Source organism: Burkholderia sp. BCC1985 (assembly GCF_905339915.1).
Taxonomy (GTDB): domain Bacteria; phylum Pseudomonadota; class Gammaproteobacteria; order Burkholderiales; family Burkholderiaceae; genus Burkholderia.
Genome location: NZ_CAJPGY010000011.1, coordinates 1 through 205,886, shown reverse-complemented (window position 1 = coordinate 205,886; position 205,886 = coordinate 1). Strand labels below are relative to the sequence as shown.

At 67.2% G+C, this 205,886-nt stretch carries 200 protein-coding genes, 3 pseudogenes and 1 riboswitch; of the genes and pseudogenes, 87 read left to right on the top strand and 116 right to left on the bottom strand.

The window, feature by feature from the left end:
- The 3 genes from U4Z31_RS14230 to U4Z31_RS14220 all read right to left on the bottom strand — a co-directional run.
- The coding region (locus tag U4Z31_RS14230) for a TolC family protein (protein ID WP_321810662.1) at positions 1 to 1,457 on the bottom strand (1,457 nt) is incomplete at its 3' end.
- Positions 1,454 to 1,759, bottom strand: coding sequence for a hypothetical protein (locus U4Z31_RS14225; protein WP_321810661.1), 306 nt, complete (start codon positions 1,757 to 1,759; stop codon positions 1,454 to 1,456). The genes U4Z31_RS14230 and U4Z31_RS14225, both read right to left, overlap by 4 nt.
- Positions 1,760 to 1,874: 115 nt before the next feature.
- Entirely contained in the window at positions 1,875 to 2,261 is a 387-nt protein-coding gene (locus U4Z31_RS14220) for a hypothetical protein (protein WP_321810660.1), read from the bottom strand.
- Positions 2,262 to 2,527: 266 nt separating this feature from the next.
- Between U4Z31_RS14220 and U4Z31_RS14215 the strand changes: the two genes are divergently transcribed.
- The 4 genes from U4Z31_RS14215 to U4Z31_RS14200 all read left to right on the top strand — a co-directional run bounded on the left by U4Z31_RS14215 (position 2,528) and on the right by U4Z31_RS14200 (position 6,294).
- Positions 2,528 to 3,199, top strand: coding sequence for a heavy metal response regulator transcription factor (locus tag U4Z31_RS14215; RefSeq protein WP_044848315.1), 672 nt, complete (start codon positions 2,528 to 2,530; stop codon positions 3,197 to 3,199).
- On the top strand, positions 3,196 to 4,611 hold the full coding sequence (locus U4Z31_RS14210) for a heavy metal sensor histidine kinase (RefSeq protein ID WP_321810659.1): 1,416 nt from the start codon (positions 3,196 to 3,198) through the stop codon (positions 4,609 to 4,611). Before U4Z31_RS14215 ends, U4Z31_RS14210 begins: the two co-directional genes overlap by 4 nt.
- A 139-nt stretch (positions 4,612 to 4,750) precedes the next feature.
- A riboswitch (yybP-ykoY riboswitch) is annotated at positions 4,751 to 4,926 on the top strand.
- A gap of 73 nt (positions 4,927 to 4,999) precedes the next feature.
- A complete protein-coding gene (locus tag U4Z31_RS14205) occupies positions 5,000 to 6,010 on the top strand; it encodes a sodium:calcium antiporter (RefSeq protein ID WP_044848313.1) in 1,011 nt (336 codons plus the stop codon).
- 2 nt (positions 6,011 to 6,012) lie between these two features.
- A complete protein-coding gene (locus U4Z31_RS14200; RefSeq protein WP_321810658.1) occupies positions 6,013 to 6,294 on the top strand; it encodes a hypothetical protein in 282 nt (93 codons plus the stop codon).
- Here U4Z31_RS14200 and U4Z31_RS14195 read toward each other — a convergent pair.
- From U4Z31_RS14195 to gstA, 6 genes are all read right to left on the bottom strand, one after another.
- A complete protein-coding gene (locus U4Z31_RS14195) occupies positions 6,272 to 6,640 on the bottom strand; it encodes a copper-binding protein (protein WP_124487019.1) in 369 nt (122 codons plus the stop codon). The two genes, U4Z31_RS14200 and U4Z31_RS14195, sit on opposite strands and share 23 nt — an antisense overlap.
- Entirely contained in the window at positions 6,637 to 9,843 is a 3,207-nt protein-coding gene (locus U4Z31_RS14190) for an efflux RND transporter permease subunit (protein WP_321810657.1), read from the bottom strand. The genes U4Z31_RS14195 and U4Z31_RS14190 overlap by 4 nt, the downstream gene beginning before the upstream one ends.
- Positions 9,840 to 11,354, bottom strand: coding sequence for an efflux RND transporter periplasmic adaptor subunit (locus tag U4Z31_RS14185; RefSeq protein ID WP_321810656.1), 1,515 nt, complete (start codon positions 11,352 to 11,354; stop codon positions 9,840 to 9,842). Before U4Z31_RS14185 ends, U4Z31_RS14190 begins: the two co-directional genes overlap by 4 nt.
- Positions 11,355 to 11,365: 11 nt before the next feature.
- Entirely contained in the window at positions 11,366 to 12,655 is a 1,290-nt protein-coding gene (locus tag U4Z31_RS14180) for a TolC family protein (protein ID WP_321810655.1), read from the bottom strand.
- Positions 12,656 to 12,746: 91 nt separating this feature from the next.
- Entirely contained in the window at positions 12,747 to 13,127 is a 381-nt protein-coding gene (locus U4Z31_RS14175; protein WP_321810654.1) for a hypothetical protein, read from the bottom strand.
- Between the two features lie 86 nt (positions 13,128 to 13,213).
- Positions 13,214 to 13,846, bottom strand: a complete 633-nt coding sequence (gene gstA, locus U4Z31_RS14170) for a glutathione transferase GstA (protein WP_321810653.1) — start codon at positions 13,844 to 13,846, stop codon at positions 13,214 to 13,216.
- A 135-nt stretch (positions 13,847 to 13,981) separates the two neighbouring features.
- Between gstA and U4Z31_RS14165 the strand changes: the two genes are divergently transcribed.
- Entirely contained in the window at positions 13,982 to 14,338 is a 357-nt protein-coding gene (locus U4Z31_RS14165) for a winged helix-turn-helix transcriptional regulator (RefSeq protein WP_124523417.1), read from the top strand.
- 21 nt (positions 14,339 to 14,359) lie between these two features.
- Entirely contained in the window at positions 14,360 to 14,728 is a 369-nt protein-coding gene (locus U4Z31_RS14160; RefSeq protein WP_044848306.1) for a hypothetical protein, read from the top strand.
- Between the two features lie 126 nt (positions 14,729 to 14,854).
- Here the strand turns inward: U4Z31_RS14160 and U4Z31_RS14155 are convergent, their stop codons facing one another.
- From U4Z31_RS14155 to U4Z31_RS14145, 3 genes are all read right to left on the bottom strand, one after another.
- Positions 14,855 to 15,775, bottom strand: a complete 921-nt coding sequence (locus U4Z31_RS14155) for a LysR family transcriptional regulator (RefSeq protein ID WP_321810652.1) — start codon at positions 15,773 to 15,775, stop codon at positions 14,855 to 14,857.
- A gap of 135 nt (positions 15,776 to 15,910) precedes the next feature.
- A complete protein-coding gene (locus U4Z31_RS14150; RefSeq protein ID WP_321810651.1) occupies positions 15,911 to 17,371 on the bottom strand; it encodes an FAD-dependent oxidoreductase in 1,461 nt (486 codons plus the stop codon).
- Positions 17,372 to 17,634: 263 nt separating this feature from the next.
- A complete protein-coding gene (locus tag U4Z31_RS14145) occupies positions 17,635 to 17,979 on the bottom strand; it encodes a cupin domain-containing protein (RefSeq protein ID WP_321810650.1) in 345 nt (114 codons plus the stop codon).
- A gap of 198 nt (positions 17,980 to 18,177) precedes the next feature.
- On the opposite strand from U4Z31_RS14145, the gene U4Z31_RS14140 reads away from it, so the two are divergent.
- From U4Z31_RS14140 to U4Z31_RS14130, 3 genes are all read left to right on the top strand, one after another.
- Positions 18,178 to 19,095 carry a helix-turn-helix transcriptional regulator gene (locus tag U4Z31_RS14140; RefSeq protein ID WP_321810649.1) on the top strand — a complete coding sequence of 306 codons (918 nt, stop codon included), beginning with the start codon at positions 18,178 to 18,180 and terminating at the stop codon, positions 19,093 to 19,095.
- A 168-nt stretch (positions 19,096 to 19,263) separates the two neighbouring features.
- The gene (speB, locus tag U4Z31_RS14135; RefSeq protein WP_321810648.1) at positions 19,264 to 20,214 is read left to right on the top strand and encodes an agmatinase; all 951 of its coding nucleotides are present in this window, start codon (positions 19,264 to 19,266) and stop codon (positions 20,212 to 20,214) included.
- A 22-nt stretch (positions 20,215 to 20,236) separates the two neighbouring features.
- Positions 20,237 to 21,718 carry an aldehyde dehydrogenase family protein gene (locus U4Z31_RS14130; protein ID WP_321810647.1) on the top strand — a complete coding sequence of 494 codons (1,482 nt, stop codon included), beginning with the start codon at positions 20,237 to 20,239 and terminating at the stop codon, positions 21,716 to 21,718.
- A 126-nt stretch (positions 21,719 to 21,844) separates the two neighbouring features.
- Here the strand turns inward: U4Z31_RS14130 and U4Z31_RS14125 are convergent, their stop codons facing one another.
- Complete coding sequence (locus U4Z31_RS14125; RefSeq protein WP_321810646.1) at positions 21,845 to 22,249, bottom strand: nuclear transport factor 2 family protein; 405 nt, start codon at positions 22,247 to 22,249, stop codon at positions 21,845 to 21,847.
- A 385-nt stretch (positions 22,250 to 22,634) separates the two neighbouring features.
- Here U4Z31_RS14125 and U4Z31_RS14120 point away from each other — a divergent pair, with 385 nt between their 5' ends.
- The gene (locus tag U4Z31_RS14120; protein WP_044848062.1) at positions 22,635 to 23,225 is read left to right on the top strand and encodes a GNAT family N-acetyltransferase; all 591 of its coding nucleotides are present in this window, start codon (positions 22,635 to 22,637) and stop codon (positions 23,223 to 23,225) included.
- Between the two features lie 52 nt (positions 23,226 to 23,277).
- Here the strand turns inward: U4Z31_RS14120 and tam are convergent, their stop codons facing one another.
- The 4 genes from tam to U4Z31_RS14100 all read right to left on the bottom strand — a co-directional run bounded on the left by tam (position 23,278) and on the right by U4Z31_RS14100 (position 26,255).
- The gene (gene tam / locus U4Z31_RS14115; RefSeq protein ID WP_321810645.1) at positions 23,278 to 24,063 is read right to left on the bottom strand and encodes a trans-aconitate 2-methyltransferase; all 786 of its coding nucleotides are present in this window, start codon (positions 24,061 to 24,063) and stop codon (positions 23,278 to 23,280) included.
- A gap of 120 nt (positions 24,064 to 24,183) precedes the next feature.
- Positions 24,184 to 24,618, bottom strand: a complete 435-nt coding sequence (locus tag U4Z31_RS14110; protein WP_321810644.1) for a GNAT family N-acetyltransferase — start codon at positions 24,616 to 24,618, stop codon at positions 24,184 to 24,186.
- Positions 24,619 to 24,699: 81 nt separating this feature from the next.
- Positions 24,700 to 24,900 carry a hypothetical protein gene (locus tag U4Z31_RS14105; RefSeq protein WP_044848059.1) on the bottom strand — a complete coding sequence of 67 codons (201 nt, stop codon included), beginning with the start codon at positions 24,898 to 24,900 and terminating at the stop codon, positions 24,700 to 24,702.
- A 35-nt stretch (positions 24,901 to 24,935) separates the two neighbouring features.
- Complete coding sequence (locus U4Z31_RS14100) at positions 24,936 to 26,255, bottom strand: DUF3422 domain-containing protein (protein WP_321810643.1); 1,320 nt, start codon at positions 26,253 to 26,255, stop codon at positions 24,936 to 24,938.
- 161 nt (positions 26,256 to 26,416) lie between these two features.
- Between U4Z31_RS14100 and U4Z31_RS14095 the strand changes: the two genes are divergently transcribed.
- Entirely contained in the window at positions 26,417 to 27,292 is an 876-nt protein-coding gene (locus U4Z31_RS14095; RefSeq protein WP_044848057.1) for a LysR family transcriptional regulator, read from the top strand.
- On the opposite strand, the gene U4Z31_RS14090 is transcribed toward U4Z31_RS14095, so the two are convergent.
- The 3 genes from U4Z31_RS14090 to U4Z31_RS14080 all read right to left on the bottom strand — a co-directional run bounded on the left by U4Z31_RS14090 (position 27,293) and on the right by U4Z31_RS14080 (position 29,493).
- Complete coding sequence (locus tag U4Z31_RS14090) at positions 27,293 to 27,853, bottom strand: hypothetical protein (RefSeq protein ID WP_321810642.1); 561 nt, start codon at positions 27,851 to 27,853, stop codon at positions 27,293 to 27,295. It abuts the gene before it with no gap.
- 155 nt (positions 27,854 to 28,008) lie between these two features.
- Complete coding sequence (locus U4Z31_RS14085; RefSeq protein ID WP_321810666.1) at positions 28,009 to 28,359, bottom strand: hypothetical protein; 351 nt, start codon at positions 28,357 to 28,359, stop codon at positions 28,009 to 28,011.
- A gap of 216 nt (positions 28,360 to 28,575) precedes the next feature.
- Positions 28,576 to 29,493 (bottom strand): LysR family transcriptional regulator, encoded by a 918-nt coding sequence (locus tag U4Z31_RS14080; protein WP_044848054.1) that lies wholly within the window; start codon positions 29,491 to 29,493, stop codon positions 28,576 to 28,578.
- A gap of 326 nt (positions 29,494 to 29,819) precedes the next feature.
- Here U4Z31_RS14080 and fae point away from each other — a divergent pair, with 326 nt between their 5' ends.
- From fae to U4Z31_RS14050, 6 genes are all read left to right on the top strand, one after another.
- Positions 29,820 to 30,344: a formaldehyde-activating enzyme gene (fae, locus tag U4Z31_RS14075; protein ID WP_011356415.1), complete on the top strand. Its 525-nt coding sequence runs from the start codon at positions 29,820 to 29,822 to the stop codon at positions 30,342 to 30,344.
- Positions 30,345 to 30,385: 41 nt separating this feature from the next.
- The gene (locus U4Z31_RS14070; RefSeq protein WP_321810641.1) at positions 30,386 to 31,408 is read left to right on the top strand and encodes an aldo/keto reductase; all 1,023 of its coding nucleotides are present in this window, start codon (positions 30,386 to 30,388) and stop codon (positions 31,406 to 31,408) included.
- Positions 31,409 to 31,446: 38 nt separating this feature from the next.
- Positions 31,447 to 32,898: an NAD-dependent succinate-semialdehyde dehydrogenase gene (locus U4Z31_RS14065; protein ID WP_321810640.1), complete on the top strand. Its 1,452-nt coding sequence runs from the start codon at positions 31,447 to 31,449 to the stop codon at positions 32,896 to 32,898.
- A 159-nt stretch (positions 32,899 to 33,057) separates the two neighbouring features.
- A complete protein-coding gene (locus U4Z31_RS14060) occupies positions 33,058 to 34,392 on the top strand; it encodes an MFS transporter (RefSeq protein WP_321810665.1) in 1,335 nt (444 codons plus the stop codon).
- A gap of 317 nt (positions 34,393 to 34,709) precedes the next feature.
- Positions 34,710 to 35,435 carry a hypothetical protein gene (locus U4Z31_RS14055; protein ID WP_321810639.1) on the top strand — a complete coding sequence of 242 codons (726 nt, stop codon included), beginning with the start codon at positions 34,710 to 34,712 and terminating at the stop codon, positions 35,433 to 35,435.
- Positions 35,432 to 35,785 (top strand): hypothetical protein, encoded by a 354-nt coding sequence (locus U4Z31_RS14050; protein ID WP_321810638.1) that lies wholly within the window; start codon positions 35,432 to 35,434, stop codon positions 35,783 to 35,785. The genes U4Z31_RS14055 and U4Z31_RS14050 overlap by 4 nt, the downstream gene beginning before the upstream one ends.
- A gap of 165 nt (positions 35,786 to 35,950) precedes the next feature.
- Here U4Z31_RS14050 and U4Z31_RS14045 read toward each other — a convergent pair whose 3' ends face one another.
- The gene (locus U4Z31_RS14045) at positions 35,951 to 36,826 is read right to left on the bottom strand and encodes a LysR family transcriptional regulator (protein ID WP_321810637.1); all 876 of its coding nucleotides are present in this window, start codon (positions 36,824 to 36,826) and stop codon (positions 35,951 to 35,953) included.
- Positions 36,827 to 37,058: 232 nt separating this feature from the next.
- Here U4Z31_RS14045 and U4Z31_RS14040 point away from each other — a divergent pair, with 232 nt between their 5' ends.
- The 6 genes from U4Z31_RS14040 (at position 37,059) to U4Z31_RS14015 (ending at position 44,741) form a co-directional block, all read left to right on the top strand.
- Positions 37,059 to 37,997 carry a LysR substrate-binding domain-containing protein gene (locus U4Z31_RS14040; protein WP_011356424.1) on the top strand — a complete coding sequence of 313 codons (939 nt, stop codon included), beginning with the start codon at positions 37,059 to 37,061 and terminating at the stop codon, positions 37,995 to 37,997.
- A gap of 336 nt (positions 37,998 to 38,333) precedes the next feature.
- Positions 38,334 to 39,758 (top strand): aldehyde dehydrogenase, encoded by a 1,425-nt coding sequence (gene aldA / locus U4Z31_RS14035; RefSeq protein ID WP_044848047.1) that lies wholly within the window; start codon positions 38,334 to 38,336, stop codon positions 39,756 to 39,758.
- A 129-nt stretch (positions 39,759 to 39,887) separates the two neighbouring features.
- Positions 39,888 to 41,219: an MFS transporter gene (locus U4Z31_RS14030; RefSeq protein WP_321810636.1), complete on the top strand. Its 1,332-nt coding sequence runs from the start codon at positions 39,888 to 39,890 to the stop codon at positions 41,217 to 41,219.
- Complete coding sequence (locus U4Z31_RS14025) at positions 41,216 to 42,433, top strand: mandelate racemase/muconate lactonizing enzyme family protein (RefSeq protein WP_321810635.1); 1,218 nt, start codon at positions 41,216 to 41,218, stop codon at positions 42,431 to 42,433. The genes U4Z31_RS14030 and U4Z31_RS14025 overlap by 4 nt, the downstream gene beginning before the upstream one ends.
- A gap of 15 nt (positions 42,434 to 42,448) precedes the next feature.
- Complete coding sequence (locus U4Z31_RS14020) at positions 42,449 to 44,116, top strand: GMC family oxidoreductase (RefSeq protein ID WP_321810634.1); 1,668 nt, start codon at positions 42,449 to 42,451, stop codon at positions 44,114 to 44,116.
- A gap of 76 nt (positions 44,117 to 44,192) precedes the next feature.
- Positions 44,193 to 44,741: a hypothetical protein gene (locus tag U4Z31_RS14015; protein ID WP_321810633.1), complete on the top strand. Its 549-nt coding sequence runs from the start codon at positions 44,193 to 44,195 to the stop codon at positions 44,739 to 44,741.
- A 39-nt stretch (positions 44,742 to 44,780) separates the two neighbouring features.
- Here the strand turns inward: U4Z31_RS14015 and U4Z31_RS14010 are convergent, their stop codons facing one another.
- The gene (locus U4Z31_RS14010) at positions 44,781 to 45,674 is read right to left on the bottom strand and encodes a LysR family transcriptional regulator (protein WP_321810632.1); all 894 of its coding nucleotides are present in this window, start codon (positions 45,672 to 45,674) and stop codon (positions 44,781 to 44,783) included.
- 121 nt (positions 45,675 to 45,795) lie between these two features.
- On the opposite strand from U4Z31_RS14010, the gene U4Z31_RS14005 reads away from it, so the two are divergent.
- Positions 45,796 to 46,827: an NAD(P)H-quinone oxidoreductase gene (locus U4Z31_RS14005; RefSeq protein ID WP_321810631.1), complete on the top strand. Its 1,032-nt coding sequence runs from the start codon at positions 45,796 to 45,798 to the stop codon at positions 46,825 to 46,827.
- A 33-nt stretch (positions 46,828 to 46,860) separates the two neighbouring features.
- Here U4Z31_RS14005 and U4Z31_RS14000 read toward each other — a convergent pair whose 3' ends face one another.
- From U4Z31_RS14000 to U4Z31_RS13990, 3 genes are all read right to left on the bottom strand, one after another.
- Positions 46,861 to 47,682, bottom strand: coding sequence for a betaine/proline/choline family ABC transporter ATP-binding protein (locus U4Z31_RS14000; RefSeq protein WP_321810630.1), 822 nt, complete (start codon positions 47,680 to 47,682; stop codon positions 46,861 to 46,863).
- Between the two features lie 14 nt (positions 47,683 to 47,696).
- Positions 47,697 to 48,662, bottom strand: a complete 966-nt coding sequence (locus U4Z31_RS13995) for a proline/glycine betaine ABC transporter permease (RefSeq protein WP_321810629.1) — start codon at positions 48,660 to 48,662, stop codon at positions 47,697 to 47,699.
- A 70-nt stretch (positions 48,663 to 48,732) separates the two neighbouring features.
- Complete coding sequence (locus U4Z31_RS13990; RefSeq protein WP_124487046.1) at positions 48,733 to 49,770, bottom strand: ABC transporter substrate-binding protein; 1,038 nt, start codon at positions 49,768 to 49,770, stop codon at positions 48,733 to 48,735.
- 572 nt (positions 49,771 to 50,342) lie between these two features.
- On the opposite strand from U4Z31_RS13990, the gene U4Z31_RS13985 reads away from it, so the two are divergent.
- Complete coding sequence (locus tag U4Z31_RS13985; RefSeq protein ID WP_124487047.1) at positions 50,343 to 51,494, top strand: porin; 1,152 nt, start codon at positions 50,343 to 50,345, stop codon at positions 51,492 to 51,494.
- A gap of 884 nt (positions 51,495 to 52,378) precedes the next feature.
- On the top strand, positions 52,379 to 53,755 hold the full coding sequence (locus U4Z31_RS13980) for an acetate kinase (protein ID WP_415750283.1): 1,377 nt from the start codon (positions 52,379 to 52,381) through the stop codon (positions 53,753 to 53,755).
- 96 nt (positions 53,756 to 53,851) lie between these two features.
- Here the strand turns inward: U4Z31_RS13980 and U4Z31_RS13975 are convergent, their stop codons facing one another.
- The 8 genes and pseudogenes from U4Z31_RS13975 to U4Z31_RS13940 all read right to left on the bottom strand — a co-directional run bounded on the left by U4Z31_RS13975 (position 53,852) and on the right by U4Z31_RS13940 (position 61,644).
- On the bottom strand, positions 53,852 to 54,562 hold the full coding sequence (locus U4Z31_RS13975) for a hypothetical protein (protein ID WP_321810628.1): 711 nt from the start codon (positions 54,560 to 54,562) through the stop codon (positions 53,852 to 53,854).
- A gap of 8 nt (positions 54,563 to 54,570) precedes the next feature.
- Positions 54,571 to 55,263 (bottom strand): C39 family peptidase, encoded by a 693-nt coding sequence (locus tag U4Z31_RS13970; protein WP_321796221.1) that lies wholly within the window; start codon positions 55,261 to 55,263, stop codon positions 54,571 to 54,573.
- Between the two features lie 3 nt (positions 55,264 to 55,266).
- A complete protein-coding gene (locus U4Z31_RS13965) occupies positions 55,267 to 55,926 on the bottom strand; it encodes a hypothetical protein (protein WP_321810627.1) in 660 nt (219 codons plus the stop codon).
- Positions 55,927 to 55,985: 59 nt separating this feature from the next.
- Positions 55,986 to 57,230: a hypothetical protein gene (locus U4Z31_RS13960; RefSeq protein WP_321810626.1), complete on the bottom strand. Its 1,245-nt coding sequence runs from the start codon at positions 57,228 to 57,230 to the stop codon at positions 55,986 to 55,988.
- A 712-nt stretch (positions 57,231 to 57,942) separates the two neighbouring features.
- Positions 57,943 to 58,062: pseudogene (locus U4Z31_RS13955) on the bottom strand (glycine betaine/L-proline ABC transporter ATP-binding protein); the annotation flags it as partial.
- Positions 58,063 to 58,202: 140 nt separating this feature from the next.
- On the bottom strand, positions 58,203 to 58,793 hold the full coding sequence (locus U4Z31_RS13950; RefSeq protein ID WP_044845405.1) for a class I SAM-dependent methyltransferase: 591 nt from the start codon (positions 58,791 to 58,793) through the stop codon (positions 58,203 to 58,205).
- Positions 58,794 to 59,137: 344 nt separating this feature from the next.
- Positions 59,138 to 60,859: a ubiquinone-dependent pyruvate dehydrogenase gene (gene poxB / locus U4Z31_RS13945; protein ID WP_044845406.1), complete on the bottom strand. Its 1,722-nt coding sequence runs from the start codon at positions 60,857 to 60,859 to the stop codon at positions 59,138 to 59,140.
- A gap of 257 nt (positions 60,860 to 61,116) precedes the next feature.
- Positions 61,117 to 61,644: an Lrp/AsnC family transcriptional regulator gene (locus tag U4Z31_RS13940; RefSeq protein ID WP_124487053.1), complete on the bottom strand. Its 528-nt coding sequence runs from the start codon at positions 61,642 to 61,644 to the stop codon at positions 61,117 to 61,119.
- Between the two features lie 165 nt (positions 61,645 to 61,809).
- On the opposite strand from U4Z31_RS13940, the gene mdeB reads away from it, so the two are divergent.
- A complete protein-coding gene (mdeB, locus tag U4Z31_RS13935) occupies positions 61,810 to 64,536 on the top strand; it encodes an alpha-ketoglutarate dehydrogenase (protein WP_321810625.1) in 2,727 nt (908 codons plus the stop codon).
- 60 nt (positions 64,537 to 64,596) lie between these two features.
- On the opposite strand, the gene U4Z31_RS13930 is transcribed toward mdeB, so the two are convergent.
- The 3 genes from U4Z31_RS13930 to U4Z31_RS13920 all read right to left on the bottom strand — a co-directional run bounded on the left by U4Z31_RS13930 (position 64,597) and on the right by U4Z31_RS13920 (position 66,168).
- Positions 64,597 to 65,070, bottom strand: coding sequence for an RES family NAD+ phosphorylase (locus tag U4Z31_RS13930; RefSeq protein ID WP_044845408.1), 474 nt, complete (start codon positions 65,068 to 65,070; stop codon positions 64,597 to 64,599).
- Positions 65,067 to 65,558: an antitoxin Xre/MbcA/ParS toxin-binding domain-containing protein gene (locus U4Z31_RS13925; protein WP_321810624.1), complete on the bottom strand. Its 492-nt coding sequence runs from the start codon at positions 65,556 to 65,558 to the stop codon at positions 65,067 to 65,069. Before U4Z31_RS13925 ends, U4Z31_RS13930 begins: the two co-directional genes overlap by 4 nt.
- 109 nt (positions 65,559 to 65,667) lie before the next feature.
- A complete protein-coding gene (locus U4Z31_RS13920) occupies positions 65,668 to 66,168 on the bottom strand; it encodes an Lrp/AsnC family transcriptional regulator (protein WP_321810623.1) in 501 nt (166 codons plus the stop codon).
- Positions 66,169 to 66,359: 191 nt separating this feature from the next.
- On the opposite strand from U4Z31_RS13920, the gene U4Z31_RS13915 reads away from it, so the two are divergent.
- The gene (locus U4Z31_RS13915; protein ID WP_321810622.1) at positions 66,360 to 67,376 is read left to right on the top strand and encodes a 1-aminocyclopropane-1-carboxylate deaminase; all 1,017 of its coding nucleotides are present in this window, start codon (positions 66,360 to 66,362) and stop codon (positions 67,374 to 67,376) included.
- Positions 67,377 to 67,424: 48 nt separating this feature from the next.
- Here U4Z31_RS13915 and U4Z31_RS13910 read toward each other — a convergent pair whose 3' ends face one another.
- The 4 genes from U4Z31_RS13910 to U4Z31_RS13895 all read right to left on the bottom strand — a co-directional run bounded on the left by U4Z31_RS13910 (position 67,425) and on the right by U4Z31_RS13895 (position 74,919).
- Entirely contained in the window at positions 67,425 to 70,478 is a 3,054-nt protein-coding gene (locus tag U4Z31_RS13910; protein WP_321810621.1) for an ATP-binding protein, read from the bottom strand.
- Between the two features lie 61 nt (positions 70,479 to 70,539).
- Positions 70,540 to 71,223 (bottom strand): response regulator, encoded by a 684-nt coding sequence (locus tag U4Z31_RS13905; protein ID WP_044845413.1) that lies wholly within the window; start codon positions 71,221 to 71,223, stop codon positions 70,540 to 70,542.
- Between the two features lie 224 nt (positions 71,224 to 71,447).
- Positions 71,448 to 71,645, bottom strand: coding sequence for a hypothetical protein (locus U4Z31_RS13900; RefSeq protein WP_044845414.1), 198 nt, complete (start codon positions 71,643 to 71,645; stop codon positions 71,448 to 71,450).
- 250 nt (positions 71,646 to 71,895) lie between these two features.
- Positions 71,896 to 74,919, bottom strand: coding sequence for an ATP-binding protein (locus U4Z31_RS13895; protein WP_321810620.1), 3,024 nt, complete (start codon positions 74,917 to 74,919; stop codon positions 71,896 to 71,898).
- 879 nt (positions 74,920 to 75,798) lie between these two features.
- Between U4Z31_RS13895 and U4Z31_RS13885 the strand changes: the two genes are divergently transcribed.
- From U4Z31_RS13885 to atsR, 3 genes are read left to right on the top strand one after another with little or no spacing between them, the layout of a single operon-like run.
- Positions 75,799 to 76,677, top strand: coding sequence for a response regulator (locus tag U4Z31_RS13885; protein WP_044845415.1), 879 nt, complete (start codon positions 75,799 to 75,801; stop codon positions 76,675 to 76,677).
- 48 nt (positions 76,678 to 76,725) lie between these two features.
- Positions 76,726 to 77,226, top strand: a complete 501-nt coding sequence (locus tag U4Z31_RS13880) for a molybdopterin-dependent oxidoreductase (protein WP_321810619.1) — start codon at positions 76,726 to 76,728, stop codon at positions 77,224 to 77,226.
- Between the two features lie 9 nt (positions 77,227 to 77,235).
- Positions 77,236 to 79,056, top strand: coding sequence for a hybrid sensor histidine kinase/response regulator AtsR (atsR, locus tag U4Z31_RS13875; RefSeq protein WP_321810618.1), 1,821 nt, complete (start codon positions 77,236 to 77,238; stop codon positions 79,054 to 79,056).
- 68 nt (positions 79,057 to 79,124) lie between these two features.
- Here the strand turns inward: atsR and U4Z31_RS13870 are convergent, their stop codons facing one another.
- A complete protein-coding gene (locus tag U4Z31_RS13870) occupies positions 79,125 to 79,544 on the bottom strand; it encodes a secondary thiamine-phosphate synthase enzyme YjbQ (RefSeq protein ID WP_059605044.1) in 420 nt (139 codons plus the stop codon).
- Positions 79,545 to 79,554: 10 nt separating this feature from the next.
- Complete coding sequence (locus U4Z31_RS13865) at positions 79,555 to 79,881, bottom strand: thioredoxin family protein (RefSeq protein ID WP_044845419.1); 327 nt, start codon at positions 79,879 to 79,881, stop codon at positions 79,555 to 79,557.
- 229 nt (positions 79,882 to 80,110) lie between these two features.
- Here U4Z31_RS13865 and U4Z31_RS13860 point away from each other — a divergent pair, with 229 nt between their 5' ends.
- From U4Z31_RS13860 to U4Z31_RS13835, 6 genes are all read left to right on the top strand, one after another.
- Positions 80,111 to 80,815, top strand: coding sequence for a flavin reductase family protein (locus tag U4Z31_RS13860; protein ID WP_321810617.1), 705 nt, complete (start codon positions 80,111 to 80,113; stop codon positions 80,813 to 80,815).
- Positions 80,816 to 81,088: 273 nt separating this feature from the next.
- Positions 81,089 to 81,421 (top strand): DUF2322 family protein, encoded by a 333-nt coding sequence (locus tag U4Z31_RS13855; RefSeq protein WP_044845421.1) that lies wholly within the window; start codon positions 81,089 to 81,091, stop codon positions 81,419 to 81,421.
- Positions 81,422 to 81,537: 116 nt separating this feature from the next.
- Positions 81,538 to 81,678 (top strand): hypothetical protein, encoded by a 141-nt coding sequence (locus U4Z31_RS13850; protein WP_321810616.1) that lies wholly within the window; start codon positions 81,538 to 81,540, stop codon positions 81,676 to 81,678.
- Positions 81,679 to 81,780: 102 nt separating this feature from the next.
- On the top strand, positions 81,781 to 82,632 hold the full coding sequence (locus U4Z31_RS13845; RefSeq protein WP_321810615.1) for a hypothetical protein: 852 nt from the start codon (positions 81,781 to 81,783) through the stop codon (positions 82,630 to 82,632).
- A 426-nt stretch (positions 82,633 to 83,058) separates the two neighbouring features.
- Positions 83,059 to 83,400: a type II toxin-antitoxin system RelE/ParE family toxin gene (locus tag U4Z31_RS13840; RefSeq protein WP_321810614.1), complete on the top strand. Its 342-nt coding sequence runs from the start codon at positions 83,059 to 83,061 to the stop codon at positions 83,398 to 83,400.
- Positions 83,387 to 83,674: a helix-turn-helix domain-containing protein gene (locus U4Z31_RS13835; RefSeq protein WP_044845424.1), complete on the top strand. Its 288-nt coding sequence runs from the start codon at positions 83,387 to 83,389 to the stop codon at positions 83,672 to 83,674. The genes U4Z31_RS13840 and U4Z31_RS13835 overlap by 14 nt, the downstream gene beginning before the upstream one ends.
- Positions 83,675 to 83,749: 75 nt before the next feature.
- On the opposite strand, the gene U4Z31_RS13830 is transcribed toward U4Z31_RS13835, so the two are convergent.
- The 3 genes from U4Z31_RS13830 to U4Z31_RS13820 form a co-directional block, all read right to left on the bottom strand.
- Positions 83,750 to 83,995 (bottom strand): hypothetical protein, encoded by a 246-nt coding sequence (locus U4Z31_RS13830; RefSeq protein WP_415750282.1) that lies wholly within the window; start codon positions 83,993 to 83,995, stop codon positions 83,750 to 83,752.
- 184 nt (positions 83,996 to 84,179) lie between these two features.
- Positions 84,180 to 84,749, bottom strand: a complete 570-nt coding sequence (locus tag U4Z31_RS13825) for a hypothetical protein (protein ID WP_321796185.1) — start codon at positions 84,747 to 84,749, stop codon at positions 84,180 to 84,182.
- A 219-nt stretch (positions 84,750 to 84,968) separates the two neighbouring features.
- A complete protein-coding gene (locus tag U4Z31_RS13820) occupies positions 84,969 to 85,427 on the bottom strand; it encodes an Lrp/AsnC family transcriptional regulator (RefSeq protein WP_006486309.1) in 459 nt (152 codons plus the stop codon).
- A 126-nt stretch (positions 85,428 to 85,553) separates the two neighbouring features.
- Between U4Z31_RS13820 and U4Z31_RS13815 the strand changes: the two genes are divergently transcribed.
- From U4Z31_RS13815 to surE, 3 genes are all read left to right on the top strand, one after another.
- The gene (locus U4Z31_RS13815) at positions 85,554 to 86,291 is read left to right on the top strand and encodes an AzlC family ABC transporter permease (protein ID WP_321810613.1); all 738 of its coding nucleotides are present in this window, start codon (positions 85,554 to 85,556) and stop codon (positions 86,289 to 86,291) included.
- On the top strand, positions 86,281 to 86,583 hold the full coding sequence (locus tag U4Z31_RS13810; RefSeq protein ID WP_014900507.1) for an AzlD family protein: 303 nt from the start codon (positions 86,281 to 86,283) through the stop codon (positions 86,581 to 86,583). The genes U4Z31_RS13815 and U4Z31_RS13810 overlap by 11 nt, the downstream gene beginning before the upstream one ends.
- A 415-nt stretch (positions 86,584 to 86,998) precedes the next feature.
- A complete protein-coding gene (gene surE, locus U4Z31_RS13805; protein WP_321810612.1) occupies positions 86,999 to 87,778 on the top strand; it encodes a 5'/3'-nucleotidase SurE in 780 nt (259 codons plus the stop codon).
- Between the two features lie 19 nt (positions 87,779 to 87,797).
- On the opposite strand, the gene U4Z31_RS13800 is transcribed toward surE, so the two are convergent.
- The 5 genes from U4Z31_RS13800 to U4Z31_RS13780 form a co-directional block, all read right to left on the bottom strand.
- On the bottom strand, positions 87,798 to 88,619 hold the full coding sequence (locus tag U4Z31_RS13800) for an SDR family oxidoreductase (RefSeq protein WP_321796179.1): 822 nt from the start codon (positions 88,617 to 88,619) through the stop codon (positions 87,798 to 87,800).
- A gap of 69 nt (positions 88,620 to 88,688) precedes the next feature.
- Positions 88,689 to 89,156: a cupin domain-containing protein gene (locus tag U4Z31_RS13795; RefSeq protein ID WP_044845430.1), complete on the bottom strand. Its 468-nt coding sequence runs from the start codon at positions 89,154 to 89,156 to the stop codon at positions 88,689 to 88,691.
- 163 nt (positions 89,157 to 89,319) lie between these two features.
- The gene (locus U4Z31_RS13790; protein WP_124529302.1) at positions 89,320 to 90,672 is read right to left on the bottom strand and encodes a pyridoxal phosphate-dependent decarboxylase family protein; all 1,353 of its coding nucleotides are present in this window, start codon (positions 90,670 to 90,672) and stop codon (positions 89,320 to 89,322) included.
- Between the two features lie 20 nt (positions 90,673 to 90,692).
- Entirely contained in the window at positions 90,693 to 90,992 is a 300-nt protein-coding gene (locus U4Z31_RS13785; RefSeq protein WP_040139054.1) for an ArsR/SmtB family transcription factor, read from the bottom strand.
- A gap of 187 nt (positions 90,993 to 91,179) precedes the next feature.
- Entirely contained in the window at positions 91,180 to 92,067 is an 888-nt protein-coding gene (locus U4Z31_RS13780) for a LysR family transcriptional regulator (protein WP_124487070.1), read from the bottom strand.
- Between the two features lie 128 nt (positions 92,068 to 92,195).
- Between U4Z31_RS13780 and U4Z31_RS13775 the strand changes: the two genes are divergently transcribed.
- Complete coding sequence (locus U4Z31_RS13775) at positions 92,196 to 93,233, top strand: aldo/keto reductase (protein ID WP_321810611.1); 1,038 nt, start codon at positions 92,196 to 92,198, stop codon at positions 93,231 to 93,233.
- Positions 93,234 to 93,439: 206 nt separating this feature from the next.
- Here the strand turns inward: U4Z31_RS13775 and U4Z31_RS13770 are convergent, their stop codons facing one another.
- Positions 93,440 to 94,918 carry a PLP-dependent aminotransferase family protein gene (locus U4Z31_RS13770; protein ID WP_321810610.1) on the bottom strand — a complete coding sequence of 493 codons (1,479 nt, stop codon included), beginning with the start codon at positions 94,916 to 94,918 and terminating at the stop codon, positions 93,440 to 93,442.
- Between the two features lie 131 nt (positions 94,919 to 95,049).
- Here U4Z31_RS13770 and U4Z31_RS13765 point away from each other — a divergent pair, with 131 nt between their 5' ends.
- On the top strand, positions 95,050 to 95,526 hold the full coding sequence (locus U4Z31_RS13765) for a GNAT family N-acetyltransferase (protein ID WP_321810609.1): 477 nt from the start codon (positions 95,050 to 95,052) through the stop codon (positions 95,524 to 95,526).
- A 45-nt stretch (positions 95,527 to 95,571) separates the two neighbouring features.
- Here the strand turns inward: U4Z31_RS13765 and U4Z31_RS13760 are convergent, their stop codons facing one another.
- Positions 95,572 to 96,297: a class I SAM-dependent methyltransferase gene (locus U4Z31_RS13760; RefSeq protein WP_321810608.1), complete on the bottom strand. Its 726-nt coding sequence runs from the start codon at positions 96,295 to 96,297 to the stop codon at positions 95,572 to 95,574.
- A gap of 219 nt (positions 96,298 to 96,516) precedes the next feature.
- Here U4Z31_RS13760 and U4Z31_RS13755 point away from each other — a divergent pair, with 219 nt between their 5' ends.
- Both U4Z31_RS13755 and U4Z31_RS13750 read left to right on the top strand, forming a co-directional pair.
- Positions 96,517 to 97,527, top strand: a complete 1,011-nt coding sequence (locus U4Z31_RS13755; protein WP_321810607.1) for a hypothetical protein — start codon at positions 96,517 to 96,519, stop codon at positions 97,525 to 97,527.
- A gap of 229 nt (positions 97,528 to 97,756) precedes the next feature.
- On the top strand, positions 97,757 to 98,566 hold the full coding sequence (locus U4Z31_RS13750) for a TlpA disulfide reductase family protein (RefSeq protein WP_321796162.1): 810 nt from the start codon (positions 97,757 to 97,759) through the stop codon (positions 98,564 to 98,566).
- Positions 98,567 to 98,681: 115 nt separating this feature from the next.
- On the opposite strand, the gene U4Z31_RS13745 is transcribed toward U4Z31_RS13750, so the two are convergent.
- Together U4Z31_RS13745 and U4Z31_RS13740 are read right to left on the bottom strand one after the other, a co-directional pair.
- On the bottom strand, positions 98,682 to 99,086 hold the full coding sequence (locus U4Z31_RS13745; protein ID WP_044845438.1) for a hypothetical protein: 405 nt from the start codon (positions 99,084 to 99,086) through the stop codon (positions 98,682 to 98,684).
- Between the two features lie 413 nt (positions 99,087 to 99,499).
- The gene (locus U4Z31_RS13740) at positions 99,500 to 99,763 is read right to left on the bottom strand and encodes a hypothetical protein (RefSeq protein ID WP_321810606.1); all 264 of its coding nucleotides are present in this window, start codon (positions 99,761 to 99,763) and stop codon (positions 99,500 to 99,502) included.
- Between U4Z31_RS13740 and U4Z31_RS13735 the strand changes: the two genes are divergently transcribed.
- From U4Z31_RS13735 to U4Z31_RS13725, 3 genes are all read left to right on the top strand, one after another.
- Positions 99,762 to 100,151 carry a fucose-binding lectin II gene (locus tag U4Z31_RS13735; protein WP_044845439.1) on the top strand — a complete coding sequence of 130 codons (390 nt, stop codon included), beginning with the start codon at positions 99,762 to 99,764 and terminating at the stop codon, positions 100,149 to 100,151. The genes U4Z31_RS13740 and U4Z31_RS13735 overlap by 2 nt on opposite strands.
- A gap of 126 nt (positions 100,152 to 100,277) precedes the next feature.
- A complete protein-coding gene (locus U4Z31_RS13730) occupies positions 100,278 to 101,096 on the top strand; it encodes a fucose-binding lectin II (protein ID WP_044845440.1) in 819 nt (272 codons plus the stop codon).
- Positions 101,097 to 101,298: 202 nt separating this feature from the next.
- A complete protein-coding gene (locus tag U4Z31_RS13725) occupies positions 101,299 to 102,039 on the top strand; it encodes a fucose-binding lectin II (protein ID WP_321796155.1) in 741 nt (246 codons plus the stop codon).
- A 185-nt stretch (positions 102,040 to 102,224) separates the two neighbouring features.
- Here the strand turns inward: U4Z31_RS13725 and U4Z31_RS13720 are convergent, their stop codons facing one another.
- Positions 102,225 to 103,595 carry a M23 family metallopeptidase gene (locus U4Z31_RS13720; protein WP_321810605.1) on the bottom strand — a complete coding sequence of 457 codons (1,371 nt, stop codon included), beginning with the start codon at positions 103,593 to 103,595 and terminating at the stop codon, positions 102,225 to 102,227.
- 324 nt (positions 103,596 to 103,919) lie between these two features.
- On the opposite strand from U4Z31_RS13720, the gene U4Z31_RS13715 reads away from it, so the two are divergent.
- Complete coding sequence (locus tag U4Z31_RS13715) at positions 103,920 to 104,795, top strand: mechanosensitive ion channel family protein (RefSeq protein ID WP_321810604.1); 876 nt, start codon at positions 103,920 to 103,922, stop codon at positions 104,793 to 104,795.
- 54 nt (positions 104,796 to 104,849) lie between these two features.
- Here the strand turns inward: U4Z31_RS13715 and U4Z31_RS13710 are convergent, their stop codons facing one another.
- Complete coding sequence (locus U4Z31_RS13710) at positions 104,850 to 105,995, bottom strand: branched-chain amino acid ABC transporter substrate-binding protein (protein WP_321810603.1); 1,146 nt, start codon at positions 105,993 to 105,995, stop codon at positions 104,850 to 104,852.
- A 70-nt stretch (positions 105,996 to 106,065) separates the two neighbouring features.
- On the bottom strand, positions 106,066 to 107,103 hold the full coding sequence (locus tag U4Z31_RS13705) for a histone deacetylase family protein (RefSeq protein ID WP_321810602.1): 1,038 nt from the start codon (positions 107,101 to 107,103) through the stop codon (positions 106,066 to 106,068).
- A gap of 125 nt (positions 107,104 to 107,228) precedes the next feature.
- Here U4Z31_RS13705 and U4Z31_RS13700 point away from each other — a divergent pair, with 125 nt between their 5' ends.
- The 5 genes from U4Z31_RS13700 (at position 107,229) to dbpA (ending at position 112,409) form a co-directional block, all read left to right on the top strand.
- The gene (locus U4Z31_RS13700; RefSeq protein ID WP_044845446.1) at positions 107,229 to 107,717 is read left to right on the top strand and encodes an Lrp/AsnC family transcriptional regulator; all 489 of its coding nucleotides are present in this window, start codon (positions 107,229 to 107,231) and stop codon (positions 107,715 to 107,717) included.
- 61 nt (positions 107,718 to 107,778) lie between these two features.
- Complete coding sequence (locus U4Z31_RS13695; RefSeq protein ID WP_321810601.1) at positions 107,779 to 108,108, top strand: hypothetical protein; 330 nt, start codon at positions 107,779 to 107,781, stop codon at positions 108,106 to 108,108.
- A gap of 538 nt (positions 108,109 to 108,646) precedes the next feature.
- A complete protein-coding gene (mqo, locus tag U4Z31_RS13690) occupies positions 108,647 to 110,290 on the top strand; it encodes a malate dehydrogenase (quinone) (RefSeq protein WP_321810600.1) in 1,644 nt (547 codons plus the stop codon).
- A 527-nt stretch (positions 110,291 to 110,817) separates the two neighbouring features.
- A complete protein-coding gene (locus U4Z31_RS13685) occupies positions 110,818 to 111,015 on the top strand; it encodes a hypothetical protein (protein ID WP_044845448.1) in 198 nt (65 codons plus the stop codon).
- Positions 111,012 to 112,409 (top strand): ATP-dependent RNA helicase DbpA, encoded by a 1,398-nt coding sequence (dbpA, locus tag U4Z31_RS13680; RefSeq protein WP_044845449.1) that lies wholly within the window; start codon positions 111,012 to 111,014, stop codon positions 112,407 to 112,409. Before U4Z31_RS13685 ends, dbpA begins: the two co-directional genes overlap by 4 nt.
- Positions 112,410 to 112,438: 29 nt before the next feature.
- On the opposite strand, the gene U4Z31_RS13675 is transcribed toward dbpA, so the two are convergent.
- A complete protein-coding gene (locus U4Z31_RS13675) occupies positions 112,439 to 113,323 on the bottom strand; it encodes a LysR substrate-binding domain-containing protein (protein ID WP_321810599.1) in 885 nt (294 codons plus the stop codon).
- 121 nt (positions 113,324 to 113,444) lie between these two features.
- Between U4Z31_RS13675 and hndA the strand changes: the two genes are divergently transcribed.
- Positions 113,445 to 114,395 carry a 2-hydroxy-1-naphthoic acid nonoxidative decarboxylase gene (gene hndA, locus U4Z31_RS13670; RefSeq protein ID WP_321810598.1) on the top strand — a complete coding sequence of 317 codons (951 nt, stop codon included), beginning with the start codon at positions 113,445 to 113,447 and terminating at the stop codon, positions 114,393 to 114,395.
- An 84-nt stretch (positions 114,396 to 114,479) separates the two neighbouring features.
- Here hndA and U4Z31_RS13665 read toward each other — a convergent pair whose 3' ends face one another.
- The 17 genes from U4Z31_RS13665 to U4Z31_RS13585 form a co-directional block, all read right to left on the bottom strand.
- Positions 114,480 to 115,382 carry a transporter gene (locus tag U4Z31_RS13665; RefSeq protein WP_321810597.1) on the bottom strand — a complete coding sequence of 301 codons (903 nt, stop codon included), beginning with the start codon at positions 115,380 to 115,382 and terminating at the stop codon, positions 114,480 to 114,482.
- Between the two features lie 67 nt (positions 115,383 to 115,449).
- Positions 115,450 to 116,271, bottom strand: a complete 822-nt coding sequence (locus U4Z31_RS13660; RefSeq protein ID WP_321810596.1) for an alpha/beta fold hydrolase — start codon at positions 116,269 to 116,271, stop codon at positions 115,450 to 115,452.
- A 37-nt stretch (positions 116,272 to 116,308) separates the two neighbouring features.
- On the bottom strand, positions 116,309 to 116,518 hold the full coding sequence (locus U4Z31_RS13655; protein ID WP_124529330.1) for a 4-oxalocrotonate tautomerase family protein: 210 nt from the start codon (positions 116,516 to 116,518) through the stop codon (positions 116,309 to 116,311).
- 9 nt (positions 116,519 to 116,527) lie between these two features.
- Positions 116,528 to 117,316, bottom strand: a complete 789-nt coding sequence (dmpH, locus tag U4Z31_RS13650) for a 2-oxo-3-hexenedioate decarboxylase (RefSeq protein WP_044845454.1) — start codon at positions 117,314 to 117,316, stop codon at positions 116,528 to 116,530.
- The gene (gene dmpG, locus U4Z31_RS13645; RefSeq protein ID WP_321810595.1) at positions 117,313 to 118,359 is read right to left on the bottom strand and encodes a 4-hydroxy-2-oxovalerate aldolase; all 1,047 of its coding nucleotides are present in this window, start codon (positions 118,357 to 118,359) and stop codon (positions 117,313 to 117,315) included. Before dmpG ends, dmpH begins: the two co-directional genes overlap by 4 nt.
- 44 nt (positions 118,360 to 118,403) lie before the next feature.
- Positions 118,404 to 119,324 (bottom strand): acetaldehyde dehydrogenase (acetylating), encoded by a 921-nt coding sequence (locus tag U4Z31_RS13640; RefSeq protein WP_044845456.1) that lies wholly within the window; start codon positions 119,322 to 119,324, stop codon positions 118,404 to 118,406.
- 41 nt (positions 119,325 to 119,365) lie between these two features.
- On the bottom strand, positions 119,366 to 120,148 hold the full coding sequence (gene dmpE, locus U4Z31_RS13635) for a 2-oxopent-4-enoate hydratase (RefSeq protein WP_044845457.1): 783 nt from the start codon (positions 120,146 to 120,148) through the stop codon (positions 119,366 to 119,368).
- A 28-nt stretch (positions 120,149 to 120,176) separates the two neighbouring features.
- The gene (locus U4Z31_RS13630) at positions 120,177 to 121,688 is read right to left on the bottom strand and encodes a 2-hydroxymuconic semialdehyde dehydrogenase (protein WP_321810594.1); all 1,512 of its coding nucleotides are present in this window, start codon (positions 121,686 to 121,688) and stop codon (positions 120,177 to 120,179) included.
- 99 nt (positions 121,689 to 121,787) lie between these two features.
- Positions 121,788 to 122,237: a GlcG/HbpS family heme-binding protein gene (locus tag U4Z31_RS13625; protein ID WP_124487095.1), complete on the bottom strand. Its 450-nt coding sequence runs from the start codon at positions 122,235 to 122,237 to the stop codon at positions 121,788 to 121,790.
- 21 nt (positions 122,238 to 122,258) lie between these two features.
- Complete coding sequence (locus U4Z31_RS13620) at positions 122,259 to 123,203, bottom strand: catechol 2,3-dioxygenase (RefSeq protein WP_124520933.1); 945 nt, start codon at positions 123,201 to 123,203, stop codon at positions 122,259 to 122,261.
- Positions 123,204 to 123,228: 25 nt separating this feature from the next.
- Positions 123,229 to 123,585, bottom strand: coding sequence for a 2Fe-2S iron-sulfur cluster-binding protein (locus tag U4Z31_RS13615; RefSeq protein ID WP_044845461.1), 357 nt, complete (start codon positions 123,583 to 123,585; stop codon positions 123,229 to 123,231).
- Between the two features lies 1 nt (position 123,586).
- Positions 123,587 to 124,651: a phenol 2-monooxygenase domain-containing protein gene (locus tag U4Z31_RS13610; protein WP_321810593.1), complete on the bottom strand. Its 1,065-nt coding sequence runs from the start codon at positions 124,649 to 124,651 to the stop codon at positions 123,587 to 123,589.
- 25 nt (positions 124,652 to 124,676) lie between these two features.
- Positions 124,677 to 125,033, bottom strand: coding sequence for a phenol hydroxylase subunit P4 (locus U4Z31_RS13605; protein ID WP_321810592.1), 357 nt, complete (start codon positions 125,031 to 125,033; stop codon positions 124,677 to 124,679).
- A 74-nt stretch (positions 125,034 to 125,107) separates the two neighbouring features.
- On the bottom strand, positions 125,108 to 126,658 hold the full coding sequence (locus U4Z31_RS13600) for an aromatic/alkene/methane monooxygenase hydroxylase/oxygenase subunit alpha (RefSeq protein ID WP_044845464.1): 1,551 nt from the start codon (positions 126,656 to 126,658) through the stop codon (positions 125,108 to 125,110).
- A 37-nt stretch (positions 126,659 to 126,695) separates the two neighbouring features.
- Complete coding sequence (locus tag U4Z31_RS13595) at positions 126,696 to 126,965, bottom strand: MmoB/DmpM family protein (protein ID WP_044845465.1); 270 nt, start codon at positions 126,963 to 126,965, stop codon at positions 126,696 to 126,698.
- Between the two features lie 37 nt (positions 126,966 to 127,002).
- Positions 127,003 to 127,998: a phenol hydroxylase gene (locus tag U4Z31_RS13590; RefSeq protein WP_321810591.1), complete on the bottom strand. Its 996-nt coding sequence runs from the start codon at positions 127,996 to 127,998 to the stop codon at positions 127,003 to 127,005.
- Between the two features lie 16 nt (positions 127,999 to 128,014).
- The gene (locus U4Z31_RS13585; protein WP_311766337.1) at positions 128,015 to 128,227 is read right to left on the bottom strand and encodes a phenol hydroxylase subunit; all 213 of its coding nucleotides are present in this window, start codon (positions 128,225 to 128,227) and stop codon (positions 128,015 to 128,017) included.
- Here U4Z31_RS13585 and U4Z31_RS13580 point away from each other — a divergent pair.
- The 3 genes from U4Z31_RS13580 to U4Z31_RS13570 all read left to right on the top strand — a co-directional run bounded on the left by U4Z31_RS13580 (position 128,226) and on the right by U4Z31_RS13570 (position 130,962).
- The gene (locus U4Z31_RS13580; RefSeq protein WP_321810590.1) at positions 128,226 to 128,450 is read left to right on the top strand and encodes a hypothetical protein; all 225 of its coding nucleotides are present in this window, start codon (positions 128,226 to 128,228) and stop codon (positions 128,448 to 128,450) included. The genes U4Z31_RS13585 and U4Z31_RS13580 overlap by 2 nt on opposite strands.
- A gap of 81 nt (positions 128,451 to 128,531) precedes the next feature.
- The gene (locus tag U4Z31_RS13575; protein ID WP_321810589.1) at positions 128,532 to 130,220 is read left to right on the top strand and encodes a sigma 54-interacting transcriptional regulator; all 1,689 of its coding nucleotides are present in this window, start codon (positions 128,532 to 128,534) and stop codon (positions 130,218 to 130,220) included.
- A gap of 1 nt (position 130,221) precedes the next feature.
- Positions 130,222 to 130,962, top strand: coding sequence for a GntR family transcriptional regulator (locus tag U4Z31_RS13570; protein WP_044845469.1), 741 nt, complete (start codon positions 130,222 to 130,224; stop codon positions 130,960 to 130,962).
- A gap of 24 nt (positions 130,963 to 130,986) precedes the next feature.
- On the opposite strand, the gene U4Z31_RS13565 is transcribed toward U4Z31_RS13570, so the two are convergent.
- The gene (locus U4Z31_RS13565; protein ID WP_044845470.1) at positions 130,987 to 131,811 is read right to left on the bottom strand and encodes a phosphate/phosphite/phosphonate ABC transporter substrate-binding protein; all 825 of its coding nucleotides are present in this window, start codon (positions 131,809 to 131,811) and stop codon (positions 130,987 to 130,989) included.
- A 334-nt stretch (positions 131,812 to 132,145) separates the two neighbouring features.
- Between U4Z31_RS13565 and U4Z31_RS13560 the strand changes: the two genes are divergently transcribed.
- Positions 132,146 to 133,171: a fatty acid desaturase gene (locus U4Z31_RS13560; RefSeq protein ID WP_321810588.1), complete on the top strand. Its 1,026-nt coding sequence runs from the start codon at positions 132,146 to 132,148 to the stop codon at positions 133,169 to 133,171.
- 243 nt (positions 133,172 to 133,414) lie between these two features.
- A complete protein-coding gene (locus U4Z31_RS13555) occupies positions 133,415 to 134,617 on the top strand; it encodes a benzoate/H(+) symporter BenE family transporter (protein WP_321810587.1) in 1,203 nt (400 codons plus the stop codon).
- 27 nt (positions 134,618 to 134,644) lie between these two features.
- Here U4Z31_RS13555 and U4Z31_RS13550 read toward each other — a convergent pair whose 3' ends face one another.
- A complete protein-coding gene (locus U4Z31_RS13550; protein WP_321810663.1) occupies positions 134,645 to 135,532 on the bottom strand; it encodes an NAD(P)H-binding protein in 888 nt (295 codons plus the stop codon).
- Positions 135,533 to 135,827: 295 nt separating this feature from the next.
- Complete coding sequence (locus tag U4Z31_RS13545) at positions 135,828 to 136,733, bottom strand: AraC family transcriptional regulator (protein ID WP_321810586.1); 906 nt, start codon at positions 136,731 to 136,733, stop codon at positions 135,828 to 135,830.
- A 192-nt stretch (positions 136,734 to 136,925) separates the two neighbouring features.
- Between U4Z31_RS13545 and U4Z31_RS13540 the strand changes: the two genes are divergently transcribed.
- Positions 136,926 to 137,159, top strand: coding sequence for a hypothetical protein (locus tag U4Z31_RS13540; protein ID WP_321810585.1), 234 nt, complete (start codon positions 136,926 to 136,928; stop codon positions 137,157 to 137,159).
- 38 nt (positions 137,160 to 137,197) lie between these two features.
- On the opposite strand, the gene U4Z31_RS13535 is transcribed toward U4Z31_RS13540, so the two are convergent.
- Entirely contained in the window at positions 137,198 to 138,151 is a 954-nt protein-coding gene (locus tag U4Z31_RS13535; RefSeq protein WP_124487108.1) for a LysR family transcriptional regulator, read from the bottom strand.
- A 100-nt stretch (positions 138,152 to 138,251) separates the two neighbouring features.
- Here U4Z31_RS13535 and U4Z31_RS13530 point away from each other — a divergent pair, with 100 nt between their 5' ends.
- The 3 genes and pseudogenes from U4Z31_RS13530 to U4Z31_RS13520 all read left to right on the top strand — a co-directional run.
- Complete coding sequence (locus U4Z31_RS13530) at positions 138,252 to 139,610, top strand: NAD(P)/FAD-dependent oxidoreductase (protein WP_124487109.1); 1,359 nt, start codon at positions 138,252 to 138,254, stop codon at positions 139,608 to 139,610.
- Positions 139,611 to 139,933: 323 nt separating this feature from the next.
- Positions 139,934 to 140,368, top strand: a complete 435-nt coding sequence (locus tag U4Z31_RS13525) for a hypothetical protein (protein WP_044845476.1) — start codon at positions 139,934 to 139,936, stop codon at positions 140,366 to 140,368.
- A gap of 149 nt (positions 140,369 to 140,517) precedes the next feature.
- Positions 140,518 to 140,705, top strand: a pseudogene (locus U4Z31_RS13520) (histidine-type phosphatase); the annotation flags it as partial.
- 7 nt (positions 140,706 to 140,712) lie between these two features.
- On the opposite strand, the gene U4Z31_RS13515 reads toward U4Z31_RS13520, so the two are convergent.
- The gene (locus U4Z31_RS13515) at positions 140,713 to 140,964 is read right to left on the bottom strand and encodes an energy transducer TonB (RefSeq protein WP_124487111.1); all 252 of its coding nucleotides are present in this window, start codon (positions 140,962 to 140,964) and stop codon (positions 140,713 to 140,715) included.
- 79 nt (positions 140,965 to 141,043) lie between these two features.
- Positions 141,044 to 141,334, bottom strand: a complete 291-nt coding sequence (locus U4Z31_RS13510; protein ID WP_321810584.1) for a transcriptional regulator — start codon at positions 141,332 to 141,334, stop codon at positions 141,044 to 141,046.
- 30 nt (positions 141,335 to 141,364) lie between these two features.
- Between U4Z31_RS13510 and U4Z31_RS13505 the strand changes: the two genes are divergently transcribed.
- The 5 genes from U4Z31_RS13505 to U4Z31_RS13485 all read left to right on the top strand — a co-directional run bounded on the left by U4Z31_RS13505 (position 141,365) and on the right by U4Z31_RS13485 (position 147,972).
- Complete coding sequence (locus U4Z31_RS13505) at positions 141,365 to 141,562, top strand: hypothetical protein (RefSeq protein ID WP_124667408.1); 198 nt, start codon at positions 141,365 to 141,367, stop codon at positions 141,560 to 141,562.
- A gap of 167 nt (positions 141,563 to 141,729) precedes the next feature.
- A complete protein-coding gene (locus U4Z31_RS13500) occupies positions 141,730 to 142,029 on the top strand; it encodes a hypothetical protein (protein WP_321796093.1) in 300 nt (99 codons plus the stop codon).
- A gap of 468 nt (positions 142,030 to 142,497) precedes the next feature.
- On the top strand, positions 142,498 to 144,102 hold the full coding sequence (locus U4Z31_RS13495) for an EAL domain-containing protein (RefSeq protein ID WP_321810583.1): 1,605 nt from the start codon (positions 142,498 to 142,500) through the stop codon (positions 144,100 to 144,102).
- Positions 144,103 to 144,353: 251 nt separating this feature from the next.
- Positions 144,354 to 146,720 (top strand): DNA polymerase II, encoded by a 2,367-nt coding sequence (locus U4Z31_RS13490; protein WP_321810582.1) that lies wholly within the window; start codon positions 144,354 to 144,356, stop codon positions 146,718 to 146,720.
- Positions 146,721 to 146,844: 124 nt separating this feature from the next.
- On the top strand, positions 146,845 to 147,972 hold the full coding sequence (locus tag U4Z31_RS13485) for a molecular chaperone DnaJ (protein WP_321810581.1): 1,128 nt from the start codon (positions 146,845 to 146,847) through the stop codon (positions 147,970 to 147,972).
- Between the two features lie 45 nt (positions 147,973 to 148,017).
- Here the strand turns inward: U4Z31_RS13485 and U4Z31_RS13480 are convergent, their stop codons facing one another.
- The 6 genes from U4Z31_RS13480 to U4Z31_RS13455 all read right to left on the bottom strand — a co-directional run bounded on the left by U4Z31_RS13480 (position 148,018) and on the right by U4Z31_RS13455 (position 153,601).
- The gene (locus U4Z31_RS13480) at positions 148,018 to 148,923 is read right to left on the bottom strand and encodes a LysR family transcriptional regulator (protein WP_321810580.1); all 906 of its coding nucleotides are present in this window, start codon (positions 148,921 to 148,923) and stop codon (positions 148,018 to 148,020) included.
- 79 nt (positions 148,924 to 149,002) lie between these two features.
- Positions 149,003 to 150,247, bottom strand: a complete 1,245-nt coding sequence (locus U4Z31_RS13475; protein ID WP_321810579.1) for an acyl-CoA dehydrogenase family protein — start codon at positions 150,245 to 150,247, stop codon at positions 149,003 to 149,005.
- A 38-nt stretch (positions 150,248 to 150,285) separates the two neighbouring features.
- Positions 150,286 to 151,044: a glucose 1-dehydrogenase gene (locus tag U4Z31_RS13470; protein ID WP_321810578.1), complete on the bottom strand. Its 759-nt coding sequence runs from the start codon at positions 151,042 to 151,044 to the stop codon at positions 150,286 to 150,288.
- Positions 151,045 to 151,051: 7 nt separating this feature from the next.
- Positions 151,052 to 151,816 (bottom strand): SDR family oxidoreductase, encoded by a 765-nt coding sequence (locus U4Z31_RS13465; protein WP_044848813.1) that lies wholly within the window; start codon positions 151,814 to 151,816, stop codon positions 151,052 to 151,054.
- Positions 151,817 to 151,874: 58 nt separating this feature from the next.
- Positions 151,875 to 152,906 carry a phosphotransferase gene (locus U4Z31_RS13460; RefSeq protein WP_321810577.1) on the bottom strand — a complete coding sequence of 344 codons (1,032 nt, stop codon included), beginning with the start codon at positions 152,904 to 152,906 and terminating at the stop codon, positions 151,875 to 151,877.
- A gap of 20 nt (positions 152,907 to 152,926) precedes the next feature.
- On the bottom strand, positions 152,927 to 153,601 hold the full coding sequence (locus U4Z31_RS13455) for a histidine phosphatase family protein (protein ID WP_124667412.1): 675 nt from the start codon (positions 153,599 to 153,601) through the stop codon (positions 152,927 to 152,929).
- 211 nt (positions 153,602 to 153,812) lie between these two features.
- Between U4Z31_RS13455 and U4Z31_RS13450 the strand changes: the two genes are divergently transcribed.
- Positions 153,813 to 153,968 carry a DUF3309 family protein gene (locus U4Z31_RS13450; protein WP_124520972.1) on the top strand — a complete coding sequence of 52 codons (156 nt, stop codon included), beginning with the start codon at positions 153,813 to 153,815 and terminating at the stop codon, positions 153,966 to 153,968.
- 139 nt (positions 153,969 to 154,107) lie between these two features.
- Here U4Z31_RS13450 and U4Z31_RS13445 read toward each other — a convergent pair whose 3' ends face one another.
- Entirely contained in the window at positions 154,108 to 154,386 is a 279-nt protein-coding gene (locus U4Z31_RS13445; RefSeq protein WP_321810576.1) for a hypothetical protein, read from the bottom strand.
- Between U4Z31_RS13445 and U4Z31_RS13440 the strand changes: the two genes are divergently transcribed.
- Positions 154,385 to 154,606: a hypothetical protein gene (locus tag U4Z31_RS13440; RefSeq protein WP_321810575.1), complete on the top strand. Its 222-nt coding sequence runs from the start codon at positions 154,385 to 154,387 to the stop codon at positions 154,604 to 154,606. The genes U4Z31_RS13445 and U4Z31_RS13440 overlap by 2 nt on opposite strands.
- An 86-nt stretch (positions 154,607 to 154,692) precedes the next feature.
- Complete coding sequence (locus tag U4Z31_RS13435) at positions 154,693 to 155,976, top strand: MFS transporter (protein ID WP_321810574.1); 1,284 nt, start codon at positions 154,693 to 154,695, stop codon at positions 155,974 to 155,976.
- 146 nt (positions 155,977 to 156,122) lie between these two features.
- Here U4Z31_RS13435 and U4Z31_RS13430 read toward each other — a convergent pair whose 3' ends face one another.
- On the bottom strand, positions 156,123 to 157,067 hold the full coding sequence (locus U4Z31_RS13430; protein WP_321796073.1) for a LysR family transcriptional regulator: 945 nt from the start codon (positions 157,065 to 157,067) through the stop codon (positions 156,123 to 156,125).
- Between the two features lie 155 nt (positions 157,068 to 157,222).
- On the opposite strand from U4Z31_RS13430, the gene U4Z31_RS13425 reads away from it, so the two are divergent.
- The 8 genes from U4Z31_RS13425 (at position 157,223) to U4Z31_RS13390 (ending at position 165,392) form a co-directional block, all read left to right on the top strand.
- On the top strand, positions 157,223 to 158,299 hold the full coding sequence (locus tag U4Z31_RS13425) for a 4-hydroxythreonine-4-phosphate dehydrogenase PdxA (RefSeq protein ID WP_321810573.1): 1,077 nt from the start codon (positions 157,223 to 157,225) through the stop codon (positions 158,297 to 158,299).
- Positions 158,300 to 158,360: 61 nt separating this feature from the next.
- Positions 158,361 to 159,533 (top strand): L-rhamnonate dehydratase, encoded by a 1,173-nt coding sequence (locus U4Z31_RS13420; RefSeq protein ID WP_321810572.1) that lies wholly within the window; start codon positions 158,361 to 158,363, stop codon positions 159,531 to 159,533.
- Between the two features lie 8 nt (positions 159,534 to 159,541).
- The gene (locus U4Z31_RS13415) at positions 159,542 to 160,459 is read left to right on the top strand and encodes a dihydrodipicolinate synthase family protein (protein ID WP_321810571.1); all 918 of its coding nucleotides are present in this window, start codon (positions 159,542 to 159,544) and stop codon (positions 160,457 to 160,459) included.
- A gap of 101 nt (positions 160,460 to 160,560) precedes the next feature.
- Positions 160,561 to 161,853, top strand: a complete 1,293-nt coding sequence (locus U4Z31_RS13410) for an MFS transporter (RefSeq protein WP_321810570.1) — start codon at positions 160,561 to 160,563, stop codon at positions 161,851 to 161,853.
- Between the two features lie 57 nt (positions 161,854 to 161,910).
- Positions 161,911 to 162,858: a YncE family protein gene (locus tag U4Z31_RS13405; protein ID WP_044847506.1), complete on the top strand. Its 948-nt coding sequence runs from the start codon at positions 161,911 to 161,913 to the stop codon at positions 162,856 to 162,858.
- Entirely contained in the window at positions 162,836 to 163,792 is a 957-nt protein-coding gene (locus U4Z31_RS13400; RefSeq protein WP_321810569.1) for an amidohydrolase family protein, read from the top strand. The genes U4Z31_RS13405 and U4Z31_RS13400 overlap by 23 nt, the downstream gene beginning before the upstream one ends.
- Before the next feature lie 126 nt (positions 163,793 to 163,918).
- Complete coding sequence (locus U4Z31_RS13395) at positions 163,919 to 164,875, top strand: hypothetical protein (RefSeq protein WP_321810568.1); 957 nt, start codon at positions 163,919 to 163,921, stop codon at positions 164,873 to 164,875.
- Between the two features lie 67 nt (positions 164,876 to 164,942).
- Entirely contained in the window at positions 164,943 to 165,392 is a 450-nt protein-coding gene (locus U4Z31_RS13390; protein ID WP_321810567.1) for a GNAT family N-acetyltransferase, read from the top strand.
- A 131-nt stretch (positions 165,393 to 165,523) separates the two neighbouring features.
- Here U4Z31_RS13390 and U4Z31_RS13385 read toward each other — a convergent pair whose 3' ends face one another.
- From U4Z31_RS13385 to U4Z31_RS13370, 4 genes are all read right to left on the bottom strand, one after another.
- Positions 165,524 to 168,409 (bottom strand): bifunctional YncE family protein/alkaline phosphatase family protein, encoded by a 2,886-nt coding sequence (locus U4Z31_RS13385; protein ID WP_321810566.1) that lies wholly within the window; start codon positions 168,407 to 168,409, stop codon positions 165,524 to 165,526.
- Between the two features lie 267 nt (positions 168,410 to 168,676).
- On the bottom strand, positions 168,677 to 170,611 hold the full coding sequence (locus U4Z31_RS13380) for an SMP-30/gluconolactonase/LRE family protein (protein WP_321810565.1): 1,935 nt from the start codon (positions 170,609 to 170,611) through the stop codon (positions 168,677 to 168,679).
- A gap of 468 nt (positions 170,612 to 171,079) precedes the next feature.
- Positions 171,080 to 172,387, bottom strand: a complete 1,308-nt coding sequence (locus U4Z31_RS13375) for a dicarboxylate/amino acid:cation symporter (protein WP_124487130.1) — start codon at positions 172,385 to 172,387, stop codon at positions 171,080 to 171,082.
- 406 nt (positions 172,388 to 172,793) lie between these two features.
- Positions 172,794 to 173,999 carry an MFS transporter gene (locus U4Z31_RS13370; protein WP_321810564.1) on the bottom strand — a complete coding sequence of 402 codons (1,206 nt, stop codon included), beginning with the start codon at positions 173,997 to 173,999 and terminating at the stop codon, positions 172,794 to 172,796.
- A 617-nt stretch (positions 174,000 to 174,616) separates the two neighbouring features.
- Between U4Z31_RS13370 and U4Z31_RS13365 the strand changes: the two genes are divergently transcribed.
- Positions 174,617 to 176,764: a TonB-dependent siderophore receptor gene (locus tag U4Z31_RS13365; protein WP_321796051.1), complete on the top strand. Its 2,148-nt coding sequence runs from the start codon at positions 174,617 to 174,619 to the stop codon at positions 176,762 to 176,764.
- Between the two features lie 276 nt (positions 176,765 to 177,040).
- On the opposite strand, the gene U4Z31_RS13360 is transcribed toward U4Z31_RS13365, so the two are convergent.
- The 3 genes from U4Z31_RS13360 to U4Z31_RS13350 are packed head-to-tail and all read right to left on the bottom strand — an operon-like array spanning position 177,041 to position 178,799.
- Positions 177,041 to 177,217, bottom strand: a complete 177-nt coding sequence (locus U4Z31_RS13360; RefSeq protein ID WP_185500436.1) for a DUF1289 domain-containing protein — start codon at positions 177,215 to 177,217, stop codon at positions 177,041 to 177,043.
- A 2-nt stretch (positions 177,218 to 177,219) separates the two neighbouring features.
- The gene (gene dmeF / locus U4Z31_RS13355; protein WP_321810563.1) at positions 177,220 to 178,515 is read right to left on the bottom strand and encodes a CDF family Co(II)/Ni(II) efflux transporter DmeF; all 1,296 of its coding nucleotides are present in this window, start codon (positions 178,513 to 178,515) and stop codon (positions 177,220 to 177,222) included.
- A gap of 11 nt (positions 178,516 to 178,526) precedes the next feature.
- Positions 178,527 to 178,799 carry a metal/formaldehyde-sensitive transcriptional repressor gene (locus tag U4Z31_RS13350; protein ID WP_044847515.1) on the bottom strand — a complete coding sequence of 91 codons (273 nt, stop codon included), beginning with the start codon at positions 178,797 to 178,799 and terminating at the stop codon, positions 178,527 to 178,529.
- A 185-nt stretch (positions 178,800 to 178,984) separates the two neighbouring features.
- Between U4Z31_RS13350 and U4Z31_RS13345 the strand changes: the two genes are divergently transcribed.
- From U4Z31_RS13345 to U4Z31_RS13325, 5 genes are all read left to right on the top strand, one after another.
- Positions 178,985 to 179,962 (top strand): chromate resistance protein ChrB domain-containing protein, encoded by a 978-nt coding sequence (locus U4Z31_RS13345; RefSeq protein ID WP_321810562.1) that lies wholly within the window; start codon positions 178,985 to 178,987, stop codon positions 179,960 to 179,962.
- A complete protein-coding gene (locus U4Z31_RS13340) occupies positions 179,959 to 181,137 on the top strand; it encodes a chromate transporter (RefSeq protein WP_321810561.1) in 1,179 nt (392 codons plus the stop codon). Before U4Z31_RS13345 ends, U4Z31_RS13340 begins: the two co-directional genes overlap by 4 nt.
- A gap of 66 nt (positions 181,138 to 181,203) precedes the next feature.
- Complete coding sequence (locus tag U4Z31_RS13335) at positions 181,204 to 181,632, top strand: chromate resistance protein ChrB domain-containing protein (RefSeq protein ID WP_044847518.1); 429 nt, start codon at positions 181,204 to 181,206, stop codon at positions 181,630 to 181,632.
- On the top strand, positions 181,619 to 182,875 hold the full coding sequence (locus tag U4Z31_RS13330; protein WP_321810560.1) for an MFS transporter: 1,257 nt from the start codon (positions 181,619 to 181,621) through the stop codon (positions 182,873 to 182,875). The genes U4Z31_RS13335 and U4Z31_RS13330 overlap by 14 nt, the downstream gene beginning before the upstream one ends.
- 91 nt (positions 182,876 to 182,966) lie before the next feature.
- Positions 182,967 to 184,052 carry a YncE family protein gene (locus U4Z31_RS13325; RefSeq protein ID WP_321810559.1) on the top strand — a complete coding sequence of 362 codons (1,086 nt, stop codon included), beginning with the start codon at positions 182,967 to 182,969 and terminating at the stop codon, positions 184,050 to 184,052.
- 263 nt (positions 184,053 to 184,315) lie between these two features.
- On the opposite strand, the gene U4Z31_RS13320 is transcribed toward U4Z31_RS13325, so the two are convergent.
- Positions 184,316 to 186,397, bottom strand: a complete 2,082-nt coding sequence (locus U4Z31_RS13320; protein ID WP_321810558.1) for a hypothetical protein — start codon at positions 186,395 to 186,397, stop codon at positions 184,316 to 184,318.
- 239 nt (positions 186,398 to 186,636) lie between these two features.
- On the opposite strand from U4Z31_RS13320, the gene U4Z31_RS13315 reads away from it, so the two are divergent.
- Positions 186,637 to 187,755, top strand: coding sequence for a helix-turn-helix transcriptional regulator (locus U4Z31_RS13315; RefSeq protein WP_044847520.1), 1,119 nt, complete (start codon positions 186,637 to 186,639; stop codon positions 187,753 to 187,755).
- A 570-nt stretch (positions 187,756 to 188,325) separates the two neighbouring features.
- On the opposite strand, the gene U4Z31_RS13310 is transcribed toward U4Z31_RS13315, so the two are convergent.
- From U4Z31_RS13310 to U4Z31_RS13235, 16 genes are all read right to left on the bottom strand, one after another.
- Positions 188,326 to 188,514, bottom strand: a complete 189-nt coding sequence (locus U4Z31_RS13310; protein WP_321810557.1) for a hypothetical protein — start codon at positions 188,512 to 188,514, stop codon at positions 188,326 to 188,328.
- A gap of 61 nt (positions 188,515 to 188,575) precedes the next feature.
- Positions 188,576 to 189,760 carry an acetyl-CoA C-acyltransferase gene (locus tag U4Z31_RS13305; RefSeq protein WP_321810556.1) on the bottom strand — a complete coding sequence of 395 codons (1,185 nt, stop codon included), beginning with the start codon at positions 189,758 to 189,760 and terminating at the stop codon, positions 188,576 to 188,578.
- 157 nt (positions 189,761 to 189,917) lie between these two features.
- Positions 189,918 to 190,103 carry a rubredoxin gene (locus tag U4Z31_RS13300; protein ID WP_124668497.1) on the bottom strand — a complete coding sequence of 62 codons (186 nt, stop codon included), beginning with the start codon at positions 190,101 to 190,103 and terminating at the stop codon, positions 189,918 to 189,920.
- On the bottom strand, positions 190,100 to 191,023 hold the full coding sequence (locus tag U4Z31_RS13295; RefSeq protein ID WP_321810555.1) for an alpha/beta fold hydrolase: 924 nt from the start codon (positions 191,021 to 191,023) through the stop codon (positions 190,100 to 190,102). Before U4Z31_RS13295 ends, U4Z31_RS13300 begins: the two co-directional genes overlap by 4 nt.
- A complete protein-coding gene (locus U4Z31_RS13290) occupies positions 191,023 to 192,120 on the bottom strand; it encodes a fatty acid desaturase (RefSeq protein WP_124668495.1) in 1,098 nt (365 codons plus the stop codon). Before U4Z31_RS13290 ends, U4Z31_RS13295 begins: the two co-directional genes overlap by 1 nt.
- Before the next feature lie 13 nt (positions 192,121 to 192,133).
- The gene (locus tag U4Z31_RS13285) at positions 192,134 to 192,454 is read right to left on the bottom strand and encodes an acyl carrier protein (RefSeq protein WP_124668494.1); all 321 of its coding nucleotides are present in this window, start codon (positions 192,452 to 192,454) and stop codon (positions 192,134 to 192,136) included.
- Between the two features lie 52 nt (positions 192,455 to 192,506).
- Positions 192,507 to 193,490, bottom strand: a complete 984-nt coding sequence (locus U4Z31_RS13280; protein WP_321810554.1) for an acyl-CoA desaturase — start codon at positions 193,488 to 193,490, stop codon at positions 192,507 to 192,509.
- Between the two features lie 25 nt (positions 193,491 to 193,515).
- Entirely contained in the window at positions 193,516 to 194,457 is a 942-nt protein-coding gene (locus U4Z31_RS13275) for an acyl-CoA desaturase (protein WP_321810553.1), read from the bottom strand.
- 78 nt (positions 194,458 to 194,535) lie between these two features.
- Positions 194,536 to 196,284, bottom strand: a complete 1,749-nt coding sequence (locus U4Z31_RS13270; RefSeq protein WP_321810552.1) for a fatty acyl-AMP ligase — start codon at positions 196,282 to 196,284, stop codon at positions 194,536 to 194,538.
- A gap of 66 nt (positions 196,285 to 196,350) precedes the next feature.
- Complete coding sequence (locus U4Z31_RS13265; RefSeq protein ID WP_321810551.1) at positions 196,351 to 196,677, bottom strand: hypothetical protein; 327 nt, start codon at positions 196,675 to 196,677, stop codon at positions 196,351 to 196,353.
- A 216-nt stretch (positions 196,678 to 196,893) separates the two neighbouring features.
- A complete protein-coding gene (locus U4Z31_RS13260) occupies positions 196,894 to 197,724 on the bottom strand; it encodes a hypothetical protein (protein ID WP_321810550.1) in 831 nt (276 codons plus the stop codon).
- Between the two features lie 68 nt (positions 197,725 to 197,792).
- On the bottom strand, positions 197,793 to 198,797 hold the full coding sequence (locus U4Z31_RS13255; RefSeq protein ID WP_321810549.1) for an aromatic ring-hydroxylating dioxygenase subunit alpha: 1,005 nt from the start codon (positions 198,795 to 198,797) through the stop codon (positions 197,793 to 197,795).
- Positions 198,798 to 198,877: 80 nt separating this feature from the next.
- On the bottom strand, positions 198,878 to 199,960 hold the full coding sequence (locus U4Z31_RS13250) for a fatty acid desaturase (RefSeq protein WP_321810548.1): 1,083 nt from the start codon (positions 199,958 to 199,960) through the stop codon (positions 198,878 to 198,880).
- A 313-nt stretch (positions 199,961 to 200,273) separates the two neighbouring features.
- Positions 200,274 to 201,566 (bottom strand): beta-ketoacyl-ACP synthase II, encoded by a 1,293-nt coding sequence (gene fabF / locus U4Z31_RS13245; protein ID WP_124668488.1) that lies wholly within the window; start codon positions 201,564 to 201,566, stop codon positions 200,274 to 200,276.
- 177 nt (positions 201,567 to 201,743) lie between these two features.
- Complete coding sequence (locus U4Z31_RS13240) at positions 201,744 to 202,385, bottom strand: acyl-homoserine-lactone synthase (RefSeq protein WP_321810547.1); 642 nt, start codon at positions 202,383 to 202,385, stop codon at positions 201,744 to 201,746.
- 401 nt (positions 202,386 to 202,786) lie between these two features.
- A complete protein-coding gene (locus U4Z31_RS13235; protein ID WP_321810546.1) occupies positions 202,787 to 203,170 on the bottom strand; it encodes a DUF4902 domain-containing protein in 384 nt (127 codons plus the stop codon).
- A 529-nt stretch (positions 203,171 to 203,699) separates the two neighbouring features.
- Here U4Z31_RS13235 and U4Z31_RS13230 point away from each other — a divergent pair.
- The gene (locus U4Z31_RS13230; protein WP_321810545.1) at positions 203,700 to 204,413 is read left to right on the top strand and encodes a LuxR family transcriptional regulator; all 714 of its coding nucleotides are present in this window, start codon (positions 203,700 to 203,702) and stop codon (positions 204,411 to 204,413) included.
- Between the two features lie 92 nt (positions 204,414 to 204,505).
- Here U4Z31_RS13230 and U4Z31_RS13225 read toward each other — a convergent pair.
- From U4Z31_RS13225 to U4Z31_RS13215, 3 genes and pseudogenes are all read right to left on the bottom strand, one after another.
- Positions 204,506 to 204,625 (bottom strand): annotated as a pseudogene (locus U4Z31_RS13225) (IclR family transcriptional regulator); the annotation flags it as partial.
- Positions 204,626 to 204,657: 32 nt separating this feature from the next.
- Positions 204,658 to 205,464 (bottom strand): transglutaminase family protein, encoded by an 807-nt coding sequence (locus tag U4Z31_RS13220; RefSeq protein ID WP_321810544.1) that lies wholly within the window; start codon positions 205,462 to 205,464, stop codon positions 204,658 to 204,660.
- Between the two features lie 8 nt (positions 205,465 to 205,472).
- A partial coding sequence (locus U4Z31_RS13215) for an alpha-E domain-containing protein (RefSeq protein ID WP_257774313.1) occupies positions 205,473 to 205,886 on the bottom strand: 414 nt, incomplete at its 5' end.

Genomic DNA, 205,886 nt, shown 5'->3' with positions numbered 1-205,886 from the left:
GGTTGTGCTGGCTGTGCTGGCTGTGCTGGCTGTGCTGCCTGCGTCGCCTGCGTCGCCTGCGTTGCCTCCGTCGGCTGCGCCTGCGTTGTCTGCCGAGTCGGCAGGCGGCCGCCGACGGCCGCCTGCAGATCGGTTTCAGCGAGCCAGTAGTCCTTCAGTGCATCGATGTAGCCATTCACCGCGCCGACCTGCTCGCGCGCATCGGCCAGCAGCTCGAACACGCTCGCGAGCATCCCGTTGTAGCGCAGCAGCAACTCGTCCGAGATCGTTCTACGCAGCGGCACGACTTCGTCGCGATAGTGCTTCGCGACGTCGTAGCGCGTCGTGTATGCCGCATACGATTCGCGCACTTCCGAGCGCGCGTCGATGGCCGTCTGCGCGAGCCGGTTCGCCGACTGCATGTAGACGGCCTCGGCCCGCGCGACCTTCGCGCCGCCCCAGTCGAACAGCGGAATCTCCACGCTGATCTCGTAGCCGTGCTCGTGCCCCTTGTCGGTCTCGTAGTTGTTCACGTAGCCGAGATCGACCGCGTTGACGAAGCGTGTCGCCTTGCTGAGCCCGAGCGACGACGCGACGCCCTGCGTCCGCAGCTTCGCGGCCTGGATGTCGAGGCGGTTGTGCATCGCGTAGCGTTCGAGATCGGGCAGATCGGGGCGTGCCTTCGGCAGGTCGGGCAAGCGCTCGGGCAGCGTGTACCGCGTGCGCTCGCCCCACAGCCCCATCGCGCGCGTGAGCTTCTCGCGCGCGGCCACCGCCTGCTGCTGCGCCTTCGCCTGCTGCGCGACCGCGTCCGCATGGAACGCCTGTTCGCGTGCGTAGTCGAGCCGGCTGGAATTGCCGGCCTGCCGCATGCGCAGCGCGAGTTCGGCGGCCGCGCTCGCGGCGTCGCGCACCTGTTGCGCATAGTTCGCGGCCTGTTCGGCGGCGACGGCTTCGACATACGCACGGCGCGCGTCGGCCGCGACCTTCAGCATCGCGTCGGCGGTTTCGAGCTTGGTCTGCTCGAAGCGGCGGCGTTCGATGTTCGTCGCGAGCGGCAGCGTCAGCAGCGCGAACACATTGGCCGAGAACGTGCGGCCGAGACTCAGTTCGCCGTCGCCGGCCCGCGTGCGGCTGAACGAGAAGCGCGGATTCGGCAACCGGCCGGCCTGCACGAGATCGGCCTCCGACAGCCCGAGTTCCGCATACGACGCCTGCAAGCCGCGATTGTTCAGCAGCGCAAGCTGCACCGCGTCGTCCATCGACAGCGGTTTCGCGAGCAATTCCTTCGTCCGCTTGTCGACGGCTTCGCGGTCGGCATCGGTCCTGACGATGACGGCGTCCTTCCCGATGCGCTCGGATGCGGCGGACGACACGGCGTCGAAGCCGCCGTCCTTCGAAAACGTCGTGCAGCCGGCGAGAAATGCCAGCGCGAGCATGGTCGCGCCGAATCGCGGTGAAATCGCAAATCGCATCATTGCCCGGCCTCTCCGTGCATCGAATGGGCTGCGCCGCCCGCCGGGTTTCCGGGCTTCGCGTGTCCGGTCGCGGGTCCCTTCGTGGCCCCCTTCGCGGGCCGCTCCATCACGTCCCGGTTCAGTTGCTTCCAGCCCGGGCCGGCGTCGTCGCGATACGGCACGTAGCCGTCGAACGCGGACGTCGTCGTGACGTCCGGCACCGACGCGGCCGCATCGGCCGGATCGGGAAAGGCGGTTTGCGCGGGCGCGAGCGACGGCACGAGGCTCGCCGCGCCAAGCAGCGCCGCAATGATCAATCGCATGGATGTTTCTCGTCGTGAGTCGTGAGTCGTGAGTCGTGAGTCGTGAGTCGTGCGGCGGACGTCGTGCGTTCGCCGGCACCGTTTGTGGATCGCGGCCGGTGGCCGCGGGCAGGGACTAGACGGAAATCCGGCGCGGCGGCCTGTCGATGCCGCCGGTCAGGAACGACACGACGACGGTCGAAGGCGCGAAAGAGACGATCGCGGTACCGATGTCCGACGTAACGGGCACCGCAGGCACCGCCGCCATGCCCGTGCCGAAACAGCAGGATCCGCAGGCGGAACAAGGCGTCGCATGCCGTGCGCGACCCTCGTGCTCATGCGGTTCGCCGTGCATGCGCTGCATCGCATGCGACGCAGCGGGCGCAGCGGCGCTCGCCCCATGCTCCGCATGCGGCACCGCAGCGACCGTGCCCGCGCACTGCATCGACCCGGTCGCGAACGACTGGATCGGCACGCACAGCGCCAGCAGCACGACGAGGATGAATTTGCGCCAGTACGACATGGATGCGGAATCAGGCAGACAATGACCGGATGAACGGGAGCGGCGCCGCGACGGCGCGCTCCGGACACAAGACGGCCGCAGCTTATCGCCGCCGGCGTGACGACGACATGGCCGAAACATGACCGGATTTTCATGAAGGGCGGCACGGCATCGCACGCGCGCCGGATGACAATTCCGTCATCCGCCGGTCATCTTTCGCGCACGCGCGGCGCCGTAAGCTCACGCGTTACACTGACCGGCCGGAATCACCCACGGCCTGCACCACCATGCGGATACTGATAGTCGAAGACGAACCCAAGATGGCGTCGTACCTCCGCAAGGGGCTGACGGAGGCGAGCTACACGGTCGACGTGGCCGAGAACGGCCAGGACGGGCTGTTCCTCGCGCTGCACGAGGATTTCGATCTCGTCGTGCTCGACGTGATGCTGCCGGAACTGGACGGCTTCGAGGTGCTCCGGCGCCTGCGCGCGCAGAAGCAGACGCCGGTGCTGCTGCTGACGGCCCGGGAGGCGATCGAGGACAAGGTCACGGGGCTCGAACTGGGCGCCGACGATTACCTGCTCAAGCCATTCGCGTATGCGGAGTTCCTCGCCCGCATCCGCTCGCTGCTGCGGCGCGCGCCGCGCAATGCGCGCGAGATCCTGCAGGTCGCCGATCTGGAAGTCGACCTGATCAAGCGCCGCGTGCGGCGCGCCGACACCCGTATCGACCTGACCGCGCAGGAATTCGCGCTGCTGCAGCTGCTCGCGGAACGCGAGGGCGAGGTGCTGACGCGCACCTTCATCACGTCGCAGATCTGGGACATGAATTTCGACAGCGACACGAACGTCGTCGATGCGGCGATCAAGCGCCTGCGCGCAAAAATCGACAACGCGTACGAGAAGAAGCTGATCCACACGATCCGCGGCATGGGCTACGTGCTCGAGGATCGCGCGTGACCGGCGGCCCCGCCCCCTATTCGCTGCTCCGGCGCCTGACGCTCGCGTTCGCGGCCGTGGCCGCGCTCGTGTTCGCGCTGACCGGCGCGTACCTGTATCGCTCGCTGTCCGCCGAATTGACCCGGCGCGACGACATCGAGATCGCCGGCAAGCTCGACCAGTTCCTGCAGCTCGCGCACGCGAGCGGCTCGACCGCCGCCCTGCGCGCCGACCCGGCCGTCTTCCATGAAGTGCTGCTGTCGCATCCGGGCGTCTATCTCGGCATCTACGACGGCGCGAACCGCCCGCTCGTCGAACACAGCGACGCAGCCGGCCACACGCTCGCATCGGTGATCGCGCGGCCGCAGCCCGCCGGTGCCCCGGGCGCGGCCGCCAGCCCGTTCAGCTGCACGCCGCCCGGCATCGGCCCGTCGCGCTGCGTGCGTGCACGCGCCACGTTGCCGTCGGGCGAAACCGTCCAGGTCGCGGTGGCGCGCACGGCGGCCGATCGCCAGTCGCTGCTCGAAAGCTATCGCGTCGACATCTGGCTCGCGGCCGCGCTCGGCGCGCTGCTGGTCGGCGCGCTCGGTTACGCGGTCGCGTCCCGCGGCCTGCGTCCGGTCGAGAGCCTCGGCCGGCAGACGTCGCGCATCGAGGCGCACAACCTCAACGCGCGTCTCGACGCGCGCGGCGGCCCGGTCGAGTTGCGCGAGCTCGCCACCTCGGTCAACCGGATGCTTGACCGGCTCGAGCGCGCGTTCGTGCGGCTGTCGCAGTTCTCGTCCGACCTCGCGCACGACATGCGCACGCCGCTCGCGAACGTGATCAGCGCGTCGCAGGTCACGCTGTCGCGCGCCCGCACCACCGAGGAATACGAAGCGCTGATCGATTCGAACATCGAGGAATGCGAACGGTTGCAGCGGATGATCGAGAACATGCTGTTTCTCGCGCGCACGGACAATGCGCGGCAGCACCTGAAGACCGCCGAACTCGACGCCGGCAACGAACTGCGCCGGCTCGCGTCGTATTTCCAGGCGCTGGCCGACGAGGCCGGCGTGCGGCTCGACGTGCGCGGCGAAGCGCCGGTCGTCGCGGACGCGACGCTGTTCCGCCGCGCCGTCAGCAACCTCGCGTCGAACGCGCTCGAACACGCGGAAGCCGGGTCGACGATCGAGCTGGCCGTCTCGACCCGGCCCGGCTTCGCGGTCGTCGAAGTCACGAACCGCGGCGTGGCGATTCCGCCCGAACAGATCGAGCGGATCTTCGAGCGCTTCTACCGGATCGATTCGTCGCGGCACGGCGCGGCGCGCAACGCGGGGCTCGGGCTCGCGATCGTCAAGTCGATCGTCGAACTGCACCGCGGCAAGGTCGAGGTCGTGAGCCAGGGCGGACGCACGACGTTCGCGCTGTATTTCCCGGCCGGCGCTGCGTGACACGCGCGTGACGCCGCCGCGCGCGCACACCGATTGCTTCCTGGAATGGCATGTGCGTCCGGCAGAAGGCGGCTTACCATCCCGAATGAAGCGGCATGACCGCACACGCTTGCCGAAAGCGGCCGGCTCGGCTAGACTGCCCTTCGTCTTTGGGGAGTAGCCTGCTTTCCATCCCCGGAAAGCGAATGCGTCAACACACTCGGCCTGCGGCCGTGGCGTATTCGGCCGTATCGGTCTGGCGAGACCATCGACGCATCGCGTCGTTCCTGGTCGGACGTCGGCAGATGCGTCATGGTTCGTCCACGTCCGACCACGGAGTCCCCATGTTCCTCCTGACTTCCCTCTCGCATTTCGCCACTGCCCGCCTGCCTGCCTGCGGAGGTGCCGCATGACCTTGATGCTCGTCGAACTGGCGTTCATGCTGATCGTCATCTTGGTCGCGGCCGAACTCTTCACGAATGCGCTCGAACATCTCGGCGAACGGCTGAAGATTTCCGAAGGCGTGACCGGTTCGCTGTTCGCCGCCGTCGGCACCGCGCTGCCCGAAACGATGGTGCCGCTGCTCGCGCTCGCGGGCGGCACGTCGAACGCGGCGGTCAACGAGGAGATCGGCGTCGGCGCGATTCTGGGCGCGCCGCTGATGCTCGCGACGCTGACGACCTTCCTGATGACGCTCGCCGTGATCCGCTCGCGCGGACTGACCGGCACGATCGCGCCCGAGCGGACCGGCTTCGTGCGCGACCTGAACTACTTCATCGCCGCATTCGCGCTCGCCACCGTCGCGATGTTCGTCCCGCATCACGTGTGGGCGGTCCGCGCGCTGCTCGCCGCGATGCTGGTCGGCGTCTACGTGATGTACGTCGTGATGACGTTCCGCGCGTCGACCCGGCTCGTCGATGCCGGGCACGGCACCGAGGCGCCGCACGCGATGTTCCTGTCGCGCGTCGGGCTGCCGACCAACCTCGCGACCATCGCGCTGCAGCTCGCGCTCGGCGTCGCGCTGCTCGTCGGCGGGGCGAAGGGCTTCATCCACGGCGTCGAAGGCGTGTCGCACCTGCTCGGTATTTCCGCGCTGCTGCTGTCGCTGATCATCGTGCCGATCGCGACCGAGTTGCCGGAAAAGGTCAACAGCGTGCTGTGGATCCGCCGCAAGAAGGACACGCTCGCGTTCGGCAACATCACCGGCGCGATGGTGTTCCAGGGCACGCTGCTGCCGGCGATCGGCATCATGCTGACGCCGTGGGAGCCGCGCCCCGAGGTGCTGACCGGCGTGGTCATCACGCTCGCGGCGGCGGTCTGGCTGCGTGTCAATGCGCGTGCGCGCGGGCTCGCGATCTGGGCGCTGCTGGCGAACGGGGCCGGGTATGTCGGCTATCTGTTCGTGACGTTGACGCGCTGAAGGTGCTGAAGGTGCTGAAGGTGCTGAAGGTGCTGAAGGTGCTGAAGGTGCTGAAGGTGCTGAAGGTGCTGAAGGTGCTGAAGGCGCTGAAGGCGCTGAAGGCGCTGAAGGCGCTGAAGGCGCTGAAGGAACTGAATGCGCTGAAGACGCGGATCGGGCGCGCCGCCCGACAGGCGTACGCCCCCCCGAACGCGAGCGTCGTCACCGCACCGCGCTTGACGACGCTCGCGGCGGGCGGCCATCCCGCCCGCTTCCCCGCGCTTACGACGCCTTCACGAGCCTGACGATCGTCAGCGTGCCGTTGACGTTCTCGACGCGGACCTTCACCTTGTCACCCGCATGGACCTCGGCGAGCATGGCCGCGTCCTTCGCCTTGAACGCCATCGTCATCGGCGGCATCCCGACGTTCTCCAGCGCGCCATGCTTCAGCGTGATCTTGCCGCTCGCGGCATCGACCTTCTTCACTTCGGCATCGGTCAGCGCGGCATGCGACTCGGCCGCGCCGCCCGACGACATCTTCATGCCGGACATGTCCATGCCCGGCATGTCGCCCGCGGCGAGCGCGGGAACGGCGAACACGCCGGTCGCGAAAACGGCAGTGGCGGTGGCGATCAGTTGATTCATCTTCATCGGGATTCTCCAGTTGAGGTGGACGGCACGTTCATGCCGTGAGGAACTGCATCGGATTGCCGCTGACGGCTCGCGCCTCGCGCACGACGGCGCTGCAGCAGAAGCCACGCGGCGGGAATGACGAACATCGACAGCAGCGGCGCGGTGATCATGCCGCCGACCATCGGCGCGGCGATGCGCTGCATCACTTCGGAGCCGGCGCCGTGTCCGACCATGATCGGCACGAGGCCGGCCAGCACGACGGCGACCGTCATCGCTTTCGGCCGCACGCGCAGCACCGCGCCTTCGCGAATCGCGTCGAGCAGCACGGCATCGGTCAGCGGCGTGCCGGCGTCGAGGCGGCGCTGCAGCGCGCCCTTCAGGTACAGCAGCATCACGACGCCGAACTCGGCGGCCACGCCCGCCAGCGCGATGAAGCCCACCGACGTCGCGACCGACACCGCGTGGCCCAACGCCCAGACGAGCCAGAAGCCGCCGATCAGCGCGAACGGCACCGTGGACATCAGCAGCAGCGCATCGGCCGCGGAGCCGAACGTGACGAACAGCAGCACGAAGATCACGACGAGCGTCACCGGCACCACGGTGCGCAGCGTCGCCGCCGCGCGTTCGAGATACTCGAACTGTCCCGACCACGCGATCGAATAGCCGGGCGGCAATGCGACCTGTTGCGCAACGACCTGCCGCATCGCACGGACTGCCGTACCCAGATCGGTGCCGCGGATATCGACGTACACATAGCCGGACAGCCGCGCGTTCTCGCTGCGGATCATCGGCGGCCCGTCGGCGATCGCGATGCGCGCGACGTCGCCGAGGCGAATCTGCGCGCCGCGCGCGGTGACGACCGGCAGTTGCCGCAGGTTCTCGAGCGAATCGCGGAGCTCGCGCGGATAGCGCAGGTTGATCGGGAACCGCTCGCGCCCCGCGATCACTTCGCCGACATCCTCGCCGCCGATCGCCGACGACACCACCGACTGGATGTCGGCCACCGACAGCCCGTAGCGCGCGGCCGCGAGCCGGTCGACGTCGACGTCGAGGTAGCGGCCGCCGTTCAGCCGTTCCGCGAGCGCCGACGTGACGCCCGGTACACGTTTAACCGCCGCCTCGACCTGCGTCGCGATCGCGTCGATCCCCGCCAGGTCCGGCCCGGAAATCTTCACGCCGACCGGCGTCTTGATGCCGGTGGACAGCATGTCGAGCCGGTTGCGGATCGGCGGCACCCACACGTTCGACAGGCCCGGCACCTTCACCGTGCGATCGAGTTCGTCGACGAGCTTCTCCGGCGTCATCCCCGGCCGCCATGCGCTGCGCGGCTTGAAGCGGATCGTCGTTTCGAACATCTCGAGCGGCGCGGGATCGGTCGCCGTATCCGCGCGCCCCGACTTGCCGAACACCGTGTCGACCTCGGGCACGGTCTTGATCAGCCGGTCGGTCTGCTGCAGCAGTTCGCTCGCCTTGTCGGCCGAGATGCCCGGCAGCGCGGTCGGCATGTACAGCAGATCGCCTTCGTCGAGCGGCGGCATGAACTCGCCGCCGAGACGCGACAACGGCACGGCCGTCAGCAACAGCGCGGCGATCGCGACGCCGATCGCGCGCCACGGGCGCCGCAGCGTCGCTTCGAGCAGCGGCCGGTACACGCGGGTCAGCACTCGGTTGATCGGGTTCGCGTGCTCGGGCGGAATGCGGCCGCGCACGAGATACCCCATCAGCACCGGCACCAGCGTCACCGACAGCGCGGCCGCGGCGGCGATCGTGTAGGTCTTCGTGAACGCGAGCGGCGCGAACAGCTTGCCCTCCTGACCTTCGAGCGAAAACACCGGCACGAACGACAGCGTGATGATCAGCAGCGAGAAAAACAGCGCCGGCCCGACCTCCGCGGCCGACCTCGCGACCAGCTCCCAGCGCCGCGCCGTCGTGATCGGCTCGCCGGGATGCGCGTGGCTGTATGCCTCCAGATGCTTGTGCGCGTTCTCGATCATCACGATCGCCGCATCGATCATCGCGCCGATCGCGATCGCGATGCCGCCCAGCGACATCAGGTTCGCGTTCACGCCCTGGTAGCGCATCACGATGAACGCGGCCAGCACGCCGAGCGGCAGCGACAGGATCGCGACGAACGCGCTGCGCAGGTGGAACAGGAACACCGCGCAGACGATCCCGACGATCACGAACTCCTCGATCAGCTTGTCGCGGAGGTTGTCCACCGCGCGCTCGATCAATTGCGAGCGGTCGTAGGTCGTGACGATGTCGACGCCGGGCGGCAGCGATCGCTTCAGGTCGGCGAGCTTCGCCTTCACCGCGTCGATCGTCGTCAGCGCGTTCTTGCCCGAGCGCATCACGACGACGCCGCCCGCCACCTCGCCCTGCCCGTCCAGCTCCGCGATCCCGCGCCGCATCGCCGGGCCGACCTGGATGCGCGCGACGTCGCCGAGCAGCACCGGCGTACCCGCGTCGTCGGTGCGCAGCACCACGTGCCGGAAGTCGTCGAGCGTGCGCAGGTAGCCGGACGAACGCACCATGTACTCCGACTCGGCCAGCTCGACGACCGCGCCGCCCGATGCCTGGTTGGCCTTGCCGAGCGCGTCCGCGACCGCCGCCTGCGTGATGCCGTACGCGCGCAGCTTGTCCGGATCGAGCACGACCTGGTACTGGCGCACCATCCCGCCGACGCTCGCCACTTCCGACACGTCCGGCACGGCCTTCAGCTCGAACTTCAGGAACCAGTCGTTGAGCGCACGCAGTTGCCCGAGGTCGTGACGGCCGGTGCGATCGACGAGTGCGTACTCGTACACCCAGCCGACCCCGGTCGCATCCGGCCCGAGCGACACGGTCGCGCCCGCGGGCAGGCGGCTCTGCACCTGGCTCAGGTATTCGAGCACGCGCGAACGCGCCCAGTACGGGTCGGTGTGGTCGTCGAACAGAACATAGACGAACGCGTCGCCGAACGACGAGTACGCGCGCACGGTCTTCGCGCCCGGCACGCCGAGCAGCGTCGTCGTCAGCGGATAGGTGACCTGGTCCTCGACGACCTGCGGCGCCTTGCCCGGATACGACGCCTTGACGATCACCTGCGTGTCCGACAGGTCGGGCAGCGCATCGAGCGGCGTCTGCCGCAGCGCATGCACGCCCCACGCCGCGATCAGCACGGTGGCGAGCAGCACCAGGAAGCGGTTGCGGACGGACCAGCGAATCACGTGCGCGATCATCGCGTGCCTCCCTGCGGCTCGACCTTCGTCAGCCGGTAGCCGTCGTCGCGCTGCACGAACGCGAAACGCACCGTCTGGCCAGCCTTCACGTCCGGGAACGCGTGTGCCGACGGCTTGCCGAACGCCATCGTCATCGCGCCCCAGCCGAGTGCCGGCACCGGCTGATGCGAGAACGTGATGTCGTCGTCGGTGACTTGCTCGACCTTGCCGGTGGTTTCGTACACCGGCGCGGCCGCGGCGGCCGGCGCTTGCGCCGCGCTCGCGCCCGCCGCGCCTTCCAGCCGCGGCAGCACGCTTTTCAGGCTCGCTTCCGAATCGATCAGGAACTGCCCCGATGCGACGACCGTATCGCCTTCGTTCAACCCGTCGAGCACTTCCGTGTCGCCGCCGACGTCGTTGCCCACCTTCACAGATACCGGCCGGAGCCGGCCGTCGCCCGTCTTCACGATGACGATCGTGCGCTTGCCGGTCGCGATCACCGCTTCGGACGGCACCAGCAGGCGCGACACCGCCTTCCGCGCCGCGACATGCACGCGCATCAGCATGCCGGGCGTGAGCCCGAGCGCCGCATTGTCGATCTCCACGCGCGCCTGCAGCGTGCGGCTGCCCGAGCTGATGCCGGGCAGCACTTCGCGGATGCGGCCGGTGAAGTGCCGCGCCGGATCGCCCGCGAACGTCGCGTCGACCGCCATCCCCGGCTGCACGTTCAGCGCGAGCGCTTCCGGCACCTCGACGATGAGCCAGAGCGTCGACAGCCCGGCGATCTTCGCGAGCGTCTGTCCCGGCGCGACCATCGCGCCGTCCCGCACGTTCAGTTCGCTGACGACGCCGGTTTCCGGCGCGCTCAGCACGACGTGCGTCTGCGCGCGGCCGGCGCGATCGAGCGCGGCGATCATCGCGTCGGGCATCGACAGCGCACGCATCCGCGCGCGCGACGCATCGAGCAGGCTGCCGTCCATCCCGCCCCGCTTGAGCGCGAGATATTCCTCCTGCGGCGCAAGCCATTCCGGCACGAACAGCGACGCGATCGGCGCGCCCTTTTCGATGCGCTGCATCGGCGCCCGTGCGTAAAGCCGGTCGATGTAGCCGGTGACGCGCGACTGCACGACGTCCGCGCGCGATTCGTCGAATTGCGTGGTGCCCACCGCATCGAAACCGTCCGCTGTCTGCTGCCGGCGCACGGTCGCATAGCGGATGCCGAGGTTCTGCTGCAGGCCCGGATCGATCCGGACGCCCCGTGCATCGCCGCCCTCGTCCGCATAGACGGGCTGCAGTTGCATGTCCATGAACGGCGATTTCCCCGGTTTGTCGAAGTGCTGGTTCGGCACCATCGGGTCGTGCCAGTAAAGCACCTTGCGTGCTGCCTGCAAATCGGGCGTGCCTGACGCCGCGACGGCAGCCGTTGCCGCGCCGCCCGATGCATGGCGCATGCCCGCGACATAACCGGCGCCGAGCAGCGCCGCGCCCGCGCATGCCAGCAGCACCGCACGCGCCAGTGATTGCTTCGTCATGAGGTTCTCCTTCACTGCGCGGCGGCCATCGTCGACGGCACGACCTGATATTCGAGCTGCGCCCAGGTCCGCGACACGTCGCGTCCGAGCTCGAGCACCTGCAACTGCGCGTCCAGTTGCGCGCGCCGGGCGGCGAACGTGTCGGCGAGCGAACCGGTGCCGGCCCGGTAGGCGGCCGTGGCGAGCTGCACGCGCTGCCCGGCGGCGGGCAACAGCGATTCGCGCAGGGTCGCGAGGCGTTCGCGGCCGCTTGCCAGCGTTTCGGACTGCGTACGGATATCGGCTTGCACCTGACGCAGCGTGTCCTCGTACATCAGGCGCGCCTTCGTCGCGAGCGCGGCCTTTTCGGCGACGTCGCGGTTCTGCCGGTTCTTGCGATCGAGCGGCAACGGGATCGTGACACCGACGGACACCATGTTCGAATACGCGCCGCCGCGCTGCTGGTACGCGATCTCCCACGTCCAGTTCGGGCTGCGCTCGCTGTCGGCCACCGCGGCGTCGGCCTCGGCGACCGCGATGTCGTCCGCGGCGGCGACGAGCGCCGGTTGCGACACGCGCAGTTCGTCCGGCGGCAACGACGCCACGAAGGATTCGGGCGCGGGCGGCGTACCCGTCACGTCCGTGACGGGCGCAGCCGTCCAGCGGCCGAGCACGATGAGTGCGGTGCGATAGGCCTGCCGCGCGTCGAGCACCTGATCCTGCGTTTGCGCCAGCATCGCGCGAGCCTGGACGACCTCGCCCGCGCTCGCCTTCGCGCCGCGATACGACGCCTGCGTCGCGTCGAGCTCATGCCGCATGTGATCGAGCAGCGCCTGGCGAAGCGCGAGCGCCTGCTTCGCGTAGAGGGCGTCGAGCCAGGCCGCCGCGGTCCGCTGGCGCACCGTGGCCAGTTGCACGAGATAGTCCGCGCGTTCGCGGCCGACTCGCTCGTCGGCCAGCGCCGCGCGCAGCCGCCGCTTGTCGCCGGACACCCATTCCTGCTCGATGCCGATGCGGCGCATCGTCATGAAGTCCTGGCCGACGGTGAAGCGCTGCCCGCCGTTGACCGGCAGGTTGTCGATGCCGGCCTTGAGCATCGGGTCCGGCAGCTGGCCGGCCCTGACTGCCGCTTCCGAACTCGCGCGCACCGAAGCCTGCGCGGCCTGCATCGACGCGGAACGTTCGATGGCGGCCTGCAGCGCGGCGTCCAGCGTGACGGGCGACTGCTGCGCATGGGCGCCCGCCGCCAGCAGCGCCGCCCAAAGCACGGGCGCGCGCCGGCACGCACGCCGCATGCGCGGCGTGCAGAAATCGAATGACATGGTGTAACCCCAAGTCGGAACCCGAATGGATTCCACGTCCCGAACACGGGACGAACCTCACCGCCTCGGCGGTGAACCGGTCAAATCGGGATCAGCTGATGCGGGGCGGGCGCCACAACCCGTTCGGGTCGCGGATCGGGACGGACTGCGCGTAGTGGAAGACGATCGTGCTGGCGAATGCAGCGGGACGGCTCACGTCGGCGCGGGCGGCCGGGTGATAGAGACTGCCGAACTGGCATTGGGCCGTCACCTTGCAGGCCATGCCCTTCGCTTTGGCCTTCGTGGTGTCGGTGGGCGACGCTTTCATCGAATCGCAGCCGCTCATGTCGGCGGACATGCTCATGCCCGCGTTCGCGTCCATCGACATCGTGTGCTGCATCGGACATTCACCGGTCAAGCCGCTGGCTGCCAGCCCGCTGATGGGCAGCACCGCGCAAAGCAGCAGCAGGATGAAGGTCCGAAGCAGTTTCATGGCGGCGATTATAGCGCGGCGGTTTGCGGTATGGCGCGGCGACGTGAGCGGCTTCTTACGGTGTCCGGCGCCGCCCCCAAAACGCGCTAGCGTGCCAGCCCGTCCGCGGCGAGCACCTGCTGTACGGCCGGCCGCGCCCGCACCCGCTCGTACCACGCGCGCAGGTTCGCATGGCGGCTCAGGTCGATGTCCGCGTTGTACACCGAGCGCATCCAGTCGGCCTTGCCCCAGCCCGTCAGCGCGAACAGGTACGCATCGGCGACGGTGAACGTGTCGCCCGTCACATACGGGTTGCCGTCGAGCTGCCGGTCGATCCACGCAAAGCGGCTGTCGAGCTTCTGCCGCACCGGGTCGACGTATTGCCCCGCCTGCACCGCGTAAAGCAGCGGGATGAAGCTCTTGTGGATCTCGGTGCCGAGGAAGTTCAGCCATTCCATCAGCCGGTAGCGGGCGAGCGTGCCGTACGCGGGCGCGAGCCGCGCTTCGGGGCGCCGGTCCGCGAGATACTGCGCGATCACCGGCCCTTCGCGCAGCATCGTGCCGTCGTCGAGTTCGAGCAGCGGCACGTAGCCGAGTTCGCTCACATCGTAGTAATTGCGTCCGTCTTCAATGACGTGTTTGCGCGCGTCGACCTTGATGACCTGCGCGTCGATGCCGCTTTCGCGCAGCACGATGCAGATGGCCTGCGAACAGCTGCCGGGAGCGTGATAAAGCTTCATGCGTTTCCTTGATTGGGTGGTTCGACTATCGATTCGCCGCGACGCGGGCGCTAATATCTCGCATCGGCGCAGCACTGAGAAGAAGGCAGTCGTTTGTGCCGTAGTCACAAAAAAGTTACCGACAGGGTCAGCGGCATGAAGACGAGTGCGACAGGATGTTCCGTGGAAGAAGCGATGCGCATGCTCGGCGGCCGCTGGCGGCTGCTGCTCGTGTCGTATCTGCTCGACGGGCCGAAGCGCTTCAGCGACCTGCGCCGCGACATGCCGGGCATCTCGCAGCGGATGCTGACGCTCGATCTGCGCGCGCTCGAGGACGCCGGCTTCGTGCGGCGCACCGTGTATCCGGAAGTGCCGGTGCGCGTCGAGTACGATCTGACCGCGGACGGCGACCGGCTGCGGCCCGTTGTCGAGGTCATGCGCGCATTCGGGCTGTGGCTGAAGGCGCGCGATGCGCATGGCGAGGTCGACGCGCAAGCCGCGCTGCCCCGATAACCCCTTACCGAGAGACACATCATGGAACTACACGCTACCGTCGGCGCGGCCACGTCCGATGTCGACGACGACGAAAGCTTCGCGAACATCTATTGCCACGACGCGGCGCAGAACTATTGCTTCTCGCTGCTGCGCTTTCCGGAGGAAACGTCGATCGAGGTGATGGTGCTCGACCAGCTCACCGCGCACGTGAACGATCTGTCGGTGCGGCTCACGGGCGACACGCTCGACGTCGAACTCGACGAGCGCACCGCCGCGAGGCTCGACGGCAACACGCATTACGTGATTCATCTTGCGCCCGGCGAACACGATCCCGTCGCGCTGCGCGCCGCGCTGAAGGAAATCTTCGACGGCAAGAGCGGATATCGCGACGACAGCGCAAGCGCGTAACGCGACCCGCCCGATACTCGTTCACATCCCGCGCGTTCGCCGTCCGCCCGCGACACGCGTTTCGCGATTCCTGCCGCTGTTCCTCGCGCCCGCGGGGCGGCGGCGCGGCCGCACGAGCGGCACGCGCTATGCCGCCAGCGCGGCCGCCTTGATGTTGAACGCGCGCAGCAAGTCCTCGCGGAACGCATCGACGATCGGCTTGCCGCTCGCGTTGCGCTTCATCGCGAGATGCAGCGGCACATCGAAGCCGAACGTCGCACGGCCGACGGCCTTCACGAGCCCGCGCTGCTCGAACGGCTCCGCGTAATGCGCGGGCAGGTAGCCGAGATGGCCGCCCGACAGGATCAGGATCGTCGCGGCCTCGATGCTGTCCGCGCTCGCGGTCACGCGCCGCTCCGGCAGCGGACACTGTTCCTCCGGCACCGGATACGTACGCCACACCCAGTCGTGCGCCTGCAGGTCGTCCATCGACACCGGCCGCGACACATGGAACAGCGGATGGCCGCGACCGCAGTAGACCACCTGTTCCTCGGTAAACAACGGCGTGTAGTCGAGCCCCGGCACGCGATGCCAGAAATACCCGATCGCGAAATCGAGCTGGTTGTTGACGAGGCCTTCCTCGAGTTCCTGCGGCGATGCGACCTTCATCGAGAACGTGACGGCCTGGTCGCGCTTGCGGAACGTGCCGATCGCGTCGGCGACGCGCGCGTTCTCGACGAGCGGGGCCTGCCCGATCAGCCCGATCGACAACGTGCCGACCAGCTTGCGGTCGATGTCGCGCACGCGCGCGACGAACTCCGATGTCGCCGCGACCAGCGTGCGCGCGGTGGCCGCGAAGCGTTCGCCCTTCGATGTCAGCCGAAAGCCGCCGCGACCGCGGTCGCACAGCTTGAAGCCGACACGCGCTTCCAGCGCGGAGAGCTGCGTGCTGATGGTCGACTGCCGCACGCCGAGCGATGCCTCGGCGGCCGTGATGCCGCGTGCGTCGACGACGGCCAGGAAGACCCGGATGAGCCGGAGATCGAGATCGGTGGTATTCGAAAACATGCTTCAAGCCGCTGCGCTTCTCGCGCGTTGCCGGGCCGACACGACACCGGCCGCCCGCGCCGATGAACCTGACCGGACGCGCGCCGTCATCGGCAACGGCACGCGCCATACCCGTCGTTCGTGAACGACCGGCGCTTACATCGGGAAGCCCATCGCCTTGAGCCCGTTGATCCACGCGCGCTTCCAGCCGCCTTCGGCATCCGCGCCGTCGAACGCGTGGAACGTGATCTTCGCGGCGACCCAGCGCATCGGCTCGGGCGGGATGTAGCTCGGGCTCTGGTTCGCGATGTCGAGCTTGCGCTCCGGGCTGTCGCGGTCGAACAGGATGTTCAGCCCCATGAACGCGCCGAACCGGCTCGCCGCGACGCCGAAGCCCGTGTAGCCGGCGACGAACACGGCCTTGCCGCCGAGATAGCGCTTCGCGAACACCGAGCCGCGCGAGCAGTAGTCGATCGGGCCGCCCCACGCGTGCGAGAAGCGCACGTCGGCGAGTTGTGGGAACGTCCGGTAGAACGCCTCCGCGAGCCGGTAGTAGGTTTCGCGCCGGCCGTCCTGGTGCGGTTCCGGGTCGCCGTCGAAGTGATAGCTGACCAGCCCGCCGAAGATGATGCTGTTGTTCTTCGTCAACCGGAAATAGTTGAGCTGCGTGCGCGTGTCGTACACGCCCTGGCGATTCTTCCAGCCGATCCGCGCGAGCTGTTCGTCGGTGAGCGGCTCGGTCGCGAGCACGTGATCGCGCACCTGCATCACGCGGCGATTGATATCAGGAATGCCAACCTTTGCGGTGCCGCTGCCGAACACGACACGCGGCGCGCGCACGCTGCCCTTCGGCGTCGTCACGTACACGGTGCTGCCTTCGTCGGTCACCGTCGTGAGCGGCGTGTGCTCGTACAGCTTCACGCCGAGCGACAGCGCCGCGCGCCTGAGCCCCCACGCGAGCTTCGCCGGATGCACGATGCCGCTGCGGTTGCGCGACCACAGCGCGCCCGCGAACAGCGGCGAGTTCAGTTGCTCGAGCGTTTCCTCGCGGTTCAGCAGCACGACGTCGTGCCCGTATTCGCGATGCAGGTCGTAGTCGCCCTTCAGGTGCGCGAGGTGCCCGGGGTCCACCGCGACCGTCATCTCGCCGTTCCACTCGATGTCGGCGTCGATGGCGTAGCGCTTCAGCGTGTCCTCGAAGCCGTCGAGGTTGTGGTGGCCGAATGCCTCGAGCTGCGCGATGTCGTTCGGGAACACGCGCACCGCGTTCGGCAGCCCGTGCATCACCGACGTCGAGATGATCCCGCCCGCGCGGCCCGACGCACCGTGCGCGACCTTGCCGGCCTCGATCAGCACCACCTTCAGGTGCGGCATCTGTTCCTTCGCCTGCACGGCCGTCCACAGCCCGGTGAAGCCGCCGCCGACGACCAGCAGGTCGGCCGTCACGTCGCCGACGAGTTCCGGCTCGGCGGCCGGCGCGGCCGGGTTGTCGAGCCAGTACGGGAACAGTTTCGTATGCGCGAGCGCCTCGGCGGCGCCCAGTGCGACCGGCGCGTGACGCGCGGCGTGCGCGTGAGCCGGTGCGGCTTGTGTTGCTTCGTTGACTTCCATTTCCATGATCCCAGCCATTCCACCTGATCGCGGCCCGCGCATGCGATGCGTGCACGGCGTGCCGAATTCGCCGAATTCAGCGATTGCGCCGCTTACTTCTATCGCCGCGGTTGCCTCGGTTGCGCCGACGGCGACGATCGGCGCGATGCACCGCAAGCCGCGACGCGTGCCTTCGACACCCGCGCGACGGACGTCGCCTGCGGTCGATCGAAAACGCCGCCGCCGGGCCTCGCGTCAACCTGACGACGACGCCACGGCGGCCGCTCGCATCACGACTTCTCGAGCAGCACGTAGAACTTCTTCGCGTCCTCGATCGTTTCCCAGCGGCCCGCGAAACCGGCCGGCAGCAGGTAGCCCTGGCCCGGCGTGAATTCCTTGCGGTTACCTTCGACATCGGTCAGCGCGATCCGGCCCTCGACGAGCCACACCACTTCGTCCGCCGCGGTTTCCGGGAACTCCACGGAGCCGACCTTGCCTTCCCACCAGCCGATGAGGTAGCTGCCGCTCTTGCCTTCGGCCGCGCGCCAGTCGCTTTCGTCCATCCCGAAGTCGAGCTTCGTGAATTCGCCCACGCCTGCGCCCAGCGGCAGGATGTCCTTGATCAGTTTGGTCATTTGAATCTTTCGTCTCTCGATTGAAAAAAGCAGAGACAAAGTTACTCATTTACACTGCCCCGGTATGCCCCCCTGCGGGGGGGACAAACCGCGTTTTCCGCGGCGCGCAGGGTCGCAGGACTCCGTACCGTATTTCCCCCTAATGACGTTTTTGACTTCGGACGCTAGAATCGCCGCCGCTTTTCACCGGGGAACCGCATGCTGCTCAACGTGAACCCCTTCCACCGCGACACCGACCGATACAACGTGTCGTTCAAGGCGCTGGGCGAGCTGATCGAGACGGTCGGCACGCCGCACTTCGTGCCGCGTCTCACGCGACTGCTGAACGACGTCGTGCCGCTCGACGTCGCGCACGTCGAGCGCTCGCGCGTCGACGGCACGATGCCCACCGGCTACCGCTGCGAATGGATCGGCAGCAGCGGCATCGGCACCGCGACCGCCGACATCTCCGACGTGATGACGCTCTACTACGAGCGCTTTCTCGACAGCGACCCGCTGTTCGCGGGGCTGCGCGGCAAGACGGGCACGATGCTGGTCGTGCGCGACATCGCGGCGATCCCGCCCGGCGAATTCCGCCAGCGACTGTTCGACGACGTGCATATCGGCCATGAATGCGTGCTCGCGCGCGGCACCCGCTATGCGCAGCATTCGATCGCGCTGGAACGCGGCCGCGACCGCCCGCCGTTCACGCTCGCCGAAATGAACCGCTTTCGCAGCATCAGCGACGTGCTGTTCCCGCTGCTCGAGCTGCACGCATCGACCACCGCCGCGCGGCGCATCGCGCACCCGACGCCCGACGTGCATCCGCTCGCGCAGTTCGACGCGCGGATCGCGGCCGACGGCGTGAAGCTGTCGAAGCGCGAATACGAAACCTGCAAGCACCTGATCTCCGGCAAGACCGTGCCGGAAACCGCCGACATCCTCGGCGTGCGCGTCGCGTCGGCCGAGTCGTACGTGAAGCGTGCGTTCGCGAAGCTCGGGGTGCGCACGAAGCGCGAGCTGGCTGCGTGGGGCGCGGCCGTGCCGGTGTTTCCTACCGCGGCAATGCGTGACCACGTAGGCGACGAAGGCAACGACGGCGACGACGCCGGCACGCCGCCCGCGATCGCCGGCTGATCCGGTCGCGCGCCGCCGATCGCCCGCCACCGGTCGCGCCGCGTCGATGCGGCGGCGCCGTTCGCATCGAGACCCGTCGATGTAAACGTTGCGACTTCAAGATCTTCGCGCCCGCGTTCTCCTCTACCATCGGCCGATCGCTTTTCACCATAAAGAGGAGACGGCCCCATGCACCGCGAACTGAACCAGCCGATGGGCGGCAACGAGATGCCGCGCTTTGGCGGCATCGCCACGATGATGCGCCTGCCGCAGGCCGACACGACCGACGGCCTCGACGTGTGCTTCGTCGGCGTGCCGCTCGACCTCGGCACGTCGAACCGCTCGGGTTCGCGCTTCGGCCCGCGCCAGATCCGCACCGAATCCGTGCTGCTGCGCCCGTACAACATGGCCACGCGCGCGGCGCCGTTCGATTCGCTGCAGGTCGCCGACATCGGCGACGTCGCGACCAACCCGTATGACCTGAAGGATTCGGTGCGCCGCATCGAGCACGCGTATGACGAGATCGTCGCGAACGGCTGCCGGCCGATCACGCTCGGCGGCGACCACACGATCGCGTGGCCGATCCTGCGCGCGCTGCACAGGAAATACGGCAAGGTCGCCGTGGTGCACGTCGACGCGCACGCGGACGTGAACGACACGATGTTCGGCGAGAAGATCGCGCACGGCACGCCGTTCCGCCGCGCGGTGGAAGACGGCCTGCTCCAATGCGACAAGGTCACGCAGATCGGCCTGCGCGGCACCGGCTATCACGCGGACGATTTCGACTGGTGCCGCCAGCAGGGCTTCACCGTCGTGCAGGCGGAGGAATGCTGGAACCGGTCGCTCGCGCCGCTGATGGCGCAGGTGCGCGAACGCGTCGGCGACACGCCGGTGTATCTCAGCTTCGACATCGACGGTCTCGATCCGTCGTTCGCGCCCGGCACCGGCACGCCGGAAATCGGCGGCCTGTCGGTGCAGCAGGGTCTCGAGATCATTCGCGGGATGAAGGGGTTGAACATCGTCGGCGCGGATCTCGTCGAAGTGTCGCCGCCGTACGATCCGACCGGCACCACCGCGCTCGTCGGCGCGAACCTCGCATTCGAGATGCTCTGCGTGATGCCGGGCGTCGCCTACCGCTAATCCGATCGACAGGAACACGCTCATGTCCACCGCCGAGCTTTCCCCTTCCGCCGCGGCCATCGTGCTGCCCGCCGCGCGCATCGCCGGCCAGCCCGTGCGCACGCATTCCGATGAAGCCGGTGCGCCGATCTTCGATGCGTCGACCGGCACGACGATCGGCTGGCAGGAATTCGCGACGGCCGCGCACGTCGACGCCGCGGTCCGCGCCGCGCGCGACGCGTTCGCCGGCTGGCGCGACACGCCGCCCGCCGAGCGCGGCCGCCTGCTCGCGACGATCGCCGAGCGCGTCGAAGCCGACCGCGAGCGGCTCGCGGCGCTGCAGATGCAGGTGAGCGGCAAGCCGCCGTTCGAGGCCGACGCCGACGTCGGCGACGTCGCCGCGACGTTCGCGTATTACGCGACGCTGTGCGGAAACCCGGCGCTGTTCGAGGCCGAGCCCGTCGCGTTGCCGAGCGACACCGTCGCGGCCGAGCGCTTCCACGACGCGGTCGGCGTCGCCGCGCTGATCGTGCCGTGGAACTTCCCGATGGTCACGACCGCATGGAAGCTCGCGCCCGCGCTCGCGGCCGGCTGCACGGTCGTGCTGAAGCCGTCCGAACTGACGTCGCCGGCCGAGCACGCGCTGCTCGACCTGATCGCCGAAGCCGGCGTGCCGGACGGCGTCGTCAACGTCGTGAACGGCGGCGCCGAGGTCGGCGCGGCGCTGACCGCGCATCCGCTGATCGACAAGATCTCGTTTACCGGCAGCACGGCCGCCGGCCGCAAGGTCATGCAGGCCGCGGCCGAGGACATGAAGCGCGTGACGCTCGAACTCGGCGGCAAGTCGTCGCTGATCGTGCGCGACGACGCCGATCTCGACGTCGCAGTGTCGCTCGCGGTCGCCGGCGCCTTCACGAACGCGGGCCAGATGTGCTCGGCCACCGCGCGCATCCTCGTGCACGACAGCCTCTATCGCAGCTTCATGGCCGCGTTCGAGACGGCCGTGCGCGCGCTCGTCGTCGCGCCGCCTGCCACCGCGGGGGTCGCGATGGGGCCGATGATCTCGGCCGCGCAGCGCACGCGCGTCGAGGCGATGCTCGCGCAAGGCATCGCGGCGGGCGCGCGCGTCGCGTTCAGCGGGCGCGTCGCCGAGGCCGGCGGCAATGGCTTCTTCATGGCGCCCGTCGTGGTCGCGGAGCCGGCCGCCGACAACCTGCTGTGGACCGACGAGGTGTTCGGCCCGGTCGCGTGCGTGAAGTCGTTCCGCACCGACGACGAGGCGATCGCGCTCGCGAACGACACGCGCTACGGGCTCGTCGCGACCGTCGTGACGCGCGACGCGGAAGTCGCGAAGCAGTTCCAGGCACGCGTGCGCGCCGGGCTCGTGTGGATCAACGCGCCGCAACTCATCTACCCGCATGTGTGCTGGGGCGGCTTCGGGCTCAGCGGGATCGGCCGCGAACTCGGCGTGACGGGCCTGCGCAGCTACCAGGAACTGCGCCACGTGATGCGCGCGATCGATTGATCTGGGCGGCCGTTCAGGCCACCGGCGGCACCATCCCCGGCGGGCCGGCGCGGCACCGCGGGCCATGCCGGCCGCGCCGGATGCCGAAGCCGCCGGGCACAGCGGCCCGACGCATCTTCGGTACCGTCACCGTCGATGCGCGGCCGCTTCGGCCTCCGTATCGTGATACTCGACGAACGCCGCGATCTTCCCGTTTTCGATCGTGAGCAGGTGCACCCAGTCGTCCTCGTAAGTGCGCCCGGTCGAATGGACACGCCAGCGTTGCGTGCCGAGCACGACGACCCGGTTGCCGCTCGCGATGAACTCGAGCGGCTCGAAGCGTTCCGCGGTCTGCGCCGACGCAAGCGCCGCGAAGAACGCCGCGACCGCCTGCGGCCCATGTCGTCTGCCGACGAACGGAACGACGTCGGCCGGCCCCGGGATGAACCAGTCGACGCTGTCGGAAAGCGTCTGCAGAATGCCCTCGATATCCGCGCGGCCGAACGCCGCGTATGCCTGCTGCACGAGTTGCACGTTGTCTTGCTCGCTCATCGCCCCCTCCCGTCATCGCAGGTTCGCCGCGGACAATTCAGCATAGTCGAACCGCGAAGCGGCCCCCATGAGGGTCTCCGGCAATCGGGCCGTGTGGATTCCGTATGAGCAATCCGTTGCGTGATCGCATCGCCCTGCCAAATGAAGCAATGCGCCGACGAATACGCGGCATGGCCGGGATCGGCGCTCCGCCACGAGACGAGATGCGGATGAGTCCGCGCCGATATCCCGCATAATCGGGCGTTGAGCGCCGCCGCGGGAAGAGACATCGTGCGAGCGCATCAATTCAAAACAGGAACGGGTGCGATCCGGCTCTCGCTGCAAGGCGCCGCCGCCCGCCCCGGGGGAAGACCAGGCAATCCCGCTGAAGACAGGACACCGACACATGGACCGAGCCGAGCACATCAGCATCGAACAGGCGGTCGATCTGCCCGCCGACGAACTGAACGGATGCGACTTTTCGTTCGAGATCGCGTGGGAGCTGAATGCGCCGTACCAGGATCTGCTCGATTTGCGCGCGCTGCCCGTGCAGCGCAAGGACTACGGCTTCGATCCGGCCGGCTGGGCGCGCGAGGCGTCCGGCGGCACCGCGCTGTTCCGCGCGAGCGCGGGCGGGCGCCTCGCGGGATTCGTCGCGATCACCGAAAGCTGGAACGGGATGGCCGAGATCGCGGAACTCGCGGTCGACCGCAGCTGCCGGCGGCAGGGGATCGGCCAGTTCCTGCTCGCGGCCGCGGAAGCGTGGGCGCGCAGCCGCGGATTCGGCTTCATGCGGCTCGAAACGCAGGCGAACAACGTCGCGGCCTGCTGCACGTACGCGCGGGCGGGCTTCGTCGTGGGCGGCCACGACCGCTTCCTGTACGCCGACGGCGCGAACGACGGGGAAGTCGCCCTCTTCTGGTACAAGGATCTGCGCGACGGGCAAAGCGCGAAGAGCCGGACGGTCGATCCGGAATCGATGCGGCCGCTGTCCTGACCGACGACCCGCCGCCGCCCGCTCCGGTCCTGCTTGCGCCTTTGCTTGCGCCTTACTTCCGCGTCGCGACGATGAACAGACGCGGGAACGGCAGCAGCACGGTGCCGTCGTCGAGCGACGGGTAGCCATCCGGACCGGCGAGCGCATCGCGATAGCGCGCGACGAACGCGTCGCGTTCGCCTTCATCGAGTGCCGCGAGGAACGGCCGCAGCGCGCTGCCCTTGAACCATTCGACGACCGCGTCGGCGCCGCCGCGCAGCGGATGGTAGTAAGTCGTGCGCCAGACATCCACCCGCGAACACGACGGCGACAGCAGCGCGTAGTAATACCGCGCGTCGAACCGCTCGGTGCGCGCCGCGCCTTTGAGCTTGTCCGCCCAGGGCCCGCCCGCGGCGACCGCGCGCATCAGCCGGTGCGCGGGTTCGTCGAGGTTGTCGGGCATCTGCACCGCGAGATGGCCGCCCGGCGCGAGCCGGCCGACGAGCGACGGAAACAGCGTGTCGTGCGCCGGCACCCATTGCAGCACCGCGTTCGACAGGATCAGGTCGTAGCCGCCCGGATCGTCCCACGTGGAGACATCCGCGAGATCGAAACGCAGCGCGGGCAGGCGCTTGCGCGCGGCCGCGATCATGTCCGGCGACGCGTCGATCCCGCGCACCGTCGCGTCGGGTGCGCGTGCGATCAGCGCTTCGGTCGAATTGCCCGGCCCGCAGCCGATGTCGAGCGCGGCATGGATCGGCGTGTCCGGCACGGCGGCCAGCAGGTCGCGGACAGGCCGCGTGCGTTCGTCTTCGAATCGCACGTACTGTCTGGCGTATTGATCGGATGGCGTTGCCACGATATGCCTCCGGGTCGGCGTGGACGGCGTCGCGCTACCCGTCGCCGTCGATGCAGCGCATGCTGCGATCCCGCCGGTCTTCGGTAGCGACGCCGGCGCGGTGACGTCAGGCTACCTCGCTCAAAGCGTCTTGACCATGAACACGCGCGCCGTCCCTTCCGGCTCGCACGGCACCTCGCCGAACGCCTCGTAACCGTGCTTCCGGTAGAAGTCCGGCGCCTGGAACGTAATCGTGTACAGCACGGCGCGCGCACACCCGCGCCGCTTCGCCTCCGCTTCGGCCTCGCGCAGCAGCCGGCTGCCGAAACCGCCGCCACGCAGCGATTCCGGCAGGTAAAAGAGGTCGATGAAGAAGAGGCCCAGCGACGTCCGGCCGGTGAGGCCGCCCACGACCTCGCCGGTCGCGGGATCGGTCACGTAGACGTCGAGCGCCGCCGTGTCGGATCGGCCCGTCATCGCGTGGTTGAACTCGCCGAGCTTGCGGCTGATGAGGTCGCGTGCGGCCGGCTGCGCGATGTCGGTCAGTTGAAGCGAAACGGCGGGATGCGCGTTCATGGCGTGAAGGTGTACGTGAAGGGCCGCCGGGCCTGCAGCGTCCACGGCGGACGTCGTGAATCGACGCGAAACGACCAGGCGTCAGTTGTACCCGAGAATCGCCACCGCCGCGACATCCGGCCGATCGATCGTGCTGCCGACGAGCGACGTCATCGGCTCCTGCAGCACGGCCTGATACGACGTCACGCGCACCTCTTCCGGCGCGCCGGCGTCATCCCGACCGGGTTCGTCGAATGCGTCGTAGCCAGTGAAAAAACCCGCTTGCGATTGCGTAAAAGTCATCTCCACTCCTTTCGATATGTCGTCGATGTTCTGATTCAATTTGCCTGTTGCAACGTCGCCGCTTGCACGGCTGCGCCGCCATGCGCGGCCTCCGACCGCGCGAGCTGCGCGCGCGTGCGCCGCGTGATGTGAATCACCGCGAACACGACCGGTGCGATCAGCAGGCCTTCCGCGAGTTCGGGATCGACCGGCAGGTTCATCACGTGCAGCGCCTTGAACGCCGCGGTCGCGAGCGACAGCACGTAGTACGAAATGGCCGCCACCGACAGCCCTTCGACCGCGTGCTGCAGATGCAGCTGGTTGCGCGCGGTGCGCTCCATGCCCGCCAGCAGGCGCGTGACGTCCTTTTCCTGCGCGAGATTCACTCGCGTGCGCAGCAGGTCGACCGCGCGCGCGATCCGCGCGGCGATCTGCTCGTGACGCGCCCACACGCTGCGGCAGGTTTCCATCGCCGGTGCGAAGCGCCGCTCCATGAACTCCGCGATCGTCGGCATCCCTTCGATGCGCTCCTCGCGCAACTCGTGGATGCGAGCCAGCACGAGCTTTTCGTAAGCACGCGACGCGCTGAAGCGGCCGCCGGACCCCGACAGCGCTTCGACCCGCACCGCGAGATGCGTGAGCTTCACGAGCAAGGCCGCGTCGTCGCCGTCGGCGCCGCCCGCGTCCATCCGCTGCATCAGCGCATGCAGCGCCGCGTGGATCTCGTCGAGCTCGCGGCTCATCCGCCGTGCGACCGGCAACGCGAGCAGCGCCATCATCCGGTACGTCTCGATTTCATGGAGGCGTTGCAGCAGGCGGCCGCCCTGCTCCTCGCGGAAATCCTCGTCGACGACGAGAAAGCGCATGAAGCCGTCGTCGCGCACGTGCCAGTCGCAGTACACCTTGCCGCCGCCGAGCACGTTGCTGCCGACGAGCGCGGGCCCGTCGATCCAGCGGCGCAGGTCGGCGCACACGAGCCGCGCGGCATCGCCCGACAGCAACTCCATGCGCACCGCGACGAAGCGGATGCCCGCGAGCCGTGCGAACCAGGCGGCCGGAATCCCTTCGATCGCGAGATCGTCGAAATAGCCGGTGTCGCGGCGCGGCGCGACGAACGTGAAGGTCGAGAATTCGGTGTGGCGCTCCCACTTCAGGTACCAGCCGCCCGGCGATTGCACCGCGTAGTGGGTCGCGCCGTCCTGCGGCGCGGCAATGCCGGTGTCGCGACACAGCGCGTGCAGCAGCGTTTCGTGGATGTCGGGCTGGCCGTCCGCGTAGATCGCGTAGTGCGTGAGCGACACGGCTTCGGCGAGCCGCAGGAACGGCCGGGCATGCAATTCCGCGGCCAGTGCGGCACGCAATGGATGATCCATCATCGGTACACCACTCTTCCCTGTTCGGCTCTGCGTGCCGGGCACGCCGGCGTGATCGCCGCACCGCATCGAACGATGCGGCCGGCTCGATGCCACTATGGCAGACACACAGCGACAATAAAAACGCATAATGCTGATCGTTACGTTCAGTTTTCCTGATACCGATGAAGATGCTCGATCACGACGTGCTGGCCACCGTCGTCGCCGTCGCGGAAACCGGCAACATGACCCGTGCCGCCGAAGCGGTGAACCGCTCGCAATCGGCCGTGAGCATGCAGATCAAGAGCCTGGAAGACGCGATCGGGCGGCCGCTGTTCGTGCGCAAGCCGCGCAGCATCGTGCTGACGCGCGAAGGCGAGGTGCTGCTCGGATTCGCCAGACGAATGCTGGCGCTGCGCGACGAGGCGTGGGCGGCCGTGGTGCGGCCGGAAGTGACGGGTAAGGTGGTCATCGGCGTGCCGGACGACTATGCGTCGTCGCTGCTGCCGTCGGTGCTGAAGAAATTTTCGGCGACCTATCCGAAGGTCGAGATCCAGGTGATCGGGCTGCCGAGCAGCGCGCTCGCGCCGCTCCTGAAGGACGGCACGGTCGATCTCGTGTGCGGCACGCGCATCAAGGGGCTGTCCGGCGACTTCATCCGCCACGAGCCGATGGCATGGGCCGCGATGACGAACGGGCCGCGCGTATGGGAAGAACGGCCGCTGCCGATCGCGGTGTTCATGCCGGGCAGCGTCGCGCGCGAGAACGCGATCCGCAGCCTCGAACGCGCGAAGCTGCCGTTCCGCACTTCGTATGAAAGCCCGAGCCTGCTCGGTCTGCTCAGCATGGTCGAGGCCGGCCTCGCGGTCGCGCCGCTCGCGCGCTGCGCGATACCCGCGCAACTGTCGATGCTCGGCCGCTCGCACGGGCTGCCCGATTTGCCGCCGCTCGAACTGATCCTCGCGCGCAGCACGAAATCGAAGCGCCCGCCGTGCGACTTTCTCGCGGAACAGCTGATGGAAGACCTGCAGCGGCAAACCGGGCAGACCGGCGACGCGTGATCAGCGCGTCGCGCCGAACCCGGCCGCGCCCAGCGCCGCATTGACGTTCGCGGCCACCCGATCGACGAGCGCTTCCAGCGTATCACCGCATACCTGCGCGTGTTCCGGCGCGACGTGCTCCGCGCGTTGCCAGCCCCACTGCGCGCCCGACACGACCGACAGCGTCGCGCCGAAGCGGTTGCCGTGGCGGCGGCCGAAGGTGCTCACGCGCCGCCCGGCCACGTAGTCCTGCTCGGGCAGACAAAGCCGGATCTCGACCGCGACCTGGTCGCGATCGTTGACGCGCGCGGCGGGGCTCACCGACGCTGCGAACACCTTGCCGATCCGCCAGGTCACGAAGCTCTCCCAGGCCTCGAGCGGCCCGCCGGCCGCGTCGACCCGCTCGGTGTCCACCGACCACTGGTGCCGGTCGGGCACGACGATCGCCTGATGCAGCAGCATTTCGGCCACGCGCACCGTCGTCACGAGCTGACGCGCGAGTTGCTGGCCGGACGGCAGCGACGCCGTCCGTAACCGGCCGCTCGCCGGCCGCGCGACAGGTACGACTTCCAATAGATCCATGACTCCTCCGTATTCGTGATCGGCGCCGCGCACGCAGCATCGCGCGCCGGTTCGCCGCCTGCGGGCGGACGACACGGCGACCGGCGATCGGGCGGCGGATCGGACAAGCCATCAAGGAACGAACGACAACCCACGAGCAACAACCGTTCCCAGCTTCACCGCGCGTTCGGCCCGACATGCAATCGGCGCGCGACCGGCCCGATCACAGCATCGGCCTGCTGCGCGATCAGCATGTGCAGCGTGAAATCCAGGTCTTCCGGCGCGATGTCGAAGTGCACGTGGACCACGTCGCGCACGGCACGCGCGCTGACGACATACACGCCGAGCGGGGAATGCAGCAGCGCCGCGAGCCGGGCGTGCGCGCGTTCGCCGGAATCGGCCGTCATGGTGACGGGCAACTGCAGGCGCGGGCGCGGCGGCGGGAACGGAATGACATTGCTGGGTGCGCCGGCGCGCAGCTGGCGGCCGGCGACATCGCAGGCGGGAACGGGATGAATGAAGGTCATGGAGCGGACGGAGGCCGTCCCGGCTGTTCGACACGTCCCCAGCTTAGAAGAGACCGGATAAACGTCGTGCAAAAAAACGGGCCGCCCGTGCAAAAAACGGCACGGGGGACATAACACGACACCGAGCTGCGGCTGGCCGCCGGTCGTCATGCGCGCGTTGCGGCCGCGCGCCGCGGTTCGCCTCAATCTCACCCGCGTTTGCGCCGCCCCACCCCGCTAGGCGAACGCTTCGAGCGACGCGCGCCGCCGCTCGTCGACCATCGATTCGATCAGCGACACCAGATCGTCGGTCAGCGGATCGCAGATGCCCGGCGAGCGATGCAGTTCGAGATCGGCCGCAGGCAGCGGCGGCAGCCCGTCCGTCTCGTCGAGCACGCGCCAGTTCTCGGGCAGCGTGCAGCGGTCGATCATCGTCACGGCCGCGCCGTGGTTCACCGCGATCTTGATGCCGGTCGGGCTCTGGCTCGTATAGACGACGTGATACGGCCGCTCGGCCGTCGCGAGCGCCTGCAGCCCGCGCTGCCGGTAGCAGCACGTCTCCGGAAACAGCGCGAGCGGCACCGACGCCTGCGGGCCGAGCGCGAAATCGCGGTGCGCGGCCCACACGACCTCGTGCCGGCCGAGCAGCCGCCCGCCCGCGTTCGGCCCGTGCCGCACGACGAGCGCGACGTCGAGCTCGCCGGCCTGCAGCCGTTCGAGCAGTTCGAGCGACGTGCGGCAATGCACGTGGAAGCGCGCGCCCGGCCGCATCGCATAGAACGACTTCAGCAGGTCGGGCAGCCACAGCTCCGCATAGTCTTCGGGCAGCCCGAAGCGCACGACGCCGCGGTCGCTGCTCGCCTGCTTCAGCGCGAGGATCGCGTCGTTCTGCACCTGGATGATGCGGCGCGCATGGATCAGGAAGTTCTCGCCGTCGCGCGACAGTTCGAGCCGCCGGCTGTTGCGCATGAACAGGTGCGTGTCGAGCCGCTCCTCGAGCGTGCGGATGCGCAGGCTGATCGTCGATTGCGTGCGATGCAGTTGCCGGGCCGCCGCGGTGAAGCCGCCGCTCTCGACGACGGCGACGAATGCGCGGATCAGCTCGGGATCGAGCGAACTGAGCTTCGACCAATCGGGCCTTTGAATGGCAGCCATCGGAATTACTCGCTTTCGAAAAAAGAAGGGAAGACGAAAGATAGGGCTCGGAGCACGCCGATTGTTGTCCGGAAGCGCCCGGCCCTCCAACCCCTGCCCGGGTATGACAAACCCGGAGCCGGTTCGCGAATGCCCACCCGCCGATCCCGCCCCGCCCGCCGTCACGACGCCGGCCGCGGCCCGCCCGGCGGGCGTCCGCGCGCCGGGCTCAGGGCATTCCCGGAGACGACGAAAACTCATAGCCCGATCAGAAAACATCGATTCACCGGCCGCGCCGCGGCCCACCACAATCGCCTCACTCCCAACCTCATCGACGAGACACCGCAATGACCGCATCTCAACCCAGGCAGCTTTACATCGGCGAAGGCTTCGAAGGCCCCGGCGTCAACCTCGCGCACATCAACGTGCTGGTCGGCCCGCGCAACGGCCCGGCGGGCCAGGCGTTCGCCACCGCCCTCGCGACGCCGTCGGCCGGCCATGCGCCGTTCGTCGTGATCGCGCAGCCGGGCGTGCCGACCAAGCCGCTCACGCTGTACGTCAACAAGGCGCAGATCGCCAGCGATTTCCACGGCAACGCCACGTGGGGCGCGTCGCAGGCCGGCATCGCGAAGGCCGTGGCCGAAGCGCTCGAGAACGGCACGCTGCCGCCCGAGGCGGAAAACGACTGGGTCGTCGTGTCGGCGAACTGGGTGAACCCGCAGACCGACGATCTCGATGCCGTGTTCGAGAACAACTATCGCGCGTGCCGCAACGCGATCGTCGCCGCGATGGAAGGGCTGCCGCATCGCGACGCGGTATTCGCCGCCGCGCGCGACGTGTCGAACCCGTTCTACACCCCGAAGAAAAACTGACGACGACGAGCGGCCGACACAAGGCCGCACCTGGAGGAAACATGGAATACGTCCGCCTCGGCCAGTCCGGCCTGAAGGTGTCCCGCCTGTGTCTCGGCACGATGAACATGGGCACCCCCGAATGGAAGCCCTGGATCTTCGACGAAGCGCAGAGCGAGCCGATCGTGCGCCGCGCGCTCGACGCCGGCGTCAACTTCATCGATCTCGCGGACTTCTATTCGACGGGCGTCGGCGAGGAAGTGGTCGGCCGCATCCTGAAGCGCAACGCGCGCCGCGAGGAGCTCGTCGTGACGACCAAGGTCGGCTACGACATGGGCAGTTATCCGAACGCGGGCGGCCATTCGCGCAAGCACGTGCTCGACGGCATCGACGGGTCGCTGAAGCGGCTCGGGATGGATTACGTCGACATCTTCATGCTGCACTTCTTCGACGTGAACACGCCCGTCGAGGAAACCATGAGCGCGCTGCACGACATCGTGCGCGCGGGCAAGGCGCGCTATATCGGCGTATCGACGATGTACACGTGGCAGTTCGCGAAGATCATGCAGGCCTGCGAACGAAACGGCTGGGACAAGCCGATCAACATGCAGCTGCAGCTGAACCTCGCGTATCGCGAGGAAGAGCGCGAGATGGTGCCGTACTGCATCGAACAGGGTGTCGGCGTGTCGGTGTTCAGCCCGCTCGCGCGCGGCCTGCTGACCTGCGAGCCGCAATCGACGCGCAACCAGACCGACTTCTTCACCGCGCAGATGTACGGCGACGCTGCGTCGCTCGCGATCGCGGAATCGGTCGCGAAGGTCGCGAAGCGCCGCGGCGTGCCGCCCGCGCAGATCGCGCAGGCGTGGGTGCTGAGCCGCCCCGGCGTCGCGAGCATGCTGGTCGGCGCGGATTCCGTCGCGCAGTTCGACAGCGCGCTCGGCGCGCTCGAAACGCAGCTCACCGAGGAAGAACTGCACGAACTGGAACGCAACTACACGCCGTGCGACCTGATCAACGACTACACGGCCGGCAAGCGCATCGCGCGCGCGTCGCGTCCGGCGCAGGGCAGCTTCGCAACGGACTGAAGGGCTGCGGCTCCGATGCACTGAAGGAACGACACACAATGAACGAATTTCTGAGGACCGGCCATTACATCGGCGGCGAATGGCACGAATCGCATGGCGCGAGCGATGCGACCTATCCGGTGCTGAACCCCGCGACCGGCGAGACGATCGCGAAAGTCGCGAAAGGCGGCGCCGACGACACGCAGCGCGCGATCGACGCGGCCGCGCACGCGTTTCCCGCGTGGCGCGCGCTGACCGCGAAGGAGCGCGGCGCACGCGTGAAGCGCTGGGGCGAGCTGATGCTCGAGCATCGCGATGCGCTCGCCGAGCTGCTGACGCGCGAGCAAGGCAAGCCGCTCGCGGAAGCGCGCGGCGAAGTCGCGTACGCGGCGAGCTTTCTCGAATGGTTCGCGGAAGAAGCGAAGCGCATGTACGGCGACGTGATCCCGAGCCCGAAGCCGGATTCGCAGATCGTCGTCACGCGCGAGCCGGTCGGCGTCGTCGCGGCGATCACGCCGTGGAACTTCCCGCTCGCGATGATCACGCGCAAGGCCGGCCCCGCGCTCGCGGCCGGCTGCACGATGGTGCTGAAGCCGTCCGAGGAAACGCCGCTGTCGGCGTTCGCGCTCGCGGTGCTGGCCGAGCGCGCGGGCGTGCCGGCCGGCGTGTTCAACGTCGTGTCGGGCGACGCGGTCGCGATCGGCGAGACGCTGACGAGTTCGTCCGTCGTGCGCAAGCTGTCGTTCACGGGCTCGACGCGGGTCGGCAAGCTGCTCGCGAAGCAGTCGGCCGACACGCTGAAGAAGCTGTCGCTCGAACTCGGCGGCAACGCGCCGTTCATCGTGTTCGACGATGCCGATCTCGATGCGGCGGTCACGGGCGCGATCGCGTCGAAGTTCCGCAACACGGGCCAGACCTGCGTATGCGTGAACCGCTTTCTCGTGCAGGACGGCGTGTACGACGCGTTCACGCGCAAGCTGGCGGACGCCGCGCGCACGCTGCGCGTCGGCGACGCGCTCGCCGGTGAAGTCGACCAGGGGCCGCTGATCAACGAGGCGGCGCTCGGCAAGGTCGAGCGGCACGTGGCCGATGCAACCGCGAAGGGCGCGCACGCGCTCACCGGCGGCAAGCGCCACGCGCTCGGCGGCACGTTCTACGAGCCGACCGTGCTGACCGGCATGACGCCCGACATGCTGATCGCCGAGGAGGAAACCTTCGGTCCCGTCGCCGGCTGCTTCCGCTTCACGACCGAGGAAGAGGCCGTCGCCGCGGCCAACGACACGCCGTTCGGGCTGTCGGCGTACTTCTACACGCGGGATCTCGGCCGCGCGTGGCGCGTGTCCGGTGCGCTGGAGAGCGGGATGGTCGGCGTCAACGACGGGATCATCTCGACCGAAGTCGCGCCGTTCGGCGGCGTCAAGCAATCGGGGCTCGGCCGCGAAGGCTCGAAGTACGGCCTCGACGAATACGTGGAACTCAAGTACACGCTGATGGCCGGCCTCGGCCGCTGACCACTCCCCGCGGTCGACCCGCGCCGCGCGCCGCCCGGGCGCGCGGCGCCTTGCACGGCGCTCGCGGGCATTCGTGCCCGCGCAGGCCGCCGCATCGCGCATGACAATCCAGGAGGCAGCTTGACCCAGGCCAACGTTCAATCCGGCACCGCGCGCGCGTTGCCGCTGTCGCGTGGCGCCGAGGCGCCGCACCGCCCCGTCGCGCTCGACGACGTGCCGCTCAACCGTTTCCACGTGAAGATCGCCGGCCTCACGTTCGGCGCGCATTTCACCGAAGGCTACACGCTCGGCACGATCGGTTATGCGCTGGCCGCGCTCGGCAGGCAGATGCCGATCGACGCGTTCTGGATGGGGATGATCGGCAGCTCGGCGCTGATCGGCATCTTCTTCGGCAGCCTCGTGTTCGGCTGGCTGTCCGACCGGATGGGCCGGCAGAAGATCTTCCTGACGAGCTTCGTGATCATCACGGCGGCCGCGTTCGCGCAGTTCTTCGTCACGTCGCCGCTCGAACTGTGCGTGCTGCGCGTGCTGATCGGCTTCGGGATGGGCGGCGACTTCACCGTCGGCCACGCGATCCTCGCCGAATTCTCGCCGCGCAAGCATCGCGGTGCGCTGCTCGGCTCGTTCAGCGTGATCTGGACGATCGGCTATGTCGCCGCGAACGTGCTCGGCCTCGCGTACGGCGACGCCGCGCCCGACGCATGGCGCTGGCTGCTCGCGTCGGCTGCATTGCCCGCGCTGATCGTGCTGGTGCTGCGGATCGGCACGCCCGAATCGCCGCGCTGGCTGCTCGGCAAGGGCCGCGTGCAGGAAGCGCGCGCCATCGTCGCGAAACATTTCGGGCCGCACGTGATGCTCGACGGTTCGGCCGAACCGCAGGCGAATGCCGGCTTCGCGCGACTGTTCCGGCATGACCTGATCCGCCGCACGCTTTTCAACTGCGCGTTCTTCGTGTGCCTCGTGATTCCGTATTTCGCGATCTACACGTTCCTGCCGACGATCCTGAAGACGATCGGCCTCGCCGAAGGCTTCGGTGCGGACCTGCTGCTGAACGCGTTTCTCGTGCTGGGCGCGCTGATCGGCATCTGGCTGACGATCCGGCTGTCGCGACGCGGCTTCCTGATCGGCTCGTTCGCGGTGACGTGCGCGTCGCTCGTCGCGCTTGCGGTGCTGCCGTCGACGGCGGCCGTCGCGATGATCGTCGCGTTCGCGATCTTCACGCTGACGATGTCGGCATTCAGCAACCTCGTCGGCGTGTTCCCGCCCGAGTGCTTCCCGACCGAAGTGCGCGCGAGCGGCGTGGGCCTCGCGATCGCGTGCAGCCGGCTCGGTTCGGCGATCGGCACGTTCCTGCTGCCGGCCGGCATCGCGACGTTCGGCTTTCACGCGACGATGTTCGCGCTCGCGGGCGTGCTGCTGGTGGGGATGATCGTGTCCATCGCGTGGGCGCCGGAGACGAAGCATCTGACGCTGGAGGAAGCGTCGGGGCATTGACGAGGGTGGCGGGTGGCGTGCCTGCCTCCATCGGTACGCTCGACGCTTTCGCGTCGGCTCGCCGCTGATGTGCGGCGGTGATGCCGAGCGCGATTCGAGCGAACCCAGCCGTGGCCAGGTGGGAATATCACGCGATGAGGGCCCTGACTGGATTCTCTTGTTTTACGAACCGGTCAGCCGCGTGGCGCTGCTGACGTTCGACTGGTCGTAGGGCGGGCGGGACGGCGGACGATCCGACTCGCGATTGGCCGTTCGGCGGACTCGGCGCCGCTGATTCGCGGCGATATGCTGGGGTTTTCCGCTTTTCGACCGCCACCATGCCCGCCCGCTTTGTCGACCTCAGCCATGTCCTGCCGTACGAGACGACGTACTTCGACGATCGGCTGGCGATCGAACGAAACGACCTGGATATTTCCGCGTTGTTGGGCGTGAGCGGCGATGTCCCCGATGAACTGCTCGTTTCGTTATGCGGAGCGCCTAAGGGATCGGAGATTCAAGCCTATCTCGACAGCAGAGGCTGGTTGACGCTCTCGGTCACGAACACCACCTGGATCCGATCCGAAAATCGTGTATCGGTGCGTCGGGAATCGGACACATCCCTACTCGAACTCAAGACAATCGATCTCGTCGACAACGCAATCGCGGGACTCGGCGCGGCGATGCTGTGGCGCATCGTCAGGGCGTCTGATACGTTGGGCATCACTCGAATCATTGCATTCGCGGCGGGGGGCCGGAAGGCGGCGCCCAAACCGGGCGGGCGTCGGCTATTCGGGTACTACGCATGGCCGCGGTTCGGTTTCGACGCGCCCATTCCCGACACGTGCAGCGATGAAGCGGCGTTGTTCCAGTATTTCCAGGGGCACCCGGTCGGTCTTGCCGACGGATCGCTCCGGACGCTGCGTGCGCTCTATGCCACACGATTCGGGCGAGATTTCTGGCGTGTGGCGGGATCACATCGCTGGATGTCATTCGACGTCGCACCGCATGGCACATCCGTGCAGGCGCTACAAAGATACCTGATCGAAAAGGAGATTTACGAATGAACGCAAAGCACACGCCGATTGCCGGATTCCGGGTCGCGCGCGCCATGGCAAAGCGGGGCCGGCCGGCGAACCGGCATCGCCTTGCTCTCGTCTCCGAAGCCAGGCAATTCCTCGATACGCTCGTCGCAAACGAACTCCATCGAAGCCTGGCGCGCGTCATGCGCAAGTCCGCCGTCGGGCACGACACATGGTCGGCCGACATGCAGGCATCCCCGCCGCGACGCGCCGTCTTCAACGTCGGGCGTATCGATCTCTCCAAGTGCCAGTTGCCGGTCGAATCGATCGCCGAGATCGAAGCCAGCGGACGCCGGGAGACACTCATGCACTTCGGACACGACCCCGACGCGTAGCCGGCCACGACGGGAGAAAGCTGTCTGACTCGGCTCGACAACGAGCGTACAGGTCTCCCGTTGGTAACGATCTTTAACGGACACCAAAGTTGAAAGCACTGCGCGACTGGCGCGGACCGATCCGATTTTTCCCACATTCCGATCAGCCACGTCCTACAGTCGCCCCTACCCCCGCCGCCCCGCCTGCCCCCGCAACCACGCGGCAAACGCAACCACGGGCTCGACCGCGATACTCTCCGGCTCGACATCGAGCCAATAGCCGAACGGTCCGATCGGCTGTACTGGCGACAGCCGCACGAGACTGCCCTCGGCGATCTCCTCCTCGATCATGTTCAGGTCGACCACCGCGAGCCCCGCGCCCTTGCGCGCCGCGCGGATCGCCTGTTCGAGCGTGGAAAACTCGATGCCGTCGGCGATCCGCGCCACCGGCACGCCGGCCTGCTCGCACCAGTCGGCCCATAGCGTCAGGCGCTTGCCTTCGTGCAGCACATGCAGCGACGGCAGCCGGCCGAGCAGCACGTCGAGCGCATCGCCGCGATAACGCGGCGCGCCGACGAGCGCATGCCGTTCCATCATCAGCAGCTCCGACTGCATTCCCGCGCGCGCCGCGCGCCCGAAGCGGATGTGGCAATGGCAGTCGTCGGCCGGCTCGGTGCGGATCGACAGCTCGACGTCGGGCAGCGCCTGCGCGAGCGTGCCGAGCCGCGGCGAAAACCACTGCGTCGCGAACGTCGGCGGCAGCGACACCGTCAGGCGCCGCTTCGCACCCGGCCGCGTGGCGGCGACTTCGTCGACGCCGCGTTCGATCGTATCGAACGCCTGCCCGATGAACGGCAGCAACCGCTGGCCGGCATCGGTCAGGCGCACGCCCTTGTGATCGCGCTCGAACAGCCGCGCGCCGAGCGCCTCCTCGAGCAGCCGGATCTGCCGGCTCACCGCCCCCTGCGTCACGCACAGCGAAACCGCCGCACGGTTGAAGCTCAGGTGACGCGCGGTCTCCTCGAAAAATCGCAGCGCGATCAACGATGGCAGGCGTCGCATGATGTGTGTCCCTTTCGTTCGTATCGTTCGTATCGTTCGTGCTGGTGCGAGCCGGCGCCGCCGTCCATCCCGCCGGCAGTCTCATCGCAACGACGTGCATCAACCGCCGCGCCGTAAAAAGCCCCGAGGGCCCGCCCCCTTCGTCGCATCCATTCATCGCCCCCAGCACCCGCGCCGCCCGCCTACAATAAGCATCCCGCACCAGACACGACACCGCCCCGTGAGACGCAAGATGCCGGCGCTGAACGCGCTGAAAGCCTTCGAGATGGCCGGCCGCACCGGCAGCTTCACGCGCGCGGCCGAGCTGCTCAACGTGACGCAGAGCGCGGTGAGCCGCCAGGTTCGCCAGCTCGAGGGCCAGCTCGGCGAAACCCTGCTCGAGCGCCGCCATCACCAGCTCGAACTGACGGCGGCCGGCCGCGTGCTGCTGCGCGCGTTGCAGCAATCGTTCGACAAGATCGAGCTGACCGTTCGCAGCCTGCAGGAAAAAACCCACCTGAACCGCCTGCGCGCGAACGTGCCGCCCACCTTCGCCGCGCGCTGGCTGATGCCGCGGCTCGGCCGGCTGCGCGACGCGCATCCCGAATTCGAGCTGAGCCTCACGACCCGCATCCACGACAGTCTCGGCGAATCGCGCGTGCTCGACTGCGCGATCCGCTTCGGCGACGGCGAATGGGACGGCTTCGACAACGCACTGCTGATGCAGGAGCAGCATATCGCCGTCTGCGCGCCCGCGCTGTATGCGCGGCTGCGGCAGGACGGCGCGCCGATCGACCTGAACCGCTTCACGCTGCTGCACGTGCTCGCCACCGACGACCAGCGCTACCTGACCTGGCAGCACTGGCTGAAGGCCGCCGGCATCGCCGACGTCGACACGCGCGGCGGCTACGAATTCGACCTGCTCGACCACGCGATCCGCGCGGCGATCGACGGCCTCGGGATCACGATCGCCGATCGCCATATGGTCGCGCGCGAACTCGCGACCGGGCAGCTGATGCAGGTGCTCAACGTACACGTCGACGGCCACCAGTCGTACTGGTTCGTCACGCGGCCCGAGCAGACGAACCTGCCGCACATCGTCCAGTTCCGCGACTGGCTGCAGCAGGAAGTGTGGCTCGCGAAGCGCCATCTCGAACCGTCGTCGCCGCTGCCGCAAGTGCCGCTGGCCTAGCACACGATCCGTGCCCCAAGCGTAGCCGACCGCCCCGCGCCGCGCCGAAGCGTCAACCGCGGCCGACACCTTACCGGCTCCCGCTCGCGCGCGCATCCGGATCAGTCGAAAAATGCGGGCCCGCCGCCGCCCGTCCCGCTCGCGGCCCGCACCACGGCAGCCTTGCCGGACGCGCGATTCCGGCCGATCGGTCGAGTAACGTGCATTTTTCTCATGCTCGACGCGAAAATAAGTCGTTTGTCGTGCACTAAACGCATGAAGAGAATGGCCTCTGTCCCGTACCGCGCGCGTCGCCACCCGAAGCGATCCGCCCGCAATCATCGGAGGAGTCACTTCATGCGCACTGAACGCAACTACGTGAACGGCCGTTTCGTCGCCCCGGAAAGCGACGCGTTCATCGTGGTCCACAATCCCGCCACCGAAGCGCCTTTCGCGCGCGTGCCGGCCGCGACGCCGGCCGACGCGCTCGCCGCCGTCGACGCCGCGGCCGCCGCGCAAAAGGCGTGGCGCAAGCTGCCGAGCGCCGAGCGCGCCGTGTACCTGCACCGCTTAGCCGACGCGCTGACCGCGCGCGCTCCGGAGATCGGCGCGGCGCTCGCGCAGGAATCCGGCAAGAGCATCGAGGACGCGTCGAACGAAGCCGTCTACGCGGGCCAGATCACGCGCTATCACGCCGAGTGGGCGCGCCGGATCGAGGGCGAGATCATCCCGAGCGACACGCCCGACGAGAACCTGTTCCTGCAGCGCGAGCCGATCGGCGTCGTCGCATGCCTGATCCCGTTCAACTATCCCGTCTACACGCTGCTGCGCAAGGTCGCGCCCGCGCTGATCGCCGGCAATACCGTGGTCGTGCGGCCGAGCAACCACACGCCGGTGTCCGCGTTCGAGATCGCGAAGGCGGCCGACGAAGCGGGCTTCCCGCCGGGCGTCGTCAACATCCTGACGATGGATCACGCGACGGCCGAAGCGCTGTGCACGCACCCGGCAGTCGGGATGATCACGCTGACCGGCAGCGTGAACGCGGGCCGCAAGGTGCTCGATTACTGCAAGGCGAACATCGCGAAGCCGTCGCTCGAACTCGGCGGCAAGACGCCCGCGATCATCGAGCCCGACGCCGATCTCGAACGCGCGGCCGCCGCGCTCGTCGCGTCGAAGACGACCCATTGCGGCCAGCTCTGCACGGCGATCGAGCGCGTGTACGTGCACGACAGCGTGCACGACCGTTTCGTCGCGCTGCTGAAGGAGAAGATGGCCGCCGTGCGCATCGGCGACCGTGCGCAGGACGCCACGCGGATGGGCCCGCTCGTCAGCGCATCGGCGCGCGCGCACATCCACGGGATGGTCGAACGTGCGATCGCGGCGGGGGCGACGCTCGAAACCGGTGGCGCGATTCCCGACGGCCCCGGCTTCTTCTACCCGGCCACGCTGCTCACCGGCGTGCGGCAGGACATGGAGATCGTGCAGGAGGAAACTTTCGGCCCGATCATGCCCGTGCTGCGCTACACGACGATCGACGAAGCGATCGCGCAGGCCAACGACCACCAGTTCGGCCTGTCGTCGGTGCTCTATACCGAGCGCTACCGCACCGCGATGACCGTCGCGAACGCGATCGAGGCCGGCGAGCTGTACGTGAACCGCACGCCGGCCGATCCGTACCAGGGCTTCCACGCCGGCTGGAAGCGCTCGGGCCTCGGCGGCGACGACGGCAAGCACGGGATGCTCGAATTCACGCAGACGCGCCTCGTCGTCATGAAGTACTGACACCGCCACACGCAAGCACCGTTTCCGGCGCGCGCACGACGACACCCCGCCGCGCGCCGCCCCTGACCCACCAGAACATAAAAAACCTGCAGGCGTCCGCCTCAAGGACGCCTGATGGAGGAAGACATCATGCCGACCCAACCGTCGACGCCCGCCGCGTCGCTCGCGCTGCACGACCACGCTCACGCGTCGCAGCATTCCCGCGCGCAACGCTACCTGCAACTGCTGCTGCTCGTGATTGCCGCGGGCGCGATCTACCCGATGCTGTATCTGCGGCAGGTGTACCAGCCGACGATGCTGCAGTTCTTCCATATCGACGACGTGCAGCTCGGTTACCTGTATTCGTCGCTCGGCACGATCTTCCTCGTCAGCTACCTGCCGAGCGGCTGGCTCGCCGACCGCCTGTCGCCGCGCTGGCTGATCTGCTTTTCGCTGCTCGCGACGGGCGCGCTCGGGCTCGTGTACGCGACCGGGCCGTCGTTCGACACGCTCGTGCTGATCTTCGGCGGCTGGGGGCTGACCACCGGCCTCACGTTCTGGGCCGCCGTGATCAAGCGCGTGAACATGATCGCGGGCCCCGACGAACAGGGCCGTTTCTTCGGGCTGCTCGACGGCGGCCGCGGGCTCGTCGAGGCGCTGCTCGCGACGATCGCGATCACGCTGTTCGCCTACGTGACGCAGGCGCGCGGCGGCACCGATGCGGCCGGCTTCACGCTCGTCGTGCATCTGTACGCGTTCTTCTGCATCGCGCTCGGCGTGCTGCTCGCGCTGGTGAAGGATCCGGTGGGCGCCGGCGGTCGCAAGGCCGTGACGGAACGCCGAAAAGGCAGCGTGCTGACCGACCTGAAGACGCTCGCGGCGATCCCCGAACTGTGGCTCGTCGCCGCGATCGTGTTCTGCGGCTACCAGGTGTTCTGGGCGACCTACAGCTTCTCGGCCTACCTGCACGAAGGCAATTTCGGGCTCAGCGCGACGGCGGCCGGCTTCATCACGACGCTCAAGCTGTGGATGCGTCCCGTCGGCGGCATCGGCGGCGGCTTCCTCGGCGACCGCGTGTCGAAGGTGTCGGTGCTGTTCTGGGCGCTGGTGCTCGCCGCGCTGTCGCTCGTCGGGCTGATCGCCGCGCCCGCGCACAGCCCGCAGGCGATGCTCGTCGTGCTCGTGCTGTTCATCGGCATCCTCACCTATGCGATCCGCGGCCTCTACTGGTCGCTGCTCGACGACTGCAAGGTGCCGACCCATTGCGCAGGCCTCGCGATCGGCCTGATCTCGGTGCTCGGCTATTCGCCCGACGTGTTCGTGCCGCTGATCAACGGCTACGTGACGCAGACCTGGCCGGGCGCCCACGGCTACCAGCTCTATTTCGGCTACATCGCTGCGATCGCGCTCTGCGGCGCGGGCGCGGCCGCGTTCCTCAAACACCGCCTCAACCGCATTCACCGTATCCAGGAGTCCGCATGAAGATCGTTTCGCTCGAAACCCATATCGTCGCCGTGCCGCCGCCGCATATCGGCGGGATGTACTGGATCTTCGTGAAGCTGAAGACCGACGACGGCATCGAAGGCGTCGGCGAGATCTACTCGGCGACGTTCGGCCCGAAGGCGATGGCGCCGATCATCGACGACGTGTTCGAACGCCACCTGCTGAACCGCGACCCGCATCACGTCGAACGGCTGTTCCGCCAGGCCTATTCGAGCGGCTTCACGCAGCGACCGGATCTCACGATGATGGGCGTCGTCAGCGGCCTCGAAATGGCGTGCTGGGACATCATCGGCAAGGCCGCCGGCAAGCCCGTGTACGAACTGCTCGGCGGGAAGATCCACGAGCGGCTGCGCTCGTACACGTACCTGTACCCGAAGAACGCGAAAGGCGAATACGACTACGACGATCCCGACCTCGCGGCCGAATGCGCGGCCGAGAACGTGAAGCTCGGCTTCACGGCCGTCAAGTTCGATCCGGCCGGCCCGTACACGGCCTACTCGGGCCACCAGCTGTCGCTCGAAGTGCTCGACCGCTGCGAGACGTTCTGCCGCAAGGTGCGCGAAGCCGTCGGCAGCAAGGCCGACCTGCTGTTCGGCACGCACGGGCAGATGGTGCCGTCGTCGGCGATCCGGCTCGCAAAGCGGCTCGAGAAATACGACCCGCTGTGGTTCGAGGAGCCGGTGCCCCCCGGCCAGGAAGAGGCGATCGCGCAAGTCGCGAAGCACACGTCGATTCCGATCGCGACCGGCGAGCGCCTGACCACCAAGTACGAATTCCACAAGTTGCTGCAGGCGGGCGGCGCATCGATCCTGCAGTTGAATGTCGCGCGTGTGGGCGGCCTGCTCGAAGCGAAGAAGATCGCGACGCTCGCCGAAGTGCACTACGCGCAGATCGCACCGCACCTGTACAACGGGCCGGTGGGCGCGGCCGCGAGCATCCAGCTCGCGACCTGCACACCGAACTTCCTGATACAGGAAAGCATCATGACGTGGGGCGGTTTCCACACCGAAGTCGTGAAGACGCCGATCCGCTGGGAAGACGGCTACATCGTCCCGTCGAACGAACCGGGCCTCGGCATCGAACTCGACATGGACGTCGTGAGGCGCCACACGCCGTACACCGGCGAACGGCTGCACCTGCAGATGGGCGAACACCCCGTCGACGTGAAGGATCTCGCCCCCGCGAAGGGCTGAGCGCAAAGGACAGACATGAGCTACGACTACATCATCGTCGGCGCGGGCTCGGCCGGCTGCATCCTCGCGAACCGCCTGAGCGAATCGGGCCGGCATTCGGTGCTGCTGCTCGAAGCGGGCGAGCACGACGCGTCGTTCTGGTTCAAGGTGCCCGTCGGCTTCACGAAGACCTACTACAACCGCCGCTACAACTGGATGTACTACAGCGAGCCCGAGGCGCAGCTTGCCGATCGCAAGCTGTACTGCCCGCGCGGCAAGGTGGTCGGCGGGTCGGGCTCGATCAACGCGATGGTCTACGTGCGCGGCCAGCGCAGCGACTACGACGACTGGGCGGCCGCCGGCAATCCGGGCTGGGCGTACGACGACGTGCTGCCGTACTTCCGCAAGCTCGAAACCCACGCGGCGGGCGCGACCGATCCGCAGCATCACGGCGCGACGGGGCCGATCCACATCACGTCGATGAAGGCCGACGTGCATCCGATCGTCCACGAGTTCCTGAAGGGCTGCGGCGAACTGAACCTGCCGCGCACCGACGATTTCAACGGCGCGCAGTTCGAGGGCGCAGGCATCTACGACCTGAACACGAAAAACGGCGAACGCTGCTCCAGCAGCTTCGCGTACCTGCGTCCCGCGCTGGGCCGCGCGAACCTCACGCTCCGCTCGGGCGTGCTCGTGCGGCGCGTGACGTTCGACGGCACGCGCGCGACCGGCGTGGTCGTCGCGGGCGGACACGGCGACGAAACGCTCGTCGCCGCGCGCGAGGTGATCCTCGCGGCCGGTGCAGTCGATACGCCGAAGCTGCTGCAACTGTCGGGCGTCGGCGATCCGGCGCTGCTCGCGCGCCGGCGCGTGCCGCTCGTGCATGCGCTGTCGGCCGTCGGCCGCAACCTGCAGGACCACCTGTGCGTGAGCTTCTACTTCAAGGCGAACCGGCCGACGCTGAACGACGAGATGGGCACCCTGCTCGGCAAGATGAAGATCGGCTTGCGCTACCTGCTGACGAAGCGTGGCCCGCTCGCGATGAGCGTGAACCAGGCGGGCGGCTTCTTCCGCGGCACGGCCGATGCGCAGGAGCCGAACATTCAGCTTTACTTCAACCCGCTGTCGTACCGGATCCCGAAGAGCGACCGCGCGAGCATCAAGCCCGAGCCTTACTCCGGATTCCTGATCGCGTTCAACCCGTGCCGGCCGACGAGCCGCGGCACGATCGAGATCGCGTCGAACCGCGCGGAAGATGACGCCAAGATCCACATCAATGCGCTGACCACGCAGAAGGATCTCGACGAGGCCGTGCAGGGCAGCAAGGTGATTCGTGCGCTGATGCGCGCGCCGGCGCTGAAGTCGATGACCGTCGAGGAAATTTCGCCGGGGCCGCAGGTCGATTCCGACGAAGCGATGCTGCAGTATTTCCGCGAGCAGTCGGGTTCGATCTACCACCTGTGCGGCTCGTGCGCGATGGGGCCGGACGCGGCGACGTCGGTGGTCGATGCGTCGCTGCGCGTGCACGGGCTGCAGGCGCTGCGGATCGTCGATGCGTCGGTGTTCCCGAACATCACGTCGGGCAACATCAACGCGCCGACGATGATGGTCGCGGAGAAAGGCGCGGACCTGATCCTGGCGGATGCGGCGCGCGGCGAGACGAACGGCGTGCCGACGAACGAGCGGGAACTCGTCGCGCATTGAGCGAGCGCGGTGATCCCGTCGAAAGTCGTTCATACTTCGCGAGATCACTCTCCTCGCGCGACAGGTTACCGAATCAATGCCGACACACAAAAAGGAAATGAAGCGATGGCACGCGATCACGTTTCTCTCGCTGATTCTCGCGCCGCTCATCATCATGTTCGTCGGCCTGTTTGCGACGGAGCGCTGCTATCCCGCCGACTGGCCCGGTTCCTCGGCGGTCGTCGCCGGATTCACGCTCGCCTTCGTGCTGCTTGCAATCGTCGTCACGTCGGACCTTCGAACAGCGTGCAGTATCAAGGAGTTCTTGCTCTGCGTTCTGATGTTCGGCGGCCTGGGCATGATGTTCGGCAACTTCACACTCACGGCGCTGGTCAGAATGACCGCGCATTCGCCGCGGTCATTCGAGACCGGTTTCGCACTCGATGCGTCCGGTCCGAAGGGGTGCAGGCACCAGGCGACCTTCATGGACGCCGCCCTCGGCGCGCCGATTTCGGTGTGCAACCGCGATCTGGATCTGCCTGACGAAAGTGCGCCGGGTGTCGTCCGCGTCGAGGAGCTGGTCGGCCCGTATGGCGTGCGGCTGATCGACATATCGGTCGTCAAGTCAAACGCGGCCGGCACGTAGCATCGCCCCCGGGGATCGCGAACGGGTCGCCGCCCCGCCTCAGTCGCTCGCACTGCCCGGCGCTCCCGCATCGCCAAACACCCGCACGATGTGATCGATCATCGCGCTCATCCGCGCGGTATGCCGCAAGTCCTTGTGCGTCACCATCCAGACTTCGTAAGGACGCGCCGACGTACGCGCCGGCCACACGCGCACCAGCGCGTCGCGCTCCGCGATCGGCACCGGGAGCTCGGCGAGCCCGAGCCCGGCGCGCGCCGCCGCGCGCAACATCAGATTCGAATTCAGCCCCGACACGATCCGCCCCGCGCGCACCGGCTCGCCGACCACCGTGAGCGGGCCGCGTGCATTCAGGTGCGGCAGGAAGCACACGAGGTCATGCCCTTCGAAGCCGGTGCCGGGCACCGGTTCGCCATGCCGCTCCAGGTATTCCTCCGACGCGTACAACCCCGTCGGCCACGCGGCGAGCCGGCGCGTGAGCAGATCGGGATTGTCGGGCTTGATCGTACGGATCGCGATGTCCGCCTCGCGCTTGGCGAGGTTCTCCACCTGCGTCGACGTGTTGAGCAGCACGCGCACGTCCGGATGCTCGTCGTGCAGGCTGCGCATCGCGCGCATCACGAATTCGAGCCCGATCGTATCGGTCGTCGTCACGCGCACGTCGCCGGCAAGACGCCGGTCGACGCCCTGGGTCTGCCGCACCAGGTCGATCGCCGATTGCTCCATCTTCTCCACGTTGCGCAGCGCGACCTCGCCCACCGCGGTCGGCACGTACCCGGCCGACGTGCGCAGGAACAGCGTCGCGCCGAGCGCGCGCTCGAGCGCCGCGAGCCGCCGGCCGACCGTCGCCTGGTCGAGCCCGACCGCCCGCGCGGCGCCGCGCAGGCTGCGTTCGCGATGGATCGCGAGAAAGATCCGTGCGTCGTCCCAGTTCAAGCGCCTTCTCCCGGTGTGATGCAAATTTGCATCTGTGGTCGTGAAAATCGCTGCGCGAATTCATCAAGGCCCAAGCCTATACTTTTTTCACCGACCACTCACCAGTCTTTTCGAGGCAAACATGTCCGATACGCTCTCCCCCGTTCCCGCCGACATGGCGGCAGTCGAAATCACCCGCCCCGGCGGCCCCGAAGTCCTTGCAACCGCACGTCGCCCCGCGCCGCGGCCGAAGGCCGACGAAGTGCTGATCCGGGTTCACGCCGCCGGCGTGAACGGCCCGGACGTGCTGCAACGCAAGGGACTCTACAACCCGCCGCCCGGCGCATCCGACATCCCGGGCCTGGAAATCGCGGGCGAAGTCGTCGCGACCGGCACAGCCGTGCACGGCTTCGCGCCGGGCGACCGGGTCAGCGCGCTGGTGACGGGCGGTGGTTATGCGGAATACGCGGTCGCCCATCACCTCACGACGATGAAGCTGCCGCCCGGACTCGACATGATCGAAGCCGCGGCGCTGCCGGAAACGTTCCTGACGGTCTGGCTGAACCTGATCCAGCGCGGGCGGCTGCAGGCGGGCGAATCGGTGCTGATCCACGGCGGCGCGTCGGGCATCGGCACCACCGCGACGATGATCGCGAAGGCGATGGGCGCGTCGACCGTCATCACGACGGTCGGCTCGGAAGCGCATCGCGCCGCGAGCCTGCAGCTTGGCGCGGATCACGCGGTGCATTACCGGGAAGAAGACTTCGTTGCCGAAGTCGACAGGATCACCGCCGGCAAGGGCGTGGACGTGATCCTCGACATCATCGCGGGCGACTACGTCGCGCGCAATTACCGGGCCGCGGCGATGAACGGGCGGATCCTGCAGGTCAGCGCACTGAACGGGCCGGCGAAGGAACTCGACGTGTGGCCGATGATGACAAAGCGCCTGACGCACATCGGTTCGACGCTGCGCTCGCGCACGCCGGAGGAGAAGGGCGCGCTCATCGCCGAACTCGAACGGCACCTGTGGCCGCACGTCGCAGCCGGCACGGTCAGGCCGCAGGTGTTCCGCACCTTCCCGCTCGACGACGCGCGCGGCGCGCACGCGCTGATCGACTCCGGTGTGCACGTCGGCAAGATCGTGCTGACGACGGCCGCGCACCGCGCGCAGTGAGCGCGGCACGCAGCCTGGGCGGCGTGATGTGCGTCAGTTCACGCTCGTGCGCTTCTCGACGAACCGCCGCACATAATCGTCCGCCGGACGCGACAGGATGTCGTCCGGCGTGCCGACCTGCACGAGCGTGCCATCACGCAGGATCGCGATCCGGTCGCCGATGCGCAGCGCCTCGTCGAGATCGTGCGTGATGAACACGATCGTCTTCGACAGCGTCGCCTGCAGTTCGAGCAGTTGATCCTGCATCTCGGTGCGGATCAGCGGGTCGAGCGCGGAGAACGCCTCGTCCATCAGCAGCACGTCGGTATCGGCCGCCAGCGCGCGCGCCAGCCCGACACGCTGCCGCATCCCGCCCGACAGCTCGTCCGGATAATGATCGCCGTAGCCGTCGAGCCCGACCTTCGTCAGCCAGTTGCGCGCCGCGTCGGCCGCGTCGTGGCGCTTTTCGCCGCGCGTGCGCAGCGCATACGCGGCGTTGTCGAGCACGGTCTGGTGCGGCAGCAGCCCGAAGTTCTGGAACACCATGCTGACCTTGAAACGGCGCAGCTCGCGCAGCCCGTGCGCGTCGAGCTTGATCACGTCGCTGCCGTCGATCACGATCTCGCCGGCCGTCGGCTCGATCAGCCGGTTGAAGTGACGCACGAGCGTCGATTTCCCGGAACCCGACAGCCCCATGATCACGAAGATCTCGCCCGACTCGATGCCGAGGCTCACGTCGTTGAGCCCGACGTTGCAGCCCGTTTCGGCCAGCACGTCGGCCTTGCGCTTGCCCGAGCGCAGCAGGTCGAGCACGCGCGCATGCGCGGCCTGCGGCCCGAACAGCTTGTACACGTGTTTGACGTCGATGGTCGCCATGTCTGCCTCCGTTCCTATGCGCGCGACGATTGCGTCGCCTGATTCGAATCGACGCCCGCCGACTCCGCCTTGCGCGGCAGCCGGTACGGCACGCGCGACGCGCCCTTCTGTCGGCGCTGCTGTGCGAGCCGGCGGCGCGCGCGCCGCTCCTGGCCGAAGCCCTGGCTGATCCGGTCGATCACGATCGCGAGGATCACGATCGCGAGGCCGGCCTGCGTGCCCTTGCCGACGTCGAGCGTCTGGATGCCCGCGAGCACGTCCTCGCCGAGCCCGCGCGAGCCGATCATCGACGCGATCACGACCATCGACAGCGCCATCATCGTCGTCTGGTTGATGCCGGCCATGATGCTCGGCCGCGCGAGCGGCAACTGCACGTTGACGAGCAATTGCCAGCGCGTCGTGCCGAACGCACGCGCGGCTTCCGTCACGTCCGGATCGACCTGGCGGATGCCGAGATCGGTCAGGCGGATCAGCGGCGGCAGCGCGTAGATGATCGTCGCGAGGATCGCGGGGACCTTGCCGAGGCCGAACAGCATCAGCACCGGGATCAGGTACACGAAGCTCGGCAGCGTCTGCATCACGTCGAGCACGGGCAGCAGCATCCGGCGCAGCCATGCGCTGCGCGACGCGAGGATGCCGGCCGGCACGCCGATCGCAACCGACAGCACCGTCGCGACGAGCATCAGCGCGAGCGTCTGCATCAGCTTGTCCCACAGGCCGAAGCAGCCGATCGCGTAGAGCAGCAGCATGAAGAGCGCGCCGAGGCCGATGCGGCGCGTCGCGTTCCACGCGATCGCGCCGACGACCAGCAGCACGAGCCACGGCGGCGCGACGCACAGCGCGCCTTCGAGCGGCACGAGCAGGTAGCGCAACACGAGCGCGCTGAAGTGATGGAAGCTGTCGCCGTATTGCGCGACGAACGTCTCGAGCGCGCTGTTCACCCAGTCGGCGATCGACAGGTGCAGAAAGAAGCCGTTCATGTTGATTCTCCGTCGCGCCGCGAAGGCGCGTGACGGCGGCGACGGGCGCGGGCCCGTCGCCGCGCGCAGGTTACGCGCCCTTCAGGCTGCCGGCGATCTTCTGCGCGACGTCGGCCGGCACCCACTGCTTCCACATGTCCTGACGGGTCTTCAGGAACTGCGTGGCCATCGCCGCGCCGTCGATCTTCCTCGTCGTCATCTCGAGGATCGTCTGGTTCAGGAAGTCCATCGGGAAACGCACCTTGCCGAATACGCCGACGAGATCGGGATTCGCATCGGCGAACGGCTTCGACACGCCGACCGTCAGCCGCGACACCATGTACGACGACGCGCACTGGTGCGTGCTGCTCTCGTCGCGCAACGTCTTCCAGCATGCTTCGTTATAGGCCGGCATCTTCAGCGCCGTGAACTTGTATTTCGCCATCAGCGCGGCCGGGCCCCAGTAATAGAACACGATCGGCGCGCCGCGCTGGTACGCGGACGCGATCGCCGCGTCGAGCGCCGCACCGGTGCCCGGGTGGAAGTTCGTGTACGACTGGTCGAGCTTCAGCACCTTCAGCAGGCGCGTGTTCACGCGCTCGCAGTCCCAGCCCGTCGGGCAGTTCAGGAAGCGGCCCTTGTCCGGTTCCTCCTCGTCGGCGAACACCTGCTTGAACTTCGGCAAATCGTCGACCGACACGAGCCCGGGCGCGACCGGCTTGATGTTGCGCGCCGGATCGCCCTTCACCACGTAGTCGGGCACGAACCAGCCTTCGGTCGTGCCGCCCGGCAGCGTGTCGCCGATCAGCTTCACGGCGCCCGACGAAACGGCCTTCGCGGTGATCTCGCTGCGGCCCGTCCACTGCTCGGCCCAGATCTGCAGGTCGTTGCGCGCGAGCGCCGTTTCGGTGGCGGCCGTGCTGCCCGGCACGACGTCCGTCTTGCAGCCGTAGCCCTTCTCCATGATCTGCCGCAGCACTTCGGTCGCAAACGACCCGCTCTCCCACGTGATGCCCGCGAAATGGACCGTCTTGCCGTCGGCGCACGCGCCGCCGGCCGCATGGGCCGCGGGCGCGGACAGGATCGCCGCGGCGGCGAGAAGGACCGTTTTCAGTCGTCGAATCTGCATGGTGGGTCGTCTCCAAATCGAATCTGTTGTTTGTGCGTCGCGGCATGCGCGGCGACCGGCAAATCGCGAAGCCAGCCACGTCCGGTCAGGCTGCATGGTCGAGCCACCAATATGTTTAGGGAAACGAGTAATTCCGATCATTGCAATCGGCAGCGCCAATCGATCGTCGGGTGCCTCGCGTGGCCCGCCGGACGGGCCTCTCAGCCGATTCACCGGGCCCGCGCGCGGACCGGAACGGGCTGCGTCGAGCCTTGTTCGGGCACCGCTCGACCCACATTGAAGCGCGGCGGCGCGCACACCGTTTCGACCGTCGAAACGACCCGCCGCGCCCCATTGGCGAACCCGATCCCATCCATCGAAATTACTCGCTTTCGAATCCGTTTCGGCTTGGGAAGAATGCGCGGTGTCATCGGAGGAGACACGACCCGCCCAGCCGGTCGCCGCGCCGCCGCGCATCGCGCGCTTCCGGCGCCGCGCGCGCTGCGCCGGGTCGCCCCGGATGACGGGGCGCGCCTCGCCGGACGCGTTCACGACAACCGATACAAGAAGCTGGATATCCCGGAGATCTCTCAATGAAAAAGACCCTGACGGCGCTCGCCGTAACGGCAACCTTCGCAGCCCCCGCGTTCGCGCAAAGCAGCGTCACGCTGTACGGCGTGATCGACGAAGGCCTGAACTACACGAACAACGTCGGCACCGGCCATGTCTACGAGATGGCGAGCGGCTACGCGCAAGGCAGCCGCTGGGGCCTGAAGGGCAGCGAGGATCTCGGCGGCGGCATGAAGGCGATCTTCCAGCTCGAGAACGGCTTCGACGTGAACACCGGCCGGCTCAACCAGGGCGGCCGCATGTTCGGCCGCCAGGCGTACGTCGGCCTGAGCCAGACGCAGTACGGCACGCTGACGTTCGGCCGCCAGTACGACTCCGTCGTGGACTATCTCGCGCCGACCACGGCCAACGGCAACTGGGGCGGCTACCTGCTCGCGCACCCGTTCGACAACGACAACACCGACAACTCGTTCCGCCTCGACAACACGGTGAAGTACGCGAGCCCGAACTTCGGCGGCTTCCAGTTCGGCGGTGCATACAGCTTCAGCAACAGCACGAACTTCTCGGACAACCGCGCGTACAGCTTCGGCGCGCAATACCAGAACAACGGCCTGCTGATCGGCGCCGCCTACCTGCAGGCGAACCGGCCGGGCGACGGCTCGGCCGGCGCGATCACCGCGAACGACGCGAGCTACATCGCCGAGCGCATGCGCGTGTTCGGCGCGGGCATCAACTACACGTTCGGACCCGCGACGGTCGGCTTCGCATACACGAACTCGAACTACAAGAACCCGACCGGCAACGGCTACCTCGGCACGCCGGGCGCGATCATCGCACCGGGTGCGACCGTCAGCGCGATCAAGTACCAGAACTTCGAGGTGAACGGTTCGTACCAGATCACGCCGGCGTTCATGGTCGGCGCGCAGTACGTGTTGTCGCTCGAGAAGTACGACGCATCGACCGGCGACGCGAAGCCGAAGATCCACTCGGTCGGGCTGATGGCCGACTACAACCTGTCGAAGCGCACCGACGTGTACGTGCAGGCCGCGTACCAGCACATCGCCGGCGACAAGACGAACTCGATCCTCGACAACGCGTTCATCCCCGGCACCGACGCGCCGTCGTCGACGTCGAACCAGGTGGCCGTGCGTCTCGCGCTGCGCCACAAGTTCTGACGCAACCCGGTTCTCCGTTCTTCACGCGACACCCGCGCCGGTCGGCCCGAGGTGTCTTCGCCCGCCCGCAAGCGCCAGCCTGCCGGCGGGTTTTTTGTTTCGCGCCGCGACGACGCGAGGCAACGTGATTCGGCGCAGGTCGTGCGTGCGCCCGGTCAACGCTGACAGGACAACCGCCCACGATTCGCCGGTACGCTGCGTGCCACCTCGACGTCAGGCATCCCCATGCCGCACGACGAGCGCGACATATCGCGCGGGCATCAAGCCCGCGCCGTATTCCCGATACCTGATCGCGTTCAACTCGGGCGGGCCGACGAGCCGCGGCACGATCGCGCTCGCGTCGAATCGTTTCCCGCGCAACCGACGCGCCCCACGGATGGAAGGGAACGCGCGATTTCCGCGCGATCGCCTCTCCGGCAACGGCGGTCGCCCCCCTGCATCGCCTGATCGGAACTACGCCCGCCGGCACACGGGAAAACACTGCCATGAACCCGCCGCGCAGCCTGCGCGCACGGGCTCGAAACGTGCATTCGGTTTTGACGCAAGGCCCCGTGAAACAGGGAGAACCGTGACGTCCGTTGTCCACCGTACGTGGGCAAGGGTTTGTCTGGTTGGTTTTCGATGCCCGCCTGCACTAGCCTCGTGAGGTCTGCCCCCGCGTCGTTCGGCCGGCGGGACATGACGTCGTGCACATTGACAATCGAGTATCGGCGCGCGGCCTCGCTGCCGACGTTTCATTGCGTTCGATCACGCATGTCGTTGCCGCCGGAGAAACATCCTCTGGCTCGCGTGCGATGTGACGCGAGGCGATCCGGGGCAACACGCGCGCCGGCCAGCCGTCGGTGTGCACCGGGGAACCGCAGGCCCGATCGTGGAGACGCACCGTGAAGCGCATGCCATTTCGCTGCATCCATGCCATCAGCTATGCAAGCGTGCTGCTCTTTCAGGCCCCGGCGCAAGCGCAGTCGCTGGACGCCCAGTCGACGCAGGAGAACATTTCCGCGCTGCGCCAGGAAGTCGATCGCCATCTGCAGGAACTGAGTGCGCTCAAGCGCAAACTGGCCGACGAGGAAGCCAATCTCTCGCGCCTGAGCCGGGCGCTGGACAACCGCGAACTCGCGGCCCGGCGTGGCGCGGGCACCGGCGATGCCGGCGGCTCCGGCGACGCGGCGACGCAGGCCGATACCGGCTCCCCGGGCGGCGCGCCCGGCGCGGCCGGCAACGCCCCCGGCAACGTGCAATCGTCGGCCGGGTCCGCCGCGCCGCCGAGCCGGCCGGTCGGCCAGGCGCCGGTGGCGGAAACCGCACCGCCGCCTGTCGCGCCGATCTTCGATCAGCCCGGCGTGCTGACGCCGAAGAACAAGTTCGTCGTCGAGCCGTCGTTCCAGTTCAGCTATTCGTCGTCGAACCGCGTCGCACTCGTCGGCTACACGATCATCCCGGCGTTGCTGATCGGCCTGGTCGACGTGCGGGAAGTCAAGACGACCACGCTGACGGGCGCGGTCGCGGTGCGCTACGGGATCACCAACCGGATGGAAGTCGAAGTCCGCGTCCCCTATGTGTACTCGACGAACGACACGATCAGCCGCGAGATCTTCACCGGCACCGCCCAGGACAACGCGTTCAACAGCCACGGCAAGGGCCTCGGCGACGTCGAAATGACGCTGCGCTACCAGTTCAATACCGGCGGCCCCGACAAGTTCTATTACATCGGCTGGCTGCGCTTCAAGAGCGCCACCGGCAAGAGCCCGTTCGACGTCGTCACCGACTGCGTCACGCGCTGCGTCGGCAATGCCACCGGCACCGGCCTGCCGCTCGAGCAGCCGACGGGCTCCGGTTTCTACGCGATCCAGCCTGGCCTCACGTGGCTCTTTCCGTCCGACCCGGTGGTGTTCTTCGGCAACCTGAGCTATCTGCACAGCTTCAGCCGCGACAATCTCAGCCTCACGATTCGCGATGGACAGAAGGACTTCATCGGCAAGGTGCAGCCCGGCGACATCTGGGGTTTCAATATCGGCATGGGCCTCGCGCTGAACGAGAAAGCGTCGGTGAGCCTCGGCTACGACCAGAGCATCGTACTGCCGACGAAACAGAACGGCCAGACGGTACCCAGTTCGGTGCGCGTGATCCTCGGCTCACTGCTCCTCGGTTACTCGTACCGGTTGTCGCCGAAGACCACGCTGAATCTCTCGATCGGCGCCGGCCTCACACGCGACACGCCGGACGTGGTCATGACGCTGCGCGTGCCGATTGCATTCTGATCGCCCGCGTGCGCGTGCGGCGGGCCGCGCGGCGCACGCGGGCCTCGGCGCGCCAGTGCGCGCTCATCTGCCATTCATCGGTCGCTCACCGAGCCTTCATCGCCCCGGCAACACGCCGATCAACGCATTGTTCAGCGTCGACATCACGTTCAGGTTCTTGAACGTCGACAGTGTGTTGACGGTCGTGTTGATCGTCGTCACCGCCTGGATTTGCTGGTTGTTCAACGTGTTCTGGATTACCGCGCCGGTCAGCGCCGGCAGCGCGGCGGGCTGCGCGGCGTTGCCGGCGCCGACCTGGATCAGCGCGCCCGCGTTCGCGGCCGCCAGCGCCTGCGCCTGTTGCGCGGTGATATGACTGATGTCCGGGATGTTGAAGCTGGTCGTCGTGACCAGATTGCCGTTCACGAACGCGACACGCGACACGCCGAACGAAACCTTCAGACCGCTCGGCATATCGAAGCCGCCGCGCATCGCATCGAGGCGCGCGTCGCTGAGCGCGATCGCGCCGGCTGCCGGCCAGTTCCGTTCCTGCGCGCCGCCCGGCTCCACTGCCGGCGGCCCTGCCGCGCACTCCGCCATCGCGAGCGGCGCGGCACGCAGGATCGGCACCTCGCCGGCCCGCGACTCCGCAGGCGCCGCATCCGCGCCCGCGTTCGCGGCGGATGCCTCGACGACGCCGCTCGCCTGCGCGACCGGCACGTCGGTCGCGGCCAGCGCGTCGTCCTGCATCGCCACCGCACTCACGGACGTCACCCCGCCGCACACCATCACGGCGATGCCGGCGATGTTCCTGGTCTGGGATCTCATGACGGTCCTCAAAAGTCGTTCGGGCCGTGCTTCGGCATCACGACGTTGTACAGGCCGTCGCGCGCGATACCGGTGTAGAGCGGCGCGCTGGGCGCGACGCGCCAGTCACGCGGGTCGTTGAACACCGCCAGCTCGGGCCGGTTGTGAATCACGAAAATCACATGGTCTTCCCACTTCTGCTCGAAGCTCGCCAGCGACATCGGGCGCGTGCCGGTGGCAGGATCGCCGACGAGCACACGCCCGTCACGCAGCCCCTTCACGACCACGAAATGGTGATAGCCGTGCTCGGTGATCAACACGATCGCCGGCGTGTGCGTCCTGGCGAGCGTCTGCAACGGCAGCTCGAACCCGTCCGCGACGAAGCCGTGCGCGTCGAGAAACCGCCGGATGTCGAGCAGCGAGAAGCCCTGCTGGCGAATCTTCTCCTGATTGCCGTTCTCCCACATCTGGGCGAAGGCGGTCTGCTCGGTCATCGGATAGTCATACTGATAAGTCAGCAGCGTCGCGACGGCAGCCGACCCGCAACTGAAATCGAATTGCTGCTTGACGGTGCGCTTGAAGCGGGCCTCCTTGAGACTCGTGACGTGCATCGCATAGCCTGCGCCCGCCGGATCGACGACCGTCATCTCGTCCGCCCATGCAATCGGGACGGACAGCGCGTAAGCGAGCGCCGCGATGCATGCTGCGGCAACCGGTCTCATCGCTCAGTTCCCGAAGCGCACGTTGAGCACCGTCGCGTTCTGAATCAGCACGTTGGCGCCGGTATTCTGGATGACCGTGGGCAGGCCGCTCGCATTGGCGAACGAGCCGTCGGCGATCGAATTCGAGCCGGTCGACACGCGGTTCGCCACGTTGTCGGTCACCGCGCCGGTCAGATAGTTTTGGCCGATCAGCGCATCGCCGCCCCGATGCTCGTCGAGCTGGTCAGGCGTCATCGCGACACCGAAGCCGCCCGCTTGAGCGGTCGCGGTGTCGGTCGCAGCGGGTATGGCTGCCGCAGGGGGCGCGACGGCCGCGGCCGGATCGGCGTGATCCGCGCGCGCGGCGGGTAGGGAAGGTGCCGCTGCCGGCGCAACATCGGCGGAGGCCTCCGCCGCAACGGTTCGCGACCCGTCAGCCGTGGCATGGGCCGTCAGGCCCGGCAGCAGCGCCGCAGGCAATATCACCAGCAAAAGTGCCGTTCGGATTCGCATGGCTGTCTCCTTGGTCCCTGCGCGAGCCGGCTCGAAACCGGCGCACAGGGAGCGGAATCCGCGTGACCGTCGATCGACGGAAATCAGCCCGGCCTGCGCCAACGAGAGCGAGACGGCCGTTCGGCCATCCCGCCCTCGCCGGCGGTCCTGTCCATCGGCGATGGAATGCAAGTCGCGGGCTCGCCTGCGCCCGCGTCAATGCATCCGGCTCGCCAGGACCGGCCGGCCGGCTAACGTCCTACGGACAGGTTCGCCTGCACGGTCACGGCCTGCTGAACGAACGACGCCATGCCGCTGTTCTGGTTGGCGACCATGATGCCCGCGGCGGTCTGGCCGACGCTCGCCATCGCGTTGGACATGTTGAACGTCCCCGCGTTGACCGCATTGGCTCCGCCTGCGCCACCCGCGCCGCCGACCGCGCCGTTACCGACGCCGCCGTTGCCGGTGCCGCCTGCCCCGCCCGCGCCGCCCATCGCGCCCACCGCGCCGCTACCCGCGGTTGCGCCGCCGTTGCTGGCCGTCGTCGTCGCGCCGCCGTTCGTCGCGCCGCCACCCGTGCCCGCGCCGCCGGCACCGCCGTTGCCCGCCGTGGCCGCCGCCGCGCCGCCGGTGCCGCCCGCGGCCGCACCCGCGCCGCCGATGCCTGCGCCCGATCCACCCGAAGCGGTCGACGTACCCGCCGACCCTGCGCCGCCTGAGCCACTGCCCGAGCCGGTGCCGGTACCCGTGCCGGTGCCGGTGCCGCTGCCGGCCGATGCCGACGCGCTTCCGCTGCCATGATTCCTGGCCCACGCGGAGCCGGGATTGGCTGTGCCGGTGCCGCCGCCCCAGCCTGTGCCGCTGCCCTTGCCGGAACCGCCTACGCCGACCGAGGCCGCGATCGCGCCGCCGCCCGTGCCGGAGCCGGAGCCGCCGCTCGCAGTGGCATTGCCGCCGCCCCCGCCGCTGGCGTCAGGTGAGCCGCCGGCTCCGCCGCCGCCGCCGTTGCCGGTGCCGGCCGTCGCGCTGCCATTGCTGGCGTTGCCCGCCGTGGCGCTGCCGTTATGCGCGCTGCCGCCTTTGCCGCCGGCGCCGCCTGCACCGCCGCTTCCGCCATTACCGCCGATGCCGCCGTAGCCATACCCGTTGCCGCCCTTGCCGCCGCTTCCGCCGGCCGCGCTGCCCGAGTTGGTCGCGTTGTTGCCGATGCCCCAGACCTGGACATTGCTCACGTACCCGTCGAGTTTGCTGATCGCGACGATCTTGGTGCTGTTGTACGAATCCTGGTAGACACTCGCGCCAGGCGAAACTTCATTCGCATTGGACCCGGTGGAGCTGGTCTGGGTTGAGCTGACTGCGTTGCTGAGAGTGTTCGATCCGTCATCGGCTTTCTGACTGCATGTCGAACTGGTATCGCTGCTGCATGGATTCGCCATTGCGTAGCCGCTGCATCCCAAGGCGAGAAGCGCAGCAGACGCCAATAGAGTTTTGCGCATGAAATCCTCCTGAAGTAACGAGGAACGGCTTGGCCAACTGCACCAATCCGGAGGACAACACGCATCGGCGATGCCAATCCCGCCAGCTGCCTGACGACAGGGAGCCGGTTGGATGCTTTGCGCGACATAACCCGCCTCGCCCGATTCCGGCATGCGATTTATGTTTCAGGTCTGAAACGTGTCGATCGGCACGGGGCCGGGACACCCTCGACCCGCGGATGGATTTCTCTATGTATTCAAACGCTTGTCCGATCTTCCGAAGAAGGTCCCTGCAAGCGCGGAATGTTTCACTTTTGAACGGCCGCGGCCGGCCCATACGGGTATGCCCGTAGCACCGGATATTCAATCCCAATCGCAAACGCAGGCCCGGCAAGGACGCCCGCCGAATTCATTCCGATGAGGCATCAAAATCCCGCATGGAGTGCCATTTAGAAATGTTTCGACTATGATTCGGCGCTTTTTCCTCGGATCCTGTCCGCGGCGAGCGCGGGCGCGCGCGGGTCCGGTTATCGGCCGGAACGAGGATTCCTGACGGCAAGCGCCGTGGAATGGCGACGCAAATCCCGCCGAGGTGCGCCGCACGTGACCCACGGGCTGCCTGCGGTGCAACCGCGTGCGGGTACCGGCAGGCTGCCGCTCAAAACGCAGGCGAAACGCCCCCGTGCTTCGCTGGCACGCTCCCGCCAGATCGGTTCGCACTCCTCTGCTTCTCGACGAACCGCCGCACATCATCGTCCGCCGGACGCGACAGGATGTCGTCCGGCGTGCCGTCGCGCAGGATCGCGATCCGGTCGCCGATCCGCGATGCGTCGTCGAGATCGTGCGCGATGAAGCGGCTACGCGACGCCGCTCGACCGCTTCATCCGGCAGGCCGCATCGCGGCCTGCGGCGCGCGTGCCGGACGCCGCAACATGAGCCGCGACCGACGGCCTCCGCAGGGTCGATGAAAGAAAGCGTGTCAGGATGCGGGCATCACGCCACCTGTCCGATGGCGGCCCTGCGCATCGTCACGATGCGCGCGGGCGGAATATTTGCCCACACGATTCGGCTGGCATCGGCAACGAATGCCGGATCGCGCAGCGGGTGACGCTCGGGCACGCGCAGGTCGTAGGTGAACTGGATCATCACGCCGTCGACCGACAGCACACGCTCGCACTGCCCGACGATCGCCGTCACGTCCTCGCGCGGCAACGTGCGCAGCGGCAGGCAGGACACGATCGCGTCGACGCGCGCATCGGGCGGCAGCAGCCGCTCGAGCTGCCGCGCGTCGCCCGATACGATCGAAATCCCGGGAAAGCGCCGTCGCAGGTGCTGCACGAACGCCGGCGCCCGCTCGACCACGACGAGGCGCCCCGGCGCGACGCCGCGTTCGAGCAACGCGGCGGTGATCGCACCGGTGCCGCCGCCGAGCTCGACGACGAGCCCGTCGCCGTCCGGCACCGCATCGGCCATCTCGCGCGCCAGATGCCGCGAACTCGGGCACAACGCGCCCACCGCGGCCGGGCGGCCGACCCACTCTCGCACGAACAGTGCCGAGACACGCAACGCATTCGGCCAGATCATCGGCCAACCTTGCGCGGTTGCGCCATCAGCTTCGGCGTGCCAATGACTGCCTGTAACAGGGCTACGACGCCACGGGGCTCTTTCACGTGCATCCTCCTGAACAAATCCGTCCGCCACGCACGCGCGGCGCTCCATCGATTCTAGGAAATGCAAACTTAAGGCGACGTGAAGATTGTCCCTGATTGCGCCGCCACTGCCGGCCGTGCAATCGACGGCTTCCCGCTCGGCGGTCGACGCGCCGCCGAAGCTGCGCGGGATACCGCGCGCCGACGATCGTGACCTGCCGCAGGGCCGTCTCGAGCGCCGACGGTTCGCCGCTCGATGGTTCGCGCCGCCTCACCGCCTCACCGCAGATTGGTCCGCGCCAGCTCGACGATCTCGTCGCCGCGCCCGCTGAGGATCGCGCGCAGCATGAACAGGCTGAAGCCCTTCGCATGCGCGAACTCGATCTTCGGCGGCATCGCCAGTTCGTACTTCGACGTCACGACGTCGACGACCGCCGGCCCGTCGTGCGCGAATGCGGTGCGCAGCGCGTGCTCGACGTTCTCCGAATGCTCGACGCGCACGCTGAAGATCCCCGCGCCCTTCGCGATCGCCGCGAAGTCGGTCGGGCTCAGGTCGACGTTCGTGTCGAGATAGCCGGCCGCCTTCAGCTCCATCGACACGAAGCCGAGCAGGCTGTTGTTGTAGACGACGATCTTGATCGGCAGGTCGAGCTGGCGCGCGGTCAGAAGATCGCCGAGCAGCATCGACAGCCCGCCGTCGCCCGACAGCGACACGACCTGCCGCCCAGGATGCGCGCCCTGCGCGCCGAGCGCCTGCGGCATCGCGTTCGCCATCGAGCCGTGATTGAACGAACCATGCAGCTGGCGCTTGCCGTTCATCGTCAGGTAACGCGCGGCCCACAGCGTCGGCGTGCCGACGTCGGCCGTGAAGATCGCGTCGTCGGCCGCGACTTCGTCGACGATCTTCGTCAGGTATTGCGGATGGATCGCGCGGCCCGGCGGCTCGGCCACCGCGAGATCGTCGAGGCCCTTGCGCGCGGCCGCGTAATGCTTCAATGCGTTCTCGAGGAAGCGCCGCTGCGTCTTGCGCGTGAGGCGCGGCAGCAGCGCGGCGATCGTTTCCTTCACGGTGCCGACGAGCCCGAGCGCGAGCGGCGCGCGATGGCCGAGCTGCGAGCCCTTCCAGTCGATCTGCGCGACCTTCGCATTCGTCGGATAGAACGGCCGGTACGGGAAGTCCGTGCCGAGCATCAGCAGCGTGTCGCACGATTCCATCGCGTGATAGCCGGAGCTGAAGCCGATCAGCCCCGTCATCCCGACGTCGAACGGGTTGTCCCATTCGACGAACGGCTTGCCGCGCAGCGCATGCACGACCGGCGCGCCGAGCGTGTCGGCCAGCGCGACCACTTCGTCGTGCGCGCCCTGCGTGCCGCTGCCGCACAGCAGCGTGACCGCGTCCGACCCATTGAGCAGCGCCGCGAGCCGGTCGAGATCGGCGTCCGCCGGCAGGATCGACGGCGGCGCCGATTCGCTCCACGCGGGCGCTTCCTCCGGGCCGTCGCCGAGCGCGATGTCGCCCGGCAGCACGATCACCGCGACGCCGCGCTCCTCGATCGCGGTGCGCATCGCGCGCGCGAGCACGCGCGGGAACTGCGACGCGTTCGTCACGAGTTCCGCGAAATGGCTGCATTCGCGGAACAGGTCCTGCGGATGGGTTTCCTGGAAGTAGCCGAGGCCGATCTCGGTCGACGGAATGTGCGCGGCGATCGCGAGCACCGGCTGGTGATTGCGGTGGCAGTCGTAGAGGCCGTTGATCAGGTGCAGGTTGCCGGGGCCGCAGCTGCCGGCGCACACCGCGAGCCGCCCGGTCGACGCGGCATCCGCGCCCGCGGCGAACGCCGCGCTTTCCTCGTGCCGCGTATGCATCCAGCGGATCGAGCCGATCTGGCCCAGGCTGAACGACAAGCCGTTCAGGCTGTCGCCCGTCACGCCCCAGATGCGCTCGACGCCCGCTGCCGCCAGCGTCTTCGCCAGGTATTCCGCCATCGTCTGTCTAGCCATCATGCCCTCGCTCGTTGATCGGTCGTCACACGATTGAATCGGCTCCGGCAGCCGCCTTCGCCGCTGACCGAACGAGCATACGCGATCGTGCCGCGCGGCGTCGTGAAGACGCGGGCGCCCCGCGCGGCGACGCGCAGCGACGCGCAGCGGCCGGACCGCGGCAGTCCGCCCCTTTCGACGGCGTCGGGCAATCGTCGGCGCGTTGTCGCCGTTTCGTCTGAAACCTGAAACCGGACGGGGCATCGGCGGCCCCGCGCTCAGCCCCAGTCGGACGCCGACTCGTCCGGATCGACGAGCGTCAGCCCGGCCGCCGGCAGCGGCAGCGCGGTCTTGTAGCGCACCTGCTTCAGCGCGAAGCTCGACCGGATATTCGACACGCCGGGAATCGTCGTCAGCCGCTCGATGATGAAGCGCTCGAGCGTGCGCATGTCGGGCATCACGACGCGCAGCAGATAGTCGGCGTCGCCCGACATCAGGTAACACTCCATCACCTCGGGCCGCTGCGAGATCGCCTCCTCGAAACGCTGCAGCGCATCCTCGACCTGCTTCTCGAGGCTGACCTGGATGAACACGTTGATCCGCAGCCCGAGCGGCTCGGGATCGAGCAGCGTGACCTGCTGGCGGAACAACCCGAGCTTCTCCAGCGCGCGCACGCGGTTGAAGCACGGCGTGGCGGACAGGTTCACCGCGCGCGCGAGCTCCGCGTTCGTGATGCGCGCGTTCTGCTGCAGCTGGTTCAGGATGCCGATGTCGATGCGGTCGAGCCGACGCGGGTTTGCGCTCATGGTCGAAATATTCCGGAAGAGTGGCTACATCCGGAATATTTACACTATCCGTGAGCGAAATCCCAATGAAATCAGACGCATATTTTGCGGATCGGCGGGTAGCATGATCCGACCGATTGCCACTGATTGCGCGCCGCTCCGAACCGGCGCGCGGGGAGACCTGCGATGACGGACCTGTCGAACGGAATCGACGCCACACGGCGCGCGGGCGCGGCTCACGCCGACGCCGACCCGGAAGAAACCGCCGAATGGCTGGAAGCGCTCGACGCCGTCGTCGCGCACGTCGGCAAGGAACGCGCGCAGTACCTGCTCGGCCGGCTCGCCGCGCATGCGCACACCCGCGGGCTCGCGGCGCCGCGCGGCCCCGTCACGCCGTACCTGAACACGATCGCCGCGCACGAACAGCCGCCGTATCCGGGCGACGCCGAGCTCGAGGAACGGCTGTCTGCCGCGCTGCGCTGGAACGCGCTCGCGATGGTCGTGCGCGCGAACCGCGCATACGGCGAACTCGGCGGCCACATCGCGAGCTACGCGTCGGCGTCGGACCTGTTCGAAGTCGGCTTCAACCATTTCTTCCGAGCGGCGCCGGCCGACGCAGGCGATGAAAGCGGCCCGAACGGCGACCTCGTGTACTTCCAGCCGCATTCGTCGCCAGGCGTGTATGCGCGTGCGTATCTCGAAGGCTTCCTCACCGAAGATCACCTGAAGCACTACCGTCGTGAAATCGCCGGGCCCGGGCTGTGTTCGTATCCGCATCCGTGGCTGATGCCGGATTTCTGGCAGTTCCCGACCGGCTCGATGGGCATCGGCCCGATCAACGCGATCTACCAGGCGCGCTTCATGCGCTACCTGCAGCATCGCGGGCTCGCGAACACCGCCGGCCGCACCGTGTGGGGCTTCTTCGGCGACGGCGAGATGGACGAGCCCGAATCGCTCGGCGCGCTGTCGCTCGCCGCGCGCGAAGGGCTCGACAACCTCGTGTTCGTGATCAACTGCAACCTGCAGCGGCTCGACGGCCCGGTGCGCGGCAACGGCCGCGTGATCGACGAGCTCGAAGCGCTGTTCGCCGGCGCCGGCTGGAACACGATCAAGGTGCTGTGGGGCTCCGACTGGGATCCGCTGTTCGCGCGCGATCACGCGGGCGCCCTCGCGCGCGCGTTCGCCGACACCGTCGACGGCCAGTTCCAGACCTTCTCCGCGAACGACGGCGCGTACAACCGCGCGCGCTTCTTCAGCGGCGACCCGGCGCTCGAAGCGCTGGCCGCCCAGCTCACCGATGCGGAAATTGACCGCCTGCGCCGCGGCGGCCACGACGCGCGCAAGCTGCACGCCGCGTATGCGCGCGCGCTCGCCCATCGCGGCCAGCCGACCGTGATCCTCGCGAAAACGATGAAGGGTTATGGAATGGGCACGGCCGGCCAGGGGCGGATGACCACGCACCAGCAGAAGAAGCTCGACGTCGACGACCTGAAGGCGTTCCGCGACCGTTTCCGGTTGCAGCTGTCGGACCACGACGTCGAGCAGTTGAAGTTTTACAAACCAGCGGAAGACAGCCCGGAAATGCGTTACCTGCATGCCCGCCGGGCTGCCCTGGGAGGCTATCTGCCCAGAAGGCGGATGGCGGCATCGAAGGGGCTGACCGTCCCTTCGATGCCGGCCTGGGGTGCGTTCGCGCTGGAGGCGGCCGGCCGCGAGATGTCGACGACGATGGCGCTCGTGCGGATGCTCGCCGCGTTGATCAAGGATCGCGACATCGGTCCGCGCGTCGTGCCGATCGTCGCCGACGAGGCGCGCACGTTCGGCATGGCGAGCCTGTTCCGGCAGGTCGGCATCTACTCGCCGCTCGGACAGCGCTACGAACCGGAGGATCTCGGCTCGATGCTCTACTACCGCGAGGACACGCGCGGCCAGATCCTCGAAGAAGGGATTTCGGAAGCCGGCGCGGTGTCGTCGTGGATCGCCGCCGCGACCGCGTACAGCGTGCACGACCTGCCGATGCTGCCGTTCTACATCTACTACTCGATGTTCGGCTTCCAGCGGATCGGCGACCTGATCTGGGCCGCCGCCGACCAGCGCTCGCGCGGCTTCCTCGTCGGCGCGACGTCGGGCCGCACGACGCTCGGCGGCGAGGGCCTGCAGCACCAGGACGGCAGCAGCCATCTCACGGCGTCGACGATTCCGAACTGCCGCGCTTACGACCCGGCGTTCGCGTACGAAGTCGCGACGATCGTCGATGCCGGCATGCGCGAGATGGTCGAACAGCAGCGCGACGTGTTCTATTACGTGACCGTGATGAACGAGAACTATGCGCAGCCGTCGATGCCCGACGACGATCCGGCCGCCCGACGCGAAGGCATCCTGAAGGGCATGCATCGGCTGCCGTCCGCAGTGAACGCGACCGCGCGCGTGCAGTTGTTCGGCGCGGGCGCGATTCTCGGCGAGGTGCTCGCCGCGCAGCGGATGCTGCAGGACGACTGGGGGATCGATGCAGCCGTGTGGAGCGTCACGAGTTTCAGCGAGTTGCAGCGCGACGGGATGGAAGCCGAACGGCTGTCTCGGCTCGGCGACGGATCGGCATCGTCGTATGTCACGCGGATGCTTGAAGGAACGCATGGCCCGGTAATCGCCGCGACCGATTACGTGCGTGCGGTGCCCGAACTGATCCGCGCGTACGTGCCGCGCCGCTACGTGACGCTCGGCACCGACGGGTTCGGCCGCAGCGACACGCGCGACGCACTGCGCGCGTTCTTCGAAGTCGATCGCGCGAGCATCGTGCTCGCCGCGCTGAAGGCGCTGGCTGATGACGGGGAACTCGATGCGACTATCGTGCGCGACGCGCGGGAGCGTCTCGGCAAGACCTCGTATCCGGGCGTCGCGCCATGGCAGCGCTGATCGGGCGACGCGATCGAGCGGCAGCCGACGACAATTCGTCGACCGAAACAATACGGCCGGCTAGCCGAACAGGCGAGGATCCAGCGCGAACGCTTCCTTGCCGATCACTTTCACACTTGAAGCAAAATCCGCATGCAGCGGGTTCAGCAGCAAGTTGAAGTCGGTCGGGCAGACGACGGACGGTACGCGCATCGCCAACTGCTCGCCCGCTTCGAGCCAGGCCTGCCCGATTCGGGCGGTCGACTCCGGGTCCTGCGACAGTACTGCCCAGTCGTCCGGCAGGTCCGGCTGGTACGCGTGGTCATGCACGGTGTCGGGCACTTCCAGCGTCACCAAATAAAATCCGCCTGCCGGAAGCAACCCGGACATATGGACGAGCGCCTCGAGCAACGACGTCGACGCATGGCAGCAGGTATACAGCACCCGCATGCCGCGAGGATTCCAGCGGCCGCCTGCGATCGCCGCGCCGTTCCCGCTCAGGTCGTCGGCCAGGTAGTGCCCCTTTCGTTCTTTCGCGAGACGATACAACCTCACGCGCCGACCCCGAACTGGGCGCGGTTCAGAATGTCGCGCACCCGGTCGTAGCCGGGCTGTACGTCGAGCACTTCAAGCGGCTTCAAACCGTCGAGCTCCGCGTTCGCCCGGTTCATCCACGCCGCTGCGCGTTCGCCGTCCTCAAACAGTTCGGTGGCGAGACCCCGGACATAGAGCACGCGCGCAACGCGATCGGATTCGCCTTGCGACAACCGGTCGTGTTTGGCAATTTTCCGCAGAATGGTCGAACTGGGCAGGCTCAGCGCGCTCAAGAGGGTCTGAACCGGCACGCCGAGCAACTCGCGCGCGACGCGCTCGATGATGACCGCGTCGAAACCCTCCGCAATCGCGCGCCGCTGCGACATCGGCGCCATCCGGGCAAAGGTATCGAAATCGCCCTTGGCGGCGCCCAGGCCGTTCGAGCTACTCGCCTGAGGCGCGGCAGCCCGCTTGGCCGGCTGACGGGCCGCCGGTGTGGTTGCTGCCATGGAAACTCCCAAATGGGTTAATTGGAATTCTCATTGTATACACTCGATCGGGAATTTTCAATCGACCAAACGGCATATCCGTAACCAGGGCAATCGACGGCGCTCCGCACTAAACCGGCAGCGCATGCGTCGACAGAATCTCCTTGAGCACCATGAACGAGCGCACCTGCCGCACGCCGGGCAGGTACAGCAGCTGTTCGGCGTGCAAGCGATTGAAGCTCTCGTTGTCGCGCGTGCGGACCAGCATGAAGTAGTCGAATTCGCCGGTCACCACGTGGCACTCGACGCATCCCGACACCTTCTGCGCAGCCTTCTCGAAATCGGCGAACGCCTCCGGCGTCGAGCGATCGAGCACGAAGCCGATCACGACCAGCATCCCGGCACCGAGCGGCTTCGGATCGAGCAACGCGACGATGCCGCGGATCAACCCCATCTCCTTCAGTCGCTCGACGCGCCTCAGGCATGCCGGCGCGCTCAGCTTCACCTTCGCAGCGAGGCTCACGTTCGAGATCGACGCGTCCTGCTGCAGCTGCCGCAGGATCGCGCGGTCGATGCGATCGAGCGTCGGCGCGGCATCGGCGGGGGCGGCGCTGCTGCGATCTAATTTCATTGCGTCTCCGATGAATTCTGCGAACCAAAATTATCTGCTTATGCTTTTCTACATCGATAACGTAGGCGTTCGCCACTTATTTCGCAAGCTCATTTCCCGGCGTCCTGCCTATCATCTTTGTATCGGGACACGGCGCACCGGCCGCACGCGACCGATCCGATTTCCTGCCCACCGTCTTTCGGAGACTGTCGATGAACCTGCAACGTTTCCCCCGTTATCCGCTCACGTTCGGCCCGACGCCGATCCAGCCGCTCAAGCGCCTGAGCGCGCATCTCGGCGGCAAGGTCGAGCTGTACGCGAAGCGCGAGGACTGCAACAGCGGCCTCGCGTTCGGCGGCAACAAGACGCGCAAGCTCGAATACCTCGTGCCCGACGCACTCGCGCAAGGTGCCGACACGCTCGTGTCGATCGGCGGCGTGCAGTCGAACCAGACGCGCCAGGTCGCGGCCGTCGCCGCGCATCTCGGAATGAAATGCGTGCTCGTGCAGGAACATTGGGTGAACTACGAGGATCCCGTGTACGACCGCGTCGGCAACATCCAGCTGTCCCGGATGATGGGCGCCGACGTGCGGCTCGTCGCCGACGGCTTCGACATCGGCATTCGCCGCAGCTGGGAAGAAGCGATGGAGAGCGTGCGGCAGGCGGGCGGCAAGCCGTATCCGATTCCGGCCGGCTGTTCCGAGCATCCGCTCGGCGGGCTCGGCTTCGTCGGCTTCGCGGAGGAAGTGCGCGCGCAGGAAGCGCAGCTCGGATTCAAGTTCGATTACGTCGTGGTCTGCTCGGTCACGGGCAGCACGCAGGCGGGGATGGTCGTCGGCTTCGCGGCCGACGGACGCGCGGATCGCGTGATCGGCATCGATGCGTCGGCGAAGCCGGAGCAGACGCGCGAACAGATCACGCGCATCGCGCGGCATACGGCCGAACTGGTCGGCCTGGGGCGCGACATCGGCGAACGGGACGTCGTGCTCGACACGCGTTACGGCGGGCCCGAATACGGTTTGCCGAGCGACGGCACGCTCGAGGCGATTCGTCTGTGCGCGCGACTGGAAGGCATGCTGACCGATCCCGTCTACGAAGGAAAATCGATGCACGGGATGATCGACAAGGTGCGCCTCGGCGAATTCGAACCGGGGTCGAAGGTGCTGTATGCGCATCTCGGCGGCGTGCCGGCGTTGAGTGCGTATTCGGAGATCTTTCGCAACGGGTGATGAACCGGCGCGCGCGGCGGGCGCGTGCCGCCGCGGCGCGCCGCAACCCTAAGCGCTCCGCTCCCCGCTATCGGGCAACAGACGTTCGAGCGCGGCGTCGATCTCTTGCCGGAACCCGGACCAGCAGCGCTCGACCGCACCGATATCGCCGTCGTTCGCCGCGCGCTCCATCCGGGCACATGCGTCGCTGGCAGCGACGTCGCCTACCAGTGCGAAACCGCCGCGCATCGAATGCAGTTCGACCTTGATCCGCTCGAGATCGCCGGTCGCGAGCGCATCGCCGATCGCCGCCAGCGACTTCAGGGTTGCGTCGTTCAGGGTGTTGCGAATCTCGATCGACACGCGGGTCGGACCGCCTGCCTCGTCGGCGACGGTGACGGCCGCAAGATGGCGCGCCGCCTGCCGGCGCAGCACTGCATCAAGCGCCTGAATCGACAGCGGCTTGAGCACGACCTCCGCCACGCCGGCCGCGACGCACCGACGGTAATCGTCGTCAGTCGCATGCGCGGTCATCGCGATCACCGGCACCGTCGAACCCTGCTCGTGAAGCAGCCTCGCCAGCGCAAAGCCGTCGAGTTCGGGCATGCCCAGATCGGTCAGCACGATGTCGAACGGATGGGCGAAGTACGCACGCATCGCTTCGGCACCGTTCGTCACGATCGTCGCGTCGTGACCGAGCACGTCGAACTGATCCTGCAACAGCGCGCGACTCGCCGGATGATCCTCGGCGACCAGCACGCGCAGCGGCTCGCCGTCTTCGCGCGGCGGCGGCGCGTCGCCATCGTCGCCATCGTCGCCATCGTCGCCACCGTCGCGACCGTCGTCTCCGTGACCCGCGACCGGCGCCGGCAGCGCCGCGCACCAGCCGGCCGGTGCCGCAGGCAACGGCAGCGCGGCGACGAAGGTCGTGCCTTCGCCGAGCCGGCTGGCGACGCTCAACTCACCGCCCATCAGCTTCGCGATGCGCTGGCACAGCGGCAATCCGAGCCCCGTGCCGCCGAAGCGCCGATAGATCGACGCGTCGGCCTGGATATACACGTCGAACAGCGTCGCCATGCTGCCCTCGGGAATGCCGACGCCCGTATCGCTCACGGCAATCTCGACCGCGCGCCCGCCCGCGCCGGCCGGCGCGATGCGCGCCTCGATCGTCACGTCGCCGTGCGTAGTGAACTTGATCGCGTTGCTGACGAGATTCGCCACGAGCTGCTGCAGCCGCACCGGATCGCCGACGTAGCCGTCGGCGAGCTCGGGCGCCAGCCGGCACGCGAGCGTCAGGCGCTTCGCTTCGGCAAGCGGCCTGAAAATCGCGGCGACGTCGCGCAGCACGCCGCGCAGATCGAACGGAATATGCTCGAGCGCCATCTGGTTCGACTCGGCCTTCGACAGGTCGAGCACGTCGTTGATCACGCGCAGCAGCGCATCGGACGACGACATGATCGTCGCCAGCCGGCGCCGCAGCGGCGTCGGCATCGCCCCGCGCTCCATCAGCTCCAGATTGCCGATGATCGCGTTGAGCGGCGTGCGGATCTCGTGGCTCATCGTCGCGAGAAACGTCGATTTCGCGCGGTTCGCCTGCTCGGCGGCTTCGCGTGCTTCGCTCAGCGACGCCTCCGCCTGCTTGCGGGCCGTGATGTCGAGCAGCGTGCACAGCAGCACGTCAATCCCGCGATACTTGGTGCGCACGATGTGCGCGTCCAGGTACACGGTATCGCGCCCGCGGCGCTCGACGGGCAGCTCGTGCGTGACGAGCGCGCGGGTGCCGCCGCCGCGTGCGCCGTCGCGGTACGCGCGCCACAGGCGCTTGCCGAGCGGCTCGCCCGCCCCCTCCCGGTCGTACGCGAGCATCGCGTCGTTGCGCACGATCGCTTCGCCGTCGGCCAGCGACAGCAGCACGAGCCCGGCCGGCGCCGTGCGGATCAGCGTCCGGTTGAGCGCCTCGCTCTCGATCAGGCGGATCGCGCGCCGGTTCGCGACGCGCAGCGCGCGCCGGTCGAACGTGACGATCGCGAACCACAGCACGGTAATCGCCAGCAACGCGCCGCCGACCGTCAGGCTCGCGGATGCGGCGACTGCCGCCAGCACGCTGCGCCACGAGAACGTCGTCACCAGCACCAGATCGGTGTCGGGCAGCGCGTCGCCGATCACGAAGCGGCCGCCGATGCGGCGCGCGGCCGCGCGCTCGCCGTGCGAATGCTTTGCCTCTTCGAGCGCGTACGCGATCATCCTGCGATCGGACGACTGGCCGCCGAGGACGTCGCCGTCCCCATCGACGAGCGCGTAGCTGCGGTCGATCTCGTGCGACGCGAGCAAATCCTCCGTCTGTGAACGGGCATTGAACATGAACCAGCCGACCGGCCGGCCGGCCGCGTCGCGAAACGGCTGCGCGACGCGCAGCACCGTACGCCCGAGCAGCGGATCGAAGCGTGCGTCCACGAGCGTGCCGCTGTCGCCCGTGCGCGCCTGCGGCAGCGCGCTGTCCTCGCGCGGCATCAACTCATGCCGCAACGTCGCGAGATCGACGCCGGGCGGCAGCGCGAGCGCGCGCTGGGCGAGTTCGCGGCCCACCACGCCGAGAAACTCGCCATTCAGCCCGATCACGTAGCCGCTCAAGCCCGAATGCACGGTTTGCGCGGTCGGCAGGATCGTCACTTCGGCCTGCCGCAATATGATCGCCAGATACGCGGCATAACTCTCGGCCGGATGGGCCCGCGTCACGTTCGCGAGCGCGACGAACGTCGGCTGCCCGCCGCGCCCGCGGTACACCAGCTTGCCGCCGTCGGCCGCGAAGCGCGCGAGCACGTCGGGCGACGCGTAATCGCCGCGCCGCCACAGCAGCTCCATGTTGTCGACGTAGCGGTTCAGCAGGACCTTGGTCACCTGCAGCTCGGCCTGGAGTTCGGCCTTGCGCCCGAGGAACGCCGAACGCGATCGCGCCAGATAATCGTGGACGTCGAGCCGCATCACGAGCAGTGCGCACAACAGGATGAATGCGGTGATCGCGGCGCCGCCGCCGTACAGCAGCGCCTGCTGCTGGCGCCGGACGCGGCCGGGGTCGAAGGGTTTGCCGCCCATCGCGGCGTGCCGTTTGAGTTTGTCTGGCATGCGTTCGGGTGATGAGGATGGCGGGCGTGCCGCGCATGGCCGGCGCGACCGGCCGGCCACGCTATTCGGGCGCGCCCGGTGTGCCCGGCGCGGGCGACGCCGACGCGTCGGGGAGCTTCCCCTCGTCGGCATAGCGAATCAGGTCGGCATCGCGGACGATGCCGAGCTTCTTCATCGCACTCGACTTCTGCGAGCTGATGGTCTGCTTGCTGCGATGGAGCTGCGCGGCGATCTCGCCGACCGTGTAGCCGGCGCAGAACAACCGCACGACCTCGATCTCGCGCGTCGTCAGCGCACGGGCGATCGGCGTCGTATCGATGTCCTGCAGCAGCTGCTTGACGTGCGGCGACATGTAGTTCGCGCCGACATAGGCCGCATGCACGGCGCCGATCAGGTGCGAGATCGCGTCGGACTTGCTGAGGATGCAGCTCACGCCCTGCCGGTGAATCGCATACAGCACGCTTGGATTGTCGATCATCGTGATCGTCACGATATGCAGCGCGGGAAAGCGGCGCTGCAGGAACGACAGCAGCCCGAGGCCGTCGCCGTACTTGCCGCCCGGCATCACGTAATCCAGCACCAGCACGTCGCTCTGCTGCGCGTCGAGCGCGGCGACCAGATCCGTCGAATTCGATACGGTGCCGACGAGCCGGATCGTGCTGTTGCCCTGAAGCGCCTGCGACATGCCGAGCGCGGACGCCGGATGATCGTCGGCCACCATCACGCGCACAAAGAATTCGTCCATGTTCTTGTATCCCGAGGCTTGCAGTCATGCATCCGGTTTCCCGCCGCGATGGCAAGCATGCTCGCACCATCGCGTCGACGACTGGCCGTGATCGGCTCGCCGGATAAAAAGTGACTCGATTTTAAGATAATTCCCGAAGCGCTTCCGTCCGGGTCGAACGCACGTCGGTCCGTTGCGCGCGACGCGGCGGCAAGGTCACGGCGCGCAGCCCGCAGGAGGACGCGCTACGGCCGGCCCGAATCGCCCGGCAGATCGGGCGAGTCGCCATCCGTCCTGCTCTTCCATTCGTTGATCGCGCGTCGTTTCTGCGCCGGCGACATCAGTAGAAACTCGTTCATCAGCGTCAGGAATTCCCGGCGGCCCTTCTCGGAAAGCGCGGCGAACTCGAGCAGCAGTGCGAATATCTTCCATGCGTGACGCACGGCGTTCCCCTCCCAGGTTGATGTGAAATGTGCCGTGCGGCGTCCGCCGGCATCCTGCCTGTTTCATTTCCGGCCGCGACAAAGCGCTTCGCGCATTTGCCGCATTTGCCGCATTTGCCGCGTTTGCCGCGTTTGCTGCGTTTGCTGCGTTTGCTGCGTTTGCTGCGTTTGCTGCGTTTGCTGCGTTTGCTGCGTTTGCTGCGTTTGCGGCATTCGCCGCATTCACGGCGGTCGATCGCTCGACAACCGCTTACTCGTCACGCAGCGCCGTCGCGCGCTCGGCAGGCCGCCTAAGCCACGGCATGCCGGCGTCGTGCTGCGCGAGCGCGGCGCGCAGATGCGCGAGCGTCACGGGCTTCGTCAGGACGCGCCGCACGCCGGCCGCCTCGCAGCGGCGCATGCCGTCCGGCGTCAGGTGCGACGTCACGACCAGCACGTCGCAACCGGCCGCGCTGCGCGCAGCCTCGGCGAGCACGTGGGCGCACATGTCGGGCAGGTCGGCACCGATCAGCAGCACGTCCCAGCCGCCGCCGGCCAGCGATTCGAGCGCGGCACGCCCCGACTCGACCTCGGCCGCCGCGCAGCCGAGCGCCTGCAGCTGCTCGCGGAAAATCGAGCCGTTGACGGCGACGTCGTCGGCGACCAGCACGCGCAATGCACGGCCGCCGCCGCGCGGCATCGCGTGGTCGTTCGGTGGCGAAGCGTCGCCCGGCGAAGCATCACCCGGCGAAGCGTCGCCCGACGACTCGTCATCGGCCAGCGCCGCACGCAGACCGCCGAGCGAATAGCTCGACACGCGCACCGTGCTGCCCGTCCGGTACGGTTCGAGCGGGCCGTCGCGTGTCGCAAGAATCAGCGGCGCGCAGTCGCGCAAGCGATCCAGTTCCGCATGCGACCAGGCATCGGGATCGCCGAACAGCACGACCGGCCCGGCCACGCCGGCCGGCAGGCTCGACGGACTGTCGTACACGTCGATGTCGAATCCCCATGCACGCAGATGCGGCAACGCGAACGCACGCCACTCGGGATCGGCGGCGACGAACGTCAGCGCACGCGCGCGAGCCGGCCTGCCGGACGCGGCGACATCCACGCCGAGCGGCAGAAGAACCGTGAAGCAACTGCCTACGCCCGGCTCGCTCGCCACCTCGATGCGGCCGCCCATCGCCGCGACGAGCCGTTGGCACAGCGCGAGCCCGAGCCCCGTGCCGCCATAGCGCCGCGTGATCGACGAATCGACCTGCGAGAACGCGCTGAACAGCTTGTGCCGATGCTCGGCCGCGATGCCGATTCCCGTGTCCTCGATCGCGACCGACAACGCCGGCGCGCCTTTGCCTTCCTCGACGACCGCCACGCGCACGGTCACGCGGCCCGCGCTCGTGAACTTGATCGCATTGTTCAGCAGGTTGCCGAGTACCTGCGCGAACCGCGTCGGATCGCCGCGCATCGGTTGCGTGTCGGCTGCGTCGACTTCGCAGAACAGTTGCAGCCCCTTCGCCTTCGCGATCGGCGCGAACGCGCTCAACTCGCGCGCGACCGCCGCGATCGCATCGAATTCGATCGACTCGACCTGCATCGCGCCAGCCTCGATCTTCGAAAAATCGAGAATGTCGTTGACGAGCGCGAGCAGGCTCGTCGCCGACGTGCGCAGCGTGCCGACCCGGCCATGCTGTACCGCGTCGAGCGCCGAGCGCTCGAGCAGTTCGAGGTTGCCGAGGATCACGTTCAGCGGCGTGCGGATTTCATGACTCGTCGCCGCGAGAAACGACGATTTCGCGGCGTTCGCCGAGTCGGCCGCGCGCACGGCCTCCTCGAGCTTCTGCATCAGTTGATGCTTCGCGGTCGTGTCCGCGACCGCGGCAATCAGCACGTCCGTCCCCTGATAGCGCGCGCCGCATGCGATGAATTCGAGGTGCAGATGCGCGTCCTCGCCGCCGCCCAGCACGAGATCGTCGTGCAGCACGCCGTCGCCGCCGCGCGCGACGTGCGCCTGCCACGCGGCGGCCACCTGGTTCGACAGCGCGTGAAAGTCGCCGCCGAACCGCGCGACCATCTCCCTCAGCGCGGGGCTCGCGAGCAGGAAATGTCCGTCATCGCGCGCGATCAGCCCGAGCCCGATCGGCGCCATCTCGATCACGCTGCGGCACAGCGCCTCGCTGTCGAACACGCGCTGCGAACGCGCATAGAGCGGCGCGAACTCGCGTCGGTGAAAACGCAGCAGCAATCCCCACATGACGGTGAGCGTCAGCAGCGTTGCCGCCAGCAGCGTGCCGGCCGAACGCGCGACACCGGCCGCGACGTCGGCCCACGACAGCGCATACGCGAACGTCCAGCCGGTCGATTCGAGCCGGCCGTGAAACAGCAGGAAGCCGTCGCGGAACACGGGCGCCCCCGACGACGCGCGACCGCGCCACGGCGCCAGTTCCAGCAGGCGCGCGGTGCTGCCCGCATCGCCCGCGGTGGGATCCATCGCGACGAGCCGGCCATCGGCGGTCGTGATGTAGAACGCGCCGCCGGGGCGGTAATCGGCCAACCACGACAGCAGGTAATCGGGGGAATATTCGGTCACGAGCACGGCGAACGTCCTGCCGTTGTCGCGCGCTTCGGCCGCGATCCGGATGCGCGGCTGCCCGGACACGGGATCGGTGAACGGCGGCAGCCAGCGCACGTGCGGCCGGGCATCGACGATCGGCGGATACGCGCGCGCGAAATCGATGTGCAGCGCATCGAGCACGCGGGCGCGCGCGTCGGGCGATGCCAGCGCGGGATCGTCGGGATTCCGGTTCGGCACCAGCCCGAACATGCCCGTGCGCGTGCTGTAGTGGTAACCCTCCAGCGTGCGCCCGCGATTGATCGAACTCGCCGCGCAGATGCGCGACAGCAGCACCGACAGCGACAGGTAGCGCGCCACCTCGGCGCGATCGCCGGTTCGCCCGGGCACGCCGAGCACGAGCGACGGATGCGGCCGGATCGCGACGCGCTGGCCGTCGCGAAAGAACGCGTCGACGTCCGACGCGGGCGCGCTATCGGCTTCGCGCCAGATCAGCTGCGCGTTCGCGACGCCGTTGCGGAACGACGTCTCGCTCACCTGGATCTCGTTGAGCGTCTGCTCCAGCCCGTTCAGGTAATTGCGCCGTTCGCCCTCGACATGGCCCGAGATGATCGCCACCATCCCGAGACCGCATGCAATCAGGACCAGGATCGTAACGACGATGCCGCCACCGAACACCGAAATGCTCAGATAGCGGCGCAGGGATTGGAGCGGACTCTGCGGCATGACGAGCGACGAGCACCGCGGCGCCGAACGATGCCGATCCGGATCGCACGATGTTGCGGGAACTCACCAGTGGAAAGGTGAAATGAGTTCCGACAATGCCAAACGCGTGCGGGAGCGTCCACCCCGGCCGAACCGTTTCGTACTTGTCAATTACGATTGAAGCGTCATTTAGAACTTGACCTAGATTCGGAGCAGCAAAAGGCCGCGGCGGGGTGCGTCCCGGCCGCGTGCCGACACACCCGACGCGCGGCGGCCTGGCACACGCCGTCGCCGCGGAAATCACTCGAGGTCATAGGCAGGCTTCGGCCGAGTCTTCGCGGCCTGCTTCAGCGACACGATGAGCGGATCCTCGCGGTCATCCGGATCGCCCTTCTTTTGATAGGAAACCTAAACTTCAGGGCGATCGAAACACCCTATGTCATCGCAGATCCGCACGGTATTGCCGGTGACGGACGGATCCCGCGCACACGCGGTCAACAGCAACTCCGGTGCGAGTAACCGGCGAACCATTTCGCGCTTTTTTCCCCCACGTCTTATTCGCGCCGTATTGCTTCGCACGATCCCGCCCCCGCGAGCGCGTACCCGGCTTGCGCGCGGCGAGGCGAATACAATTCACCCACGCCGACACGCAGTCCAAGGCTCTCTCAGGCTCTCTTTGGCTCTCTTCGAATCGTTCAGTCACGCGCTGGCTGCCGCTTTTCGCCGGGCCGAATGTGTCGACACCGGCCTCCAAACATGACGCGACAAACAATAGTGACGTGATGAGCAATAATAATGGAGAAAAATGGCATGTCAAGGTGATTCGCATTTTCAAAGTTTGCGTATTGCGTCACTTTTGAATATGCTCTTCGTCGCTCAACCTCAGGAGACCCCATCGAGATGCCCAATAGCGAGCAGGCCAACGTCGATCTCATCACCGCCACCAAGGTGCACGATCTGCTGACGCGCAACGGCATTCCGCCGCGCAGCCACAACACCACGATCGCGAACGTGCTGGGCCTCAGTTTCTCGGTCGTCACGCGCAAGATGAAAGGCCTGATCCCGTGGAACCTGTCGCAGTTGCAGGACATCGCGACGCACTTCGGCGTGCCGCCCGCGATCCTGCTCGACGACAAGGGCACGCAGCCGGCCGCCGCCGAGATGATCGACGCGACGCTCGTGATCGAGTCGCGCCGCTTTCGCTGCCGCGCGGCGATCTCGGCGAAGGCCAGCAGCCAGATCGAAACGGATTTCGTCGCGCTGCAGTGGCAGGGCGAATGGATCGTCACCGAACGCCAGCACGCACGCGAAGGCCGCCTCTATCCGGTCGACGTGATCGAACTGCGCTCGAGCCAGCCGACCGTCTACGCGGCGCGGATCGCGGTGGTCGACGATTCGCAGGACGTCGCAGAAACCGTGTGCGAATATTTCATCGAAAAAGGCGTGAACGCGATTCCTTACTATGACGGCGCATCGTTCCGCAAGGCGCTGGAAGTCGAGGATTTCGACGGCTACATCCTCGACTGGATGCTGGGCGACCAGACGGCCGCCGAGCTCGTGCGCGGCATCCGCTCGAGCGAGAACGGCGACGCGCCGATCTTCCTGCTGACCGGCAAGATCTCCACCGGCGAGGCGAGCGAGGACGAAATCGCGCACATCGTGTCGCATTACAACGCGCGCTGCGAGGAAAAGCCGGTGCGCCTGCCGATCCTGTTCGCCGAAGTCGCGCGCGAACTGAAGATCACGCTGCCGTCCGCCACGGCCGCCGCCGCGAGCTGAGACCACGGCGAAAACCCACCACCACACGCACACGACCGAAGGAAAGACATGCGCGTTTCGACCATCTGGATCAAAAGCCTGGTCACGGCCGGCCTGCTCGGCATCGCTGCCGCGAGCTGGGCCGCGTCGTTCACGTTCACCGTCGACGGCAAGATCGGCCGCAGCAACCAGCCCGGCAAGACCATGTTCGTCTTTACCGAGCAGGCGCTGATGGCGCTGCCGCAGTACACGATCGTCACGTCGACGAGCTGGACGCCGAAGGCGACCTTCACCGGCCCGCGCCTGTCCGACGTGCTGAAGGCCGTCGACGCGCACGGCACGCAGATCGAGTTCCGCTGCATCGACGAATACACGTTCACGATCCCCGTGTCGGATGCCGACAAGTACGGCGTGATCCTCGCGCGCACGATGAACGGCAAGGTACTCGGCAACGACAACTACGGCCCGCTGTGGATCATGTATCCGCGCGACCAGTATCCCGACGAGCTCAAGACGCCGCTCGGCGAAGCCAAGTTCGCGTGGCAGATCATCGGCCTGACCGTGAAGTAAGCGCGCGACATGAAGCGCGGGCGGTGGAAGAACAGAAAAATCATCCTGGTCCTGGGATCGCTGTGGATCCTGGGATTCGCCGCATGGGCGTTCCTGCTGTGGGACCTGCTCGCGACGTCGGTCAACGAGGGCGTGCTCGAAGGACCGCGTGAAGGCGTGTTCTGGACCGCCGCGCAATACCGCAACGTCTACACGCGCTTCGACCGCCAGCTGATCCTCTACGCGACGCACGTGGACGACGACTTCGACCACGTGCAGATGCAGCTCGACAGCCTGTCGGTGTCGTTCGGGTTCCTGCAGCGGCCGTCCGAGGTGTCCGAATACTGGCTGCGCATCCCGCGTGCCCGCGCCCAGATCGCGGCGCTCGGCGAGTTCATGACGCGCCTGAGGCAGGAAGTGCCGTTGCTGCGCGGCGCGCCGGGCGGCGCACAGCGCGTGATCGACGAGGTCAGTACGTACTGGCCGAAGGTCAACGGCCTCGCGAACGACTTCCGTGCGATCGAGATGGCGCAGCGCGACTTCACGTTCCATCAGCTGAGAGAAAAGCAGCAGGCGATCGTGTCGCTCGGCATTATCCTCGGCGTGATCCTGTGCGCACTGTTCCTGCTGCTGTTCTATACGATGCGCACGCGCGACGATCTGCTCGAACGACAGAACGCGGCGCTCGATGCGGAGCGCAAGGCATCCGATCGCGCGTTCGAGATGATCGAGGCGAAGAACGCGTTCCTCGGAATGGTCAGCCATGAACTGCGCACGCCGCTGCAGGCGATCTGCGGATCGATCGAGATCCTGCTCGCGCGGCCGCAATCCGACGCGAACCTGAAAACGATCCGGCGACTGCAGAATTCCGCATCGTCGCTCGAGGCGCTGGTCAAGGACCTGACCGATTACATCAAGCTGCGCTCGACCAAGCGCCTCGCCGAAACCGAAACGGTCGGCATCGCATCGCTGCTCGCCGAAGTGCTCGATCCGCTGCGCGCGAAGATCGCGGCCAAACGGATCGCGGTCGCGCAGCAGGTCGAGCCTGGCGATCTCGCGATCCGCTCCGATCGCAAGCTGTTGCGTCAGGTGCTGTCGAACCTGATCGAGAATTCGGTCAAGTACACGGCCGGCGGATCGATCGACGTGTCGATCACGCTCGCCGACGCGCCGGCCGGCCAGCAATTGAAAATCGCCGTGCGCGACACGGGCGCCGGCATCGCGAAACAACACCTGTCGAAGATCTTCGAGCCGTTCTATCGCGCGAACGACGCGGTGGGGCTGCACGTGGACGGAATCGGCATGGGGCTCGCCGTCGTGCGCGAGATCGTGACGACGCTGCGCGGGCATGTGGACGTGCGCAGCACGGTGGGCGAAGGCAGCGAGTTCGTCGTGACGCTGCCGGCCGAAGTGCCGGGCATCGACACGGCCGGCCACGCGGCCGGGGATGCCTCCGCACTGCCACCCGCGACCGAGCACCGGGACCGGCGCGCGCTGGTGGTCGACGACAACGACAACGCACGCGAAACGCTCGGCGCGATGCTGTCGGCGCTCGGCATCGAGGCCGATCTGTGCGGCACCGGACAGGAAGGCGTCGCGCGCTTCGGCACCGGCCGCTACGACATCGTCGTGCTCGATCTCGAGCTGCCGGACCTGAGCGGCTTCGAAGTCGCGCGGCGCATTCGGGCAGTGGCGCAACCCGACGACGACGGCCGCCATCCGGCGATCCTCGGCGTCAGCGCGTATGAGTCGGCGGCGCTGCGCGAAAACAAGCAGGTATTCGACGAATTCCTGCCGAAGCCTGTCCACCTTCGCGAACTCGGCGCGCTCGTCGAGAAACTGCTCGCGTAAGCCCGCGATAGCGTGTGCGCCTGCGCACGGCATCGCATCGCGCGCTGCGCCGCGTCACCCGTCGATACTCATTCGCCGATCAGATGCAGCACGATGTCGCGCCGGTGCGCGGCGCGGCGATGCTCGAACAGGTAGATGCCCTGCCACGTGCCGAGCACCATGCGCCCGTGCTCGACCGGAATCGACAGCTGCACCTGCGTCAGCGCCGTGCGCAGATGCGCGGGCATGTCGTCGGGCCCTTCGGTGTCGTGCTCGTAGCGCGTGTCGTCCTCGGGTGCGAGCGTCGCGAAATAGCGTTCGAGATCGCGCTGCACCGACGGATCCGCATTCTCCTGGATCAGCAGCGACGCCGACGTATGGCGGCAGAACACGGTCAGCAGCCCGGTGCGAATCGCCTGCTGGTCGACGAATGCGCGCACCTGCGGCGTGAACTCGACGAGACCGCTGCCGCGCGCGTCGACGCCGATGTGCGTGATGGCCTGTTGCATGATGTCGACCTCAGGCGAATGCGGCGAAGCCGTCGGCTTCGATCTGCTTCGCGTCGGCGGGGCGCACGACGCGCGCGACCTCGACACCGTCGCGCAGGAACACCAGCGTCGGCCACAGCTTCACGCCGAACGAGCGGCCGAGCGGGCGGCCCGGGCCATCCTCGATCTTCAGGTGACGCACGGCGGGATGCGCGGAAAACGACGCGGCGATCGCGGGCTGCGCACTCGCGCAGATCCCGCACCAGTTCGCACCGAATTCGATGACGGTTGCGCCGCCCAGTGCGTCGACTTCCGCGCGCGTCGGCGCATTGGCGGTGTAGCGTTGCTCGGTATCCATCAGGCCCTCGTGAGCGTTGGCGGAACATGGCCGCGCGCGCCTGCGTGATGCGGCGGGCTCGGCCTGCGATTTCCTACTGTAGCGGAAAAGCGCGCGCGATGTCGGCGGGCTCCGGCCGACGCGTACACCACCTGCGCGCGCCGGCCGGAATGACATGACAAGATCCGGAGTGCCGCGCCGCAGCGACAGGATCAGCATGAGGACCGATCCATCAACGAAGGCGCCTACCATGAATGCTCCGCATCGCGTCACCGAACCGAACATCCTCTATTTCGGCACGCCCGTCGTGCTGGTCAGCACGCTGAACGAAAACGGCACGGCCAATCTCGCACCGATCTCGTCCGCGTTCTGGCTCGGCTGGCGCGGCGTGATCGGCATCGCCGCCAGTTCGCAGACCACGCGCAACCTGCTGCGCGCGGGCGAATGCGTGCTGAACCTGCCGTCGTCGGCGCAGGCGCACGCGGTCGACCGGATCGCGCGCATGACGGGCACGTATCCGGTGCCCGACGGGAAGCGGGCAAAAGGTTACGTGTTCGAACCCGACAAGTTCGGCACGGCCGGCCTCACCGAAGCGGCGTCGCAGACCGTCGCGCCGCCGCGCGCGCTCGAATGCCCGGTGCACATGGAGGCCGTCGTCGCGGCCTCGCACGGGATCGGCGACGACACGCCCGACCTGCGCGGAAAGATCACCGTATTCGAGCTGCGCATCCAGCGTGTGCACGTGCATCCGGGTCTGCTGGCTGACGGCCATCCGGACCACATCGATCCCGACAAATGGTCGCCGCTGATCATGAGCTTCCAGAAGTTCTATGGCCTGGCGCCGCATCAGGTGCACACGTCGCGGCTCGCCGAGATTCCCGAGCGCGCGTATCGAAGCCCGGACATCGAGCGCTCGCGTGAGGCCGGCATGTCGATGGACGTTGCCCGGCGATAACGCGCGGCGGCCTGCGTGACGCGAACCGCGTCGAGATCGCTCGTCACTGCGTGCCTCACTTCCCTGAATCCGCTTCATTGCCGCCGCGCGTCGGTGCGGCGGATAACCTGGAGAACACCGATGACCGCCTCTCCAAATCGTGCTTCGTCCTGCACGGTCGCACCCACCGCGCGCGCCCTGCATCGTCTCGCGCACGAGCCGCGCGAAACCCAACGCCCGATCGGCTAAGATACGGGCCGCCTCGCCCCTTATCGAACCGACGGAGTGTTTTCAGTGATTCAACCGACCCCAGTATTCAAGGACAACCTCGCTCAACTGCCGGCCATCGACGGCGTCGCGCGCATCGATCTCGTCGGCGCGAACGGCGACGTGGTCGCGAGCATCGAGAACCAGCCGGGCAAGCAGGGCTCGCTCGCGGTGTACAACTACCTGAAGCAGGCGTTCGGTGCGCTTGACGCGAAGGCCGCCGAGCACGGCCTCGCCGTGTTCGCGGAGCACACCGCCGACGCGCGCAACCGCCCGGGCGCGCACCCGAACGTCGATCGTCTGCTCGCGATCGTCGACGGCGGCGAAGCGCTGCGGATCGACGTGGTCGCGAAGGGCTGAGTGCCTGGCGACGGGCGGGTACGCTGCGGGCCGATGCGCCGCAGCGGCTCGCGCCCGCCGCGCGCTTCACCGCGCACCCGTCACTGCCTCACCTCACGGTTCCGACGCGGTCACGCATGGCCACATTCCGGTTTCCATGCGCGCAATGCGACGAATGGCACGAAGGCGAGCCGAGCGTATTCCACAACGGGATGTCCGCCGAACGCGCGCAGGCGCTGTTCGAGAAGGTGCTGCATCAGGACGGAGCGGCGCACTGACGCCGCCGTCTCGTGCACCGCTTGCCGTCGTGACACCTGCGCGGAAAACCGCGACCATCGCGACTCCCCGTTCTTTCCCCGGAGACCATCCACGTGCATCGCATGACTGTCCCGCTGTTTGCCCGCCGCATCGCATCGATCGCGGTACTCGCGTGCGTCGCACCCGGCGGTGCAGCGTCGGCCGAGACGCTGCGTGCGGCCTCCGATATCGCCGGCGCGTCCCTGGTTCCGCTCGGCGCGCTGCCGCGCTCGCCGGAACACGGCACACTCGACGCGTTCTGCGCGCAATATCGCGCGAAGACCGCCACCGCGGCTGGCCGCGACGTCGCGAGGCTCGGCTGGATCGTGACTTCTGAAGCGCCGCTCGGCCGCTACACCGTCGTCACGTTCGCGAGCGGGTTCAAGCCGGGGACGAGCGCGATCTGTTTTGCGCGCAACGCGAACATCGGCGTCTTCGACGGCACGACGCTCGTCGCGCTCGGCTATACGGTACGATCGGCCGGCTGGCAGCTCGGCTCGGTCGAGCAGCTGGAAAGCGGCGCGCTGCTGGTCTGGGGCGGCGACGGCCCGTCGGCGCCCGTCGCCGAGTTGCGCGAAGAAAATGGCGGCTTGCGCCTGACCGCGGTCGCGGCGCAACGCACGTACTGTCGCGGCCGTGCGGTCGTGCCCAACGTGTACGGCAAGCCGCTCGACGTGGCGCGCAAGATTCTGATCTCGCGTGGATGGCAGCCGCTGCGTCCGCACGAGAAGCCGGACCCGATGGACGGCGCGGCGACGCTCGCGAAGCACGGGATCATCGAAGCCGAAGCGTGCTCGGGCACCGGCATGGGCTATTGCGCGCTGCGGTATCGGAGTGTGTCCGGCGTGCTCGGCGTGACGACGGCCGGCGGCGAGCCGGACACGCCGTCGGCGAATACCGTGATCGATTATCAGGTGGCTTGCCGGAAGCAGTGATCGGCGCGGTGGCGTGCGCGTGATTCGTGCGTGATCGCATGGCATGCGTTCGTCGTCGCACCGAAAAGCAGCGAATCCATTGGCGATCGACTGTACCGGCGCATCGGATCATCGGCCGTCCGGTCAATTGACCCGCTCCACGCTCGCTCCCAAACTGACCTCCCTTTCACGCGCGTTCACGCGTGTCCGGCATAAAGGGACTTCCATGATCGACCTCTCCACGCCGCAGCTTCCAACGTGCGCCACCCGCGCCGATACCGAATCGCACGCGTTGCCCGATTCAGGCCATCCGAATCTCGTCGAACGCCCCCTTCCTGACCGAAATCCCCACGCGACGTAACGACGCTTCGAACGCACCGAACGCCCGCCCGCGTCCACAGTCGCGGGCGAACTCCGCACTTGCACGAAAATAACATATTTGTTATCATGCCAGCTAACGCGTACGAAATTCAATTCTTCAATGCGCGCGTAGAGACGGGGGTCGTCACGTTACCGACGACGCTGCTTGCCCGTTTTTTTGCGCTCGCTGATCGCATGGAGCAGTACGGCCCGAATCTTGGCGAGCCGCACACCCAGTCAATGGGAAACGGGCTGTACGAAATGCGACTGAAGGGCGCCGAAGGTATCGCCAGAGTGTTCTATTGCGCGATCGTCGATCGGCGTATCGTCATGCTTCATTGCTTCGTGAAGAAGACGCAAAAGACGCCCCGGAAAGAACTGGAGATCGCGCGCTACCGACTCGAGGAGGTTCAAGATGGCAACGTATAAGGAACTGCGCGCGCGGGCACTGTCCGACCCCGAGGTGCGTGCCGAATACGAACGACTGAACCGCGAAGAACTCGCACTGCTCGACGTGATGCTGGCTGCTCGGCGAGACGCCGGCCTGTCGCAAGCCGATGTAGCCCAGCGCATGGGCACCAAAGCACCGGCAGTGACGCGACTCGAGCGCGCACTCGCAACGGGCCAGCATTCACCGTCCATCGATACGCTGCGCAAGTACGCGGCAGCTTGTGGCAAGAAACTCGTGATCTCGTTCGCGTGATTCCTCGTTCCGACCACCGGCCGGTCGAGCGGCCGGCGCGTCGCCACGGTTGTTCAAACCCCGGACGATGCCGCATCAGCAATCAGATGCGCCACCGGTTTCCGCCTCTTCCGAGCCACGCAGTTCCCGCGCCCCGGGATCGCGTCCACGCGTATCCACCACCACACGCAACTCACGGCTCTCGAACACGCTCGCCGGCGTCACCGTGCGGCGCTGCCACGGAATCCGGCCGAAATACCGGATCTTCCAGAACCCGAGCGGATGATCGGGATTCCGACGCAGCAACGTGTCGAACGTCTCGACGTCGCCGAGCGTACGCACCCGGCCGACGAGCCACGAGCGGCCGGGAACCCGTGTCGACGTGCATGCGAACCTCCCGCGAATGGACATGGCGCGAGCATGTCAGCCGAGGCCGCGTCGCGCATCCGCGCCATGCGTGAGGGAATCAATCCGCGCCGCCGAGTAGCGAATTCCGGTACCGGCGTGCAGCACGCGTGCGCAATCGTCAGCGATTCGCGCCCAGCGCCACGCGCAGCCGCTCCATCAGCCGCGTGTAGAACTGCACCACGTCGGCCTTGTCCGTGACGTTCGAGGTCGAGAACCGCTCGGACCACGCCGCCTTCCATTCATACGTGCCGTGCACGCTGCGGTCGCCGTCCGGCGACAGGATCAGCGAACGGATCCGCGCATCGCGACCCGGCCCCGTGTGCATCTCGAACAACGCGTGGATGAACGTGTGATACGCGTCGTACACGTCGTCGTCGAACAGGTAGCGGTAGATGTGAAACGTGCGGTCGAGTTCGCGCTTCGCGCGGATCACGTCGTCCGGCGAGATGTCCTTCCAGTAGCCGATCCACGTGTAAAAGCACAGCAGCGCATTGAGTTGCGGCGCGACCGTGTCGTACAGCGTGAGCCGCTTCTCGATCAGCCGCTGGTTGGTCCACTGCACGAGCTCGAGCCGCTTCAGCCGGCGCGCGACGAGCCAGCCCAGGCACGCGACCGACAACGGCGTCAGCACACCGAGCACGAGCTTGACGATTTCCAGCGAATTCCACGGATCGTTGAATGGCTGCATGAATGGCTCGACAAGAAAAACGCATCGATCGGCCGGTCACGTCGCGCGCGGCGCGCGTGTTCGTCGATCGCGTCGCGGTTGACCGTTAGTTGCTTGCGCATCGAAGTCGCACTGCGATGCAGCCAGTGCGCGGCAAAGCGGCTTGTCCCGACAGTGTATCGGCCGATCGTCACCGGCTGGTGACGATTCGCCGCATCGCCGTCGCGCGCCCGCGTCACGTTACGTCGGCAGCGCCGACGTGAGCTTGACCTTCTGCATCGGAATGTCGGTCTTCACGCTGAGCACGCCGGGAATGCGCGTGAGGTATTCCATCTGGAAACGCCGATAGTCGTCGATATCGGCCGCGACGACGCGCAGCAGGAAATCGCAGTCGCCGGCCATCAGATGGCATTCGACGACTTCCGGCATCTGCTGGACGGCCTCTGCGAAGCGGTTCACGGATTCCGCATCCTGCCCCTTCAGCCACACGCGCGTGAAGATCGTCAGCCCCTTGCCAACCTTCGCCGGGTTCAGTACGGCCACGTATTTTTCGATCACGCCCGCTTCCTCGAGCAGGCGCACGCGCCGCAGGCACGGTGACGGCGACAGCCCGACCTCGTGCGCGAGTTCCACGTTCTGCATGCGGCCGTCGCGCTGCAGCGCGCTCAGGATCCGGCGGTCGATAGCGTCAAGCTTCATTGGCATCGAATTCCAAAAAAATCGCAAATCACTCGTTGGATGCCAAATTCTCATAAAAATTGGTCCGCAACGCAACCCGATTCGAGTCAAAAAAGCAGACAATCCTCCTCCCCCGAAGGAGGAGTAATGAGCAGTAGCGTTTCAACGTCGACCGGGTTTCGCGACAAGCCCGCCTATGTCGCCGAGATGGGTCGCGGCTTGCGCGCGGCGCTGCCCGTCATGCTGGGTTTCGTGCCGTTCGCGCTGGTGCTCGGCGCGCAGGCCGCGCAAAAAGGGCTGAGCCTGTTCGAGGTGCCGATGATGACGGGCCTGAACTTCGGCGGCGGCTCGGAATTCGCGGCGATCCATCTATGGACGTCGCCGCCGCACATCGCGCTGATCGTCGCGATGTCGTTCCTCGTGAATTCGCGCCACATCCTGATGGGGGCGGCGTTCGCGCCGTACATCCGGCGCCTGCCGCGCCGCCGCGCGTTCGCCGCGCTGTTCTTCATGTGCGACGAAAGCTGGGCGATGTCGCTTGCCGACGCACGCTCGCGCTCGGCCACGCACATCAGCGTCCCCTATTACGCGGGCGTGTGTTCCGGGCTCTACCTGACGTGGATCTCGATGACGACGCTCGGCGCGGCACTCGGCCCGACGATCGGCGACGTCGAGCAATACGGCTTCGACATGGCGTTCACCGCCGTGTTTCTGGTGCTGCTGCGCGGCATGTGGAAAGGCATGCGCGCGAGCCGTCCGTGGTTCGTGAGCCTCGTCGTCGCGGCCGCCACGCACCTCGCGGTGCCCGGCGCGTGGTACGTCGCGGCCGGCGCATGCGCGGGTCTGATCGCCGCGCTGCTGTGGGAGCCGCGCGATGTTGCCTGATTTCGCGACGGTGGCGACCATCGTACTGATGGCGTCGACGACCTACCTGTCGCGCGTGCTCGGCTACGTGCTGCTGCGCAACCGCACGCTGAGCCCGCGGATGGCGTCGGTGATGGAGAACGTGCCCGGCTGCGTGCTGATCTCGGTGATCGCGCCGGCCTTCGTGTCGACACGCCCGGCCGACCTGCTCGCGCTCGCCGTCACGCTGATCGCGGCGACGCGCCTGTCGATCCTGCCGACCGTGATCGTCGGCGTCGCGTCGGCCGGCCTGCTGCGGCATCTGCTCGGGTAATCGGATCTCGCGGGTCCCACCCGCCGCCCGGGCGGCACATCGAACCGGAAAAACGGGCGCGCCATGCGCCTGTTTTCGTATCCGCGTATCCACGCGCGGCGGGCGCCGGGCGCCGGGCGCGGCGCGGCGCGGCGCGGCGCGGCGCGGTGCGGTGCGGTGCGGTGCGGTGCGGTGCGGTGCGGGGCGGTGCGGGGCGGTACGGTACGGTGCGGTACGGTACGGTACGGTGCGGGGCGGTACGGGGCGGTGCGGTACGGTGCGGTGCGCTGAGGTGGCTGAGGTGAGGTGCGCTAAGGTGAGGTGCAATGAGATGCGGCATGACACGACACAACATGCGCCGCGACGGGATGCTAGCCTTGCGGGTGTACCTGCGATGCCTTTCCCCTCTCATTGCCTACCTGCGAGGATCGTCCCGATGCAAGAAACCCGCCCGCTGTTCGACCGCGTCCTGCTCACCAACGACGACGGATTCGACGCCCCCGGCCTTGAAGTGCTCGAACAGGTCGCCACGCAACTGGCGCGCGAAGTCTGGATCGTCGCGCCGGCCGAGGACCAGAGCGGCACGTCGCATTCGCTGAGCCTGCACGAACCGCTGCGCGTGCATCGCAAGGGCGAGCGCCGTTTTGCGGTGCGCGGCACGCCGGGCGATTGCGTCGCGATCGCGGTCAGCCACCTGATGAAGGACGCACGGCCCGACTTCGTGCTGTCCGGCGTCAATCGCGGCGCGAACCTCGGCACCGAAACGGTGTTCTCCGGCACGGTCGGCGCCGCGATGACGAGCATGCTGGTCGGCGTGCCGGCGATCGCGCTGAGCCAGGCGTTCATCGACCGCAACGCAGTGCCGTGGAATACGGCGCTCACGCACGCGCCGGACGTGATTCGCCGGCTCGTCGCGGCCGGCTGGGACAGCGACGCGTGCCTCAACGTGAATTTCCCGGCGCGGCCGGCCGACGACGTGCGCGGCCTGAAGGTGACGAACCAGGGCGCCGGCACGCTGCAAGGCGTCGACATCGTGTCGGGGCGCGATCCGCGCGACATCGAATACCACTGGCTGAAACTGGCGCGCGCACCGCGCGACGACGATGCGGGTTCCGAAACGGTCGCGCTCGGCGAAGGCTATATCGCGGTCACGCCGCTGAAGTTCGAACGCACGCACGATCAGGCGCTCGCGCGGCTGCGGTCGAACCTCGGCTGACCTCGAGAGCGTTTACCGGTCACGTCAGGTTCATTCCCCCGTCGAGCATCACGATCTCGCCCGTCACATAATCGGACGCGACGAGCATCGCAACCGTCTGCGCGACGTCGTCCGGCGTCGCCGCGCGGCGCATCGGCGCGCGCTCGCGCCAGAGCTGCTGCGCGTCGGTCCAGTCCGCGGTCAGCGGCGTATCGACGAGCCCCGGCGCCACCGCATTGACGCGAATCGCCGGCGCGAGCGTTCGCGCCAGCAAGCGCGTCGTGTGATTGAGCGCGGCCTTCGCCGCCGCATAGGGAATCGACGCCCCCTTCGGCCGCACGCCGGCGTGCGAGCTGACGTTGACGACGCACCCGGCACGCCCGCCCGACGCCGCTTCGAGCAGCGCGGGCTGCGCTTCGGCGACGAGCCGGAACGGCGCGATCACGTTGATCTCGTGCATCTCGCGCCACACGTCGGGCGTCGCGGCGGCGAGATCGTCGTGCGGAATCACGCGGCTGACGCCCGCATTGTTGACCAGCACGTCGAGGCGGCCATGCACCGCCAGCGCGTCGCGAATCAACCGCACGCGTTGCGCGTCGTCGGCGAGATCGGCCTGCACGTAGGTCGCGCCGAGTTCGCGCGCCATCGCGCGACCGGTGTCGGCGGAACTGCGCGAATGCAGGATCACCGCGTAGCCGTCCGCCGCCAGGCGTCGCGCGATGGCCGCGCCGATTCCCGACGTCGATCCGGTGACGAGCGCGACAGGCCGATGCACGCGCGACGCGCGCGGCTCGGCGACGGTTTCGGTTTCAGGTTCCGTTTCGGAAATCGGGGCATTCATCGGCGGATGCGGCGCGTCCATGGCGTGGAATCCTGTCAGTGGCGTTCCCGCATCATAAGCATGACGACGGCCGATGCGGATGCGTGCCGTCTACGGCCGTTTCGGCAGGTCGACGAAATCCTCGAGCTCGCCGGCGATGTAAAGCCGCTTGCCGATTCTCGGGTATTCGCAGACGTCGTGTTCGAGGCGCTGGCCGAGGATGAACAGTTCCAGCGGCACCTCGCCGGTGTTCTGCAACGTGTGTGCGTCGCCGCCGCGCGGAAAACCGAGGAAATCGCCCGGCCCGATTTCGCACGTGCGTTCGCCGATCGTGACCGAGCCGGTGCCGGACAGCACGTACACACATTCTTCCTCGTACAGGTGGCGGTGATACTCGGCCGATTCGTGCCCGGGCATCAGCGTGAGCAGGTGCGCGCCGATCTGCGTGAGGCCGGTCAGGTCGCTGAGCTGTCGTTTGAGGCGAACGGCATTGGGATTGAGCGAATGCACCGCGCGCGTCGGTTCCATCTTCGCGATGTCGGCGGCTTTCAGCAGCTCCCGGGGAGGTGTCGTGGACATGGGAATCTCGTCGGCGTGAATGCTGCGGTTGGGCGCGCCGCCCGGGCCGGCACGGCGCGCATGCCGCGTTATTGTCCGACATTTTCACGCAGACGAGCCACACATCTCCAGATACGGATAGCCGGCGGCGGCGGCACGCGCGCGACGCATTCGCCGCCGCCGCTCAACCGACGTGCACGCCGCGCAGCGTCGTCAGCAACGCGACGAGACGGTCGACGTGCTCGTCCTCCGTGCGCCACGACGACACGCTGATCCGGAACGCCGGCCGCCCCTGCCATACGGTCTGCCCGAACCATACGTCGCCCGAGTCCTGCGCGGCCTGAAGGATCGCGATCGTCTCGTCGTCGGTGCCGGCGCGCACGAGCACCTGGTTCAGCACGACACGGTTCAGCACGTCGTAGCCGGCCGCGCGCAGGCCGTCCGCGACGCGCTGGGCCTGTGCGCAATGCCGCTCGACCATCGTCGCCACGCCGGCGCGGCCGAGCGCACGCAGCGCGGCCCACACCGGAATGCCGCGCGCACGCCGCGAGAATTCGAGGTTCAGGTTCTTCTGCGCATCCTGCGCGCCGCTCAGGTAGACGGCATCGCTGTTCATCGCGGTCGCGAGCGCGGCCGCGTCGCGGCAGATCACCATCGCGCCGTCGTACGGCGTGTTGAGCCACTTGTGGCCGTCGGTGGTCCAGCTGTCCGCGCCGTCGATGCCGTCGGTCAGCGCGCGCTTCGACGACGCGCGCGCCCACAGCCCGAACGCGCCGTCCACGTGCACCCACGCGCCGGCGGCCTTCGCGCGCGGAATCAGCGCCGCGAACGGATCGAATTCGCCGGTGTTCACTTCGCCGGCCTGCACGCAGAGGATCGTCATGTCGTCGAGCGGCGGCAATTGCGCGGGGTCGATGCGGCCGTGCGCGTCGACCGGCGCGACGATCAGGCGCTTCATCCCGAAGCCGAGCACGCGCAGCGCCTTCTTCACCGTGATGTGCGCGAGCTCCGAGAGCACGACCTTCACCTCGGGTGCGCCGATCAGGCCGTCCGCGTCGACGTCCCAGCCCTTGCGCGCGAGCAGCGCACGCCGCGCGGCCACCAGCGCGACCAGCGTGCAGGCCGTCGCGCTCGTGCCGAAGCCGACCGCGCTGCCTTCCGGCAGCCCGAGCACGTCGACGACCCAGCGCGCGGCCTGCCGCTCGATCGTCGCGGCCACCGGCGAATTCGCGAACGACGACGCGCACTGGTCCCACGCGAGCATCAGCCGCTCGGCGGCGGCTGCGGCCGGCAGCGTCGCGCCGATCACGAAGCCGAAGTAGTTCGGGCCGTTCGATGCGACGGTCGCCGGCGTGCCCTTGTCGTCGAGCAGGCGCAGCACGTCGTCGGCCGGGCGGCCCGCATCGGGCAGCGGCTCGTCGAAGGCCGCAAGACCCGCGAGCGCCGCCGCGTCGGGATAGGCGCGCCGTTCGTCGGTCGCGGCGAGATACGCTTGCGCGCGCCGGTCGGCATCGGCCAGCAGGGCGAGTTCATCCATGTCGATTGCCTCTGTGAAGATCAGAGTTGCAGGAGGTCGCGGCCCAACCGATGCAGCGCATCGTCGATCCGCTTGTAGTACGTGAACTTGCCGACGCGCGTCGCCCGCACGAGCCCGGCATCCGCGAGGATCCGCATGTGGCGCGTGGTCGTCGCCGGCGCGATGCCGAGCTTCTCGGTAATGTACGTGCAGCACACGCCGAGCTCGTCGAAGTCGCCGTGCGGCTGCGGCGGGAAATGCTTGCGCGGCTGCTTGAGCCAGCGCATCACGGCCAGACGGCTTTCGTTGGCCAGTGCGCTGATGCGGGTGACGTCGTCCATGGTTCCGGTCTCGTTTGACGTTTTGAATATTAGCTAAATGACGAAACGTGGACAACCCGCTTCGCGGGCGATCTTGCGTTCGCTGTCGCGGGGGAAGCGGCCCCGTTCCGCTACCGCGTCGCATTTGGCGTCATCGCGTCGGACGCTGACGCGCGAACGCATCGGCCGCGGCGCGATCCGGTTGCGCTCACCCCGCCGCCAACGCCTGCGCCAGCCGTTCGATCAGCGCCCGCACGCGCCGCGGCTGCACCGCGCCGCCCGGATAGACGATCTGCAGGTCGACTTCGCCCGGCGAGAACTCGCGAAGGATCTCGACCAGCGCGCCGGACGCCAGATCCTGCTCGACGTCGAGCAGCGACTTCAGCGCAATCCCGTGCCCCGCGACGCACCACGCGCGCACGAGCGCGCCGTCGTTGGCGACGCGCCGGCCACGCACCGTCACGCGCTTCGGTTCGTCGTCGATACGGAACGGCCACTCGGCATACAGTTCCTGGCCGAAGCGCATCACGATGCAGTCGTGCGCGGCAAGCTCGGCCGGATGCCGCGGCGTGCCGTGGGCGGCAAGATACGCAGGCGCGGCGCACACCACGCGGCGCGAGCGGCCGAGCGAGCGGCTGCGCAGCGCGCTGTCCGCGAGCTGGCCGCGACGGATCGCGAAGTCGAGCCCCTGCCCGACGAGATCGACGTAGCCGTCGCCGAGATGCAGGTCGACCGTGACGCCCGGATGTTCGGCCAGGAACGCGTCGACCACCGGCACGACGCGCGCCTGCCCGAGATCGGCCGGCGCGCTGAGCCGCACGGGCCCCGACAGCGTCTGCGCGCCGAGCCGCACGCGGCTTTCGAGTTCGTCGGCCTCGGCGAGCAGGCGCCGCGCGCCCGCGACCAGCGTGCGGCCCTCGTCGGTCAGGCTGATCGCGCGGGTCGTGCGCGTGAGCAGCGCCGCGCCGTAGTGGCGCTCGAGCGCCGTCAGCCGCTCGGAAACCGTGGCCGGCGACAGGCCGACCTCGCGGCCGGCCGCGGCCAGCCCGCCCTTCTCCACGATGCGCAGGAACAGCGCCAGGTTGTCGAGCAGCATTCTTCGCTTCCTCCGAAGGATATTTTCGAAGTCTGCCCAATTATCCGGATGAACCGCAAGCGCTAGAGTGAACGCTCACCTTGCCGACGCCCGTTCGCGCCGGCCTCGACGACGAGAGGACACCCGCCATGGAATACCGCACGCTCGGCCGCTCCGGCCTCAAGGTTCCCGCGCTGAGCTTCGGCGCAGGCACGTTCGGCGGCACCGGCCCGTTGTTCGGCGCCTGGGGCAACACGGACGTCGATGAAGCGCGCCGCCTGGTCGACATCTGCCTCGAAGCCGGCGTCAACCTGTTCGACACCGCCGACGTGTACTCGGACGGCGCATCCGAGCGCGTGCTCGGCGCCGCGATCCACGGCCGGCGCGACCAGGTGCTGATCTCGACCAAGACGGGCCTGCCGACCGGCGATGGCCCGAACGACGCCGGCACGTCGCGCGCACGGCTGATCCGCGCGGTCGACGACGCGCTGCGCCGCCTCGATACCGACTACATCGATCTGCTGCAGCTCCATGCGTTCGACGCGGCCACGCCGGTCGAGGAAGTGATGTCGACGCTGGACGATCTCGTGCGCGCGGGCAAGCTGCGCTACATCGGCGTGTCGAATTTCGCGGGCTGGCAGATCATGAAATCGCTCGCGGTTGCCGACCGGCACGGCTGGTCGCGCTACGTCGCGAATCAGGTCTACTACTCGCTCGTCGGCCGCGACTACGAGTGGGACCTGATGCCGCTCGGCGCGGACCAGGGCCTCGGCGCGCTGGTGTGGAGCCCGCTCGGCTGGGGCCGGCTCACCGGCAAGATCCGCCGCCACGCGCCGCTGCCCGAACGCAGCCGCCTGCACGACACGGCCGGCTTCGGGCCGCCGGTCGACGACGAACGGCTGTACGACGTGGTCGATGCACTCGACGCGATCGCCGAGGAAACCGGCAGGACCGTGCCGCAGATCGCGCTGAACTGGCTGCTGCAGCGCCCGACCGTGTCGTCGGTGATCATCGGCGCGCGCAACGAGGAACAGTTGCGCCAGAACCTCGGTGCGCTCGGCTGGTCGCTGACCGATGCGCAGGTCGCGAAACTCGATGCGGCGAGTGCGATCGAAGCGCCGTATCCGCACTTCCCGTATCGCCGGCAGGACGCGTTCGCGCGGCTCAATCCGCCGATGCGCGGGTAAGCGGAGCAGCGGACCGTCGCGCTCCGATGCAATGACGCGATGACGTGGCGACGTGGCGACGTGGCGACGTGGCGACGTGGCGACGTGGCGGCGTGGCGACATAGCGACATAGCGACGTGGCGGCGTAGCGTCGTAACGGCGTAACGGCCTAGCGACATAGCGGCGTAACGGCATAACGGCGTAGCGACGACACGGCACAACGACCGTCACCGCGCGGCCAGCACGCGGTCGATCATCTCGCCGATCCGCCGCGCGAGCCCGTCCATCCGCTCGGCCGGCACGCCGCCGTAGCCGAGCACGAGCCCGTTGTAACCCGCCGCGGTGCCCGGCAGGCAGAACGACGACAGCGGCCGCAGGATCAGCCCGTGCGCCTGCGCGACGCGGCTCAGTTCCGTGTCGGCCACCGGCACGTCGAGCCGCGCGGACAGATGCATGCCGCCCGCGCCGCCCGACACCGTCAGCCGCGTATGCAGCCGCCGCGCCAGCGCGTCGTGCAGCGCGTCGCGCCGCTCGGCATACACGCGGCGCATGCGCCGCAGATGCCGCGTGAAATGCCCGGCGTCGATGAAATCCGCGAGCGCGCGCTGCTCGACGGCGCGGCCCTGCAGCATCAGCGCGCCCGCCGCGTCGCGCAGCGGCTGCGCAAGCGCGGCCGGCACGACCATGAAGCCGAGCCGCAACGCCGGAAACATCACCTTGCTGAAAGTACCGAGGTAGATCACCGGCGCGTCGTCGGCGAGCCCCTGCACGGCCGCGTGCGGCGTGCCGTGGTGACGGAACTCGCTGTCGTAGTCGTCCTCGACGATCCATGCACCGGCCGCGCGCGCCTGCGCGACGAGCGCGAGTCGCCGTTCGAGGCTCATCACCGCGCCGAGCGGATATTGGTGCGACGGCGTGATGTAGACGAGCTTCGGCGGACGATCGCGCCAGTCGTCCGGATGCGGCGCGAGCCCCTGCGCATCGACGCCGATCGGCTCGACGCGCAGGTCGGCCGCGAGAAACGCGTTGCGCGCGCCGTGGTAGCCGGGGTTCTCGATCCATGCGACATCGCCCGCGTCGGCCAGCGCGCGGGCGCACAGGTCGAGCGCGCCCTGCGTGCCGTCGGTGACGATCACCTGCGCGGCGTCGCAGCGCACACCGCGCGACGCGCGCAGATAGCCGGCGATCGCGTCGCGCAGCACCGCGTCGCCTTCCGCGGACTGATAGCCGAGCTGCGCCGGCCCCGCCGAGCGCCATGCGCGCTCGACGCAGCGCCGCCACTGCGCGAGCGGGAACGCGTCGACGGCCGGCACGCCCGGCATGAACGGCAGCGATTCGTCGAGGCCGCTCGTCGCGCGCTCGGCCTGCGCGACGCGCCGCGACAGCACCGCCGTAGCGCCGGCGGGCGCCGCGGCGGCGACCTGCGACCCGCGCAACCCCATCCGGGCGACCACCGTGCCCTGCCGCGTGCCGGTCACGAACCCTTCCGATGCGAGCCGCTCGTACGCGTACAGCACCGAATTGCGTGCGATGCCGAGCTCGTCGGCCAGCGTGCGCGATGCGGCAAGCCGCGTGCCCTCGGCGATCCGGCCGCTCAGGATCGCGTCGCGCAGGCACGCGTACAGCCGCTGCTGCTGCGACATCCGCGTGGCCGCGTGCGGCCCCGCTTCGCGCTCGAAGGTCGACAGCAGCAACGCGTAATCCATCGTGGCTCCAGATTGTGTGGATGTCATGGGTCTACACATGGTGCCACGAACTTTCTATCGTAGAGGTCTGCACGCGTTTCCGGTCGTGCCGGCAACGCTTCACTTCATCCATCCTCGAAAGGTTCGCGACCATGAACGCTAGCGACACCGGCCTGACCGTACGCCCCGTCCGCGAGGACGATTTCGACAACTGGCTGCCGCTGTGGGACGCCTACAACCGCTTCTACGGCCGCTTCGGCGATACCGCGCTGCCGCGCGAGATCACGCGGCTCACGTGGTCGCGCTTCTTCGACGGCTACGAGCCCGTGCATGCGCGTGTCGCGGAACGCGACGGCCGGCTCGTCGGGCTCGTGCACTTCCTGTATCACCGCAGCACGACGCTGGCCGGGCCGACCTGCTATCTGCAGGATCTCTTCACGCTCGAGCGCGAACGCGGCAAGGGCGTGGGCCGCGCGTTGATCGAAGCCGTGTACGACGCCGCGCAGGCGCAGCGCGCCGAACGCGTGTACTGGCAGACGCACGAGACGAATCGCACGGCGATGCGGCTCTACGACACCGTCGCGGAGAAAACCGGATTCGTGATCTACCGGAAGGTCTTGCCGCGCTGATCATGCGGCGTGCTGCAGGCCACACGCCGCGCGGCCGCGACGGTTTCAATCCAGCGGCCGCGCCTTGATCCACAGGAACAGCGGCACGCGCGACCACTGCTTCAGCGTGTCCGTGTCGGCGCGATCTGGCAGCGGCTCGCGCAGCGACACGATCGCGAAACCGGCCGCCTCCAGCGCATCCATGTAGGCCTGGAGCGGCAGCGACCAGCCCGCGAAGTGCATCGACAGCCCGTCGCGCGTTTCCACGCCCTCGAAATGCTCGCTGCCGAAATACGTGCCTTCGAGCACGAACGGCGCGTCGGGCTGCGGCCCCGCGAAACGGCCGCGATCGCGGAACGGATGCACGAGCGACACGAACAGCAGCCCGCCCGGCTTCAGCACGCGACGTGCCTCGCGTAACGCGGCCGCCATGTCGTCGAGGTCCATCAGCACGTTGTATGCCATCACGATATCGAAGCTGGCCGCATCGAACGGCAGCGAGGCGGCATCGGCGAGCGCATAGCGGTGCGCCGATGCCGCGCGACGCGCGGCGTCGAGCATCGCGGGCACCGCGTCGCTCGCGGTCACGTCGTAGCCGAGCGCCTTCAGCTCGCGGCTCACGCGCCCCTCGCCGCAGCCGATCTCCAGTGCGCGGCCGGTACCGCGGCCGAGGTAGGCCGCCAGCCCGTCGCGATACTTCCAGAACGCATCATGGCCCGGCCTGCCGGCCCAGTCGATCCATTGGTCGGCGACGTGCGTCCAGTGTTCGGTGATGGCTTTGCTGTCGGTCATGTTCGCTCCCCGATCGGTGTTCGTCCTGCTGGTTCAGGATGCGCATGGTAAGCCGAAGCGGCGGTGCGCGTGAGCGCGTCGCGCGGCACGAGGCCGCCGCGGCCGGTTTCCGTTTCCGGCGGCGGCGTTCTACAGTTCTTACGACGGACGACATGCGCCGCCACACATCGTTCGCGTTCGGCGCGCGTGCCGATACACCCCCGATTCCGAGGAACGTCCATGCCGAGTATCGTCGCCGGCCCCGCCGAACTGCCGCCGAGCCCCGTCGCTGCCGAAACGCGCATGGTGCACGACGTCGCCACGCTGCGGCCGTCGGACTATCGTTCGGCCGACGGCGCATCGTGGGTCATCGCCACCCTCACGCCGGCGCCGGACAGCGGCAAAAACGTGACCGGCAATACCTACTTCGATACCGCGAAACGGCAAACCGTCGCAGTGCCCGACGCGCGTCGGCGTTACGCGAACCGCGGCACCTGGCAGGTTATCGCGAGTTCCAGCCCGGCGGTGCCCGCCACCGGCCGCTACGACTGGCTCACGCTCGCATGGCTGCCGATCAACGGACGGCCGCTGCCACAAACGCCCGAGCATCTGTATTCGCCGTTCATTCGCGGCGGCACGATCGTCTATCGGTGGAATCCGGACGCGCAAGGCGGCGAGCAGTTCGGCAACGTGCGGATGATCTTTCCGGCGTGGCAGCAGCAGGTCGCGGACGTGCTGCGCGCCGCGCCCGGCGACGTCGCGCAGGCGGCGGCGGCGTCCGCATCGGCGCTCGATCGCGTGCAGCAGGACGGCAATCCGATGGCCGCCGTGCTCGACTTCGCCGCCGCGCTGCACGAGGAACCGGCCGACCGGATCGCCGCGCGCCTGCCGGCATTGCTGCGTGCGAGCGACCTGCACGAAGTGTCGGCGATCGTGTTTCAGTGCATCGCCGCATCGCGAGAAGCGGACCGGCCGCGCTTCGTCGAGGCGATCAACGGGTCCGTCGCCTCGATCGACGACGGCGCGCGCTTGCTCGCGGTCGCCTACGGCGCATTCGCGGCCGGCAGGGCGAAGCCGCGTCCGTTCAGTGATGCCGAACAGGCCGCGCGCATCAACGACGTGTTCACGGCCTTGAAGCAGCGGACGTCGGCACTCGGCGTGCCGGCCGGACAGGGTTCGCCGTGGTACGAATTCTTTACCGCGTACCGGCTTGGCGGTGCGCCTTCCGGCTCGCGCGGAAGCAGGCAGTAATTACCGGGCCTGCGCGATCGTCGGTCGGCCTGATGCGTCGCGAGACTTCGACGAAAACGACGTCGTCCTGAATGCCGGCGCCGGGCATGCGATTCGCACGCGTCGGGCGGCGCATGGCGCGCGGTCGCAAAGGGAACCCGTGTGCGTCCCGTAGGGTCGAAACGTCACATGACCGTCGACGGCATTGCGATCGCCGGTCGATCCACGATCCCCGCACCCTTTTCTCCCCATGTTGAGCATCGGTCCCTTCTCGATCCGCGTCGTCGCGGTAGCCGCCGCCGCGCTGCTGGCGTGGCTCGTTGCCCGCTTCATCCAGCGCCGCCCGCCCGACGGACATCACAAGAGCGCGTCGAGCCTGATCCTCGACGTGCTGCTGCTCGGGCTGGTCGCCGCGCGTATCGGCTATGTCGCGCAATGGTGGCGCGACTACGCGACGACGCCGCGCGCCATCGTCGCGCTCGGTGACGGCGGCTTCGACTGGCGCATCGGCATCGCCGCCGCGCTGGCGTTCGCCGTCTGGCGGCTGCGTCGCCTGCCCGCGCTGCGCAAACCCGTGGCGGCCGGCATCGTCGCGGGCCTCGCCGCGTGGGGCATCGCGCAAGGCACGCTGGCGACACTGCAGCGCACCGCGCCGCCGTTCGCCGCGCTGCAGCTCGAAACGCTCGATGCGACGCCCGTCCTGCCGCAACGCTTTGCAGGCAAGCCGGTCGTGGTGAACCTGTGGGCGACGTGGTGCGCACCGTGCCGGCGCGAGATGCCGCTCCTCGAACAGGCGCAACGCGATCATCCGGGCATCACGGTGCTGATGCTCAACCAGGGGGAAAACGCACAGGCCGTGCGCGCGTTCCTCGAACAGCAGGGGCTGCGCTTCGACAACGTGCTGCTCGATCCGTCGTTGCATGCGATGCATGCGTACGGATCGCGCGGGCTGCCCACGACGCTGTTCTTCAATGCGAAAGGCGAACTCGTCGAATCGCACATGGGCGAGCTCACCGCCGCGCGATTGAAGGATGCGGTGGCGCAACGTTTCGGTCAGTGATGCCGTCGACGGCCTGCTCGATGCCACGATCGATCGTCGATGGCAGCGCGCGTTCCCGCAGCCGCGGCTGACTCGATCGCCGACACGCCGGCACTTCGACCGCCATCGGCTACGCTCACGGCCTCGACAGCACCATCACCCGCCCCGACACGCGCTGAAGCTTCAGCCACCCCGTGTCGGCGGTAAACCTGAGCTGCTGCAACGGGAAATCGAATCCGGCCTTCTGCGCGGCGCTGACCACCGCATCGGCGATCCAGCGAATCAGTTCCTTTCCTTCGTCGGTCGTCTGGTGACCGTTCTGGACACCATAGAAATAGCGGTTCCCTGCGTTGACCTCGTTCTGCAGCTGCATCCAGTGCCCCGGGAGGCCGGGCAGGGTCCTGAACAGGTCGGCCACGCGCTGCGTCGTCAGGCCGCGCGCCCACAACGCGCCGTTCACGGCGGGCCGCGCCAGGTTGTGACGATCTGCGTCCTGTGCCTGTCCCTTGATCTCGCCTTTCAGACTATCGGGTTTCGTCATCGCACTGTCCTCGTGAGGGCCCGGTAAAGGGCCAATTGAATGAATAAATCCGCCGAATAGCGAGCGCACGCGCGTCTTGCACGATACCGCTAATCTCGGAATTGATCGCCTGTCAGGTATATCAGGCCGCGCTTGGCAATGTCGCGCGCAAAAATCAGCCGCGTCCGATAGGCGTCGCGACAGCAGGCCGATATGCTTCGTCGGGTGCGGTGCCGGTGAAATGCCCTGTTCAAGTTCGGAGTAAGCCGGTCATTGAGCTTCGTCGGCGCCGCACCCCGCTTCGTTGCGAGCCGGCTTCGACGCGAGGTGGCCGTGGGCGCGGCCACGACAGGGAAAGACGATGTCGAAACAGCACGCTGCCCTGAGCGAACGCCGAGCGTCTGCGTAGAAACCGCATCTTCCCGCCATTCCCGTCATTCCCGCCTGCACACCCCGCCATTATTCAAAAAAGCGTGACACGCATCGATATAATTTCCGAGATATATCGAACGACGCTCCATTGAATATTCACCATTAAATCGAACTGTTTCGGTTTCCGATTTTCTGAACAATTCCCATTCCCGGTCGAATATTTTTTCATTTATTTTTCGCCATGCTGACTGAACCGTGTTTGAAACTGCAAGCGTTAGCGAGACACGGTGAAGTGCCTTATCCATCGACTTCCAGGAGGAAAGCATGGCCGAATCTCAAACGTCTTCGAATCGTGCCGGCGAGTTTTCGATTCCGCCGAACACCGACTTCCGCGCGATTTTCTTCGCGAATGCTGCCGAGCAGCAGCACATCAAGCTCTTCATCGGCGACAGCAAGGAACCGGCCGCTTATCACAAGCTGACCACGCGCGACGGCCCGCGCGAAGCCACGCTGAATTCGGGCAACGGCAAGCTGCGCTTCGAAGTGACGGTAAACGGCAAGACGTCGGCCACCGATGCGCGCCTCGCGCCGATCAGCGGCAAGAAATCGGACGGTTCGCCGTTCACCGTCAACTTCGGGATCGTCGTGTCGGAAGACGGTCACGACAGCGACTACAACGACGGCATCGTCGTGCTGCAGTGGCCGATCGGCTGACCTGACGCACGATCGGCGGCCGCGCCGTGCCGGCCCGCCGTCGTCTGGCCGGCCAGCGGTTCGCGCTCATCAAGCGGGCCTCACGCAGCACCCCAATCCAAAACAGCGTTATCACAGGAGACTTCCATGCCGCTTCTTTCGGCTTCGATCAACAGCGCGCCCGTCGTCACGTCCGAGACGTACGTCGACATCCCCGGCCTGCATATCGACATCGCCAAGGCAGAGATTCGCGACGGGAAACTGCAGGTCATCCTCAACGTGCCGACGCCGTACGCGACCGGCAACAATTTCCCCGGCATCTATTTCGCGATCGCGACGGACAAAGGCGTCGTCGCGGACGGCTGCTTCACCTATTCGTCGAAGGTGCCCGAAAGCACCGGGCGCATGCCGTTCACGCTCGTCGCGACGATCGACGTCGGCAGCGGCGTCACGTTCGTGAAAGGGCAGTGGAAAAGCGTGCGCGGCAGCGCGATGCATATCGATTCGTACGCGAGCATTTCCGCGATCGGCGACACGGCCGCGCAATCGTCGTCGCAAGGCGGCGGGAATCAGGGCACCGAAACCGGCGGCGGCGCCGGCAACATCGGCGGCGGCGGCGAACGCGACGGCACGTTCAACCTGCCGCCGAACATCAAGTTCGGCGTGACGGCACTCACCAACGCGGCAAACGACCAGACGATCGACATCTACATCGACGACAACCCGAAACCGGCCGCCACGTTCAAGGGCGCGGGCGTGCAGGACCAGAACCTCGGCACGAAGGTGCTCGACTCCGGCAAGGGGCGCGTACGCGTGATCGTGACGGCGAACGGCAAGCCGTCGCGCATCGGCTCGCGGCAAATCGATCTCTTCAAGAAGTCGTACTTCGGAATCGTCGGCTCGGAAGACGGCACCGACGACGACTACAACGACGGCATCGTGTTCCTGAACTGGCCGCTGGGCTGAACCCGACGATGCGCGGGGCGGCAACGCGTGCGCGCCGCCGTCGAAGCCGCAATGGCGACGGGGCCAACCGCCCCGGCCACCCGTTGTGAAGCGATTCATTCGAGCAGTCATTTGCAGTCCCACGCCGCGCTCCGCGCGCGACGACGGCGAGATCCGCTCACCGGCCGCGCGATGCGAGACATTCCATCAAGACGAGGAAGACATGTCACAACCGTTTACCCATGACGATCTGTACGCCCTGCTGCAACTTGCCGGCAACGATGCAACCGCCGTGCAATCGAACGGCGACCAGGCCGTGCTCGACCGGATGCGTCAGTTCATGACCGCGCAGCTCGTGGAGAAGCTGCCGCAATACGATGTGTTCGTCGACATTGCAACGATCCCGTACAGCTTCGACGTCGGCAGCTGGCAGAACAAGGTGAAGGCCGATGCGGCCGGGCAGGTGATCGCCTGCACGGTGACGTGGGCCGGCGCGCCCGGCGTGCTGCCCGGCGCGGCAGCGAAGTTCGGTGTTGGTGCGGTGGTCAACTACTTCTCGAAGGCGACGCCGCAACCGCAACCCACGCAGCCGGGCACCACGACGACCGGCGGCGGCGAACGCGACGGCATCTTCAACCTGCCGCCGAACATTGCATTCGGCGTGACGGCGCTCGTCAATTCGTCCGCGCAGCAGACGATCGAAGTCTTCGTCGACGACAACCCGAAACCGGCCGCAACGTTCCAGGGCGCCGGCACGCAGGACGCGAACCTGAACACGCAGATCGTGAACTCGGGCAAGGGGAAGGTGCGCGTGGTCGTGACGGCGAACGGCAAGCCGTCGAAGATCGGTTCGCGCCAGGTCGACATCTTCAAGAAGACCTATTTCGGGCTGGTCGGCTCTGAAGACGGTACGGACGGCGACTACAACGACGGCATCGCGATCCTGAACTGGCCGCTGGGTTGACGGGCTGACCGTTAAACGGAAGGCAAGCACTGGGCGCCGATTCGCCCGGCGCTTGCCTTTATTGCTTCCGATGCCCGCCGGGAATACCGTGCACGCGCGTGATGAGCACCGGATGGATAGCCTGAAACATCACGTCGTCGCGCCTGCACCAGGCACGCCGGGCGAGCACGGGCGACGTCGCGACATCAGCCGTCACGCCGGGCGCCACGCTGTGACATCGCGAGCGGCGCCGTCAAGCTGGCCGCGGCCAACTGCGTGCGCGCGGCGTAAGCCACGCGGTTGAACGCGACACGCTGCTCACCCTTCAGTTTCGCTGCCTTCGACGCCTGCACGAGGCCGATCGGATCGACAAGACGACCATGTCGCCGGACCTCGAAGTGCAGATGCGGGCCGGTCGCGGTCCCGGTACTGCCGACCGCGCCCACCCGTTGACCGCGGGCGACCCGTGCACCGGTTCGCAGCGTGGGCTCGAACGCCGACAAGTGCGCGTAGTACGACGCATAGCCACCGTCATGACGGATCACCACATACTTGCCGTAACCGCGCGGCTCGGTGCCGATGAACGTCACGACGCCGCGCTCGGAGGCATGGACGGCGCGCCCTGTCGGCGCGGCAAGATCGACGCCCGAATGCACGTGGCGCGCGCCGGTCACCGGATGCACGCGCGCGCCGAAGCGCGAACTGGTGCGTGTCGACCGGACCGGCATCGCGAACCGGGTGCCTTCGAACGGCATGCCGTCGAGATCGTAATAGGCGCCCGGCACCCCCGCTCCGGGGGCGAACCACACGGCCGCGACGCGCCGGCCGCGAAAGCGGATGTCGAGCGCCGTCACGCGCACGCCGCCCGGCAGTGCCGCATCGTCATCGGGTTCGAATGCGACACGGAAGGTGTCGCCGGTCGCGCCGTGCAGCTTCGGGTCGATACGACCGGCCAACATGCGCGTCAGTTGCGCCACGACACCGTCGGGCAATTCGGCACGCGCCAGCGACGCACGCAGGCTGCCGGTTATCACACCAGCCCGCGTGCCGCTCTCCTGCTCCGCGAGCACGAACGGTTGCGCGGACGCCAGATCGACACGACGCGATGCGAATGCCGAAGGCGTGCCGATCGCGGGCAGATGCGATGCAAAACCATAATCGAAACGCCCTGCGTAACCGCGCTCGATCGCACCCCGCGCCGCATCGCAAAGGACAACGTACGGCGCACAGGCGCCGGCACGCACGACGAACATGCCGGGATAGGCCTCCGCACGCACACGCACCGCCTGCGAATCCGCCACGATGCGCGGAACCACCGTCGACGCAAGCAAGCCGCCCCAGACGGTGCGGGCGGAATTGAAGAAAGGCACGTCGACAAGGTCGGCCGCTTGCGCCGCCACGGGCGCGGACGGCTCGGCACCGGAGGATGCCAGCGCCATCGCGCCCTGTGTGCCGGCAAGCCACGCCGCCGCAACGACACCGCGCAGCAGCGCGCGGCGAACGGGAAAGCGGATGGCGCCGCGTTGCGCGGATCGACCTCGTTCGCGTGCGAGACGTAAACACAGGTCGAACCGCATCGCGTCGTCACTCGCTATCTTTGAAAACTGGAAATGAACCGGGTATCGCGGAGGAAAGAGCGTCGCGATCCGGTAGCCTGGAGGCGAGTGTACTGGCGCGACCAACATCGCCGAATAGGACCAATCCGATTTGTGCAGATGTTGTCTTAGTACATGAACGAAAGATAAAAATCGCCGTAAAAATGCATGGGATGCGCCCCTTCGGTCGTGTGACACCGCGCATGGCTGTACAGTCGAGGGTTGCCCGCGCACGCGCGCATGCCCGCCGGGCCACGGCGGGTGCGCCGCCCGTCGCGCCTTCTGTCCTCAACCCGGAATCCCGTCATGTTTCTCGATCATCTTCATCCGGAACGCTGGACGTTCCTGTGGAACGCGTTGTCCACGCTGTCGCTCAGGCTCTGCGCCGCCCTCGCGCTGCTCGTCGCGGGCTGGTGGCTGTCGAAACGCATCGGCAACTGGCTGAGCCGGCTGCTCGCGAACAAGGAGCGCGTCGACGACACGCTGCGGCCGATCCTCTGCGACGTCGCCGTGTGGGGCATCCGCATCGTCGCGATCGTCGGCGCGCTGTCGCAGCTGGGCATCGAAACCGCGAGCATCGTCGCGGTGCTCGGCGCGGCCGGCCTCGCGATCGGGCTCGCACTGCAGGGCACGATGCAGAACATCGCGGCCGGCATCATGCTGTTGCTGCTGCGGCCGTTCAAGGTGGGCGACTACATCGACGGCGGCTCGAGCGTCGCGGGGACGGTGGACGAAGTCGGCCTCTTCATGACGCGGCTGACGAAGCCGGACGGCATCTGCGAATACGTGCCGAACAGCGCGCTGTGGGGCAGCGCGATCCGCAATTACACGCGCAATCCGACGCGCCGTCTCGATCTCGAGGTCGAAGTGTCGGTGCACGACGACATCGATCGCGCGCTCGACGCGCTGCGCGCGCTGGCCGAAGCCGATCCCGACGTGCTGACGGAACCGGCACCGGACGTGATGGTGATGCGCTTCGACGACAGCACGGCGATCGCGAACATGCGCGTGTGGACGCACACCGACAAGTTCTGGGCGATGCGCTGGCGCCTCGCGCGCCAGGTGCGCAAGACGCTCGCCGATGTGGACTGCGCGTTGCCGATCCGCACGCGCGAACTGCACATCGTGCATGAAGCCGAACAGCAGCGCCGGTCCGACCCGCGCCGCGTACAGGCGTCGTAAGACGCCGGGGCGCACGAGCGCGCACGGCGCGCTGCGTCGTGCGCCCCGCTCGCGTCACATCCTGACGATATCGAGCAGCGCCTTCTTGCCGCTCTTGTAAGTGAATACCGAGATCGCACCGTGCTTCAGGTCGCCCTGCGGCGTGAAGCTCGTTTCGCCGATCACGCCGCGATAGTCGGTCGCCGGCATCGCGGCCAGCACCTTCGCCGGCTCCGTGGAGTTCGCGCGCTTCATCGCGTCGACGATGATGTACACCGCGTCGTACGAGAACGGCGCATACACCTGCATCGGCTGGTGATAGCGCGCCCCGTAACGCTGCACGAACGCCGCGCCGCCCGGCATCTTCTCGAGCGCGATGCCGGCTTCCGAGCACACGACGTTGTCCGATGCCGGGCCCGCGAGCTTCGGCAGGTCGGTCGAGCACACGCCGTCGCCGGCGAGGATCTTCGCGCGCATGCCGAGCTGGCGCGCCTGCTTCGCGAGCGGACCGCCCGTCGCGTCCATCCCGCCGTACATGATCGCGTCGGGGTTCTCGCCCTTGATCTTCGTGAGGATCGCGCGGAAGTCGATCGCCTTGTCGTTGGTCGCATCGCGCGAGACGATCTTCATCCCGGCCGCTTTCGCCGCCTTTTCGAATTCGGTCGCGAGGCCCTGCCCGTACGCGGTCGAATCGTCGACCACGGCGACCGTCCTGATGCCCAGCTTCTTCGCCGCGTACATCGCGAGCGCGGGCCCTTGCTGCGCATCGGTCGCGACGACCCGATAGGTCGTCTTGAAGCCCTGCTGCGTGTAGGTCGGGTTGGTCGCGGCCTGCGAGATCTGCACGACGCCGCCGTCGCGATAGACGCGCGATGCGGGAATCGACGTACCCGAGTTGTGATGGCCGACGACGCCGACCACCTTGTCGTCGACGAGACGCTGCGCGACCTGCGTCGCGGTGCGCGGGTCGCCCGCGTCGTCCTGCGCGTCGAGCTGCAGCGTGACCTTCCTGCCGCCGATCACGAGCCCCTTCGCGTTGATTTCCTCGACCGCGAGCCGCGCGCCGTTCTCGCTGTCCTTGCCGAGGTGCGCGATCGCGCCGGTCAGCGGCGCGACGTGCCCGATGCGCACGATCTCGTCCGCGTGCGCGGACAGCGCGAATAGTGCACACGCCAGCGCGACCGCGCATGCCGTCTTGTTCTGATGCCGATTCCGATTCATGTTCGTCTCCTTCCTTGTCGCTGTTGGTTCGTGATCCATACCATTGTCGATTGCAGGCAAAGCGATGCGCTCACGCGCGCCCTTCGAAGCCGAGCAGCACGTTCACCGCGTTGATACCGATTTCCTCGACCATGTAGCCGCCTTCCATCACGAACAGCGTCGGCAGGTTCAGGCGCGCGAGCGCGGCGCCGATCCGCAGGTAGTCGGGCGAGCACAGCTTGAAATGGCTGATCGGATCGTGCTCGAACGTGTCGACGCCGAGCGACACGACGAGCAGGTCGGGCGCGTGCTTCGCGATCGCGGCAGTGGCCTGGCCGAGCGCCGCCGAGTAGGTGTCCCACTGCGTACCCTTCGGCAGCGGCAGGTTCAGGTTGAAGCCTTCGCCCGCGCCCGCACCGCGCTCGTCGGCATGGCCCGAGAAGTACGGATACGACACCGCCGGCTCGCCGTGCAGCGACGCGAACAACACGTCCGAACGGTCGTAGAAGATGTCCTGCGTGCCGTTGCCATGATGGAAGTCGACGTCCAGCACCGCGACGCGCGCCGCACCGCTCGCGATGCCGTGCTGCGCGGCGATCGCCGCGTTGTTCAGATAGCAGTAGCCGCCCATGTACTCGCGGCCCGCATGGTGGCCGGGCGGGCGGCACAGCGCGAACGCGGCGCGCATGCCGCCGTTCGACAGCAGGTCGGCGCCGGTGAGCGCCGAGTTCGCACTCGCGCGCACCGCGTCCCACGTGCCGGCGTTGATCGGCGCACCGGCATCCATCGCGAAGAAGCCGAGCTTGCCGTCGATGAAGTCGGGCAGCGTCGCCGCCGACGGCATCGCGCGCACCGGCCACACGAGCGGCAGCGCCTGGCAGGTGCGGCCGGTCGCGGCCCATTCGTCCCATGCGCCGGCGAGAAAGTCGACATAGCGCGCGCTGTGCGCGCCGGCATAGCTCGCGCGGTCGAACGCGCGCGGCGCGATCACGTCGCCGAGGCCGGCCGCGCGGACCTGCGCGAGCACCGTTTCGGCGCGAAGGGGGTTCTCGAACGAATCGGTGATCGCGCCGTCCTTCAGTTCGACGCCGCGATGCAGATGGTGATCGCTGCTGTAGACCGTGAGCATGGTTGACCGTTGCAGTGAAGGCTGTGAGGGGTGGCAACAGTCTATTGAGGCCAGCCGGCAATAACTTTGCTTTTCAACTCTTCGTTTCGTACAATTTTGAGAAAACCGTCTACGGAGACCCGGAAATGAGCAAAAATCGCGCTTCGGTTGAGCTGGACGGCGTCGATCGCGCGATGCTCCGCCTGCTGCAGGAAGACGGCGCGCTGTCCAACGCGACGCTCGGCGAACGGTTGTCGCTGAGCGTCACGCCGTGCTGGCGGCGGCGCAAGCGGCTCGAGGACGAAGGCGTGATCACCGGCTACCAGGCGAACCTCGACCGCCGCGCGCTCGGCATGAACGTGTTCGCGTTCGTGCAGGTCACGTTCAACATGCATTCGGACCAGGATTCGGATCACTTCGAGGACGTGATGCGGCGTCACGACGAAGTGACGTCGTGCCACAAGATCACCGGCGCGGCCGACTACATCCTGCAGGTCGTCGCCGCCGATCTCGACACGTATGCGGAATTCGTCGAACGCGTGCTGCGAAAGCAGGCTGGCGTGTCGTCGATCCAGTCGAGCCTCGCGCTGCGCGAGGTCAAGTTCTCGTCGCGCGTGCCGGTGCCGGACGCGTGATCGATCAATCGCCCGCGCACGGGCATCCGCTGTCGACCTTCATCCCATGGAGCGCTACCGCATGAAACATTGCATTCCTTCCGCGCCGCTTGCCGCCGCGATCGCTCTCGCGTTTGCATTGAGCGCGTGCGCGACGCAACCGCCTGCCCCGCTTCCACCCAATGTCGCCGGGCAGGACACGCAGGGCACGCAGACCGCCCAGGCTGCCGAAGCCGCCCCGCCGATGGTCGGCGGCGATCGCGACGCGCACGGCTGCATCGGCTCGGCCGGTTATGCCTGGTGCGAAACGACCCGGCAATGCGAGCGCCCGTGGGAACTCGCGAAGGCGCATGGTTTCGCGAACTCGGCGCAGGGGTACGAGCAGTTCTGCCGGAACGGCGCAGCGAAGTGAAGGAATGCGATGTGACCGGGTCGCGATGCAACGTCGCGCCCCGATGAAGCGCGAGCGCGATGCGCGCCATGCCCGTCGCGCGCGCGTTTCGCCCCGCCGATCCCGCTTTTTTCCCGTTCCGCGCACCGTCATTCCGGAAACCCGGACACACAAAAAACCCCACGAAATCAGGGATATTCCGCGCGAGCGACACGGCAATCGAGTTCGGTTATATTACGCGCCCCTTGCCATCCCGCCCCGCGGAACGCATTGCGCGCGGCCGCTTTCGACACGGCCTGAAACGCCTTCCGGCGAGGCCCGCAGCAAGGGCCTGCGCGCCCGTCGCACGACCGTGAAGCAGCTGATTGCACGAGCACATGAAGCCGATCCGAAGGTGTCCTTCGCAACGGCTTCGCGTGCGCAAATGCAACGGTGAACATGGTCGGTCCGGAATTCTGGATTCGCGGTCCGGATCTCCGGATGCGCGATCCGGTTGCGAATCCGCATCGGCCGGGCGGCATGGCAAACCGATGCATCCAAGTTGAAAAAGGGATCTGCTGTGATCAAAACGTTACGGGTAATACTGTCGGCGCTCGCGCTGTGCGTCGCGACGTCGTCCGCGCATGCCGCCGATACGAAGAAGGTCGACGTCCTGCTGGTGGGCGGCGGCATCATGAGCTCGACGCTCGGCGTGTGGCTGCACGAGCTGCAGCCCGACTGGTCGATGACGATGGTCGAGCGCCTCGACGGCGTCGCACTGGAAAGCTCGAACGGCTGGAACAACGCGGGCACCGGCCACTCCGCGCTCGCCGAGCTGAACTACACGCCGGAGAAGGCGGACGGCAAGATCGACATCTCGAAGGCGATCGAGATCAACGAGTCGTTCCAGATCTCGCGCCAGTTCTGGGCCTGGCAGGTCCGGCAGGGCGTGCTGAAGAACCCGCACTCGTTCATCAACTCGACGCCGCACATGAGCTTCGTGTGGGGCGACGACAACGTCCGCTTCCTGAAGAAGCGCTACGACGCGCTGCAGGCGAGCCCGCTGTTCCGTGGCATGCAGTATTCGGAAGACTACGACCAGATCAAGCAGTGGGTGCCGCTGATGATGGAAGGCCGCGACCGCAACCAGAAGGTCGCGGCAACGTGGACGCCGATCGGCACCGACGTGAACTTCGGCGAGATCACGCGCCAGTTCGTCGGCTACCTGAAGACGCAGCCGAACTTCACGCTGTCGCTGTCGAGCGAAGTGCGCGAGATCTCGCGCAACGCAGACGGCACGTGGCACGTGTCGTGGGTGAAGCTGCATTCGGATGAACCGCCGCAGGCCGTCGACGCGAAGTTCGTGTTCATCGGCGCGGGCGGCGGTGCGCTGCACCTGCTGCAGGCGTCGGGCATCCCCGAGGCGAAGGATTACGGCGCGTTTCCGGTCGGCGGCTCGTTCCTCGTGACCGACAACCCCGAGGTCGTGAAGCGCCACCTCGCGAAGGCGTACGGCAAGGCGTCGGTCGGCTCGCCGCCGATGTCGGTGCCGCACCTCGACACGCGCATCATCGACGGCAAGAAGATCATCCTGTTCGGACCGTTCGCGACGTTCTCGACCAAGTTCCTGAAGAACGGCTCGTACTTCGACCTCGCGAAGAGCACCAACCTGCACAACGTCGCGCCGATGATGCGCGTGGGCGTCGACGAATTCCCGCTCGTCGAGTATCTCGCCGGCCAGCTGATGCTGTCCGACGACGACCGCTTCAACGCGCTGAAGGAATACTTCCCGGACGCGAAGAAGGAAGACTGGCGCCTGTGGCAGGCCGGCCAGCGCGTGCAGATCATCAAGCGCGACCCGAAGAAGGGCGGCGTGCTGAAGCTCGGCACCGAGATCGTCAGCTCGCAGGACGGCAGCATCGCGGGCCTGCTCGGCGCATCGCCGGGCGCGTCGACGGCCGCGCCGATCATGCTGAGCCTGATGCAGAAGGTGTTCAAGGACAAGGTAGCGACGCCCGAATGGCAGCAGAAGCTCCGCCAGATCGTGCCGAGCTACGGCACGAAACTGAACGACAACCCGGCGAAGGTCGTCGAGGAATGGACCTATACGAGCGGCGTGCTGCAGTTGTCGCCGCCGCCGAAGATCGACCTGACGGTGCCGTCGCAGGCGACGGGCACGGCTCCGGCGCGTCCCGCGAAGGCGGCGGCCGACATGGCGCTGTAACGCGTCCGGTCCCGTTTCGCCGCATCGCACGGCCGCCCTTCGGGGCGGCCGTTTTGCTTGGCGGACGCGGACGGCGCGGCGTGCTCCGTCCTGCGGAGACTTGCGGCTGCTGCTCTGCCCGTCGCACCGCTGCCGATTGTCCGCTGCTGGCCGTTCGTTGCTGGCCGTTCGTTGCTGGTCGTTCGTTGCTGGTCGTTCGTTGCTGGTCGTTCGTTGCTGGTCGTTCGCTGCTGGTCGTTCGCCACCGGTCGTTCGCCACCGGTCGTTCGCCACCGGTCGTTCGCTGCCAGCCGAACCGCAGGCGATCGCGCCCGCTACCGGCCAAGCGCGGCCGTTCGTCCCCAGCCGCCCTCCCGCATCCGCTAGAATTGCGGGCACGCGCGACACCGTCGCCACCGATCCACCATCCGCATCGACGCGGTCCATGCGACCGCCGGTGCGGCCCGCGCCCGAGCCGCGCGAGCGCCGCACTTCGTTGCCGCGCCCGCCCGGGCGCGCCACCAACCGAATTCAGCTGGAGAAAGACCGTGTTTACTTGCCGAAACCAGAGCTGCGGCACGCAGTGGGAAACGTCCGACGTCGTCATCAAGGACGAAGGCCAGGGGCTGCTGTTCCGCTGCCCGCTGTGCGGCGCGCGCAACTATCTCGAGCGCTTCGAGGACGATGAAGGCAACGTCGCCTACGAACAGATGGAAGGCAAGCCTTACCTCGGAGACCTCGAATGACGCAGCCGACCGCCACGCCCTTCAGCGCGCTGCCGCTGACGCCCGCCACGCTCGCGAACCTCGCGCAGCTCGGCTATGTCGACATGACGCCGATCCAGGCCGCGAGCCTGCCGATCGCGCTGGCCGGCCAGGACCTGATCGCGCAGGCGAAGACGGGCAGCGGCAAGACCGCCGCGTTCTCGCTCGCGCTGCTGGCGCGCCTCGACGCGCGCCGCTTCGACGTGCAGGCGATGATCCTGTGCCCGACCCGCGAACTCGCCGACCAGGTCGCGCAGGAAGTGCGCCGCCTCGCGCGCGCCGAGGAAAACGTGAAGGTGCTGACGCTGTGCGGCGGCACGCCGATGCGCCCGCAGGCGCAGAGCCTCGAGCACGGCGCGCACATCGTCGTCGGCACGCCGGGCCGCATCATGGATCACCTCGACCGCGGCAACCTGAAGCTCGACGCGCTGAACACGCTGGTGCTCGACGAAGCCGACCGGATGCTCGACATGGGCTTCTTCGACGACATCGCGAAAGTCGCGCGCATGTGCCCGACGACGCGCCAGACGCTGCTGTTCTCGGCGACCTACCCGGACGGCATCGCGAAGCTGAGCCAGCAGTTCCTGCGTAATCCGAAGGAAGTGAAGCTCGAGGAGCGCCACGACGACAGCAAGATCCGCCAGCGCTTCTACGAAGTGACGGAAACCGAGCGGCTGCACGCGGTCGGCCAGTTGCTGAACCACTACCGGCCGGTGAGCACGATCGCGTTCTGCAACACCAAGCAGCAATGCCGCGACCTGCTCGACGTGCTGCACGCGCAGGGCTTCCACGCGCTCGCGCTGCACGGCGAGCTCGAACAGCGCGAACGCGACCAGGTGCTGATCCAGTTCGCGAACCGCAGTTGCTCGGTGCTGGTCGCGACTGACGTGGCCGCGCGCGGGCTCGACATCGCGCAGCTCGAGGCCGTGATCAACGTCGACGTGACGCCCGACCCCGAAGTGCACGTGCACCGTATCGGCCGCACCGGCCGCGCGGACCAGGAAGGCTGGGCGCTGAGCCTCGCCAGCATGGACGAGATGGGCCGCGTCGGCGCGATCGAGCAGGCGCAGAAGCGCGACGTCGAATGGCATCCGCTCGCGGAACTGAAGCCGGCCGGCAACGACACGCTGCTGCCGCCGATGGAAACGCTGCAGATCCTCGGCGGACGCAAGGACAAGATCCGCCCGGGCGACGTGCTCGGCGCGCTGACCGGCGATGCGGGGTTCGACGGCAAGCAGATCGGCAAGATCAACGTGACCGAGTTCTCGACCTATGTCGCGGTCGAGCGCGGCGTCGCGCGCGACGCGCTGCGCAAGCTCAATGCGGGGAAGATCAAGGGCAAGCGGGTCAAGGTCCGGTTGATGGACGAAGAGTGACGCGGTGATGCCGGCGCGCGCCGCAATCCTTATGCGGCGCGCCCGCCCAGCATCGCCAGATACTGCCGTACCGCGCCCCATTCCCCGCCGCTGCGGCTGAGCGCGACGAGTTCGGACCCCGGCACGCTGCCGGCGAGTTTCCGGTACACGACGTTCGGCGCCGCGATCCGGCTGAGCGGCGCCGGCACCAGCGCCACGCCGAGACCGGCGCCCGTCAGCGCCAGCACCGACAGCGTGCTGCTCACCTTGTGCGCGATGTGCGGCGTCTTGCCGAGCACCCGCCGCAGGATCGCCAGCTGCCCTTCGTCGTCGCCGTCGGCGGCATAGAAAATGAACGGTTCGTCCGCGAGCGCCGCGACGCTCACCGAGCGCCGCTTCGCGAGCGCATGCCGGTCGCTCATCATCACGTCCCACGCCCAGCTGCCGACCGTGCGCACGGCCAGCTTCGGATCGAACGCCGTGCCGAAGGCCGGGCAATAGCCGATGTCGAGCCGGCCCGCGAGGATCGCGTCCTGCTGCGCGGCCGGCGCCATTTCGTGCAGGTCGAGCGCCACTTCCGGCCACGCCGCGTGAAACGCGATCAGGTCGTCGGACAGCCGCCCCGTCGCGACCGCATTGCCGACGAAGCCGATCCGCACCACGCCCGTCTCGCCGCGCGCCGCGCGCTGCACGACCGTCTTCGCGCGCGCGGCCTGCTCGAGCGTGTGCCGCGCTTCGGCCACGAGCAAGCGGCCCGCGTCGGTCAGCAGCACCTTGCGGGTGCTGCGCTCGAACAGCGTCGCGCCGAGTTCCTCCTCGAGCGCGCGGATCTGCGCGCTCAACGCGGGCTGCACGATATGCAGCCGCTCCGCCGCGCGGCCGAAATGCCCTTCTTCGGCAACCGCGAGAAAGTAGCGCAAATGGCGAAGGTCCATACGCTCGATTGATCACCCGAAACGATTAATCTCGAAATCTAATCTATTGGAATGAAAAATCAAGCGCGCGCATCCTGATGGTCATCCGCTGCGTCGCAGCCCACCTCCAAGGAGCCCCGTCGTGTCCGACCGCAACCGCATCGATGTTCACCAGCATGTCGTCCCGCCGTTCTGGGCCGCAGCCCTCCCGTCGCACGGCGGCGATCCGTCCGGCTGGGGCAGCCCGACCTGGAGCCCGGAAGCCGCGCTTGCGTTCATGGACTCGCTGGAGATCCAGACCGGCGTGCTGTCGCTGACGGCGCCCGGCGTGCAGGGCTGGAACGGCCAGGCCAAGCGCGACATGGCGCGCCAGGTCAACGAATACGTGGCCGGCCTCGTCGCGCAATGGCCGACCCGCTTCGGCAACTTCGCGACGCTGCCGCTGCCCGACGTCGACGGCACGCTCGCCGGGATCGATCACGCGTTCGACACGCTGAAGGCCGACGGCGTCGTGCTGCTCAGCAACTACGGCGGCACCTATCTCGGCGATGCGGCATTCGAGGCCGTGTGGGCCGCGCTCGATCGCCGCCGCGCGGTGGTGTTCATTCATCCGGCCAAGCCCGCGATCGATGTGCTGCCCGGCATGCCCGGCCCGCTGCTCGACTACCCGTTCGATACGACGCGCACCGCGCTGCAGCTCGTGCTCAACGGCGTGATCGCGCGCTACCCGAACGTGCGCATCATCCTGTCGCACGCCGGCGGCTTCCTGCCGTACACCGCGTACCGCTTCGCCGAACTCGCGCCGGGCGTGCGCAACGACGTGCCGGATCGCGACGGGCTGCTCGACCTGCTGCGCACGTTCTACTTCGACACCGCGCTGTCGTCGCCGTCCGCGCTGCCGAGCCTCACGGCGTTCGCGCAACCGGATCGCGTGCTGTACGGCAGCGACTTCCCGTATGCGCCGCCGGCCGTCAGCACGTCGTTCACCGCGGCGCAGGATGCGTATGCCGCGCTGGGCGCCGACCGGCACGCCGCGCTCAACCGCGCGAACGCGCTGCCGCTGTTCCCGCGCCTCGCCGCACTCGCGCGATAACGCGCGACGCAGTGCCGCGTGACGCCCCATCGCGGCGGCGTCACGCGTGCAACCGCCCGCAGCCGTCCGCGCCGCGCGGCACCGTCAGAACGGAATGACGGCCTTCGCCCAAACGGCCTCGCCGGCCGGCCGGTTGCGCACGAAGAATTCCTTCACGACGCGCGCTTCCAGGCTGACCTTGCCGAACTGGTAACGGACACCGGGGCCGATCGCGAACGTCTGTCCGCGAAAGCCGTCGCCCGCGACCGGCTGGCCGTTCTGCATGTCGTCGGTGGTCTGCTTGACGAAGTAGCCCGACAGTCCGACGCGCGCCTTCGGCGTGACCGCATAGCTCGCCGAGTAATCGATGTGGAACAGGTTGCCCGAGTGGTAATGGGTGTCGTTGTTCGGCGAGTTGAAGCTGTACGTGATCTTCGCGGACACCTCGACCTTGTCGTTCGGCAGCCACGTCACGCCGAACACCGGCCGCGCGGTGTAGTAGTTCTTGCCGGTATTCAGCGCCGCATGCATGTCGTACTGGCCGGTCGGGAACACGAATTCGATCGCCGCGACGGTGCGCAGCGCGCCCGATCCCCACGCGATCAGCGCGGGGCTGACGATCAGGTCGCCGAGATTGGTGCGGTCGAACGACGCGCCGCCCGCATCCAGCGCCAGATGCTCCATCGGCAGCACCGCATACGCACCGTAGCGCCCGCCGAGCACCGACAGGTTCGACATCCACACGACGCGCGGAATCAGCACGTCGGCATCGAGCTTGAATCCGGGCACCGAACCGTTGCCGTGCGAATCGTTGAAGCGCGACGCATGGTAGTGCGTGTAGTACAGCAGCGCGTACAGCCCGGCCGGCGGCAGCGCGCCGGCGAAGAACGCTTCCGCGCCCTCGCCGATCGTGTCGCCGCCACCCTCCGTTGCGAACGCGCCGGTGCTCAGCGCCATGCCCGCGCACGCGGCGAGCGAAACCAGTCCGAAGGCAGCCTTTCGTTTCATCGATGTCTCCAATATTCGTTCTACTGAATTGATTTTTTATGGTCGTCCCGCGCGCCGCCCCCGCCGGCTATTCGCTGAAGTGCTCGATCACGAGCCGGTTGAAGCGCGCCACATGCTCGATCTGCGTCCAGTGTCCGCAGCGGCCGAACACGTGCAACTGCGCATTCGGCAGCAGTTCCAGCAGCCGCGTCGAGCTGTCGAGCGGAATCACGCGGTCCTCGCGGCCGTGCACGATCAGCGTCTCGTGCGGCAGCGCGCGCAGTTTCGCCTCGTCGCTCGCGAGCGCATCGACCCAGCGCTGACGCGGCGCGGGAAACATGTTCGCGAACGCCTCCTGGTAGCCGGGCCGCACGCTCGCGTCGTAGCGCAGCTTCGCGAGCTCGTCGTTCACCAGCGTGCGATCGAACGCGAAGATGTCCAGCAGGCCGCGCATGTTCGCGATCGACGGCGTATAACCCCACACGGCATCGAGCCCTTCGGTGAGCGTGAAGCGCGTGCCGGCCGCGCCCATCAGCACGAGCCGGCCGACCCGTTCGGGCGCGCGGATCGCCAGCGCGAGCGCGAGCGCGCCGCCGAACGAGTTGCCGATCACGTGCGCGCGCTCGACGTCGAGCGCATCGAGCAGGCCGAGTGCGTGGTCGACCCAGTGGTCCATCGAATACACGTAATCGCGCGGCCGCTCGGTTTCGCCGAAACCGGCCATGTCCGGCGCGATCACGCGAAACCGCGCGGCAAGCGCGGGCATCGTGAGCCGCCAGTTCGCATAGGCCGTGACGCCCGGCCCCGAGCCGTGGATCAGCAACACCGGCGGCCCGTCGCCGAGGTCGTGATAGTTGGTGTCGAGACCGGCCGCGACGATCCGGCGGCCCAGTTCGGGATTGCGTGACATGATGCTTCTCCAGTCGGTTTCGGTGGCGCGCGGCGCGTCAGCGCCCGCGTTTCTTCGCGCTCTGCCCGCCGATCCCGAAATGCGCCTTCGGCATCTCGGTGATGATCACGCGCACCGATTCGAGCGGTGCGTCGAGCGAGCGATGGATGGCTTCGCTGACTTCGGCGATCAGGCGTTCCTTCTTGTCGTCGTCGCGGCCTTCCAGGATGTACAGATGAGCTACCGGCACGATGGCCTCCCGTTGCATTCGGAACGTTCAGATGAAGCGCAGGCCGACCGAGCCGATGTCCTGCACGCGCAGCGTCACGTTGTCGCCGGCCGCGACGGCCACCGCCTCTGTGATGCCGCCCGACAGGATCAGGCTGCCCGCCGGGATCGATTCGCCGCGCGCGCCGAGGTGGTTCGCGAGCATCGCGATCGCCGCGGCCGGATGCCCGAGCACGGCCGCGCCGGCACCGAACGCGACCGGCAGCCCGTTTTTCTCGAGCACGATGCCGAGCGTGCGCAGGTCGACGCCGTCCACCGGCAGCGGGCGGCCGCCCGCGACGAAGCGCGCGGCCGACGTGTTGTCGGCCACCACGCTCTTCAGGTCGAACTTGAAATCGCGGTAGCGGCTGTCGATCACCTCGATCCCGGCGACGACGAAATCGGTCGCGGCGAGCACCGCGCCGACGTGGCAGCCGGGCCCCTTCAGTTCGGCCTTCGTCACGAACGCGATTTCCGGCTCGACCTTCGGATGGATCAGCGCGGACGTGTCGCACTCGCCGCCGTCGGGCAGGTCGTAGACGTCGGTGAGGAAACCGAACACGGGCGTGTCGACGCCCATCTGCCGCATCTTCGCGTGCGACGTCAGGCCGGCCTTGTAGCCGACGATCCGCGCGCCGCGCGCGAGCTGCCGGCGGCGGATCGCATCCTGCACCGCGTAGGCGTCGTCCCAGTCCATCTCCGGATGGCGGTCGGTGATCTTCGGCGTGTCGCATGCTTCACGCATGCAGTCGTCGAGATGCGCGGCGAGCGCCTCGATCGTGTCGGTCGACAGGTTCATGCGGCCTCCCGCTTCGCTTGCGCCGCGCGCGCCTTCGCGAGCGTCAGCGCGGTGTCTTCGATCATGTCCTCCTGGCCGCCGACCATCCCGCGCCGGCCGAGCTCGACGAGGATGTCGCGCGCCGGAATCCCGTATTTGTCGCCCGCCCGCTTCGCGAACAGCAGGAACGATCCGTACACGCCCGCATAACCGAGCGTCAGCGCGTCACGGTCGATCCGGATCGGGAAATCCATCATCGGTACGACGAGATCCTCGGCGACGTCCTGGATCTTCCACACGTCGACGCCGGTTTCGATGCCCATCCGCTCGCACACGGCGACGAACACTTCGAGCGGCGTGTTGCCGGCGCCCGCGCCGAGCCCCGCCGCCGCGCCGTCGATCCGGTTCGCGCCGGCCTCGATCGCGGCGATCGAGTTCGCGACGCCCATCGCGAGGTTGTGGTGACCGTGAAAGCCCAGCTCCGTGTCGGGCTGCAGCGCGTCGCGCACCGCGCCGAGGCGCGCCTTCACGTCGTCGGGCAGCATGTAGCCGGCCGAGTCGGTGATGTAGATGCAGTTCGCGCCGTACGACTCCATCAGCTTCGCCTGCTTCACCAGCCCTTCCGGGCTGTTCATGTGGCTCATCATCAGGAAGCCGACGGTATCCATGTCGAGCTTGCGCGCCATCGCGATGTGCTGCTCGGAGACGTCCGCCTCGGTGCAGTGCGTCGCGACGCGGATCGTATGCACGCCGAGCGCGTGCGCTTCCTTCAGGTGATCGACGGTGCCGATGCCCGGCAGCAGCAGCGCCGACACCTTCGCGCGCTTCAGCAGCGGGATGACCGCGCCGAGGTATTCCGCGTCGGTATGCGCGGGAAAGCCGTAGTTCACCGACGAGCCGCCGAGGCCGTCGCCGTGCGTGACTTCGATCAGCGGCACGCCGGCCGCGTCGAGCCCGCTCGCGATCGAGCGCATCTGGTCGAGCGTCATCTGGTGACGCTTCGGGTGCATGCCGTCACGCAGCGTCATGTCGTGGACGGTGATTTGCTTGCCTTTGAGATTCATTTCCGTTCCTTTTCGTCCGGTCGTGGAAGTCGCGTCCGCGGGCATCAGGCCGCCTGCGCGGCCGATGCCAGCGTGAGGCGGCCGGCCAGCAGTTCCTCGGCGAACATTTCGGCGGTGCGCGCGGCGGCGGCCGTCATGATGTCGAGGTTGCCCGCGTATTTCGGCAGGTAGTCGCCGAGGCCTTCGACCTCGAGATAGACCGACACACGATTGCCGTCGAACACCGGCCCGTTGACGAGCCGGTAGCCGGGCACGTAGCGCTGCACGTCGGCGATCATCGCGTGCACCGATTCGACGATGCGCGCTTCGTCGGGTGCGCTCTCCGTCAGGCAGTGCACGGTATCGCGCATGATCAGCGGCGGGTCGGCCGGGTTGATCACGATGATCGCCTTGCCCGCCTTCGCGCCGCCGATCTGCGCGACGGCCGCGGCCGTCGTGCGCGTGAATTCGTCGATGTTCTTGCGCGTGCCGGGGCCGACCGAGCGCGACGATACGGTCGCGACGATCTCGCCGTACGCGACCGGCTGCACGCGCGAGATCGCGCGCACCATCGGGATCGTCGCCTGGCCGCCGCAGGTGACCATGTTGACGTTCATCTCGCCGGAGCCGATGTGGTCCTTCAGGTTGACCGGCGGCACGCAGTACGGACCGATCGCCGCCGGCGTCAGGTCGATCATCAGCACGCCGAGCGCATTGAGCTTGCGGCTGTTCTCCGCGTGGACGTACGCGCTCGTCGCATCGAACGCGATCTGCACGCCGTCCGCCTGCACGTGCGGCAGCAGGCCGTCGACGCCGTCCGCGGTGGTCTTGAGGCCGAGTTCGCGCGCGCGTTTCAGGCCGTCGGAATCGGGATCGATGCCGACCATCCACACGGGTTCGAGCACGGGGCTGCGCATCAGCTTGGCGAGCAGGTCGGTGCCGATGTTGCCGGGACCGATCAGCGCGCAACGGATCTTTCGGGTCATGGGGAATGCCTCGTTAGCGTGGAAAAGAGAACGGGCGGCGCTCACGCGAACCGCACCGAACACGCGCCGATCCCGCCGATCGACACGCGGAAGTTGTCGCCGCGCGCGGCCGGCGCCATCGCGGCAAGCGCGCCGGACAGGATCACTTCGCCGGCCTTCAGCGGAATGCCGAGGCGGCCGAGCGTGTTGGCGAGCCACGCGACCGCATTCACCGGCGAGCCGAGCGCGGCCGCGCCGGCACCGGTGCCGATCACGTCGCCGTTCTTCTCGAGCACCATCCCGCAGGTCGACAGGTCGACGCTGCGCGTGCTCACGGCCTTGTCGCCAAGCACGAACACGCCGCACGACGCGTTGTCGGCGACCGTGTCGCCGATGCGGATCTTCCAGTCGCGAATGCGCGAATCGACGATCTCGAAGCACGGCATCACGCATTCGGTCGCCGCCAGCACCATCGCGTTCGTCACGCCCGGGCCGAGCAGGTCGCGCTTCAGCACGAACGCGATCTCGCCTTCGGCCTTCGGCTGGATCAGCGTGTCGAGCGCGATGCACTCGCCGTCGCCATACACCATGCCCGACAGCAGGTAGCCGAAGTCGGGCTGGTACACGCCGAGCATGTCCATCACCGCCTTCGACGTGACGCCGATCTTCTTGCCGATCACGGTCTCGCCCGCGTCGAGGCGGCGCTGCACGAAGCGCTGCTGGATGCGGTACGCGTCGTCGACCGACAGGTCCTCGTGCTGCGACGTCAGCGGCGCGATCGGTTCGCGCGACGTCATCGCGTCGTACAGCCGGTCGCCCAGCGTGGTAATCAACGTGGAGTCCATAAGAGTGTTCCGGTCAGTAACGGTTGGGTCAGAGCTTCACGCAGACGTTGCGCAGCTCCGTGTAGAACTCGAGCGAATGCACGCCGCCCTCGCGGCCGATGCCCGACTGCTTCGCGCCGCCGAACGCGGTGCGCAGGTCGCGCAGGAACCACGAATTGACCCACGCGATGCCGACGTCGATCGACGCCGCGACGCGATGCGCGCGCGACAGGTTGGTCGTCCAGATCGCGGTCGACAGCCCGTACGCATTCGCGTTCGCGCGGCCGATCACTTCGGCATCCGAATCGAACGGCATCACGAGCGTGCACGGCCCGAAGATCTCGTCGCGCGCGATCGGCGAATCATCGCCGAGGCCGGTCCAGATCGTCGGCTGCACCCACGCGCCGCCGCGCAGGTCGTCGGGCATGTCGGGCACGCCGCCGCCCGTCACGATCGTCGCGCCGAGTTCGGCCGCCTTGCGGTAATACGACAGCACCTTGTCGCGATGCTCCTGGCTGATCAGCGGGCCGAGGCCGGTCGACGCCGCTTCCGGGCGGCCGGGTTGCAATTGCTCGGCGCCGGCCTTCAGCGCCGCGACGAAGCGCTCGAACAGCGGACGCTCGACATACACGCGCTCGGTGCCGAGGCAGACCTGCCCCGCGTTCGCGAAGCACGAGCGCAACGTGCCTTCGACGGCCGCGTCGAAGTCGCAGTCGGCGAACACGATCGCCGCGTTCTTGCCACCCATCTCGAGACTGACGGGCCGCGCGCCGTCGGCCGCGGCCTTCATGATGGCCGCGCCGGTGCGCGTCTCGCCGGTGAACGTGATCGCGTTCACGCCCGGATGGGTCGTCAGGAATTCGCCGGCGGAAGCCGGCCCGAAGCCGTGCACGACGTTGTAGACGCCGCGCGGTACGCCCGCCTCGTTCATCACTTCGCCGAGCAGCGCGGCCGTCTGCGGGGTCTCCTCCGACGGCTTCACGACCACCGTGTTGCCGCACGCGAGCGCGGGCCCGACCTTCCACGTCATCAGCAGCAGCGGCAGGTTCCACGGGCAGATCACGCCGACCACGCCGACCGGCCGGCGGATCGCGTAGTTGAGCGCGCCCGCGCCGTCCGGCGTCGCCATCTCGAAGGTTTCGCCGGGCACGTTCTTCACGACGTCGGCGAATACCTTGAAGTTCGCGGCGCCGCGCGGAATGTCGATATGGCTCGCGAGGCTCACCGGCTTGCCGGTGTCGGCCACTTCCGCTTCGAGGAAATCGTCGAAGCGGCGCGTGATGCCGTCGGCCACCGCATACAGCAACTCGACGCGCTGCGCGACCGTCAGGCCGCCCCACGGGCCGGCCAGCGCCGCGCGGGCGGCCTGCACCGCCGCGTCGACGTCGGCGCGGCTCGCTTCGGCCACGCGCGCGATCACCGCGTTGTCGAGCGGCGAGCGCTTGTCGAACCAGCGCTCGCCCGCGCGATAGTCGCCGTCGATGAAGTTGCGGACGCGCCGCGCTTCCGGCTGCCCGCCGGCGGGGCCGCGTGTCGCGGCGTTGGGTTCGGTGTCGTACATGATGGAGTTACCGATAGTCGTGAATCCGTGATCCGTGGGTTCGTGAAGCGTGTTCGCGTGCGATGTCGTGCCGCGTCTTGCCGTGTCGCATGCCGCGCGTCACGACCCGCCAAGGCCGGCCGCATCGAGCCCCGCCTGCGCGCATTGCGCGTCCTGCGCCTCGCTGCCGCCCGACACGCCGATGCCGCCGATCAATGCACCGTCGTCGACGATCGGCAGCCCGCCGCCGAACGCGACGAAGCGCGGTCGCAGCACGAGGCCCTGCCGCACGGCGTCCGAGTGCGACGCCAGGGCGGCATGCCACGCGCCGGTCGGCAGACCAAAGCTCGCGGCCGTGTACGCCTTGTCGATCGCGATGTCGATCGAATGCAGCGGCGCGCCGGGCATGCGCACGAACGCCGCGAGCAGCCCCGCCGCATCGACGACCGCGACGTTCACGCGCACGCCGAGCCGCCCGGCGGCCTCGGCCGCCGCCTGCGCGGCGCGCGCGGCGGCAGGCCAGTCGATCGTGCGCAGCTCGACGCTGCGGGTCGTATCGTTTCGGTTCATGGCGCTGCGCTCCTTCGCGGGTCAGGTATAGACGGTCGTGAACGCTTCGTTCAGCTCGCCGGAGTGGAAGAAGATCCCGCGCCCGAGTTCCTCCTCGGTCCACGTGGTGACCGGGCGATCGGGTTGCGCGAGATAGCCGAGCCCCGCGAACGTCTCGTTGCGGTTGCCGCTCGGATCGAAGAAGTAGATCGTGGTGCCGCGCGTGATCCCGTGCCGCGTCGGCGCGACGTCGATCTTCACCTTGTTCTTCGCCATCACGTCGGCCGACTTCAGCACGTCGGCCCAGTCGTCGAGGAAGAACGCGATGTGATGCAGCCCGTTGCGCGGGCCGCCGACGAACGCGATGTCGTGCGGCGTCGTGCTGCGGAACATCCACGTCGCGGCCTGGATCGTGTTGCCCGGGCCGACCATCACCTGTTCCGCCAGGTGGAAGTCGAGACACTCGGCCATGAAGCGCGTGTTCTCCTCGACGCGGTTCACGCCGGCCTCCGGATTCAGCTCGCACATCAGCAGGCAGTGGTCGAGCCAGTGCACGGCCGAGCCCGGCACGTCGTCGGGCCACGGATCGGGGTTCAGCGAGCCGACCGCGGTGCCCACCAGCTCCTTCTTCGCGAACAGGCGCAGCTCGTGCCCGCTCGGCAGCAGGAACCGCAATTGACGCCCGACCGCCGGCAGCGCGCCTTCGGGCAGCATCTCGGTCGCGATTCCGTATGCTTCGATACGCTGCTGCAGCGCGTCCAGATCGGCGTCGTGCTCGACCTTGTACGCGGCATGCTTGAGCCCAGCCTGATCGGACGGCGACAGGATCAGCGAATACTTGTCCCATTCGTCCCAGCATTTCAGGTAGACGTTGCCTGCCGCGTCGCGCATCGTCTCCTGCATGCCGAGCACGCGCACGTAATGACGCAGCGCCGCTTCCATGTCCATCACCTTCAGACTGACATGACCAATACGCATCACACCCATGATGTGTCTCCTCCTGGTTTCCTGATTACTTGTCGATCGCCGGCGCGCCTGCACAGGACGCGCCGCAGAAGAACGGCTTTTTCAACCGGCCGGCCACTTCGAGTTCGACGTCGCCGTCCGGCACGACGCGGCACGCCAGCGCATAGCCGTCGCTTTCCTCCTCCGCGCTCACGTGCGCTCGGCTGATCGGCCCGAGCTTGCGCACCGCGCCGCGCAGCACACGCACCTTGCAAACGCCACACCCGCCGTTCAGGCAGCCGACCGGAATGCCGCGCCGGCCGAGCTTCGCCATGCCGGCCAGCAGCGACTCGCCTGACACGCACGCATAGCGCTCGTCGGTCTGCGCGATCCGGACCGTCCCGCATACGCGGCCCGCGTCCATGTCACACCCGCCGGAACAGCGGGCTGCGCGTCTGTTGCGCGTCCGCCGCCGAGATGAACTTCTCGTGATAGATGTCGCGCTCGAACAGGCGCCCCTGCATCAGCGTCGTGATGCACGCGTCGATCATCGCGGGCGGTCCGCACAGGTACGCCTGGTGCCCCGAGAAGTCGCCGTCGAAATGCGCCTTCGCTACGTCGTGCACGAACCCTTGCGCGACGTCGCCGCCCGCATCCGGCGCGCCTTCGGACAGCGCCGGCACGTACGTGAAGTTCGGATGGCGTGCGGCGAGCGCGCGGAATTCGTCGTGGTAGTACAGCTCCTTCGCGTTGCGCTGGCCGTAGACCAGCGTGATCGGCGCGGTGACGCCGCTCGCGAGCAGATCCGCGATCATCGAGCGCGGGCTCGACAGCCCCGATCCGCCCGCCATGAAGATCATCGGACGCGCGGCCGAGCGGCGCACGAAGAAGCGGCCGTACGGGCCCGACAGCCGCACGCGGTCACCCGTCGCGAGCTGCTCGTGCAGATAGCCGGTGCCGAGCCCGCCCGGCACCTGCCGCACGTTCAGCTCGATCTCGCCGGTGGCCGCGACGTCGGCCGGCGCGTTCGCGATCGAGAACGCACGGCTCTGCCCGAGGCCGGGAATCTCGAGCTGCACGTACTGGCCCGCCTGGAAATGGATCGGCAGCGACAGCTTCAGGCGGATCGACTTGATGGTCGGCGTGAGCTGCTCGATGCGCGCGACGTCGGCCGCGAAGTCCTTGACCGGGATGATCTCCGCGTCGGGCTCCTCGTCGACGTCGGCCTCGATCACGGTGTCGGCCTGCAGCGTCGCGCAGCACGCGAGCGCCTTGCCTTCCTCGCGCTCGAAATCCATCAGCGCGAACGGGTTCGCGTCGCCGAGATCGGTTTCGCCGTCGAGCACGGCGACCTTGCAGGTGCCGCACAGGCCGTGACAGCACGCGTGCGGAATGTAGATGCCCTGTCGCAGCGCGGCGTCGAGCATCGTCTGTCCTTCCTCGACCTCGATCGTCACGCCCAGCGGCTCGATGGTAAGTTGATGGCTCATGATGGTTCGCTCGTCCGCGTGGCGGTCAGAAGCTCGCGCCGCCGAGGCCGTCGAGGCCCGGCGTGCGGAAGCTGATCAGGTCCTTGTGCCCGAGGCCGTTGTCGGCCAGGCTCTTCGCTGCGTCGGGCGTCCACGGCTCGCCGGAGCGAAACCACGCGACGCGATCCCAGTCGATCTTCGCGAAGTCGGGGTGATAACCATAGACGGGCGGCAGCACCTTGTCGGCCAACGCGCCGAACGGCAGGTCGGGCGGCAGCGGCAGGCAGAACGGCGCCGGGAACATCAGGTGGTCTTCCCAGCACACGTAGAGCAGCGGCGCCGGAAACTTCCCGACGGCATCCTTGATCGGGAAGTCGTAGGGTTTGAGCGCGATGACGGCCATGTTTGTCTCCTGTCGGCCCGCGTTCGCGCCGTGGCGCGCGCGGGTCCTGTTCAAGGTTACGTATCGATTGCGGGTCAGTTGCGGGTGGCCTGGCCGCGCCAGGCCGCGAAGTTCTTCTGGTCTTCCGAGCCATCGAAATCGAGGTTGTCGCGGCCCATCTGCACTTCGTAATAGTCGAGCACCGCGGCGAGCGGATCGAAGCCTTCCGCGCTCGGGTCCGCATCGGGCGGGAAGCAGTTGCCCTGATGGATCTGGTGCACCGGCAGCCAGGCCTGCACGTATTTCTGCGGCTCGTGGTCGAAGATTTCCTTGCAGTGATCGCTGCAGAAATGGAACTTGTTGCCGAGGTAGTTCGACTCGCGCGCGCCGATCTTCTTCGGGTTGCCGGGCTCGGTGAACAGCATCGGGATCTGGCAGGTCTGGCACAGCATCGGCAGCGTCTTCATGTAGAAGCGGTTGCCCGCTTTCGCCTGCTCGCCCCAGTAGTCGAAACGCGGGCGGTAGTAACGGTCGAACGAATCGGGATACTTCGCGGACAGCCACGCCATCTCGTCTTCGGTCGGCACCCAGGTGTGGAACGCGGACGCCGCGTTGAAGCCGTAGAACGTCGACCACGCCTGGTGGCTGATGTGGTCCTTGCCTTCGCACGCGTCCTGCCAGCCCTTCGGCTCGCGAATCCCGTAGCGTGCGAGATCCTTGAACAGCGCGCCGCCGTTCTGCTCCGCGTACATCTCCCACGATTCGCGCCAGCTCATCACGCGCTTCGGCTGCATGTAGTCCATCATCATCGCGACCAGCGTGAGCAGCCGGTAGCCGCGCCAGAACCACTTGTCGATCCAGCGCTGCACGATCGGCACGTTGTCCGGGTCCTGTTCGAGCAGGAACTTGATGCACTCGATGCCGAGCGTCATGTGACGCGATTCGTCCGACTGCGCGGAGAAGCCGAACGTGACGGTCGACATGTCGCCGTTGTACGCGGCGCCCGACATGAACGGCACGAACAGCAGGTTCGTCAGCACGTATTCGAACGAGAAGCTGACCGCGGTCAGGAACTCGAACGGGCCCGACGAATACGCATCCTCGAAGAACGACTTCGGCACCGACAGATACCAGACGCGATCGAACCAGTGGTTCGAGTGATGGAAACCGTTGAAGAACTTGTTGTACGTCGACATCGCGTGCGTTTCGGTCTGGTAGTGCCGCAGCTCGTCGATCGACTGCATCTGGCATGCGATGCGCGCGCCCTCGCCGGTGAAGTGCCGGCCGACGTGCGCGAAGCCGCGGTGCGCGAGATATTCGAGCGGCGTTACGCCCTGGATGAACAGCTTCAGCGCGTTGATGTAGCGGGCATCGGTCACGCCGAGGAATGCGTTGTTCTGCGTGAACGCGTCGATCACCGCGTACAGCTTCTTCTCCTTCTCGCCCTGGTATTTCCAGTACGCATCCATCGTCAGGCGGAACGGGTCGACCCACTTGTCCCAGTCGTGGATCTTGATGCCTTCATAGCGGTCGTACGGGAAGACCTTCTCCATCGGCTGGTAGGTCGTCTCCCAGCCGAGGCCGCGCGTCATTGCCGCGTAGCGGTCCTTCAGGCCGAGCTTTTTCTTGAGCGTTGGCGTGTCCATGCGTGTCTCCGTGTTGTCGGTGCGCGTAGCGCGGCGTTCAGTGCGACCAGCTCAGCGTGAACTGGTCGTCGTCCTCGTCGATGTGGCCGGACAGCGTGATCAGGTTCACCTGCAGCTGCTGCAGGTCGAAGCGCGTGCCGGTCAGCTCCTCGATCGTGTCGCGGCGGATCGTCAGCCGGTCCGGCGCGTCGATCTTGACCATGCCGGGCGACTCGACCACCACCGCGCGCGGGTTGTCGGCGACGATCGCGTCGACGATCGGTCTGGAGTCCTCATTGGCCTGAAAGGCGATGAATACGTTGGACATGCTGGTTATCCTTGGGATGTGAGGTGAATGCCCGTCGTCAGAGCGCGATGCCGAGCTTCGCGACACGCGCGTGGAACTGCTCGCGCACTTCGTCGAGCGCGGCCTGGCCGGCGTCCTGCAGCGCGCGTGCGGCGACCGGCGCGAGCGCCGCGTCGGCCCGGGCCGACCAGTCGCGGGTCCAGCGGGCGAGCAGCGCGCGGTTGTCGTCGGATTCGGCGGCCATCGTCTTCACGACCGCGTCGATCCAGCGGTTCGATTCGGCGTGCCATTCGGGCATGAACGCAGTCAGCATCGCGACCGCCGAGCCGCCCGCGAGCGCGATCCGTTCGTCGACGAAACGGTCGTAGACGAGCGGATACAGCAGGCCGTCGAGCGCGAGGTTCTGCGCGACGAACAGCTCGACCGGGTCGGCCACCACCAGCGTGTCCTCGACGTAGCGGCGCAGCGGCTGCCAGGCGGCGTCGTTCGTCCAGGCCGCCTTGGCCGCGTCGAGCACGTCGGGCTCGGCCATCGCGAGCGCAAGGCGCGTCAGGTACTGCGCGACGCCGAGGTTGTCCATCGCATGGAACATCGCGGGCGCCGTGAACGCGGTGCCGTAGCCGAGCGCGCAGATCTGCGCGTTGTTCATGTTCGCACCCCACGCGGCGTGGCGCAGTGGCACCAGCACGTCGAGCGCGTGCGCGGCGACGTCGTCGCGCATCAGGCCGATCATCCGGCGCGACTCGACGAACTCGAAGTTCGACTCCATCGCGTCCTGCTGGCGCGCCCGCGTGGTCGCCCACGACGCGTAGTAGAACTGGCGCGGATCCTTCAGCGCGTACCAGCTCGCCATCCGGATCGCCGAACGCGACGGATCGAAGATCTCGTGGTCCGGGTCCCAGGTCGGCCGGTAATGGAAGTTCGCCTGGGGCTGCGCGCCCATCATGCCTTCCTGGTAGCGCGTCGCCGTCTTGTCGCCGCCGATGTGCTGCGCGACGTGCGCGAAGGTGTGCCGGAGCGGCTTGATGTCGACTGTCTTCAGCTCGATGGTCACTTCTTGCTCCTCAAGGTCATGGGTTCGCTTCGACGTCGAGCCGCGTGACCTGCTGTTCGCGGCAGAACGCATCGAAGGCGGCAGGAGGCAACGTCAGCTCGACGCACAGCTCCGGCGCACCGCCGATCGACAGCTCGAATTCGACGAAGCCGCGCACGTTCGTGCCCGTCACGCGGACGCACTTGCGGCCGGGGTCGAGCGGGGAAAGATCGGTCGGGTGCTGATTCATGATCGGTGTCGCCTCCATGCCGGACTTCAATGCAGCATCCGTGCCACGTTCGGATCGACCTTCAAAAAATCTCGATAATTCAGGGAAAGCCCTGACGCAAAGTTCGAATTCGCGATCCACAATGGCGGTTAACCAGAACGGCAAACGCACGCCGGCGACCCTGCCGGAACCTATATCCGGCGGCCTTTTTCATCATTTGAGCAACTCGATCGAGCGCATTTGATGAAATGATCAAATCGATCCGCTCACCGCGGCGCTGCTGGCGAAAACTTTGCAAATCACGAGAAATCTCGACGGAGGAGACATGACGCGGCCCAGCCTGCCCCCTTTGCCGCCGGACACCGACCTGCGCAAGCTGATCCATTTTTCGGCGAGCGACGGTCGCATCTGGCTGGCCGGACAGCGGATGGTGCTGCTGCATGCCGGCGCGCTGGCGACGCTGCGCCAGGAACTGATGGAAAGCGTCGGCCCCGCGCAGACGCGGCGTTTCTTCACGCGGGTCGGCTTCGCGGCCGGCGAACGCGACGCCGCGCTCGCGCGCGAGATCCGCAGCGGCGCATCGCTGTTCGACATGTTCCACGTCGGCCCGCAACTGCACATGCTCGAAGGCGCGGTGCAGGTCACGCCGTTGCGTTTCGAGGCCGATCCCGCGACCGGCGCGTTCTACTGCGAATACCGCTGGGAACATTCATGGGAAGCCGACGTGCACCGCCGCACGTTCGGGCCGCAGCCCGAACCGGTGTGCTGGATGTTGATCGGTTATGCGACCGGCTATACCAGCGCGTTCATCGGCCGCACGATCCTGTTCAAGGAAACGGGCTGTGTCGGCATGAACGACCCGCACTGCACGATCGTCGGCAAGCCGGCCGACGAATGGCCCGACGCGGAGGAAATCACGTCGTGGTTCAAGGCCGACTCGCTGATCAACACGATCCGCGACCTGCAGACCGAAGTCGAATCGCTGCGCCTCGAGATGACGCCCGACGACGGCCGCACGCGGCTCGTCGGGCGCTCCGACGCGTTTCGCGCGGCCTATGCGCTGCTGGAGACGGCCGCGCCGACCAAGGTCGCCGTGCTGCTCACCGGCGAGACGGGCGTCGGCAAGGAACGCTTCGCGCGTGCGCTGCACGGCCTCAGCCCGCGCGCGGCGAAGCCGTTCGTCGCGATCAACTGCGCGGCGATTCCGCATGCGCTGATCGAGTCGGAACTGTTCGGTGCGGAGAAAGGCGCGTTCACGGGCTCGCAAACCGCCCGCGCCGGGCGCTTCGAGCGCGCGGACGGCGGCACGCTGTTTCTCGACGAGATCGGCGAGCTGCCGCTCGACGTGCAGGCGAAGCTGCTGCGCGTGCTCCAGGAGGGCGAGGTCGAGCGGCTCGGCGCGACCGACGGCCGGAAGGTGGACGTGCGCGTCGTCGCGGCGACCAACCGCGATCTCGAACAGGCGGTGCGCGACGGCACTTTTCGCGCGGATCTCTACTACCGGATCAACGTTTATCCGGTGCTGATTCCGCCGCTGCGCGACCGGCAGGACGACATCGCACCGCTCGCCGACGCGATGCTCGACCGCTTCGCGGCGCTGCACGGCAAGCCGACGCCCACGCTGACCGATTACGCGTACGACGCGCTGCGCGGCTACCGCTGGCCCGGCAACGTGCGCGAGCTCGAGAACCTGATCGAGCGCGCGGTGATCCTGTCGCGGCCGAACCGTCCGGTCGACGCGAAGGACCTGTTCCCCGGCGTCGGCTCGCCTGGCGGCGCGACGGTCGACCGGGCCGGGCAGATCCGGCCGGCGGCCGCGCTGTCGATCGACTGCGGGTCGATCCTCGACCAGCTGCAAGGCGGCGGCGGGCTCGACGGCCTCGAGCGGGCGCTGCTGCATGAAGCCGTCGACCGCGCGAACGGCAACCTGTCGGCCGCCGCACGCCTGCTCGGCCTGACCCGCGCGCAGCTCAGCTATCGGCTCAACCGCAAACAGGATCAGGAGGACGCGTGACATGAACAGCATCCTGCCCGCCCATCCGTTCGACGATCCGCCGCCGGCGCTCGAACCGGCCGCCGACGACGCCGCCGAACCGCACGCCCGCACGCTCAGCGAGCACGCGTATCACCAGCTCCGGCAGCACATCATCGAAGGGCATTACCCGCCCGGCACGAAGCTGCGCGTCGAGCACCTGAAAGACGTGTACGGCGTCGGCGCGGGCACGCTGCGCGAGGCGCTCACGCGGCTCGTCAGCGATGCGCTGGTCGTCGCCGAAGGGCAGCGCGGGTTTCGCGTGACGCCGATGTCGGTCGACGATCTGGAAGCGATCACGCGCCTGCGCATTCATATCGAGGTCGATGCGCTGCGCGACTCCGTGCGGCACGGCGACGACGCATGGGCGCAGCGTGTGCGGCAGAGCTTCGAGCAGTTGTCGGCCTGGGAGCAGCCGGTGTCGATCGAGCACCGCGCCGCATGGGAAGCGTGCAACCGGCGCTTCCACGAAGCGCTGATCTCGGCGGCCGCGACGCCGTGGACTTACCTGATCCTGCGCATGCTGTCGCAGCAAAGCGAGCGCTACCGACGCGTGTGCATCGGGCTCGGCGATTCGAAGCGCGACGTGCATGCGGAACACACGTGCCTGTTCGAGGCCGCGATGCGCCGCGCCGATGCGCGCGCCGCGCTCGCGCTCGAAGACCATATCGGCACGACACTCGCGGTGGTGCGCAACGCGCCGCCCGGTACGTTGCCGTTCTAGCGTGCCGCCGCGCGGACGACGCGATCACGCCAGCTCGGGATACCCGTGCGCGGCCGCGTCCCGCGCGAACCCGGCAATCGTGTCGTACGCGCCCGGCGGCAGGCGCTCGAATCCTTTCAGCCGCAATGCGCTCGCCCGCGCCGGATCGAGCGCGACCGCGTGATCGAGCGCATCCTGCAACGCCTCCACGAGCCGCCCTTCCAGCGCTTTCGACGCGATCAACGGCAACCCCGGCGCCGACGCCGTCATGCCGATGATCCGGATCTCTTTCAACAACTCGGGCAGCGCGTCACGCACGTACGCGAAGGTCACGCAATCGATCGCCGCGCAATCGGCAACGCCGGCCGCCAGCGCGCGCAGCACGTTCAGGTGCGAGCCGAACGGCACGACCGAACCGAAGAAACGCCCGTCGTGCGCGTGCGGCGCGACCGCGTGCCGGAACGCGTTCATCCCGCTGTGCGAATCCGCGCCGTTGAAGGCGGCTCGCAATCCGCGACACGCAGCCAGCGTCGTCGCGCCGCCCGCATGCACGCGCGCCGACGCGACCAGCACGCTGCTGTAGCGCGCGCCGTCGCAGCCGGGGGCATCGAAGGCCGGTGTCGCAATCAGGTGCGCGGTATCGCGCAATCCGAGCATCCGGTACGGATAACCGCACGTCTGCGACAACAGCAGGTCGTTGCGGCGCCACAGCGCGTGCAGATCCCCGAACGGCTCGTCAAGCAACGCGACGCCGGCCGGCCCGCCGGCGCGCGCGAACGCATCGAGCGCGTCACGCAGCAGCGCGCGCCACAGCGCGGCGTGGCGCGGCGTCACGTTGTACATCGGCAGTCCGGCGATCCATTGGCTCATGCGGGCATTCTACGCATTGGCGGCGCCCTGGAGAAAGCCCGTTCGCCCGGGCGTCGCCGGGGTCCGGCACGCGGCCGGGGCCGGGGCCGGGGCGGCCAATGCTTATCGGCCGCGCAGCGATAAGCAAATCCGAATTGCTTGGTTGGCCTGACTACGCGGCCCGGTTAGCGTTCCACTGTCGCGACGCCAGTGCATGCCGCTTCAGCGGCTGACCGCGTGCCGCGACGCCTGTCGGCCAACCGCATCGCAGCCCGCACCGGCGCGATCGTCCGCTACCGGTTATCCGTATATCGCCCGCTTCACCGGCTTCACCCGCTTCATCCGCCCCAGCACCATGGCCGAATACTTCGACGTCGACCACGCGCGCGCGATCGCCGCGCTCGACGCCCGCTTCACTGCCCGTACCGAGTGGCCGACCTGGCTGCTGGTCGTCGCGATCTACGGCGGCTGGCTCGCCGTGCTGCTGCTCGTGCGTGCCGAGCGCCTGTCGCTCGCGGCCGCGACGCCGCCGCTGATCCTGCTCGGCGCGTGGCACATGTCGCTGCAGCACGAACTGCTGCACGGCCATCCGACGCGCTCCGCGTTCGTGAACCGGCTGCTCGGCTATCCGCCGCTGACGATCTGGTACCCGTACACGCTCTATCGCGACACGCACCTCGACCATCACCGCGACGAGGACCTGACCGTGCCGGGCGTCGACCCGGAAACGAACTACGTGTCGCGCGAGCAGTGGGCGCGGCTGCCGCGCTGGCGTCGCGCGCTGACGGTTGCGCGCACCACCTTCGTCGGACGTCTCGTGTTCGGGCCGCCGACGAGCATCGCCGCGATGTTCGCCGACGCGTTCGCCGCGTTCCGGCGCGGCGACTCCCGCTATCTGCCGATGTGGGCGACGCACGCCGCCTGCGTGGTCGCGCTGCTCGCGTGGCTGCAGTGGGCGATCGGCGTGCCGTGGTGGTACTACCTGCTGGCGGTGACGTGGCCCGCGCTGTCGCTCGCGATGATCCGTTCGCTGTTCGAGCACCGCGCCGCGCGGCATCCGAAGGCGCGCATCGCGATCAACGAGGCCGGTTTTGCGATGCGGCTGCTGTACCTGAACAACAACTACCACCTCGTGCATCACGACCTGCCGAGGCTGCCGTGGTACGACCTGCCGCGCGCGTACCGGATGCGGCGCGACGCCTATGCGGAGAAATGCGGCGGCTTCGTGATCCGCGGCGGGTATCGCGAACTGCTGGCGCGCCATGCGTGGACGCCGACCGACACGCCCGTGCACCCGTTCGACCAGGGCACGGCATCGCTGTCGACGGGCGGCGGTGCGAGGGTCGCCGCGGTCGACGGGTATCTTCAGATCAGTACGTAACGCGCGAGCGGGGCCGCGCTCCGCCGTGAAGCCGCCCGATACGACGATGCGACGATGCGACGACGCGACGACGCGCGCCAAGCCGCCCCGGCGCGTATTCATTACAAAAAGCCGACAACGCCGAGCGTCATCGGCGAATTGCCAATTCCACCGGCAATGTCCAGAATGACGACTCGTCCGGGGTTCCAACAATCATTCGCCCTGGCTCAGCCTCCCGGCCGCGCGCCGCACTCCCCTACGACGATGCAACCGAACACCTCGCCGGGCGCGATCCGCTCGATCGGCAACGACTGGTCCGTCTCCGCGGTCACCGCGGGCTTTCTCGCGGTACTGATTTCCTACGCGGGCCCGCTCGCGATCTTCTTCCAGGCGTCGCAGGCCGCGCATGCGTCCAACGAGATGGTGGCTTCGTGGGTCTGGGCGATCTCGATCGGCGCGGGCGTGTCGGGGCTGTTCGCGAGCTGGAAACTGAAGGTGCCGGTCGTGACCGCGTGGTCGGCGCCCGGCACCGCGCTGCTCGTCGGCCTCTTTCCGCAACTGACGCTGAACCAGGCCGTCGGCGCGTACATCACGGCCGCGCTGATCATCCTCGTGATCGGCATCACCGGCTATTTCGACCGGCTCGTGCGCCATATTCCGCGCGGCATCGCGTGCGGGATGATGGCCGGCATCCTGCTGCCGTTCGGCATGCGCGCGTTCTCCGCCGCGACCGCGCAGCCGGTGCTCGGGTTCGGGATGATCGCCGCGTACGTGATCTTCAAGCGCCTGCTGCCGCGCTACAGCATCGTGCTCGTGCTGCTGACGGGCGCCGCGCTCGCGACGCTGCTCGGGATGGCGCATCTCGGCAACGTGTCGCCGAGCATCGCGCGGCCGGTCTTCATCGCCCCCGAATGGACGCTCGGCACGACGCTCAGCCTCGCGCTGCCGCTCGTCGTCGTCAGTCTCACCGGCCAGTTCCTGCCGGGGATGACGATCCTGCGCGTGTCGGGCTACCACACGAGCGCGCGGCCGATCATCACGGCAACCAGCGTGATGTCGCTCGCGGTCGCGTGCTTCGGCGGGATCACGATCGTGGTCGCGGCGATCACCGCGGCGCTATGCACCGGCAAGGACGCGCACGAGGATCCGGACCGGCGTTATATCGCGGGCATCGCGAACGGCGTGATCTACCTGATCGGCGGGCTCTTTGCCGGCACCATCGTCACGCTGTTCTTCGCGCTGCCGAAGGCGTTCGTCGCGATCCTCGCGGGGCTCGCGCTGATCGGTGCGATCGGCGCGAACGTGCACGGGATCTTCGAGGACGAGGCCCATCGCGAAGCGTCGGTGATCACGTTCCTCGCGACCGCTTCGGGGATGACGTGGCTCGGGCTCGGATCGGCGTTCTGGGGGATCGTGATCGGGTCGATCGCGTATGCGGTGTCCGGCAGGGCGCGGCGGCAGGCGTAACGCGCATCCTACCAGCCGCCGCCCCGCTCATCGCGCGTGCGCGCGCACCAGCGTCGCGAGCGCCTCCGCCAGTGTCGTCGTGCCGTACACGCGCTCCGACACGCCGGCCTCGACATCGATCTGCCCCGCGTTGTGCACGTCGTACAGATCGACGATCAATTGCGCATGCCGTTCGCTGAGCCCCGCGCGCAACAGCGTCGCGGTCCATGCTTCGCGCGGCAGTTCGCGCGCGACGATCTCGCGGTCGGCCGCCGCGCCGAGCGTATCCGCGATGTCCCGCACGCTCGCGCGCTGCGGCCCTTCGATGCTGACGATACGCGGCCCGTTGCCGGTTTCGGCGGAATCGAGCAGCAACCGCGCCGCCGCGACACCCACATCGGGCGCCCAGACCGTCGGAAACGCCTTGTCGACCGGATGGTGAAAGCTCGGCAGCACACCGGTTGCGAGCGCGACGGGCAACACGCGCGTCCAGTTCTGCAGGTGCTCGGCCGAGCGCAGCAGCGTGAGCCGCGTCGGAACCGTCTTCACCGCTTCTTCCAGACGATGAAAGAGCCGCGTGATGCCCGTGTTGCCTTCGCGCTCCGCGCCGTAGTCCGACAGCGCGAGCAGCGCCGGCGGCGGATTCGCGGCAAGCGCGCCGGTCACGATGTCGATCGTCCGCTCCATCGTTGCCGCGGGGGCGCTGTCGGCGACCGGCACCGGACACAGCATCTGCACGGCTTGCGCGCCATCGAGCGCCGCCGCAACCGCGCGTGCGTCGGTCAGGTCGGCAATCGCGACGTCGCAGCCGAGTTGCGCGAAACGATCGCGCCGGCGTGCGTCGCGCAGCACCGCGCGCACGGGATGGCCTGCCTGACGCAGGGTCGTTGCAGTCGACAGTCCGACGTTGCCTGATGCGCCGAAAATCACGAACACGATCCGCTCCTGGGGGATGAAGGTGATGTGATTGTCGGTGCGCAGCGCCGACGTGACGCGCACGGACGGATGACGCGAGCAGGAAAGGATGACGGATCAGGCGCGTGCCGGGTTCGTCCGCTGCATGGCAGGAACCGGACGTTGTACGACACGGTGTCGAACGTTTGCGGTCGAGGCTCGCATGGTGCCGCCAGCCACGCTCATGCAGTCGCAACGAAGCATTGTCCGCGCGTGACGAACCGGGCACTCGCCGATCGTCGTCGCGCACGCGCGGACATTGAGCCACCGCGCTCGATCAACGGTCGTCGCCGTCATAAGCGAGCCTCAGCCCACCCCGCGCCCCTGACCGCGCGATCTCCGTCGGTGTCGCGCCGAGCACGCGATTCATCCAGTTCGCCATGTGGCTCTGATGCGCAAACCCGGCTTCGAGCGCGATCTGGCTGATGCTGAGCCGGCCTTCGAGCAGCAACGCCTTCGCACGCTCGACCCGGCGCCGCACCACGTACTGATGCACCGGCATCCCGAGCGTCTCGCGAAACAGCACCTTGAAATGCGGCACGCTGATCGACACGAGCGCCGCGAGTTCGGCGAGCGTCATGCGTCGCTCGAGGTTCGCCTCGACATAGTCGATCACGCGGGCCGCCGCCTTCGGCGCAAGCGTACGCCGGCGCTCGCGGAACGCCGGCTGGCTGTCGACCAGCCGCGCGACGAGCGCCGTGCACAGACTCTCCGCATAGAGCGGGTCCGACGCGTCTTCCGCCTCGAGTTCGGCGGCCATCGCCCACGCGATGTGCTGCAGGCGCGGATCGCGCACCTGCAGCCGCCGGCGGATCTGCGCCTGCGACGGCTTCAGTTCGAGTTGCTCGAACGTGCGCCGCACGAACGTGTCGCTGAGCGCGATGTGCAGGATCCGGCAGTCGGCGCTGTCGGTCCACCGGCCCGGCAGGCCGGCGGGAATCACGTCGACGTCGCCGTGCGCCTGGATGCGCGACACGCGTTCGCCGTCGCACACGCAATCCGCGCGCACGGGCGAACCGATATGCACGCCAATGCGGTGATGCTCGGCGGCCGGAATCCGGTACGTGCCCGCGCGAATCTCCAGCAGCGACGCGCCGAAGCCGCGCCAGCCGAGCCCGCGGCTGGAGCGCAGGCTGACCGGCACGCCGTTGTCGCTCGGTGCGGCAAGAATCGGATCGCTCATGGTTCCCCTCCACCAGATCGGGTGTCGAACGCGCATTGTGACGCTTTTCCGCGGTGCTTGCCGGGCCTGAACGCCCGTTCCCGCAGCGCGCGGAAAAAGATCATCCGTTTCTGCTCCAGCCGATCCGTGCCTGCGCGCCAGCAAGCGCCGACACGCCTACGATCGCCTCATCCGACACCTACGGAGCCCGTCATGCCCGATTGCCGCCCGTTTCGCGCGACGCTCGCCGCGCCGCCGCCGCCCGGGGCCACCCGCGTTGCTTCCCGCCGCGCTTCTCGCCCCGCTTCCCGCCCTGTTTCCCGTCCTCGTTCCGGCAGTATCCGCGCGACACTCGCCGCACGTTGCCTGCGCATGATCGGCTGGTACCGGCTCGAGCGGCTGCTCGCGTCGATTCCCGACAGCAACGACGACTTCGGGATCGTTTAACCGCCGCGACACAGGACACACGCGCCGCCCGCGTCGGCCTACTTGCGCCGCCGCTCGTGCGGCGCGACGGTCGCGCCGTCGATCACCGGCGCGCCCTGCTTGATCAGGAAATCGCGAAACAGCCCCGTCACCTGCGAGATCCGCCGGTCGGCGAGGGTGACCACATACCATTCGCGCTCGATCGGGTTGCCCGGAAACGGCAACTGCCCGAGCAGCCCGGTGCGCAACTCGAGTGCACACGCGTGCAACGAAAGGAACGCGACGCCGAGCCCCGCTTCGGCCATCTGCTTGATCGCCTCGTTGCTCGACAGCTCGGAGCCCACGTGGAAGCGGTAGCCGGCCGTCTTGAACAGGCTCTCGACCGTGGAACGCGTGCCCGCGCCGCGTTCGCGCACGAGCAGGTGCGCGGATTCGAGATCCTTCAGCGCGACGCGCTTGCGCTGCATCAGCGGATGGCCGGGCGCCGCGACGAACACCATCGGATGCTTCGCGAATTCGACCGCGTGCGTACGCAGCTCCTTCGGCGCGCTGCCCATCACCGCGAGATCGATTTCATGCGTCGCGAGCATGCGGATGATGTCGTCGCGATTGCCGACCTTGAAATAGGTCTTCACGTGCGGACGCGTCGCGGTGAATTTCACCAGCAGCGGCGGGATCAGGTACTCGGCCGTCGTGATCGCGCCGATCCGCAGCGTGCCGCCGAGATCGCCCGTCAGCGCGGCCACTTCGTCGCCGGCCTCGCTCCACAGATGCAGGATCTCGCGCGCATAGCGCGACACGATTTCACCGGCGGCGGTCAGCTGCACGCCGCGCCCCACCCGCTGCAGCAGCGCGGCGCCCACCGCCTCCTCGAGCAGGCGCACCTGCAGCGACACGGCCGGCTGCGTCAGGTTCAGCTCCTCGGCCGCGCGCGACACGCTGCCGAGCCGCGCAATCATGTCCAGCGCCTTCAGCTGCCGGAACGTCGCGGTCTTTCCTATAAGTGAATACATATGAGTCGCTTATAAACATTAAATTGTTCGCGTAGGTTCAAAACTATATCGTCGGTTCTTGAGCAATGTCATCCGAATCGTCATCAGCGGGAGCCACAACATGGACACCATCACGCCTACCCTTGCAACGGATCGCGCACCGCGCGTGCCGCGCATCGTGATCGTCGGCGGCGGCGCCGGCGGCCTGCAGCTCGCCACGCGCCTCGGCGACACGGTCGGCCGCCGCGGGCAAGCCGACGTCGTGCTCGTCGACCGCTATCCGACGCACTTCTGGAAGCCGCTGCTGCACGAAGCCGCGTCCGGCCATCGCGATCCGGCCTCGCACACGATCGAATACGCGGCGCAGGCGAAGCGCCACGGCTTCCGCTTCGTGCAGGGCGCGCTGCAGCGGGTCGACCGCGCGGCACGCACGGCGACGATCGCCGCGGTGCAGGACGCGGACGGCACGGAGATCCTGCCGCAGCGCGAGCTCGGCTACGACGACCTGGTGCTGGCCGTCGGCAGCGTGACGAATTTCTTCAACGTGCCGGGCGCCGCGCGCCACGCGTTGCCGCTCGAAAACCTCGACCAGGCCGAGGACTTCCGCCGCAAGTTCCTCGCCGCGTGCACGAAGGCGAACCACCTGGCCGAGCAGCAGCCGGCGCGGCGCGCCGCGCCGATCTGCATCAACGTGATCGGCGCGGGCGCGACGGGCGTCGAACTGGCCGCCGCGCTGCGCCATGCGATCCAGCAGTTGACCACGTATCGCTTCAAGGCGCTGGTGTCCGCACGCGACGTGCACATCCGGCTGATCGAAGGCGGCCCGCGCATCCTGCCTGCGCTCGACGCAAGGCTGTCGGCCAAGATGCACGCGCAACTGCGCACGCTGAACGTCGACGTGCTGACGGACACGCGCGTCGCGGAAGTCGGCGCGGACGCGGTCACGACCGCGGCCGGCGAGCGGCTCGCGAGCGACATCACGATCTGGGCGGCCGGCGTCGCGGGCCCCGCGATGCTGCGGGAACTCGGCGACATCGCGCTCAATCGGTCGAACCAGGTGATCGTGACCGAGACGCTGCAGACGCCCGACGATCCGCACGTGTACGCGTTCGGCGACTGCGCCGCGTGCCCGTCGGCCGACGCGGGCGGCTTCCTGCCGCCGCGCGCGCAGGTCGCGCACCAGCAGGCCGTGTACCTGGGCGAAGCGCTCGCGCGGCGCCTCGCCGGCAAGCCGGTGGCGGGCTTCACGTTCCGCGACGCGGGCACCGTCGTGTCGCTCGGCCAGGCCGGTGCCGTCTATCAGGCCGACCTCGGCGTGCGTTCGCGCTCGCTGATCGTCGACGGGCTCGCCGCGATCGGGCTGTACAAGTTCCTGTACCGCAAGCACCTGTTCAGCGTGTACGGACTGAAGCGCGCGCTGTTCCAGTCGCTGAGCCACTGGCTGCAAAGCCGCAACCAGCCGTCGATCAAGCTGCACTGAGCGTCGACGGCCACGCGGCATCGCAAGACGGCGTATCGGGCGCACCTCGCCCGATACGCCGTTTTTTCATGTGCACACATCCGGTGCATTCATATCGCGCATGCGTCGGGTGCGTCACGTCGAACGCCATCGATACGATGCCATTCGTCCCGAACACATGGATCGCGTGCATCCCGCGCTGGTACTGGCTCGCCGCCCGATTCATCAGTCAAACCCTATGAGTCGGCTATAAATATTAATTGGTTGCAATTTCCGGATCGACGCTAAGGTGTCGGGCATTCCCGTCCGCGAACGGACCGTCACGTCTCAGGAGAGGAATCACCGTGGTCATCGAAGCCATCGTCACCCGTCTCGACGCCGCATTCGCGCAGATCGAAGCGACACCGGATTCGCACGAATCGCGCAACCAGCGCGATGCGATCATCCAGTGGCTCGACAGCGCGTCGGAGCAAGGATATCGACTCGGTCTCGTCACGACGCTGCCGGCCGCCCGGCTCAGCGACATGTTCGAAGGCCAGTTCGGCCGCGCGAACCTCGATCGCTTCTCGGTCGTCGTGACCGACGCAAATCAGCAGGACTCCGTAGCAAATCAGCATCCGTTCGACGTCGCGCTGCAAGCGCTGGGCGTGCCGCCCGAGCGCGCGGTGGCCGTCGCGAGCAGCGAACCGGAACGCCGCGAAGCCGAGACGTTCGGCCTGTCGCGTTGCGTGCGCATCACCGACACGATGCGCTCGATCGCATCGGCAGGCGTGCACTGAGCCGAGCACCGCATACGGGCCGGCTCGCGCCGGCCGGTCGCGATCCGGCGCGATGCCGACGATTGCCCGACCGAATCCCGACATTCCGCCGTCAAGGCGGCCTGCAACACTTCCCGGCTCGACCGATCCTGCCCGGCGACCAGATGTCGGCGATGGCCGCGAACATGCGATGGGACGTGTATCGCAATGGCTCGCGGCTCATCGTGAAGATGATGCTTGTACAACGAGCGCGAGATGGAATTCCAGGCGGCGTGCGACGGCGCGAAGATCGCCGCGGGCAGTCGCTTCTACGACTACGCGGTACGCGGAATTGAAGCGCCGTTACGGGTATCCGTGACGCGCCGTCAGTCCACCGGGTAATCGAGATCGTGCCAGCGCTTGGCCGATTTCCCGCCGGAGCCGAGGTGACCGCCGGGGAAGCGCATCACGGCGATCGCGTGCAGCGCTTTCGTGTCGAGCGCGGGGTCGCCGCAACTGCGCCTGACCTTGAGATCGCGGACGCGCCCCTGCTCGTCGAGCCAGACCCGCACGATCACGCGCCTTCTCGACGCGGGAGTCTGCACACCGCGTGACAACAGGCGATCCATCAGCGACATGAAGTTCTCCCCGATCGTCGAATGCTACGGTTATCGCCGCGTGCATCGATGAACGACGCACGCCGGTGTGCGCGCCGCGTCAATGCCGGGCGGCTGTGCTCATGTGTGCCGCCGCGGCCTTCGGCTTCGCGGCGACATGCGCCTTCGGCTCGGCGCCGGCCGCATGTTGCACCTTGCCGGTCTTCGCAGGGGCCGCGTGTGCGTTCAGCGCAGGTTTCGCGCCGGCATGCGCCGCGACCGGCGCCTTCGACTGCGACTGTGATTGCGAACGAACGGTTTGCCGCCCCGGCTTCACGGCCGCCGCGCTGCTCGCCGTCACGGGCGGATGCTTGACCTGCTGCGCGTACGCGTTGACGTCGTGATCGCTCATCCACGACTCCGTGTAGGCCGCCGACGCGGGATGAGCCAGGTTGAGATACGCGACCGATGCGACGAGAAAGGCACGAACATGCGTGCGACGATTGAATGCGGTAATGACGAATGCTCCTTTGCGAACTGGCTCGACGCCCTGTATCGGCGCCGTCGTGGCGGCACGATAAATGAGCGCATTCCGCACCGCAAGCGTCTGCCGGAGATCCAAACGATTCTTGACGTTTGAACGATCGATCCGGTGCGGGCGAGCTCGAACCGGCGCGGCAGCCGCGCGGTCGCTTCGGCATGCACATGTCGTCGCGCACGGGGCCGGAACGCTGAAAGCCAATCGCCCCCGACGACGCCGAACTAGGATTCGCCGACGGTGTCGAACGTGCATCGCCGGAGAGTCACATGAAACGCGCCACCCCGTTCGCCCTCCTGATCCTGCTCGCCGCCGCCAGCTTGCCGGCACTCGCCGGCAGCGCCGCGTCGCCGGTCCCGCAGCAAGCGAAAAACTGCGTACCGTCCTCCACGTCCGCCGGCACGGCGCCCGGCTCCCGCGCCGCATCAAAAGCGCCGCCGATTCGCGTGTGCGTCGGCGACTCCGACACGCAGCTGAACCTGCCGTGGTTCCTGACCGACGTCCTCACCGCCGTGGACACGCATCAATCTCCCCGCGACCTGCTCCACAAGATGCGCGACGATTTCTGAAGCGCTGCTGTCGCCGATGCACGCGCTGGAACAGCCCGCAGCACGCGGGCTGGACCTCGTTCAAGGCGCGCCGATGCCTGGATCGCCGGAGATGACGCGCGATGCAAATATTTCCCCGCAAGCATCAATTAAGAAATTACGCGATTTTTGAATATCAATATTTCGTAATCGAGGGCTGCACGCCTTATACTTGCCGCGCACCATCCTCGTGCCAAGAGAAGGTGTCTTCTGTCCCGGCCGCTCACCGATGCGGCCGGTTTTTTTTCGTGTGCGATACCGATATACATGCGTGGTCGGGGTATGTTACGGAGAAGCGCCTCGAATCCAGCGCCCCGCCGCGATGCCGCTTCGTGCGTTTCGCGAGCGTAGAATCGCTTTGCGTCCCGATATCGGCGCGAGCCGCGGTGCCCCGGCCAGGCACGGCGAACGCATCGCGTCTAACCATCGACCGGTTCGATCTGCATTCTCATGCGTACAACAACAAGTACGACCCGAGGACCTGCCGCGCCCGCACTGCCCCCGAAGCCCGCATTCCAGCGCAGCGGCACGTGGCCGCACGTCGTTTTCCCGTTTGCCCTGATCGTCTGCATCCTCGTGTTCGTGGTCGCGCTCGTCGTTGCCGGGCGCCTGGCGCGCGACGCGATCGCGCAGCACGAACGCGTCGTCGCGAACGACATCGTGATATCGGTCGACCGCATTCTCGACGGGATTCGCTCGCGGCACCCGGCCGAGCTGGACGCGCTGGTCGGGCGACCCTGCATGACGATCTTCAGGACGCTCGCCGAAGTAGGCACTCACCTGCGCTATCTTCGGGCCGTCGGGCTGGCGAACGACGGTCGCGTCACATGCTCGTCGGCACTGGGCGCGATCGACGTCCCGCTCGCCGCATACATTCGCGCGCCCGAGCCGGGGATGACGGCCATCACGCTGCTTCGGCAAACGCCGTTTCAGCATCGCGTTCCGGTGCTGGCGGCGTTTCGTGCGACCGCGCCCGAATCCGGCGTCCTCTATGTGGTCGAAGGCGACTATCTGGCGGACATGCTCGCGCACGGCACCCGCTTCGGTGCGGAAACGGCCACGCTGTCGATCGAAGGCGCCGGAAGCATCGATCAGCGTGGCGCGTTCGTGCCGCCGTTCGGCGCGGCGCCGCCCACTGGCAGCACGATCGCGTCGAGCGCCTGGCCGTTCACGGTCTCCGTCACCTCGTCGGAACCCTACGTTTCGCAGGTGCAGCGGCGCTACGGACTGATCTGCGTGACGATCGCGCTGCTGGTCAACGGCCTCGTCGCGGCCGCATACCTGCTCGCGATGGCGCCGCGCCGGCTGTTGCTGAAGGCCGTTCGCAATGCGCTGAAGCGCAACGAGTTTCATGTCGTCTATCAGACTATCGTCGATGTCGAAACGCGCAGGACCGTCGGCGTCGAGGCACTGCTGCGCTGGCAGCATCCGAAATGGGGGCCCATCAGTCCGGCGGTGTTCGTCCCGCAGGTGGAATCGAGCACGATCCTGCCGAAGGTGACCGAATTCGTGCTGCGCACGGCCATCTCGGAACTGTCCGCGCTCGCGCCGTCGATGCCTCTGCATGTCGCGATCAACGTCGCGCCGAAGGATCTCGAACGCGCGCGCTTCGTGTCCGTCGTCGAAGACGCGATCCGCCGGCTTCCGCCGGGCTGCACGCTGGTGCTCGAAGTCACCGAGCGCATCCTGCTCGAGAAGAATCCGCGCACCACCGAGATGTTCGCCACGCTGCGCGCGAAAGGCGCGAAGTTCGCGATCGACGACTTCGGCACGCATCACAGCAACCTCGACATGCTGTCGCGCTTTCCATTCGACTACGTGAAGATCGATCGACAGTTCATCTCTCGGCTGACGACGGGCAACGCGAAACTGATCGAAGGGATCGCCGCCGTCGCGCACCACTACGGCCTGAAGATCATTGCCGAGGGCGTGGAGACGGAGGAGCAGCATCGCGCGCTGCATGCGGTCGGGATTCAGTATGCGCAGGGCTATCTGTACCAGCGACCGCAGCGACCGGAAGACCTGAAACGGGAATTCGCGCCGATGCCGGCCTAGCGCCTGCGCTGCGGCAACGCTGCCGCAGCTGACGGACGACGCGCTCGCGCGCTCGACAGACGAATGCGTACCGCCCGAACGTCATCCGGCCTGCGCGCGACGCCGATTGCTTCACTCGGTCGATGCAACGCGCACCACGTGGCGGATCCGGCGCCGCGTCCTGCCACCCGATGCCAGCGGCGCCGCTTCGGCGGGAACCGCGCGAGAAGCGCTAAAATCCGCCGCCTGGGCATCCACGACGAGCAAGTGTTTTGACTGCGTTCGAGCAGGGTTTCATCCTCACCCGCCACTGGCGGGACACCGCGTCCGGCATCGAGATCGAGTTCTGGCTGGCAACCGAACACGGTCCGCGCCGCGTGCGGCTGCGCCCGCAGGAAGCCGTCGCGTTCGTGCCGGCCGAGCAGCGGGCGCTCGCCGAACGCACGCTGGCCGGCGAGCGCGATGCCGAACTGCGCCCGCTCGCGCTGCGCGACTTCCGCCAGCGCGCGGTGGCCGGCCTCTACTGCCGCCGCTACCGCCATTTGTCCGGACTCCAGAAACGCCTCGCCGCGGCCGGCGTCGACGTCTACGAAGCCGACGTGCAGCCGCCCGACCGCTATACGATGGAGCGCTTCATCACGGCGCCCGTGCAGTTTCGCGGCACGGCCGGCCGCGACGGCACGCTGACCGACGGCGAACTGAAGCCCGCGACCGGCTATCGTCCCGCGCTGCGCTGCGTATCGCTCGACATCGAGACGAGCGTCCACGGCGAGCTGTATTCGATCGCGCTCGAAGGCTGCGGGCAGCGGCAGGTCTACATGCTCGGCCCGCCGAACGGCGACGCGCGCGCCGCGGGCTTCAAGCTCGACTACTGCGACAGCCGGCCCGACATGCTTGCGCGGCTCAACGACTGGTTCGACGAACACGATCCCGATGCGGTGATCGGCTGGAACCTCGTGCAGTTCGACCTGCGCATCCTGCATGCACACGCGGAGCAATACGGCGTGCCGCTGAAGCTCGGGCGCGGCGGCAGCGTGCTCGAGTGGCGCGCGCACGGGCAGCAGCCCGACCATTTCTTCGCGGGCGCGGCCGGCCGCCTGATCCTCGACGGCATCGACATGCTGAAATCGGCGACGTGGACGTTCCCGTCGTTCAGCCTCGAATACGTATCGCAGTCGCTGCTCGGCGAAGGCAAGTCGATCGACAATCCGTATCAGCGGATGGACGAGATCCAGCGCCGCTTCGATCACGACAAGCCCGCGCTCGCGCACTACAACCTGAAGGACTGCGAACTCGTCACGCGCATCTTCGACAAGGCCGACCTGCTGTCCTTCGCGCTCGAACGCGCGACCGTCACGGGCCTCGCGGCCGATCGCACCGGCGGCTCGGTCGCCGCGTTCACGCACCTGTACCTGCCGCGCATGCACCGGCTCGGCTACGTCGCGCCGAACCTCGGCGACGTGACCGGCCAGAACAGCCCCGGCGGCTTCGTGATGGATTCGCGACCCGGCCTGTACGACTCGGTGCTCGTGTTCGACTACAAGAGCCTTTATCCGTCGATCATCCGCACGTTCCTGATCGATCCGGCCGGGCTGATCGAAGGGCTCGCGCATCCGGGCGACGACACGTCGGTGCCCGGCTTTCTCGGCGCGCGCTTCTCGCGCACCGCGCATTGCCTGCCCGACATCGTGCGGCGCGTGTCGGAAGGCCGCGACGAAGCGAAACGCCAGCGCAACGCGCCGTTGTCGCAGGCGCTGAAGATCATCATGAATTCGTTCTACGGCGTGCTCGGCTCGACGGGCTGCCGGTTCTTCGATCCGCGCCTCGCGTCGTCGATCACGATGCGCGGCCACGAGATCATGCACCGCACGCGCGAGCTGATCGAGGCGCAGGGTTACGAAGTCATCTACGGCGATACCGATTCGACCTTCGTGTGGCTCGGGCGCGAACACGACGACGACGCGGCCGGCGCGAAGGGCCGCGCGCTCGTCGAGCACGTGAACCGCTGGTGGCAGGCGCACCTGCGCGATCGCTTCGGGCTCGAAAGCGCGCTCGAACTGCAGTACGAGCGGCATTACCGGCGCTTCCTGATGCCGACCGTGCGCGGCGCGGAAGAAGGCAGCAAGAAGCGCTATGCGGGCCTCGCGCGCGCGGCGGACGGCGGCGAGGACCTCGTGTTCAAGGGGCTCGAAACGGTGCGCACCGACTGGACGCCGCTCGCGCAGGCATTCCAGCGCGAACTCTACCGGCGGGTGTTCAAGCGCGAGCCGTACCAGGATTTCATTCGCGACTACGTGCGGCGCACGCTCGCCGGCGAATACGACGCGCAACTGATCTATCGCAAGCGCGTGCGCCGGCCGTTGAGCGAATATCAGCGCAACGTGCCGCCGCACGTGCGCGCCGCGCGGATCGCCGACGAATTCAACCAGGCGCGCGGCCGGCCGCTGCAGTATCAGCGCGGCGGCTGGATCAGCTACGTGATGACGACGGCCGGCCCCGAACCGCTCGAAACGATGCGCTCGCCGATCGACTACGCGTTCTACGTGAGCCGCCAGCTGCAGCCGGTCGCCGATGCGATCCTGCCGTTCCTGCGCGACGATTTCGAACGCGTGATTTCCGGGCAGGGGCAATTGTTCTGAGTAACCGTCTAGCGATGCGCGGCGAGCGCGGCTGCCCGCGCCGACCGTCTCGCCACCGGACCCGGCGATGCCGGCTAAAATACCGGCCTGCCGCGCCTCCCGCCGCGGCCGGAGGACCTTCATCATGACCGCACGTCGCGGTGCCGCGGTCGCCATCGCGCCCGGTCACGAGACAGCCAGCCTGTCCAAAGCCCAGCAAACCTTCAATACGCTCGTCAAGCACATCGAAAAGCGGCGCGAGCGTCTGGGCGCATGGGAAGCCGTCACGCCGGCCTTCCAGAAGAAATTCGTCGACGGACTGTTGCCGCTCGAACAGGAAGCGACCGCGCTGCGGATCAGGCTGATCCATCTGCTCGACGACGCGTTCCTGCAGAAGGGCCTGAGCAAGGCCGAGCAGCGCATGCTGTCCGACCTGATCGCCGACATGGCGCGCGACTTGCTGAACGTCAGCGACGACGCGGCGCTGAAGGTCATTTACAACCGCCATCGCGCATCCGACGACGCCGGCAGCGCCGTGGCCGATCCCGAGCCGATGAAGCGGGAGCCGAAGCCGATGCCCGCCACGGAACCGGCCGACGACCTCGACACGCTGTCACCCGACGAGCTCGCCGAGCGGATGCAGGCCGAACTCGACGCCCAGTTCGAGCGAGACATGGCCGCTCACGCGGCCCGCGAGGCCCAGCGCGCGAAGCGCAAGAAGGCGCCGAAGCAGTCGGCCGCGCAGGCGAAGCGCGAGGCCGAGCAGGCCGAATCGAGCAAGTCGATCCGCGAGATCTATCGCAAGCTGGCCAGCGCGCTGCATCCCGATCGCGAAACCGATCCGCAGGAACAGCAGCACAAGACCGTGCTGATGCAGCGGGTCAACCACGCGTATGCAAAAGGCAATCTGCTGCAACTGCTCGAACTGCAGCTGGAGATCGAACAGATCGACCGACGCGCGATCGACGGCCTGAGCGAAGCACGGCTCACGCGCTACAACGGCATCCTGGAGGAACAGCTGCGCGAGCTCGATCAGGAGATCCGGCACGTCGAGAACGATTTCCGGCGTACTTACGGCATCGCGTCGTCCGTCAAGATCGCGCCCGATACCGTGATCCGCATGCTCGCGCGCGACATCGCCGGCATGCAGCGCGGCAATCAGGACCTGACCATCGCGCTGCGCGAGTTCGAGGATCCGGACTACGTCAGGGACTGGTTGAAGGACATGAAACGCCGGCCGGTATCGTCGCGCTTCGACGACGATTCGTTTTGAGCGAAGCCGGCGCGGGACGGCGCGCGGCGCGCACGCGTCATCACATCACGGCGACTCGCCGATCCCGCCCATCAGCATCATCAGCTGCTCGCGCAGCCACTGGCTGCCCTGATCCTGATCGGCGCTGCGATGCCAGTAGCAGAAATATTCGAGCCCCGGCATCTCGAACGGCAGTTCGAGAATCCGCGCGGGGTAGCGCTGCAGCAGCCGCAGCGGCGCCGTCAGCGCGAGGTCGCCGCGCATCGCGATCAGCGGCGCGACCATGTAGTGCTGCACGCGCATCTGGATGTTGCGGCGCAGCCCGAGCCGCGTCAGTTCGGCATCGACGTGCCCGCTGCCCTTGCGGCGGCTCGACACGTGGATGTGCCCCATCGACAGGTAGTCGTCCAGGGTCAGCGTGTCGCCCTTGAACGGGTGGTCGTCGCGGATCATGCACGCGTAGCGGTCACGCACGAGCAGCGCCTGGTGCAGGTGCGGGTCGCCGATCAGCGGCGCGTCGATCGCGATGTCGACGGAACCGTTCGCGAGCGCGGTCGCCACTTCGCGGCGGTCCATCGTGTAGCTGCGCACGTGCATGCCGGGCGCATGCGTCTGCAGCAGTTCGCCGAGCGCGGGCAGCAGCAGCGCTTCGGTCAGGTCGCTCATGCTCAACCGGAACACGCGCTCGGACGAAGCGGGGTCGAACACGTCGCCTTCGTGCGCGCTCGAATCGAGCAGCTGCAGCGCCTCGCGCACGCGGCCGACGATGTTCTCGGCCAGCGGCGTCGGCATCATCCCGGCCGGCGTGCTGACGAACAGCGGATCGTTCAGCGTCTTGCGCAGCCGCGCCAGCGCGTTGCTGACGGCCGGCTGCGTGAGGTTCAGCACCTCGGCCGCGCGCGTCAGGTTGCGCTTGTTGTAGATCGCCTCGAATACGACGAACAGGTTCAGATCAATCTTCGAAAGGCGCATCGCCGGATCTCCTTGCCGGCATCTTAATACGGCGTGCGTCTCCCGTTCGCCCACGTCGCTGGCTCGCGCGGTGCGCCGCTCAGCCGCGCGGCGGCCGCGTCAGGTACGGTTCGGTCGAGCCGCGCACGGCGTCCTTGATCTCCATGCGCGCGATCGCCTGCAGGTGCACCTCGTCCGGACCGTCGGCGAAGCGCAGCGCGCGGCCCCAGGTCCACAGGTCGGCGAGCGGCGTGTCGGGGCTCAGGCCCGCCGCGCCGAACACCTGCATCGCGCGGTCGCACACGTTCGTGTAGACGGTCGGCACGAGCGCCTTGATCATCGAGATTTCCTTGCGCGCCGCCTTCGCGCCGACCTTGTCGATCATCCACGCGGCCTTCAGCACCAGGAGGCGCGCCTGGTCGATCTCGATGCGCGAACGCGCGATCCATTCGCCGATCGTGCCGTGCCGGTTCAGCGGCTTGCCGAACGCCTCGCGCGACTGCGCGCGGTCGATCATCAGTTCCAGCGCGAGCTCGGCCGCGCCGATCGAACGCATGCAGTGGTGGATGCGGCCCGGCCCGAGGCGCGCCTGCGCGAGCGCGAAGCCGCTGCCTTCCTCGCCGAGCAGGTTGCGCGCCGGCACGCGCACGTTGTCGAACGTGATCTCGCAGTGCCCTTCGGGCGCGTAGTGATTGACCACCGTGATGTTGCGCACGATCGTCACGCCCGGCGTGTCGCGCGGCACGAGGATCATGCTCTGCTGCTGGTGCGACTCCGCTTCGGGATCGGTCTTGCCCATCACGATGAAGATCTTGCAGTTCGGGTGCGCGGCGTTCGTGATGAACCACTTGCGGCCGTTGATCACGTACTCGTCGCCCACGCGCTCGATGCGTGTCGTGATGTTGGTCGCGTCCGACGATGCGACGTCGGGCTCCGTCATCGCGAACGCCGAACGGATCTCGCCGCGCAAGAGCGGCAGCAGCCACTGTTCGCGCTGCTCGGGCGTCGCGAACATGTGCAGCAGTTCCATGTTGCCGGTGTCCGGCGCGTTGCAGTTGAACACCTCCGACGCCCAGCTCACGCGCCCCATGATCTCGGCGAGCGGCGCGTATTCGAGGTTCGTCAGGGCCGTGCCGGGCTCGTCGGCCTTCAGGTGCGGCAGGAACAGGTTCCACAGGCCTTCGGCCTTCGCGCGCTCCTTCAGCGCCTCCATGAACGACACGGGATACTGCCCCGCATGCACTTCTTCGTTCCACTGACGAATGCGCGGCACGATGTGCGCGTCGATGAACGCGCGCACGCGTTCGCGCAGTTCTTCCACTTTCGGGGTGTAGCCAAAGTCCATGATCGACTCCTCGAGATTCCGGTTTCCGTTCGTTCGGTTCAGAAGGCCGAGACACCGCCGTCGACGGCGACGGCCTGCCCGGTCAGATAGGTGTTTTCCTTCGCGCACAGCGTGAGCATCGTCGCGACGATTTCCTCGGGGCGGCCGAGCCGCTTCATCGGCGAGCCCTGCGCGAGAAAGTCCTGGCGCCCGCCGAGGTCGCTGTCGGTGACCATCGGCGTCGCGCTGTAGAACGGGCACACCGCGTTCACGCGAATGCCGTGGCGCGCGTATTCAAGCGCGGCCGTCTTGGTGAGCCCGACCACCGCGTGTTTCGACGCCGCATAGGCGGCCAGCTTCGGCGCGCCGCCGAGCCCGGCCATCGACGCGACGTTCAGGATCACGCCTTCGCGCTGCGCGAGCATCTGGCGAATCTGGTGCTTCATCGCGAAGAACACGCCCTTCGCGTTCACCGCGAAGCTCAGGTCGAGATCGGCTTCGTCGGTATCGATCAGCGCCTTCATCGGCGGGGCGATGCCGGCATTGTTGATGCCGACGTCGAGCCGTTCGAAGCCCGCGACCGCCGCCTGGACCAGCAACGCGACGTCGGCTTCGACGCGCACGTCGCAGCGCTGCGCGATCACGTCGGCGCCGGCTGCGCGCAGCCCCGCGGCCACACGTTCGAGCGCCGCTTCGTTCAGGTCGCCGAGCGCGAGCCGCGCGCCCATCGCGGCCAGCTCGCTCGCGAGCAGCGCACCGAAGCCGCTCGCGGCGCCGGTGATCATCACGCTCTGCCCGGCATAGCTGTCGATTTTCATCGCGCGCTCAGATCGTCAGGCCGCCGTCGACGACGATGCATTCGCCGTTCGTGTAGCTCGCCGCATCGGACACGAGATACAGCACCGTGCCGGCCATCTCGCGCGGCTCCGCGTGGCGGCGCAGCGGGATCTTCGTCATCCAGGTTTCGTAGATGTCCTTGTCGGCGAACAGCGCGCCCGCGAACTTCGTCTTGGTGAGGCCCGGCAGCAGCGCGTTCACGCGGATGCCGAACGGCCCGCACTCCTTCGCGAACGCCTTCGTCATGTTGACGACCGCGGCCTTCGTGATCGAGTAGATGCCTTGCCGGTCGCCCGGCTGCAGCGCATTCACCGACGCGGTGTTGACGATCGCGCCGCCGCCCTGCGCCTTCATCAGCTTGCCGGCCTCGACCGACATGAAGAAGTAGCCGCGGATGTTCACGTCGACGGTCTTTTCGTACGCGGCGAGATCGGTGTCGAGGATGTGCCCGAAATACGGATTCGCCGCCGCGTTGTTCACGAGGATGTCGAGCCGGCCGTGCTTGCCGCGGATCGTCTCGAACGTCGCGGCGATGTCCTCCAGCCGCCCGACGTGGCACGCCAGCGCTTCGGCGCGGCCGCCCGCCGCGACGATTTCGTCCGCCACCGCCTGGCAGTCGTCGAGCTTGCGGCTCGACACGATCACGTGCGCGCCCTGCTGCGCGAGCAGCTTCGCGATTTCCTCGCCGATGCCGCGGCTCGCGCCCGTCACCAGCGCGATCTTGCCCGTCAGGTCGAACAGATTCGTTGCCATGTTGCTGTGCTCCTCCATTGATGTGTTGTCGTGCCGCCGCGCGGCGCTTCCGTCGCGGTCAGCGCTGCGCGCCGATCACGTCGACGGCCATCTCGGCCAGCCGGCCGGCCATCGCGCCGACGCGCAGCGCCTGCTCGCTCGACGCGTTGCCCTGCAGCGCGCGCGCCTTCACGCCCTGCGCGATCGCCGCGAGCCGGAAGAAACTGAACGCGAGATAGAAATGCCAGTCGCGGATCGGCTCGATGCCGCGCAACTCGCAATAGCGCGCGACGATCGCCGCTTCGTCAGGAATGCCGAGTTCCGCGCGATCCTGGCCCGCGAGCCCGCGCACCTGGCCGCCCGACGGCAGCCGCAGGCACATGCAGAAATACGCGAGATCGGCGAGCGGGTTGCCGAGCGTCGACAGTTCCCAGTCGAGCACGGCCTGCACGCGATAGCCGTCGCGCGCGAACATCAGGTTGTCGATCCGCAAATCGCCGTGCACCAGCGCGGGCCGGCCGGTGTCCGCCGGGCACGCCTTCGGCAGCCAGTCGATCAGCGTCTCCATCGCGTCGAGGCGCTCGGTTTCCGCCGCGCGATACTGCTTCGTCCAGACGCCGATCTGGCGCTCGAAGTAGTTGCCGGGGCGGCCGTAGTCGGCAAGGCCCACCGCGTCGACGTCCACGTCGTGCAGCGCGGCCATCGTGCGCAGCAGCGCGTCGTAGCAGGTCGCGCGCTCGGCCTTCGGCAGCTCCGGCAGCGCCGGATCCCAGAAGATCCGGCCGTCCTCGAAGCTCATCACGTAGAACAGGCTGCCGATCACGTCGCGGTCTTCGCAGAGGTGATACGGATGCGCGACCGGCACCGCGGTGCCCGACAGCGCACTCAGCACGCGGAATTCGCGGTCGACCGCATGCGCGGATTTCAGCAACTCGCCGGGCGGCTGGCGGCGCAGCACGTAGCGGCCGCTCTTCGCGTGCAGCAGGAAGGTCGGGTTCGACTGGCCGCCGGCAAACTTCTCCATGTCGAGCGGGCCTTCGAAACCCGGCACGTGCGCTTCCAGATAGCGCGTGAGGCGGGCTACGTCGAGGGGCTGGGAAGGATTCGTCATCGTCGCGATCGTTCGTGGGGTCAGCCGTAGGTGCGCCACGTGTGCCGTTCGGGATCCTCGAGATGCGGGATGCCGTTGAACGACGCGAGGTGGAACGCTTCGGCGTTGAAGAAAAACTGCGAAAGACTGCTGTTGCGGATCTGCAGGTTCAGCGCGATCGCGCTCGACGGCGGTGCGGCGAGCACCTGCTGCACGGTCACCGCGATCGGGCCGCCGGAGCTCACCGCGAGCACGCGCTGGCTGCCGCCGCCGCGGATCGCAGCGCGCGCGTCGGCGACGCGCTGCTGGAAATGCGCCCAGGTTTCGGGGGCGGTGTCGCCGAGCCTGTCGTCGGCCCACAGGTGCAGCACCTGCCGCAGCGCGCGAAAGTGCTCCTTCATCGAGCCGGCTGCGAGCCGCGCGATCTCCGGATAGTCGTTCGCCGCCGCCGCGAACAGCCCGTGGAAGTCGTATTCGTTCAGGCCGGGATGGCGGTCGACCGCCACGCCGTCGCGGCCCATTCCGCGCAGGATCGCGGCGACCGTCTGCGCATGCCGGTTCATCGTGCCGCAGATCACGCGGTCGAACGTCAGGCCCTGCCGCGCGAAGTATTCGCCGAGCCAGACGCCCTGCTGCTCGCCCGCGGCGGACAGCCGGTCGTAGTCGTCCGTGCCGAACGACGCCTGTCCGTGCCGTACCAGAAAGAGTTCAGCCATTGCCTGTTCCGCCTGAATGAAACCGAAGGATCAGCATAGCGACCGGGTCCGCATTTTTGAAATTTATTTTCTGAATCGGACGCTATTCATCCCATGAATTTCCGGTATCCAAACAGTGCGCTTTCGCCGGGTTGCGCCGACGGCCGTGCACTGCGGCACGGGAATTGCGCCAGCAGGCACCGTCATGTCGAACAAATTCAGGAGGGGCGCGATGCTCGGTACAATCCTTATCATCGTTCTGATTCTGCTGCTGATCGGGGCATTTCCAGCGTGGCCGCACAGCCGAAGCTGGGGCTACTGGCCATCGGGCTCTCTCGGGCTGATCGTCGTCGTCGTCGTGATACTCGTGCTGCTGGGCCACATCTGAGTGTGACGACGCGTGCCGGTTCAACAGGCACGCGTCGTTCGGTCCGCGCGCCGTGGCTTCTTTACAAACGCCTGCGATGAACGCCAAGCCGGCAATGGCGAGCCGATAGATCGCTGGGCCGCCTGCTTGGTACGCGCCTTCACGAGCGCGCGCGGCGGCCGGACGGCACCAGCCATTCGCGCTTCGCGCCGTAATACCCGGCGATTCCGAGGAACAGCGTCATCACACCAATCACGATGAGCGCGCTGAACGGCGCGTCGAGCATCACGCACACGAACTCGAGCACGAACGCGGCAACCAGCGGCATCAGCAGCAGCCGGAACGAATAGCCGTCGCGGCCGTGCCCCTGGATCCACCATTTCACCGGCTGGAGTTGCCAGACGCGGTTGTCCCGGTGGCGTGAAAGTCGTTGTTCCATGTCCGTCCATTCCCGACTGTGCGATTGCGCCGCGTCACTGCATCATGACGGCACCGGCGTCGAAACACGTTCGACCCATGCCGTGCGTCGTGTCCGTGCGCGGCCGTCCCGCATCATGCCGCAACCGTTCGTGGAAAACCCGCACGGCGCCCCGAGCCGGCACCCGCACGCGGCGAAACCGAACACCGCAGGTTATCAATTGATCGAAAAGATTCAGTAGACGATGCCTCCTCCGGCGCGCGATGCTGGCCCGGCCAGTGAACGCGGCGTCATTGCAACGACGCGCACGAGAATGGAGTGAGACACATGCCGACCGATCACCGTCAACGACGCCACACGCTGTGGCTGCTGTGCGCGCTTTCGTTCATCCTCTACGTCGACCGCGTGAACCTCGCGACCGCGGCCGGCGCGATCAAGGCCGAACTCGGGCTGTCGAACACCGAACTCGGCATCGCGTTCTCCGCGTTCGCGTATTCGTACGCGATCTGCCAGATCTTCGGCGGCTGGATCGCCGACCGCTTCGGCGCCCGCATCACGCTGATCGGCTGCGGGCTGATCTGGGTCGCGTCGACCTTCATGACCGGGCTTGTGCACAGCCTCGCGCTGCTGTTCGCCGCGCGCCTGCTGCTCGGGATCGGCGAAGGCGCGACGCTGCCCGCGCAGGCCCGCGCGATCACGCACTGGTTCACGCGCGAACGGCGCGGCGTCGTGCAGGGCTTCACGCATTCGTTCTCGCGGCTCGGCAACGCGGTCACGCCGCCGATCGTCGCCGCGCTGATGACGTGGCTGTCGTGGCGCGCGGCGTTCTTCGTGATCGGCGCGGTGACGCTGGTGTGGCTCGTGTGGTGGATCGTCGGCTTTCGCGAGTATCCGGTCGGCGACGGCGGCGACGGCGACAGCCGTACGCGCGCCGCTGCCGCCGCCCGGCCGGCACCGGGTCCGACGCCGTGGGGCCCGCTGTTCCGCCGGATGGCGCCGACGATCTTCGTGTACTTCTGCTACGGCTGGACCGCCTGGCTGTTCTTCACGTGGCTGCCGACGTTCTTCCTGAACGGCAAGGGCCTCGACCTGAAGTCCACCGCGCTGTTCGCGTCCGGCGTGTTCTTCGCGGGCGTCGTCGGCGACACGCTCGGCGGCTGGCTGTGCGACCGCATCTACCGCAAGACCGGCAACCTCGCGCTGTCGCGCCAGAGCGTGATCGTCGCGAGCTTCACCGGCGCGCTCGCCTGCATGCTGCCGCTCGCGTTCGTGCATTCGACGGCCGGCATCGCGCTGTGCCTGTCCGGGTCGTTCCTGTGCCTCGAACTGACGATCGGGCCGATCTGGGCCGTGCCGAGCGACATCGCGCCGACGCACGCGGGCATCGCGAGCGGGATGATGAATGCGGGTTCCGCAATCGCGGGGATCCTGTCGCCGATCCTGTTCGGCTATCTCGTCGACCACACCGGAAGCTGGACGGTGCCGTTCGTCGGGTCGGTCGCGATGCTCGTGATCGGCATCGTCGCCGCGCTGCGGATCCGGCCGGATCGCGCGTTGTCGGCATCGACGCCGTCGCTCGCCGAAGCGCCGGCCGCGCCGTCGGCACGCTGAAGCGGGGTGGCGGCGGTGCGCCGCGCGGTATTTGGCTTGGTCCGGCTCGGCGTGGATTGTCCCGACCTGCCCTGATCGCCGTCATCACGCACCGCGAGCGAAGCTCGCCGGTGCGTGACGCCGCAACGTAGCCGCCCCGCCTTCCATCAATCGCCCGCGCCCTGGCCGCCTTCCCGATGGAACAGCGCCAGAAACTGCTGCGCCGGAATGCTCAGCGGCCGATCACGCCGCACGAGGCTGCCATACGACGGCAGCTTCTGGTCGAGTTCGTAATCGAGGATCGCAACCAGCCCGTGCTCCGCGTTGCGCTGCGCGACGGTCAACGGAATCACGCCGAGCATCCGCGAACGGTCGACGAGGTTCATCGTCGTCAGGATCGACCCCGTTTCGACGAGCCCGCGCGGCATCGGCTGGTGACGCGCGCGGAACTCGCGCTCGACCACCTCGCGCGCCGGACTGCCGGCCGGCTGCAGGATCCACGTGTAGTCGAGCAGCGCGTCGAATTCGACCGGCCCCGCGCCCGCGAGCGGATGGTCGCGGCCCGCGATGATCGCGAGCGCCTCGTCGTCCACCACGCGGAAGTCGCAATCGGTGCCGACGTTGCGGCCGATCACCACCTCGAGCACGCCCTCGCGCAACTGCGGCATCAGCCGGTCGCTGGTATCGACCGCGATGTCGATCGCCAGCAGCGGATAGCGCGCCTTCAGCTGCACCAGCGCCTCGGTGAGCCGCCCCGGCGACGCCGCCATGATGCTGCCGATCGCGAGCCGCCCCGCGCTGCCGAGCTGCAGCTCGCCGAGCTCGCGATTGAGCGCCTCCATGCTGCCGCGAATCCCGCGGAAATAGCCGAGCACGCGCTCGCCGGCCGGGTTCAGCACGAGCCCGCGCCCGACGCGATCGAAGAGGCGCTGGCCGAGCGCGCTTTCCAGTTCGGCCAGCATCTTCGTCGCGGCCGGCTGCGTGAGGCCGAGCTGCCCGGCGGCCGCGCGCAGCGTCGAGCATTCATCCACCGCGAGCAGCAGCGCGATCTGCCGCATCCGCAGCCGGTTCAGTAATTGGGGAGTCGAGTCTCGTCGATCGATCGAGCCCATTTCGATTACTCCAGGTTATCGATTCATCAAGAGTTTTCAATTTACCGACTCATTCCGTCTACCTAGCATGAACCCCATACACCAACGGCCACACGCCGCCACCGGAGACACCGCATGAACATGCAACCGCCCGCCGCCCGCCACGGAGACGCCGCATGACGACCGCCGCCGCCGTGCCCGCCGCTGCACTGCCCGCCGCTTCACTGCCCGTCGTCGCGCTGACCCTCGGCGACCCCGCCGGCATCGGCGCCGAACTGATCGCGAAACTGCTCGCGCGGCCCGACGCGACGTCCCGCGCGAACCTCGTGCTGATCGGCGACCGCTGGCTGTGGGAAGCCGGCCAGCGCGTCGCCGGCGTGACGGTCGACGTCGAACCCGTCGCATCGCTCGCCGCCGTGCGCGGCCGGCCGTCCACCGCGCGCGCCGCGTTCGTCGCGCTCGACACGATCGATCGCGCGCAGGTCACCGTCGGCCAGCCCGGCGCGGCCGGCGGCCGCTCGACGCTGACCGTGCTCGACCGGTGCCTCGACGCCGCGCTCGCCGGCGACATCGACGCGATCTGCTTCGCGCCGCTGAACAAGTACGCGATGAAGCTCGGCGGGCTCCGGCACGACGACGAGCTGCACCACTTCGCCGCCGCGCTCGGCGTGACCGGCTACTTCTGCGAATTCAACACGCTCGGCGAGCTGTGGACCGCGCGCATCTCGTCGCATATTCCGCTGAAGGATGCGGCGGCCCAGCTGAGCATCGAGCGAATCGAACAGGCATCCGAACTGATCTACCGGTCGCTGCTCGCGAACGGCGTCGCGGCGCCGAAGGTCGCGATCGCCGCGTTCAACCCGCACGGCGGCGACGGCGGCAGCTGCGGCCGCGAGGAAGTCGACATCATCGAGCCGGCCGTGCGCAAGCTGCAGTCGCGCGACTGGCCGACCGACGCGCCGTTCCACGGCCCGTTCCCCGCCGACACGATCTTCCTGAAGGCGCAGGCCGGCGACTACCAGGCGATCGTCACGATGTACCACGACCAGGGGCAGATCGCGATCAAGCTGCTCGGCTTCTCGCGCGGCGTGACCGTGCAGGGCGGGCTGCCCGTGCCGATCACGACGCCCGCGCACGGCACCGCGTACGACATCGCGGGCCGCGGCACGGCGGACGTCGGCGCGACCTGGCAGGCGCTGCAGATCGCCTGCCGCATGGGCGCCGCGCGCCGCACCCGCACCGTTTCGGCGTGACGCTCGCGCGCCAGCCGCACACGACACACACACGACAACATCGATTCCAGGAGACACCAACATGAAGATCCGCTCCGTGCGCACCCGCGTATTCCAGTGGAAAGGCAAGACCGTTCCGCCGCAGGGCAACTTCTGCTCGAACGCGATGGACCTGCTGTACGCGCCGCAGGAAACCATGAGCACGTTCCGCTTCCATGCGTGGACGGTCGTGGAAGTCGAGACCGACGACGGCATCGTCGGCCTCGGCAACGTCGCGCTCGCGCCGCACGTCGCGAAGGCGATCATCGACCAGTACCTCGCGCCGCTCGTGATCGGCCAGGACCCGTGGGACTACGAGTACCTGAACCAGCGGATGTACCGCGCGACCCACGCATGGGGCCGCAAGGGCATCGGCATGGCGGCAATCTCGGCGGTCGACATCGCGATCTGGGACATCCTCGGCAAGAGCGTCGGCAAGCCGGTGTTCAAGCTGCTCGGCGGCCGCACCAAGGAGCGGATCCCCTGCTACTACTCGAAGCTCTACCGCACCGACCTGAAGGCGATGCAGGAGGAAGCGCAGCAATACCTGAAGGAAGGCTTCCGCGCGTTCAAGATGCGCTTCGGCTACGGGCCCGCGCACGGCCAGCAGGGCGTGGTGGAGAACCTGAAGTCGGTCGCGGCGATCCGCGAGGTGATCGGCTACGACAACGACCTGATGCTCGAGTGCTACATGGGCTGGAACCTCGAGTATGCGAAGCGCATCCTGCCGAAGCTCGAGAAGTACCAGCCGCGCTGGCTCGAGGAACCGGTGATCGCCGACGACATCGACGGCTACGCGGAGCTGAACCGGCTGACGAGCATTCCAATCTCGGGCGGCGAGCACGAGTTCTCGCTGTACGGCTTCAAGCAGCTGCTCGACCGCAAGGCCGTGTCGGTCGTGCAGTACGACACGAACCGCGTCGGCGGGATCACGATGGCGCACAAGATCAACGCGCTGTGCGAGGCGTACAGCGTGCCGGTGATTCCGCATGCGGGCCAGATGCACAACTATCACCTGACGATGAGCACGCTCGCGTCGCCGATGAGCGAGTACTTCCCGATGTTCGACGTGGAAGTCGGCAACGAGCTGTTCTATTACATCTTCGATGGCGAGCCGGTGGCCGAGAACGGCTTCCTGCAGCTGCGCGACGACGTCCCGGGCCTCGGTCTCACGCTGAAGACCGAGTTCCTCGACCAGTTCGACATCGTCGAGTGAGGCCGGCCATGCACGCACGCTACCAGGGCGTCTTTCCGGTCGCGCCGACGATCTTCGACGCGCACGGCGCGCTCGACCTCGACGGCCAGCGCCGTTGCCTCGACTTCATGATCGATGCCGGCTCGCAAGGCATCTGCATCCACGCGAACTACTCGGAGCAGTTCGCGCTCGGCGACGACGAACGCGACCTCATCACGCGCACGACGCTCGAGCACGTCGCCGGCCGCGTGCCGGTGATCGTCACGACGTCGCACTTCAGCGCGCGAATCTGCGCGGAACGCAACCGTCAGGCGCAGGCACTCGGCGCCGCGATGGTGATGGTGATGCCGCCGTACCACGGCGCGACGTTCCGCGTGCCCGACGCCTCGATCCGCGCGTTCTTCCGCGAAGTCGCCGACGGCCTCGACATTCCGCTGATGATCCAGGACGCGCCCGCGAGCGGCGTCGCGCTGCCGGCGTCGCTGCTCGCGACGCTCGCGCGCGAGATCGACGCCGTGTCGTACTTCAAGATCGAGACGCCCGGCGCCGCGTCGAAGCTGCGCGAGCTGATCGCGCTCGGCGGCGACGCGATCGAAGGGCCGTGGGACGGCGAGGAAGGCATCACGCTGCTCGCCGACCTCGATGCCGGCGCGACCGGCGCGATGACGGGCGGCGGTTATCCGGACGGCATCCGCCGCATCACCGACGCGTATTTCGCCGGACACCGCGACGAAGCGTGCGAGCAATACGCGCGCTGGCTGCCGCTGATCAACTACGAGAACCGCCAGTCGGGCTTCCTGACCGCGAAGGCGCTGCTGAAGGAAGGCGGCGTGATCGCGTGCGACCGGCCGCGCGCCCCCTGGCCCGAACTGCATCCGCAGGTGCGTGCAGGCCTGCTCGACGCGGCACGGCGGCTCGATCCGCTCGTGCTGCGCTGGGGCCGCTAGCCATCGTTTCGTACCACCCGCAACGCGCGTTGCGTTGCGCATCGGCGTGACGGCGGCCCGACAGAAGGCCGCCGCCGCTCATCACATGGATCGGAGACACCATGACTCTGCTGAACCCCGCCACCCCGGCCTATGAAGCCGGCGATGCCATTCCGCGCCGCCGCTGGCTGCGCGTGATTCCGCCGCTGCTGCTCGCCTGCATCGTTTCGTACATGGACCGCGTGAACATCGCGTTCGCGATGCCGGGCGGGATGAACGCCGAACTCGGCATGAACGCGACGATGGCCGGCCTCGCCGGCGGCATCTTCTTCTTCGGCTACCTGTTCCTGCAGATTCCGGGCGGCCGGCGCGCCGCGCTCGGCAGCGGCAAGAAGTTCATCGCGTGGTCGCTCGTGAGCTGGGCCGTGCTGTCGGTGCTGACCGGGCTCGTCGCCCATACGTGGCAACTTTTGGCGCTGCGCTTCCTGCTCGGCGTGGCGGAAGGCGGGATGCTGCCGGTCGTGCTGACGATGGTCAGCCACTGGTTTCCCGACCGCGAACGCGGCCGCGCGAACGCGATGGTCATCATGTTCGTGCCGCTCGCCGGCATGATCACCGCGCCGCTGTCCGGCTTCATCCTCGCTGCATACGACTGGCGTCACCTGTTCTACAGCGCCGGCGCGCTGTCGCTGCTTTGCCTGTTCGCGTGGCTGATGTTCGCCGACGACAGCCCGGAAACCGCGCGCTGGGTGTCGCCGCGCGAGAAGGCGTACATCCTCGACGCGCTGCGCGACGAACAGGCGCGCAAGCAGGCCGCCGGCACGCCGGCCGCCGCGTCGTTCGGCGCGATACTGCGCAACCCGACGATCTGGCTGCTGATCGCGATCAACTTCTGCTATCAGGTCGGCATCTACGGCTATACGATGTGGTTGCCGACGCTGCTGAAAAACCTCACGCACGGCGGGATGGGCAAGGTCGGCCTGCTCGCGATGCTGCCGTATGTCGCGATGGTGATCGGGATGTTCGCCACGTCGTATTTGTCGGACCGGACCGGCAAGCGGCGCCTGTTCGTGCTGCTGCCGCTCGTCGGCTTTGCCGCGTGCCTCGCGCTGTCGGTGCTCACGCATGGGTCGATGATCGTGTCGTTCGCGTTCCTGATCGGCTGCGGCTTCTTCCTGCAGGCGGCGGCCGGCGTGTTCTGGGCGATTCCGCCGAAGCTGTGCAGCGTCGAGACGGCCGGCAGCGCGCGCGGCCTGATCAACGCGCTCGGCAACCTCGGCGGCTTCTGCGGCCCGTATGCGGTCGGCGTGCTGACCCAGCACGTGAGCGCGGCCGCCGGCGTGTACAGCCTCGCCGTCACGCTCGCGGTGGCCGGCCTGCTCGCGCTGACGCTGCCCAGGCGCTGCGAAGACTGACCGGACACGCACCGACACCGACGCGCGGACACGCGAACGAATCAACGGAGACACACCATGAACGACATCCTGTTGCTGGTGCAGAAATGCGCCCACACCTTCAGCTTCTACGACCTCGAAACGAAAGCCGCGCTCAAGCACATCGTGCTGCCGAACTTCCCGCACGAGTTCACCGTCGACGTGAACGACCGCTTCGCGTACGTCGGCATCTTCGGGATCGAGACCGCGTGGTCGCGCGGCCATGAAGGCGATCACCGGATCGCCGAGATCGATCTCGTCGAGCGCACGCACACGCGCATGCTCGACCTGTGGCCGTACTACCGGCCGCACGGGATGGCGGCCGATCGCGACGGCCGGCTGTACGCGATGAGCGAGGCGCACGACATGCTGCTCGTGTTCGACGCGCCGACCCGGCAGGCCGTGCCGAACATGGCCGTACCGTCCGGCGGCGTGAAGACGCACCTCGTGACGCTCACGCGCGATGCGAGCCGCGCGTACGGCGTGCACCTGCTGTCGAACACGGTCACGCAATTCCATCCGCGCGACGCCACCGTCGCGCCGCGTGCGGTGATGCCCGGCCCGCGTCCCGAAGGCAATGCGCTGTCGAGCGACGAGCGCACGCTGTTCGTCGCGAATCGCGGCGACGACACGCTCGTCGAGATCGACACCGACACGATGACCTGCGGCCGCCGCGTGAAGACCCGCAGCGATCCCAACCGCATCTACCGCACCACCGCGCCGGACGGCCGCGACCTGCTGCTGCTGACCAATTCCGGCGAGCGGTCGATCTCGGTGTTCGATGCGCGGCAGCTGGAGGAAATCGAACGCGTCGCGCTGCCCGCGAACCCGACCGCGCTGTCGTTCCATCCGTCGCGGCGCGTCGCGTACGTGTCGTTCCAGGACGACTACGTGCGCGAACTCGATCTCGATGCGTGGCGGTTCGTCGGTGCATTGCCGACGCTGCGCGAACCGGATGCGTCGTATGTGCTCGCCGGCACGCGCTGAGCGGCGCGACGACGCACCGCCGCCCGACGCGATGCCGGCGGCGCTCGTCGACGCGCATCACCACCTTTGGCAGCTCGGCGCGGGCGCGCACTACCCGTGGCTGCAGGACCGGTACGATCCGGCGCACTTCATGTTCGGCGACTACGCGGCGCTGTGCCGCGATTTCGGCGTGGACGACTACCGGCACGCCGCGCAACGCGCGCCGCTCGTCGCGAGCGTGCACGTCGAGGCCGAACGGGCGCGCGACGAGGCGCTCGCGGAGACGCGCTGGCTGCACGAGGTCGCGGCCGCGCACGGGTTGCCGTCGGCCGTCGTCGCGTGGGTCGACCTGCTGGCCGGCGACGCGCACGAGCGGCTCGCCGAACAGGCCGCATGGCCGCGCGTGCGCGGCGTGCGGTTCAAGCCGCGCACCGCTGCGTCGCCGGACGCGGCCGTCGACGGGCCCGGCACGCTGCGCGACCCGCGCTGGCCGGCCGCGCTGGAACGCCTGGCCGCGCATGGCCTGAGCTGGGACCTGCGCGTGCCGTTCTGGCATCTCGGCGACGCGGCCGCGCTGCTGGCCGACGCGCCCGGCGTCGACGTCGTGCTCGAACATGCCGGGCTGCCGTGGGACCGCTCAAGCGCGGGGCTCGCGCGCTGGCGCAGCGGCATGGAAGCGCTCGCCGCTTCGCCGCGCGTGACCGTCAAGATCTCCGAACTCGGCTTGCGCGATGCGGCGTGGAACGACGCGGACAACGCGCGGATCATCCGCGACACGATCGCGATATTCGGCTGGCAGCGCTGCCTGTTCGCGAGCAATTTTCCGGTGGCGGGGTTGCGGGTGTCGTATCCGGCGCTGCTGCGCACGTTCGCTCGCGCGATGGCAGACCTCGACGATGCGGCGCGCCGCGCGATCTGGCATGACAACGCGATGCGTGTGTACCGGATCGCGTGAGCGGGCTTGACGCATCGGCCGGATGGCCGGAATCGTACGTATCCGGTTGACCGCAGGATGATTCGAAAGGTATACGAAAGCATTGCGCTTCGCGCGTCGATGGCCTTTCGAGTCAACCCATCCGGCATGATCAACCGCAACGGAAACACGGCCGGCTTCGCCGCGGCCGGTACACTTGGCGACATGAGCCACTTTCGCATTACCTATGACGGGCCGGCACTCGAATCGTCCGAAATGGACGTGCGGGAACTCGCCCCCGCCCTTCTCGCCGTCGGCGACTTGCTCGAGGCCTCGGCCAAGGCGCTCTGCGGAGACCAGGTTCGGCCACAGGTGAACGTCCGGGGCAGCTTCAAGACCGGCAGCTTCGGCATCGACTTCACGCTCGCGACCTCGCTCCTCGGCAGAATGCACGACATGCTGAGCGGCAGCGAAGGCGCGGCACTCGCCAATGCCGTCACGATTCTGACCGCGCTCGGCATTGCCGGTCCGAAAGTCGGAAAGGGCCTGTTCGCGGTACTCAAGTGGTTACGCGGCCGCCCGATCCAGCGCGTTCGGATGAACGAACGCACCGCCGTGCTGCACGTCGATGGCGAAACGCTCGAGATCGAACTGTCCGTCCTCACCCTGCTGCGGGACGTGAGTGTCCGGGAGGCGACCACCCGTGCGCTCATGCCGCTTTCGCGCGACGGCGTGACGATTTTCTCGGCCGGCACCGACACGGACGTGTTCGAGACCGTCACCCGGGACGAGGTCGACTGGTTCCGCGTACCCGAGCAAGCCAACGTACCGATCCTCGACGAGCATCGCAAGATGGCGTTTTCGATCGTGTCGCTCGGGTTCAAGGACGACAACAAATGGCGTCTCTACGACGGTGCCGCCACGATCCACGCCGCGATCACCGATGCGAATTTCCTGACGCGCGTGGACAACAACCAGATCAGCTTCAGCAAGGGCGACGTACTCGTCTGCAGCGTGCGCGTACAGCAGTGGCAGACCGCCGACGGAGCCAAGACCGAATACGAGGTCACGAACGTCCTCGAGCATCGTCCGGCCGCGCGGCAAATCCAGTTGCCCGGCCTTTGACCGGCATGCCGCGCTCGTGAATCATGCGCTGCATGCCATCGAACCCGCTCTCGAACGCGCTCCGACCATGCCCCCTGCGATCCGCCTGCGCCCGGCGTCTGCCGCCGACCTGCCGTTCCTGCTGAGGCTGCGCCGGCTCACGATGACCGAGCATCTGCAACGCGTCGGCGCACCCACCGACGACGCAGCGCACCACCAGCGCATCGTGGCGAATTTCGACGATGCGATGATCGTCTGCGAAGGCACGAACGCCGATGCCGACTCGATCGGCTTGCTGAAGGTGACGCGCGCCGCCGGCGAATGGCACGTCCACCAGATCCAGATTCTCCCGTCGCGACAAGGCCGAGGCATCGGCGAAGCCGTGCTGCGCGAACTGCTGAGCGAAGCCGCGCGCGAGCCCGTGCCCGTATCGCTCAGCGTGCTGCACGGCAACCCGGCTCGGCGCCTCTACGAGCGGCTCGGGTTCCGGCTCCTTTCCGAAACGGACAGCAGCGCGAACCTGATATGGCACGCATGACGCCGCGCGGCCCGGCCAGCCACTCACGTGGCGCACCGAATGCCGCCGACGCAGCCCCCCGCCGCACACCTCGCAAAAAACACGGGCCCTCCCGCCGGGAGGGCCCACTTGCAGACCGTCCAGCCGGACGATCAGTCGTCGTCGCGGCTCGCCACCTTCTGCGTCACGCCCCTGAGCTTCGGATACGGCTGCGATCCCATCATGCCCTTCCACAACACGCGGTTGAACTGATCCGCCGGCACCTCGTCGGCATCGTCGAAGTCGAACTTCGCCGTCACCTTCGCCCAGTACGCCGCGTCATGCTTCGGCGTGACGTCCGGCCCGGCCGCGTAATGCAGCAGGTTCTCGCCCGCCCCGTCGGCCAGGCGCAGCCCGGTGCCCTTCAGCGCCGTCGACGCCACGGCCGTGTAGGTCCACGACGCCGGGCCGTGCACGTCGAACACGTCGGTCATCGGCCGCTGGTACGCGGTATTCAGGTTCATGTGCTGCGTGCCGAGCACGTCCTCGATGGTGCGCAGCGCATTGACCTGGCTGTAGCGCGTCCGGATCACCGCGCCCTGCTTCACGTACGGCCCGACGATGTACGCGGGCCCGCGATGCGAATCCACGTGGTCGGGGCCGTCCTGCACGTCGTCCTCGGTCACGACGATCAGCGTGTCGTTCGCATACGGGCTTTTCGCGACGGCTTCGACCAGCCGGCCGACCGCCAGGTCGTTGTCCGCCTGCTGCGTCTCCGGCGTGTTCACGCCGGCGAGCGCCGTACCGAAAGCCCCCATGTGATCGTGCGACAGGCGCACCAGCGACAGTGTCGGCAGGTTGCCGCCCGCGACGTACTGGTCGAACTCGCGTTTCCACTCGTCGAGGCGCCACTGGTCCGGATAGTTCTGGTCGAACCCGCGGAAATACACGTCCGTCATCGACGCGAGCCGCGGGTCGAGCGCCGCGGCCTGGACGACGCCGGCCGCGTGCGGATCGACGATCGGGTTCGCGGCCGTGCCGATGCTGCCGATGTTGTTCACGAGGAAACCGTAGTTGCGTACCGTGCCGCCGCCGGCCAGCACCGCGTCGAAGATGTAGCCGCGCTGGCGGCCGAACGGCGCGTCGGACGACGCATGGTTGCCGGTGCCGGGCAGCAGGTTCGCCGCGCCGCCCGGCAGGGCGGCGGCCGCGTTGCTGTAGTTCGTGGTGCCGGCCGGGCCGGCCGCCGCATCGCGCTGCTGCACCGTCTCCCAGTTCACCGGCACGTTGCGGTTCGTGCCTTCGCTCTCGTACGACAGGCCGCGATTGACCGCCGCGTAGTTGATCTGCTGGGTGATCGTCTCGGTGTTGGTGACGCGCCCCTGCAGCGCCCACGACCAGCCGTCCATGCTGCCGTCGCCCGGGTTCATGAAGTTGTCGAGCGTCACGAACTGGCTCGCCAGGCGATGGAAGTTCGGCGTGATGTTCCGGCCGAACTGGGCGAGCTTCGGATCGCCGTTGGCGCCGTTGCCGATGTCGCCGAGCACCTGGTCGAACGTGCGGTTCTCCTTCACGACGTAGATCACGTGCTTGATGTGACGGCGCAGGAAGCCCATCACTTCGTTGTCCCTGTCGTTGTCTTCCGGGCGATAGAAGTTGTTGCGCGCGGCCTGCTGCGTCAGCGTCGGCAACTCGTGGGCCGCCGGCACCGGCGCGCTCACGAGCGACGCGCGCTCGAGCTGGAACTGGTATTCGTTCGACGCGCGCGACGCGGCGGCCTGCGCGGGCGTCGCGCCGAACAGGTGGTCGGGGTTCGGGCCGGTGGTGCTCTTGCCGTTCACCACGTACATCCACGTGCCGTCGGCGCTGAACGTCACGTCGTGCGGCTCGAACGCGGTCGGAATCAGGCCGGTGACGCGATACGCGCGCTCGCCGACGAGCGGGATCACGGCGATTTCGTTCGCGCCGGCATTGGTCGCATACAGCGTGCGGCCATCGCGCGACAGCGTGACCGCGTACGTCGCCGCGCCCGTGTGCGCCTGGCCGTGCGCCAGCACGCCGGCCGGCGCGCGCGCGTCGATCCGGGTCACGACCGCGTTGGTGTTCGTATCGATCACCGCGACCTGGTCGGCGTTGTCCTGCGCGACGAACAGCCTCGATTGCGACGCGTCGAGCGTCATGCCGAGCGCATTGCCGTCCAGCTTGATGCGCTTGAGCAGGCGGCCGCGGGACGGCGACGACACGTCGATCGCGACGATCTCGCGATCGCGATCCGACGACACGTACGCGATACCGTTGCCCTTCATCGCGACCGCGAACGGGAACGTGCCGCCGGCATCGCCGCTGCGGCCTTCGTTGCCGGAGAAGAACGGCCGCAGGTCGTGCTCGTAGCGCACGTTGCGGGTCGCGGTATCGATCACGCTGATCGAGTCGTTGTAGTTGTTCGCGACGACGAGCGTCCTGCCGTCGGCCGACAGCGCGAGCCCGGCCGCGTTCGGCTGCACGCGAATGCCGACGCCCTTGCCGGCGTGGCCGAGCGCGATCGTCGTCGACAGCGCCCACGCGCCGCCCTGCTGCGCGTAGACGTAGACCGCATCGTCGCTGCCGCCGGTCGCATAGAGCGTGCTCCCGTCATGCGAAAACGCCAGGCCGACGAACGCGTTGGTCTGCTGAAGCACCTGCCTGAGCACCGGGCGCGTCTTGTTCGCGCCCGCGACGTCGTACAGGAAGATGAATTGCGTCGAGGCCGCGGTGTCGACCGAACCGTCCGGCTTGTACAGCGAGTTCTGGCCGGCGGTGATGATCGCCAGCGTCTTGCCGTCCGGGCTCAGTTGCGAGCGCACGGCTTCTCCCGCGACGAAATGCGGATAGGCCGGCAGCCCGGGATTCAGGAATTGCTGGACTGCGCCGCGCACGGCGAGCGGCGTGACGAACTGACCGCTCGGCACGCGGGCGGCATCGGCTGCGTCGAAACCGTCCGCATGCGCGTGCGACGCAAGCAACACGGCCGACATGACGGCTCCGAGCCGGAGCGCGCGCTTGACCTGGCTATTTTTCATAGGAATCCTCTGTACTGATGGGGCGATTACCGTCTGACGTGTCCGGCATGATCCTGGCGTTGTCTGCCCGTGTCGCGCGGTGGCGAGGGCCTTTGCCAATCGATCGAGTGCATTGCGTCGACGATCGCCGACGTGCCGGCATTACATCGCCGCCCAATGTCAAGCGGATGACCGGCTCCGTTGCGGGCCGGCTTCTTACACATCGTTACAGCGAAGGCATTTCGATGACAGCCATCGCGGCGTCATCGTGGCCGTGCGGCCTCGCCGTCAAGGCGTCCACCGGTAAACGGTGATGCTGTTCCCTTTCACGTTGTTCTTCGTCACCACGTACTCGCCGTTCGCACGACGGTATGCGCGCACGCTGTACATCGCATCGATCGCGCTGCTGGTATCCACGGTCGCCGGGCTCGCGTTGACGAGCGTCGTGTCGAGATTGCCGGTGTCGAGATTGAATGCGTCGATGTTCGGCCACAGCGGCCCGCTGCTGCTGAACCAGTAGCCGACGAACAGGTGGTTGCCGGCCGCATCGATCGACTTCGCGCCGCTGTGCGGCAGCGTGATCACCGGGTTCGGCTTCGTCGTGTTGCCCGCGCGCCAGCCGTGATACACCTCGATGCGCGTGCCGATCGACGTCCAGTCGGTACTGCCGACGACGCCCTGCGCGAGCACCATCGTGTCGCTGTCGGCGAGATAGACGATGCGCGTGAGCGGCTGGATGCTGGCCGGCACCGGCGTCGGCACGCCCGGCCCCCACGACGGCTTGCCGCTCGCATCGAAACCGGTCAGCGGATAGTGATAAATGGCGCCGGTCTTGTCGAGGCCGGCCCATACGCCGCCGTTGCTGTCGAGGCTGAAGCCGGCCGACACGCGCCGGGTCGTGTTGAACGCGGGCCCGGGGATCGATCCGTCCGGAATCGCGACGTAGCCGTTGGCCGCGTTGAAGTGGAAGAAATAGTAGACCGGCGGATTCTGCCCCGCCGCGACGAGGATCCGGTTCGTGCCGACCGACGTCAGCAGCCCGAAGTGCTCGTCGCGCTGCGTGTCGCCCATATTGATGCGCGGGTCCGACGGATACGTGAACGGATCGACGGTGTTCGCGACGAAGGTGCCGCCCGCGGTGCCGCTGTAGACGTGCGTGCCGCTGTAGAACAGCGCGCCGTCGGTGACCGGGTCCGGTGCGGCGATGCCTTCGAAGTTCAGCGACTGCAGCGTCCACCGCAGGCTGCCGGTGCTGCCGTACGCGTGAATGTCGGTCGCGCCGTTGCGGCCGAGATCCCAGCTGCCGCCCCACGGGTTGTTGAGCACGTACAGGTTGCCGGCCGTGTCCTTGCCGATGCCGGCCACGCGGGTGAAGCGCTGCGCGCCGACTTGCCCCTTGGTGCCGGTCGTCGTGTCGAGATAGCCGCCGCGCACGCCGAACGTGCCGGCCAGCGCGGGCCGGCCCGCGACGGTATAGCGCTTGATGTTCATGTCGGGGCCTTCGTCGCCGACCATCAGCTGCCCCGTCGCCGCATCGAAACAGAGCGCAGACGGCTGCGACCCGGCGGCCAGCCGGATCGTGTTCAGCAGCGCACCGGCCGGGCTGAATTCGACGACCGCGCCCGCGCTCTTCTGCGCGACCCAGACGTTGCCCGCACCGTCGACGGCGAGCGCGCCCGGCGCCGATACGCCGATGTCACGCTGCCACACGCCGTCGGTCGTAAACACCCGCACGCGATTGCCGTAGAAGTCGCTCGCATAGAGCAGCGAGCCGGCCGTGGCGAGCCCGGTGACGACGTCGATGCGCGGCTGGTTGGTCGCCGCCGTGACCTGAATCATCTTGTCGCGGAACCGCGTCGCGCGGTTGTAGCGCCCGACCGCGCCGCTGCCGTATCCGTTGCCGGGCTGCAGCGCGACGAACAGCGACGTCGCGTTGCCCGTGATCGCGCTGCCCTGGAATTCGGAATGCGTGCCGATCGAGCCGGCGCTCTTGCCGTTCTGGTAGATCGCGACGCCGCCCTCGTCCTCGTCCCACATCGACGCGGTGTAGATCACGCCTTCGGGCGCGACCCACATCGAACGCGCGACGTTGCCGACGTGCGCGGCGAGCGTGCCGTACGTGTTCGCCAGCCAGTCGGTGGTGTTGCTCGCGTATCCGGCCGGCGCAATCGAGGCGATCGCGGCGGCGAGCAGCACGGCCTGAATCGGTTTTCCGGCGACCATGGCTGATGCTCTCCTGAATGGTGGAATCATTCACATGAGGGGGCGGCCGGATGGTTTGAAATCGGCAGTGCGTAAATACTGCCGCTTAAATCATCCGGTGCAGTCGGTATTACATCGCGCGCGCATTCGATAATCGGCTGCAGCGAGAATAGCGTTATATAAATCGAAAAAAATTGCGGACCGATGGCGCAGACGGCGCACGCGATTGCGCGAGAGTGAATGACCACTTACGCGCGTACTTTGATATCGAGGAAATCCGGCGTTCGCCGACGGGAATATCACCGCGGGTTCGAATGCGGCGGATCGGGAATGGGGAGGTTTTTCGGCGGATCGGGAAAATCGCCGGAGGCAGGTAAAAGAACGACTGCTGGCGGGTATTGCCGGCAGGTATTGCCGGCAGATATTGCACCGGCCTGTATCCAGGTCAAATCCAGGCCGGTGCAGATCATTTCATTTGAAACGGGGAAATCACGCGGACGTTGCCGTCTCCCGCACTTCCGCCTGCCTGATCTCGCCGCCGCCGTCCGGATCCGTGTCGTCGCGCGAATCGCCGAGCTGGCCTTCCCACTTCGCGACCACCGCAGCCGCGATCGAGTTGCCGACCGCGTTGGTGGCCGAGCGCCCCATGTCGAGGAACATGTCGACGCCCATGATCAGCAGCAGTCCGGCTTCCGGCAGATGGAACTGGCCGAGCGTCGCCGCGATCACGACGAGCGATGCGCGCGGCACGCCCGCCATCCCCTTCGACGTCACCATCAGCATCAACAGCATCGTGATCTGCGTGCCGAGCGGCAGGTCGATGCCGTACACCTGCGAGATGAACAGCACCGCGAACGTGCAGTACATCATCGAGCCGTCGAGGTTGAACGAGTATCCGATCGGCAGCACGAAGCTCGAGATCCTGCGATTCACGCCGAACCGGTCGAGCGCGTCGAGCAGCTTCGGATACGCGGCTTCCGAGCTCGCCGTCGCGAACGACAGCAGGAACGGCTCGCGGATCAGGCGGATCAGCGTGAACGCGCGCTTGCCGAGGAACGCCACGCCAGCGAGCGTCAGCACGCCCCACAGCAGCGCCAGCGCCAGGTAGAAGCTCGCCATGAACTTCGCGAACGTGAGCAGGATGCCGAGCCCTTCCGTCGTGATCGTCGACGCCAGCGCCGCGAACACCGCGACCGGCGCGAACCACATCACCGCGCCCGTCACCTTGAGCATGACCTGTGCAAGATCGTCGATCACGCCGGTCAGGCGCTTGCCGGCGTCGCCGAGCGCGGACAGCGCGGTACCGAAGAAGATCGAGAACACGACGATCTGCAGGATCTCGTTGTTCGCCATCGCCTCGGCGATCGATTTCGGCACCAGGTGGACGACGAAATCCTTCAGCGTGAATGCGCCCGTCTTCAGGTTCAGCGCCGCATCGGCGGCCGGCAGCGGCAGGCTCAGGTGACTGCCCGGCTTCAGGATCGTCGCGGTGATCAGGCCGAGCAGCAGCGACGTGAACGACGCGATGAAGAACCAGCCGAACGCCTTCACACCGACGCGGCCGACCGACCCGCTGTCGCCCATCTGCGCGATGCCGACCGTCAGCGTCGCGAAGACCAGCGGCGCGATGATCATCTTGATCAGGCGCAGGAACACGTCGGACAGCAGCGACACGTAGCCGGCGACTTCCCTGGCCATTTTCGGGTCGGGAAACGCGCTATGACAGGCGTAGCCCACGGCAATGCCAAGCACCATCGCGATGACGATGTACTTGGTGATGTTGTGCTTCTTCTTCATTAGCAATCCAAATTACAGAACGGGTGTTTCCAACGGCAGGTCGATCGCCGGCATTGAAACGGGGATGGAATTCCGCGAGCGCGGTGCGCGCCGTTTTCGAATGCCGGAGCCCGTCCGTGGGCATGGCCACGGCGAACAGGGGGGGCATTCTATCGCAAACGCCGGACAATCTTTCAAATCTGAAAGCTAAGGGCGGAACGCGACGCGCGGAACTAGGCGGAGTGGGCCTTCGCCGGTCTGGGGCTTCGGGCTTCGGGCTTCGGGCCTCGGGCTTCAGGCTTCAGGCTTCGGGCCTCAGGCTTCAGGCTTCGGGCCTCGGGCCTCGGGCGTCAGGCTTCGGGCACCTGCGCGCCCGCCCGTCAGTTCGGCCTTGCGCGGGGCGTCGGCGAGCCCGCGGCGTGACGCATCACGCCGGCGACGTGCCGGGTCGCGGCATGAACCGGCACAGGCACAGCGGCACCACGACCAGCGCCGCGCCGGCGAGAAACGTGGCCGACGCGCCGAAACGCGCCCACAGCGCGCCGGCGATGCTGCTCGCGAGCAGCATGCAGATGCCGCTCACCAGGTTGAACATGCCGAACGCGGTCCCGCGCAGCGTGGCCGGCGAGGTTTCCGACACCATCGCGGCGAGGATGCCCTGCGTGAAGCCCATGTGCAGCCCCCACACGGCCACGCCGGCGAACATCGAGAGCGTCGACGTGCCGATGCCGAGCAGCAGGTCGGCCGCGATCAGCAGCACCATGCCGGCCGCGAGCAGTACGCGGCGATCGAGCCGGTCCGACAAAATGCCGACCGGCCAGGCGGACGCCGAATAAGCGACGCTCATCGCGACCATCACGCCCGGAATCCACGCCGCATCGAGCCCAGTCTGCTGCGCACGCAGCACCAGGAATGCCTCGCTGAAGCGCGCGAGCGTAAACGTCGCGCCGGCCGCGACGACGAACCAGTAACCGCGGGGAAACTCGCGCAGCGCGTTCCAGCGCAACGGCGAGCGAAAGCGCCGGTCCGGTTTCGACTGCTCGGGCTCACGTACGCCGAAGACGATCAATGCGATCGCGACGAAGGCCGGCACCACGGCGAACCACAGCACGGTTCGGATGCGGTCCTCGAACCCGAGCATCAGCACGATCGCGAGCATCGGCCCGAGAAACGCGCCCACGGTATCCATCGACTGACGCAGGCCGAAGCAGGCGCCGCGGATTTCGGGCGGTGCGACGTCGGCCACGAGCGCGTCGCGCGGCGCGCCGCGTATTCCCTTGCCGACGCGGTCGAGCAGACGGGCCGTCACGACCACGGCCGGCGTGGACGCCAGCGGAAACAACGGCTTGGTCAGCGCCGCGAGGCCATAGCCGATCAGCAGCAGCCCCTTGCGGCGCCCGAGCCAGTCGCTGATCGCGCCGGAGAACACCTTGACGATCATCGCCGTCGCTTCGGCCGCCCCTTCGAGCACGCCGAGCGCGGCGACGCTCATGCCCATCGTCGACACCAGATAGATCGGCAACAGCGCATGGATCAGTTCGGACGACAGGTCCATGAAGAGGCTCACGAGGCCCAGGGCCCACACGGTCCGTGGAATCGCAGGCTTGCCGGCAATCGGGGTTGGAGCGCTCATGATCGGTCTGCATCGAGGTTGCGGGCGGTGCGACTTGCCACGGGGTTCCCTGTCCCGACAGGACAGGCGCGCCGCGGCGCGGGAACACGTCAGCGCCGGTAATCGGCACACCGCGCGGCAGGACTCGCGTGACGGTGCCGATTGCCGGCCGTCCGCCACCTCGACACGCGGCGCGGCCGCTGCCCGTTCCGTCAGGCCGCGCACGCCGGCAGTATCCGACCGCTTCGTGACACCGACCGTGACGAGATGCCACGGCCGCCGGAAGATTTCAGGATACAGCGCGCCATGCCAGACCGGCACGCGCGCCGCCCCGCCGGTCACCACCTCGTAGTCGGATCGACAGAGTCGCAACACCGAACGGTTCGATGACCGTGCCGGATCAATCCCGACGAACCTCCCCGCGCGACGCGCCCCGCTGGCGCTTCAGTCGCCGTCATTGCCTGGCCGCACGCCGTGCTCGTCCGGATCCGGCACGAACGCATCCTTCGGCGTCAGCAAACATCAGACAAAAACAAGAATCCCGGTTATCGCGCAACGCTTGTTGACCCTTACTTCCTTTCAAATGATAATGCGTCGCGTTTCGAGATTACGAATCATTACACATGGCAGGTTGGGAAATGAAACACGTGTTGCACCCGGCGCGACGGGCCATTCTGGCCGCCATCGCGTGCCAGCCGATCATGGTCGGCGCGGCCTTCGCACAGGAAAACGCAAGTGCACCGACCAGCACGGCCACCGACGTGTTGCCGGCGGTATCGGTGAACGCCAGCGCGCTCCGCGATCCGGGCGAAGGCTACAACCCGACGAATGCGGTCAGCGCCACCAGGATCGACGCGCCGCTGCGCGATATCCCGCAGACGGTGAACGTGGTCACGGCCGAAGTGATGCGCGACCAGCATGCGAACTCGCTGCAGGACGTGCTGAAGAACGTCGCGGGCGTCGGGTTCTCGACCGGCGACGGTCAGCGCGACCAGGTCACCATTCGCGGCTTCTCCGCGATTGCCGACCAGTTCGTCGACGGCATTCGCGACGATGCCCTGTATTTCCGGGATCTCTCGAACGTCGACCGGGTGGAAGTGGTCAAGGGCCCGGCTGCCGTTCTTTACGGCCGCGGATCGTCAGGTGGACTGATCAATCGCGTGACGAAAAAACCCGGGATCGACGTGACCAACTTCGGGATCAGCTACGGTTCGTGGGCCGATCGCCGAGTTGAAGCCGACGTCGGGCGCGTCCTCGCGAACGGCGCGGCCGCCTTCCGGATCACCGGGGCACACGAGGAAGCGAAGAGCTATCGCTCGCAACAGTTCCTGAATCGCACGGCGGTCGCGCCGTCGTTCGAGTTTCGCATCGCGCCGAAGACGACCGTCCTGCTGCAGGCGGACTACCTCGAAGATCGTCGCGTGACGGACTTCGGCATTCCGGCCTATCACGGACGACCGGTCGACGTGCCGGCATCCGCGTATTACGGCGCGGCGAACGCCGGCGACGTGGACTATACGCGATCGCGGGTCTATTCGAGTACCGCGACGATCAAGCACGAGTTCAACGACCAATGGTCGATCCGGAACGCCACCCGCTACTATCACTACTCGCTCGACCGGAACAACACGCTGGTCGGCAGCGTCAACGAGGCGGCGCGGACGTTCACGCTGAATCACGGCAACGTCTATCGCGAGGAACACGGCTGGTTCAACCAGACCGATCTCACGCAGAAGGCCACGTTGTTCGGCATGAAGCACGAATTGCTGTACGGGATGGAATTCGGCCAGCAGAACAAGGATCTCGTCAGCTACTCGGCGCCCGTCACCGGCGCGAACGGCAAGCCGATGAATTTCGACCTGTTCGCGCCCGCCCTTCCGACGCTGCCGCTGCACACGTCGACCACGCCGACGGCCAACAACCTCGGCATCTTCAAGACCCTCGGGTTCTACACGCAGGACCTGATCAGCTTCAACGAGCAGTGGAAGGCGCTGCTCGGCATCCGCTACGATCGCTTCGAGCAGGAGACGCTCGACCGCCGTCCGAAGCAGCCGGGCCTGTCGCGCACCGATACGGCGTGGAGCCCGCGCGTGGGTCTCGTCTGGCAGCCCACCCGAACGCAGTCGTACTACGTGTCGTGGAGCCGCTCGTTCCAGCCTTCCGGCGAAGCGTTCTCGCTGGCGGCCAACAATGCCGAACTCGCTCCGGAAACCACGACCAACACCGAGATCGGCGCGAAGTACGACTGGCTCGGCGGCAAGGCCACCACGACGATCTCGGTGTTCCGGCTGGACCGCAGCAACATCAAGGTCGCCAATGCAAGCAACACGGCGCTGATTCCGATCGGCGAGCAACGGACCGACGGCGTGGAACTCAGCGGGGCGGCGGAACTCGGCCACGGCTGGCGCGTGCTCGCGGGCTATGCCTACCTGGATGCCACCGTCACCCAGTCGACGGCCGCGTTGCAGGGCAAGCGCGCTACCCTGACCCCGCGCCACTCCGGCAACCTGTGGCTCACCAAGAATCTCGGCAGCGGCTTCGGCGTTGGAGGCGGCCTGAACCTCGTCGGCGCGCGCATGGCCGATCCGCAGAACACGGTGACGCTGCCGGGTTACGTGACGGCCGACATGATGGCCTGGTATGCGCACGGGCCGATGTCGCTCCAGTTGAACCTCTACAACCTGTTCAACAAGGGCTACATCGTGTCGGCCCACGGCTCGAACCCGAACCTCAACATGCCGGGGGCGCCGCGCAGCGTCATGGCGACGTTGCGATACGAGATGTAGAAGCGGCGCAGTCCCGACGAGGCGTGCCGGGCGGATCGACGACCGTCTCCGACCGCCGCCTCGGCAATACCGGATCACGAGCGTCCTGATCCGCGTGACGGCACGCGGACGTGCGTACATCGTCCGGCAAACGCGTTCGTCGGGAATGCACCGGCGTGGCGGGGCCGGTTGAAGCAAGCGACGCGGTCGGCACGCGCATCGCCCCGATCCTTCGTCCCGTCCGCCGCGCGTTCAATCTGCTGCAGCCGTACGCGCGACTTCGAGCATACCTCGACTTCAAGCCCGCGTCAGCTTCGCATGCCGCCGCGCGCGGTCGTTCACGATCTGATGGCGCCGGTGATCCGTCATCTTCTTCCAGTCGCGCGCTTCGTCGCGCGTTCGCAGGCATGCCACGCAATAGCCGGTGCGACCGTCGAACGAACACACGTCGACGCAAGGGGACTTGACCGCCATGCTCATCGCCCTCGCGTCGCGGGCACGACTTCGACGGTCACGTGCGACAGGTTCCTGAACCGCTGCAGCACGTCGTGATAGAAGCGCGCATCGCGCTGCGGATCGTCCGTCACCACCGACACGACCGCGCTCATGTGTCCCGGCCCGAGCCGCCACACATGCAGGTCGCCGACCCGGTCGCCCGTGCCTTCGATCGCACCGCGCACGTTGTCCGTCAGGCGGCGATCCGAATTCATGTCGAGCAGGATCCCGCCCGTATCGCGCATCAGGCCGTACGACCAGTTCGCGATCACCAGCGCGCCGATGATGCCGGCCAGCGGATCCATCCAGACCCAGCCGAACGCCCGCGCGAGCAGCAGCCCGACGATCGTCAGGACGGAGACGGCCGCGTCGGCGATCACGTGGATGTACGCGGAGCGCATGTTGTGATCGCGCGCCGCCACCGCGGACGTGCCGTGGTCGTGCTCCTCGAACGCCAGTTCGTGCTCGCGGCCGTTCAGCCGGACGATCGCGTTGAATTCATGCGGTTCGGGAATGGCTTCTGTCGACTCCAGATAGCCGCCGCGACTTTGCATCGCGAACACCTGACGGCTGCCGTCCGGGCGGATCGTCGTCACCGACACCGCGCTCGCATCGACGAGCTTCGTCTCGTGCGTCGCAGGCGCGACGCGGAACACCGGCGGAACGCCCTCCTCGAACACCGACACGACGAATACGCCCTGCTGATCGAAGATCTGGTGCGCTTCCGCTTCGTGGTCGTGCGCGTGATCGTCGTGATCGTCATGACCATGCCCGTGATGATGACCGTGATGATGACCATGACCGTGGCCATGATGGTCGCCGCTCAGCAGCCACACGCTCGCGATGTTGACGAGCAAGCCGGCCACCGCGATCGGAATCGCCTCGCCGAAATGAATCGGGACCGGCGCGAGCAGGCGTGCGACCGCCTCGTACCCGATCAGCAGCGCGATCATTGCGAGCACGATCGCGCTCGTGAAACCCGCGAGATCGCCGAGCTTGCCCGTGCCGAACACGAAGCGCGGGTCGCGCGCATGCTTGCGCGCATAGGTATAGGCGAGCGCGGCGATCAGCATCGCGCCCGCGTGCGTCGACATGTGCAGGCCGTCCGCGACCAGTGCCAGCGAACCGAACAGGGACCCGCCGACAATCTCCGCCACCATCATCGCCGCGCACAGCGCGATGACCATCCAGGTCCGGCGTTCGTTCTGCTCGTGCGCGGCGCCGAGAAAGATGTGGTCGTGCCCTGCGCCGAAGGCGTCATTGCTGAAGCTGTTCATTCCGCCTCCGGTTACTTGAAGTAGCTGTGCACGACTTCGATCAGCTGTTCGGTCGCGCTGCCTTCGTCGTCGTGACCTTCGGCGTCGACCAGATGGCTGCGGATGTGATCCTCGAGCACGACCGCGAGCAGGCCGTTCATTGCGCCGCGACCGCTCGTGATGAGGCGGAGGATTTCGTTGCAACCGCGCTCGTCCTCGAGCGCGCGTTCGATCGCTTCGACCTGCCCTTTGATCCGGCGGACACGGTTCAGCAGCTTCTGCTTTTCCTGGATGGTGTGGCTCATGGTGATCCCTTCATATACCGGGGGGGACTATATATCAAATCACGTTTCCATATAGGGGGAGGGGGTATTTTCCGGAAAAAACCAGACAAATGACGCGCGCCTCGCCGGCCGCCCCGCCGCCAGTCACCGCAGCCGCCGCCAAAGTTAACTTGTAGAAGTCGTAACGTGTGAGTAGCATTTGCTACATGAATTCACTCACGACATGGTCGCTCCTCGTGCTGACCCTTCCCACGCAGAACGCGACGGCGCGCATGCGGTTCTGGCGCGCGCTCAAGGCGAAAGGCTGCGCGGTGCTGCGCGACGGCGTCTACCTGCTGCCCCAGTCGGAAGCGCATGAACGGATGCTGCGCGAGCTCGCGGACGCGATTGCCGACAGCGGCGGCAGCGCTCACCTGTTGCGCGCGCCGAGTCTCGATGCGTCGCAGGAGCGGGAATTCCGCGCGCTCTTCGATCGCGGGGAAGACGACGCCGCCTTTATCCAGGCCCTTGCGGCCGCCCGCAAGACCCTCGCCGGACAGTCGGCCTCGGAACTGACGCGCTTGCTGCGCCGCATGCGCAAGGATTTCGACGCCATCCGTGCGATCGACTATTTCCCGGGCGACTCGGCCACCCGCGCCGAAGTCGCGCTGCAGGATTTCGTCGCGCTGGTCGACACCGTGCTGTCGCCGGGCGAACCGCACGCCGCGGACCGCGCGATCCGGCCGCTGGCGATCGGCGAATTTCAGGGCCGCACCTGGGCGACGCGGCAGCGAATGTGGGTCGATCGCGTCGCCAGTGCCTGGCTGATCCGCCGCTTCATCGACGCACGCGCCCGCTTCGTCTGGCTCGCGTCGCCGGCGGATTGCCCGGCCGACGCGCTGGGCTTCGATTTCGACGGCGCGACGTTTACGCATGTCGGCGAGCGCGTGACGTTCGAGGTGCTGCTGGCGAGTTTCGGGCTCGACAACGACCCCGCGCTGATGCGGCTCGGCGAAATCGTGCATGCGCTCGACGTGGGCGGCCCCGCGGCGCCCGAAGCGATCGGCTTCGAGGCCGTGATGGCCGGCACGCGCCAGCAGGCAGAGAACGACGACCGGTTGCTCGAGCAGATGGGCGCCGTGCTCGACGCCCTGTACGCACACTTCACGTCGAATGGCAAAAACCAAACCGCGGCCAGATCATGACCACCTCCATCGCCACCACCGAACCGACCTACTCGCTTGGCCAGCTGGTCGCCTACATGCTGCGTCTCGGCACGTTCGGCTTCGGCGGGCCGGTCGCGCTCGCAGGCTACATGCGTCGAGACCTGGTCGAACGTCGCGGCTGGATCACGGAAGCCGACTACAAGGAAGGGCTCACGCTGGCCCAGCTCGCACCGGGGCCGATGGCGGCCCAGCTCGCGATCTATCTGGGCTTCGTGCACTACCGCCTGCTCGGCGCGACGCTCGTCGGCTTCGCGTTCGTGCTGCCGTCGTTCCTGATGGTGGTTGCGCTCGGCTTCGCGTACTCACATTTCGGCGGGCTGTCCTGGATGCAGGCCGTCTTCTACGGCGTCGGCGCCGCGGTGGTCGGCATCATCGCGATGAGCGCCTACAAGCTCACGACGAAAACCGTCGGCCACGACAAGCTGCTCTGGGCGATCTTCGTCACGCTTGCCGCCGTGACCTTCATCACGGAATCGGAAATCGCGTGGCTGTTCGTGGTCGCGGGCCTGGTCGGCTGGCTGTGGCGTGCCCCGCCCAAGTGGCTGCAGCGCGGCGGGCTGAACGCGGTTGCCGCCGCCAACCTGCCGGCAGCCAGCGGCATATTGAGCGGCATCGACCTGCCGCAGCTCGTTCAGATCGGCGCGTTCTTCATGAAGGCCGGCGCGTTCGTGTTCGGCTCCGGGCTGGCGATCGTGCCGTTCCTTTATGGCGGCGTCGTCACCGAACATCACTGGCTGAACGACAAGCAGTTCGTGGATGCCGTGGCGGTCGCGATGATCACGCCCGGCCCGGTCGTGATCACGGTCGGCTTCATCGGGTATCTGGTGGCGGGCTTCCCGGGCGCACTCGTCGCCGCACTCGGCACGTTCCTGCCTTGCTATCTGTTCACCGTCATTCCCGCGCCGTACGTGAAGAAGTACGGGCACCGTCCGGGCGTCAAGGCGTTCGTCGACGGCATCACCGCCGCCGCCGTCGGGGCGATCACCGGCTCCGTCCTAGTCATCGCGAAACGCTCGATTGTCGACCTGCCGACCGCACTGCTCGCGATCGCGACCGTGCTGCTGCTGTGGCGTTTCAAGAAGTTGCAGGAGCCGGTCGTCGTCACGGCTGCCGCGCTCGTCGGGCTCGTGGCCTACCCGCTGCTCCATCATTGAGCCGCATTGCCGGGAGGCGGCCGTGACGCATCGGACGACGTTCGTCCGCCATACAGGAGGCGTGCCGTGAAATGGATTACGCGCGAACGGCCGAAGGTCGACCGCATCGCATGTCCGTGGCTGATTGCGCGGTTCATCGACGATGCGCCGGAATTTCTCTACGTCCCGGGTCCGGACGTCCTGCGACTGGCGGACGAAACGGGCGCGGTGCCCTACGACGTGCCGGGCGTCGAGCTGGGCCACCACGGTGAACGCTGCAGCTTCGATGCGTTTCTCGACCGCTACCGGCTCGACGCCCCGGCGCTGCTCAAGCTCGCCGCGATCGTGCGCGGCGCCGATACCGGACGGCTCGATCTCGCGCCGGAATCGGCCGGGCTGTACGCGATCTCGATCGGCCTGTCCGGACACTTCGCCGACGATCACGAGCAACTGCGGCACGGCATGGTGATGTACGACGCGCTCTACGCGTGGTGCCGGCGTGATGCACGTCCCTAGCAGCCGCCGCGCGTCGACGCTCGCCAGCCGGATGCTGCCGGCGGGCGCGGACAAGGCCGCATGGCTGATCCTCGCCAGCCGCGGCATGCGCGGTTTCTGCGATGGCTTCATTGCCGTGCTGCTGCCCGCGTATCTGCTGTCGCTCGGGCTGTCGCAACTGGATGTCGGCCTGATCGGCACCACGACGTTGACGGGTTCCGCGATCGCGACGATCGCGGTCGGCATGCTCGCGAGCCGCTTCACGCAGCGCCGCATGCTGACGCTCGCGGCGGCACTGATGGCGGCGACGGGCATCGGCTTCGCGAGCGTCTCCACGTGGTGGCCGCTGTTCGTCATCGCCTTCGCCGGCACGCTCAATCCGAGTTCCGGCGACGTCAGCGTGTTTCTGCCGCTCGAACAGTCGCGCCTGGCGCAAGCCGCCGACGGCGACGCTCGCACGGCGCTGTTCGCCCGCTACAGCCTCGTCGGGGCCGTATCGGCAGCGTTCGGATCCCTCGCGGCAGGCCTGCCGATCGCGGTTGCGTCACATACCGGAATCTCGACGCTGGGCGCGATGCGCGGCATGTTTCTGGTCTATGCGGCCACCGGTGTCGTCGTCTGCATGCTGTATCGGCGGCTGCCGCGCCAGGCAGTTCGCGCGGCGCAGGCAGCGCCCCCGCTCGGCCCGTCACGCCCGATCGTCGTGCGGCTGGCAATGCTGTTCAGCGTCGACGCATTCGCGGGCGGTCTCGTCGTCAACTCGCTGCTGTCGCTGTGGTTGATGCAGCGCTTCGGGCTCTCGATCGCGGCTGCCGGCCAGTTCTTCTTCTGGGCGGGCCTGCTGTCGGCCGGCTCGCAGCTCGCGGCCGCGCCGCTGTCGCGCAGGATCGGCCTGCTGAACACGATGGTGTTCACGCATATTCCGTCGAGCGTCTGCCTGATCGGCGCCGCGCTCGCGCCGTCGTTGCCGCTGACGTTGACGCTGTTGCTGATGCGAAGCGCGCTGTCGCAAATGGATGTCCCGACCCGAACCGCCTATGTGATGGCGGTCGTCACGCCGGCGGAGCGACCGGCAGCGGCCAGCTTTACATCCGTCCCGCGCAGCCTCGCGGCCGCTGTCGCGCCGACCTTGGCCGGCGGCCTGTTCGGTCTCGGCTGGCTCGGTGCGCCGCTGGTCGCATGCGGCGCGCTGAAGATCGCGTACGACCTTTCGCTGCTCGCAGCGTTTCGCCACGTCGAACCGGACGACGGCCGGGCACGGTAAGCGCGGCCACCGTCGAACAGCGAACGAGCGGGGAACCGTGCAAAGCGATGCCGCCGCGCCAATGCGGTGGCGGCCGTCGCGGGAGGCAATCATGAAGGATCCTGGACGCTGGCGCTACGGCCTGCCGCTGCTCGTCGCGCTATTAGGCGGGCTCGGCACGTCGGGCCTGCCGATTCACCGGGTCTTCGCCGCGGGCGAAGACGCCTCGACCGGCGCCCTGCCGCTGAAGCATGTCGCGGACATCGCGTTGCCGGGCCGCGCGACACGACTCGACTACGCAAGCCTGGACCCGAGCCGCAACCTGCTCTTCATCGCTCACCTCGGCGACGGCGAAGTGATCGCTTTCGATACGCATGCATCGCGCGTGACCGCCCGGATCGCAGGCGTATCGTCGGTACATGGCGTGCTTGCCGTGCCGGCGCTGTCGCGCATCTACGCGTCTGCGACCGGCTCCGACGAGATCGTCGCGATCGACGCCGCGACGCTGAAAATCGTCGCGCGCATGCCGGGCGGGCATTATCCCGACGGCATGGCCTATGCGGCCGACCTGCACAAGCTGTACGTATCCGACGAATACGGAAAAACGGAGACGGTCATCGATGTCCGGAGCAACCGGCGCGTCGCGACGATCCCGCTCGACGGCGAAGCCGGCAACACGCAGTACGACCCGGTTTCCCGACACATCTTCGTGAACGTCCAGACGCGGCGCCAGCTCGTCGAAATCGATCCGGCGACGGACCGTGTCGTCGACCGGTTCGACTTGCCGGGTGCGAAAGGCAATCACGGATTGCTGATCGAGCCGCGCGCCGGCCTCGCCTTCATCGCGTGCGAGGACAACGACGCGCTCCTCGTCTTCGATATGCGCGCACGGCACGTCGTCCGCACGTTCGACCTCGGCGGCGGCCCGGATGTGCTGGCGTTCGATTCGGCGTCGGACGTGCTCTATGTTGCGGGTGAAGCCGGCATCGTTTCGATGTTCAGCGTCCGGGGCCGGAGCGTTGCCAAGATCGGCGAAGGCCGGCTCGGGCCGAACGCGCACGTCGTCGCTGTCGATCCGGGCACGCATCGCTCGTATTTCCCGCTGAAGGATGTCGGCGGCCGGCCGGTGCTGCGCGTGATGGAAGCCGCGAGCGCGGCAAAGCCGGCCAGCCCGGTGCCGCCGGGTGCAGGAACGTAACGGGCGAGCATGATCGGCGGCATCCGTCGTCGCGCAGTATCTCGTCCGGTTCGATTTGACACGATCGGCAGCCTGTCGGTTGTCGGCGCCGCCGCGCGTCAGGCCGAACCGATTCTCGCCGGCACGCCGCCCACGATCCGGTCGCGGCGTTCTCCGTCGAACGAAAACACGTCGCGCTCGGCCAGGCCGATCGTTGCCCGCCGGCGGGACGACGCATCGCCCCGCCGGCCAATGCTCGCCGGACGCATTCGCCCGGCTGCCTGTTACCGGTCGTACTCGAAGGCCTCGGTGAAGAGCGTGTCGACCGGGTCGGACCAGCTCAAGTTCACGAACGAGAAGTCCGCGCTGCCCGTCCAGCCGGCCACCGACGGGAACGCGACGCCCTGGTCGCCCGGCACGTTGAGCGTGACCGAGGCGCCCGGCTGGACCGGCGACGCCGATGCCGAACCGTTGACGAACGTCGCCGCCGGCTGCCCGGCCGCGGTTGCGCGAATCTGCACGTTGCCGCGTTTGACGAACGGCAGACCCGATTTCGACGTCCAGCCCAGCGGGAAGGTCGCGCCGCCCGCGAACGTGTTGGCGGAGCCCGGCGTCAGCTTGTCGCGCGTGGACTGCGCCAGATCGTGCCACGCGTACTGGCGCAGCGCGTCGGGCGACGGCGACGGCGTACGCAGCCGGACCGTGTAGTGCCGGGCCGGCGTCGACGTGTTGCCGTTCTGGTAGATGTCGATCGTATAGGCGCTGAACGGCTTGATGTCGGCCAGCTCCGCGGTGCTCAGTTGCGGCTTCGCCCATGCGGTATTGTTGCGCGGCGCGTCGCCGGGCCACGTGAACAGGCCCTGGTTGGCCGGATCCTGCGCGACGCCGGCCAGACGGAAGTTGTTGCGGCACTGCGGGTTCTTCGCCAGTGCGGCGAGTTGCGCCGGCGTCTGCCCGCTTGCGATCTGCGCGCGGATGTTCAGCGTGTCGCAGGTCCCGCTCGACGGCTGGAGAAACACGCCGTTGCGCAAGCCGGGGCCGTTGACGATCGCGAAGTCCACCGCGGTGCCGGCCGCGTCGACGGCACCCACCTGCAGGTTGAGCGAATCGACGAACGCGTTGGTCCCCGTCGACGGATTGGCCGGATTCAGCCAGTCCCACTTCTGTGCGTTCGCATTGACCTTGCTCAGCACCGCGCGCTGATTGCCGACCACGCGCCAGCCGGTATCGCCGTTCGCGAGACTGCCCGCCCGCACCGCGAGCTGTACATGCTGCTGCATGCCGTCGCGAATCCCGTCGCTGCGCGTCCACGCGAGCTTGACCCACATCGTGTCGCTGGCAACGACGCGGATGACTTCCGGCAGGCTGAAACTCGCGTTGTTCATCGCATCGTCGGCCACGATGCCCGGCGTGCCGCCTGCCGGCGCGCCGAACTCCTGGTCGACCGACATCCCGTTGTTGAGGTACGCGGAAGGCACGCCTGCATTCAGCGCGCCGGACGCGACGTCGTCGACGAAGATCCGGCCGCATGCCGATACGCTGCCGCCCGTGCGCGCAGCGCCGGTCGAACCGGCGAAGCACTGGTTGAGCGCGCTCTGCAATGCCGCCAGATCGCTGGCGCTCGGCAGGTTCGACACCACCGCGCCATTGATGGTCGCGGCGGCCGGCAGGCTGGCCTTGTCGCTCGCCTGCGGCGCGACGCCGGGCGCGAGCTGAAGCTGCACCGGCGTATCGCTGGACGCGCCCGCCACCGAGCTGATCTGGACGCCGCCATCCGGCAGGACGTTGATCTTGATCTGGTCGAGCAGCCGGTCGAGACCCGGCGCGCCCGCCGTCAACGGGCCGGAAATCAGGTCGACGCCCGCATTGCCGGTGGCGGCCAGCAGGTCGGCCAGCGCCGACGAATAGGCTTGCACCGTGCTGGCGACGGCCTGGGCCGTGACCTTGCTTTGCAGCAAACCGGTGTCGGCCAGCAGCTTGGTCGGGTTGTCGCCGACGATCGTGGCGGCGATCGCGTTCGTGATCGGCGTGATGTTGATCGTCTGCGTGCCGGCCGTGGCGCTGAGCGCGATCAGCGTGGCCTGCGAGTCGGCGACGTTGCCGTATGCGGACAACGCGAAAGGCGCGCTCAGGCCGGTCACCGTGCATTGAAACGCGCCGGTGGACGCATCGGCCGGGCAGTCGACCGCTTTGCCGGTCGCATCGACCAGTTTCACGGTGGCGGCCTGCATCGCGGCGCCGGCGGCCGCGACCCCGCTGACCGTCTGCGCGGCGGGCGGTGCGGGTGGCGAGGAGGAATCGCTGCCGCCGCCACAAGCCGACAGGACAAGCACTGCAATACCGGATACGACAGGTGTGAGTTTCATTGCGTTTCCCCCGAGCCCCTTCTGGTTGATGCGTGTCACATACATTGCGCGTGCACGCTGAATGGCGAGGATTCTCGCAAAGACGATTTTCTCGATCATCATTCAGGTGGATGAAAATCGGGAAATAACAGGGCATGAAATGCAAATAACCTGTGTTAGCCTGAAAAAAATTCGGTATTCGAAGCAATATCGTCAGACAAAATCAGAATACGAAGATCGCGAAGCGACGGGGTGAACACATGCAACGAGACCAACTCATCGGGGACCTCTATGAGGCCGCGCTGCATCCGGACGGTTTTCTGGAAGTTTTTCACCGGGTATCCGAATCGCTCGGCGCAGACGTATTTCACATGTTCAGTTGGGACGTCGCGCGCAATGCCCCGAAATTCTCGATCTATTCGCCGCGCGCGGAATTCGACGAGATCATCGCGCTCTACGATCAGTATTACGGCGCGCTCGATCCGCGCCGCGGCTTCGTCGAAAACGCACCGCTCGGCGAATTCGTTTGTTGTCAGGATCATCTGACCGAGCGCGACGTCGAACGCAGCGAGTTCTTCCAGGACTATCAGATTCCGTCTGGATTTCGCTACCTGATGGGGATTCGCTTCGCGCGCCCCGGCAGCGACAACATTCTGCTCGGGTTACTGCGCGCGCACGGCCGCACACCCTATTCTTCAGAAGAACGCGCGACCCTGACCGGTATGGCCGGGCATCTGCAGCGCTCGATCAACCTGTGGCAAGACGCGCGAGTGCTGCATCGCGACGCCACGCTCGGCGCCGAACTGATGGAGGAGCTGGGCCTCGCCGTCTTTGCGCTGGACCGGCACGCGCGCGTCCAGTTCGTCAACCGGGCGGCCGAGTCGATGCTGCGCGCCACCACCTGCCTCAAGCTCGAGAACGGGCACCTGAGCGCGACGAGCGCGCCCCAGAACGAGGCGCTCAAGGCGGCGTTGGCGCGCGTCGCGAAGACCCGCAAGAGCGAGAGCCTTGCCCTGTCCGGCACGTTGGCCGCGGCGCACGAGATTTTTCTCGGCATCGCGGCATTGTCCGGACAGGCGCTCCATGCCACGTTCGGCGATGCGACGATACTGATCACGGTCAGGCGACGCAGCGGCGCCCCGCTCGTCGTCGCACAACAGCTGCGGCAATCGTTCGGCTTGTCGAGCGCCGAAGCCGCGGTCGCGGAAGCGTTGATCAGCGGCAAGACGCCCGACGAATGTGCGGCGAGCGCCGGCGTGTCGCTTGCGACGGTTCGCAGCCAGTTGCGTGCGATCTATGAAAAGACCCACTCGCGGAATCAGGCTGAAGCGGTCGGTCGGATGCTGTGGGTCCTACCGCAACACAAGCTCACGAATTGATACGTCGAAAACGGCGAGCGGGGCAGCGGTCAAAACGCTTTGGCATTTTTTAAGACGGGTGCACTTTGCCGGTCTCGGGAAAAGCGTCCGTTACGAAAATTCCCGGAAAAACCGTCTTTGGAAGATTCCGATCGCCGCCAGTGCATCTCGTGCAGAAAGTGGCGAGAGACAGCGCATGGGCGTGACGCTTGTCGGTGGAGGACATCCGCGTTCCTTGAGCAGGATCTTGGCTGAACCCGATGAGAATTCGTCGGAACTCGGTGGTGCTGCTCAATCATTGGCGGCTATACGATGGACGCGATACTTCCTCGTCCCATGCAATTTGCATGGTTCGTTAGCCCCGGCAAGTTTCACGGCCATTGTCGGGGCCCTTTTTGATTTCAGTTCCTGTCCCATTCGCTCGCCGACGCGGCCATGCCGACCTCCGATCGGCTGTCGCGGAGCGCGACGGCGAGACGGCTGGCGCACGACTGGATCGGCCCGCATCCAGCGTACGCTCCGCCGCGCCGCCGCCCTTGCTCCGGCCCGCCACACCAATCGACACGCAATGGAGGCACGAACAATGGCGAGCTATTCAATCGGAGGGGATATTCCCTTCCCGACATAGCAGGCAATCGCCTCCAGCATGCCGAGGTCGAGGTCTTGCACGCGGTCGGCACCGAAATAGGTCAGCCAGTTGTGCGCAAGCTCCGTCTGCGTTGTCGTGTGCCCGGTGGCGGCAAGGGCATACAGGTTTTCCAGTGCTGAACGCTGATCCATGTCTTCTCCGTGGATGCCGATGTTCGGAACGTTGCCGGCCGCTCTCGGTATCAGGACGCCGTCAGACGGCTTCCAGGGCGAGGGCGATGCCCTGACCGCCGCCAATGCACAAAGTCACGATGCCGCGCTTCACGCCATCACGACGCATCGAATGCGCAAGACGGGCCGTCAAGACGGCACCGGTCGCACCAATGGCATGACCGTGCGCGATCGCTCCGCCTTCGACATTCACCCGCTGCTCGTCGATGCCGAGTTCCCGAATGACCGCGATCGGCACGGCAGCAAAAGCCTCGTTGATCTCGAAACGCTCCACGTCGTTCAACGACCATCCGGCGCGCGCGAGCGCCATCTTGACTGCCGGCACGGGCCCGAGTCCGAACATGCCTGGCTCGACCGCACCCACGCCGTAGGAAACGAGCGTTGCGATCGGCTCGATTCCACGTGCCTCGGCATACTGTCGCTCCGCCACGACCATCGCCGCCGCACCGCTGTTCAATCCCGGCGCATTGCCGGCCGTGATGGTGCCGTCGGACCGGAACGCGGGTTTCAATTTGGCAAGCGACTCGATCGTCGTGTCCGGTCGCACCTGCTCGTCGCGCTCGAATCTGACGGGTTGTTTCCGCCCCTCGATATCGACCGCGACAAGCTCGGCGTCGAACGCCCCGCGCCCTTGAGCCTGCGCGAAGCGCTTCTGCGAACGTTCCGCCCAACGGTCCTGCTGCTCGCGCGTCATTCCCATCCTCGCAACGAGATCTTCCGTATGCCATCCGGAATGGCGGTTGGAAAACGCGTCGACGAGGCCGTCCGCGAGCATGCTGTCGACGATCTCGGCATTCCCCATGCGATGACCCCATCGACCACTTTCCAGCAGATACGGGGCACGGTCCATGTTTTCCATGCCACCCGCCACCGCGACCTCACCGAATCCAAGCCAGATTTCCTGGGCCGCACTCACGATGGCCTGAGCACCCGAGCCGCACACGCGATTCACCGTCAGCGCAGGCACGTCCACCGGAATGCCGCCCCCGACGGCTGCCTGACGCGCGGGATTCATCTTGTTGCCGGCCTGAATGACGTTGCCCATCACGACCGAAGCCAACGCTGCCGGATCGACCTTGCTGCGGCGGACCGCTTCGCGCACTGCGACTGCGCCCAGCGCCGTCGCGGCAACGTCCTTCAACGCACCGCCAAACGCCCCGATGGGCGTTCTTACAGGACTGCAGATCACTACTTGTCGAGCAACCATTTCAACACTCCATTCAAAGTTCAGTTCCGCGTGAACGGACGCCACCGTACCGGCGCGACCTGCCTGCCGAAAGGCATGCGACTACGCACTACGTGCCGGCGACCACCTCGCGACCCACGGGCTGCCTGCGTGCGGGGCAGGCACCGCAGGGATCGCGTCAGATCGACACCATTTCGAAATCTTCCTTGCCGACGCCGCACTCCGGACACTTCCATTTCGCGGGAATGTCTTCCCAGCGCGTACCCGGCGCAATGCCGTCGTCCGGCGCACCGTTTTCTTCCGAGTAAATCCAGCCGCACACCAGACACATCAATGTGCGCATCTCCGTTGCTGTCGTGCTCATCTCGCCAACTCTCCAAAATTCGACATCTGTCGCGTCACAAATTCGCGCACCTGCTCGCGTACCCTCGCATCCGACAGGATCCGCCCATGCCCCGTGCCCGGCGCCGGCCACAGGGTCGCGTCGGGCAGCCCCGCCACGACCCGCTGTGCCTCGCAGTACGGCACGACGGGATCGGCCGGATCGTGCACGACCAGCACCGGGACATCGAGCGACGCGCCGCGCGCGAGAATGTCCCAGTGGCTGACCGGCACGCCGTTGCGGAGCTGCAGCTCCGCATAGATGCGCTCGACCACCGGACGCGGGAACGCCATGTCGCGGCTCGCCCAGCGCTCCAGCACCTCGGTCAGCGCGCCCGTCGGCGCGAGCAGCACGATGCAGCGCAACGACGCACGGCGCGAGCGCTCCGCGAGCGCCGAGATCGCCGCGATCGACCCGAGCGAATGCGCGATCACCACTTGCGCGCCTTCGATCGCATCCAGCACCGCGCCCGTCGCCCGGGTGAACTGCGTCATCGTCGTATGCTTGCCCGGCGAACGGCCGTGCGCCGGTGCGTCGAACGTCGCCACCGAGAAGCCCAGCGCCTGCATCGGCTTCACGAAGCCCAGCATGCTGCTGCTGTCGGTGCCCCAGCCGTGCACGAGCAGCGCCCGCGCCGCGCCGCCCTCCCAGTAATACGCCCGGTCGAGGTCCGCATTGCCCTCGATCGGCGTCACCTTCGCGCCGAGCGGTACACGATCGCTGACAGGCAGCCCGTAGCCGCGCGTGAAGCCGAACGCGTCTGCCGCGCGCCGCCCCGCGGCGCGCGGCGCGAAGGTGTTCAGCAACCGGAACGCGCGACGGCCGAGCCGCACGCGCAACGATGGCGCCTTCGCCGTCCGCCGTATGATCGGCGAGACTTCGGTGTCCTTCACGCTCGCCATCACCGGCCCTCCGTCGCCGCGCGCGCGCCGACGGGCACTGCCTCCCGGGACAGGCTCCGGTAGTAGCCCGACTCGGTGTCGTAGAAGTGGCAGTGACGGATCACGTGCCACAGATCGCCGAACGTGAAGTCCTTTTCGCGGATCATCCCCGGAAACGCTTCCTTGAGCGCCGCCTGCGCCTTCGGCAGGTTGTAGAACGGCACGATCGGCGCGACGTGGTGCGCCGTGTGCACCGAAATGTTGTGAGTCATGAAGTGCAGCCACTTCGGATACCGGTAGTCGGTCGTCACCAGCAGGCGACTCGCGTTCGGCGTCCAGTGCTGCGAGGGCAGGAACGGGATGTCGTCCGACGTGTGGTGCATCAGCGTCGTGGCGCTGAACCACGCATGAATCATGAGCCATGGCGCGACGAAGTACAGGAACAGGCCCGTGATGCCGGTGAAGTAGATCAGCGCCGGGAAATAGAGCGCCGACACGATCGCCACGAAGCCGATCGAGCGCTTCACGTCGCGTCGCATCTCGCGCTTCGGATAGAAGCCGGGACGGAAGCCCGATTCCTTCCAGTAGCTCACCGTGCCCACCCAGAACAGCCACTTGCGGGTACCGGCGTACTCGAGGCGCTTGAGCAGCGACATGCGGTCGTAAAGCGGCGCGGGAATCGGCCGCCAGTCGGTGTCGAGCTCGAGGTTGTTGGTGTTCGCGTGGTGCAGGTTGTGCGTGTGGCGCCAGGCGTGGAACGGATACAGCAGCGGCAGAAGCGACAGGTGCCCGATCACCAGGTTGAACCGACGCGAGCGGGAGAACGAGTTGTGCCCGCAATCGTGCGCGATGCAATGCAATCCCCAGCCGCCCAGACCTGCGACGAGCCACAACGGAATGTAGAGCAGCCAGTGCGGCGCATACGCAATGCCGACGATCGCCCCGATGTACGCCGCATAGCTCACCACGAAGCCGAGAACGCCGCGCCACGCACGCGGCTCGTACAGCGACTTCGGGATCGCGTCGGTCAGCCGCACGCCCTCGAGCGCCTTGGACTTCTGCAGGAATTCGTCGAAACGCGCGGGCGGCGCGCTCGGAACGGTGTAAGTTTTCGCCATGTCGATCTCCCGCTTATGCAGCCTGCAGACCGAGCTCGGTCGAGAGGTGGTGCGCCAACTCGTTGATGCTGTTGTATTCGAACAGCAGCGCCGGGGACAGCCGCTGCTCGACGACCTTCTCCAGATCGCCCGACACCTGCACCGCGACGATCGAATCGAGCCCGTACTCGTCGAAGCGCTTGGCGGGATCGATGGCCGCCCGGTCCACCTTCAACTGCTTGGCGAGCCGGTCGACCAGCCAGCTGCGGATCGACGCTTCCGTCAGCGGGCCGACGTCGGCGGCCACCGCTTTCTTGCGGCCGAACAGGCCGCCCAGGAATCCAGCTTCAGACATGATGAATGATCCTTCTATACAAGGGTGTTGAACGAAATCACGACGGCAACTTTCAATACGGTTTCTTGGCGAGCTTGCGGATCGCCTCCGGCCCCGGCAAGCGCAGGTCCCAGACGACGCCCGCCTTGCCGAGCGTCCAGAGCACCCACGCGCTGAGATCCGGCTCGTACCACTTCACCGAGTGGCGATACGACGCGGGGAACGCGTGGTGGTTGTTCTGCAGGCCTTCGCCGAACGTGAGCACGGCGACCGTCCAGTTGTTCGCGCTGTTGTCGTCGGTCTTGAACGGCCGTCCGCCGAACATGTGGCAAATCGAACCCACGCACCAGGCAGCCTGATTGGCCAGGAATATTCGCGCGAAGCCGCCGAACAGCAGGCCGTTCCACGCGCCGTGCCAGGAGCCGCTGACGGCGCCGCCGATCGCGGCGGGCAGCACGAGGCCGAGCACGATCCACCAGGCGTAGGTGCGGTGATAGAAAAACAGGCGGCGATCGCGCAACACGTCCGGGGCAAAGAACGTCCAGCCCGATACGTCCGGGGCCAGCATCCACGGCATGTGCGCATACCAGAGGCCGCGCAGCTTCGCGAACAGGCCCGCGCTGGCCTGGTTCGGCGAATGCGGATCGCCTTTCTGGTCGCTGTACAGGTGATGGCGGCGATGCGTCGTCACCCAGAACATGATCGGTCCTTGCGCAGCCATCGAACCGCAGATCAGCAGCAGCCCCTCGAACCACTTCGATGTCCGGAACGTCTTGTGCGCAAGATACCGATGGAAACCCATCGTGATCCCGCCCATGTGCAGAAAATAGAACACCGCGAACAGCACGAGATCGGTGACGGCGAAGTCGCCCAGCGCGAGTTGACGCACCGCCAGCGCGAACCCGGCAAGCGGCACCAGCATCACGGCCAGGGCGGTATAGCGTTTGACGCGAGCTCCACTGCCCTTTAGCGGCGAAACGCCGGGGATCTGCCCGTCGGCGGCCGACAGCCCGCCCGCGGCAGTCACGCCGGGTGCAACCTGAATCGATGAATTCATAGGATTCTCCAAACGCTAATGAGGATTACGGCGAGATTGACGGAGCCGCAGCGCCGCGCTTCGGGGCATAGCGCACCTCCGTGACAAGACCCAGCGCGTCGAGCAGGCGGATGATCCACGCGGAGGGATCGAGCTGCCAGAACGCGTGATCGTTGTTGGCGAAGGCCGGCTGCGCATGATGGTTGTTGTGCCATGCGCCGCCCACCGAAACGATCGCGAGCAGGCCCAGGTTGCGGCTGTGGTCGCGCGTCGCGTGCGGACGGGTGCCGATGGTGTGGCACAGCGAATTGACGGCCCAGGTCGACTGATCGAGCAGGAAGATCCGCGCGAGTCCGCCCCACAGGAAGCCGCCGGAGGCCCCGAGCCAGGCCTGCCCGGCGGGTGCGAGCAACGCGCCGGCGAGCGCGGGAATCGCGAGGCCGAGCAGCACCCACCACCCGTAGCGCAGATTGAGATTGACGATCAGGCGGTCGCGCAGCAGGTCCGCGGCATACGCGCTCCAGTTCTCGCGGCGCACCGTGAACAGCCAGCCCACGTGGCCGTGCCAAAGTCCCGCGAACCGGCTCAGCTTGCCGTGCCGGTTCGCGCGCGGGCGCGGCGAATGAGGATCGCCGTCCTGATCGGTGAACGCGTGATGCATCCGATGCGTGGCCGCCCAGAACAGGATCGGCCCCTGGGCGGCCATGCTGCCGAGCACGCCGAGCATCACGGTGACGGCCGGTCGCCCCTTGAACGAGCGGTGCGAGAAATACCGGTGCATGCCGGTTTCGACGCCGATCGCGGTCGAGAAATACATGACCGCCAGCAGCACGAAGTCGGTTGCGCGCACCCCGTATATCCACGTGTAGGCAATCGCCAGTGCGAAACCGAGCGCGGGTATGCCCACGGTCAGATAAGCGAGCCGGCGTGCGCGCACGTCGGTGTCGGCTTGCGCCGCAGAAGCGGCCGCCGGTGTTCGCGAAGACAAAGAATCCGCTTCAGCCATGACTGACTCCGAAGAAAGACAGCGACAATGAAAATCGAGGATGCAGTTCGTGCGAACCGCTTACGCGCGCGCCTCGAGCATGCTCAAGCTGCCTTGCAGGAACGCTTGCTTGCACGCTTGCCGGCGCACCTTGCCGCTCGTGGTGAGCGGAATCGCGCCGGTCGGCCCAAGGTGCACCACCGTCGGCGCAACCCCGTGGTCGCGCGTGACCGCCAGCGTGATCGCTGCTCGCACCTCGCGCATTTGCTCCGGATTCAGACGGCGCGAGCGCTTGAGCTCCGCGACGATGACGAGCGACTCCCTGGCGCCGCCGTCGATCGAAAACGCCACCACGCCGTTCGTGCGAATCGCCTCGTGCGCCGATTGCACCGACTCCTCGATGTCGGTCGGATAGAGATTGCGTCCGGCGACGATCACGACGTCCTTGATCCGGCCCGTCACGAACAGCTCGCCGCGCTCCAGAAAGCCGAGGTCCCCGGTGCGCAGGTAACGGTCCGAATCGTCGTCGCCGTCTCCGTCGCCGATCGTCGCCGCGAAGATGTCGTCGCTGTCCGCGCGGTTCAGATAGCCGGCTGCGACGTTCGGGCCGCTGAACCAGATTTCGCCGATCGCCCGCTCCGGCAGCACGCGCTTCGTCTCAGGATCGACGATCAGCAGTCGATGGCCGACCGCCACCGGCCCGCAGCCGACCAGCGTGGTGCGTGCGCGCACGTCGGATTCCGGGTTGTGCGGCATGCACAGGCCGCGAGCAAGCGCATCCTTGTCGACCTCGATCAGCGTGACCGGCGAACGGCCCACTTTGCCGGATACGTAGAGCGTCGCCTCCGCCATTCCGTAGCAGGGCACCACGGCACGGCGCTCGAAGCCGTGCCGGCCGAAGCGCGCGAAGAAGCGTTCGAGCGTCGCGTGGTTCACCGGCTCGGCGCCGCAGAATACGTGCTGCAGCGAGCCGAGATCGAGCGTGGCCGCTTCTTCTTCGCTGATGTTGTCGACGCACAGGTCGAACGCGAAATTCGGTGCGACGCTCGTGGTCACGCGGTAGTCGGTGATCGCCTTGAGCCAGCGATACGGACGCTGGACGAAATGCTGCGGCGACAGGATCACGAGCGGAAAGCCGCTGAACACCGCAAGCAGCAGCGCGCCCATCAACCCCATGTCGTGATACGGCGGCAGCCACGTGCAGCCGACGCGGTCCTGATCGATGCCGAGCCGTTCGGCGATCACCGCGCAGTTGCTGACGAGATTCTCGTGCGTGACGACCACGCCCTTGGGCTCGCCCGTCGATCCCGACGTGTACTGGAGCAGCGCTGGCCGATCCAGGCCGACACCCTGCTCCGGCAGGTTCCGGACGTCGTCCGCCGATGCTTCGATATCGTCGAAGGCGCTTTCGTCGATCGTCAGCAACGCAGGCGCGGCACGCTGGCCGCCGTAGAGCGCGTCGAGCTGTGGCTGCAGCGAGCGGTGAAGCTTGCCGGCAATGACCACATCGGGATCGGCGTCGCGACAGATCGATGCGAAGCGTGCAACCGCGCGAGAGCCGACAGGCGGAAACGAAGGCACCGCGGTGGCGCCCGCCAGCAGGATCCCGAACAGCGCGGCGACGTAACTCAGACCGGGTTCGAGCAGCAGCAGAACGCGCCGTTCGTGCAGCGCGTGCTGCAGCACCCTGTCGCGCATCTGGATGGCAGCGGCGGCGAGCTGGCCATATGACCAGCTCACGACATCGTCCTCGCCGTCGCGAAGAAAATGGAATGCGATCCGCTCCGGCGTTTGCTCGGCACGCTCTCGAAGAATATCGAGCAGAGACAAGGTCCTGCGCTCCGCCGGCAGGGCAGAGGGGGAAAAGCTACCGGCCATCATGAGACCCTCGGATTGTCAGTTTTGTTTTGATGAAAATTTCATGCGCGAACAGGCACTGAACGCCACGCGGCCATCAGTGCGCCGCCGCGGGGGCAAGCGCTCTCGGTCGCGTATCCACCGGCGCGCCCGAGATGCGGTGGCCAGGTCGAGCGCAATCCGCAGGTAGCAAACGGCATGTAATCCGGCCAGGCGCACTATCGCGTTACCTGTTATCGCGACCGTCAGCGCCACGCCGAACACCGCCCCCATCTGGCGTATCGCCTGGTTCACGGCAGAGCCCACGCCGAATCGCGCCGGCGGCAGATGCGCAACGGCGGCCGCCGACAGCGAAGGCGTGACCATGCCCACAGCCAGCCCGGTGCGCATTGCCCCCCGGAAGCCACGCGTGCACATAGTCAGGATCGCCCCGGGCACCAGCGCGAACCAGATGCCCGCCGCCGTGGATATCAGGCTCCGGTCACCAGCAGACGAGGAACTCCGCCCCACTTGCGATACGGAAAACCGGCCACCGCGAGATGGCACTCGACTGCGCGTGCAAAGCCGGCGTGCGGCGTCCGTTCAGGTACTTTCGCCAAGCTGAGGCGGCGTCACGCCGTCGCCCGATTCGGATTCGAAATACGACGCATCGAGAAACGGGAGCGTTCGCGCCCGCATCCGCGCTTGAAACAGCGCAACGACGGGCCAAGGACGCATCGCCATTGCCATGACCTTGGCATTCCGGGCATCTTCCCAGTGGATGACGTTCGCCACTTCCAGCGGCAACCCGCCGACCTCCCCTGTCCAGAGGCTCAGCGTCGTGGCACCGGCCGACAGACGCGGCCCGCTCGCGCGGCCCCCGTAGACCGCGATCGAGTGGCCGCAAACGCGTTCGACGTCGGCGCGGCCACGAATCGGCTTGCAGGCCACCGGACTGGTCATAAACATCTCGTCGGCGAGGCCGAACGGCAACTTGGCGTCCAGTACTTCGTCGTCGGGTATCGGCGGCAACGCGGTATCGATCTCCGGCGGCAGCGTCCACGCGTCGGCGTCGACGAGATCGCGACTCGCGTCGTACAGCGCCCGGCGAACCGGCGCGGGAAACGAGCCGAGGAAGATGTCGACCTGTACGCGTTTGCCTGACCGGCGCGCCACCGTCACGCCGCGAATCTGGCGGTCCTTGAAGCGGCCGTGCCATTCGCGCGCGCCGATATCGGCGCCGCTCCACGCATGTTTCGGCTCGACCTCGGAGAAGATGCTCCCGGCCGCAGCCGCGAGGCGCTCGACCCGGCCGCGACCGACGATTTCTCCGAACGTCATCGGATGCCGCAAACCCACCTCGTCCTGCTCCGACGTCTCGAGTTCGCGCAGCAACTCGTCGACATAGAGACCGGCGTGTCCTTGGTGATTCATCGTCGTTTCCTTCCCCGTCATCGTCGTTTGTGCGTCTGCATGCGGCAGGCTTGCCGTCTCGCCCTGCGTCATACGGCCGCCCGAATGGATGCGTTCGCGCCCATTCGCTCCAATATCCGCCGCGCGGCAAACGCCGGTCGATCGAGCTGGATGTCGATCATCGGCGCCGTCGGGCTCCAGTTCGCCTGAAGGCTTTCCGCGACGTCCTTGTCCTCCATGACCGTCGCGAACACTTCCTTCGCGGTGAATTCGGTAAACCGATGGTTGTCGACGTCGAAATCGCGGTGCATGCCCACGAAGACATGAGTCGTGCCGTCCGTGGCGGGCGTGAAGATCGTCGTCGTGTAGACGTGGAAGACCTGGCCGCTGGCATCGTCACAGGCGTGGGCCCTCGTTTCGACCCGCGTGTTGCCGATGGGCCAGTAAACGACCTCCTGGAAGCGGTCGATGTAGTCGAGCTTCAGGATATGGGTGTAGAGCGGCGGCGTCTTCTCGCGGCGCAGGTAGCGGCGCACGCGCACTTCGTCGTCGTTGATCACGATTTCGGGCGGCGTCTCGACGATGTCGAGCGAACCCAGCGTCTTCGCGTGCACGAACGCGGCGTGCGAGATGTCGAGAATGTTGTCGATGCCGAACAGGTAGCTACAGGCGATGGTGCAGTAGCTCATCGTCCCCGCAAGCTCGGGTGCCGAACACACCCAATGGTTCGGGATCGTCGCCTCGTCGGCCTGGTTCGGCTCGCCGGCCCACAGCCAGATCAAGCCGTATTTCTCGACAGCAGGGAACGTCCGCACGCGTGCGCCCTTCGGGATCGTGCTCTGGCTCGGAATACTGACGCACACGCCCGAGCAGTCGTACCTGAGCCCGTGGTACCAGCACTGGATCTCGTCGCCGACAACGCGCCCCCGGGACAACGGAACCTGTCGATGCGGGCATCGATCCTCAAGCGCGACGATATGGTTCGCCGACGTACGGTACATGACGATCTTCTGGTTCAGGATCGTCCGGGCAAAGGGCTCCCTCTGGACTTCCGCGGAAAGTGCTGCTGCGTACCACGCATTCTCGATGAACATTGTTCCTCACTTTGCTACATGGGCGGCGTTGTGACACACCCGACGCGAACGCGAGCGGGCGTATGCCTTCTGGATCGTTTCTACTTGCGCACGACGGCGACCAACGCGTCTTCGTCCCGGGTCTCCGCCGTGGACGCTTCGCGATCGAGACGACCCTCTGCCATCTGCTCGAGGAAGTCGTCGGTCGCGGACTGCAGATTGACGCAGGGATACTGGAAGCGCCCCGTCGTATAACGCAGCGCGCCAAGGAACGACGGCTCGACCGGCGCGCCTGCCGCCTCGAGCAGCCCATGCGACGCCAGGTACGCGTGGAGCGCGGGCAACCGGTAACACGGCACCGCCGGATACTGGTGGTGTTCAAGATGGAAGTTGCTGCCGAAGAACAGCGCGGTATAGATCGGCGACGTATAGCTGCGACTATCGCGATATCGCCCCGGCACGGTATCCGTGTGCTCGATGTACGCGCGGATGGTGCTGAACACGTACACCCCGATATACGGAATCAGCATGACCGTGAAACCGAGCCACAACGAGCGATGCCAGATAAACCCGTAGGCCGTCACCGCGCATAGGTTCAGCGCGATGTTGATCCGGGAGATCCAGCGCATTTCGCGCTGGCTGAAGGGCAAACGCGTGTTCTCCGGCCAGGGCAGACCGGCCGCCATGCGCACGGCGTTCTTCGTGTAGATCCGCACGCCCCTGGAGCGCGCGAGAAAGAAGCGCGACCAGAAGGTGCGGTACTGCGAATAGATCTGGACATCCGGGTCGATGTCCTGACCGGTGAAGCGATGGTGCTTCCAGTGGGTCATGCTGAATCCCACGATCAGGAAGCCGGGCACCAGCGACGAGCAGATGAGCGACAGCGCGGCGCTCACGTACTTGTTACGATGCAGGTTCGTGTGCATCCCCTCATGCCCGACGAAGGTCAGCAGGTGCATGCCGTGCCCGCCGATCAAGCCCAGGACGATCGCCATCGCGATACGGGCTGGCGTCGACGCCGGTATATCGACGATGGCGAACGCCACCGCGGCCGGGATCAGGAAGAATGCGAGCGCGTGCGCCAGATAGAGGATCGTGGCGACGGAACTGATCCGATGAAAGTGTCGCGGCAGCTTGAGCCGCGAGAATGCGACGTCGCTGTCCAACGGGGCTTCGATGGTCATAGCCTCTCTCCTCGGCTTACGCGGCGCAGGGCCGGTGATTGGCGGACGTGCGCCGCCACGGCTTGAAAGCCAGAACGCGCGTACCTGCGCGCCAGATGAATCGCGAGCGCGGCGCTCGCGCAGCTGGCACCTGCGATGACGGTGTCTAACACTGAAAGATTCCCTTTGGATAACGACTGGAACTCGGATTGCACATGACGCGACTCGCCATCGAACCGATGGAGCGCCGTCGGCGCCATGGCATGGCGCCGAAGGCCAACGATTCGTGATACTTACGAAATCAGGAGCGTGTTCGAACCAGGTGGGCGTGCAGTCAATGCGACCCTGCTGATCTATCCGGCGGGTAGCGTTTAAACAGCACCGATGCATTGACGCCGCCAAACCCGAACCCGTTGGACAGTGCGATCTCGACGGGAACGCGCCGTGCGGAAGGCCCGATCAGGTCAAGTCCGGCCGCGGCTTCGTCGGGGTGCTCGAGATTCAGCGTTCCGGGCAACACGCCATCCCGGAGCGCGAGAATGGAAAACGCCGCTTCGATGGCGCCCGCCGCCCCGAGCAAATGCCCGGTTGCCGACTTGGTCGAGGAAATCGCCGGGCCTGCGCCCACGCCGAAGACAGTCTTCAGCGCCTCGATTTCGCCGGCGTCGCCGACCGGCGTCGATGTCGCATGCGCATTGACGTAGTCGACCTGCTCCGGGGCGATTTCGCCCATCGCCAGGGCCAGCTTCATCGCTCGCATCGCGCCGGATCCGTCGTCGGGACCGGCGGTCATGTGATAGGCGTCCGCCGTGGTTCCGTACCCGATGATTTCCGCGATCGGTCGGGCGCCACGTGCGAGGGCATGGTCCAGGGACTCGACCACGAGCATGGCCGCTCCCTCGCCCATGACAAATCCGTCACGATCGCGGTCGAACGGGCGCGAAGCGCGAATCGGCTGATCGCCGAAGCCGGTCGACAACGCTCGCGCCGCCGCGAATCCGCCCAGGCTGACCTTGTCGAATGCGGCTTCGGCACCGCCCGCCAGCACGACATCGGCCTCACCGGTCCGGATCATGCGCATCGCGTCGCCGATCGCCTGCACGCTCGCCGCACAGGCCGTCACCGGACAGCCGAGGGGCCCACGGAACTGATGCTTGATCGAAATCTGGCCGGCCGCCAGATTCGAGAGAAAGAACGGAATGGTGAACGGCGACAACCGCCGCACGCCACGCGTCTCGCCGATCCTGACCGCCTCCGCCAGCCCGGGAAACCCACCGATGCCCGACGCTACGACCGTCGCTGTCCGCTCGCGCTGATGCTCGGCTTGCGGAGCCCATCCGGCTTCCGTGAGCGCCTCGTCTGCCGCAACCATCGCCATCTGGATGAAGCGGTCCATCTTCCTCAGTTCCTTGTTCGGCACCGAGAGTTCCGGATCGAAACCGCCGTCGGGATCGTCGGCCTTCCCCTGGACGGTCCCGCCGACCTTGGCGGACAGTTCACCGACGATGTCGTCACCGAGCCGGCGAAGCCCGGAGCCGCCTCCGATCAGGCGCTGCCACACCAATTCCTTACCGCAACCCAGCGGGGACACAATGCCAATACCGGTTACCACCACTCGAAGCGTCATTTCACCTTCCCCTCACGGACCAGGACCAGCTGACCCACATCGTTAAAGCCGTTCATCTTCAGGCACACCTTTAGTAATGCTGTATTGCGCCGAGCCACTTCAGGAGAGAGCCGGGGCCGCCCGACTCGCGGCGGACCCTGGACCTTCCCGATGCGCGTCGCGAATTCGCTGCGCTCGTCAGAACGCGTGCGACACATGCTCACTGCTCGACATGTTGAGCGGCACGTCGTACTCCAACGCGTCGAGGTTCAGCGCTGCGCGCGTTTGTTGATCTATCTCGATCCAGAACGGCAAGGTCGGCTTGCCTTCGATCATTTGCGGTGGCGCAGCGCGATGCACATTGACGCCCATGCGCTTCAGAAGCCGTTCGTTGCCGAGCACCGAGAATGCAATGAGACGGTCGGCGCCATGTGCATGCGCGACACGGACGATTTCGGACATCAGGGAGCGCGTGTTTTGCCACGATTCTTCCGCCGTCAACGGCTCGCCGCTCGGCATGCTCATCGCGAAGCGGGACAGTTCCCACACATTGCGCGTACTGGGAAGGGAGGCACCACCCATCAAATCCGGAAAAACCTCACCCAGCAGATAAGGCTCGTCGGTCGGCAACAACCGGCCGCAACCGACGATTTCGTCGCTGCGGTCGAAAGCGACGACATAAAGGGTGTCCGCGTGATCGAAGTCGTCAAATTCGATGCCATCGTCGGTGGGCAACGACCAGCCGAGTTCCTGTATGAAGACCTTATGCCGAAACTTCGCAAGTCGATACATCGTCTCGCGACTCAAATCAGCGCTTTTTCCCGACAATAAAGTCAGCATCGCGAATGCCCTCTCTCTTATCTTCAGAATTGTTAGGCGCGATTGGACCCGAAATTGAAAAGACAAAAAAGCTGCCCGAATGGGCAGGGGGGCAGGCGTCTGGACGAGACTCGTCGCGCCGAGTGCGACGGGACACTGCGACGGACAAACGGGGTTTTTTGGAATTCGACCGGCGATCGCTACGCGAGTCGGACGGAGGGACGATTTGGAGCGCGCTTGATCAGCGACGGCCCGAAGCAACCATCCCGAGCCACGGCGTCACGGCATAAATGATCGTAGCGGACATCGCGCCATTGCCAGTCCGATCAGGAAGATCAACGGAAATTGGCGGCGGCGCGGCACACAAGATTTGTCACGACGCGTAGGCCTTTTTAATCTAGTTATATTCACTGAACACGAAATCAGTGACCGGCGAAGATGGCCGATTCAAGTTCGCGTTGACGCGTTCCCGAGCACAGCCAGTTCTGGATCAACTCTTGGCTGTATTGCGCGCCGTAATCGTCACCGTTCATGTTGAGAAGCATGACGTTGCTGCTGACGTCGTCCTTCCCGACCTTCACCTCAGACTGGCCCACGGCCACATGCCATACGCAGCCTACGCTCACGGCCGGCCGCGTTTCGGTGCAGACCAGCTCGTAGTAGCCGGCATTGACGGCGCTAATGCCCTCGCCCCATAAGTCATGCAACAAGTTCAGGGTTTGCTGGCACATATGTTGATGGAAGCGCAGCGCGTAGAACGCGGGCAAAGTCAATCGTACGTATCCGTCGTTCAGTTTTTTAGGCATGTCCGTTCTCTCGATGTGGCACCTGTTAAAATTGATACCGCATAGTTTGGCAAGATTCGCGGCGACCGGCTAGGCGCACACCCTTCCAACACTCGTGGCATGCCTGCTTGTGATTTGTGATAGCCGGTAGATCACGCGCCTGTTTTTTACGAATATCACAATCACCCGGAGAACACCATCGCATTATCAAGATGACGTACGGCCCCGTGAGCGGTGATTGCCTGACGGTGCTCGATCATTGTGCAATTCCAGGATTTTCGGACTCGTCGCAATTTTCGGCATCGAAACCTGGCTGATGTACGAATACGCATGCCGACATGCAAATTCCCCAACTCAATCGATCAATGGCGAGCGCGGACGCCACCTCGAAATCCGCCGCCGGATAACAATTCAGCACCCGACACCATGCTTGCCGCTCGATATCTCAAATATTGACGACGATCCTTGAATAATTTATAAAAAATCGATCAGCGCACCAACCACGAAATACAGCCCCTTTAGGGACAAGATTGACCAAAAAGGTAATGATATGCAGGCCTGGAGAGAGAAGTATCTGAATGGATACGCCGAGGCAAAATCCGTGGCTGACGTGTTTCTGGAGTTCACGGCAGACGTGCGAGCACTTGGATTCGAGTACTGTTCGTTCGGTCTGCGCGTTCCGTTGCCGGTGAGTCATCCGCGGTTCATGCTGCAGTCCAACTATCCGGAGACGTGGGTCGAGCGCTATGTGAGCCAAAACTATTTTGCCGTCGATCCGACGGTCCGGCATGGGCTCAGTCACCTGACACCCCTGATCTGGCGCGCCGACAGCCAGACACAAAACGTCGAATTCTGGGACGAAGCGGAGCACTTCGGCTTGCGCCACGGCTGGTGCATGCCATCCATCAGCCGCACCGGGGCGATCGGACTCGTGACCATGGTGCGATCAGGCGAGCCGATCGAGGAGAGTGAACTCGCGGAAAAGGGATACCAGATGTCATGGCTCGCGAACACCGCCAATTGCGCAATGAGCATGCATCTGCTCGCGCAGCTTGCGCCCGAATATGCCGTCGAGTTGACGGCACGCGAGCGCGAGGCGTTGCAATGGTCCGCCGCGGGAAAAACCTACTCCGAGATTGGCAAGATCATGTCTGTCGACGAGCGGACCGTGAAATTTCACCTCGTCAATGCAATGCGCAAATTGAATTCGGCCAACAAGACCGAGGCCGCGGTCAAGGCGGCAATGCTGGGGCTCTTGTTCTGACGTCATTTGCTTCGTCGCTCACTCGCTGAATAGCGAAGCAGCGCGTTGGTCCTGCTCACGGGGGGGCAAGGCGCGTTACAACCGGTAGCCGACGCCAGGCGTTCGAGAATGTCGAGACCCTTGTCGAGCGCGGGTGCGCGATAGCAGTCGATAGCGTCGATCGAATCCGGCAAGTCGCAGCCCGATAGCAGGCTGCGGGTCGTTTGCGTCATCGGTGCGAGTACTGAAATTTCCGTCGATCAACTCACCGGGCCGACAGCGTGACCGCAATCTCCGCGGTCAGCGTTTCAGCGCCCGAGTTCGACTGGATGCAGGTGACCGGCGCGGCGCCGCAAGCGTCGATGCCAGTCGCCAGTTTCACATAGTGTTGGTCGGGACAGAGATTATTCGCCGGATCGAAGCCGATCCAACCGAGATGGTCGACGTAGACTTCAGCCCACGCATGATCAACTGCCCGGATTCCGTCGTCGTCGCCTATCAGATAGCCGGAAGTGAAGCGCGCGGGAATGCCGAGCCGACGGGCCACGGCGATGAATACATGAGCATGGTCGCGACAGGTCCCGTGGGAACTGATCCACGCAGCTTCTGCATCGGTGGCGTCGTCGCAATTCTCCGGCCCGGGTGCGAGACGATCGTGCACGATGTCCATCAACTCGTGTAGTTGCAGAAGACGGTTTTGCGTGCTCTTCAGGGCGGAAGCAAGCTCCATCAGCGAGTCCCCGGGACGCGTGAGAGGCGACTCGCGCAGGAACAGCCACGGATTCGTACGATCGTCTGCAGTGCCGATCACACCATCCTTGTTGTGCGTCTTCACTTCGCCGCGTGAAACGATGACGATCTCGTTGCGGTCGTTTGGGCGACACACAAGGTCGACATGGTTGCCGAATCCGTCGATGTACGACAATTCCGGCTGCATGTCGTTTGCAAGCAATTCCCAGTACCCGACCGTCTGACCGGGATTCGACGACGGTCGCAGTCGAAGGCGCTGCAATGCCAGCTGCAACGGCTCGTCGACGGTATAACGCAGGGTATGGGTGATCCCGATATGCATTGCAGTGCTCAATCGAAGTTGTAGGCCTGGGCGATTTCGAGCCCAAGTCGCTGGTTGCGCCGAATGAAGCCGGTCAGGAACTCGTGCAGGCCGTTCTTGAAGACTCGTTCGATCGTACTGTCGGAAAGCATCGTGAGCGTCTGTGCGGCGGTGCCGTGGCACGCGTGAGCGATGCCATGCTCTTTCACGAGCAAGTTGAGACTCGACATGACGCGTCCGTAGCAATAGCGCAGCGAGCGCGGCATGCGGCCGTTCAGGACCAGGTAGTCCGCGATGTTCAGCGGCTTGTACTGCACACCGTACACCCAGCGGTACGAGTTGTTTGCCTCGACCGACCGCAGGATCGATTCCCAGTGGTTGGTATCGAGGATCGTGCCCACGTGCGACACCGACGGCAGCAGCAGGTGGTATTTCACGTCGAG

Coding starts and splice junctions, on each gene's coding strand:
- U4Z31_RS13580 (WP_321810590.1), top strand. CDS start 128,226: ATGATCGGTGTCGCCTCCATGCCGGACTTCAATGCAGCATCCGTGCCA.
- U4Z31_RS13625 (WP_124487095.1), bottom strand. CDS start 122,237: ATGAACCGAAACGATACGACCCGCAGCGTCGAGCTGCGCACGATCGAC.
- U4Z31_RS13220 (WP_321810544.1), bottom strand. CDS start 205,464: ATGCATATCGGGATCACCCATACCCTGCGTTATACCGTCGACGAGCCG.
- U4Z31_RS14220 (WP_321810660.1), bottom strand. CDS start 2,261: ATGTCGTACTGGCGCAAATTCATCCTCGTCGTGCTGCTGGCGCTGTGC.
- dmpE (WP_044845457.1), bottom strand. CDS start 120,148: ATGGACTCCACGTTGATTACCACGCTGGGCGACCGGCTGTACGACGCG.
- U4Z31_RS13745 (WP_044845438.1), bottom strand. CDS start 99,086: ATGACGAAACCCGATAGTCTGAAAGGCGAGATCAAGGGACAGGCACAG.
- U4Z31_RS13555 (WP_321810587.1), top strand. CDS start 133,415: ATGCAACCGAACACCTCGCCGGGCGCGATCCGCTCGATCGGCAACGAC.
- fabF (WP_124668488.1), bottom strand. CDS start 201,566: ATGACGCTTCGAGTGGTGGTAACCGGTATTGGCATTGTGTCCCCGCTG.
- U4Z31_RS13920 (WP_321810623.1), bottom strand. CDS start 66,168: ATGAAATTAGATCGCAGCAGCGCCGCCCCCGCCGATGCCGCGCCGACG.
- U4Z31_RS13715 (WP_321810604.1), top strand. CDS start 103,920: ATGTTTCTCGATCATCTTCATCCGGAACGCTGGACGTTCCTGTGGAAC.
- U4Z31_RS13970 (WP_321796221.1), bottom strand. CDS start 55,263: ATGAGACCGGTTGCCGCAGCATGCATCGCGGCGCTCGCTTACGCGCTG.
- U4Z31_RS13585 (WP_311766337.1), bottom strand. CDS start 128,227: ATGAATCAGCACCCGACCGATCTTTCCCCGCTCGACCCCGGCCGCAAG.
- speB (WP_321810648.1), top strand. CDS start 19,264: ATGCACCGCGAACTGAACCAGCCGATGGGCGGCAACGAGATGCCGCGC.
- U4Z31_RS13510 (WP_321810584.1), bottom strand. CDS start 141,334: ATGAGCGATCACGACGTCAACGCGTACGCGCAGCAGGTCAAGCATCCG.
- U4Z31_RS13420 (WP_321810572.1), top strand. CDS start 158,361: ATGAAGATCCGCTCCGTGCGCACCCGCGTATTCCAGTGGAAAGGCAAG.
- U4Z31_RS13430 (WP_321796073.1), bottom strand. CDS start 157,067: ATGGGCTCGATCGATCGACGAGACTCGACTCCCCAATTACTGAACCGG.
- U4Z31_RS13910 (WP_321810621.1), bottom strand. CDS start 70,478: ATGCCAGACAAACTCAAACGGCACGCCGCGATGGGCGGCAAACCCTTC.
- U4Z31_RS13695 (WP_321810601.1), top strand. CDS start 107,779: ATGAAACATTGCATTCCTTCCGCGCCGCTTGCCGCCGCGATCGCTCTC.
- U4Z31_RS13265 (WP_321810551.1), bottom strand. CDS start 196,677: ATGGTCACGCCTTCGCTGTCGGCGGCCGCCGTTGCGCATCTGCCGCCG.
- U4Z31_RS14080 (WP_044848054.1), bottom strand. CDS start 29,493: ATGGCTGCCATTCAAAGGCCCGATTGGTCGAAGCTCAGTTCGCTCGAT.
- U4Z31_RS13880 (WP_321810619.1), top strand. CDS start 76,726: ATGCGCGTTTCGACCATCTGGATCAAAAGCCTGGTCACGGCCGGCCTG.
- U4Z31_RS13485 (WP_321810581.1), top strand. CDS start 146,845: ATGACCGCACGTCGCGGTGCCGCGGTCGCCATCGCGCCCGGTCACGAG.
- U4Z31_RS13710 (WP_321810603.1), bottom strand. CDS start 105,995: ATGAATCGGAATCGGCATCAGAACAAGACGGCATGCGCGGTCGCGCTG.
- U4Z31_RS13785 (WP_040139054.1), bottom strand. CDS start 90,992: ATGGACGACGTCACCCGCATCAGCGCACTGGCCAACGAAAGCCGTCTG.
- U4Z31_RS13255 (WP_321810549.1), bottom strand. CDS start 198,797: ATGTTCATCGAGAATGCGTGGTACGCAGCAGCACTTTCCGCGGAAGTC.
- U4Z31_RS13760 (WP_321810608.1), bottom strand. CDS start 96,297: ATGACCGACAGCAAAGCCATCACCGAACACTGGACGCACGTCGCCGAC.
- U4Z31_RS14180 (WP_321810655.1), bottom strand. CDS start 12,655: ATGTCATTCGATTTCTGCACGCCGCGCATGCGGCGTGCGTGCCGGCGC.
- U4Z31_RS14125 (WP_321810646.1), bottom strand. CDS start 22,249: ATGAGCGAGCAAGACAACGTGCAACTCGTGCAGCAGGCATACGCGGCG.
- U4Z31_RS13860 (WP_321810617.1), top strand. CDS start 80,111: ATGAATGCTCCGCATCGCGTCACCGAACCGAACATCCTCTATTTCGGC.
- U4Z31_RS13505 (WP_124667408.1), top strand. CDS start 141,365: ATGAGCCAGGTTGAGATACGCGACCGATGCGACGAGAAAGGCACGAAC.
- U4Z31_RS13795 (WP_044845430.1), bottom strand. CDS start 89,156: ATGTCCACGACACCTCCCCGGGAGCTGCTGAAAGCCGCCGACATCGCG.
- U4Z31_RS13285 (WP_124668494.1), bottom strand. CDS start 192,454: ATGTCTGAAGCTGGATTCCTGGGCGGCCTGTTCGGCCGCAAGAAAGCG.
- U4Z31_RS14025 (WP_321810635.1), top strand. CDS start 41,216: ATGAAGATCGTTTCGCTCGAAACCCATATCGTCGCCGTGCCGCCGCCG.
- U4Z31_RS13985 (WP_124487047.1), top strand. CDS start 50,343: ATGAAAAAGACCCTGACGGCGCTCGCCGTAACGGCAACCTTCGCAGCC.
- U4Z31_RS13230 (WP_321810545.1), top strand. CDS start 203,700: ATGCAGGCCTGGAGAGAGAAGTATCTGAATGGATACGCCGAGGCAAAA.
- U4Z31_RS13755 (WP_321810607.1), top strand. CDS start 96,517: ATGCCGAGTATCGTCGCCGGCCCCGCCGAACTGCCGCCGAGCCCCGTC.
- gstA (WP_321810653.1), bottom strand. CDS start 13,846: ATGAAGCTTTATCACGCTCCCGGCAGCTGTTCGCAGGCCATCTGCATC.
- U4Z31_RS13290 (WP_124668495.1), bottom strand. CDS start 192,120: ATGGCGAAAACTTACACCGTTCCGAGCGCGCCGCCCGCGCGTTTCGAC.
- U4Z31_RS13365 (WP_321796051.1), top strand. CDS start 174,617: ATGAAACACGTGTTGCACCCGGCGCGACGGGCCATTCTGGCCGCCATC.
- U4Z31_RS14090 (WP_321810642.1), bottom strand. CDS start 27,853: ATGGATCTATTGGAAGTCGTACCTGTCGCGCGGCCGGCGAGCGGCCGG.
- U4Z31_RS14175 (WP_321810654.1), bottom strand. CDS start 13,127: ATGAAACTGCTTCGGACCTTCATCCTGCTGCTGCTTTGCGCGGTGCTG.
- U4Z31_RS13470 (WP_321810578.1), bottom strand. CDS start 151,044: ATGAAAATCGACAGCTATGCCGGGCAGAGCGTGATGATCACCGGCGCC.
- U4Z31_RS13740 (WP_321810606.1), bottom strand. CDS start 99,763: ATGCTTTCCTCCTGGAAGTCGATGGATAAGGCACTTCACCGTGTCTCG.
- U4Z31_RS13370 (WP_321810564.1), bottom strand. CDS start 173,999: ATGAGCGCTCCAACCCCGATTGCCGGCAAGCCTGCGATTCCACGGACC.
- U4Z31_RS13905 (WP_044845413.1), bottom strand. CDS start 71,223: ATGGACGAATTCTTTGTGCGCGTGATGGTGGCCGACGATCATCCGGCG.
- U4Z31_RS13405 (WP_044847506.1), top strand. CDS start 161,911: ATGAACGACATCCTGTTGCTGGTGCAGAAATGCGCCCACACCTTCAGC.
- U4Z31_RS14195 (WP_124487019.1), bottom strand. CDS start 6,640: ATGAAGATGAATCAACTGATCGCCACCGCCACTGCCGTTTTCGCGACC.
- mdeB (WP_321810625.1), top strand. CDS start 61,810: ATGACGGACCTGTCGAACGGAATCGACGCCACACGGCGCGCGGGCGCG.
- U4Z31_RS13790 (WP_124529302.1), bottom strand. CDS start 90,672: ATGGATGAACTCGCCCTGCTGGCCGATGCCGACCGGCGCGCGCAAGCG.
- U4Z31_RS13885 (WP_044845415.1), top strand. CDS start 75,799: ATGCCCAATAGCGAGCAGGCCAACGTCGATCTCATCACCGCCACCAAG.
- U4Z31_RS13960 (WP_321810626.1), bottom strand. CDS start 57,230: ATGCGCAAAACTCTATTGGCGTCTGCTGCGCTTCTCGCCTTGGGATGC.
- U4Z31_RS14110 (WP_321810644.1), bottom strand. CDS start 24,618: ATGAACGCGCATCCCGCCGTTTCGCTTCAACTGACCGACATCGCGCAG.
- U4Z31_RS13950 (WP_044845405.1), bottom strand. CDS start 58,793: ATGATCTGGCCGAATGCGTTGCGTGTCTCGGCACTGTTCGTGCGAGAG.
- U4Z31_RS13780 (WP_124487070.1), bottom strand. CDS start 92,067: ATGCTGCTCGACAACCTGGCGCTGTTCCTGCGCATCGTGGAGAAGGGC.
- U4Z31_RS13595 (WP_044845465.1), bottom strand. CDS start 126,965: ATGTCCAACGTATTCATCGCCTTTCAGGCCAATGAGGACTCCAGACCG.
- U4Z31_RS13640 (WP_044845456.1), bottom strand. CDS start 119,324: ATGACCCGAAAGATCCGTTGCGCGCTGATCGGTCCCGGCAACATCGGC.
- U4Z31_RS13350 (WP_044847515.1), bottom strand. CDS start 178,799: ATGAGCCACACCATCCAGGAAAAGCAGAAGCTGCTGAACCGTGTCCGC.
- U4Z31_RS13240 (WP_321810547.1), bottom strand. CDS start 202,385: ATGCTGACTTTATTGTCGGGAAAAAGCGCTGATTTGAGTCGCGAGACG.
- U4Z31_RS13865 (WP_044845419.1), bottom strand. CDS start 79,881: ATGGATACCGAGCAACGCTACACCGCCAATGCGCCGACGCGCGCGGAA.
- U4Z31_RS13665 (WP_321810597.1), bottom strand. CDS start 115,382: ATGAAACGAAAGGCTGCCTTCGGACTGGTTTCGCTCGCCGCGTGCGCG.
- U4Z31_RS13480 (WP_321810580.1), bottom strand. CDS start 148,923: ATGCGCCTTTCGAAGATTGATCTGAACCTGTTCGTCGTATTCGAGGCG.
- U4Z31_RS14120 (WP_044848062.1), top strand. CDS start 22,635: ATGGACCGAGCCGAGCACATCAGCATCGAACAGGCGGTCGATCTGCCC.
- U4Z31_RS13495 (WP_321810583.1), top strand. CDS start 142,498: ATGCGTACAACAACAAGTACGACCCGAGGACCTGCCGCGCCCGCACTG.
- aldA (WP_044848047.1), top strand. CDS start 38,334: ATGCGCACTGAACGCAACTACGTGAACGGCCGTTTCGTCGCCCCGGAA.
- U4Z31_RS14215 (WP_044848315.1), top strand. CDS start 2,528: ATGCGGATACTGATAGTCGAAGACGAACCCAAGATGGCGTCGTACCTC.
- U4Z31_RS14070 (WP_321810641.1), top strand. CDS start 30,386: ATGGAATACGTCCGCCTCGGCCAGTCCGGCCTGAAGGTGTCCCGCCTG.
- dmeF (WP_321810563.1), bottom strand. CDS start 178,515: ATGAACAGCTTCAGCAATGACGCCTTCGGCGCAGGGCACGACCACATC.
- U4Z31_RS13815 (WP_321810613.1), top strand. CDS start 85,554: ATGAGCAGTAGCGTTTCAACGTCGACCGGGTTTCGCGACAAGCCCGCC.
- U4Z31_RS13925 (WP_321810624.1), bottom strand. CDS start 65,558: ATGGCAGCAACCACACCGGCGGCCCGTCAGCCGGCCAAGCGGGCTGCC.
- U4Z31_RS14145 (WP_321810650.1), bottom strand. CDS start 17,979: ATGACCAAACTGATCAAGGACATCCTGCCGCTGGGCGCAGGCGTGGGC.
- U4Z31_RS14225 (WP_321810661.1), bottom strand. CDS start 1,759: ATGCGATTGATCATTGCGGCGCTGCTTGGCGCGGCGAGCCTCGTGCCG.
- U4Z31_RS13975 (WP_321810628.1), bottom strand. CDS start 54,562: ATGAGATCCCAGACCAGGAACATCGCCGGCATCGCCGTGATGGTGTGC.
- U4Z31_RS13620 (WP_124520933.1), bottom strand. CDS start 123,203: ATGGGTGTGATGCGTATTGGTCATGTCAGTCTGAAGGTGATGGACATG.
- U4Z31_RS13465 (WP_044848813.1), bottom strand. CDS start 151,816: ATGGCAACGAATCTGTTCGACCTGACGGGCAAGATCGCGCTGGTGACG.
- U4Z31_RS13535 (WP_124487108.1), bottom strand. CDS start 138,151: ATGTATTCACTTATAGGAAAGACCGCGACGTTCCGGCAGCTGAAGGCG.
- U4Z31_RS13250 (WP_321810548.1), bottom strand. CDS start 199,960: ATGACCATCGAAGCCCCGTTGGACAGCGACGTCGCATTCTCGCGGCTC.
- U4Z31_RS13630 (WP_321810594.1), bottom strand. CDS start 121,688: ATGTACGACACCGAACCCAACGCCGCGACACGCGGCCCCGCCGGCGGG.
- U4Z31_RS13340 (WP_321810561.1), top strand. CDS start 179,959: ATGACCACCTCCATCGCCACCACCGAACCGACCTACTCGCTTGGCCAG.
- U4Z31_RS13425 (WP_321810573.1), top strand. CDS start 157,223: ATGACGACCGCCGCCGCCGTGCCCGCCGCTGCACTGCCCGCCGCTTCA.
- U4Z31_RS13915 (WP_321810622.1), top strand. CDS start 66,360: ATGAACCTGCAACGTTTCCCCCGTTATCCGCTCACGTTCGGCCCGACG.
- atsR (WP_321810618.1), top strand. CDS start 77,236: ATGAAGCGCGGGCGGTGGAAGAACAGAAAAATCATCCTGGTCCTGGGA.
- U4Z31_RS13410 (WP_321810570.1), top strand. CDS start 160,561: ATGACTCTGCTGAACCCCGCCACCCCGGCCTATGAAGCCGGCGATGCC.
- U4Z31_RS13705 (WP_321810602.1), bottom strand. CDS start 107,103: ATGCTCACGGTCTACAGCAGCGATCACCATCTGCATCGCGGCGTCGAA.
- U4Z31_RS14000 (WP_321810630.1), bottom strand. CDS start 47,682: ATGGCGACCATCGACGTCAAACACGTGTACAAGCTGTTCGGGCCGCAG.
- U4Z31_RS13825 (WP_321796185.1), bottom strand. CDS start 84,749: ATGCAGCCATTCAACGATCCGTGGAATTCGCTGGAAATCGTCAAGCTC.
- U4Z31_RS14165 (WP_124523417.1), top strand. CDS start 13,982: ATGAAGACGAGTGCGACAGGATGTTCCGTGGAAGAAGCGATGCGCATG.
- U4Z31_RS13345 (WP_321810562.1), top strand. CDS start 178,985: ATGAATTCACTCACGACATGGTCGCTCCTCGTGCTGACCCTTCCCACG.
- U4Z31_RS14055 (WP_321810639.1), top strand. CDS start 34,710: ATGCCCGCCCGCTTTGTCGACCTCAGCCATGTCCTGCCGTACGAGACG.
- U4Z31_RS13280 (WP_321810554.1), bottom strand. CDS start 193,490: ATGAATTCATCGATTCAGGTTGCACCCGGCGTGACTGCCGCGGGCGGG.
- U4Z31_RS14100 (WP_321810643.1), bottom strand. CDS start 26,255: ATGATGGATCATCCATTGCGTGCCGCACTGGCCGCGGAATTGCATGCC.
- U4Z31_RS13395 (WP_321810568.1), top strand. CDS start 163,919: ATGATCAACCGCAACGGAAACACGGCCGGCTTCGCCGCGGCCGGTACA.
- U4Z31_RS13775 (WP_321810611.1), top strand. CDS start 92,196: ATGGAATACCGCACGCTCGGCCGCTCCGGCCTCAAGGTTCCCGCGCTG.
- U4Z31_RS13450 (WP_124520972.1), top strand. CDS start 153,813: ATGCTCGGTACAATCCTTATCATCGTTCTGATTCTGCTGCTGATCGGG.
- U4Z31_RS13500 (WP_321796093.1), top strand. CDS start 141,730: ATGAAACGCGCCACCCCGTTCGCCCTCCTGATCCTGCTCGCCGCCGCC.
- U4Z31_RS13475 (WP_321810579.1), bottom strand. CDS start 150,247: ATGGACTTTGGCTACACCCCGAAAGTGGAAGAACTGCGCGAACGCGTG.
- U4Z31_RS13440 (WP_321810575.1), top strand. CDS start 154,385: ATGTCCGTCCATTCCCGACTGTGCGATTGCGCCGCGTCACTGCATCAT.
- U4Z31_RS14045 (WP_321810637.1), bottom strand. CDS start 36,826: ATGCGACGCCTGCCATCGTTGATCGCGCTGCGATTTTTCGAGGAGACC.
- U4Z31_RS13565 (WP_044845470.1), bottom strand. CDS start 131,811: ATGAGCCAATGGATCGCCGGACTGCCGATGTACAACGTGACGCCGCGC.
- U4Z31_RS13400 (WP_321810569.1), top strand. CDS start 162,836: ATGTGCTCGCCGGCACGCGCTGAGCGGCGCGACGACGCACCGCCGCCC.
- U4Z31_RS13380 (WP_321810565.1), bottom strand. CDS start 170,611: ATGGTCGCCGGAAAACCGATTCAGGCCGTGCTGCTCGCCGCCGCGATC.
- dmpH (WP_044845454.1), bottom strand. CDS start 117,316: ATGAACCTGTCGACCGACACGATCGAGGCGCTCGCCGCGCATCTCGAC.
- U4Z31_RS13260 (WP_321810550.1), bottom strand. CDS start 197,724: ATGAATCACCAAGGACACGCCGGTCTCTATGTCGACGAGTTGCTGCGC.
- U4Z31_RS13320 (WP_321810558.1), bottom strand. CDS start 186,397: ATGAAACTCACACCTGTCGTATCCGGTATTGCAGTGCTTGTCCTGTCG.
- U4Z31_RS13530 (WP_124487109.1), top strand. CDS start 138,252: ATGGACACCATCACGCCTACCCTTGCAACGGATCGCGCACCGCGCGTG.
- U4Z31_RS13810 (WP_014900507.1), top strand. CDS start 86,281: ATGTTGCCTGATTTCGCGACGGTGGCGACCATCGTACTGATGGCGTCG.
- U4Z31_RS13460 (WP_321810577.1), bottom strand. CDS start 152,906: ATGACGAATCCTTCCCAGCCCCTCGACGTAGCCCGCCTCACGCGCTAT.
- U4Z31_RS13765 (WP_321810609.1), top strand. CDS start 95,050: ATGAACGCTAGCGACACCGGCCTGACCGTACGCCCCGTCCGCGAGGAC.
- U4Z31_RS14130 (WP_321810647.1), top strand. CDS start 20,237: ATGTCCACCGCCGAGCTTTCCCCTTCCGCCGCGGCCATCGTGCTGCCC.
- U4Z31_RS13600 (WP_044845464.1), bottom strand. CDS start 126,658: ATGGACACGCCAACGCTCAAGAAAAAGCTCGGCCTGAAGGACCGCTAC.
- U4Z31_RS13545 (WP_321810586.1), bottom strand. CDS start 136,733: ATGAGCGATCCGATTCTTGCCGCACCGAGCGACAACGGCGTGCCGGTC.
- U4Z31_RS13325 (WP_321810559.1), top strand. CDS start 182,967: ATGAAGGATCCTGGACGCTGGCGCTACGGCCTGCCGCTGCTCGTCGCG.
- U4Z31_RS14040 (WP_011356424.1), top strand. CDS start 37,059: ATGCCGGCGCTGAACGCGCTGAAAGCCTTCGAGATGGCCGGCCGCACC.
- U4Z31_RS14095 (WP_044848057.1), top strand. CDS start 26,417: ATGAAGATGCTCGATCACGACGTGCTGGCCACCGTCGTCGCCGTCGCG.
- U4Z31_RS13435 (WP_321810574.1), top strand. CDS start 154,693: ATGCCGACCGATCACCGTCAACGACGCCACACGCTGTGGCTGCTGTGC.
- U4Z31_RS13310 (WP_321810557.1), bottom strand. CDS start 188,514: ATGGATCAGCGTTCAGCACTGGAAAACCTGTATGCCCTTGCCGCCACC.
- U4Z31_RS13655 (WP_124529330.1), bottom strand. CDS start 116,518: ATGCAACGGGAGGCCATCGTGCCGGTAGCTCATCTGTACATCCTGGAA.
- U4Z31_RS13615 (WP_044845461.1), bottom strand. CDS start 123,585: ATGGACGCGGGCCGCGTATGCGGGACGGTCCGGATCGCGCAGACCGAC.
- dbpA (WP_044845449.1), top strand. CDS start 111,012: ATGACGCAGCCGACCGCCACGCCCTTCAGCGCGCTGCCGCTGACGCCC.
- U4Z31_RS13995 (WP_321810629.1), bottom strand. CDS start 48,662: ATGAACGGCTTCTTTCTGCACCTGTCGATCGCCGACTGGGTGAACAGC.
- U4Z31_RS13445 (WP_321810576.1), bottom strand. CDS start 154,386: ATGGAACAACGACTTTCACGCCACCGGGACAACCGCGTCTGGCAACTC.
- fae (WP_011356415.1), top strand. CDS start 29,820: ATGACCGCATCTCAACCCAGGCAGCTTTACATCGGCGAAGGCTTCGAA.
- U4Z31_RS13330 (WP_321810560.1), top strand. CDS start 181,619: ATGCACGTCCCTAGCAGCCGCCGCGCGTCGACGCTCGCCAGCCGGATG.
- U4Z31_RS13390 (WP_321810567.1), top strand. CDS start 164,943: ATGCCCCCTGCGATCCGCCTGCGCCCGGCGTCTGCCGCCGACCTGCCG.
- U4Z31_RS14005 (WP_321810631.1), top strand. CDS start 45,796: ATGTCCGATACGCTCTCCCCCGTTCCCGCCGACATGGCGGCAGTCGAA.
- U4Z31_RS13850 (WP_321810616.1), top strand. CDS start 81,538: ATGGCCACATTCCGGTTTCCATGCGCGCAATGCGACGAATGGCACGAA.
- U4Z31_RS13725 (WP_321796155.1), top strand. CDS start 101,299: ATGTCACAACCGTTTACCCATGACGATCTGTACGCCCTGCTGCAACTT.
- U4Z31_RS13315 (WP_044847520.1), top strand. CDS start 186,637: ATGCAACGAGACCAACTCATCGGGGACCTCTATGAGGCCGCGCTGCAT.
- U4Z31_RS14085 (WP_321810666.1), bottom strand. CDS start 28,359: ATGACCTTCATTCATCCCGTTCCCGCCTGCGATGTCGCCGGCCGCCAG.
- U4Z31_RS13575 (WP_321810589.1), top strand. CDS start 128,532: ATGACGCGGCCCAGCCTGCCCCCTTTGCCGCCGGACACCGACCTGCGC.
- U4Z31_RS14185 (WP_321810656.1), bottom strand. CDS start 11,354: ATGACGAAGCAATCACTGGCGCGTGCGGTGCTGCTGGCATGCGCGGGC.
- U4Z31_RS13660 (WP_321810596.1), bottom strand. CDS start 116,271: ATGTCACGCAATCCCGAACTGGGCCGCCGGATCGTCGCGGCCGGTCTC.
- U4Z31_RS14160 (WP_044848306.1), top strand. CDS start 14,360: ATGGAACTACACGCTACCGTCGGCGCGGCCACGTCCGATGTCGACGAC.
- U4Z31_RS14140 (WP_321810649.1), top strand. CDS start 18,178: ATGCTGCTCAACGTGAACCCCTTCCACCGCGACACCGACCGATACAAC.
- U4Z31_RS13605 (WP_321810592.1), bottom strand. CDS start 125,033: ATGGCCGTCATCGCGCTCAAACCCTACGACTTCCCGATCAAGGATGCC.
- U4Z31_RS13570 (WP_044845469.1), top strand. CDS start 130,222: ATGAACAGCATCCTGCCCGCCCATCCGTTCGACGATCCGCCGCCGGCG.
- U4Z31_RS13295 (WP_321810555.1), bottom strand. CDS start 191,023: ATGGCGAGCGTGAAGGACACCGAAGTCTCGCCGATCATACGGCGGACG.
- U4Z31_RS13835 (WP_044845424.1), top strand. CDS start 83,387: ATGGCAACGTATAAGGAACTGCGCGCGCGGGCACTGTCCGACCCCGAG.
- U4Z31_RS13750 (WP_321796162.1), top strand. CDS start 97,757: ATGTTGAGCATCGGTCCCTTCTCGATCCGCGTCGTCGCGGTAGCCGCC.
- U4Z31_RS14205 (WP_044848313.1), top strand. CDS start 5,000: ATGACCTTGATGCTCGTCGAACTGGCGTTCATGCTGATCGTCATCTTG.
- U4Z31_RS13515 (WP_124487111.1), bottom strand. CDS start 140,964: ATGTCGCTGATGGATCGCCTGTTGTCACGCGGTGTGCAGACTCCCGCG.
- U4Z31_RS13820 (WP_006486309.1), bottom strand. CDS start 85,427: ATGAAGCTTGACGCTATCGACCGCCGGATCCTGAGCGCGCTGCAGCGC.
- U4Z31_RS13375 (WP_124487130.1), bottom strand. CDS start 172,387: ATGAAGAAGAAGCACAACATCACCAAGTACATCGTCATCGCGATGGTG.
- U4Z31_RS13730 (WP_044845440.1), top strand. CDS start 100,278: ATGCCGCTTCTTTCGGCTTCGATCAACAGCGCGCCCGTCGTCACGTCC.
- U4Z31_RS14190 (WP_321810657.1), bottom strand. CDS start 9,843: ATGATCGCGCACGTGATTCGCTGGTCCGTCCGCAACCGCTTCCTGGTG.
- poxB (WP_044845406.1), bottom strand. CDS start 60,859: ATGGCTAGACAGACGATGGCGGAATACCTGGCGAAGACGCTGGCGGCA.
- U4Z31_RS14065 (WP_321810640.1), top strand. CDS start 31,447: ATGAACGAATTTCTGAGGACCGGCCATTACATCGGCGGCGAATGGCAC.
- U4Z31_RS13385 (WP_321810566.1), bottom strand. CDS start 168,409: ATGAAAAATAGCCAGGTCAAGCGCGCGCTCCGGCTCGGAGCCGTCATG.
- U4Z31_RS13305 (WP_321810556.1), bottom strand. CDS start 189,760: ATGGTTGCTCGACAAGTAGTGATCTGCAGTCCTGTAAGAACGCCCATC.
- U4Z31_RS13940 (WP_124487053.1), bottom strand. CDS start 61,644: ATGAGCGCAAACCCGCGTCGGCTCGACCGCATCGACATCGGCATCCTG.
- U4Z31_RS13455 (WP_124667412.1), bottom strand. CDS start 153,601: ATGGCTGAACTCTTTCTGGTACGGCACGGACAGGCGTCGTTCGGCACG.
- U4Z31_RS13845 (WP_321810615.1), top strand. CDS start 81,781: ATGACTGTCCCGCTGTTTGCCCGCCGCATCGCATCGATCGCGGTACTC.
- U4Z31_RS13990 (WP_124487046.1), bottom strand. CDS start 49,770: ATGCAGATTCGACGACTGAAAACGGTCCTTCTCGCCGCCGCGGCGATC.
- dmpG (WP_321810595.1), bottom strand. CDS start 118,359: ATGAATCTCAAAGGCAAGCAAATCACCGTCCACGACATGACGCTGCGT.
- U4Z31_RS13895 (WP_321810620.1), bottom strand. CDS start 74,919: ATGCCGCAGAGTCCGCTCCAATCCCTGCGCCGCTATCTGAGCATTTCG.
- U4Z31_RS14030 (WP_321810636.1), top strand. CDS start 39,888: ATGCCGACCCAACCGTCGACGCCCGCCGCGTCGCTCGCGCTGCACGAC.
- U4Z31_RS14050 (WP_321810638.1), top strand. CDS start 35,432: ATGAACGCAAAGCACACGCCGATTGCCGGATTCCGGGTCGCGCGCGCC.
- U4Z31_RS13300 (WP_124668497.1), bottom strand. CDS start 190,103: ATGAGCACGACAGCAACGGAGATGCGCACATTGATGTGTCTGGTGTGC.
- U4Z31_RS14150 (WP_321810651.1), bottom strand. CDS start 17,371: ATGGAAATGGAAGTCAACGAAGCAACACAAGCCGCACCGGCTCACGCG.
- U4Z31_RS13870 (WP_059605044.1), bottom strand. CDS start 79,544: ATGCAACAGGCCATCACGCACATCGGCGTCGACGCGCGCGGCAGCGGT.
- U4Z31_RS13540 (WP_321810585.1), top strand. CDS start 136,926: ATGCCCGATTGCCGCCCGTTTCGCGCGACGCTCGCCGCGCCGCCGCCG.
- U4Z31_RS14155 (WP_321810652.1), bottom strand. CDS start 15,775: ATGTTTTCGAATACCACCGATCTCGATCTCCGGCTCATCCGGGTCTTC.
- U4Z31_RS13840 (WP_321810614.1), top strand. CDS start 83,059: ATGCCAGCTAACGCGTACGAAATTCAATTCTTCAATGCGCGCGTAGAG.
- U4Z31_RS13235 (WP_321810546.1), bottom strand. CDS start 203,170: ATGCCTAAAAAACTGAACGACGGATACGTACGATTGACTTTGCCCGCG.
- U4Z31_RS14020 (WP_321810634.1), top strand. CDS start 42,449: ATGAGCTACGACTACATCATCGTCGGCGCGGGCTCGGCCGGCTGCATC.
- U4Z31_RS13735 (WP_044845439.1), top strand. CDS start 99,762: ATGGCCGAATCTCAAACGTCTTCGAATCGTGCCGGCGAGTTTTCGATT.
- U4Z31_RS13675 (WP_321810599.1), bottom strand. CDS start 113,323: ATGGACCTTCGCCATTTGCGCTACTTTCTCGCGGTTGCCGAAGAAGGG.
- U4Z31_RS13360 (WP_185500436.1), bottom strand. CDS start 177,217: ATGGCGGTCAAGTCCCCTTGCGTCGACGTGTGTTCGTTCGACGGTCGC.
- U4Z31_RS13610 (WP_321810593.1), bottom strand. CDS start 124,651: ATGAGCCATCAACTTACCATCGAGCCGCTGGGCGTGACGATCGAGGTC.
- U4Z31_RS13415 (WP_321810571.1), top strand. CDS start 159,542: ATGCACGCACGCTACCAGGGCGTCTTTCCGGTCGCGCCGACGATCTTC.
- surE (WP_321810612.1), top strand. CDS start 86,999: ATGCAAGAAACCCGCCCGCTGTTCGACCGCGTCCTGCTCACCAACGAC.
- U4Z31_RS13770 (WP_321810610.1), bottom strand. CDS start 94,918: ATGGATTACGCGTTGCTGCTGTCGACCTTCGAGCGCGAAGCGGGGCCG.
- U4Z31_RS14015 (WP_321810633.1), top strand. CDS start 44,193: ATGCCGACACACAAAAAGGAAATGAAGCGATGGCACGCGATCACGTTT.
- U4Z31_RS13720 (WP_321810605.1), bottom strand. CDS start 103,595: ATGCGGTTCGACCTGTGTTTACGTCTCGCACGCGAACGAGGTCGATCC.
- U4Z31_RS13800 (WP_321796179.1), bottom strand. CDS start 88,619: ATGGACGCGCCGCATCCGCCGATGAATGCCCCGATTTCCGAAACGGAA.
- U4Z31_RS13700 (WP_044845446.1), top strand. CDS start 107,229: ATGAGCAAAAATCGCGCTTCGGTTGAGCTGGACGGCGTCGATCGCGCG.
- U4Z31_RS14105 (WP_044848059.1), bottom strand. CDS start 24,900: ATGACTTTTACGCAATCGCAAGCGGGTTTTTTCACTGGCTACGACGCA.
- U4Z31_RS13560 (WP_321810588.1), top strand. CDS start 132,146: ATGGCCGAATACTTCGACGTCGACCACGCGCGCGCGATCGCCGCGCTC.